At 72.1% G+C, this 230,686-nt stretch carries 182 protein-coding genes and 10 pseudogenes (2 of these 192 only partly in view); 96 read left to right on the top strand and 96 right to left on the bottom strand.

Annotation, left to right across the window (positions count from 1 at the left end; translation table 11 throughout):
- The 7 genes and pseudogenes from QF032_RS30875 to QF032_RS30845 form a co-directional block, all read right to left on the bottom strand.
- Nucleotides 1–487, bottom strand: partial view of an amidohydrolase family protein gene (locus QF032_RS30875; protein WP_307058349.1) — the start only. It extends 500 nt beyond the left edge of the window; only the first 487 of its 987 coding nucleotides appear in the window; its start codon is at nt 485–487; its stop codon lies beyond the left edge, outside the window.
- Nucleotides 474–1,640, bottom strand: a complete 1,167-nt coding sequence (locus tag QF032_RS30870) for a glycosyltransferase family 4 protein (protein ID WP_307058347.1) — start codon at nt 1,638–1,640, stop codon at nt 474–476. Before QF032_RS30870 ends, QF032_RS30875 begins: the two co-directional genes overlap by 14 nt.
- 22 nt (nt 1,641–1,662) lie before the next feature.
- Complete coding sequence (locus tag QF032_RS30865; RefSeq protein WP_307058344.1) at nt 1,663–2,538, bottom strand: phytanoyl-CoA dioxygenase family protein; 876 nt, start codon at nt 2,536–2,538, stop codon at nt 1,663–1,665.
- A gap of 117 nt (nt 2,539–2,655) precedes the next feature.
- Nucleotides 2,656–3,219, bottom strand: a pseudogene (locus QF032_RS40930) (transposase); the annotation flags it as partial.
- Nucleotides 3,180–3,905 (bottom strand): hypothetical protein, encoded by a 726-nt coding sequence (locus QF032_RS30855; RefSeq protein ID WP_307058340.1) that lies wholly within the window; start codon nt 3,903–3,905, stop codon nt 3,180–3,182. The pseudogene QF032_RS40930 and the gene QF032_RS30855, both read right to left, overlap by 40 nt.
- Before the next feature lie 24 nt (nt 3,906–3,929).
- A complete protein-coding gene (locus QF032_RS30850; RefSeq protein ID WP_307058338.1) occupies nt 3,930–4,274 on the bottom strand; it encodes a transposase in 345 nt (114 codons plus the stop codon).
- An 855-nt stretch (nt 4,275–5,129) separates the two neighbouring features.
- Nucleotides 5,130–5,264, bottom strand: coding sequence for a hypothetical protein (locus tag QF032_RS30845; RefSeq protein WP_307058336.1), 135 nt, complete (start codon nt 5,262–5,264; stop codon nt 5,130–5,132).
- Nucleotides 5,265–5,374: 110 nt separating this feature from the next.
- Between QF032_RS30845 and QF032_RS30840 the strand changes: the two genes are divergently transcribed.
- Both QF032_RS30840 and QF032_RS30835 read left to right on the top strand, forming a co-directional pair.
- Nucleotides 5,375–6,325 (top strand): hypothetical protein, encoded by a 951-nt coding sequence (locus QF032_RS30840; protein WP_307058335.1) that lies wholly within the window; start codon nt 5,375–5,377, stop codon nt 6,323–6,325.
- A gap of 82 nt (nt 6,326–6,407) precedes the next feature.
- Nucleotides 6,408–11,195, top strand: coding sequence for a CHAT domain-containing protein (locus QF032_RS30835; protein ID WP_307058333.1), 4,788 nt, complete (start codon nt 6,408–6,410; stop codon nt 11,193–11,195).
- Between the two features lie 723 nt (nt 11,196–11,918).
- On the opposite strand, the pseudogene QF032_RS30825 reads toward QF032_RS30835, so the two are convergent.
- A pseudogene (locus QF032_RS30825) lies at nt 11,919–12,240 on the bottom strand (pyridoxamine 5'-phosphate oxidase family protein); the annotation flags it as partial.
- Between the two features lie 448 nt (nt 12,241–12,688).
- On the opposite strand from QF032_RS30825, the gene QF032_RS30820 reads away from it, so the two are divergent.
- The 3 genes from QF032_RS30820 to QF032_RS30810 all read left to right on the top strand — a co-directional run bounded on the left by QF032_RS30820 (nt 12,689) and on the right by QF032_RS30810 (nt 16,316).
- Nucleotides 12,689–13,213 (top strand): PadR family transcriptional regulator, encoded by a 525-nt coding sequence (locus tag QF032_RS30820; protein WP_307058331.1) that lies wholly within the window; start codon nt 12,689–12,691, stop codon nt 13,211–13,213.
- Entirely contained in the window at nt 13,210–13,902 is a 693-nt protein-coding gene (locus tag QF032_RS30815) for an ABC transporter ATP-binding protein (RefSeq protein WP_307047012.1), read from the top strand. Before QF032_RS30820 ends, QF032_RS30815 begins: the two co-directional genes overlap by 4 nt.
- A gap of 62 nt (nt 13,903–13,964) precedes the next feature.
- Nucleotides 13,965–16,316, top strand: coding sequence for an ABC transporter permease (locus QF032_RS30810; protein WP_373430399.1), 2,352 nt, complete (start codon nt 13,965–13,967; stop codon nt 16,314–16,316).
- Between the two features lie 152 nt (nt 16,317–16,468).
- Here the strand turns inward: QF032_RS30810 and QF032_RS30805 are convergent, their stop codons facing one another.
- The 6 genes from QF032_RS30805 to QF032_RS30780 form a co-directional block, all read right to left on the bottom strand.
- Complete coding sequence (locus tag QF032_RS30805; RefSeq protein ID WP_307058330.1) at nt 16,469–18,454, bottom strand: ABC transporter ATP-binding protein; 1,986 nt, start codon at nt 18,452–18,454, stop codon at nt 16,469–16,471.
- A 370-nt stretch (nt 18,455–18,824) separates the two neighbouring features.
- A complete protein-coding gene (locus QF032_RS30800; protein ID WP_307060431.1) occupies nt 18,825–20,873 on the bottom strand; it encodes an SWIM zinc finger family protein in 2,049 nt (682 codons plus the stop codon).
- An 893-nt stretch (nt 20,874–21,766) separates the two neighbouring features.
- Entirely contained in the window at nt 21,767–24,610 is a 2,844-nt protein-coding gene (locus QF032_RS30795; RefSeq protein WP_307060429.1) for a DEAD/DEAH box helicase, read from the bottom strand.
- 144 nt (nt 24,611–24,754) lie between these two features.
- Nucleotides 24,755–25,348, bottom strand: coding sequence for a sugar kinase (locus tag QF032_RS30790; protein WP_307058328.1), 594 nt, complete (start codon nt 25,346–25,348; stop codon nt 24,755–24,757).
- 215 nt (nt 25,349–25,563) lie between these two features.
- Complete coding sequence (locus tag QF032_RS30785; protein WP_057576113.1) at nt 25,564–26,712, bottom strand: ROK family glucokinase; 1,149 nt, start codon at nt 26,710–26,712, stop codon at nt 25,564–25,566.
- Between the two features lie 313 nt (nt 26,713–27,025).
- Nucleotides 27,026–27,763: a GntR family transcriptional regulator gene (locus QF032_RS30780; protein ID WP_306955887.1), complete on the bottom strand. Its 738-nt coding sequence runs from the start codon at nt 27,761–27,763 to the stop codon at nt 27,026–27,028.
- Nucleotides 27,764–27,892: 129 nt separating this feature from the next.
- On the opposite strand from QF032_RS30780, the gene QF032_RS30775 reads away from it, so the two are divergent.
- The gene (locus tag QF032_RS30775; RefSeq protein ID WP_307058326.1) at nt 27,893–28,909 is read left to right on the top strand and encodes a Gfo/Idh/MocA family protein; all 1,017 of its coding nucleotides are present in this window, start codon (nt 27,893–27,895) and stop codon (nt 28,907–28,909) included.
- Between the two features lie 92 nt (nt 28,910–29,001).
- On the opposite strand, the pseudogene QF032_RS30770 reads toward QF032_RS30775, so the two are convergent.
- The 4 genes and pseudogenes from QF032_RS30770 to allB all read right to left on the bottom strand — a co-directional run.
- Nucleotides 29,002–29,113, bottom strand: a pseudogene (locus tag QF032_RS30770) (DNA-binding response regulator); the annotation flags it as partial.
- Nucleotides 29,114–29,181: 68 nt separating this feature from the next.
- Complete coding sequence (locus QF032_RS30765; RefSeq protein WP_307058325.1) at nt 29,182–29,997, bottom strand: AIM24 family protein; 816 nt, start codon at nt 29,995–29,997, stop codon at nt 29,182–29,184.
- A gap of 72 nt (nt 29,998–30,069) precedes the next feature.
- Nucleotides 30,070–31,185 (bottom strand): allantoicase, encoded by a 1,116-nt coding sequence (gene alc / locus QF032_RS30760; protein WP_307058322.1) that lies wholly within the window; start codon nt 31,183–31,185, stop codon nt 30,070–30,072.
- Between the two features lie 115 nt (nt 31,186–31,300).
- Nucleotides 31,301–32,638: an allantoinase AllB gene (gene allB / locus QF032_RS30755; protein ID WP_307058320.1), complete on the bottom strand. Its 1,338-nt coding sequence runs from the start codon at nt 32,636–32,638 to the stop codon at nt 31,301–31,303.
- A gap of 276 nt (nt 32,639–32,914) precedes the next feature.
- Here allB and QF032_RS30750 point away from each other — a divergent pair, with 276 nt between their 5' ends.
- Entirely contained in the window at nt 32,915–33,715 is an 801-nt protein-coding gene (locus tag QF032_RS30750; RefSeq protein WP_306948338.1) for an IclR family transcriptional regulator, read from the top strand.
- 47 nt (nt 33,716–33,762) lie between these two features.
- Here QF032_RS30750 and QF032_RS30745 read toward each other — a convergent pair whose 3' ends face one another.
- A complete protein-coding gene (locus tag QF032_RS30745) occupies nt 33,763–34,050 on the bottom strand; it encodes a DUF5955 family protein (protein WP_306948339.1) in 288 nt (95 codons plus the stop codon).
- Nucleotides 34,051–34,267: 217 nt separating this feature from the next.
- Here QF032_RS30745 and QF032_RS30740 point away from each other — a divergent pair, with 217 nt between their 5' ends.
- Together QF032_RS30740 and aceB are read left to right on the top strand one after the other, a co-directional pair.
- The gene (locus QF032_RS30740) at nt 34,268–35,002 is read left to right on the top strand and encodes a nucleotidyltransferase family protein (protein ID WP_307047000.1); all 735 of its coding nucleotides are present in this window, start codon (nt 34,268–34,270) and stop codon (nt 35,000–35,002) included.
- Between the two features lie 183 nt (nt 35,003–35,185).
- Nucleotides 35,186–36,811: a malate synthase A gene (gene aceB, locus QF032_RS30735; protein ID WP_307058318.1), complete on the top strand. Its 1,626-nt coding sequence runs from the start codon at nt 35,186–35,188 to the stop codon at nt 36,809–36,811.
- A 1-nt stretch (nt 36,812) separates the two neighbouring features.
- Here the strand turns inward: aceB and QF032_RS30730 are convergent, their stop codons facing one another.
- From QF032_RS30730 to QF032_RS30720, 3 genes are read right to left on the bottom strand one after another with little or no spacing between them, the layout of a single operon-like run.
- Nucleotides 36,813–37,085: a SelT/SelW/SelH family protein gene (locus QF032_RS30730; protein WP_307046997.1), complete on the bottom strand. Its 273-nt coding sequence runs from the start codon at nt 37,083–37,085 to the stop codon at nt 36,813–36,815.
- Nucleotides 37,082–37,996 carry a HipA family kinase gene (locus tag QF032_RS30725; protein ID WP_307046995.1) on the bottom strand — a complete coding sequence of 305 codons (915 nt, stop codon included), beginning with the start codon at nt 37,994–37,996 and terminating at the stop codon, nt 37,082–37,084. Before QF032_RS30725 ends, QF032_RS30730 begins: the two co-directional genes overlap by 4 nt.
- Before the next feature lie 20 nt (nt 37,997–38,016).
- Nucleotides 38,017–39,579 carry an IucA/IucC family protein gene (locus tag QF032_RS30720; RefSeq protein ID WP_307060427.1) on the bottom strand — a complete coding sequence of 521 codons (1,563 nt, stop codon included), beginning with the start codon at nt 39,577–39,579 and terminating at the stop codon, nt 38,017–38,019.
- A gap of 142 nt (nt 39,580–39,721) precedes the next feature.
- Here QF032_RS30720 and QF032_RS30715 point away from each other — a divergent pair, with 142 nt between their 5' ends.
- Genes QF032_RS30715 through QF032_RS30705 form a run of 3 tightly spaced genes read left to right on the top strand, consistent with a single transcriptional unit; the run spans nt 39,722 to nt 43,393 of the window.
- On the top strand, nt 39,722–41,260 hold the full coding sequence (locus tag QF032_RS30715; RefSeq protein ID WP_307058316.1) for an IucA/IucC family protein: 1,539 nt from the start codon (nt 39,722–39,724) through the stop codon (nt 41,258–41,260).
- A 43-nt stretch (nt 41,261–41,303) separates the two neighbouring features.
- A complete protein-coding gene (locus QF032_RS30710; protein WP_307058314.1) occupies nt 41,304–42,566 on the top strand; it encodes a VWA domain-containing protein in 1,263 nt (420 codons plus the stop codon).
- Nucleotides 42,566–43,393, top strand: coding sequence for a hypothetical protein (locus tag QF032_RS30705; RefSeq protein WP_307046989.1), 828 nt, complete (start codon nt 42,566–42,568; stop codon nt 43,391–43,393). Before QF032_RS30710 ends, QF032_RS30705 begins: the two co-directional genes overlap by 1 nt.
- A gap of 119 nt (nt 43,394–43,512) precedes the next feature.
- Here QF032_RS30705 and QF032_RS30700 read toward each other — a convergent pair whose 3' ends face one another.
- On the bottom strand, nt 43,513–44,151 hold the full coding sequence (locus tag QF032_RS30700; protein ID WP_307046987.1) for a winged helix-turn-helix transcriptional regulator: 639 nt from the start codon (nt 44,149–44,151) through the stop codon (nt 43,513–43,515).
- A gap of 86 nt (nt 44,152–44,237) precedes the next feature.
- Here QF032_RS30700 and QF032_RS30695 point away from each other — a divergent pair, with 86 nt between their 5' ends.
- The 3 genes from QF032_RS30695 to QF032_RS30685 all read left to right on the top strand — a co-directional run bounded on the left by QF032_RS30695 (nt 44,238) and on the right by QF032_RS30685 (nt 46,779).
- Nucleotides 44,238–45,446, top strand: a complete 1,209-nt coding sequence (locus tag QF032_RS30695) for a pyridoxal phosphate-dependent aminotransferase (RefSeq protein ID WP_307058312.1) — start codon at nt 44,238–44,240, stop codon at nt 45,444–45,446.
- Nucleotides 45,447–45,595: 149 nt separating this feature from the next.
- Entirely contained in the window at nt 45,596–46,228 is a 633-nt protein-coding gene (locus QF032_RS30690; RefSeq protein WP_307058310.1) for a hypothetical protein, read from the top strand.
- Nucleotides 46,229–46,347: 119 nt separating this feature from the next.
- Nucleotides 46,348–46,779 carry an acyl-CoA thioesterase gene (locus tag QF032_RS30685; protein WP_307046981.1) on the top strand — a complete coding sequence of 144 codons (432 nt, stop codon included), beginning with the start codon at nt 46,348–46,350 and terminating at the stop codon, nt 46,777–46,779.
- Nucleotides 46,780–46,781: 2 nt separating this feature from the next.
- Here QF032_RS30685 and QF032_RS30680 read toward each other — a convergent pair.
- From QF032_RS30680 to QF032_RS30650, 7 genes and pseudogenes are all read right to left on the bottom strand, one after another.
- Nucleotides 46,782–46,988, bottom strand: a pseudogene (locus QF032_RS30680) (transposase); the annotation flags it as partial.
- 116 nt (nt 46,989–47,104) lie between these two features.
- Complete coding sequence (locus QF032_RS30675) at nt 47,105–48,484, bottom strand: 8-oxoguanine deaminase (RefSeq protein WP_307058308.1); 1,380 nt, start codon at nt 48,482–48,484, stop codon at nt 47,105–47,107.
- Nucleotides 48,485–48,602: 118 nt separating this feature from the next.
- On the bottom strand, nt 48,603–49,550 hold the full coding sequence (gene pucL, locus QF032_RS30670; RefSeq protein WP_307046977.1) for a factor-independent urate hydroxylase: 948 nt from the start codon (nt 49,548–49,550) through the stop codon (nt 48,603–48,605).
- Nucleotides 49,551–49,555: 5 nt separating this feature from the next.
- The gene (gene uraH, locus QF032_RS30665) at nt 49,556–49,954 is read right to left on the bottom strand and encodes a hydroxyisourate hydrolase (protein ID WP_307046975.1); all 399 of its coding nucleotides are present in this window, start codon (nt 49,952–49,954) and stop codon (nt 49,556–49,558) included.
- Between the two features lie 8 nt (nt 49,955–49,962).
- Complete coding sequence (uraD, locus tag QF032_RS30660) at nt 49,963–50,472, bottom strand: 2-oxo-4-hydroxy-4-carboxy-5-ureidoimidazoline decarboxylase (RefSeq protein WP_307046973.1); 510 nt, start codon at nt 50,470–50,472, stop codon at nt 49,963–49,965.
- 166 nt (nt 50,473–50,638) lie between these two features.
- Nucleotides 50,639–51,007 (bottom strand): helix-turn-helix domain-containing protein, encoded by a 369-nt coding sequence (locus QF032_RS30655; protein ID WP_307046971.1) that lies wholly within the window; start codon nt 51,005–51,007, stop codon nt 50,639–50,641.
- Nucleotides 51,004–51,285, bottom strand: coding sequence for a hypothetical protein (locus QF032_RS30650; RefSeq protein ID WP_307046969.1), 282 nt, complete (start codon nt 51,283–51,285; stop codon nt 51,004–51,006). Before QF032_RS30650 ends, QF032_RS30655 begins: the two co-directional genes overlap by 4 nt.
- A gap of 264 nt (nt 51,286–51,549) precedes the next feature.
- On the opposite strand from QF032_RS30650, the gene QF032_RS30645 reads away from it, so the two are divergent.
- From QF032_RS30645 to QF032_RS30635, 3 genes are all read left to right on the top strand, one after another.
- Nucleotides 51,550–52,380: a TIM barrel protein gene (locus QF032_RS30645; RefSeq protein ID WP_307058306.1), complete on the top strand. Its 831-nt coding sequence runs from the start codon at nt 51,550–51,552 to the stop codon at nt 52,378–52,380.
- Nucleotides 52,381–52,418: 38 nt separating this feature from the next.
- Complete coding sequence (locus QF032_RS30640) at nt 52,419–53,309, top strand: 2-hydroxy-3-oxopropionate reductase (RefSeq protein ID WP_307058304.1); 891 nt, start codon at nt 52,419–52,421, stop codon at nt 53,307–53,309.
- 594 nt (nt 53,310–53,903) lie between these two features.
- Nucleotides 53,904–54,143: a hypothetical protein gene (locus QF032_RS30635; RefSeq protein WP_307046962.1), complete on the top strand. Its 240-nt coding sequence runs from the start codon at nt 53,904–53,906 to the stop codon at nt 54,141–54,143.
- A gap of 245 nt (nt 54,144–54,388) precedes the next feature.
- Here QF032_RS30635 and gcl read toward each other — a convergent pair whose 3' ends face one another.
- Complete coding sequence (gcl, locus tag QF032_RS30630; protein ID WP_307058302.1) at nt 54,389–56,173, bottom strand: glyoxylate carboligase; 1,785 nt, start codon at nt 56,171–56,173, stop codon at nt 54,389–54,391.
- A gap of 238 nt (nt 56,174–56,411) precedes the next feature.
- Between gcl and QF032_RS30625 the strand changes: the two genes are divergently transcribed.
- The gene (locus QF032_RS30625) at nt 56,412–57,266 is read left to right on the top strand and encodes a hypothetical protein (protein ID WP_307058300.1); all 855 of its coding nucleotides are present in this window, start codon (nt 56,412–56,414) and stop codon (nt 57,264–57,266) included.
- A 116-nt stretch (nt 57,267–57,382) separates the two neighbouring features.
- On the opposite strand, the gene QF032_RS30620 is transcribed toward QF032_RS30625, so the two are convergent.
- Nucleotides 57,383–59,062, bottom strand: a complete 1,680-nt coding sequence (locus QF032_RS30620) for an AMP-binding protein (RefSeq protein ID WP_307060424.1) — start codon at nt 59,060–59,062, stop codon at nt 57,383–57,385.
- Between the two features lie 14 nt (nt 59,063–59,076).
- Entirely contained in the window at nt 59,077–60,744 is a 1,668-nt protein-coding gene (locus tag QF032_RS30615; RefSeq protein WP_307058299.1) for an AMP-binding protein, read from the bottom strand.
- 124 nt (nt 60,745–60,868) lie between these two features.
- On the opposite strand from QF032_RS30615, the gene QF032_RS30610 reads away from it, so the two are divergent.
- The 3 genes from QF032_RS30610 to QF032_RS30600 all read left to right on the top strand — a co-directional run bounded on the left by QF032_RS30610 (nt 60,869) and on the right by QF032_RS30600 (nt 65,880).
- Nucleotides 60,869–61,765 carry a helix-turn-helix transcriptional regulator gene (locus QF032_RS30610; RefSeq protein WP_307058297.1) on the top strand — a complete coding sequence of 299 codons (897 nt, stop codon included), beginning with the start codon at nt 60,869–60,871 and terminating at the stop codon, nt 61,763–61,765.
- A gap of 244 nt (nt 61,766–62,009) precedes the next feature.
- Nucleotides 62,010–64,826: an ATP-binding protein gene (locus QF032_RS30605; RefSeq protein ID WP_307058295.1), complete on the top strand. Its 2,817-nt coding sequence runs from the start codon at nt 62,010–62,012 to the stop codon at nt 64,824–64,826.
- Nucleotides 64,827–65,088: 262 nt separating this feature from the next.
- Entirely contained in the window at nt 65,089–65,880 is a 792-nt protein-coding gene (locus QF032_RS30600; protein WP_307058293.1) for a S1 family peptidase, read from the top strand.
- A gap of 206 nt (nt 65,881–66,086) precedes the next feature.
- Here QF032_RS30600 and QF032_RS30595 read toward each other — a convergent pair whose 3' ends face one another.
- Nucleotides 66,087–67,196 (bottom strand): winged helix DNA-binding domain-containing protein, encoded by a 1,110-nt coding sequence (locus QF032_RS30595; protein ID WP_307046949.1) that lies wholly within the window; start codon nt 67,194–67,196, stop codon nt 66,087–66,089.
- Nucleotides 67,197–67,495: 299 nt separating this feature from the next.
- Nucleotides 67,496–68,614 (bottom strand): enoyl-CoA hydratase/isomerase family protein, encoded by a 1,119-nt coding sequence (locus QF032_RS30590; protein ID WP_307058291.1) that lies wholly within the window; start codon nt 68,612–68,614, stop codon nt 67,496–67,498.
- Nucleotides 68,615–68,995: 381 nt separating this feature from the next.
- On the opposite strand from QF032_RS30590, the gene QF032_RS30585 reads away from it, so the two are divergent.
- The 9 genes from QF032_RS30585 (at nt 68,996) to QF032_RS30545 (ending at nt 80,261) form a co-directional block, all read left to right on the top strand.
- Nucleotides 68,996–69,868: a dioxygenase family protein gene (locus tag QF032_RS30585; RefSeq protein WP_307058290.1), complete on the top strand. Its 873-nt coding sequence runs from the start codon at nt 68,996–68,998 to the stop codon at nt 69,866–69,868.
- A 38-nt stretch (nt 69,869–69,906) separates the two neighbouring features.
- Nucleotides 69,907–70,944, top strand: a complete 1,038-nt coding sequence (locus QF032_RS30580) for a maleylacetate reductase (protein ID WP_307050370.1) — start codon at nt 69,907–69,909, stop codon at nt 70,942–70,944.
- A 257-nt stretch (nt 70,945–71,201) separates the two neighbouring features.
- On the top strand, nt 71,202–72,407 hold the full coding sequence (locus tag QF032_RS30575) for a cysteine desulfurase-like protein (RefSeq protein ID WP_307046945.1): 1,206 nt from the start codon (nt 71,202–71,204) through the stop codon (nt 72,405–72,407).
- A gap of 73 nt (nt 72,408–72,480) precedes the next feature.
- Entirely contained in the window at nt 72,481–72,918 is a 438-nt protein-coding gene (locus tag QF032_RS30570) for a Fur family transcriptional regulator (RefSeq protein WP_107446315.1), read from the top strand.
- 134 nt (nt 72,919–73,052) lie between these two features.
- Nucleotides 73,053–75,275: a catalase/peroxidase HPI gene (gene katG, locus QF032_RS30565; protein WP_307058287.1), complete on the top strand. Its 2,223-nt coding sequence runs from the start codon at nt 73,053–73,055 to the stop codon at nt 75,273–75,275.
- A gap of 320 nt (nt 75,276–75,595) precedes the next feature.
- Nucleotides 75,596–77,086, top strand: coding sequence for a family 43 glycosylhydrolase (locus tag QF032_RS30560; RefSeq protein ID WP_306948389.1), 1,491 nt, complete (start codon nt 75,596–75,598; stop codon nt 77,084–77,086).
- 44 nt (nt 77,087–77,130) lie between these two features.
- Nucleotides 77,131–78,579 (top strand): family 43 glycosylhydrolase, encoded by a 1,449-nt coding sequence (locus QF032_RS30555; RefSeq protein ID WP_307046938.1) that lies wholly within the window; start codon nt 77,131–77,133, stop codon nt 78,577–78,579.
- Nucleotides 78,580–78,933: 354 nt separating this feature from the next.
- Entirely contained in the window at nt 78,934–79,722 is a 789-nt protein-coding gene (locus QF032_RS30550) for a polysaccharide deacetylase family protein (RefSeq protein WP_307058285.1), read from the top strand.
- A 98-nt stretch (nt 79,723–79,820) separates the two neighbouring features.
- On the top strand, nt 79,821–80,261 hold the full coding sequence (locus QF032_RS30545) for an SRPBCC family protein (protein ID WP_307058283.1): 441 nt from the start codon (nt 79,821–79,823) through the stop codon (nt 80,259–80,261).
- 170 nt (nt 80,262–80,431) lie between these two features.
- Here the strand turns inward: QF032_RS30545 and QF032_RS30540 are convergent, their stop codons facing one another.
- The 5 genes from QF032_RS30540 to QF032_RS30520 form a co-directional block, all read right to left on the bottom strand.
- A complete protein-coding gene (locus QF032_RS30540; protein WP_307058281.1) occupies nt 80,432–81,622 on the bottom strand; it encodes an XdhC family protein in 1,191 nt (396 codons plus the stop codon).
- A gap of 64 nt (nt 81,623–81,686) precedes the next feature.
- On the bottom strand, nt 81,687–83,144 hold the full coding sequence (locus QF032_RS30535; RefSeq protein ID WP_307058280.1) for an NCS2 family permease: 1,458 nt from the start codon (nt 83,142–83,144) through the stop codon (nt 81,687–81,689).
- Between the two features lie 150 nt (nt 83,145–83,294).
- Entirely contained in the window at nt 83,295–85,724 is a 2,430-nt protein-coding gene (locus QF032_RS30530; protein WP_307046929.1) for a xanthine dehydrogenase family protein molybdopterin-binding subunit, read from the bottom strand.
- Nucleotides 85,725–85,726: 2 nt separating this feature from the next.
- Entirely contained in the window at nt 85,727–86,329 is a 603-nt protein-coding gene (locus tag QF032_RS30525; RefSeq protein WP_307046928.1) for a (2Fe-2S)-binding protein, read from the bottom strand.
- Nucleotides 86,329–87,219, bottom strand: a complete 891-nt coding sequence (locus QF032_RS30520; protein ID WP_307058278.1) for an FAD binding domain-containing protein — start codon at nt 87,217–87,219, stop codon at nt 86,329–86,331. The genes QF032_RS30525 and QF032_RS30520 overlap by 1 nt, the downstream gene beginning before the upstream one ends.
- A gap of 380 nt (nt 87,220–87,599) precedes the next feature.
- On the opposite strand from QF032_RS30520, the gene QF032_RS30515 reads away from it, so the two are divergent.
- On the top strand, nt 87,600–89,309 hold the full coding sequence (locus QF032_RS30515) for a PucR family transcriptional regulator (RefSeq protein ID WP_307058275.1): 1,710 nt from the start codon (nt 87,600–87,602) through the stop codon (nt 89,307–89,309).
- Nucleotides 89,310–89,481: 172 nt separating this feature from the next.
- Entirely contained in the window at nt 89,482–90,276 is a 795-nt protein-coding gene (locus tag QF032_RS30510; RefSeq protein ID WP_307046923.1) for a hypothetical protein, read from the top strand.
- A gap of 301 nt (nt 90,277–90,577) precedes the next feature.
- Here the strand turns inward: QF032_RS30510 and QF032_RS30505 are convergent, their stop codons facing one another.
- On the bottom strand, nt 90,578–91,624 hold the full coding sequence (locus tag QF032_RS30505; protein WP_307058273.1) for a GntR family transcriptional regulator: 1,047 nt from the start codon (nt 91,622–91,624) through the stop codon (nt 90,578–90,580).
- Between the two features lie 155 nt (nt 91,625–91,779).
- Here QF032_RS30505 and QF032_RS30500 point away from each other — a divergent pair.
- Nucleotides 91,780–92,329, top strand: a pseudogene (locus QF032_RS30500) (hypothetical protein).
- Nucleotides 92,330–92,653: 324 nt separating this feature from the next.
- A complete protein-coding gene (locus QF032_RS30495; RefSeq protein WP_307046915.1) occupies nt 92,654–93,718 on the top strand; it encodes a DUF2637 domain-containing protein in 1,065 nt (354 codons plus the stop codon).
- A gap of 333 nt (nt 93,719–94,051) precedes the next feature.
- On the opposite strand, the gene QF032_RS30490 is transcribed toward QF032_RS30495, so the two are convergent.
- From QF032_RS30490 to QF032_RS30480, 3 genes are all read right to left on the bottom strand, one after another.
- Nucleotides 94,052–94,585 carry an ATP-binding protein gene (locus tag QF032_RS30490; protein ID WP_307050368.1) on the bottom strand — a complete coding sequence of 178 codons (534 nt, stop codon included), beginning with the start codon at nt 94,583–94,585 and terminating at the stop codon, nt 94,052–94,054.
- Nucleotides 94,586–95,453: 868 nt separating this feature from the next.
- Entirely contained in the window at nt 95,454–95,975 is a 522-nt protein-coding gene (locus QF032_RS30485; RefSeq protein WP_307046914.1) for a hypothetical protein, read from the bottom strand.
- 177 nt (nt 95,976–96,152) lie between these two features.
- On the bottom strand, nt 96,153–96,785 hold the full coding sequence (locus QF032_RS30480; RefSeq protein WP_307046912.1) for a hypothetical protein: 633 nt from the start codon (nt 96,783–96,785) through the stop codon (nt 96,153–96,155).
- 292 nt (nt 96,786–97,077) lie between these two features.
- Between QF032_RS30480 and QF032_RS30470 the strand changes: the two genes are divergently transcribed.
- Nucleotides 97,078–98,538, top strand: a complete 1,461-nt coding sequence (locus QF032_RS30470; protein WP_373430398.1) for a helix-turn-helix domain-containing protein — start codon at nt 97,078–97,080, stop codon at nt 98,536–98,538.
- Between the two features lie 176 nt (nt 98,539–98,714).
- Here QF032_RS30470 and QF032_RS30465 read toward each other — a convergent pair whose 3' ends face one another.
- Together QF032_RS30465 and QF032_RS40925 are read right to left on the bottom strand one after the other, a co-directional pair.
- Complete coding sequence (locus QF032_RS30465; RefSeq protein ID WP_307046911.1) at nt 98,715–100,457, bottom strand: pyruvate dehydrogenase; 1,743 nt, start codon at nt 100,455–100,457, stop codon at nt 98,715–98,717.
- 61 nt (nt 100,458–100,518) lie between these two features.
- The gene (locus QF032_RS40925; RefSeq protein ID WP_444875782.1) at nt 100,519–102,237 is read right to left on the bottom strand and encodes a protein phosphatase 2C domain-containing protein; all 1,719 of its coding nucleotides are present in this window, start codon (nt 102,235–102,237) and stop codon (nt 100,519–100,521) included.
- A gap of 1,074 nt (nt 102,238–103,311) precedes the next feature.
- Here QF032_RS40925 and QF032_RS30455 point away from each other — a divergent pair.
- Both QF032_RS30455 and QF032_RS30450 read left to right on the top strand, forming a co-directional pair.
- Entirely contained in the window at nt 103,312–104,295 is a 984-nt protein-coding gene (locus tag QF032_RS30455; protein ID WP_307046908.1) for a helix-turn-helix transcriptional regulator, read from the top strand.
- A 67-nt stretch (nt 104,296–104,362) separates the two neighbouring features.
- Complete coding sequence (locus QF032_RS30450) at nt 104,363–104,845, top strand: DUF456 domain-containing protein (RefSeq protein ID WP_307046907.1); 483 nt, start codon at nt 104,363–104,365, stop codon at nt 104,843–104,845.
- Nucleotides 104,846–105,111: 266 nt separating this feature from the next.
- On the opposite strand, the gene QF032_RS30445 is transcribed toward QF032_RS30450, so the two are convergent.
- From QF032_RS30445 to QF032_RS30425, 5 genes are all read right to left on the bottom strand, one after another.
- On the bottom strand, nt 105,112–105,612 hold the full coding sequence (locus QF032_RS30445) for a methylated-DNA--[protein]-cysteine S-methyltransferase (protein ID WP_307046906.1): 501 nt from the start codon (nt 105,610–105,612) through the stop codon (nt 105,112–105,114).
- A gap of 311 nt (nt 105,613–105,923) precedes the next feature.
- A complete protein-coding gene (locus QF032_RS30440) occupies nt 105,924–107,336 on the bottom strand; it encodes a bifunctional transcriptional activator/DNA repair enzyme AdaA (protein WP_307046904.1) in 1,413 nt (470 codons plus the stop codon).
- A 107-nt stretch (nt 107,337–107,443) separates the two neighbouring features.
- Nucleotides 107,444–108,559, bottom strand: coding sequence for a ribosome small subunit-dependent GTPase A (gene rsgA / locus QF032_RS30435; protein WP_307058271.1), 1,116 nt, complete (start codon nt 108,557–108,559; stop codon nt 107,444–107,446).
- 589 nt (nt 108,560–109,148) lie between these two features.
- The gene (locus QF032_RS30430; protein ID WP_307058269.1) at nt 109,149–110,633 is read right to left on the bottom strand and encodes a cellulose-binding domain-containing protein; all 1,485 of its coding nucleotides are present in this window, start codon (nt 110,631–110,633) and stop codon (nt 109,149–109,151) included.
- 246 nt (nt 110,634–110,879) lie between these two features.
- Nucleotides 110,880–112,199: a radical SAM protein gene (locus QF032_RS30425; protein WP_307058267.1), complete on the bottom strand. Its 1,320-nt coding sequence runs from the start codon at nt 112,197–112,199 to the stop codon at nt 110,880–110,882.
- A 149-nt stretch (nt 112,200–112,348) separates the two neighbouring features.
- Here QF032_RS30425 and QF032_RS30420 point away from each other — a divergent pair, with 149 nt between their 5' ends.
- From QF032_RS30420 to QF032_RS30380, 10 genes and pseudogenes are all read left to right on the top strand, one after another.
- Nucleotides 112,349–113,593: an FAD-binding protein gene (locus QF032_RS30420; RefSeq protein WP_307058265.1), complete on the top strand. Its 1,245-nt coding sequence runs from the start codon at nt 112,349–112,351 to the stop codon at nt 113,591–113,593.
- 160 nt (nt 113,594–113,753) lie between these two features.
- Complete coding sequence (locus QF032_RS30415) at nt 113,754–115,112, top strand: ROK family transcriptional regulator (protein WP_307058263.1); 1,359 nt, start codon at nt 113,754–113,756, stop codon at nt 115,110–115,112.
- Between the two features lie 585 nt (nt 115,113–115,697).
- On the top strand, nt 115,698–116,963 hold the full coding sequence (locus QF032_RS30410; RefSeq protein ID WP_307046892.1) for an ABC transporter substrate-binding protein: 1,266 nt from the start codon (nt 115,698–115,700) through the stop codon (nt 116,961–116,963).
- 20 nt (nt 116,964–116,983) lie between these two features.
- Nucleotides 116,984–117,949 (top strand): carbohydrate ABC transporter permease, encoded by a 966-nt coding sequence (locus QF032_RS30405; RefSeq protein ID WP_306948433.1) that lies wholly within the window; start codon nt 116,984–116,986, stop codon nt 117,947–117,949.
- Nucleotides 117,946–118,839, top strand: a complete 894-nt coding sequence (locus QF032_RS30400) for a carbohydrate ABC transporter permease (protein ID WP_306948434.1) — start codon at nt 117,946–117,948, stop codon at nt 118,837–118,839. Before QF032_RS30405 ends, QF032_RS30400 begins: the two co-directional genes overlap by 4 nt.
- 12 nt (nt 118,840–118,851) lie before the next feature.
- Nucleotides 118,852–121,728: a glycoside hydrolase family 2 TIM barrel-domain containing protein gene (locus QF032_RS30395; protein ID WP_307046890.1), complete on the top strand. Its 2,877-nt coding sequence runs from the start codon at nt 118,852–118,854 to the stop codon at nt 121,726–121,728.
- Between the two features lie 79 nt (nt 121,729–121,807).
- Nucleotides 121,808–122,324: pseudogene (locus QF032_RS40695) on the top strand (ATP-binding cassette domain-containing protein); the annotation flags it as partial.
- Nucleotides 122,319–122,825 (top strand): AAA family ATPase, encoded by a 507-nt coding sequence (locus QF032_RS40690; RefSeq protein WP_373430499.1) that lies wholly within the window; start codon nt 122,319–122,321, stop codon nt 122,823–122,825. The pseudogene QF032_RS40695 and the gene QF032_RS40690, both read left to right, overlap by 6 nt.
- Nucleotides 122,825–123,628: an ABC transporter permease gene (locus QF032_RS30385; protein ID WP_307046885.1), complete on the top strand. Its 804-nt coding sequence runs from the start codon at nt 122,825–122,827 to the stop codon at nt 123,626–123,628. Before QF032_RS40690 ends, QF032_RS30385 begins: the two co-directional genes overlap by 1 nt.
- Entirely contained in the window at nt 123,628–124,434 is an 807-nt protein-coding gene (locus QF032_RS30380) for an ABC transporter permease (RefSeq protein ID WP_373430498.1), read from the top strand. Before QF032_RS30385 ends, QF032_RS30380 begins: the two co-directional genes overlap by 1 nt.
- A 257-nt stretch (nt 124,435–124,691) precedes the next feature.
- Here the strand turns inward: QF032_RS30380 and QF032_RS30375 are convergent, their stop codons facing one another.
- Nucleotides 124,692–125,822 (bottom strand): hypothetical protein, encoded by a 1,131-nt coding sequence (locus tag QF032_RS30375; RefSeq protein ID WP_307046881.1) that lies wholly within the window; start codon nt 125,820–125,822, stop codon nt 124,692–124,694.
- Nucleotides 125,823–126,488: 666 nt separating this feature from the next.
- Here QF032_RS30375 and QF032_RS30370 point away from each other — a divergent pair.
- A complete protein-coding gene (locus QF032_RS30370) occupies nt 126,489–127,088 on the top strand; it encodes a TetR/AcrR family transcriptional regulator (protein WP_307046879.1) in 600 nt (199 codons plus the stop codon).
- Between the two features lie 143 nt (nt 127,089–127,231).
- Here the strand turns inward: QF032_RS30370 and QF032_RS30365 are convergent, their stop codons facing one another.
- The 4 genes from QF032_RS30365 to QF032_RS30350 all read right to left on the bottom strand — a co-directional run bounded on the left by QF032_RS30365 (nt 127,232) and on the right by QF032_RS30350 (nt 131,968).
- Complete coding sequence (locus tag QF032_RS30365; protein WP_307058260.1) at nt 127,232–128,029, bottom strand: isocitrate lyase/PEP mutase family protein; 798 nt, start codon at nt 128,027–128,029, stop codon at nt 127,232–127,234.
- Nucleotides 128,030–128,327: 298 nt separating this feature from the next.
- Nucleotides 128,328–128,702, bottom strand: coding sequence for a VOC family protein (locus QF032_RS30360; RefSeq protein ID WP_307046874.1), 375 nt, complete (start codon nt 128,700–128,702; stop codon nt 128,328–128,330).
- A 236-nt stretch (nt 128,703–128,938) separates the two neighbouring features.
- Nucleotides 128,939–130,831: a DUF2264 domain-containing protein gene (locus QF032_RS30355; protein WP_307058258.1), complete on the bottom strand. Its 1,893-nt coding sequence runs from the start codon at nt 130,829–130,831 to the stop codon at nt 128,939–128,941.
- A gap of 90 nt (nt 130,832–130,921) precedes the next feature.
- The gene (locus QF032_RS30350) at nt 130,922–131,968 is read right to left on the bottom strand and encodes a rhamnogalacturonan acetylesterase (RefSeq protein WP_307046870.1); all 1,047 of its coding nucleotides are present in this window, start codon (nt 131,966–131,968) and stop codon (nt 130,922–130,924) included.
- Between the two features lie 192 nt (nt 131,969–132,160).
- On the opposite strand from QF032_RS30350, the gene QF032_RS30345 reads away from it, so the two are divergent.
- On the top strand, nt 132,161–133,840 hold the full coding sequence (locus QF032_RS30345) for a rhamnogalacturonan lyase B N-terminal domain-containing protein (protein WP_307058256.1): 1,680 nt from the start codon (nt 132,161–132,163) through the stop codon (nt 133,838–133,840).
- Between the two features lie 7 nt (nt 133,841–133,847).
- Here the strand turns inward: QF032_RS30345 and QF032_RS30340 are convergent, their stop codons facing one another.
- The gene (locus tag QF032_RS30340) at nt 133,848–135,260 is read right to left on the bottom strand and encodes an RICIN domain-containing protein (protein ID WP_307046866.1); all 1,413 of its coding nucleotides are present in this window, start codon (nt 135,258–135,260) and stop codon (nt 133,848–133,850) included.
- A 368-nt stretch (nt 135,261–135,628) separates the two neighbouring features.
- Here QF032_RS30340 and QF032_RS30335 point away from each other — a divergent pair, with 368 nt between their 5' ends.
- Both QF032_RS30335 and mmuM read left to right on the top strand, forming a co-directional pair.
- Nucleotides 135,629–137,815: an autotransporter-associated beta strand repeat-containing protein gene (locus QF032_RS30335; RefSeq protein WP_307058254.1), complete on the top strand. Its 2,187-nt coding sequence runs from the start codon at nt 135,629–135,631 to the stop codon at nt 137,813–137,815.
- A 68-nt stretch (nt 137,816–137,883) separates the two neighbouring features.
- Nucleotides 137,884–138,825, top strand: a complete 942-nt coding sequence (gene mmuM, locus QF032_RS30330) for a homocysteine S-methyltransferase (RefSeq protein WP_307046863.1) — start codon at nt 137,884–137,886, stop codon at nt 138,823–138,825.
- A gap of 255 nt (nt 138,826–139,080) precedes the next feature.
- Here the strand turns inward: mmuM and QF032_RS30325 are convergent, their stop codons facing one another.
- Nucleotides 139,081–140,844, bottom strand: coding sequence for a carboxylesterase/lipase family protein (locus QF032_RS30325; protein WP_307046861.1), 1,764 nt, complete (start codon nt 140,842–140,844; stop codon nt 139,081–139,083).
- Between the two features lie 175 nt (nt 140,845–141,019).
- Here QF032_RS30325 and QF032_RS40685 point away from each other — a divergent pair.
- Nucleotides 141,020–141,183: pseudogene (locus tag QF032_RS40685) on the top strand (substrate-binding domain-containing protein); the annotation flags it as partial.
- Between the two features lie 188 nt (nt 141,184–141,371).
- Nucleotides 141,372–142,427, top strand: a complete 1,056-nt coding sequence (locus tag QF032_RS30320; RefSeq protein WP_306948468.1) for a LacI family DNA-binding transcriptional regulator — start codon at nt 141,372–141,374, stop codon at nt 142,425–142,427.
- Nucleotides 142,428–142,581: 154 nt separating this feature from the next.
- Here the strand turns inward: QF032_RS30320 and QF032_RS30315 are convergent.
- Nucleotides 142,582–142,911, bottom strand: a pseudogene (locus tag QF032_RS30315) (isocitrate lyase/PEP mutase family protein); the annotation flags it as partial.
- Nucleotides 142,912–143,192: 281 nt separating this feature from the next.
- On the opposite strand from QF032_RS30315, the gene QF032_RS30310 reads away from it, so the two are divergent.
- Nucleotides 143,193–143,588 carry a VOC family protein gene (locus tag QF032_RS30310; protein WP_307046858.1) on the top strand — a complete coding sequence of 132 codons (396 nt, stop codon included), beginning with the start codon at nt 143,193–143,195 and terminating at the stop codon, nt 143,586–143,588.
- Nucleotides 143,589–143,769: 181 nt separating this feature from the next.
- On the opposite strand, the gene QF032_RS30305 is transcribed toward QF032_RS30310, so the two are convergent.
- Both QF032_RS30305 and QF032_RS30300 read right to left on the bottom strand, forming a co-directional pair.
- Nucleotides 143,770–144,570, bottom strand: coding sequence for a helix-turn-helix domain-containing protein (locus QF032_RS30305; RefSeq protein WP_307058252.1), 801 nt, complete (start codon nt 144,568–144,570; stop codon nt 143,770–143,772).
- A 42-nt stretch (nt 144,571–144,612) separates the two neighbouring features.
- Complete coding sequence (locus QF032_RS30300; RefSeq protein WP_307058250.1) at nt 144,613–145,581, bottom strand: AraC family transcriptional regulator; 969 nt, start codon at nt 145,579–145,581, stop codon at nt 144,613–144,615.
- 200 nt (nt 145,582–145,781) lie between these two features.
- Here QF032_RS30300 and QF032_RS30295 point away from each other — a divergent pair, with 200 nt between their 5' ends.
- The gene (locus QF032_RS30295; protein WP_307058248.1) at nt 145,782–146,597 is read left to right on the top strand and encodes an NmrA family transcriptional regulator; all 816 of its coding nucleotides are present in this window, start codon (nt 145,782–145,784) and stop codon (nt 146,595–146,597) included.
- Between the two features lie 16 nt (nt 146,598–146,613).
- On the opposite strand, the gene QF032_RS30290 is transcribed toward QF032_RS30295, so the two are convergent.
- A complete protein-coding gene (locus QF032_RS30290) occupies nt 146,614–148,011 on the bottom strand; it encodes a YhjD/YihY/BrkB family envelope integrity protein (RefSeq protein ID WP_444875857.1) in 1,398 nt (465 codons plus the stop codon).
- Between the two features lie 123 nt (nt 148,012–148,134).
- On the opposite strand from QF032_RS30290, the gene QF032_RS30285 reads away from it, so the two are divergent.
- The 15 genes from QF032_RS30285 (at nt 148,135) to QF032_RS30220 (ending at nt 163,204) form a co-directional block, all read left to right on the top strand.
- Nucleotides 148,135–149,784, top strand: coding sequence for an acyl-CoA dehydrogenase family protein (locus QF032_RS30285; RefSeq protein WP_307046852.1), 1,650 nt, complete (start codon nt 148,135–148,137; stop codon nt 149,782–149,784).
- Nucleotides 149,785–150,106: 322 nt separating this feature from the next.
- On the top strand, nt 150,107–151,384 hold the full coding sequence (locus QF032_RS30280) for a helix-turn-helix domain-containing protein (RefSeq protein WP_307060422.1): 1,278 nt from the start codon (nt 150,107–150,109) through the stop codon (nt 151,382–151,384).
- Nucleotides 151,385–151,550: 166 nt separating this feature from the next.
- Nucleotides 151,551–152,885, top strand: a complete 1,335-nt coding sequence (locus QF032_RS30275; protein ID WP_307058246.1) for a hypothetical protein — start codon at nt 151,551–151,553, stop codon at nt 152,883–152,885.
- A gap of 16 nt (nt 152,886–152,901) precedes the next feature.
- Nucleotides 152,902–153,474 carry a GNAT family N-acetyltransferase gene (locus QF032_RS30270; protein WP_306948474.1) on the top strand — a complete coding sequence of 191 codons (573 nt, stop codon included), beginning with the start codon at nt 152,902–152,904 and terminating at the stop codon, nt 153,472–153,474.
- Between the two features lie 164 nt (nt 153,475–153,638).
- The gene (locus tag QF032_RS40680) at nt 153,639–153,722 is read left to right on the top strand and encodes a putative leader peptide (protein WP_309486338.1); all 84 of its coding nucleotides are present in this window, start codon (nt 153,639–153,641) and stop codon (nt 153,720–153,722) included.
- Between the two features lie 173 nt (nt 153,723–153,895).
- A complete protein-coding gene (locus tag QF032_RS30265; RefSeq protein ID WP_307046850.1) occupies nt 153,896–155,593 on the top strand; it encodes a nitrite/sulfite reductase in 1,698 nt (565 codons plus the stop codon).
- Nucleotides 155,590–155,778 carry a hypothetical protein gene (locus QF032_RS30260; protein WP_306948476.1) on the top strand — a complete coding sequence of 63 codons (189 nt, stop codon included), beginning with the start codon at nt 155,590–155,592 and terminating at the stop codon, nt 155,776–155,778. Before QF032_RS30265 ends, QF032_RS30260 begins: the two co-directional genes overlap by 4 nt.
- Entirely contained in the window at nt 155,775–156,485 is a 711-nt protein-coding gene (locus tag QF032_RS30255; protein ID WP_307058244.1) for a phosphoadenylyl-sulfate reductase, read from the top strand. The genes QF032_RS30260 and QF032_RS30255 overlap by 4 nt, the downstream gene beginning before the upstream one ends.
- Nucleotides 156,486–156,490: 5 nt before the next feature.
- A complete protein-coding gene (gene cysC / locus QF032_RS30250) occupies nt 156,491–157,099 on the top strand; it encodes an adenylyl-sulfate kinase (RefSeq protein ID WP_306948478.1) in 609 nt (202 codons plus the stop codon).
- Nucleotides 157,096–158,034 carry a sulfate adenylyltransferase subunit CysD gene (gene cysD / locus QF032_RS30245; protein ID WP_307046845.1) on the top strand — a complete coding sequence of 313 codons (939 nt, stop codon included), beginning with the start codon at nt 157,096–157,098 and terminating at the stop codon, nt 158,032–158,034. The genes cysC and cysD overlap by 4 nt, the downstream gene beginning before the upstream one ends.
- A 2-nt stretch (nt 158,035–158,036) precedes the next feature.
- Nucleotides 158,037–159,371 carry a sulfate adenylyltransferase subunit 1 gene (locus QF032_RS30240; protein WP_307046843.1) on the top strand — a complete coding sequence of 445 codons (1,335 nt, stop codon included), beginning with the start codon at nt 158,037–158,039 and terminating at the stop codon, nt 159,369–159,371.
- A gap of 236 nt (nt 159,372–159,607) precedes the next feature.
- Nucleotides 159,608–160,738 (top strand): aliphatic sulfonate ABC transporter substrate-binding protein, encoded by a 1,131-nt coding sequence (locus QF032_RS30235; protein WP_307058242.1) that lies wholly within the window; start codon nt 159,608–159,610, stop codon nt 160,736–160,738.
- On the top strand, nt 160,735–161,547 hold the full coding sequence (locus QF032_RS30230; RefSeq protein ID WP_307046839.1) for an ABC transporter ATP-binding protein: 813 nt from the start codon (nt 160,735–160,737) through the stop codon (nt 161,545–161,547). The genes QF032_RS30235 and QF032_RS30230 overlap by 4 nt, the downstream gene beginning before the upstream one ends.
- Nucleotides 161,534–162,448: an ABC transporter permease gene (locus tag QF032_RS30225; protein ID WP_307058241.1), complete on the top strand. Its 915-nt coding sequence runs from the start codon at nt 161,534–161,536 to the stop codon at nt 162,446–162,448. Before QF032_RS30230 ends, QF032_RS30225 begins: the two co-directional genes overlap by 14 nt.
- Before the next feature lie 6 nt (nt 162,449–162,454).
- Complete coding sequence (locus QF032_RS30220) at nt 162,455–163,204, top strand: sirohydrochlorin chelatase (protein ID WP_307058239.1); 750 nt, start codon at nt 162,455–162,457, stop codon at nt 163,202–163,204.
- A 28-nt stretch (nt 163,205–163,232) separates the two neighbouring features.
- Here the strand turns inward: QF032_RS30220 and QF032_RS30215 are convergent, their stop codons facing one another.
- From QF032_RS30215 to QF032_RS30205, 3 genes are all read right to left on the bottom strand, one after another.
- A complete protein-coding gene (locus tag QF032_RS30215; protein WP_307046835.1) occupies nt 163,233–163,832 on the bottom strand; it encodes a TIGR03086 family metal-binding protein in 600 nt (199 codons plus the stop codon).
- Between the two features lie 5 nt (nt 163,833–163,837).
- On the bottom strand, nt 163,838–164,881 hold the full coding sequence (locus tag QF032_RS30210) for a ketopantoate reductase family protein (RefSeq protein WP_307058237.1): 1,044 nt from the start codon (nt 164,879–164,881) through the stop codon (nt 163,838–163,840).
- 354 nt (nt 164,882–165,235) lie between these two features.
- Complete coding sequence (locus QF032_RS30205) at nt 165,236–165,784, bottom strand: DUF1697 domain-containing protein (RefSeq protein ID WP_307046832.1); 549 nt, start codon at nt 165,782–165,784, stop codon at nt 165,236–165,238.
- A 409-nt stretch (nt 165,785–166,193) separates the two neighbouring features.
- Between QF032_RS30205 and QF032_RS30200 the strand changes: the two genes are divergently transcribed.
- Entirely contained in the window at nt 166,194–168,461 is a 2,268-nt protein-coding gene (locus QF032_RS30200) for an MMPL family transporter (RefSeq protein ID WP_307046830.1), read from the top strand.
- Nucleotides 168,462–168,561: 100 nt separating this feature from the next.
- Here QF032_RS30200 and QF032_RS30195 read toward each other — a convergent pair.
- Nucleotides 168,562–168,810: pseudogene (locus QF032_RS30195) on the bottom strand (glycosyl transferase); the annotation flags it as partial.
- Between the two features lie 271 nt (nt 168,811–169,081).
- On the opposite strand from QF032_RS30195, the gene QF032_RS30190 reads away from it, so the two are divergent.
- Nucleotides 169,082–169,531: a hypothetical protein gene (locus QF032_RS30190; protein ID WP_307046827.1), complete on the top strand. Its 450-nt coding sequence runs from the start codon at nt 169,082–169,084 to the stop codon at nt 169,529–169,531.
- Nucleotides 169,532–169,545: 14 nt separating this feature from the next.
- Here the strand turns inward: QF032_RS30190 and QF032_RS30185 are convergent, their stop codons facing one another.
- On the bottom strand, nt 169,546–169,734 hold the full coding sequence (locus tag QF032_RS30185) for a hypothetical protein (RefSeq protein WP_307058235.1): 189 nt from the start codon (nt 169,732–169,734) through the stop codon (nt 169,546–169,548).
- A 330-nt stretch (nt 169,735–170,064) separates the two neighbouring features.
- Here QF032_RS30185 and QF032_RS30180 point away from each other — a divergent pair, with 330 nt between their 5' ends.
- On the top strand, nt 170,065–170,928 hold the full coding sequence (locus QF032_RS30180; RefSeq protein WP_307058232.1) for a phosphotransferase enzyme family protein: 864 nt from the start codon (nt 170,065–170,067) through the stop codon (nt 170,926–170,928).
- Nucleotides 170,929–171,033: 105 nt separating this feature from the next.
- Here the strand turns inward: QF032_RS30180 and QF032_RS30175 are convergent, their stop codons facing one another.
- The 4 genes from QF032_RS30175 to QF032_RS30160 form a co-directional block, all read right to left on the bottom strand.
- Nucleotides 171,034–171,759: a 3'-5' exonuclease gene (locus QF032_RS30175; protein ID WP_307058230.1), complete on the bottom strand. Its 726-nt coding sequence runs from the start codon at nt 171,757–171,759 to the stop codon at nt 171,034–171,036.
- Between the two features lie 108 nt (nt 171,760–171,867).
- Nucleotides 171,868–173,106 (bottom strand): SAV2148 family HEPN domain-containing protein, encoded by a 1,239-nt coding sequence (locus QF032_RS30170; protein WP_307058228.1) that lies wholly within the window; start codon nt 173,104–173,106, stop codon nt 171,868–171,870.
- A gap of 102 nt (nt 173,107–173,208) precedes the next feature.
- Entirely contained in the window at nt 173,209–174,555 is a 1,347-nt protein-coding gene (locus QF032_RS30165; protein ID WP_307046821.1) for a copper amine oxidase, read from the bottom strand.
- 130 nt (nt 174,556–174,685) lie between these two features.
- Nucleotides 174,686–175,504 (bottom strand): Tat pathway signal sequence domain protein, encoded by an 819-nt coding sequence (locus tag QF032_RS30160; RefSeq protein WP_307046819.1) that lies wholly within the window; start codon nt 175,502–175,504, stop codon nt 174,686–174,688.
- A gap of 192 nt (nt 175,505–175,696) precedes the next feature.
- Between QF032_RS30160 and glgX the strand changes: the two genes are divergently transcribed.
- From glgX to QF032_RS30145, 3 genes are all read left to right on the top strand, one after another.
- A complete protein-coding gene (glgX, locus tag QF032_RS30155) occupies nt 175,697–177,805 on the top strand; it encodes a glycogen debranching protein GlgX (protein WP_306948500.1) in 2,109 nt (702 codons plus the stop codon).
- 141 nt (nt 177,806–177,946) lie between these two features.
- A complete protein-coding gene (treY, locus tag QF032_RS30150) occupies nt 177,947–180,298 on the top strand; it encodes a malto-oligosyltrehalose synthase (RefSeq protein ID WP_307058226.1) in 2,352 nt (783 codons plus the stop codon).
- A gap of 282 nt (nt 180,299–180,580) precedes the next feature.
- Nucleotides 180,581–181,831, top strand: a complete 1,251-nt coding sequence (locus QF032_RS30145) for a M14 family zinc carboxypeptidase (protein WP_306948504.1) — start codon at nt 180,581–180,583, stop codon at nt 181,829–181,831.
- 116 nt (nt 181,832–181,947) lie between these two features.
- Here QF032_RS30145 and QF032_RS30140 read toward each other — a convergent pair whose 3' ends face one another.
- From QF032_RS30140 to QF032_RS30130, 3 genes are all read right to left on the bottom strand, one after another.
- Entirely contained in the window at nt 181,948–182,406 is a 459-nt protein-coding gene (locus QF032_RS30140; protein WP_307046815.1) for an SSI family serine proteinase inhibitor, read from the bottom strand.
- A complete protein-coding gene (locus QF032_RS30135; protein ID WP_307060574.1) occupies nt 182,403–182,585 on the bottom strand; it encodes a hypothetical protein in 183 nt (60 codons plus the stop codon). The genes QF032_RS30140 and QF032_RS30135 overlap by 4 nt, the downstream gene beginning before the upstream one ends.
- Before the next feature lie 81 nt (nt 182,586–182,666).
- Nucleotides 182,667–183,218: a DUF1707 and FHA domain-containing protein gene (locus QF032_RS30130; RefSeq protein ID WP_057575862.1), complete on the bottom strand. Its 552-nt coding sequence runs from the start codon at nt 183,216–183,218 to the stop codon at nt 182,667–182,669.
- A 165-nt stretch (nt 183,219–183,383) separates the two neighbouring features.
- Here QF032_RS30130 and treZ point away from each other — a divergent pair, with 165 nt between their 5' ends.
- A complete protein-coding gene (gene treZ / locus QF032_RS30125; RefSeq protein ID WP_307058224.1) occupies nt 183,384–185,129 on the top strand; it encodes a malto-oligosyltrehalose trehalohydrolase in 1,746 nt (581 codons plus the stop codon).
- Between the two features lie 105 nt (nt 185,130–185,234).
- On the opposite strand, the gene QF032_RS30120 is transcribed toward treZ, so the two are convergent.
- From QF032_RS30120 to QF032_RS30105, 4 genes are all read right to left on the bottom strand, one after another.
- Nucleotides 185,235–186,221: an aminoglycoside phosphotransferase family protein gene (locus QF032_RS30120; RefSeq protein WP_307046811.1), complete on the bottom strand. Its 987-nt coding sequence runs from the start codon at nt 186,219–186,221 to the stop codon at nt 185,235–185,237.
- 48 nt (nt 186,222–186,269) lie between these two features.
- The gene (locus QF032_RS30115) at nt 186,270–187,397 is read right to left on the bottom strand and encodes an aminopeptidase P family protein (RefSeq protein WP_307058222.1); all 1,128 of its coding nucleotides are present in this window, start codon (nt 187,395–187,397) and stop codon (nt 186,270–186,272) included.
- Between the two features lie 438 nt (nt 187,398–187,835).
- Complete coding sequence (locus QF032_RS30110; RefSeq protein WP_307058220.1) at nt 187,836–188,531, bottom strand: PDZ domain-containing protein; 696 nt, start codon at nt 188,529–188,531, stop codon at nt 187,836–187,838.
- Nucleotides 188,532–188,758: 227 nt separating this feature from the next.
- Nucleotides 188,759–189,628 (bottom strand): LysR family transcriptional regulator, encoded by an 870-nt coding sequence (locus QF032_RS30105; RefSeq protein ID WP_307046806.1) that lies wholly within the window; start codon nt 189,626–189,628, stop codon nt 188,759–188,761.
- Nucleotides 189,629–189,733: 105 nt separating this feature from the next.
- Between QF032_RS30105 and QF032_RS30100 the strand changes: the two genes are divergently transcribed.
- The gene (locus QF032_RS30100; protein ID WP_307058218.1) at nt 189,734–190,453 is read left to right on the top strand and encodes a CTP synthase C-terminal region-related (seleno)protein; all 720 of its coding nucleotides are present in this window, start codon (nt 189,734–189,736) and stop codon (nt 190,451–190,453) included.
- 30 nt (nt 190,454–190,483) lie between these two features.
- Here the strand turns inward: QF032_RS30100 and cyc2 are convergent, their stop codons facing one another.
- The 4 genes from cyc2 to QF032_RS30080 all read right to left on the bottom strand — a co-directional run bounded on the left by cyc2 (nt 190,484) and on the right by QF032_RS30080 (nt 197,198).
- A complete protein-coding gene (gene cyc2, locus QF032_RS30095) occupies nt 190,484–192,655 on the bottom strand; it encodes a germacradienol/geosmin synthase Cyc2 (protein ID WP_307058216.1) in 2,172 nt (723 codons plus the stop codon).
- Nucleotides 192,656–192,812: 157 nt separating this feature from the next.
- A complete protein-coding gene (locus QF032_RS30090; protein WP_307058215.1) occupies nt 192,813–194,045 on the bottom strand; it encodes a damage-control phosphatase ARMT1 family protein in 1,233 nt (410 codons plus the stop codon).
- 110 nt (nt 194,046–194,155) lie between these two features.
- Nucleotides 194,156–194,806 (bottom strand): ScbR family autoregulator-binding transcription factor, encoded by a 651-nt coding sequence (locus QF032_RS30085; RefSeq protein ID WP_306948523.1) that lies wholly within the window; start codon nt 194,804–194,806, stop codon nt 194,156–194,158.
- Between the two features lie 577 nt (nt 194,807–195,383).
- Nucleotides 195,384–197,198, bottom strand: coding sequence for a S8 family peptidase (locus QF032_RS30080; protein WP_307046799.1), 1,815 nt, complete (start codon nt 197,196–197,198; stop codon nt 195,384–195,386).
- A 382-nt stretch (nt 197,199–197,580) separates the two neighbouring features.
- Between QF032_RS30080 and QF032_RS30075 the strand changes: the two genes are divergently transcribed.
- Nucleotides 197,581–198,519, top strand: coding sequence for a lytic polysaccharide monooxygenase auxiliary activity family 9 protein (locus QF032_RS30075; RefSeq protein WP_307058213.1), 939 nt, complete (start codon nt 197,581–197,583; stop codon nt 198,517–198,519).
- Between the two features lie 40 nt (nt 198,520–198,559).
- Here QF032_RS30075 and QF032_RS30070 read toward each other — a convergent pair whose 3' ends face one another.
- Nucleotides 198,560–199,201, bottom strand: a complete 642-nt coding sequence (locus QF032_RS30070; RefSeq protein WP_306948529.1) for a Tat pathway signal sequence domain protein — start codon at nt 199,199–199,201, stop codon at nt 198,560–198,562.
- Between the two features lie 684 nt (nt 199,202–199,885).
- Here QF032_RS30070 and QF032_RS30065 point away from each other — a divergent pair.
- The 7 genes from QF032_RS30065 (at nt 199,886) to QF032_RS30035 (ending at nt 206,682) form a co-directional block, all read left to right on the top strand.
- The gene (locus QF032_RS30065) at nt 199,886–200,551 is read left to right on the top strand and encodes a DUF6230 family protein (protein WP_107446221.1); all 666 of its coding nucleotides are present in this window, start codon (nt 199,886–199,888) and stop codon (nt 200,549–200,551) included.
- Nucleotides 200,551–201,012 (top strand): DUF6114 domain-containing protein, encoded by a 462-nt coding sequence (locus QF032_RS30060; RefSeq protein ID WP_307046795.1) that lies wholly within the window; start codon nt 200,551–200,553, stop codon nt 201,010–201,012. Before QF032_RS30065 ends, QF032_RS30060 begins: the two co-directional genes overlap by 1 nt.
- 446 nt (nt 201,013–201,458) lie before the next feature.
- On the top strand, nt 201,459–202,472 hold the full coding sequence (locus QF032_RS30055) for a substrate-binding domain-containing protein (RefSeq protein WP_307046793.1): 1,014 nt from the start codon (nt 201,459–201,461) through the stop codon (nt 202,470–202,472).
- Between the two features lie 48 nt (nt 202,473–202,520).
- Nucleotides 202,521–205,286: a sensor histidine kinase gene (locus tag QF032_RS30050; protein ID WP_307058211.1), complete on the top strand. Its 2,766-nt coding sequence runs from the start codon at nt 202,521–202,523 to the stop codon at nt 205,284–205,286.
- Nucleotides 205,287–205,297: 11 nt separating this feature from the next.
- Complete coding sequence (locus QF032_RS30045; RefSeq protein ID WP_206779589.1) at nt 205,298–205,732, top strand: roadblock/LC7 domain-containing protein; 435 nt, start codon at nt 205,298–205,300, stop codon at nt 205,730–205,732.
- A gap of 1 nt (nt 205,733) precedes the next feature.
- Nucleotides 205,734–206,090, top strand: a complete 357-nt coding sequence (locus tag QF032_RS30040; RefSeq protein ID WP_307046789.1) for a DUF742 domain-containing protein — start codon at nt 205,734–205,736, stop codon at nt 206,088–206,090.
- Complete coding sequence (locus QF032_RS30035) at nt 206,077–206,682, top strand: GTP-binding protein (protein ID WP_307046788.1); 606 nt, start codon at nt 206,077–206,079, stop codon at nt 206,680–206,682. The genes QF032_RS30040 and QF032_RS30035 overlap by 14 nt, the downstream gene beginning before the upstream one ends.
- A gap of 105 nt (nt 206,683–206,787) precedes the next feature.
- Here QF032_RS30035 and QF032_RS30030 read toward each other — a convergent pair whose 3' ends face one another.
- Nucleotides 206,788–207,204 (bottom strand): ankyrin repeat domain-containing protein, encoded by a 417-nt coding sequence (locus tag QF032_RS30030; RefSeq protein ID WP_307046786.1) that lies wholly within the window; start codon nt 207,202–207,204, stop codon nt 206,788–206,790.
- A gap of 211 nt (nt 207,205–207,415) precedes the next feature.
- Between QF032_RS30030 and QF032_RS30025 the strand changes: the two genes are divergently transcribed.
- A complete protein-coding gene (locus QF032_RS30025; RefSeq protein WP_307046784.1) occupies nt 207,416–208,786 on the top strand; it encodes a glycoside hydrolase family 43 protein in 1,371 nt (456 codons plus the stop codon).
- A 22-nt stretch (nt 208,787–208,808) separates the two neighbouring features.
- On the opposite strand, the gene QF032_RS30020 is transcribed toward QF032_RS30025, so the two are convergent.
- Together QF032_RS30020 and QF032_RS30015 are read right to left on the bottom strand one after the other, a co-directional pair.
- Nucleotides 208,809–210,779, bottom strand: coding sequence for an aromatic amino acid lyase (locus tag QF032_RS30020; protein ID WP_307058209.1), 1,971 nt, complete (start codon nt 210,777–210,779; stop codon nt 208,809–208,811).
- 40 nt (nt 210,780–210,819) lie between these two features.
- Nucleotides 210,820–211,779, bottom strand: coding sequence for an ABC transporter substrate-binding protein (locus QF032_RS30015; protein WP_307058207.1), 960 nt, complete (start codon nt 211,777–211,779; stop codon nt 210,820–210,822).
- Between the two features lie 387 nt (nt 211,780–212,166).
- Here QF032_RS30015 and QF032_RS30010 point away from each other — a divergent pair, with 387 nt between their 5' ends.
- From QF032_RS30010 to QF032_RS29995, 4 genes are read left to right on the top strand one after another with little or no spacing between them, the layout of a single operon-like run.
- Nucleotides 212,167–215,292, top strand: coding sequence for an ATP-binding protein (locus QF032_RS30010; protein ID WP_307058205.1), 3,126 nt, complete (start codon nt 212,167–212,169; stop codon nt 215,290–215,292).
- Nucleotides 215,289–215,765, top strand: a complete 477-nt coding sequence (locus tag QF032_RS30005; protein WP_306948549.1) for a roadblock/LC7 domain-containing protein — start codon at nt 215,289–215,291, stop codon at nt 215,763–215,765. Before QF032_RS30010 ends, QF032_RS30005 begins: the two co-directional genes overlap by 4 nt.
- Before the next feature lie 31 nt (nt 215,766–215,796).
- Nucleotides 215,797–216,240: a DUF742 domain-containing protein gene (locus QF032_RS30000; protein WP_306948551.1), complete on the top strand. Its 444-nt coding sequence runs from the start codon at nt 215,797–215,799 to the stop codon at nt 216,238–216,240.
- Entirely contained in the window at nt 216,227–216,826 is a 600-nt protein-coding gene (locus QF032_RS29995) for a GTP-binding protein (RefSeq protein WP_306948553.1), read from the top strand. The genes QF032_RS30000 and QF032_RS29995 overlap by 14 nt, the downstream gene beginning before the upstream one ends.
- A 75-nt stretch (nt 216,827–216,901) precedes the next feature.
- Here the strand turns inward: QF032_RS29995 and QF032_RS29990 are convergent, their stop codons facing one another.
- The 6 genes and pseudogenes from QF032_RS29990 to QF032_RS29965 form a co-directional block, all read right to left on the bottom strand.
- Nucleotides 216,902–217,588 carry an ABC transporter permease gene (locus QF032_RS29990; protein ID WP_307060420.1) on the bottom strand — a complete coding sequence of 229 codons (687 nt, stop codon included), beginning with the start codon at nt 217,586–217,588 and terminating at the stop codon, nt 216,902–216,904.
- A 21-nt stretch (nt 217,589–217,609) separates the two neighbouring features.
- Nucleotides 217,610–218,281, bottom strand: a pseudogene (locus QF032_RS29985) (ABC transporter permease); the annotation flags it as partial.
- Entirely contained in the window at nt 218,278–219,450 is a 1,173-nt protein-coding gene (locus tag QF032_RS29980; RefSeq protein WP_307058202.1) for an ABC transporter ATP-binding protein, read from the bottom strand. The pseudogene QF032_RS29985 and the gene QF032_RS29980, both read right to left, overlap by 4 nt.
- Nucleotides 219,451–219,792: 342 nt before the next feature.
- On the bottom strand, nt 219,793–220,539 hold the full coding sequence (locus QF032_RS29975; protein WP_307058199.1) for an FAD:protein FMN transferase: 747 nt from the start codon (nt 220,537–220,539) through the stop codon (nt 219,793–219,795).
- Nucleotide 220,540: 1 nt separating this feature from the next.
- Complete coding sequence (locus QF032_RS29970; RefSeq protein ID WP_307046769.1) at nt 220,541–220,948, bottom strand: FMN-binding protein; 408 nt, start codon at nt 220,946–220,948, stop codon at nt 220,541–220,543.
- A 10-nt stretch (nt 220,949–220,958) separates the two neighbouring features.
- Complete coding sequence (locus tag QF032_RS29965; protein ID WP_307058196.1) at nt 220,959–222,296, bottom strand: ferredoxin reductase family protein; 1,338 nt, start codon at nt 222,294–222,296, stop codon at nt 220,959–220,961.
- Between the two features lie 152 nt (nt 222,297–222,448).
- On the opposite strand from QF032_RS29965, the gene QF032_RS29960 reads away from it, so the two are divergent.
- The 3 genes from QF032_RS29960 (at nt 222,449) to QF032_RS29950 (ending at nt 226,269) form a co-directional block, all read left to right on the top strand.
- Nucleotides 222,449–223,141 (top strand): response regulator transcription factor, encoded by a 693-nt coding sequence (locus tag QF032_RS29960; RefSeq protein WP_307046765.1) that lies wholly within the window; start codon nt 222,449–222,451, stop codon nt 223,139–223,141.
- Nucleotides 223,138–224,607 (top strand): sensor histidine kinase, encoded by a 1,470-nt coding sequence (locus tag QF032_RS29955; protein ID WP_307058194.1) that lies wholly within the window; start codon nt 223,138–223,140, stop codon nt 224,605–224,607. Before QF032_RS29960 ends, QF032_RS29955 begins: the two co-directional genes overlap by 4 nt.
- A 648-nt stretch (nt 224,608–225,255) precedes the next feature.
- On the top strand, nt 225,256–226,269 hold the full coding sequence (locus tag QF032_RS29950) for a lysylphosphatidylglycerol synthase transmembrane domain-containing protein (RefSeq protein ID WP_307058192.1): 1,014 nt from the start codon (nt 225,256–225,258) through the stop codon (nt 226,267–226,269).
- A 252-nt stretch (nt 226,270–226,521) separates the two neighbouring features.
- Here QF032_RS29950 and msrB read toward each other — a convergent pair whose 3' ends face one another.
- The 4 genes from msrB to QF032_RS29930 all read right to left on the bottom strand — a co-directional run bounded on the left by msrB (nt 226,522) and on the right by QF032_RS29930 (nt 230,146).
- Nucleotides 226,522–226,926 (bottom strand): peptide-methionine (R)-S-oxide reductase MsrB, encoded by a 405-nt coding sequence (msrB, locus tag QF032_RS29945; RefSeq protein WP_307058190.1) that lies wholly within the window; start codon nt 226,924–226,926, stop codon nt 226,522–226,524.
- A gap of 13 nt (nt 226,927–226,939) precedes the next feature.
- The gene (murC, locus tag QF032_RS29940) at nt 226,940–228,325 is read right to left on the bottom strand and encodes a UDP-N-acetylmuramate--L-alanine ligase (protein WP_306948578.1); all 1,386 of its coding nucleotides are present in this window, start codon (nt 228,323–228,325) and stop codon (nt 226,940–226,942) included.
- A gap of 332 nt (nt 228,326–228,657) precedes the next feature.
- A complete protein-coding gene (locus QF032_RS29935; RefSeq protein ID WP_173985757.1) occupies nt 228,658–229,131 on the bottom strand; it encodes an indole-3-glycerol phosphate synthase in 474 nt (157 codons plus the stop codon).
- A 187-nt stretch (nt 229,132–229,318) separates the two neighbouring features.
- Nucleotides 229,319–230,146 (bottom strand): pyrimidine reductase family protein, encoded by an 828-nt coding sequence (locus QF032_RS29930; RefSeq protein WP_307058188.1) that lies wholly within the window; start codon nt 230,144–230,146, stop codon nt 229,319–229,321.
- A gap of 37 nt (nt 230,147–230,183) precedes the next feature.
- Here QF032_RS29930 and zapE point away from each other — a divergent pair, with 37 nt between their 5' ends.
- On the top strand, nt 230,184–230,686 hold the 5' end (the start) of the coding sequence (gene zapE, locus QF032_RS29925) for a cell division protein ZapE (protein ID WP_307058186.1). 604 nt of this gene lie beyond the right edge of the window; the window shows 503 of its 1,107 coding nt (coding positions 1–503); its start codon is at nt 230,184–230,186; its stop codon lies off the right edge, out of view.

Genomic DNA, 230,686 nt, shown 5'->3' with positions numbered 1-230,686 from the left:
GTGACGGCTCGAAGAACTGTGGCGGATCGGCCGTATGGATGAGCACGGGTACTCCCAGGTCGCCGGCGGCCCGCCAGATCGGATCCAGGCGCGGGTCGTCGACCGGCACCAGCTCCGACCGATCGTCAACCACCGCCAGTCCGAGGGCTTTGGAGATCTTGAGTCCTCGAGCACCACGAGCCACCTGGCGCCGAAGCCGGTGCGCCGAGCGTTCCGCGAACCGGTTACCCTCGGCCGCCCACTTGTCCCACGCCACGCCGCCGAAACACCGGTACCGGTCCGACCGGCCGAAGCGGTCGAGGCGTTCCCGGAGGATCTGCTCCCCCCAGCCTCCGTCGAGGTCGGTGACGCCGGTGACGCCGACCGTGTCGAGAAGGCCGAACAGCGCCGACGGCGGCCGCCCGTTCCACCACGGGCCGTCGAGCGGATCGCCGCCGATGGACGGATCGAGGTGGACGTGACAGTCCCAGACCTCAGGTCGCGGCATCGACGTGCCCGGGGGTCTTCGCGATGACACTGCGGTACATGCTGGCCATGCCTTCCCGCATATGATCGGCCGTGTGGCTCGAACGGATGGCGGCGGCCGCCCGGAGCGCCATCTCGCGACGTCTCTTGGGCGAGCGAAGGATCTCGATCGCGGCGTTCGCGAATCCGTCGGCGTCTCCCGCACCGACCAGAACGCCGGTGCGGTCGTCGTCGATGATCGCCGCGAGGCCGGCCACCGCGGTTCCTACCACCGGCACACCAGAGGCCATAGCTTCGAGGACGACGAGCGGCATGCCCTCGAAATCTGCAGGGTGCAGTAGCAGGTCGGAGACCGCGTACACCTCGGCGGGTTCGGGCACAAAGCCGATCATGTGCATTGTGGTGAGGTCGTCCGACGCCAGACGCTCCCGGAGCCAGTCCCGCTCGGCACCTTCGCCGGCAAGGATAAAGTGTGTTTCTGGAATCACCTGGCTGATCCGCTGGCAGGCATCTATGAACAGGTCCGGCCGCTTCTCGCGGGAGAGCCGGCCGACAAAGCTGACGACGGGGGCACCGGCCGGGATGCCGAGCCGCCGGCGAAGCCGGGAGTCGTAGTCCGGCCGCGGGAGAGCGGCCGGGTCAGCGCCGTTCGTGACGACCCACACCGGGATTCGCTGGAAACGCCGGAAGGTGGCCGCCTGATCTTCGTTGCAGGCCGTCATGGCGTCCGCCCAGCGGGCACAGATCACCTCGGCCACGGTCGAGAGCAGGTGCTGCGGGGTGTCGGTGAAGATTCCGTGGTTGGAGTAGACGGCAGGCAGGGCGCTCCATCCGGGTCGCCGGGCCGTCCGCAGCAGGGCCAGCAGAAAGGCCGCCCGACAGCCGTGGAAGTGCAGGACCGTAACGCCATGCCTTCGGGGATCGACGCGCGCGAATCCACGGGCAGCGCGCAGCCACTGGACGAAGCCGTGTCCGGCGGGGAACGGAACGGCGGCCAGGCCCCCGTCGGCGACCAGCGAGCCCCGGTGGTCGGTGGCCGACACGAAGACGACCGCGCTGCCCGGCCGCGCGGCCTGTTGCACTCGGGCAAGGGTGCGCACCGCGACGTCACGACCGGTCAACTCGGGGCGCTCGAAGATCACATGACCCACGACGTACGAATCGCGATTCTCCACTCGGTATGCATCCTGTTCTCAGCTACGACCGGGATTCGCCGTCCACCTCGAGCAAGGTGGCGACGTCTCCCATGTCGTGTGCCCAGAGCATGATCTGCGGTGTATCGACGAGGTAGGAACCGTAAACGGACTTGAAACCTAGCAGCTCCTGCATCGTCCGCGGCAGCTGACGGGCACGCTCGAGACTGACCGACAACGGTGTCGCCTCTTCGGTGCGTAACCAGTTCGCACAGTAGGTGAGGGTCATTCCCCGACGCCACTGCGACGTCCGGTTCGCTCCCCCGCCGTGCGCGACCCGGCCCTTAAAGAAGAGGCCGCTTCCCGGCGCCATCTCCGCCGGTACGGTCTCCGGCCGCGGCGCCGCCTCCCAGTCGACGTCGAGCACGTGGCTGCCCATCGCCACCCTGGTCGCCCCGTTCTCCTCGGTGAACTCGGTCAGTGCCACCATGCAGGAGAACATCAGCGGCGGACCGTCGACCGGGCGCACGTACCTCGGCCAGATAATCTCGTCGACGTGCAAGACCTGCTCCGGCTCACCCGGCCCGATCTCGATCACTTGGGCCATGTTGAGCTGGTAACCGCCGTGCGGCGTGCCGAGTTCGTGGTCGGCGTACCCGAGGATCAACGGGTGGGTCATGCACTCGACGCCGGCGTCACTCTTCGCGGCCAGACCCATGAGCCGGCGGGTGTTGCGGCCCTGCTGTTCGAGAGCCACCGGGTTGTCGAGGTAGCCGTAGCCGGGCACTCGCGCGTCGAGTATCGGGTCGAGGTCCCGGTTGACCCGGTCAAGCAGCTCGGGTCCGACCAGGTCGGTGACGATGACTGCGCCGTCGCGATCGCACCAGGAGGCGATCTCGTCGATCGTGGACGTGGCCGGGATCGTCTTCAGCGCCGCCACAGGCTGTTCCTCCCTGCGTTCCCCTGGACCGATCAACACCGCTGACCGCAATCCGTGCTAATCAAGATTAGACGTGAACGACTTGGTGCACTACTAAACTTGCATTCGTGATGTCGGTCAGCCGTCCACGATCAGCCCGGTCTCGGCGAGGCAGCCGTCGACCAGGTTCGGGCGGTCCTGGATCTGCTTCAGCCGGCGCTTCACGGCCCGGGTGATCTGGCCGAGGTCGGCGGCGGCGAGGTTGCCGAGGTCGCGCTTGACCAGTGACCAGATGCCTTCCTGCTGGTTCAAGTCCGGTGCATAGGACGACAGTTGGAAAACGGTGAGCAGTGGGAATTCGCCTGGATGAACGCCAGCAGCGTCTTGGTCAGGTGCAGGCGGAGGTTGTCCCACACGAGCACGATCGGGCCGCCGAGCTGGGGTGTGGGCGCGGACGAGCAGGTCGCGGAAGTCGCGTCAGCCGAAGCCCTTCGGCTCGTCCTTGCGCCCGCGGTACTCGCGCATCGCGTAGATCAGCCGGGACCGCTCACCGGGCCCGTAGCAGGTCATGCCCGCCAACGACACGCGTCCGGAGCCGCGCCCGCGCACCCGCACAACCGGGATGCGGCCCCGGCGGCCCCAGGTCCTGGCACGCGGCGGGGTCAGCGACTGCCCGGCTTCGTCCTCGAAGACCAGCCAGGCGCCGAACTCGCCGTGATCTCCTGGTTCTTCCCGCCACGCTCGAAGTGGTCCATGGCCTGCAGCCTGATCCGCTCCCGCGCGGCCCTCTCGACGTCGGTCCACCCGCCGCCCTGCGTGGACGCCCTATAACGCGGGGGCGCGGGAACCCGGTCTGACCAGGTTGAAGACCTCACGGGCAGCGCTGTGGGTGGCCCTGGGCCACCACGTCCCTCTTCTCCATCATCGTCGGGTGGGCCGAGGCGCGCGCAGGTGCGGAAGAGTTCGGCGTTACCGAGGCTGGTCAGCCGTCCCCGCAGTGCGGGATCGGCGATGACCAGGACGGCTTTGAGCTGGTTGATCGCCTGGGTATGGGCCTTAACCGCGGAGTCCTTGGCGAGCTTGAAGATCCGGGCGCTGTGCACCGGGCCGTCGCCGGACTTGGCCCGGGCCCGGGCCCGGGCGCGACCGCTGAGCACGGCCCGCGCGCCGGCCTGCGCGTCGAGCGGGTCCGACTTCCCCAGCAGCCGACGGGCCGAGCGATCCGGCCGGCGCTCGACGATCCACCGCTTGGGCAGCACCACGAAGCCACGCATGTCGGCGTTGCGTTTGGCGATCGCCAGGACCAGGGCGAACGTGGCCAGGCAGTACTCGATGAGGCTGCCGGTGTAGCCGCCGTCGGCCCAGACCAGTTCCAGCCGGTGGTGCACGTCGGCGGCCTGCCCGAGCAGGGCCTAGGCGGCTATGCGGTCGCCGGTGTCCGCGGCGGTGACCACCACGCCCAGCAGCAGGCCGAGGGTGTCGACCACGACGTGCCGCTTGCGCCCGTTGATAAGCTTGCCGCCGTCGAAGCCCCGGCTGTCCCCGCCGACGACGGCGTCCGCCTTGACGGACTGCGAGTCGACCACACCGGCCGACGGCTGCGCGCCCCGCCCCAGATCCTCGCGGACCCTCGCACGCAACCGGTCTTGGAACTCCTTGACCAGGGCGTTGTCGCGCCAGCGGCGGAAGAATGCGTAAACGCGATCCCATGGCGGGAAGTCGACGGGCATCGCCCGCCACTTGATCCCGTTGTCCACGAGATCCGCATCGCATCGAGCACCACCCGGTGGCAATACACCTCCGGCCGGCCACCCCGGCCGCACATCCAGCCCGGCACCGGAAGCAGCGGCAAGACCCGGGCCCACTCCGCGTCCTTCATGTCCGTCGGATACCGCCGCTCACGCATCGGGTAGTCGGCGGCGTTTCCGAACCGGTGAGCCAGGCAGTCACACTCCCAGGTGACCGCGCTGGACTGCCCGGCCATCGGCACGCAAGACTGCTGTACCAGGGCCTCCTGCTCCTGCTGCTCGGTGATTAGACACCAACGAGCTGTTCAGGAGGCCCTGTTATATGCGCCCAGCGCCCGGCGACCACCCGATCGGGACTCCCGTTCGACGCGCCTCTCTCAAGATCGAAAAGACAACAGCTTCTGAGGTGTGTCACGGTGTCACGGCTTGAGCAATCCGCTGTCGCCGCGCTCCTTGGTGGCACGCAGCGCAGCGCTTGACCGAGTCCTGCCAATTGACCAGCTGTCACATCGTGTCGATCAAGCCGTGGGCTACCAGCCTCACCAGCATGGGCTCCCAGTGGGAGCCAAGGGACAACCGGCCGGAAGCGGGGACCTGTACGGAGCACCCGCTCCTCTTCTACCTTACGGTTCCCGTCATTGCGGCATACTCGCGGGTCAACGCCCCCTTTCCCATGGCTTGAGCAGAATCCCAGCGCTACAAACCGATGCACCCTATCGTGAGACTGTGGATGTGGAGTTGAAGGCGAAAAGGGGCATCGCCCGTGTCTGCGCAAGCCCGGATGACCTCCGCCAGGTCCTTGACGATTCGGCGCCGCTGGACGCGGTCCTGGATCTCCTGCGGTCCGCCCCAGGGGATCTGGCTTCACTGATCGGTGTGCTCGACGCCCTCCACAGCGCCCTGCAGCAGGCCGGTGACCAGCTTGGTCTGTACGGGGAGGCGGCCCGGGGTGTCCCCAGCGGGCTGGGGCCACGGCGCCGTACGGACGTCGTCTTCCACTGCCCGCAAGGACGCTGTGCGCGGTCGGAGCGGCCCGGCCCGGATGTGACTGAGCGCCCTCGCTGCACTTTGTTCGACGAGGATCTCCGCTGGAACGCCTGGACCGCCTCATGACCGTTCTGCTCGAGGAATTGGGCAAGAAGTTCGCCGAGCGTTGGTTCACACTGCTGGTCCTGCCCGGCGCTCTCTACGTGTGCGCGGTGGCAGCCGCGCGTCAGCTCGACGGTTTCGCCTTCGGACCTTTGACAGCATGGGTCAAGGGGCTGTCTGTACCGCACAACGGTGCCTCCGCGTTGCTGTACGTGGTGGTCTTCGGGGTGGTCGCGGCTGCCGCCGGACTCGCGGCCTCCGCCGTCGGTGCGCTTGTGGAGCGCCTGTGGCTCGCCGAAGACTGGCTGTCCTGGCCGAGTCCGCTGCGTCGGGCGGCCCAACTGCGGGTCGAGGCGCGGCAAGCTCGGTGGGTTGTGGTGGAGAGGAAGGAAGCCGACCTCCTCGAGCGCTACGGAAACGGCCTCACCTCTGACGCCACGCCCTCCGGTGTCACCGAACTGGATGTGCAGTTGGCCCTGCGCCGGGTCCTCTCCATCGCCGAAAGGCGGCCCGCACGCCCCACGTGGATGGGTGACCGCATGCACGCCGTCGTGGCCGGCTACCAGCAGGAGTGCCTCCTGGACCTGCCCAGTGTCTGGCCTCATCTGTGGCTCGCGCTGCCCGATGCCGTGCGCGCCGAGATCAAGGAGGCGCGAGAAGCGGTCAGCAAGGCCACGACGCTGGCCGGCTGGGCCGTGCTCTACGTCGCCGTGGCCTATCTGTGGTGGCCCGCTTTCCTCCTGGTCGCCGGCCTGTTCCTCACGGCACGGCAGCGAGGGCGCCGGGCGGTGGAGGCGTACGCCCTGCTGGTGGAGGCGGCGACCCGACTGCACGCGGGCGACCTGGCCCGCAGTCTGGGCTTCGACCACACCGGTCCCCTCGACGCCCGGACCGGGCAGGCCATGACCCTGCTCGTCCAGGGGCAGGGTCATCTCATCCCGCTGACGCTCGGCTGGCCCGGGCAAAGGTAGCCGGGACGATTGCGGGATGGTCTGCCAAATCCTGTCATGGGGATGATTGGTCATCGTTGTGACCCGGGGGGGGGACGGCGCGGTGGAACAAGGCTTCCTCGCGGATATGGAAGCGCGGTTGCAGCGCTTCCGGACCAGTGGTGATCCTGCGCATCTGCTGGACGAACGCGCCCAGGGCGAGGCGGCTGCGTTGGCCGCTCTCCTCAACGCCGATGCCGACCTCAGGTGCCACTTCACGCTGGGGTTGTTCCACTGGTACCGCAGTCGCCTCCTTCCTTGGCGCGACGCCACGGAAAACGCCGCGAAGGCCCATGACTTGCTGTGGCCCTGCTACGTCGCTGGACGGGAAGACCTCCCGGCATCCGTGGTGCCGGTCCTGGCCGCGCGCGCTCTCCGGTCGGTGACCGGCCGGCTGGAGGAGACGATCGCCGGTTCGGCCGGTCCTCCGCCCAGCGAGCTGGTGTCGCTGTGGGCGCGCAGCTTGGAGCTGGCGGCACCTGGGGCTCGGGAGGAGACCATCGCCCGGGTGCTGCCCGCGGGCGGAACGTATACGCCGGAGCAGTTGGACCTCCTGATCGACGTGGGCCGCGCCATCGTCAAAGCCACTCCGCGGGGCCATGACCTCGAAGCCCCCGGCCTGTCCGTACTGGCCAGTTGCCTGATCGAGCGCTTTCACGCCAATAACTCCACAGCAGACCTCGAAGCGGCCGACGAGGCGTTCCGCACGGCTCGGGGGATCACACCGCCAGACCACCCGATGGCCACCCAGCTGGAGCTCCAGCGTCGCCAGACGCGGCGCCTGCGGCTGGCGCACATGGCAGGGAAGACAGAACTCGACGAGGCCGTCCGAGCCGCGCGCAACGCCCTGACGGCTGACGAGTCCGCCCCCGATCGACAGTCCCGGCTCCACGACCTCGCCACCGCGCTGAACAGCCGTTACCAACGGTTCCGGTCTGCCACCGACTTGCAGGACGCCATCAACGCATTCCAGGAGCTGAACGACCGTGCACCGGTCGACCACCTGGATGTCCTGCGCATCGACGAGATCAGCTCCTTGGCCGAGTTGTTGTCCGCGCGGTACCAGCTTCACCAACGGTTGCCCGACCTGGACAACCTGATCGACGCACTCACCGCGCTCGTCCACACCGTCCACATCACGTCCCCGCTGTACATCCCCTCCCTGCGCCATGTCGTCACCGTCATGGCGGGCCGCTCCGAGATCACCGGCCAGCCAAGGGACCTCGACGCAGCAATCACGCTACTCGAGACCATCGAGCGTGATCTGCCCGCCAACGCGCCGCCGACCGCCGACGTTCTCCTACTCCACGGCCGCATCCTGCAGACACGGGCGAGCCGCCTGGCATTACCAGCGGACCTTGACAAGGCCATCGAACTGTACGGGTCGGCCGCGGCGGCTTCGGCGCCCGGTCGGACCGTACGACTCGACGCCCTGAAACATCTGGGGGCGGCCCTGGGCCAGCGGGCGCAATGGTCGGGACACCGGCCTGACGACATGGACAAGGCGGTGGCCGCCGCCCAGACGGCCGCCGACGAAGCTCCGCCCGATCACCCCTTACGTCCCTCGCTCCTGCACGACCTCGCCGGCGCCCATCATCGCCGACACCACCTGACGCGGAGCACCGCGGACCTCGACGCGGAGATCCGCATCAACCGGCTGCTGCTGGATGCCGGCGGCACGGAGGACCCGGAATACCCGCTGCGCGCCCAAAACCTTGGGATCGCACTGCTGTTGCGGTCCGAAGCCGTGAACGACCCGTCCGACGCGAACGAGGCGGTGGACGTACTGAGCGCGGCCCTCCAGTGGGCCGAAGAGGGCACCCCCCAGGTCGGTGTGCTGGAGCACATTCTTCGTGGGGCATACCGGTGGCGCTTCACATTCACCCAGGACTGGCGGGACGCGTGGGCCGGGGCCACGGCCACGAAAGGAAATCCGTCCCCTGATGAGTCATCCGCCGACCGGCTCTTCATGCAGGCGGACAGCTGGCCACAGTCTCCCTGCCCCGTCCTCGTCGATGGACTGGGGGTGGCGCATACGGAGACGCCCGGCTGGAACGAAGGTTGGATTCCCTTCCTGACCCAGATGGGTGAAGCTCTGGACAACGTGCCTCCAGGGACCCCCGGATGGCTCTACGCGCAGCGCTTCAGGCAAGTCCTGCGTGAGTCGCCGACCGCCCTCAGCAGCCTGGACGGGGTAGAGGAACTTGCCAACGCCTACAGAGCCGTTCTGCAGCCGATCAACCTACCAACCACGACCGCCGGCCACTTGGACTACGACGCCTCACTGGAGGCGCTCAGGCACGAGCTTCGTGACCCCGCCGCCCGCCCGTACGGCGCGCTGCGCGTCCAGACGCTGATCGACGCGCAGCACAAGGCACTCGAAGAACCGGAGCCATCCGTGCCTGCGCGGTACACACACCAACGGCTGGCCTGCGCTCTACTCACCACCTACGAGCGCTCCGGTGACCTGCACGAGCTCGACGCGGCCGTACGCGCCATGCGCACTGCACTGGCGGCCACCCCTTTCAACAACCCGGAGCGGGCCGCGCACCACTGCTTCCTGGCCCATGCCCTGTGGCAACGGTACGAGCGGACGGGCGAACAAGAGGACCTCACCGGCGTGATCGCCTCGCTGAGACACCTGAGCGAGCTGCTTCCACGCGGCGGCTGTGGGCAATGCCGGCGGTGCCGCCTGCGGGGCCGGCTCCACTTCAACCTCGCCTGCGCGCTGCGCCGCGTCTTCGAACAGACCGGGCGTGAGGAGAACGGGGCGACGGCCCTCCTGCAGGTGTACCTGGCACGGGCCTACGTGCTCCCGGGCCATCCCGACTGCGACCTGTACGGGGCACTGATCAACTGGTGGGTCCCGGACTCCGCACAATCCACCGAGGACTTGAAGGAACTGATCCGTGCCTACCGCGCCGTAATCGACGACCTGCCCGAGGGAGATCCCGATCGGACAGTGTGTCAGTCAAATCTGGGGGAACTGCTGCGGTTGCTTCACTTACGTACCCAGGACAGCACGACCTTGGACGCGGCTATCGAGGCTACCCAGTGTGCCGTAGCGGGAACCGCGGTACCGCGGGCGGCACACGCCTGCGACTTGACACGGCTGGCCGCACTGCTGCTCCAACGCCACCAACAAGAGCGCGATGAGGCCGACCGCGAAGCGGCGATCCAGGCGTACACGCAGGCGGCGGCCGTCCCCACAGCGCCGCCGCCCCTGCGCATCGACGCCGCCCAGTCCGCCGCCGCACTCTGCGCCCCCGACCGCCTCAGGGATGCCACCCAACTGCTCACCAATGCGATACGGCTGCTCCCCGACACGGCCCCTCGGCATCGGCCGCGCGCGTTGCAGGAAAGCGCCCTGTCCGCTTTCCCCGGCCTGGTGGCCGACGCCGCGGCACTCACGCTCCGCACCGCGGATGCGGACACGCAGGAGCCGCCTGCCTACCAGGCGTTGACCCTGCTGGAGTCGGGCCGTGCGGTACTGATCGGCCAGGCCCTGGAGGTCCGGGGCGACATCGCCCTCCTGCGGCAACACCATCCACAACTGGCCCACCATTTCGTAGAGCTGCGCGCCGCACTCCATCTCCCCGACGGCGAAGGCGAGGTGGAAGGAGAAGCAACCAGCTCAGCGACCCGAGCCTCCCACCACAGTCGCCGCCTGACCGAAGAACTCACCGAGGTGCTGCAGGAGATCCGCAGGCAGCCCGGTTTCGCCTCGTTCGCGCGGCCGCCGACCCTGCGGCAGCTGGCAGCCCAGGCAGCCCAAGGTCCCATCGTCATCTCCAACGTGAGCGACCACCGCAGCGATGCCCTGATCATCACTGAAGACGGCATTATGAGTCTGGCGCTGCCGACGCTCACTCCGCATGCCGTGAGACATCAGGTGCGGGCCTTCCAGCATGCACTGAGGCAGGCCACCGACCCGCAGCTGAGAGCCGTGGATCGCACGGGCGCCCAAGGACGTATGCGGACCGTTCTCGCATGGCTCTGGGACAATGCGGCCGGTCCCGTACTGCACCGCCTCGGCATCGACTCCGCGCACCGCACATCAGCCCCATGGCCCCGAGTGTGGTGGATACCGGGCGGTCTGCTCGGGCAGCTCCCCCTGCACGCAGCCGGCCATCACGACGAGGCCCTCGACGCCCCCGATCGCCGCACCGTACTGGACCGGGTGGTCTCCTCCTTCTCGCCCAGCGTCCGGGCACTCGACCACTCCCGCACGCGCGACAGAAGCCAGCACCGGCCACTCGACAAGGCGCTGATCATCTCCATGCCGAAGACCCCCGGCATGAACGCCCCGCTCAGCTGCGCCGATGAGGAAGCCCACGTACTGAAGTCCCGGCTTCCCACGTCCCTCCGACTCACGGACGCGACGAGCGCCCAGGTCATGGCACACCTGGCCGACTACCCGATCGTCCACTTCGCCTGCCATGCCGTGTGCCATCCGACGGAACCCTCGCAGAGCACGTTGCTCCTCACCGACCACGCCTCCGCTCCCATGACCGTGCGACGTCTGAACACCCTCAACCTCGGACAGGGCCGGCTCGCCTACCTCTCCGCCTGCAGTACGGCCGTTACCGCCGCCGATACCCTGCTCGACGAAGCCATCCACCTCACATCGGCGTTCCAACTCGCGGGCTTCCCTCACGTCATCGGCACCCTGTGGCCAGTGGACGACACGACCGCCCTCCAGATCGCCACTGCCTTCTACGGCCATCTCACCGAGTCCGGTCCCGGACCCGGCGACGTGGCTCTGGCACTGCACAAGGCCCAACGCGATCTTCGCGATACCTATCCTCTGTTGGTCAGCACCTGGGCCGCCCACCTGCACACCGGCGCCTGAGCGCCTCAGTGTTTGGTCTTCGGGGGCGGGCACGCGCAGGCGAGGTTTCCGCAGGCGCGCTGATGCGTCCGGTACTTCCGCGGCCGGCCGTCAAATCAGGCCCGCGTCCAGGCACCGATGGGTGTTCAGTGCTTCGTGGATACTGATCCGCGGGTGGCTTGGAGGGCCGCTTGGGCCGTCTCCCAGCGAGTGCAATCGCAAAGTAGGCGCATTCTGGAAACGTCACAGGACCACGGACGCCATAGGGCGCCAACCGCGTCTGCACGTCAGCGCAGTCGAACTCACGGCTCAGCCGCACCGGAGCGTTCCGGCGCGGCTGCGTCGTCTCACGGCTCCACGCAGAGTCCGTCGGGACGGGCACCGGCGGAGCCTCGCCGTATCACTCACCTATCACACACCCATCACCAACTGGGTGACCTATCCCGGACCAAGAGGCTCTGACCTGCAATTCCATGCCCGCACTGGACTGGCGTAGACGCCCCTGGACGGTCTCTACAACCTGTGCCAGGTGGTGCCCAGCGAGGGCCCGAGGATCAGGACGGGAGCCTCTTCCGGCCCGTCAAAGCGGTATTGCAGGGTGTTCGACGGTGTCTCACTCACGCCCCAGACCCTCTCACGTCTCACGAAATCTCACACAGCCCGAGGGTTCCGGCGGCGCAGTACCAGGTCGGTCACGGCTCCAGGGCCAGGCGCAGACGGTCGCGTCCCACGGGCCCGGCGGCTTCAGCGGCCCTCGTGATTGCGGCGCCCGCGCACCGCCACGCCGTGCACAGGTCGTCCGCCGACGAGTTCACGTCCGGTGACCAGTTCGGGCTCGATGCGGACGAAGACCTCCTGCGGCGCCGGCACCCGGGGGGCCGGGCCGGTGCGGGCCAGGCGTTCGTGCCGGGCGGGGGCCGTCACCACCGGGCCGGGCCCGTGACGACGACGCTCCAGCCGGAGCGCCCCGCCGCGTCGACTCGTCGGTCTCGAAGGCGACCACCGCGCCGTCGACCGCGCGGACCAGCTCCGCGGCCGCGGAGGTGCTCAGCAGGACCGCGCCGTCCGGCCCGGCTCGCCTCGGCCGCCTCGGCGCCACCGCCGGTCGGTGACGCGCAGGGCCGCGACTTCGACCTGCGCCCGGTATGCCTGTCCACACCGCCGTCAGCCATGCCCCGGGGTGTGATCGACCTGGCGGTGACCCAGGAGGAGAAGTTCCTGTACGTACAGAACGGCACCTCCGGCACCGTCGACGGCTTCCGCATCGGCGGGAACGGCTCCCTCACCCAGGTCACCACGGCCTTTGGGCCGCCCCCTTCGCCGAGTCCGGCGTGGAGGGCATGGCCGCGGTGTGACGAGGCCGCCGGCGCGGCCCGGCGCCTCAGGACCACACCCCGTTTCGCAATCGTGACCAAGGGACGATCCCTTCTCCCACCTGCGCGGCCGTACGCCCCGCCATGAACTGCACACGCGGTGTATACACACAGCGTATACACCGCGTGTAGAGTGGGCTCATGTCCATCGGTCACACCCTTTTGGGGCTCCTGGAGTCCGGCCCGCGACACGGCTACGAACTGAAGCGGGCCTTCGACGAGACGTTCGGTCACGACCGGCCGCTGCACTACGGCCAGGTCTACTCGACGATGTCCCGACTGCTGAAGAACGGCCTCGTCGAGGTCGACGGGATAGAGGCCGGCTCCGGTCCGGAACGCAAGCGCTACGCGATCACCGATGCCGGCGTCACCGACATGGAACGGTGGCTCGCGACCCCGCAGAAGCCGGAGGAGTACCTCCAGTCGGCGCTCTACACCAAAGTGGTCCTCGCGCTGCTCACCCACCGGGACGCCGCGGACGTCCTGGACACCCAGCGCTCCGAGCACCTGCGCAGCATGCGCATCCTGACGGACCGCAAGCGCAAGGGCGATCTGGCGGACCAACTGATCTGCGACCACGCCCTCTTCCACCTGGAGGCGGACCTGCGCTGGCTGGAGATGACCGCCGCCCGGCTCGACAAACTCCGTGAGGCTGTGGCCCGATGACGACTTCTCCCCCCGGTTCCCTGCTCACCGCGCGGGACCTGCGCAAGACATACGGCCACACCCATGCCCTCGACGGCGCCGGGTTCACCATCCACCCCGGCGAGGTCGTCGCCGTCATGGGCCCCTCCGGCTCCGGCAAGTCGACGCTGCTGCACTGCCTCGCGGCCATCCTGCCGCCCGACTCCGGGTCGATCACCTACAACGGCAGCGAAGTGACGACGATGAGCGACGCCCGGCGCAGCGCGCTGCGCCGCTCCGAGTTCGGCTTCGTGTTCCAGTTCGGGCAGCTCGTCCCGGAACTGACCTGCGTGGAGAACGTCGCCCTGCCGCTCAGACTGAACGGCACCTCCCGCAAGGAGGCGGAGCGGACCGCGCTCGGCTGGATGGAGCGCCTGGAGGTCGACGACCTGAAAAACCAGCGGCCCGGCGAGGTCTCCGGCGGCCAGGGCCAGCGCGTCGCCGTGGCACGCGCCCTGGTCACCGGCCCCCGGGTGCTGTTCGCCGACGAACCGACCGGCGCGCTCGACTCCGCCAACGGCGAGCGTGTGATGGACCTGCTCACCGGCGCGGCCCGCTCCGCCGACGCCGCCGTCGTCCTCGTCACCCACGAGGCCCGGGTGGCCGCCTACTCCGACCGCGAGATCGTCGTACGCGACGGCAGGGCCCGGGACATGGAGCGCGCCGTATGAGCGCGCGCGGGGGAGAACCCCCACGCGGGGAAGTCCCCTCGCCGGAGCGAAACCGAGAGCGGGTGGGAAGCAACGCGTGGGGCAGGTCCGCGGACCTGGCCATGGGAGCCCGGTTCGCCGTCACCGGCGGCCGCGAGGGATGGGTCCGCACGACACTGACAGCGGTCGGCGTCGGCCTCGGCGTGGCCCTGCTCCTGCTGTGCGCCGCGATGCCCACCGTGTTCGCCTCCCGCAGCAAGGTGGAGGACGCCCGCTACGCCGACGTGTACGCCCAAACGGTCCCGCCCAAGGCCGACAACACCCTGCTGGTCGCCGACGCCGACACCACCTGGCACGACGACGACGTCCAGGGCCTGTTCCTCGAACCCGAGGGCGCACGGGCCCCGTTGCCACCGGGGGTCGACCGCTTTCCGGGCAAGGGCGAGATGGTGGTCTCCCCCGCCCTCAGGGACCTGCTGGACTCCGACGACGCGAAACTGCTGCGCGAGCGCCTGCCGTACAAGATCACCGGCACGATCGGCGAGCGCGGGCTGATCGGCTCGCACGAACTCGCCTACTACGCCGGAGCCTCGGGGCTGACGCTGTCGGACGCCTCCCTGGTGACACGGCTGACCGAGTTCGGCACACCGGACGCGGCGCCCGAGAAGACCGACCCGGTGCTGCTGCTCATGATCGCGGTCGTGTTCGTCGTGCTGCTGACACCGGTCGCCGTGTTCATCGCCGCCGCGGTCCGCTTCGGTGGCGAACGCCGCGACCGCCGCCTCGCCGCGCTGCGCCTGGTCGGCTCCGACCGCGGGATGACCCGGCGGATCGCGGCGGGCGAGGCACTGGCCGGCTCCCTGCTCGGTCTGGCCGTGGGCACCGGCTTCTTCCTCCTCGGACGTCAGAAGCTGGGCAGCGGCGAGTTGCTGGGCGTGAGCGTGTGGCCCAGCTACCTCGACCCCGCTCCCGCGCTCGCCGCGCTGGTCGTGGTGGCGGTGCCGGTCTCCGCGGTGCTGGTCACGCTGCTCGCGATGCGCGGCGTGGTCGTCGAACCCCTCGGTGTGGTGCGCGCGGCCCAGCAGGGCCGCCGCCGGCTGTGGTGGCGGCTGCTGCCGCCGCTGGCCGGCCTCGCGATGCTCTACCCGATGATCGGCCAGGGTCACAAGAACGGGGACTTCAACCAGTACCTCGTCATCGGCGGCGTCCTGCTGCTGCTGACCGGCGTCACCGCCCTGCTGCCCTGGGTCGTGGAGACGGTCGTCGGCCGGCTCGGGAAGGGCCCGCTGTCCTGGCAGCTGGCCGTGCGACGGCTGCAGCTGAGCAGCGGCACCGCCGCCCGCATGGTCAACGGCATCGCCGTGGCGGTGGCGGGGGCCATCGCGCTGCAGATGCTCTTCTCCGGAACGCAGAGCCAGTACACCGAGAACACCGGCATGGACCCCGGCCGGGTCCAGATGCAGGTCGACTTCAGCAGCCCGCGGCCGCTGTCCGGCGTCGAGCGCGAGTTCGCCGGCGCCAAGGGCGTCCGTACCGCGGTGGCGCTGGCCCGCTCCCAGTACGGGGACGCCCCTCGCAACCCGGAGAACAGCGAGGGCCTGACCGTGGGCGACTGCGCCGCCCTGCGCGAACTCGCCGCGCTGCCCTCCTGCAAGGACGGCGACGTGTTCGTCACGCGCACCCGGAGCGGCTACACGGACCCCGACAACTCAGCCGAGATCGCCCTGCTGAAGCCCGGTCGTCAGCTCTACGTCGACCCGTCGGTCGACGGCCCCGAACGCGGCCTCGAGGTGCCCTGGACCGTCCCGGCGAACATCCGGGTGGTGAACGCCCGCAAGGACTCGCTGCAGGCCTACACCAGTCTGCTGGTCACCCCCACCGCCCTGCCCGCCGCGGCCGCGCCCGCGGTGTTCTCGGACGGTGTCTACCTGCGACTGGACCCCTCGGTGCCGGACTCGCGGGAGTACGTGCGCAACGTCGCCGCCCGCATCGACCCGCTGGCACGGACCTTCGGGTGGACGGCGGCCCAGGAGAACCACAGGTACGCCTCCATCCGCACCGGCCTGTTCGTCGGCTCCGCCTTCGTGCTGGCTCTGATCGGCGCGAGTCTGCTGGTCTCCCAGCTGGAACAGCTGCGCGAGCGCAGGAAGCTGCTCTCCGCGCTGGTCGCCTTCGGTACCCGGCGGCGCACGCTGAGCATGTCGGTGCTGTGGCAGACGGCCCTGCCGGTCGGACTCGGTCTCGTGCTGGCCACGACGGTGGGCGTCGCCCTCGGCGCGGTCCTGCTGAAGATGACCCGTACACCGGTGATCATGGACTGGGCGAACGTGCTCGCCATGACAGGGGTGGGCGCGGCCGTGGTCGGCATGGTCACGCTGCTCAGCCTGCCGCCGCTGCTGCGCATGATGCGCCCCGCGGGCCTGCGCACGGAGTAGCCCCTCGTACGGTCCGGCACATGGGCTCCTCCTGCCGGGAGGAGCCCATCCGTGCGCGCGGGCAGGCCCGATCGGCCCCGGCACAGCCCTTCAGCCCGGGGCACAGGCCTCAGAGGGCGGACGCCGCCTCAGGAGGCGCCCGCCGACCCCGGTCACGTGGCCCCGGTGCCCGTACGGACGTGCGACGACGTTTCCGGGGCCTGGTCCGGGTCCGGGTTGGGGTCCTGGTCCGGTGCCGGGTCCGGGTTGGGGTCCTGGTCCGGTGCCGGGTCCGGCGTCGGACCGGCCGGGCCGGGCGGCCCGCCGGGACCCGCTCCCGGCGCCGGGCGCCCCAGGGCCGGCTCGGAGCTCTCGCCGAGGAAGCCGCCCGACTGGTGCTGCCACAGCTTGGCGTAGGCGCCGTTCGCCGCGAGCAGCTCCTTGTGAGACCCCTCCTCGACGACGCTTCCCCGGTCGAGGACGACGAGACGGTCCATGCCGGCGACGGTGCTCAGCCGGTGGGCGACCACCAGGGCCGTGCGTCCGTCCATCAACCGCCACAGGGCGTCCTGGACGAGGAGTTCGCTCTCCGAGTCCAGCGCGCTGGTCGCCTCGTCGAGCAGCAGGATCGGGGCGTCGCGCAGGACGGCCCTGGCGAGGGCGACGCGCTGGCGCTGGCCGCCGGAGAGTTTCACTCCCCGCTCCCCCACCAAGGTGCCGAATCCGTCGGGGAGTTGGTCGGCGAACTCGGTGACGTGTGCCGCCGCGGCCGCGGCCCGGATCTCCTCGTCGGTGGCACCGGGCCGGGCGAAGGCGATGTTGTCCCGCAGGCTGCGGTGGAACATGGCGGGATCCTGCGGGACATAGGCGATCAGGGAGCGCAGGTCGCTCTGGCGCAACCGGCTGATGTCCTGACCGCCGATCAGGATGCGCCCGCCGTCGATGTCCGACATCCGCAGCAGGAGCCGGGTGAGTGTGGTCTTGCCGCCGCCGGACCTGCCGACCAGCCCGATCCGCGCGCCCGCGGGCACGTCCAGTTCGAGTTTCTCGAAGATCGGCTTCGCGCCCGCGTGGGCGAAGGTCACCGCCTCGAAGCGGACGCCGGTGTCCCGTGCCGCGAGCGGTTCGGGTTCCGCCGGGTCGAGCACGGTGGGCGGGTCCAGCAGCAGTTCCGTGAACTGCGCGGCCTCGGTCATCGAGCTTTCCAGACGCCGGTAGATCTGGTTGAACTCGAACATGATCTGGGTCGCGTTGGAGTAGTAGGTGAAGGCGACGACGACCTCCTCCACTCCCTGGCCCGGGCCGCCGAAGACGATGGCGACCACCAGGCCCAGCACGTTCGTCAGCACCGACAGGGGCGCGATCAGGGTGTCGACGCGCAGATTGCCGTAGTCCCACGACCTCAGTGTCAGGCGACGGGAGTCAGCGACCCGGCTGCGGTGTTCGTCGGCCTCCCGCCGTTCGGCCGCGAACGCCCGGATGGTCTCCATGTTGACGAGAGCGTCGGCGACGTGTCCGGAGACCCGGGCGATCGCCGCCTCACGGTCGTGGACGAGCATCTGCCGGCGGCGGATCAGAGGCGTCGCGGCCACCACGGTCAGCGCGATCATCACGAGAAGTCCGGCGACGAGCATCGGTTCGTAGCTCCACAGCACCACGGCGCCGAACACCAGGGGGACGAGACTGCCCACGATCCGGTACGTCACCGTGTCGACGAAGTCCTCGAAGCGCTTGCCGAAGCTGAGCACCCGTTTGGTCAGGGAGCCCGCGAAGTTGTCGTGGAAGAACGCCGCGTCCTTGGCGAGGAGTTCGTCCATGCCGCTCACGTACAGGTGTTCCATGCCGAGGGCGTCCACGCGGTTCAGGCAGTGCTGCCCGACCCGCCACACCGCCTCGGCGAGCAGCAGCGTCGCGCCGAAGCCCAGCACGTACGGCAGGGCCGGGCCGAGGGTGAGACCGTTGCCGTCGGCGGCCTGTCCCGCCAGTTTGGCGATCAGCAGCGGGGCGACGTAGCGGATGCCGATGTTGCCCACGGCCGGCAGCAGCAGCGCGGGCAGAGCCAGTCGTCGTAGTCGCAGCAGTTCCAGGCCGTAGCGGCGCAGCGCCAGAACGACCGCGCTCCTGCCCGGCGTCGGGCCTCGTGTATCTGTTGTTCCCATCACGCTCCCGGTGGTTCGGAAGTCGGAAGTGTCCCGTCCGGGAAGCTCCGCAGTCCAGGCATTTAATGCGGAAGGGCGAGAACCGGACACAGATGCACTTCTCCATACGCAGCGGACGTATCCGGTGGCGAGCCGGCGCCGGTCGGCGTGCAGCCGTCACCCCCTGCCGGAGGCCCGGCACCACGGGGCCTGCCCGCCCGCCGGCCGCGCCCTGGTGCTCCGCCGCCCGGACCACTGCGTCACGACCGGGACGCCGCCCGCCCCGTCCGCGACGAGGACCCGACTCCCGGGAACCGGGGCGCACTTCGCCACGACCACTGAAGCGGAGTCCGCCCTGCCCTCCGGGGAGACCGCATACTGCGGGCTGCGGTCAGAACTCGCCCGAGCCGCCCAGTCCGGTGAGCGCGCCCACCGGGTCCGGGTCGGGGGTGCCGCGCGGCCACCAGTCGTCCCGGCCGGGTTCTGACTCGTACGCGTACCACAACCCGTCCCGTCCGAAGCGGAGTTGGACGTGGAAGCGCGGGTGAGTGAGGTGGTTGCGACGGGGGCGGAAAGCGGGCAGGTCGGCGGCCAGGAGGAGGGGACGCGCCCGGTCGAAGCGGCCGGCCGGCGGGTCCCAGGACTCCTCCAGGACGGCGAGGCCGTCCGGTCCGCCCTGCCGCCAGGCGGCCACCGCGCGCGCCAGTTCGGACGGGGTGCGGCCGGCGGCGGAGGCCAGCGAGGCGTAGAGGGCCCGGGTGGCGGCGGTGAGCCCGGAGCCGGGGCGGGACGCGGCGAGCCGCACCGCGTCCTGCCAGAGGGTCAGCGCGCCGATCTCGTCGTGGCCGGTGGTCAACAGGGCGTGGGCGCGGGCGGCCGCGTCGGTCGCCAGGTGGTCCAGCGCGAAGGAGTCCGGGCCGTTCGGCGCGGACGGGTACACCGGAGGCTGCTCGGGGTGCGCGGGCGCGGGCAGCGGGGCCGGGAGGGGCGGCAGCCGGCGCTCGGCGAGGACTTCCGCGGCCCGCACACCCGGCAGGGGACGGGGTTGCCGCTCCTGTGCGGCGCGGGCCGCCCGGGCGGCGTTGCGCCGGGACAGCGCGTCCAGCAGCTCGCGCTCGCCCCGACCGCGCAGCAGGAGCAGCACGAACGGGTCGGCGTCGAGCAGCCGCGCGGTCTGGTAGCAGAGGGCGGCCGCGTGCTTGCAGGGGTGACCGCGATCGGGGCAACTGCAGTGCGGTTCCAGATCGCCGGGGCCGGGCAGCAGCGGCACCCCGCACTCGGCGAGCGACTCCGGCATCTCTTTGTCGAGCAGCGCGGCGATGTGCCCCGGATGCTCGACGGCGGCGGCCAGGAAGCGCTCCCAGTCCTCCTCGCCGAAGGTGCGCAGCCGGACCTGGACGCGGTACGGGCGGGGGCGGCTGCCCTGCACATAGGCCAGGACGTGTCCCGGCGTGACCGTGATCGCGTCCACGTTTCCCTGCTCGGCGTAACCGCGCCCGCGGAGCACGCGCTTGGGGTCGAGGGCGCCCTCCTCGAGTGCGGCGACCCAGGCGTTCCCCCACCAGGTCCCGGCGAAGTCGCCGCCGGTGCGCGGGGGGAAGGCCGGGAAGGTGCGGCGGTGGTCGCCGTCCCGGGAGGGGGCCGCCATGGAACGGGGGGTGTGGGGTGGGACGTCGTCGAGCACCAGGGAGAACGCATGGTCCTCGCGACCGTCGGGGGCGTAGGGGCCTTCGGGAGCGTCGGGGGCTTCGGGGCCGTCCTCCGCGTGGTCCCGGCGGGTCCCTCGCACGGGTTCCGATGCGGGCGTGGTGGCGGATGCGGTTGCGGGTGCGGGCACGGGTTTGCAGCCGGGCTCGGGTACGGATTCGGGCTCCGGTACGGATTCGGGCTCGGCAGTGTCGTCCGTCGGCATGCGGAAGGAGCCGGCGAGCAACTCCCGCACCGCGCGGGCGCGTTCCTCGGCGACCCGATCGCGTGTGTGCTCCGCGCGTCGGACGTCGGCGGAACGCCCGGCGGGCAGCGCGAAGGAACCTGCCCCGGGGTCGGGGCCGGGACGGTGACGCCGTCGGCGGGCGGCCCTCTCATGGGCCTCGTGGGCCGGCTGTCCGGCCGCATCGGCGGGGGCGTCGGCGGATGACCGGACCTCGGTTCCGGACGGGCCGCGGCGTGCCTGGGCCCGGGCCGCGCGCAGCGCCTCACGGGCGACGTCCCCCGGACGCGGGCCGGTCGTCGCGGGCGGAGCGGTCGTGGCGTCCGGGGCGGATTCGGTCCATGGAGGCGTGGTGCTCGGGACGGTCGTGAGGTGGGGGGAGGACGGCACCGGCTGCTCGTCGGACGCGGCGGCGCCGGTCCCCGCCGCATCGACGGCGGCCGGCCCTGCGGGCGCGGGCGGCGCGGCGGGCGCCGCGGGCCGGGGGCCGGTCGGGGTGACGGCCCCCATGCCGGCGCAGGCCGCCACCTCTGCCGCGATGCCGGCGGCGTCGCCCCCGGGCCCCGAGCCGGCCCCCGCAGGACGAACGCCGGACGCGGGACGCGGGCCCGCCGCAGGGCGCGAGCCGACCACGGGAACGGGGTCCGCCCCAGAATCGTCCTCAGGGCCGACGCCGACCGCGCCCACCGAGCCGCCGCCCACCGCACCGGCGTCGACTACGGGTCCGGCGTCGGCCACCGGTCCGGGGTCGGCCCCGGAACCGAGGACATCGGCAGAGTCGGGCGCGGCCGCAGTACTGCCGCCGGGCGCGGAACCCGAACCGGCCTCGGGGCGCGGGGACCAAGCCCCGAGGCGCGGGCCGGCCACCGGAACGGCGTCGGCCCCGGAACCGAGGCCATCGGCAGAGTCGGGCGCGGCCGCAGTACTGCCGCCGGGCGCGGAACCCGAACCGGCCTCGGGGCGCGGGGACCAAGCCCCGAGGCGCGGGCCGGCCACCGGAACGGCGTCGGCCCCGGAGTCGGCGCCTGGGTGGGCGCCGGCCGCAGCCACCGGACCGGCCACCGCAGCCACCGGACCGGCGTCGCCCACGGAACCGGGATCGTCGACGAGGCCGGCGTCACCTGCGGAATCCGGGTCGGACAGGGTGGGAGGGGGCTGCGCGGCGCGGCGCAGGGCCGCGCGGGCGGCGTCGGCCGGCCGAGGGGCGGCGGGGGCCGCAGAGCGGTCGGGGCGGGTGGGGCGGTCGGGGGTGTCAGGGCGGTCGGGCCGATCCGCCCGCCGCTCGGGGCGCTCCTCCGGCGCGGGCTGCTGCGCCGTCTGCTCCTGCCGGAGCCGCTCCCGGGCCGCCCGCAGGGCTCGGCGTGCCTCGTCGGCCGGCCCGGCGCCCTTGCGCGGTTCGCTCATCACGCCTCCCTCCGCAGCCTGACCAGGTCGGTGAGTTCACGGTCCGTGAGTTCGGTCAGGGCCGACTCGCCGGAGCCGAGGATCGCGTCCGCCAGGGCCCGCTTGACCTGGAGCATCTCGGCGATGCGGTCCTCGACCGTGCCCTCGGTGATGAGGCGGTGCACCTGGACCGGCTGGGTCTGGCCGATGCGGTAGGCGCGGTCGGTGGCCTGTTCCTCCACCGCCGGGTTCCACCACCGGTCGAAGTGCACGACATGCCCCGCGCGCGTCAGGTTGAGGCCGGTGCCGGCGGCCTTCAGGGACAGCACGAGGACCGGGGTCGCGCCGCTCTGGAAGCGGTCCACCATCCGTTCCCGTTCCGGCACCGGGGTCCCGCCGTGCAGCAGGTCGACGGGGACGGCGCGGGCGGTGAGGTGGGCGGTGATCAGCCGGGCCATGCCGACGTACTGGGTGAAGACGAGGGCCGAGCCGTCCTCCGCGAGAAGGGTGTCCAACAGCTCGTCCAGCAGGGCGAGTTTGCCGGAGCGGGCGGCCAGGGCGTCACCGACGGCGGCGCCGGCCTCCTTGAGGTAGAGGGCGGGGTGGTCGCAGATCTGCTTCAACGCGCCGAGGAGCTTCAGCACCAGGCCGCGGCGGGCGATGCCGTCCGCCGTCTCGATGGCCAGCAGGGACTCACGGACCACCGCCTCGTAGAGGGCGGCCTGTTCGCGGGTGAGCGGGACCGGGTGGTCGGTCTCCGTCTTGGGCGGCAGTTCGGGCACGATGCCGGGGTCGGACTTCTTGCGGCGCAGGAGGAACGGCCGGACCAGCCGGGCGAGACGCTCCACCGCCTGGTCGTCCTCGCCGTTCTCCACCGCGCGCGCGTGCCGGGCGCGGAAGGACTTCAGGGGGCCGAGGAGCCCGGGTGTCGTCCAGTCGAGCAGCGCCCAGAGCTCGGACAGGTTGTTCTCGACGGGGGTGCCGGTCAGCGCCACGCGTGCGGGGGTCGGGATGGTGCGCAGTGCCTTCGCCGTCGCCGAGTAGGGGTTCTTCACGTGCTGCGCCTCGTCCGCGACGACCATGCCCCAGGGCTGTCCGGCCAGTGTCGGGGCCGCCGCGCGCATCGTGCCGTACGTGGTGAGGACGAAGCCGCCGGACAGCCCCGCCAGGCTGCGGTCGGGGCCGTGGAAGCGGCGGACGGGCACCCCGGGCGCGAAGCGGTTGATCTCGCGCTGCCAGTTGCCCAGCAGGGAGGCCGGACAGACCACCAGCGTGGGCTCGCTGCGGGCGCGCTTCAGATGCAGGGCGATGACGGTGATCGTCTTGCCGAGGCCCATGTCGTCGGCGAGGCAGCCGCCGAGACCGAGGGAGGTCATGAGGTCCAGCCAGGCCAGGCCGCGCAGCTGGTAGTCGCGCAGGACGGCGTGGAGGCCTGCGGGCGGCTCGGCGGGCCGCACCCCGGCGGTGAGCCGGTCGCGCAGGGCGGCCAGGGCGCCGACCGGAACCGCCTCGACGGTCTCGCCGTCGACCTCGGCCACGCCGGAGAGGGCGACGGACAGGGCGTCGACCGGGTCCAGCAGGCCCAGTTCGCGTTTGCGGGCCTTGCGCACCAGCGCCGGATCGACCAGCACCCACTGGTCGCGCAGCCGCACCACCGGGCGGTGGGCCTCCGCCAGCGCGTCCATCTCGGCCTCGCTGAGCGGGTCGCCGCCGATCGCCAGCTGCCAGCGGAACTGCAGCAGTTCCTCGCCCTCGAAGAAGCTCCCGCCGTCGGTCGCGGAGCCGGGGGCGGGGCGGACCACGGCGGCCGCGCTGAGGTCCTGTGCGAGGTCCCGGGGCCAGTGCACGGCGACCCCGGCCGCGGCGAGCCGGGTGGCGGCCACGCCGAGCAGATCGCCCAGCTCGTCCTCGGAGAGGGCCAGGACGTCCGGCGCGTCCTGTTCGGCGAGCCGGGCGAGCGGCGGCCACACGCGGGCCGCGCGCCGCACGGCAAGGGCCGCGTCCACGCGTGCGCGTGCCCCGAAGGCCGCGTCGGTCTCGCCCGCCCACAGCGCCGCCGCGTCCGCCACCAAGGTCGGGTCGGCGAGGCTGTGCACCTGGACGATCGCCGCGCCCGCGCTGCGCACCCGCGCCCCGCCGTGGCCGTCATTGCCGGCGTCGAACATGTCGAACGCCGACAGGTCGAGGCGGAGCGAGATCCGCACCCCGGCGTCCATGCCGGCGGCGACCTCCGCGGCCCAGTCGTGGGCGCCGGGCAGCCGCTGGGGGCGGCGGTCCGCGAACGGCTTCCCGCAGGCGTGCGGCGCGGCCGGGGTGCGGGGCAGGGTGTCCGCCACCGCGTCGAGGAAGGCGCGCATCAGGGGTTCGGGCCGGGGCAGCAGGAGCGGCCCGGAGCCGGGGAGCGGCACGGCGTGGCCCTCGGGCGGGAGGGCGGCGGCGACCGCGCGCAGATGCGCGATGTCCTCCGGGTCCAGTGGGCCCGCGCGCCAGGCGTCGTGTCCGGCGGGGGTGAGGCCGGGCAGGAGGCGGCCCCGGGCGGCGAGCCGCAGCGCGTGCAGCGCGGCCGCGCCCCAGCAGGCGGTCGCCGGGTGGGCGGCGGGGTCGCTGCGGGCGCGCACGAGGAGCGGGAGCGCCGTGTCGAGCGGCAGCGACAGGGCCGGGGTCTGCCTGCGGCGGATCGTGGCGCCCTGGCGCCGGACGACGGTGAGCTCCGTGTGCTGCGTCGCGGCGGGCAGCGCGTCGCCGGCCGGGTCCCAGAAGGCGACGCGGCCCTCGCGCGGGAGGGGTGCGGGCAGGAAGACGGCGGCGAGCCGCACGCAGAAGGAGACGGAACCGGGTTCGGCAGCCGCCGTCCCGTCGGTCATGACGCTCATGCCGGGTGTCCACCTCCCGCCCCTCTGTCGGATCAGTCGTCTTCGACTCTACGGGCGGGGTCTGACAATCGGCCCCGGACGGCCGGCCACCCCGTCGGGTCCGGCCGGGGCGCCGAGCGGAGCCCGGGAGCCGGGTCAGGGGACCGTGCGGGAGACGACGTACACGAACGGGAAGACCGCGTTTCCGGTGTTCACGACGATGTCCAGCGTGGGCTGCGGGTTCTTCCGCTCGAGGACGATGCCGAAGTCGTCTCCCGGACGCGAGCCGGGGCCGCTGAACTTCCAGCCGGTGATCTCCTGGTCGCGGTCGCTGATGACGATGTCGCCCTTCTTCAGGTCGTCGCGGCCGACACCGATCTCCGCGAGGAACTGGTCGAGGCCGGCGTGCGTGGTCTGGAACTGCACATAGAGCCGGCTGGTCTTCCAGTTGTTGGTCTCGTAGTAGGCGACCTTGTTGGCGGGGTGCGGGACCGGCACCTGGTACAGGCGGCGCTGCACCTTCGAGGGCCAGCCCTCGGTCAGCCCGGTCGCGGAGTACTTGTCCTCCTTGTCCTTGCCGCTGCTGCGGCTCTGGTTTGCGGAGATCACCAGGTAGCCGGCCGGGACGCCGATGAGCAGCACGATGATCAGCAGGGTGAGCGCCCTGCGGCGGATCATGTGCCGGCGGTCCTCCGGCGGGCGGGGCGGCTCGCCGGAGGACGCGGCCTGGCGGGGCAGCGGTGCGCTCATGCGGTGTCCGAGGTCGGGCGGGGCGGTGGCGGTACCGGGGTCATGCGATGTCCTGGGCGGAGGGCGGCACAGCCGTCAGGCCGTGGCTCGGGCGGAGGGCGACACGGACGTCACGCCGTGTCCCGGACGGGGGACGGCACGGACGTCACGCCGGGTCCCGGACGGGGGACGACACGGACGTCACGCCGTGTCCCGGACAGGGGACGGCACGGACGTCACGCCGTGTCCTGGGTGCGGCGGGCCGCCTCCGTGAACCGTTCGAAGCGCTCGTAGCGCTCCACGCGGCGGCGCTTGGCGCGCCGGAAGCGGCGGGCCACCAGACGGGCCAGGTCCGCGGCGCCGACCATGCCGGCCTCGGGGCCGAGCTGGGCGCGCACGATCCGGGCCTCGGGGCGGTAGCCGCGCCCGGTGAGCTGGCGCTTGAACGCGTCCCGCGCGGGACTGATCAGCAGGTCGTCGGCGGCCGAGACGCCACCGCCGATCACGAAGCAGGAGGGGTCGAGGGCGGCGGCGAGGTTGGCGATGCCCACGCCCAGCCACTGGCCGATGTCCTGGAGCAGCTCGATGCACATGGCGTCGCCCTCGCGGGCCAGCTCCGTGATCATGGGGCCGCTGATGTCGCCGATCTGCCCCTTGACGTGCTCGATGATCCCGTAGGCCACCGGTGAGTCGGCGGCGGCCAGCTCCTTGGCCTCCCTGACCAGGGCGTTGCCCGAGCTGTACTGCTCCCAGCAGCCGCGGTTGCCGCACGGGCAGCGGTGGCCGCCGGGCACCACCTGCATATGGCCGAACTCGCCGGCGACGCCGTATTTGCCGCGCTTGACCTGGCCGTCCTCGAGGATCGCGCCGCCGATGCCGGTGCCGAGGGTGATCATGACGAGGTGGTCCTCGCCGCGGCCCGCGCCGAAGCGCCACTCCGCCCAGGCGGCGGTGTTGGCGTCGTTGTCGACGAGGACGGGCACCGCGAGGCGGCCGGAGAGGCGGTCCCTGAGGGGTTCGTTGCGCCAGGACAGATGGGGCGCGAACAGCACACGGTTGCGGTCGGCGTCGACCCAGCCCGCCGCGCCGACGCCGACGGCGTGCACGTCGTGGCGGTCGGACAGGTCGAGGACCAGTTCGACGATCGTGTCCTCCACGACCTTCGGGCTCTTCGACTTGTCCGGCGTCTCGGTGCGGACCTTCTCCAGGATGTTGCCGTCGGCGTCGACGACGCCCGCCATCACCTTGGTGCCGCCGATGTCGATGCCCACGGTGGGCACCCGTGGCGCGGTGAGGTGCGAGCGGCGCTCCCTGGTGCCCACCGTGCGGAGTGCGGGGGCGCGGCGGGAGCCGATGGGGGCGCTGAAGTTGCCGTAGGTGCTCATCGTCGCCGATTCTGCCTCACCCCCACCTCGGGTGCCGAGCCGGGCGACGACGGCGCGCGGCCTTCGCCGACGGCGGACTCCTGGCGACCGCGGGGACGCGGCGACGGGCGGGTGGGCGACGCCGCAGCTCGTGGCGGGGGTCGCCGGGACGGTCCCCGTCGGCTTCCCCGTCGTCGGCGTGCCGGAGTGACGGGGGTCACAGCGTCGTCGACGTCACGCTCTTCACCACGGTGACGCACGCCGCGGCTTCACCGGCGTTCACGCCCGCTGTCGCGTCCGGGGCGCACAGGGCACGCGGGGCGCGCAGGGGCGTTCAGGGGCGCACGAGCAGCTGGAACTCGAAGGAGTAGCGGGTCGGGCGGTAGATGTGGTCGCCGAACTCCACCGCTCGGCCGGTGTCGTCGAAGGTGGTGCGCTGCATGGTCAGCAGCGGGGCGCCCCGCTCCTCGGCGAGCCGCTCCGCCTCGTCCGCGGTGGCGGCGCGGGCGCCGATGGACTGGCGGGCGCTGTGCAGGGTGATCCCGGCGGCCCTCATCAGACGGTACAGGCCGGTGGCCTGGAGCTGTGCGGTGTCGAGGTCGAGCAGACCGGAGGGCAGGTGGTTGCACAGGTACGCCATCGGCTCGCCGTGCGCCAGCCGCAGCCGTTCCACCCGGTGGACGTCGCTGCCCTCGGCCACCCCGAGCGCGGCCGCCACCTCGGCGGACGCCGGCAGCACGGTGTTGACCAGGACCGTCGTCGCCGGACGCTGCCCGGCCGCCTCGAGGTCGTCGAAGAGGCTGCTGAGCTCCAGAGGGCGCTTGACCTGGCTGTGCACGACCTGTGTGCCGACGCCCCGGCGGCGCACCAGGAGCCCCTTGTCCACGAGCGACTGGATCGCCTGGCGGACGGTGGGCCGGGACAGGCCGAGGCGTGCGGCGAGCTCGATCTCGTTGCCCAGCAGGCTGCCGGGGGTGAGCGAGCCGTGCTCGATCGCGGCCTCCAGCTGCTGGGCGAGCTGGAAGTACAACGGCACCGGGGAACTGCGGTCCACACGTAGTTCCAGCTGCACGGTCGGGTCCACTCCTGGTTTCGGCACGGCCCGAGCGTAGCTCCGCGACCGGTTGACGGGAAGTTGTGTAGTTCGATTGTCCGGACATGCGCATTGACAGGGCACTGCCTGCGACGTCACTTTGGTTCCATGCGCATCGGGGTCATCGGGACGGGCCGCATAGGCACCATTCATGCGAACACACTCAGCCGTCACCGCGAGGTCGGATCCCTCATCCTGACGGACGCCGACCACGGGCGGGCCCAGGAGCTCGCGCTGCGGCTGGGCGAGACGGCCGCCCCCGGGGTGGACGAGATCTTCCGCTGGGGCGTGGACGCCGTGGTCATCACGACGGCCACCTCGGCCCACGCCGAACTGATCGGTCGGGCAGCACGCTCCGGGCTCCCGGTCTTCTGCGAGAAGCCGATCGCCCTGGACCTGGCGGGGACCTTACAGGCGATAGCGGAGGTCGAGAACGCCGGAACGATCCTTCAGATGGGCTTCCAGCGCCGCTTCGACGCGGGGTACGCGGGGGCCCGGGAGGCGGTGCGCTCGGGGCGGCTCGGACGGCTGCACACGGTGCGGGCGCTGACCTCCGACGAGTCGGCGCCGCCGGCGGCCTGGCTGCCGGTGTCCGGCGGCATCTACCGCGACGCGCTCATCCACGACTTCGACTGCCTGCGCTGGGTGACCGGGCGCGAGGTGGCGGACGTGTACGCGGCCGGTTCCGACGCCGGTCCGGCGATGTTCCGCGAGGCGGGGGACGTGGACACGGCGGCCGCGGTCCTCACCCTCGACGACGGCACCCTGGCCACCGCGACGGCGACACGGCTGAACGGGGCGGGCTACGACGTCCGCATGGAGCTGGCCGGCGAGCTGGACCAGATCGTCGTGGGCCTGGACGACCGTACGCCGATCGCGTCCACCGAGCCCACCGGTCCGCCGGCCGCGGACAAGCCGTGGACGGGATTCCTGGAACGCTTCGAACCCGCTTACACGGCGGAGCTGAACGCGTTCGTGGACGTCGTCCGCGGGGGCCGCGCCAACCCCTGCGACGGCCGCGAGGCGCTCCAGGCCCTGCGTATCGCCGAGGCCTGCGAGGTGTCCCGCCGAGAACGCCGGGCGGTACGGCTCGCGGAGATCCCGGCGGCGCTCGGGTCGGAGTGAGGAGGCACGCCCCCTCGGGCAGGCGCCGGTCGGACCGTCGCGGCGAAGGGCCGCGGTTCCTGCCGTCGCCCGGAGTCGTTCGCCCTGGATGCGTGGGGTGTCCTTGAGGACGAACACGGCGGCCCCCGCGCGCAGCGCCCGCAGCACCTGTTCGTCGGCGTGGAAGGCGGTGAGCACGACCGGTTCGCCGCCGGGGAGAGCCCGGGATCCGGCTGAGCGGACGTCCCGGCGGCGGCCGTCCGCTCCGTTCGGTTCAGGGACGTCGACCTGGTTCAGCCCGCGTCCGTCGAGAACAGTCCGCCGGTCGGCCCCTGCTTGTCGCCGCCCTGGGCCTTGCGGAGGGCGCCCGCGAGGCTCTCGATGGTGAGGGACTGCAGGATGACGCGGCCACTGCCCTCCAGCGTCGCCAGGGAGAGGCCCTCGCCGCCGAACACCGCGTTCATCATCCCCTGGCGGTCGAGGCCCCCGACGCGCTGGACGCCGTAGCGGATGCCGTCCTCGAAGGCGACCACGCAGCCGGTGTCCACCTCGATGCGGCCTCCGAAGTCGGCCGGATCGAGGTCGATGAAGTTGCCGGCGCCCGCGATGATCACCGTTCCGCGGCCGGTGAACTTCTCCAGGACGAACCCCTCGCCGCCCTTCGTGCCGGTGCGGCCGCCTTGGAAGGCGATGCCGAAGTCGACGGTGGACTCGGCGGCCACGAAGGCGTCCTTCTCGGCGAACCACGCGCGCGTGCCGTCCAGCTCCAGGGCGCGCATCTCACCGGGGAGCACGCCCGCGAAGCCGACGGTGCCCTCGCCGCCCCGCACGCCGAAGTACTGGAACGCCAGTGACTCGCCCGCGAGGGCGCGCTGGCCGACCTGCATGGCGGTGCCCATCGCCTGGCGCAGCATGCCGCCCATGCCGGCCCCGCCCCCGCCGCCCTGCGGCTGCCGGCCGCCGGACGGGCCGCCCAGGCGGGTCTCCATGGTCACGTTCGTCGTCTTGAAGAGGAACTTCCCGGCCTCGCAGTACACGCTCTGGCCGGGCTGCAGGCTGACGACCGCCATCTGCATGGCGCTGCCGACGATCTCTTGCTGAAGGGTCACACCAGAAGAACGCACAGGGCGGAGGAAAGTGTTCCGGTTTGTCCGGATCCGTCCGCGCGGGGCGGGACCCCGTCAGCCGCCCAGCTCCTGGTGGCGGGCGGTGAGGCGGCTCGCGCCCTCCTCCGTCAGCGAGCCGAACAGCCGCAGGCGGGAGATGCCGCCGTCCGGATAGATGTCCACGCGCGCGTGGGTGCCGACCGCGGGTTCCGGCAGGACGAACCGGTGGTTGGTGTCGGGCTGCAGGCGGGTGCGCGGCAGGATCTCCGTCCACGCGCCGGCGTCGCCGTCCTTGACCGACACCGAGGCCCAGCCGGCGCTGTTGCCCTTCAGGTACGCGGTGTCGATCTCCAGCGCGCGGATCCGCGCCTGGGCGGCCAGCCGGTAGCGGATCCAGTCGTTGCCCCGGTCGCGGCGGCGGCGGGTCTCCCAGCCGTCGTCCATCTTGCGGGAGCGGCCCGGCTGGATGGTGTGGACCGCCGGGGAGTAGAAGAGGTCGGAGGCGTCCTCGACCCGGCCGCCGTTCTCCAGGGCGACCACGTCGAAGGCGCCGAGCACGGCCAGCCACCCGGGGTCGGGGACGACCTCGCCGTGGACCCGCAGGCGGGCGATGCCGCCGTCGGGGTGCTGGTTGACCCGCAGGTGCGTGAAACGCTGCTCCGTCGCCACGGGGAAACCGTTCGCCGCGTGACCGCCGACCGGTGTGCGAGGGACCAGCGTCGTCCACTTCACGTCGCCCCCGAGGAGCTCATCGGGCGACGGCGCGCCCGCCACCGACGCGCCCTCGACGGACACCGCCTGCGGGTAGTTGCCGCGGAAGTGGGCCGTGTCGACGACGATGCCCCGGATCACGCCGGGTGCGCCGAGACGGACGAGCGCCCAGTCGTGGTCGTCGGCGGCCGGCCACGGACGGTCGGCGTCGGCGCCGCGGCGACGGCGGGTCTCCCAGCCGTCCATGATCTTGCCCTTGTGCCCGAAGCGCTCCGGGTCGAACTCGGCGGGTCCGGGCAGCAGGAGGTTCTCGCGCTGGGCGAAGAACTCGTCGTTGGCGGCGACGACCGCGCCGCCGAGCCGCCGGTCGGCGAGGTCGACGTACCGGGTGAAGGGAAGGTCGGCGGTGCGGTAGTCCGCGTACGGGTCGCCGCCCCCGTAGGGGTTCGCGTCGCCGGTGAAACTCGTCGTCGCCGTCACGGTGATCAGATCTGCCTTTCGGGAGTCGGCCGGTGCGGGTGCGGGGAGGGCGGTGCGGGTGCGCGGGTCGCTGTGCGGGTGCGGGTGCGGGTGCGGGCGCCCTGTGGCGTCGGCGTCAGGGGCTACGGGTGAGCAGCCGCCCCTTCGGCTCGGTGAACTCGCCTCCGGAGACGATGCGTTCGCCCCGCAGCCAGGTGGACTTCACGACGCCGTGGAGCGTCCGGCCGGCGTACGCCGTGACGCGGTTGCGGTGCTGGAGCGCCGCCGGGTCGACGGTGAAGGTCTCGTCGGGAGCGAGGACGGCGAAGTCGGCGTCGCGGCCCGCCTCGATCGCGCCCTTGCGGTCGAGGCCCACGAGGGCGGCGGTGCGCGTGGACATCCACCGCACGACGTCCTCGAGGCCGTGGCCCCGGCTGCGCGCCTCGGTCCAGACCGCCGCGAGGCTGAGCTGGAGGCCGGAGATGCCGCCCCACGCGGTCGCGAAGTCGCCGGTCTTCAGGTCCGCCGTGGACGGCGAGTGGTCGGTGACCACGCAGTCGATCGTGCCGTCGGCGAGAGCCTGCCACAGCAGGTCCTGGTTGGCGGCTTCGCGGATGGGCGGGCAGCACTTGAACTCGCTGGCCCCGTCGGGTACTTCCTCGGCGGTCAGGGTCAGATAGTGCGGGCAGGTCTCGGCGGTGATCCGGACGCCGTCGGCCTTGGCGGCGGCGATCAGCGGGAGCGCGTCGCTGGAGGAGAGGTGCAGGACGTGCACGCGCGCGTGGAGCCGCCGGGCCTGGGCGACGAGGTGCGCGACGGCGGTGTCCTCGGCGTCGCGCGGGCGGCTGGCGAGGAAGTCGGCGTATCGGGGGCCGCCCCGCTGCGGGGCCGCGGCCAGGTGGTGCGGGTCCTCCGCGTGCACGATCAGCAGGCCGTCGAAGCCGGCGATCTCGGCCAGGGACCGGGCCAGGCCGTCCTGGTCGAGGTGCGGGAACTCGTCCACGCCCGACGGGGAGAGGAACGCCTTGAAACCGAACACCCCGCTCTCGTGCAGGGGCCGCAGGTCCTCGACGTTGCCGGGCAGGGCGCCGCCCCAGAAGCCGACGTCGATGTGCGCCTTGTCGACGGCGACCTCCCGCTTGACGCGCAGGTGGTCGACCGTGGTGGTCGGCGGCAGGGAGTTCAGGGGCATGTCGACGAGCGTGGTGATGCCGCCGGCCGCCGCCGCGCGGGTGGCGGTCCAGAAGCCCTCCCAGTGGGTGCGGCCGGGGTCGTTGACATGCACGTGCGTGTCGACCAGGCCGGGCAGCAGGACGTCGTCGCCGAAGTCCTCCAGACGGGCGCCCCCGGGGACGGGGGCGTCGTGCGGCAGGACGGCCGCGATCGTGCCGCCCGCCACCGCGACCGCCGCGGGGCGCGTCCCCTCGGGGGTGATGACGCGCGTCGAGCGCAGTACCAGTTCGGCCTCGGACACCCGGACCCCTCTCTTCCGTGCACTCCGGTCACCTGCGAGAAACGTACGGAAACTTCCACGCAACGGAATTCAACGTTCTGTTGAAGGAGTCTTCACTCCCGCTCCCACGCCGTCAAGGGCGCACTCCCCCACAGTGCACCCGCCGCCGTCCCTCTGGACGTTTCCACAAAGCGGAATAATAATTCCGTGCAGCAGAACGTAGCTACGCACAAGCCGGGAGTCAACCGACCGACGGGTAGGCTTCAGCCCCGCCCGCCCGTAGCGAAAGGACGCGCCGTGCCGACGTCGAGCGCCAGCACCACCGACTCCGCCAAGTCCGCCGGTGGCGGGGTCCAGTCCCTCGAGCGCGCCTTCGATCTGCTCGAGCGGATGGCCGACGCGGGCGGCGAGGTCGGCCTGAGCGAGCTGTCCGCGAGCAGCGGACTTCCGCTGCCCACCATCCACCGCCTGATGCGCACCCTGGTGGCCTGCGGCTACGTCCGCCAGCAGACCAACCGCCGCTATGCGCTGGGTCCTCGGCTGATCCGGCTGGGGGAGTCGGCCTCCCGGCTGCTGGGCACCTGGGCCCGCCCCTACCTGGCCCGTCTGGTCGAGGAGACGGGCGAGACGGCGAACATGGCGCTGCTCGACGGCGACGAGATCGTGTACGTGGCGCAGGTGCCGTCCAAGCACTCGATGCGGATGTTCACCGAGGTCGGACGCCGGGTCCTGCCGCACTCCACAGGCGTCGGCAAGGCCCTGCTGGCCGGCTTCCCCGACGACGAGGTGCGCGCCCTGCTCGCCCGCACCGGCATGCCCGCCGCCACGGACAAGACGATCACCACGCCGGAGGGCTTCCTCGCGGCGCTGGCGGACGTACGCCAGGCCGGGTTCGCCGTCGACGACAACGAACAGGAGATCGGCGTCCGCTGCCTGGCGGTGTCGGTGCCCGACTCCCCCACCGCCGCGGCCGTCTCCATCTCCGGCCCGGCGGGCCGCGTCACGGAGGAGGCCACGGCGAAGATCGTGCCGGTGCTCCAGCAGGTGGCGGCGGACCTGTCACAGGCGCTGACCAACCCGGGCAACGGGATCGGCTGACCCACGCCGAGCCGCCGCGGTCAGCGGGCAGCCGGCAGCGGCCGGCGTCAGCGGCGCGGGGTCTGCCCGAAGAGCTCCACGGCGCCGCGCACGTCGGCCAGACTGCGGGCCAGGGCGCTCACCGAGCCGATGGCGCCGGCGATCAGCAGCAGGGAGCGGCGTAAGCGGGGGACCTCCGGGGTGCCGTGGGCCGCCATCGCGGCGAGCGCGGCGAGTTCGTCCTCGGCGATGACCCGGTCCGGGAACTCCGCCGGATGCGCGGCGAGTTCGCGGCGAAGCCGGGACACCGCGGTCCGCAGTTCCGCCACCCTGGGATCCTCGTCGCTGCCGGTCACTGCCCTCTGCCCCAAGCTCCGCAACACAGCTCTCCCCCCTCGCACCCCGCCGAGCACGAGTACGCGCCTTCCCGCCCCGCCTCCCCGTGGCGCCGGTCGCACGCCGGGGGACGCGCGGGTCAGTAAACGCCACCCCGTGCCGGGTGCGCCACAGCGCGGACCGAAATTCAGCCTCCGAAGACCCCGCGTCCGACGCCGCGTCAGGTATGCAGGACGCATGACGCACACGCAGGACGAGAGCGCGACCGTCGCCGAGGGCCAGGTCGTGGGCCTGATCCTCGCGGCGGGCGGTGGACGAAGGCTCGGGGGGCGGCCCAAGGCGCTGCTCGAACACCGGGGACGCCCGCTGGTGGAGCACGCGGTGGGCACGCTGCGCGCGGCGGGCTGCGCCCGCGTGCACGTGGTGCTCGGGGCCGCCGCCGACGCCGTACGGGAGCGGGCCCGGCTCGACGGGTGCGTGCTGGTGGACAACCCCGACTGGGCGCAGGGGATGGGCACGTCCCTGCGCGCCGGGCTCGCCTCACTCCCCTGCCCCGCCCCGCCCGCCGGTCCGCCGGCGGGCGCCACGCGGACCGGGGAGGCCGGCGCGCGGACCGGGGAAGGAGACGCACGGACCGGGGAAGGAGACGCGCGGACAAGGGAACGCGGCGCGCGGGCGGCGCTGGTCCTTCTCGTCGACCAGCCCGGCATCGGGCCGCAGGCGGTGGCGCGGGTGCTCGCGGCGTACGAGGGCGAGTCCTCGCTCGTGTCGGCCGCCTATGACGGCGAGCGCGGCCATCCGGTCCTGTTCGGCGCCCGCCACTGGGCGGGCGTCGCCGCGACCGCGACCGGCGACCGGGGGGCGCGCGCCTATCTGAGCGCGCACCGGGAGGCGCTCACGCTCGTCGAGTGCGGTGACGTCGCCCAGCCGTTCGACATCGACACCCCTGAGGATCTCGCGCACCTCGAGTGAGCCCCCCGGCACCGAGCGCCACCTTGCCTCGACCCGGAGATTCTCGACATCAACAAACCATTGAACTTCCACGATGAGGAAACTAGTATCCATTAACCAGAAGGGCTTGGCTCGTCCGGAGCCTCGCTCGCCGTACCCGGTTCGACTGGCACCCGGTGCCACCGCTGAAGGAAGTGACCGCTCATGTCCGCACCAGCGCCGTCCCCGCTGGCCATCGTCGACGCCGAGCCCCTGCCGCGGCAGGAGGAGGTCCTCACCGAGCCGGCCCTCGCCTTCGTGGCCGAACTGCACCGGCGGTTCACACCGCGCCGCGACGAACTCCTCGCCCGCCGCGCGGAGCGCCGCGCCGAGATCGCCCGCACCTGCACGCTCGACTTCCTCCCGGAGACCGCCGCGATCCGCGCGGACGACTCCTGGCGGGTGGCGCCCTCCCCCGCGGCCCTGGACGACCGCCGGGTCGAGATCACCGGCCCCACCGACCGCAAGATGACGATCAACGCCCTCAACTCCGGGGCCCGGGTCTGGCTCGCCGACTTCGAGGACGCGTCTGCGCCGACCTGGGAGAACGTCGTCCTCGGTCAGGTCAACCTGGCCGACGCCTACACCCGCTCCATCGACTTCACCGACCCGGTGTCCGGCAAGTCGTACGCGCTGAAGGAGAACAGCGAGCTCGCAACCGTCGTGATGCGGCCGCGCGGCTGGCACCTCGACGAGCGTCACCTCGTCGACGCCGAGGGCCGCGCCGTGCCCGGCGCCCTCGTCGACTTCGGCCTCTACTTCTTCCACAATGCCCGGCGTCTCCTCGACCTCGGCAAGGGCCCGTACTTCTACCTCCCGAAGACGGAGTCGCACCTGGAGGCCCGCCTCTGGAACGACGTGTTCGTCTTCGCGCAGGACCACGTCGGCATCCCGCAGGGCACCGTCCGCGCCACCGTGCTCATCGAGACGATCACGGCCGCCTACGAGATGGAGGAGATCCTCTACGAACTCCGCGACCACGCCTCGGGGTTGAACGCGGGACGCTGGGACTACCTGTTCTCCATCGTCAAGAACTTCCGGGACGGCGGCGCCAGGTTCGTCCTGCCCGATCGCAACGCGGTCACGATGACCGCCCCGTTCATGCGCGCCTACACCGAACTGCTCGTCCGCACCTGCCACCGGCGCGGCGCGCACGCCATCGGAGGCATGGCGGCGTTCATCCCCTCCCGTCGCGACGCCGAGGTCAACAAGGTCGCGTTCGAGAAGGTCAAAGCGGACAAGGACCGCGAGGCGAACGACGGCTTCGACGGCTCCTGGGTGGCCCACCCGGATCTGGTGCCGATCGCCATGGCGTCCTTCGACCGGGTCCTCGGCGACCGGCCGAACCAGAAGGACCGGCTGCGCGAGGACGTCCGCGTCGAGGCCGCCGACCTGATCGCCGTCGACTCGCTCGATGCCAGGCCCACCTACCCGGGACTGGTCAACGCCGTGCAGGTGGGCATCCGTTACATCGAGGCGTGGCTGCGCGGCATGGGCGCGGTGGCCATCTTCAACCTCATGGAGGACGCCGCGACCGCCGAGATCTCCCGCTCGCAGATCTGGCAGTGGATCAACGCCGGGGTGGAGTTCGAGAACGGCGAGAAGGCCACCCCCGAACTGGCCCGGAAGGTCGCCGCCGAGGAACTGGCCGCGATCCGCGAGGAGATCGGCGAGGAGGCCTTCACGGCCGGCCACTGGCAGCAGGCGCACGACCTGCTGCTGACGGTCGCCCTCGACGAGGACTACGCGGACTTCCTCACCCTGCCGGCCTACGAGCAGCTCAGGGGCTGACCTACGGACGGTCCGAGTGGCCCAGGGTCCGCCCCGGGGCCACTCGGTCGCGTACCAGCCGCTTCACCGCCGTGGGCTCCGGGAAGCCCTGCGCGCGGCGGTCCCAGACGACCTCGCCGTCGACGCGGACGACGAACACGCCGCCCGTGCCGGGCTTCAGCGACAGCTGCGCGAGCTCCGCCTCGAAGGTCGTCAGCAACTCCTGCGCCAGCCACGCCGCGCGGGGCAGCCAGCGGCACTGGGTGCAGTACTCGATCTGCACGACGTGGGTCATCCGAGGTGCACCGACCAATCCTGTTCCGCCGCCGGTTCGCCATGCAGGTCGGGGACCTGTTTGAGCCAACTCGGGCGGCCCTGACGGGTCTTCTCCGCACGCCGGGCCTCCTCGGCTGCGCGTTCCTCCCGGGTGGGAAAGCCGGTGGGCAGCCAGGCCGCGGAGGCCTTCACGCGCGCGTGGAGGTAGCGCACGTACGCCTCTCGGACGGCGTCCGGCGTGGCGAAGCCCTCCTCTCCGGCCAGCCAGGCGTCCGGGACCTCCGCCACGATCGCGCGCAGCAGCTCCTCGGTGACCCGGGGGGCGAGCTCGGCGTCGGCCGCGCGGGTGTCGGGGGCGTAGTGGCCTAGGGCGTGGTGGCGGAAGTCGTAGGCCCTCTCCGGTGTCGACGCGTCCCAGCGGTGGTGGAAGACGAGGGCGGCCCCGTGGTCGATCAGCCACAACCGCGGCGGCACGGTCCCGGACGTGGGCCAGACCATCAGGTTGGAACTGTGGACCGTCCGGTCGACGTTGACGGTCAGGGCGTCGAGCCAGACGATCCGGCCGGCCTCCAGCGGGTCCACGGCGAAGGACTCGGCGACCCTCGGGGTGAAGTCCTCCGCTCCCGGCAGCAGGTCCATGCCGAGGTTGACGCCGTGGCTGGCGTCGAGGAGGTCGCGCACCTCCTGGTGCGGTTCGTGCGCCGCGAGCGCCGGGTCGAAGTGCACCAGGACCAGCTCGGGGAAGCGCAGTCCGAGCGCGCGCGCCAGCTCGCCGACGATCACCTCGGCGACCAGCGCCTTGCGGCCCTGCGCGGAGCCGGTGAACTTCACGACGTAGGTGCCGAGGTCGTCGGCCTCGACGACACCGGGCACGGAGCCGCCAGACCTCAGCGGGTTCACGTATCGGACGGCGGTCACTTCGCGCAGCACACCGGTCAGCGTAGTTCAGATCATGTGCGGCGGGCGTCGGCGTCGTCGGCGAGCGGGTTGGGCAGCGGCCGATAGCGGGCGTCCGCGCCGTCCGCCCCCGTCCAGCGCAGCAGCAGGTTCGTCTTGCCGGGCAGGGTGGGCGCGGTGAGCAGGGCGGCCGTCTCGGGGAGGTCGTGGCGGGCCAGTGCGCGGCGTGCCGCGGGCCACGGGGCGAACCCGGGGTGGTGTGCGACGAGGGCCGCGGCGACCTCGCACAGATGGTTCACCACCAGGCAGTACACCAGCCGCTCCCAGCCGGCCGCCCGCTCCACGTCCGGCAGGAGTTTCACGCCCTCGGCGTCCCGGAAGAGGGCCTGCACCGGGATGCCGTCGGCGTCGACGGCGACGAGCGTGTTCTGCAGATGCGCCTCGAGGACGACGCCGTGGCCGGCGAAGGCCTCCAGGGCCGGCGGGACGACGGCCGACAGGTACGCCTCCCACCATCTCGCCGGGTCCGTCGTCGCGGCCAGCGGGCTGCCGTCGAAGCCCTCCACGAGGCCCGCGGCGAGCAGCGGGGTCGCGCCGGGCAGCACGGGAGCGGCCAGCCCGTCGCGGACCAGGACGGCGAGCGCCTCGAAGGCGAAGTCGGCGGTGCGGTAGCCGCGGTCGCTCAGCCAGGCCGCCGGGCCGTCCCAGGTCGCGAAGGCCCGGGCCGCCGCGGCGTCGGTCCGGCGCAGCTTCAGCAGGTCGTGCCGCCACAGCCGGCGGACGTCGTTGGTGATGCGCACGTCGAGGCTGAACTTCAGACACAGGTCCCGCTCGGGTGCGTACACCGTGCGCACGGCGGCCGTCGGCCAGACGTCGTACGCGGTCGTGCCCAGCCGGACGAGCCGGCCGTCGGCGAAGGCGGGCGCGAGCTCCCGGGCCGCGAGGCCGAGCTGCCAGGGGTGGGCGGGCAGCAGCCGGTACCCGGGCGGCGCGTCGCCGAGGGCGTCCAGCGCGCGGGTGTCGCCCTCCTCGACGACGGCGTCCTCGCGCAGTCCCAGCAGGACGAGCGGGAAACGGGCGTGCGCCTCGGGGGCGTACGGCAGCCAGCCGGCCGGGGGGCCGCCGCCGCGCGCCTTGGGGGCGGGGTGGTGGGGGTGTCCGGTGATCAGGGACTGTTCGGAGCGCAGGTAGAGGTCGGCCGGCGCGGCGGCACACGCGCGCGCGGTGAGCAGCGCCGCCACCGCGTCCCGGCTGTCGATCATCTCGGCAGGCAGGTCGGGGTTGTCCCGTCCGGTGCGCAGGCGCAGCGCCTCGGCGGTCAGGGCGACCAGCCCGGGGTGGTCCAGCGGGCGCCAGGCGCCGGCCTCGTACACCTCCGGTGCGGTCGGCCGGCGGTCGCCGCGCACGCGCAGCAGCCGGCCGCCGGGCAGCCGGTGGACCGGCCGGCCGTCGCCGCCCGGCGCGCGGGGCAGCGGTTCGGCGAGCTCCCGCAGCAGGCAGTTCAGCAGCGGCGCGGCGGCGTACGCGTCGGCACGCCCGGCGACGCCGTCGCCCGGAGCCCCGCCGGGTGACGCCGGGGGCGCGGCGCCGGCGGCCGCCGGCCGCGGGGGCGGCATCGGCTCGGGGGGCGGGGGGATGAGGTCCACGCGATCCACTGGTTCCCTGGTTCCCTACGGTTCTGCTGGGCGGAGACGATCAAGTATCGCTGTCGTCACGAGCCGTCCGCGACGCCGTACCCGTACCCCCAGGAGCTCTCCCGTGCACCGTCCCCCCAGCGTCGAGACCGACCTGGCCGAAGAACTGGCCGCCGTACGTCCCGCTCTCGGCCCGCGGTTCGCGGCCGCGCTGCCCGGGGCCCGGGCGGCCGTGCTGACCCGGCTGTGGCGGGCGCTCGCCCACGAGCCGCTGCCCTGGGTGGCCGGCCGCGAGGGGTGCGGTCCGCGGGGCCGGGAGGGGCTGCTGCTGCGGCTGCGCGACGGCCGCCGGCTGCTCGGCCCGCCCGCGGACCCGTACACGACCGCCCCCCGTGTGACGGAGGTGCGCCTGGACGGCACGGCGTACGACGACCCCGCCCGGCTGCTGACGGAGCTGACGGTCCCGCACGGTGCGGGCTTCGCCGCCGAACTCGGCCACGGCGTCGCGTCGTTGGCGTTGTCCCGGGCCGGTCAGGACCCCGACCACGCCTGCCTGACGGACCCGAAGGAGTGGCCGGCGCGGGACTGGGAGTGGGAGCAGCGGGTCGTCGACGGGCATCCGTATCACCCCAACTGCCGTGCGCGGCCCGGCTTCTCGGTGGCCGAGCAGCTGGCGTACGGTCCCGAGCACCGGCCGTCGGTGCGGCTGGGGCTGCTGCCGGCGGCCGCCGCGGACTGCCTGGTGTCGGGCACATGGCCGGAGCATCTGCGGGACGGCACGCGGCTGTTGATCCCGGTGCATCCGTGGCAGGCGGCGCATGTGCTCGGCCGGAGCGGCCGGGAGGCAATGGCGGCGCGTCCGCTGATGTCGCTGCGCACGCTCGCCCTCGCGGACGGCCTGCACGTCAAGACCTCGTTGAGCACCCGGCTGACCTCCTCCGTGCGGGACATCTCCGTCGGCTCGGTGGCCGCCTCCGCGGTGCTGTCCGCGTTCGCGGAGACCCTGGCGCCGCACGCGCACGGCCTGCTGCACATGACCCGGACGCTGGGCGCCGCGACCGCCTGTTCGCCGGACCTGGCGGCCGTGCTGCGCGAGTCGCCGCGGGAGTACGGGGGGCCGGGCGAGCACGTCGTCCCGGTGGCCGCCCTGGCCGGCACCGGACTGCCGCGTGACAGCGCCTGGTTGGGCCGCCTGGCCCGGCTCGGGCTCACCGTCGGGCTGCGCATGCTGGAGCTGGGCGTGGCGTTGGAGGCGCACGGCCAGAACCTGCTGGTGGTGCTGTCGCCTTCGGGCGAGCCGCTGCGGCTGGTCTACCGCGACCTGGCCGACATCCGGGTCAGTCCAGCGCGGCTGGCCCGGCACGGCGTCCCGCTGCCCGACGGCCTGCCGGCGCGGATCGTCACGGACGACGTGACGGTGCTGCGGCGCAAGCTGTTCGGCTCGCTGGTGGCGGGCGCGCTGGCGGGGACGGCCGGGAGCGGCCGGGCGCTGGGCGCGGCCCTGGAGAGCGCGGTGCGGGATCTGCCGCGCACCCCCGACCTCGTGGCGCTGTGCGAGGAACCGCTGCCGGCGAAGGCGCTGACGCTGATGCGGCTGTCGCCGGGGACGCCCGGGGACCAGTGGGCCGAGCTGCCCAACCCGTTGCGGTGGCAGGCGGACTGACCCCGTTTTGTGGCGGGCCGCCTCTGATCAATAGGATCCGCCGATGATCAGAACACAACGGCTGGCGGCGGGCGTCTGCGCCCTGCTCGCCGCGCTCGCGGCCGGGATCGCGTTCCCGGCCGGGGCGACAGCCGACGAGACCACCGCCGCCGCACCCAAGGTCGACCTGGTCCTCGACGTCAGCGGGTCGATGCGCACGAAGGACATGGACGGCGGGACGCGGATGGCCGCGGCCAAACAGGCGTTCAACGAGGTGCTGGACGCGACCCCGGAGAACGTCCTCCTCGGCATCCGCACCCTCGGCGCCAACTACCCGGGCGACGACCGCAAGACGGGCTGCAAGGACACCGCGCAGCTCTACCCGGTCGGCCCGTTGGACCGGACCGAGGCGAAGACGGCGGTGGCGACGCTGTCACCGACCGGCTGGACGCCGATCGGTCCCGCCCTGCTGAAGGCCGCCGACGACCTCGAGGGCGGCACCGGCTCCAAGCGCATCGTGCTGATCAGCGACGGCGAGGACACCTGTCCTCCGCTCGACCCGTGCGAGGTCGCCCGCGAGATCGCGGCCAAGGGCATCGGCCTGACCATCGACACCCTCGGCCTGGTTCCCAACGTCAAGATGCGCCAGCAGCTCAGCTGCATCGCGGAGGCGACCGGCGGCACCTACACCTCCGTGGAGCACACCGACGAACTCACCGACCGGGTGAACCAGTTGGTCGACCGGGCCGCGGACCCGGTGGTCACTCCGGTGGCCGCCGAGGGCGCGGCCTCCTGTGCCAAGGCGCCCACGCTGAAGTCGGGTCTGTACACCGACCGCGAGGAGTTCGGGCAGGAGCGCTGGTACCGGGTCGACGTCGAGCCGGGCCAGGAACTGCGCGCCTCGGTGAGCGTGTCGGCGGACCGGGCCGTGAACCCCGACTACGGGGTGCTGCTGCGGGCGGTCACCGTGCACGGCCGGGAGATCGTGCGCGGCGAGGCCGCGGGCATCGGCCGGACCGACGTCGTCTCGACGGGTCTGCGCTACCCGAAGGCGGAGAGCGACGACGACGACGCCCCGGCCGAGACGGTGTGCGTCCAGGTGACCCACTCCTACTCTGCGGCGGCCGGCGTGAAGACCACGCCGGGCATGCCGCTGGAGCTGACCGTGGACGTGGTCGACGGCCCGTCGCAGGCGAGCGACGTGGCCTCCTTCGGCCTCGGCCGGGGCTGGTGGCTGCTGGGCGTCCTGGTGCTGGTCGGTTTCCTCGCGGGTGTGCTGTGGGGCTGGGCGTCTCGCTGGCGGGTCGCGGTCTGGAGGACCAACTGATGCGGATCACACGTGTGTTGAGCAGCGTCCTGCTGGTGCTCGGCCCGGTGGCGGGGCTGGCGCTCGGCCCCGCGGCCGCATCGGCCGCGGCCGACTCCACGCCGTCGGCGAGTCCGTCCGTCGGCGGTTCCGCGCCGACCGAGGCGGGCACCTCGTTCCGTACGGCGACGGAGATCGAACAGGGGCAGACGGCGACGGCGAACGGCTCCGCGGGTGACTACCTGTACTGGTCGTTCCCGGCGGACACCGGTCAGCGCCCCACCGTCAAGGCGACGGTGAAGCTGCCCGGGACCCATGCGGCGCAGACCTGGCAGGTCGACGTCTACGACGGTCTGCGGCGCCGTCAGGCCTGCCAGTACGGCGCGCAGACGCGGACCGCCGCGGCGGGCGCGAGCTCCGTCGAACTGGCCTGCGTGCTGCGCACGGTGCGCGCCTGGTCGGAGCCGTGGGCCGACGACCCGCTGCCGGGCACGTACTACGTCCGGCTGACGGTCCTCGGGCTGAAGGCGGCCGACCTGGGCCTGCCGGTCGGGGCGGAACTGCGGGTCGACTCCAAGGACATCGGCGGTTCCGCGGCCGTCGACGGTTCGCTGGCGAAGCCGCTCGTTCCGGGCATCGCGGTCAGGTCCGAGGCGGACAAGGACGATTCCTCGGCCTCGGCGGTGCTGTCGAGCATCGAGCCGGACGACGGCTGGGCGTCCGGCTGGTGGTCCGACCGGTGGGTGTGGACCGCGGTCGGCGCGGCGCTCGCCGCCCTCGCCGGGATCGGCGGATACACGCTGACCCGCGGCTCGGGACGACCGCGGCACGTACCCCCGGGCGCCTGACGCCTCCTCGCAGGGCCCACCGCGCGACGCGGTGGGCCCTGTCCCATGCCGCCGGCAGTACCTTTACCGCCGGGTCTGTCTCATGCCATCCGCAACGCGTTCGCCTTGCGGATCCTGCCTCATGCCGCCCGCAGCGCCTTCGCCGGCGGGCCCTCGCCGGCCACCTCGATCCGGCCGGCGCGCACGGCGTCCAGCACGCCCAGCTCCCCCCGGGCGACGGCCGCGGCGGCGTCCGCGTCCAGGGTGAGCAGGGCGTCGGGCTCCCGGGGGGCGCGGCCGTCGCCGTAGACCGGCCCGCCCGCCTCCCCGACGTGGAGGTGGAACGCGCCTTCCTCCAGCCGCACTTCGACCAGCCCCTCGTCCACCCCGCCGTGCCGCAGGCCGCGCAGCAGCGGCAGCGCGAACCAGTGGGCGCGCAGGGCGTCGGTGGGCCGCCGCTCACCCAGCTCGCCCTCCCCCCACGCCCCCAGCGCCTGCAGCACCGGCAGCAACTCCGCTCCACGACCGGTGAGTTCGTAGACGTACGCCGCGCCCGGCGGGGGCAGCCTGCGCCGGGTGGCCAGCCCGTCCCGTTCCATGTCCTTCAGCCGTGAGGCGAGTACGTCCGTACTGACGCCCGGCAGGTCGGCGTGCAGGTCCGTGTACCGGCGCGGACCGGCGAGCAGCTCCCGGACGATCAGCAGGGTCCAGCGGTCGCCGACGACGTCGAGGGCGCGTGCGGCGGAACAGTACTGGTCGTAGCTTCGGCGAGGTGACATGGCACGCAGTCTAGACATGTCGTTGGACTTTCCAAGCGGGAACTTGGTAAAACCAAGCAACACATCAACCGGAGGGGCGAGCGCGCATGGAGTTCCGGCAGTCGAACAAGTTGAGCGAGGTCTGTTACGAGATCCGCGGCCCGGTGATCGAGCACGCCGACGCACTCGAGGCGGCCGGCCACAGCGTCCTGCGCCTGAACACCGGCAACCCCGCGCTCTTCGGGTTCGAGGCGCCGGAGGAGATCCTCCAGGACATGATCCGGATGCTGCCGCGGGCGCACGGCTACACCGACTCGCGCGGCGTCCTGTCGGCCCGCCGCGCGGTGGCGGGGCGCTACCAGACGCTGGGCCTGGAGGTCGGCGTCGACGACGTCTTCCTCGGCAACGGCATCTCCGAGCTGATCTCCATGGCCGTGCAGGCGCTGGTCGAGGACGGCGACGAGATCCTCATCCCGGCCCCCGACTTCCCCCTCTGGACGGCCGTCACCACCCTCGCCGGCGGCAAGGCGGTCCACTACCTCTGCGACGAACAGGCCGACTGGTACCCGGACCTGGACGACATGGCGTCGAAGATCACCGCCCGCACCAAGGCCGTCGTCATCATCAACCCCAACAACCCCACCGGCGCGGTCTACCCGAAGGAGATCATCGAGGGCATCCTCGACCTCGCCCGCCGGCACGGCCTGATGGTCTTCGCCGACGAGATCTACGATCAGATCCTGTACGACGACGCCGTGCACCACTCGGTGGCCGCGCTCGCCCCCGACCTGGTCGTGCTGACCTTCTGCGGCCTGTCGAAGACCTACCGGGTGGCCGGCTTCCGGTCGGGCTGGCTGGTGGTCACCGGCCCGAAACAGCACGCCAGGAACTATCTGGAGGGCCTGACCATGCTGGCGTCCATGCGGCTGTGCGCCAACGCGCCCGCCCAGTACGCCATCCAGGCCGCGCTCGGCGGCCGCCAGTCCATCCACGAGCTGACCGCGCCCGGCGGCCGTCTGCACGAGCAGCGCACCGTGGCCTGGGAGAAGCTCAACGAGATCCCCGGCGTGTCCTGCGTGAAACCGAAGGGGTCGCTGTACGCGTTCCCCCGTCTGGACCCGAAGGTGCACAAGATCCACGACGACGAGAGGTTCGTCCTGGACCTGCTGCTGCGGGAGAAGATCCAGGTCGTCCAGGGCACCGGCTTCAACTGGCCGACCCCGGACCACTTCCGCATTCTCACCCTCCCGCACGCGGACGACCTGGAGGCTGCCATCGGGCGGATCGGCCGCTTCCTGAGCGGCTACCGCCAGTAGCGACGCCGCCGGACGGCCGGCGATCGCCGCCGGGAATGTCAGACCCCCGTCGTAGCCTCGGACGCGGCAGGTGAGACGCGACGAGACGCACGGGAGACCTACGGGGGCCCATGGGGGACCCGCAGCGGGTCGCCGGGAGGGAGCAGGCCGTGACACGACCGCCGACCGCTGCCCAGCGGCGGGTGATCGACGCCGCCGAACCGGTCACCGGGCGGCTGCGCGGCACGCCGGCACAGCTGGCGGCCCTGGTGCGGCACGGGCTCGCGTTCCGGCACCCCCGGCCGCCGCACGACCACTTCCTCACCCCGGCCGGCCACCGCGTCCGGGAGGCCGTGCCCGAACCGCCGGCCGCCCTCCCGCCGAAGGCGGACGGCGGCGAGGTGTTCGCCGCGCGCGTCGGCGGTGAGGAGGAGGCCGGGGCGGCGGGCCCCGCCCGGCTCCGTGAGGTGCACAGCGCCTGGCAGGGACTGCTGGAGCTGCGACGGATGACCAACACGGACGGCGGCACGGACCGTCCCTGCGGCTGGGAGCGCGCGCACCTGGTGCGGGCGGCCGCCCTGGCCCTGGAGGCGGCCGGACGCCGCCCCGCCGGACCCGGAGGAGGAGACGGCTACCGGGTACGGGCCACCCCGCAGCCGGAGGCGGTCGCCGTGCACGGGCCCGACGACGCGACGCTGCGCGCCTGCGCGGCGACACTGGAAGAGGCGGGCTGGCAGGTCGGCGAGCACACCGATCCCCGGACGAGAGCGCGCTATCTGCTGGCTTCCCCCCGCCGGATGTGAGGGACATGCCAAGATCGGTGCCCGGTGCATCGGTGGTCGGCGCACCGATGAACACGGCACCGATGAGCACGGCACCGATGAACAGGGCATCGCGTGCTCGTCGACGAGAAGGGGAAGCAGTGAGCGAGCCGTTTTCCGTCCGGGTCACCGTCCGCGGATACGAGACCGACGTGCAGGGACACCTCAACCAGAGCGTGTACATCAACTACGCGGAACACGCTCGCTGGTCGTTACTGCAGGCGGCGGGCATCAGCCAGGCCGGCCTGATCGGCAGAGGCGTGGGCCCGGTCGCCCTGGAGACCACCATCCGCTACCGGCGCGAGCTGCTCGCCGGGGACGAGGTCGACGTGTCCTGCGTCTTCGAGTGGGGCGGCGGCAAGACGTTCCGCATCGAGCAGACCATCACCCGGGCGGACGGCACGGTCGCCGCCGAACTGAGCGCGGTCGGCGGCCTGCTGGACCTGAAGAAGCGCCGGATGGTCGCGAACCCGCAGGACTACTTCAGGGAACTGGCCACCGAACCGGCCCTGTTCGGACTCCAGAGCCCTTGATCTTCAGCGGCCTTGTGGGCCATGGTGCTCTTGGCGAGAAACCTGGGGCGGAAGCCCTCCACCGCGATGGCGTCGTGGTCGCGCACGACCTTCCTGGCCCACTTGCGGCCGGTGTCCTGCCGCTGCCTGGCGACCTTCTCGTACGCCCTGGCCCGCAGCCGCTTCGCCTCGCGGTAGCCGTTCGAAGCAGCCTGCCCCTTGGCTGGTCGCGGACCGTTCCGGGGCGCGCGCGTCGAGCGCGCGCCCCGGTCACGGCCGCCGTGCACCACGCGGGTGTACGGCATCCGGCCGAGGGCCGTCCCCCTCGGCCGGAGTCCTCGGCAGGTCAGCCCTGCGCGGCGATCCGTGCCAGTCGCCGGGCCTCTTCGCGGGTCGAGCGGGCGACGGCGTCCTCGTCGACGGTCGACAGCCGTCCGTTCTCGACGATCTGACGGCCGTTCACGAAGGAGGCGGTGACCGGGGCCGCCGCGCCGAAGACCAGAGCGGTCACCGGGTCGGCGATGGAGGCGTGCGCGAGGGTGTCCAGCCTCCACAGGACCAGATCGGCGAGTTTGCCCGGCTCCAGGGAGCCGATCTGTGTCGCACGGCCCAGCACCTGGGCCCCGCCGAAGGTGCCGAGGCGCAGCGCCTGACGGGCATTCAGCGCGGCCTCGCGGTGCGCTCCGAGACGGTTGATGAGCAGGGCGTTGCGCAGTTCGGTGTGCAGTTCGCCGGACTCGTTGGACGCCGTGCCGTCGACGCCCAGGCCCACCGGGACGCCGGCCGCCAGCATGTCGGGGACGCGGGCGATGCCGGCCGCCAGCCGGGCGTTCGACGACGGGCAGTGGGCGACGCCCGTTCTCGTGCGGGCGAAGGCGTCGATGTCGGAGTCGTTCATGTGGACGCAGTGCGCCATCCACACGTCCTCGCCGAGCCAGCCGGTGGACTCGAAGTAGTCGGTCGGGCCCATCCCGAACAGCTCGTGACAGAACTTCTCCTCCTCGACCGTCTCCGAGCCGTGGGTGTGCAGGCGCACGCCGAGCCGGCGGGCCAACTCGGCTCCCTGGCGCATCAGTTCGGTGGAGACGGAGAAGGGCGAGCACGGGGCGACGGCGATCTGGGTCATCGCGTCGAAGGACGCGTCGTGGTGCCGGGCGACGGTCTCCTCGGTGGCGGCGAGGGCGCCGTCCAGCGTCTCCACCGCGAAGTCCGGGGGCAGGCCGCCGTCCTTCTCGCTGCGGTCCATGGAGCCGCGGGCGAGGGTGAACCGGACGCCCATGTCCCGCGCGGCGCCGATGATCGCGCCGGAGAGGTCGCCGGAGCCCCGCGGGAAGACGTAGTGGTGGTCCATGGCGGTGGTGACGCCGCCGCGGGCCATCATCGCCAGGGAGCCCTGGGCGGCCGCGCGGACCATCCGCTCGTCGATGCGTGCCCACGTCGGGTAGAGGGCGACGAGCCAGTCGAAGAGGTTGTGGTCGGTGGCCAGTCCCCGGGTGACCCACTGGTAGAAGTGGTGGTGGGTGTTGACCAGGCCGGGCGTGACCAGGTGTCCGGCCGCGTCGATGCGGCGTACGACGTTCTCCAGGCCTTCGGGGGCCCGGCCCGCGCCGACCGACTCGATGCGGTTGCCGGCGAGGACGACATGGCCGTCCGCGTGCTCGGTGTCCTGGGCGTCTACGGTCGCGATCGCGGCGTTCTCGATGACGATGCGCTGGACTGCTGCCATGGTTCGTCCTTCTCGCTGGACTGTGGGGAGGGGGCACGGCAGGACCCGGGGGCTTTGAGTGCCGCGGCCGGGCGAAGGGGGCTGCGCCGGCCGCGGGTGCCGAAAAGGTGGGTGGCGGTCAGAGGTTGGTGAGGTCCACCGGGATCCTCGCCGCACAGCCGTCCCGCAGGACGGTGGCCTCGATCAGGCCGTAGGGCCGGTCGGCCGCGTAGTACACCTCGTTGTCGTTCTTCAGCCCGAACGGCTGCAGATCGACGAGGAAGTGGTGCTTGTTCGGGAGCGAGAAGCGGACCTCGTCGATCTCCTCGCACCGGTCGATGATCCGCGAGCCCATCTCGTACAGGGTCTGCTGGAGCGACAGCGAGTACGTCTCGGCGAAGGCCTGCAGCATGTGATTTCTCACCTGCTCGTAGGACGTCTCCCAGTCCGGCGCCGGCTGCTCGTCGTCCGACCAGCGAAAGCGCCAGCGGGCGGAGACCTGGGTGGCCAGGATGCGGTCGTGGGCCTCGGGCAGCGTCGTGTACTTGTCCTTGACGAACCCCCAGAACTCGGAGTCGGTCGAGTTCATCACGACCAGGTCCTTGAGCCCGGAGACGACCTCCCACGACGACCCGTCATAGGTGATCTGGGTGAGCCGGGTCTCCTGGCCCTTGCGGACGAACGAGTGCTTGGCGTCGTCCGTGCCGGGGTGCCGGGAGGCCGCGCCGGAGGCGTCGATCCGCTCCCAAGCGTACTCCTCGACGCGGATCCGGGCCTTCCTGATGGGTTCCTGCGAGGTCACGAAGTGCCGCGCGAGATGGATGCCGAACTGCTCGGCGGACTCGATGCCGTGCTCCTTGGCGAACGCGTACACCGTGTTCTTGGTGGTGTCGGTCGGCAGGACGTTGGCGTTCGAGCCGGAGTAGTGGACCTCGTCCATGTCGCCGCTGAGCGCCACGGAGACGTTGAGGTCCTTGATGTGGTGGGTGGCGCCGTGCCGCGTGATCTTCACGACGCGGTTCTCGGCCTTGCCGTACTGGTTCTGTCCCAGAAGCACGGGGCGGCCCGGGCGGGGGTGGTCTGCCATGTCTGCTAGCTCCCTCGGTATACGGAGTAGCCGAACGGGTTGAGCAGCAGCGGCACGTGGTAGTGCTCGCCCGGCACGACGGCGAACGTGATCGCCACCTCCGGGAAGAACACCGCGGGATCGCCGCTGTCCCGATGCGCGGGGGCGTCCTGCTGCGGATCGGCTCGCTTGTTCTCGAAGTACGGCTCCACGGCGAAGTCGAGCCGTACGTGGGCGGTCCCTTCCGGCAGCGCCGGCAGGTCCCTGCACCGTCCGTCCGCGTCGGTCACGGAACCGCCGAGCGCCTGCCAGTCGGCGTCCCGGCCCGGGCGGGCGAGGAGACGGACGGCGACGCCCTCGGCGGGGCGGCCCGCGGAGGTGTCCAGGATGTGGGTGGACACCGAGGCGGTGGTGCTGGTGCTCATGGCGGGTCTCAGTCCTCTTCGACGAGTCGGGCGAGGCGAATGCGGTTGATCCTGCCCAGTTCGGTGCGGACGATCTCGCGCTCCCGCTCCGGCGCGTTGCCGAGGCGCTCCCTGACCGCGTCGCGCATCTGCTCGCCGGTGCGACCGGTGGCGCAGATCAGGAAGACATGGCCGAACTTCTCCTGGTAGGCCAGGTTGAGTTCGAGCATCTGCGCGCTGAGCTCCTCGGAGGCGCCGGCCATGCCGCGCTGTTCGCGGGCCGACGTGGCGTCACCCGGCAGGGGGCGGCCGATCGGCGGGTGCCCGGCCATCGCCTCCGCCAGGTCGGCGGCGCTCAGAGCGGCCGTGGCGGCGTCGCTCTCCGCGTAGAGGTCGGCGGCGGCGGTGTAGGGGCGGGCCGCGAGCAGTCGGTCCGCCCACGCCGTCGAGGCGCACGCCTCGTGGAGCGCGGCGCGGGCCGCGGACTCCTCGAGGCCGTTGAACCGGGCCAGGCCCGGGGACGGGGAAGTCGACGTCACGGAAGCCTCCATGGCCGCGTACGGCGGCCTTCGTGCTTGAGCGGGCTGTCGCAAGCTAACGCCCCTCGACGACGCCACGTCAACACTTTGTTGAAAATTCCGGGTGACGAACCCCCGCCGCGCCGGGGCGGCTGCGGCCGCCGGGCCCCGGCCGTCCGCGGAGCGTTCAGGCGCCCTTGTCCCGGTTGAGGTAGTTGTAGACGGTGAAGCGGCTCACCCCGAGCGCGCTCGCCACCGTCTCCACGCCGTGCCGCACGGAGAAGGCGCCGCGTGCCTCGAGTATCCGCACGACCTCCTGCTTGGCCTTGCGGTCCAGGTCGGCGAGCGGCTTGCCCTTCCTGCGCTCCATGGCGGCCAGGATGTGGTCGAGGGAGTCGGCGAGCTGGGGCAGCCGCACGGCGACGGCCTCGACGCCCTGCCAGGTCAGCACGACGTCCTCGGCCCCGGCCTCGTCCGGCGGGAGCATCTCGCCGCCCATCGCGTCGACCAGGGGCTTCACGGCCGCGATGAAGGCGTCGTCGCCGGCCGCGCTCACCGGCCCGCCCCGATGACGCCGCCGGTCCCGTCCGGGGCGTCCCCGATGACGTTGACCTGCAGCGAGATCCGGGTGGCGCCCGCGCCGAGAGACGTGCGCAGCAGGTCGCTGACGGCGGCGAGCACGGCGTCGGCGGCGCCCTCCGCGGTGTTGCCGAAGGGACCGACGTCGACCGCGTCCAGGGCGGCCGCCTCGATCACCGCACGAGCGGCCAGCGCATGCGCCGGCGCCTCGTCGAGATCGAAGGGCTCGGTGGTGAACTCCACTTTCAGTCGCATCGCGCCCCCACACCTCTCCGAACGGGACCGGGCCGACGACGCCCGGACCCCGACCCTAACGGACCGGGCCGACACTCACCCGGGAGTCCGGCAGGAGCCCGGCGGCCGACCCCCGAAGCGAGCGCCGCCGACCGACGCCAGGGCGGGCTCCCGTACTCCTCCGCCCCCTTGACAAGTCCCATCGACGGACGGCAGCCTTCCAGTAAGCAGAAACTAACTTCCGCATTACGGAAACACTCGAACGGAAGGGAGCGCGGAACCCCCATGGGCTTCGAAGACCTGCGCTTCAACGTCAACCTGTCGATCCTCTTCACGGAACTCCCGCTCCTGGAGCGCCCCGCGGCCGCCGCCGCGGCCGGCTTCACCGCAATCGAGCTGTGGTGGCCCTGGATCGACTCCCCCACCCCCGAGCCGTCCGAGCTCGACGCGCTCAGGACGGCGATCGAGGACGCGGGCGTCCGGCTCACGGGCCTCAACTTCTACGCCGGACGGCTCCCGGGCCCGGACCGCGGCGCGCTGTCGGTCCCCGGCGCGGAATCGGACCGGTTCCGCGCCAACGTCGACGTGGCCGCCGACTTCGCCGGCTCGCTCGGCTGCACGGCGCTCAACGCGCTCTACGGCAACCGGATCGACGGCGTGGACCCGGCCGAGCAGGACGCGCTCGCGCTGGAGAATCTGGTGCTCGCGGCCGGGGCGGCCCACCGGATCGGCGCGGTCCTGCTGATCGAGGCGCTGAACAGGCCCGAGTCGCCGCGCTACCCGCTGGTGAGCGCGGCCGCCGCGGTCGGCGTCGTCGACAAGGTCAACGAATTGAGCGGACTGGCCAACGCGAGGTTCCTGATGGACCTCTACCACCTGTCCATGAACGGCGAGGACCTGCCGTCGGTGATCGAGCGGTACGCCTCGGCGACGGGGCACGTGCAGATCGCCGACGATCCGGGCCGCGGCGCGCCGGGCACGGGTTCGCTCCCGCTGGAGGAGCTCCTCGGCCGGCTGCGCGAGGCCGGTTACGACGGGTGGGTCGGCCTCGAGTACAAGCCGGGCGACAGGCCGAGTTCCGAGTCCTTCGCCTGGCTCCCGCGCGCAGCCCGCTGAACGTCCCGCCATCGCACCGCAGTCAGAGAGGCACCCGCATGACCACCCTCCCCAAGATCGCCTGGATCGGCCTCGGCATCATGGGCTCCCCCATGTCCGAGAACCTGGTCAAGGCGGGCTACGACGTCACGGGCTTCACCCTGGAACAGGACAAACTGGACCGCCTGGCGGGCGCCGGCGGCACCGCGGCCGGGTCTCTCGCCGAGGCCGTGCGGGACGCCGACGTGATCGTCACGATGGTGCCCGCCTCGCCGCAGGTCGAGGCCATCGCCTACGGCCCGGACGGCATCCTCGAGAACGCGAGGTCCGGCGCGCTCCTGATCGACATGTCCTCGATCACCCCGCAGACCTCCGTCGAGCTGGCGAAGGCCGCCGCCGGCAAGGGCATCCGCGTGCTCGACGCCCCGGTCTCCGGCGGCGAGGCCGGCGCGATCGAGGCGGTGCTGTCCATCATGGTGGGCGGCGAGCAGGCCGACTTCGACGAGGCCGGGCCGATCTTCGAGGTCCTCGGCAGGACCGTCGTGCGGTGCGGCCCGCACGGCTCGGGCCAGACCGTGAAGGCCGCCAACCAGCTGATCGTCGCCGTCAACATCCAGGCGTGCGCGGAGGCCGTGGTCTTTCTGGAGAAGTCGGGCGTGGACCTGAAGGCGGCCCTCGAGGTCCTGGGCGGCGGCCTGGCCGGCTCGACCGTCCTGACGCGCAAGAAGGACAACTTCCTCGGCCGGGACTTCAAGCCGGGCTTCCGGATCGACCTGCACCACAAGGACATGGGCATCGTCACGGATGCCGCCCGCAGCGTGGGCGCGGCCCTGCCCGTGGGCGCCGTGGTCGCCCAGCTGGTCGCGAGCCTGCGGGCGCAGGGCGACGGCGGACTGGACCACTCCGCCCTGCTGCGGGCCGTGGAGCGCCTGTCCGGCGCCCAGGTCTGACCCTCCCCGCCCCCTCCGCTTCCGGGCGGCGTCGCCGCTGACATCTGTCCTGTCGCGCCCAGGCGGCGCCGCCCGGAATCCACTGAACCACTGTCGACACCCGCTCACCGGCGGCGGACAACCACCGCCGGAGAGCACTCGAGCGGCCCGCACCGGCCGACCGGCCCGGATGAGGGGTGACCGGCCGGCATCGTGCGGGCGGAACGAGGACCGCGGCGGCGTGTGAGCCAGTGCGGTGGTGAAGGTCCCGGTCCGCCCTTCCCGACCTGAGGGAAGGCCGACCCGGTTCCGTCACACCCGCCGCGGTCCCGGATCCCCGCTCTCCACCGAGCCCCGTCCGGCGGCGCGAACGTCCTATCGCGCCCGGCCCCGCGCCACCGGACGGCCCAGCCCAGCCCAGCGCTCCCCGCCGGCCCCACGCCGGACGGGGAGCGCCGCACGTCGTACGGCGTCGCCGCCCGCCGTGCCTGACCTGCGGGAGCCGCGTCGCCGCCCGCCGTGCATGCCCCCTGCCGCCGTGCCGGGCCCGGCCGGACCCTGCCCGCCCTTGCCGCCGACATGCGGATCGGCCTCCGCCGCAGGAGGCTTGAAGGCATGGGCGATCCGACGCGACATCCGCACATCGTGGTTCATCCGCCAGCGCTGGACGGGTCCCGCCGGGTCACCTCGGGCGATGCCGTGCTCGGGGTCGCCTCGCATCTCGACGACGTCGTCGAACTCCTGCGCCTGGCCGACCTCGACCGAACCGGCGTGGAGCGCAGCGAACTCGTCGAGTGGCAGGGCGGGGGCCCCGACGACTGGCCGGGACTGTCTCAGGAGCAGCACGAGGAGTAGTCCCGGGCGATGGCCCGAGGGGCGATCGCGGGCGGCCTTCGGGGGTTGGTCCGGGCCCGCAACCTCAAATCAACCTCTGAACGTCGTTCAGCAGGCTGCAACCGCCCGCCGGACAGGGCACATTGTGTGCACGCGGGGCCCGCCGACACGGGGGCGGCGGGCCCCGCGCCGTCCGAGGGGGACGGACGCGGAAGGGGCGGCCCGTCCTGAGGACGGGCCGCCCCTTCTCCACGCCGGGCGTCCGGTCAGACCCTCAGCGCCCTGACCGCGGTGGGCGCGTGCCCGGGTTCGGTGGCGAGTTCCTCGAACTCCACCACGTCGCCTATGTCGTTGGTGACGCTCATCGCGATGTCGGTGACGCGCTCCAGGATCGCCTCGACGACGACCGGCACCCGGAACTCGGCCGCGAGCTTCTTGGCCTGTTCGAAGGCGGCTGCCAGCTCGGCCGGGTCTGTCACCCGGATCGCCTTGCAGCCGAGCCCCTCGGCGACCTTCACATGGTCGACGCCGTAGCCGCCCAGTTCCGGCGCGTTGACGTTCTCGAACTCCAGCTTGACCTGGAAGTCGATGTCGAACGCCCGCTGCGCCTGCCGGATCAGCCCCAAGTAGGCGTTGTTGACCAGCACATGGATGTACGGGATCCGGTGCTGGGCGCCGACCGCCAGCTCCTCGATCATGAACTGGAAGTCGTAGTCCCCGGACAGGGCGACGACCTGCGCCCGCGGGTCGGCCTTGGCGACGCCGAGTGCCGCCGGGATCGTCCAGCCGAGGGGCCCGGCCTGGCCGCAGTTGATCCAGTGCCGCGGCCGGTGGACGTGCAGCATCTGGGCGCCCGCGATCTGTGACAGCCCGATGGTGCTGACGTACCGCGTCTCGGGCCCGAAGGCCTTGTTCATCTCCTCGTACACGCGCTGCGGCTTGATCGGGACGTCGTCGAAGTGCGTACGGCGCTGCAGGGTCGCCCGCCTGTGCTGCGCGGCGGCCGCCCACGCGGAGCGGTCGGGCAGCGCGCCCGCCGCCCCGGCCTCCCGCGCCGCCTCGACGAAGAGGCCGAGCGCCGCCTTCGCGTCCGACGCGATCCCGTAGTCCGGGGCGAAGATCCTGCCGATCTGGGTGGGCTCCACGTCGACGTGCACGAAGGTGCGGCCGGCCGTGTAGACGTCGATGCGGCCGGTGTGGCGGTTGGCCCAGCGGTTGCCGATGCCGAGGACGAAGTCGGACTCCAGGAACGTCGCGTTGCCGTAGCGGTGCGCGGTCTGCAGACCGACCATGCCCGCGTTCAGCTCGTGGTCGTCGGGGATGGCGCCCCAGCCCATCAGGGTCGGGATGACCGGGATCCCCGTCAACTCGGCGAATTCCACCAGGAGTTCGGTGGCGTCGGCCGTGATGACGCCACCGCCCGCGACGATCAGCGGCCGCTCGGACGCGTTCAGCATCCGCAGGGCTTTCTCGATCTGCGGGCGGGTCGCGGCCGGCTTGTACACGGGCAGCGGGGCGTACGTGTCCGGGTCGAACTCGATCTCCGTCTGCTGGACGTCGACGGGCAGGTCGATCAGGACCGGGCCCGGCCGGCCGGAGCGCATGAGGTGGAACGCCTGCTGGAAGACGCCCGGAACCTGGGCGGCCTCCAGGACGGTGACCGCCATCTTGGTCACCGGGGCGGCGATGGCGGCGATGTCGACGGCCTGGAAGTCCTCCTTGTGGATCACGGCGGTCGGCGCCTGGCCCGTGATGCACAGGATCGGGACCGAGTCGCCGATGGCGGAGTACAGCCCGGTGATCATGTCGGTGCCGGCCGGCCCCGAGGTGCCGATACAGACCCCGATGTTGCCCGGGTGGGTGCGGGTGTATCCCTCGGCCATGTGCGAGGCGCCCTCGACATGGCGGGCGAGCGTGTGCTCGACGCCCCCGGCGGCCCGGAGTGCCGCGTAGAAGGGATTGATCGCCGCACCGGGGACCCCGAACGCGCCGGTGACGCCCTCGAGCTTGAGGATCTCGACTGCCGCACGGGCAGCGGTCATACGAGCCATGGAGTACTCCTGCTTCGACTGCTTCAGAGGGTTCAGCTGTCGGATTCGCTCTCCCGTCGCGCCCCGCGGTGAGCCCTTCCCTTTGTTTCCGCCTGTTTCCGCCGCTTCCCGCGAATCCCTTCAGGCGCTATTTCCGTAATACGGAAAACTTTTTCTACTATCTGGAAGCAATGTAGGTGGGGGCGCGAAGGTCGTCAAGAGACGGACAGGCGGGTGCCGAAGGAGGACGATGGGGGTCATGTCCGTGAGCGTGCAGGTGCGCTGCCCGGCCTGCCGGCGGGAGCACCACTACACCGCGCCGTCCTATCCGTGCGCGTGCGGCGCCCCCGTCACGCCGGTGCTCGACCGGCTGACGGCCCCGAGCGCCGTGGCGCACCGGTCGTGGGACGACGAGTGGATCGCCCTGCGGTGTCCCTCGTGCGGGCGCCGGGACCAGTGGCCGCACCCGGAACTGGGATGCGCCTGCGGAACGGTGCTGCGCCTCCCCGTGACCGACCCGCCCGCGGACGCGCACGCCGACCCCACCGCAGACCCCTGCCCGGGCATCTCCCCAGGCAACTCCTGCGCGGATTCCGCCGTCGAGCCGAGCCCGGAGCCGGCGGCACCGTCGGCGACGCCCGCACCACCCGGCCCCGGGCAGACACCGGAACCGCGGACGCCGGAACCGCGGACGCCGGCGGCACCGACCCCGGCACCGACGCCGGCCGCACCCCGGAGCGCCTTCCGTCCCGTCGCCATCCGCACGGCGCGCGACGCGGTCACCTCGGCGGCGCTCTATCTGAACTGGCTCGGGCACGGGGACGTCCGGCGGGCAGACCAGCGGCCCACCTCCGGCATCGGTCTCGCCTCCCGGGGGCTCCTGGCCCAGGTGGACCCGAGTGTGCGGCCCGCCACGCTGCGGGACGTGGAATGCCTGTGGCTGACGGCCATGACGGAGTCCGCGGAGTGCGTCTACTTCTCGCTCGCCGGGTACGCGGACGACGCCCGCGCCCGGGCCGACCAACTGCGCGTTCCGCTGTTCGTGCTGGACCTCTCCGGCACCCCGCAGCCGGTCAACCCGCCGGCCGACGCCCTCGACGCCCGAGGCGGTTGAGGCACCCGGGGCGACTGACGCTGCCGAGGAGCCCGGGGCGGGCGGCCGAGCCGGCTGACCCGGCGAGGCGGCCACGGCTCCCTGGGCTCTGAGCCCTGCGCCCTGAGCCCTGAGCCCTAGAAGGCGTACTTCTCGCGCAACTCGACCTTGCGCACCTTCCCCGACACGGTCATGGGGAAGGCGTCCAGGATCTGCAGCCGGCTCGGGATCTTGTAGTGCGCCAACCGGCCCTGGCAGTACGCCCGCAGTCCTTCCAGCGTCAGGGGGTCCGCCGGGTCTGCCGGGATCACGCAGGCGAGCACCTCCTCGCCGTACGTGTCGTGCGGGATGCCGACGACCTGGACGTCCCTGATCCCGGGGTGGCCGTACAGGAACTCCTCGATCTCGCGCGGGTAGATGTTCTCCCCGCCCCGGATGATCATGTCCTTGATGCGGCCGACGATCTCCACGTATCCGTCTTCCCGCATCACGGCCAGGTCCCCGGTGTGCATCCAGCGTCCCGCGTCGATCACCTCGGCGGTCTTCTCGGGCTCGTTCCAGTAACCGAGCATCACGCTGTATCCGCGGGTGCAGAGTTCGCCGGGAACACCACGCGGCCGGGTCACGCCGTCCACCGGGTCCACGACCTTCACCTCGATGTGCGGCAGGACGCGTCCGACGGTGCCGGTGCGGTGCTCCAGGTCGTCGTCCCGGCGGGTCTGGGTGGAGACGGGCGAGGTCTCGGTCATGCCGTAACAGATCGACACCTGCGCCATGTTCATCTCGGCGACCACCCGCTTCATCACCTCGACCGGACAGGGCGAGCCCGCCATGATGCCGGTGCGCAGCGAGGAGAGGTCGTAGTCCGCGAAGCCGGGGAGGTTCAGCTCGGCGATGAACATGGTGGGAACGCCGTACAGGGACGTGCACCGCTCCTGCTGGACGGCCTCCAGCGTGGCCTTGGGGTCGAAGGACGGAGCCGGGATGACGATGCAGGCGCCGTGCGAGGTGGCCGCGAGGTTTCCCATCACCATGCCGAAGCAGTGGTAGAAGGGCACCGGGACGCAGATGCGGTCCCGCTCGCTGTAGGCGATCGACTCACCCACGAAGTAACCGTTGTTGAGAATGTTGTGGTGGGAGAGGGTGGCTCCCTTGGGGAAGCCCGTCGTGCCCGAGGTGTACTGGATGTTGATGGGATCGTCGCAGGACAGCTCGCTCTGGCGCGTCCGCAGATCCTCGTACGGATCGGGCGTTCCGCGCCGCAGCAACGCGTCCCAGCTCGGATCGCCGAAGTAGACGGTCTCGCGCAGTTGCGGGCACCTGCGGCGCACCTGCTCGACCATCGCCCGGTAGTCACTCGTCCTGTGGCTGAGGGAGGCGAACAGCACGGAGATCCCGGCCTGGTTCAGGACGTACTCGACCTCGTGCGTGCGGTAGGCCGGATTGATGTTGACCATGATCGCGCCGATGCGGGCGGTGGCGTACTGGACCAGCACCCACTCCGCGCAGTTGACCGCCCAGATGCCCACCCGGTCGCCCTTGGCGACCCCGCCGGCGAGCAGCGCGTGCGCCAGCCGGTCGACGTCCGCGCCGAACCGGGCGTAGGTCCAGCGCCGGCCGGACGGCACGTCGACCAGTGCCTCGCGGTCCGGCCAGGCCGCCACGGCCCGGTCCAGGTTCTGCCCGATCGTGTCCCCGAGCAGCACGGTCGTGCTCGTCCCGTGGGCGTACGAGGAGGCGGGCCCGGAGCCGGTCCCCGGCGTCGAGGGCGAGCCAGGCCCGGAGCCGGTCCCCGGCCGTGACGGCCGGCCGCTCATCCCGCTCACTCCGCTCACCGGAAGTCCTCCTCGCGGTACTCGTCCGCGGAGCCCGCCGCCGTCGCCTCGCGCAGCTCGATGCGGCGGATCTTGCCGCTGACGGTCTTGGGCAGCGGCGCGAACTCCAGACGGCGGATCCGCTTGTAGGCGGCGAGCACCTCGCGGGAGTGCTCGAACAGCGCCTTCGCCGTGCCGGGGCCCGGCTCCCAGCCCTCGGCGAGGACGACGTACGCCTTGGGCACCGCGAGGCGCAGCTCGTCCGGGGCGGGGACCACGGCCGCCTCCGCCACCGCCGCGTGCTCCAGCAGCGCGCTCTCCAGCTCGAAGGGGCTGATCTTGTAGTCGGACGCCTTGAAGACGTCGTCGGAGCGGCCCACGTAGGTGATGTAACCGTTCTCGTCACGGTTTCCGACGTCCCCGGTGCGGTAGTAGCCGCCGGCCATCGCCTCGGCGCTGCGGTCGGCGTCGCCGTGGTAGCCGGTCATCAGGCCCACCGGCCGTTCCGACAGGTCGAGCGCGATCTCGCCCTCCGTCGCGCCCGGCGCGCCCGACACCGGGTCGAGCAGCTCCACCCGGTATCCGGGGGCGGGCCGGCCCATCGAGCCGGTCTTCAGTTCCTGGCCGGGGCTGTTGGCGATCTGGACGGCCGTCTCGGTCTGGCCGAAGCCGTCCCGGACGGTCACTCCCCAGGCGCGGCGGACCTGCTCGATGACCTCGGGGTTGAGGGGTTCGCCCGCGGCCACCGCCTCGCGGGGCGGGGTGCGCAGCTGGGTGAGGTCGGCCTGGATGAGCATGCGCCACACGGTGGGCGGGGCACAGAAGGTCGTCACGCCCGCCCGGTCCATCTCCGCCATCAAGCGGACCGGGTCGAAACGCGTGTAATTGTGGATGAAAACGGTTGCTTCAGCGTTCCACGGGGCGAACAGGTTGGACCAGGCGTGCTTGGCCCAGCCGGGCGAGGAGATGTTGAGGTGGACGTCGCCGGGCCGCAGCCCGATCCAGTACATCGTCGACAGATGGCCGACCGGGTACGAGGTGTGGGTGTGCTCCACCAGTTTGGGCCGGGCGGTCGTGCCGGAGGTGAAGTAGAGCATCAGCGGGTCGTCGGCGAGGGTCGGGCCGTCCGGCGTGAAGCCGGCCTGGGCGTCGTACGCCTCCTCGTAGCGCTGCCAGCCCTCGGGTGCGCCGCCGACCGCGATCCGCGTGTAGTCGCCGGGGACCTCGTCGAACTTGACGGCGTCCGCGGACCGGACGAGGACGTGCCTGACCCGGCCGCGTTCCACGCGGTCGGCCAGGTCAGCAGGGCCGAGCAGCGGCGTCGCCGGGATGACGACGGCACGCAGTTTCATCGCGGCGAGCGCCGTCTCCCAGAGTTCGGCCTGGTTGCCGAGCATGACGAGGACGCGGTCCTCGGCGGCCACCCCGCGGCCGCGCAGCCAGTTCGCGATGCGGTCGGAGCGCTCGGACAGCTCGGCGAAGGTGCGGCGGGTTTCGGAACCGTCTTCTTCCACGATGTGCAGGGCGGTGCGCTCGTTGCCGTCGGCGATGGCGTCGAACCAGTCGAGGGCCCAGTTGAACTGCTCGGGGCGAGGCCACTCGAAACGCCCGTAAGCGGTTGTGTAGTCCTCGCGGTGTTCCAGCAGGAAGTCGCGGGCTCTGCGGAAGAGCTCCGTCGCCGTCATCTGTGTCCTCCTCGGTGCCGGACCATTGCCGGGCGGCTCTCCGACATCGTGTAATCCGTGATGCAGGTCTCACTACCCCCGAACGGGGGTGTGCGGCACCACGCCGCGCGGAAAGGGCGAGAACGTGGCAGCGGACGCGACCGGAACGGTGGAGATTCGCGGTGCGCTCATGCGGCTGCGCCGGGCGACCGGGTTGCCGGTCGCCTTCGGCGGTCTGGTGGAGCCCGGGCGGCAGCGGATGCGGATCAGCGAGTTCAGCGGCGCGGCCGGGCTCGCGCTGCGCGGGCTGACGGTGACGTCCGGGTACGGGCTCGGCGGCAAGGCGGTGGCGCTGGCCCGTCCGTGTGCGGTGACCGACTACTCGCTCTCCCGGCAGATCAGCCACGAGTACGACGCGGCCGTCGCCGAGGAGGGCCTGCGTTCGGTGCTGGCGATCCCGGTGGTGGTCCGGCGCCGGGTCCGCGGGGTGCTGTACGGGGCGCTGCGCACGGCGCAGCCGCTGGGCGATCGTACGCTGACCGCGGCGGCGCAGGCGGCACGGGACGTGGAGCAGGCGCTGGTCGTCGAGGACGAGGTGCGTGCGCTGCTGACGGCGGCCGGGCCGGGCTTCGGACCGGGTGCCGGATCGGGCGTCGTCCCGGGCGAGGGAGCGGCCGCGGGCCCGGACGGGGCGGGCGGAGCGGCCGGCTGGGAGCAGGTGCGCGAGGCGCACGCGGCCCTGCGGGCCCTGGCCCCGCGGATCGCCGACCCCGCGCTGCGCGCCGACCTCCTCGACGCCTGCGGGCTGCTGGCCTCGGGGCCGTCGCAGGACCCGGTGCGGCAGCCGGTCGTCCTCGCCCCACGGGAGCTGGACGTGCTGGCGTGCGTGGCGGCGGGGGCGACGAACGGGGCGATCGCCGAGCGGCTCGGGCTGCGGGCGGAGACGGTCAAGGGCTACCTGAGATCGGCGATGCGCAGACTGGGCGCACGCACCCGGGGAGAGGCGGTGGTCGCGGCCCGCAGAGCGGGTCTGCTGCCGTAGCGCGAGCGGTCGGCGCGCCCCTGGACCGGGGTGCGGGACACTGCGGGCACGGCCGGTCCGAGCACGGCGGAGGCAGCGATCACATCCGGCCAGGGAGGCCCCTCACGACACGGAACCATTCACTCACCGTTGCCATGAATTTCCCTATGCGTCACGTTGTTATATCCCTCACCACGATCCGCCTCCGAATTTCAAAGAGTCGTTGCCTAGAATTTGGCCCGGACACGACACTCAGAAGGGAGCGGTGACCGTGCGACGGGACTTCAAGGAGCCTGCCAGATGCCGCCCCGACCTGGTCATCGGCAGGGAGGAGCTGGTCACGTCCGCCCGTGACCAGCTGACGCGCGGCGGCAGTGTCCTGCTGCACGGCCCGGCCGGAATAGGAAAGTCGACCGTGCTGCGGGCATTGGCCGCGGATTACGGCGACGCGGCGCGCACCGTCCTGCGCTGCTCGGCGACCGAGTCCGAATCCCACCTCCCCTTCCTGGCCCTGGCGGACCTCTTCGGCCTCGTCCTGGACGAGATCTCGGACAAGTTGCCCGCCGCGCAGCGCACCGCCCTGGAGTCGGCGCTCACCGGGCGCGGCGAGTCGACGCTGCAGCGCGACGGCCTCGCCCTGCGGCTGGCCGTCCTGTCCGCGCTGCGCATCCTCGCCGCCGCGGGCCCCGTGCTGCTCGTCGCCGACGACCTGCAGTGGCTGGACTCGGCGAGCGCCGAGCTCCTCGGCTTCGCCGCCCGCCGTCTCGGCGACACCCCCGTCCAGCTGCTGTGCGCGGTGCGCACCGAGGGACAGGAGTACGACCGGCATCTACGCGCGTCCCCGCCGGACACCCTCGCCGTCCGCCTCAACCCGCTCTCCCGCAACCAGGTCTCCGCGCTCCTCGACCACCGCGGCTACACCGACCTGCCCCGCTCCACGGTCCGGGAGATCCACCGCACCAGCGGCGGCAACCCCCTGTTCGCGCTGGAGCTCGGCCGCGCCCTCGGCGAGAACCCGACGCCGCCCCGCCCCGGCGAGCCGCTGCCGGTGCCGACCTCGCTGCGCGCCCTGGTCCTCAGCCGCCTGGACATGCTCTCCGACGAGGCCCGGCGCACCCTGCTGGTGGCCAGCGCCGGCGCCCGCCCCACGCTGGCCCTGCTGCACGCGGCCGGCCGGGAGAACGCCGAGGCGGAGACCGCGCAGGCGGCGGCCCTCGGACTGCTGGCGACCGAGCCGGAGGGCCCGGCCGTCCGGTTCGCGCACCCGCTGATCTCCGCCGCGCTGTACGCGGAGGCGCCCCCGCAGGAGCGCCGGGCCGCGCACGCCGCGCTGTCCACCGCCGCCTCCGACCCGATCGAGCGGGCCCGCAACCTCGCCATGGCCACCACCGGCACCGACCCGGAGGTCGCCGCCCGGCTCGCCGAGGCCGCGGCCCTGGCCCGCGACCGGGGCGCGCCGTCAGTGGCCGCCTCGCTCGGCCTGCTCGCCGCCCGGCACACCCCGCCGGACGGCACGCCCGGCCCGGACGAACACCGGCTGTGCGCCGCCGAGGACGCCATCACCGCCGGCGAGGTGGACCTGGCCCGGGACATCGCGCGTGAGGTGCTGACCCGGGCGACCGTCCCCGCCGACCGGATCCGCGCCTGGGAGGTGGTCATCGAGGCCGCCGGACAGGCCCTCGGCGACGTCGACGCCGTCTTCCCGCAGGCCCTCGCCGACGCCGGCGACGACCCCCGGCTGCTCGCCCTCGTCCACTACCACCTCGCCTGGCGCAAGCTGATCGTCGAGGGCGACTTCTCCGAGGCGCGGCAGGAGGCCGCGCACGCCGCGGAGCTTGCGGCGCGCGGCGGCGACCGGCGCACCGAGCTGATGGCGCTGTCGTTCCAGTCGTCAACTGAGACCCTGATGGGCCATCCGAACGCCCCCGCGACCATCAAGCAGGCCATGCGGGAGCCTCAGGACCCCTACGTGGCCTGCCACCACAACGGCGTCGGCGCGGCGAGGTTCCGCTGGCTGATGATGAGCGACCAGCTGCCCGAGGCCCGGTCGACGATCACCGCGCTGCTGCGCGAGGTCCGGCGGCGCGGCATGGTCGAGAGCGAGGTGCACTTCCAGCGCTTCCTCGCCGAGACCGAACTGCGCTCCGGGCACTGCGGACGCGCCCTCGACCTGGCCCGCGAGAGCCTCAGGCTGGCCCGTGACTCGGGTATCGGCCTGGGCGCCTCCGCGATGCTGGCCTCCCTCGCCGAGGCCTCGGGCGGCGACGTGGGACAGGCGCTGGCACTGGCCCGGGAGGCGGCGGGGCGGGCCGAGGAGGACGGCGACCAGATGTACCTCTCGCGCGCCCTGGCGGCGCTGGGCCACGCCCAGTTCGTGGCCGGCGACGCGGCGGGCGCGGTCGGCTCGCTGCGCCGGGTGCGCGAGCTGGAGCAGGGCCTGGGCATCACCGACCCGGCGCGCGGCCGCTGGCAGGGCGACCTGGCCGAGGCGCTGGTCCGGGTCGGCGAGCCGGGAGAGGCGCAGGACGTCATCGCCGTGACGCGCGAACACGCGCTGCGGCTGGACCGGGAGAGCGTGCTGGCCGTGCTGGACCGGGCGGAGGCCCTGGTGCGGGCGGCGCTCGGCGACCACGAGGGGGCGCTGTCCCGGCTGACGTCCGCTCAGGACCGGCTCGCCAAGCTCGGCTACGGGCTGGAGGAGGCGCGGGCGGCGTTCGCGCTGGCCCGGCTGCGCACCGGACGGCCGGGACCGACGTCGTACGACGAGGCGGCACGGCTGTTCCGGCGGTGCCGGGCGCTGCCCTGGCTGCGTCAGGTGGACGAGGCCGCCGCACAGGGCGCGGGCGAACCGTCCGTCCTCACCGCGCAGACCCCGCCCTCCGACGCGCTGGCGGGACTGGCCGCGATGGAGCGTCAGGTCGCGGCGCTCGTCATGGAGGGGGCGACCAACCGGGAGATCGCCGCGCGGCTGTTCATCAGCGTCAAGACGGTCGAGGCGACCCTGACCCGGGTCTACCGCAAGCTGGGGATCCGCTCGCGGGTGGACATCGTCCGGTTGGCGGCGGGGCGTCACGCGAAGTGAGGATCGCGCGGGTTAACTGCCCCTCGGGGGCGACCCGCGCGCAGGACGTCCCCCTGAGCGGGGGTACGGCGACAGCACTGCCGGACCGAGGGTTTTCCCTGCCCCAACTCCCCTAGGGGGTTCCCTCATTGGGGACGCCGGGCACCGGGTCCTAGCGTAAGGGACGTGCCGCTCGCCCGGGCACACGGGGGTCGGTCCCGCGACCCCCGTGCACACCCCCACACCCGCGCGACCCCCCACCGGCAACCCCTCGAGGAGTTCCATGTTCGGGCGCAACCGCGTGAAGAGAACCGCCGCCGTCGTCGCGGCGACCGCCGCCACGGCGGCGACCGTACTGCTCGGCGCCCCCACCGCCGTCGCAGCCCCGCAGCCGATCGTCGGCGGCACGCCGACCACGACCACGGCGTATCCGTTCATGATGCAGATCACCGACGCCTCGCAGAACCAGTTCTGCGGCGGCACCCTCGTCTCGGCCACCAAGGTGGTCACCGCCGCACACTGCATGGTCGGCGAGACCACGAGCAGCGTGCGCGTCGTCGGCGGCCGCACCTACCTCAACGGCACCAACGGCACGGTCAGCCGGGTGAGCAGGATCTGGGTCAACCCGGGATACACGGACGCCACCAACGGCGACGACGTGGCCGTCCTGACCCTGTCGACGTCGATGCCGTACACCAAGGCGTCGTACGTCTCCTCGTCCCAGACCGGCGTGTACGCGGCCGGCACCACCGCCCGCATCATCGGCTGGGGCACCACCTCGGAGAACGGCAGCTCCTCCAACCAGCTGCGGACCGCGACCGTCCCGATCGTGTCCGACTCCAGCTGCAAGAGCTCCTACGGTTCGGACTTCGTCCAGACCGACATGGTTTGCGCCGGATACACCTCCGGCGGTACAGACACCTGCCAGGGCGACAGCGGCGGTCCCCTGCTCATCGGGGGCGTCCTGGCAGGGATCACTTCTTGGGGCGAGGGCTGCGCGGAAGGCGGTTACCCGGGTGTGTACACCCGGCTGACCGCCTTCTCCAGCCTGGTGACCGCACAGGTCAACTCGTAAGTCCGGGGTAGCCCCCGAGAAACTCCTGAGCATCCCTCAGGGAACGACCAGGGGGCGCTGCGAGCCTCCACGAGCGGCCCGCAGCGCCCCCTGTCCATCCGTCCACGCCCCCACCGGTCGCCGGTGGGGGCGTTGCGCGTGGTGCACCGCCCGGCGGTGCGGGGCGCGGCCCCCGACCGTTTCGGCTGTTGCCGCTGTTTCCGGCGTCAGGTCCGCAGGACCGTCCCGAACCGGATGTCGTAGGACTCCCCGGGGTGCATCACGGCCAGCACACGCTCGCCCTCGGCCAGCACGTCATGCCTCTGCGCGCCGGTGAGGCGGCCGAAGGGCTCGACGACCAGGGCGTCTCGCTCCAGTCGCCACACGCCCGCCAGGAAGCCGTCGACCAGGAGGGTGCAGTACGCCTGGTTGCCCTGCCAGGAACGCCCCCAGTACTCGGGCGGGATGACGCGGCCGCGGTCGGCGTGGGAGAGGAGAAGGTTGTCGAACTCGGCGAGGAACCGCGGCGGGGCCGGGGTTTCGGGGTCGGGGCGCGGGGCCTCGGGCAGGTCGAACAGCTCGACGCCGTGCTCGTCCCGGAAGACCGACAGCTGCGGGCGCAGACGTTCGAAGGCCTCGCGCAGCCGGGTCAGGCCGGCCCAGGTCTGCATGTCCTTGACAGAGGCCGGGCCGAAGGCCGCCAGATAGCGCAGGACGACGGCGTCCACCGCGGGCGCCTGCTCGGCGGGGCGGCCCAGCCAGTGCTCGGCGGTGGTGAGGGCGACCTGTCCGCTCCGGCCCCACAGCCCGCGCGGAGTGACCTGGACCAGGGGCAGTCGGCAGCGGGCGGCCACGGCGAGGGACGCCGGGTCGGCGTCCGGCCACTCCACGGTGAGCGCCTCGCGCAGTTGGCCCATGGTGCGCGGCTCGTCCTCGACCAGCTTGCGGGCGAGGACCGCGAGCCGGTCGAGGTCGACCCCGACGAGTCCCTTGCGGAAGTTGGTCAGCTCCCGCTCGCGGGCGGGCTGGACGAGCGGCCGGAGGGTCAGGCAGTCGTCCGCGGTGTGGGTGTGGATGGTGGAGCGCATGCTGACGATGCGGACGACCTCACGGTCGGCCATCAGCCCCGACAACTGCTCCGGGGCGAAGCCCTCGAGGCGGGCGGCGAGCGCGTAGTACGGCGGCTTGACGTTCTGCGCCTGCAGTCCGAGAAGGTGCTCCACCGCGGCCTTGGCGGACAACTCGGCCGGGCTCAGCAGCAGTTGCCGGGCGAGGGTGGCACGGTTGAGAGCCCGGACGTCGAGCACGGGGCCCACCGGGGACGTCGTCTTCGTCATACGATCAAGCTAGCCGGACTTGCGGACAGGTCCTGTCCGCAACGCGGGCGGGAGTGAGCGCCGACGCGGGGCGACCTCACCCCGGCATCGGGTCGACCTCGCAAACAGGCTCGGCCTCGGCATCGACCTCGCAGTCGGGGTCGGGGTCGGGCTCCGGGTCGGGGTCGGTCCCGATCGAGGCGCGGCGGCCGGGTGCCCGGCAGGACGGGTGTGCCGGCCATGCCGGGTTCGCGAGGCCGTCGGCGCGCTCCGTGGCGGTCAGGCCTGGCCACGGGTGGGTCCGAGAGGACGCGCCGGGTTCAGGGGCGCGGTGAGGCCGAGCGGTCGAATGGAGGTTGGTGAGCCGGGCGGGCCGGGTGAGGGGACGGTGGTCCGGCGAGACCGAGTTCCCGGGTGCCGAGCGGGGTGAAGAAACGCTCCACGTCGGCGGCGGCGACCTCGGCGAGGGTGGCCGGCGACCAGCGCGGGGTGCGGTCCTTGTCGACGATCTGGGCGCGGACTCCCTCGACGAGGTCGGGGCTGGTCAGAGCGGCGCACGAAACGCGGTACTCCTGGTCCAGCACCTCCTCCAGGGAGCCGAGCCGCCGGGAGCGGTGCAGGGCGGCCAGGGTGACCTTCAGGGCGGTGGGCGACCGCGTGAGCAGGGTCTCCGCGGCCTCCGCGGCGGCCGGGTCGCCGTGGGCGCGCAGACGCCGGACGATCTCCTCGACCGTGCCGGCGGCGTAACACGCGTCGATCCACCCGCGCGCCGCGGCCAACTCCCCTTGCGGCGGGGGCTGCTCGTGACGGGCGACGGCCTCGCTCACCGGCAGGTCGGCGAGTTCGGCGAGAAACGTTGGCAGCGAGGCGGACGGCACGTAGTGGTCGGCGAGTCCGCACAGCACGGCGTCGCCCGCGCCGATCTGCGCACCCGTCAGGGCGAGATGGACGCCGAGTTCACCCGGCGCACGGCCGAGCAGGTGGGTGCCGCCGACGTCGGGCACGAATCCGATGCCGGTCTCGGGCATGGCGATCCGGGAGCGCTCGGTGACGACCCGCACGCCGCCGTGCGCCGACACGCCGACGCCGCCGCCCATGACGATGCCGTCCATGAGCGCGACATAGGGCTTGGGGTAACGGGCGATACGGGCGTTGAGACGGTACTCGTCGCGCCAGAAGGCCGCCGAGGCCCTCCCGTCGCCGTCGCGGGCGTCGTCGTGGACGGCGCGGATGTCACCGCCCGCGCACAGACCGCGTTCCCCCGCGCCGGTGAGCACGACGGTCTCGACGGCGGGGTCGTGCTCCCACGCCGTCAGCGCGTCGTCGATCCGGCGCACCATCGCATGGTTCAGGGCGTTGAGAGCGCGTGGGCGGTTGAGGACGAGGCGGCCGGCCCGGCCGACGGTCTTCAGCAGGACGGGGTCGTCGGCGCCGGTCATCCGCGGACCTCCGTCCTGCAACGGGTTGCCGTACGGGAACCGGTTTCCGTCCCGGGACAGGAATCCGTGCCGGGACGGGATTCCGTCAGGCTGCGGGACGCGGTGGCACACATGATCTCGTCGATCCCCTTCCGGGGTCCGGTGGACGCGTTTCAGGAACGATCTTCTCAGGAGGCGCGCCGGCCCGGTCGGGGGCCCGGCCTCAGCCCTCGCCGGACCGTCCGGCCGGACCCGGCCGCGTCCCCGCACGACCGTGGGCCGTCGCGGGCCCGGTCCCCCTGCTCCGCCCAAGACGCCGACACCGCGCCCCGCGCCGGCATTCCGCCCCTCACGACGGATACTCGGCGGAGCCGAACCGCCGAGGCCGAGCAGGAGACCGCCATGGCCATGGACTTCACCGCCGAGACCGCGACGGACGCGGTCGTGGACAGTTTCGCCCGCACCCCCGACCCCCGGTTGCGGGAGCTGCTGACCGACCTCGTCCGGCATCTGCACGACTTCGTGCGGGAGGCCGAGCCGACCCGGGCCGAATGGGAACGGGCGATCGCTTTCCTCACCGAGGCCGGGCACCGGTGCGACGAGGCCCGGCAGGAGTTCATCCTGCTCTCGGACGTCCTGGGCGTGTCGATGCTCGTCGAGGCGATCAACGACCGCAAGGAGCCGGCCGCCACCGACTCCACCGTGCTCGGCCCTTTCCACATGGTCGAGTCACCCGCGCGGGCGCTCGGGGACACCCTGGACCTGGTCGGCGCCGGCGAGCCCTGCCTCATCAGCGGCCGTGTCGTGTCCGTCGACGGCACCGCGCTGCCCGGCGCGACACTGGACGTGTGGCAGGCCGACGACCAGGGCTTCTACGACGTCCAGCAGCCCGGGAAACAGCCGCCGGGCAACGGCCGCGGCCTGTTCACCGCGGACGCCGAGGGCCGCTTCTGGTTCCGCTCGTGCGTGCCGAGCCCGTATCCGATCCCCACGGACGGACCGGTCGGGACGCTGCTCGAGGCGACCGGCCGCCACCCCTACCGGCCCGCCCACATCCACTTCATCGTGAGCGCCGCCGGTCACCTGCCCGTCACCACCCACGTCTTCGTGGCGGGCGGCGACCATCTGGAGTCGGACGCCGTCTTCGCCGTCAGGAGGAGCCTGGTGCAGGAGTTCGCCGAGGTGGACGACCCGGCGCTGGCGGCGGCGTCCGGCCTGGCCAACCCCTTTCGCCGGGCCCTGTTCGACATCGTGCTGCAGCCGGTGACGGCGTGACCGGGCCGGCCCTGGACTTCACCTACCAGTCCCAGCCGATGCGCGTCGTGTTCCGGCCGGGCGCCGTGCCGCACGCCGTCGCGGCGGAGACCGGACGGCTCGGCCTGCGCCGCGTCCTCGTCGTCTGCGGCGAGCGCGGCCGGGACACGGCCCGCGCCGTCGCCGCCACGCTCGGCGACGCGTGCGCCGGAGTGCACGCGGGCGCGCGCATGCACGTACCGGTGCCGAGCGCCGAACGAGCCGTCGAGGCGGCCCGCGAGGCCGGAGCCGACGGCTGCGCCGCGGTCGGCGGCGGCTCCGCGATCGGGCTGGCCAAGGCCGTCGCCCGCCGCACCGGCCTGCCGGTCGTGGCCGTCCCGACGACGTACGCGGGGTCGGAGATGACGCCGGTCTGGGGCGAGACCGAGGACGGGGTGAAACGCACCGGGCGCGATCCGCGGGTCCTGCCGCGCAGTGTCGTGTACGACCCGCTGCTGACGCTCACCATGCCGTCCGCGCAGTCCGCCGCCAGCGGGATGAACGCGATGGCGCACGCCGCCGAGGCGCTCTACGCCCCGGACGCCTCGCCGATCGTCTCGCTGATGGCGCAGGACGGCGTACGGGCACTGGCGCGCGCCCTGCCCGAGGTCGTCGCCGAACCCACCGGCCCGGCCGCCCGCGGCAGCGCCCTGTACGGGGCCTGGCTGTGCGGCGCCTGCCTCGGCGCGACCTCCATGGGCCTGCACCACCGGCTCTGCCACGTGCTCGGCGGCGCCTTCGGCCTGCCGCACGCCGAGACGCACGCCGTCGTCCTGCCGCATGTGCTGGCGTTCAACGCGCCGTCGGCGCCCGCCGCGACGGCGGCGCTGCGCCGTGCGCTCGAGGTCGCGGACCCGGCCCGGGAGCTGTACGAGCTGGGCGGGCGGCTGGGCGTCCCGCGCTCCCTCGCCGCGCTCGGCCTGTCCGCCGCCGACCTGGAGCGTGCCGTCGGCGCCACGCTCCGGGCGCCGTACGGCAACCCCCGCCAAGCCTCCGCCGGGGAGCTGCGGGCGATCCTGCGAGCGGCGTTCGACGGTGCGCCGCCGTCCGGCGGTTGACCGTCGAACGCGGCCGTGAGGCGGCCCGAACACCGCCGCCTCCGTGACGGCCGGGCGGACGGACCGGGGTCGCGGTTCCGGCGACGCCGCCCCCGGATCGCCGTTGCCACCGGGACCCCTACGGGCGGTGGCCGGGCGGCGACGCCCAGGGAGCGGGGACACCTCCCGGCCGGCCGCGGTGGGCACCGCACCGAACGGATCCCGCCTACTTCGCCGACCCGGTGGTGGCGCCCGGCGCCGAATGCCAGAGTCGGGGCATGGCTCTGGACGTCGCCGCGCTGCGCACCTGTTTTCCCGCCCTCGCACAGGGCCTCGCCTTCTTCGACGGTCCCGGCGGGACCCAGACCCCCGTCCAGGTGGCCGAGGCCGTCGCCCGGACGATGACCGGCCCCCTGTCCAACCGGGGGCTCGTCAGCGCCTCCGAGCGAAACGCCGAGCAGGCCGTGGCCGACTTCCGCGCCGCCTACGCCGACCTCCTGGCCGTACCCCCTGGCGGCGTCGTGCACGGGCGCAGCGCCACCCAGCTCACCTACGACTTCTCGCGGCACCTGGCCAAGGACTGGCGGGCCGGCGACGAGATCGTCCTCAGCAGGCTCGACCACGACGCCAACGTGCGCCCCTGGATCCAGGCCGCCGAGCGCGCCGGCGTCGCCGTCCGCTGGATCGGGACGGACCCGGTCACCACGGAACTCGACCTCGACTCCTACGAGCGCGCCCTGTCGCCCCGCACCCGGCTGGTGGCGGTGACGGCGGCCTCGAACGTGCTGGGCACCGTGCCGCCGGTGCGCCGCATCGCCGACCGGGCCCACGACGTGGGCGCCCTGGTGTACGTGGACGGGGTGCACTACGCGGCACACCATCTGGTGGACGTGCCGGCGCTCGGCGCCGACCTGTTCGTCTGCTCGCCGTACAAGTTCCTCGGGCCGCACTGTGCGGTGCTCGCCGGTGCGCCCGAGACCCTCGAAGCCGTCGTACCGGACAAGCTGCTGCCGTCCACGAACGCCGTGCCCGAACGGTTCGAGTTCGGGACACTGCCCTACGAGCTCCTCGCGGGCGCCACCGCCGCCGTGGACTTCCTCGCCGGGATGGACGCGGCGGGCCCCGCCGGGGAGTCGCGCAGGCAGCGGCTGACGCGTTCACTGCGGTCCCTGCACGAGCACGAGAACGCGCTGCGCTCCCGACTGGCGGCCGGACTGCACGCGCTGGGCGACGCCGTCACCGTCCACACGAAGGCCGCGCGGCGCACGCCGACCGTCCTCATGACCCTCCACGGCCGGGACGCGCGCGAGGCGCAGGCGCACCTGGCCGCGCGGGGAGTGGTGGCCCCCGCCGGCTCCTTCTACGCCTACGAGGCCTTCGCCGCGCTGAAGATCGACGATCCCGCGCTGCGGGTGGGGCTCGCTCCCTACAACGACGAGGAGGACGTCGACCGGCTGCTCGACGGGCTCGCGACCTTCCTCTGAGCCACCCGCGACTTTCAGACTTGTACAGTTCGTTTTCTTGAACCGTTCGTGTTTATGCCGTAGGTTCGCAGGCATGACAGCACCCGGTACACCGACCACCGCCGAGGAGCTGCGCGGTGCCGGCCTGCGGGTGACGGCCGCCCGGGTCGCGCTGCTCCAGACCGTCCGGGCGGGCGACCACCTCGGTGTCGAGGCCATCGCCTCCGGGGTGCGCGACCGCGTCGGCCACATCTCGCTGCAGGCCGTCTACGACGCCCTGCACGCGCTGACCACGGCCGGGCTGGTGCGCCGCATCGAGCCGCCGGGCAGCCCCGCCCGGTTCGAGGGGCGCGTCGGCGACAACCATCACCACCTGGTGTGCCGGGCGTGCAGCGCCGTCGTCGACGTCGACTGCGCCGTCGGCCACGCCCCCTGTCTGACCGCCTCCGACGACCGCGGCTTCTCCATAGACGAGGCCGAGGTCATCTACTGGGGCCTGTGCCCCGACTGTTCGACCGTTCGCAGCACCTGAGCATCCGCAGCACCCGTCATCCGCAGGACCCCCGCGCGCCTTTGCAGGACCCCGGACCCGGGACCCGGGACCCGGGCACCCGAACCCCTGCGACACCTGAGCATGTGATCCGACCAGCCCAGAAGGATTCCCCCATGACCGAGAACCATGACGCGATCGTGACCGACTCGAAGGCGGCGGAGGCAGGTGGCTGCCCGGTCGCGCACGGCCGTGCGGCGCACCCGACCCAGGGCGGCGGCAACCGCCAGTGGTGGCCGGAGCGGCTCAACGTGAGGATCCTCGCGAAGAACCCCGCCGTGGCGAACCCGCTCGGCGAGGACTTCGACTACGCCGAGGCGTTCCAGGCGCTCGACCTCGCGGCCGTCAAGCAGGACATCGCCGAGGTGCTGACGACGTCGCAGGACTGGTGGCCGGCCGACTTCGGCAACTACGGCCCGCTGATGATCCGCATGGCCTGGCACAGCGCGGGCACCTACCGCATCAGTGACGGCCGCGGCGGCGCCGGCGCCGGTCAGCAGCGGTTCGCCCCGCTCAACAGCTGGCCGGACAACGCCAACCTGGACAAGGCCCGCCGTCTGCTGTGGCCGGTCAAGAAGAAGTACGGCCAGTCCATCTCCTGGGCCGACCTGATGATCCTCACCGGCAACGTCGCGCTCGAGCAGATGGGCTTCACGACCTTCGGCTTCGCCGGCGGCCGCGAGGACGTCTGGGAGGCGGAGGAGGACGTCTACTGGGGCCCCGAGACCACCTGGCTCGACGACCAGCGCTACACCGGCGACCGCGAGCTGGAGAACCCGCTCGGCGCCGTCCAGATGGGCCTCATCTACGTCAACCCCGAAGGCCCGAACGGCAACCCGGACCCGCTGGCCGCGGCCCGCGACATCCGTGAGACGTTCCGCCGGATGGCGATGAACGACGAGGAGACGGTCGCCCTGATCGCGGGCGGTCACACCTTCGGCAAGACCCACGGCGCGGGCCCGGCGGACAACGTCGGCGCCGACCCCGAGGCCGCCTCGCTGGCCGAGCAGGGCCTCGGCTGGAAGAGCAGCTACGGCACCGGCAAGGGCGGCGACACCATCACCAGCGGCCTCGAGGTCACCTGGACCGCCACGCCGACGCAGTGGGGCAACGGCTTCTTCGACAACCTGTTCGGCTTCGAGTGGGAGCTGACGGAGAGCCCGGCCGGCGCGAAGCAGTGGGTGGCCAAGGACGGCGCGGGCGCGGGCACCATCCCGGACGCGCACGACGCGTCCAAGCGGCACGCCCCGACCATGCTGACGACCGACCTGTCGCTGCGCTTCGACCCGATCTACGGGCCGATCTCGCGCCGCTTCCACGAGAACCCCGACCAGTTCGCGGACGCCTTCGCCCGCGCCTGGTACAAGCTCACCCACCGCGACCTGGGCCCGAAGTCCCTGTACCTCGGCCCGGAGGTCCCGGCGGAGACCCTGCTGTGGCAGGACCCGCTGCCGGCAGCCGACGGCGAGGTCATCGGCGACGAGGACGTCACGGCCCTCAAGGCCAAGCTCCTCGCCTCCGGCCTGACCGTCTCGCAGCTGGTGTCCACCGCGTGGGCCTCCGCCTCCACCTTCCGCGGCAGCGACAAGCGCGGCGGCGCCAACGGCGCCCGTATCCGCCTCGAGCCGCAGCGCGGCTGGGAGGTCAACGAGCCCGACGAGCTGGCGCAGGTGCTGCGCGTCCTCGAGGGCGTCCAGGCCGAGTTCAACTCCGGCGCGAAGAAGGTCTCGCTGGCCGACCTGATCGTCCTCGGCGGCGCCGCCGCCGTGGAGAAGGCCGCCAAGGACGCCGGACACGACGTGCGGGTCCCGTTCACGCCGGGCCGGGTGGACGCCTCGCAGGAGCAGACGGACGTCGAGTCCTTCGCCGCGCTCGAGCCGACCGCCGACGGGTTCCGCAACTACCTCGGCAAGGGCAACCGCCTGCCGGCCGAGTACCTCCTCCTCGACCGGGCGAACCTGCTCAACCTGAGCGCTCCGGAGCTGACGGTCCTCGTCGGCGGCCTGCGCGTCCTGGGCGCGAACCACGGGCAGTCCTCGCACGGCGTCCTCACCGACGCCCCCGGCACGCTGACGAACGACTTCTTCGTCAACCTGCTCGACCTGGGCACGACCTGGTCGTCGACGTCCTCGGACCAGTCCCTCTTCGAGGGCCGCGACGCCGCCACGGGCGAGGTGAAGTGGACCGGCACCCGTGCCGACCTGGTCTTCGGCTCGAACTCCGAGCTGCGCGCGGTCGCCGAGGTCTACGCGAGCGACGACGCGAAGGAGAAGTTCGTGACGGACTTCGTCGCGGCGTGGGCCAAGGTCTCCGACCTCGACCGGTTCGACCTGGTCTGACAGACGGGCCGCCCGGCCGGAACCGACCAACCGGTCCGGTCCGACGGACCCGGCTTTCCGGAAGAACAGCACCGCCAGGGCGTCCAGCTCGGTCCTCAGGGGCCGGGCCGGGCGCCCTGGCGCGCTCACCGCCGCGCTCTTCGCCGCGAACCGGGGGTGCGGTGACAGGCGTCCCTCCCGCTCCTCCGGTTGCCCCACGAGGGCGGTGGGGCTGTCGAAACCATTGACGGGGGCAAGAACGACCCATATCTTCTGGCCGAAGTTACGAACTATGTTCGAAATGACGAGCAAGTTGCCTCATGAACAAGGGACGGTCCTTTATGCCCCGGATGTACCGCCGCAGACCCTTGCTCGTCTGTGTGTTGGCTCTCCTCGTCGCCCTGGTGGCGGCGACCCAACCGGTGTCCGCGGCTGACGGCCGCCCGTACACCAACCCGCTGAAGTCGGCCAAGGGCGCCGATCCCTGGCTCGAGTACCACGACGGCAACTACTACCTGGTCACGACGACGTTCACGGGCGTCCTCGGCATCCGCAAGTCACCGACGCTGGCCGGCCTCGCCACCGCGCCCACCGTGCAGGTGTGGTCGGACACCACCTCGACCCGCAACACCAACATCTGGGCCCCCGAGCTCCACCAGTTCAACGGCCACTGGTACCTGTACTACTCGGCCGGCCAGGGCGGCGTCGCCTGCTGCGACTCGCAGCGCACCCACGTGCTGGAGAGCGCCGGCACCGACCCGCTGGGCCCGTACACCTACAAGGGCTCCCTCACCGGCTCCAACCTCACTCCGGGCGGCTGGCTGATCGACGCGAGCGTGCTGCAGGTGGGCGGAAACCTGTTTCTCGTGGGAAGCGGTTTCGTGAACGGCAGCAAGCAGAGCCTCGTCATCGCGCCGATGAGCAACCCGTACACCCTGTCCAGCAACACGTTCACCGTCATTTCCAGCCCGACGCTGAGCTGGGAGACCTCGGGCGGCGCGGTCAACGAGGGGCCGGAACCGCTGTACCACGACGGCCGGACGTTCCTGACCTTCTCCGCCAGCTTCTGCGGCACACCCGACTACAAGCTCGGCCAGCTGGAGCTCACCGGTTCCGACCCGCTCGACCCCGCGTCCTGGACCAAGAAGCAGACGCCCGTCTTCCAGCGCAGTGACGCCAACAGCGTGTACGGGCCCGGGCACAACGGCTTCTTCAGCTCGCCGGACGGCACGGAGAACTGGATCGTCTACCACGCCAACAGCGCCTCCAACGGAGGCTGCGGAAACGGCCGGACGACCCGCGCCCAGAAGTTCACCTGGAACGCCGACGGCACGCCGAACTTCGGCACGCCGGTCTCGCTCGGCACGTCACTCCCGGGCCCGTCCGGTGAGACGGCGACGACGCCGACGGCGTACACCCTCGTCAACCGCAACAGCGGCAAGTGCCTGGACCTCGACGGCGGTTCCGCCGCCAACGGCACGAACATCTTCCAGTGGACCTGCAACGGCGGCGCCAACCAGAAGTGGCGCGTCGAGGACCAGGGCGACGACACCAGCCGGCTGGTCAACGCCGCCACCGGCGGGGTGATGGACACCGCCGACTGCTCCGCCGCCGACGGCGCGGACCTGCGTCAGTGGTCCTGGCTCAACAACAAGTGCCAGCGCTTCCGGCTCGTCTTCACCGCGACCGGTGACTACGTCCGGATCGTCAACGAGAACAGCGGCAAGGTCGCCGACGTCGCGAACTGCCAGACCACGAACGGCGCCGACGTACGGCAGTGGACCTGGCTGAACAACAACTGCCAGCAGTGGCGCCTCGTGCCCACCTCCTGACTCCCGCGCCCGCCTCCACCACCCCCCCCATTTGGAGAACTCCCTTGAGACGCAACGCCGTCCGGCTGCTCCTGGCCGTACTCGTCGCCCTCGCGGCCGCCCTCACCGGCCTGGGCTCCCCCGCCCAGGCCGCCGCGCCCGACTCCCCCGCGGTGACGTACACCAATCCGATCGCCGAGAAGCGCGCCGACCCGCACATCTTCAAGCACACCGACGGCTACTACTACTTCACCGCCACGGTCCCCGAGTACGACCGCATCGTGCTGCGCCGGGCGACGACCATCCAGGGCCTGTCGACGGCCCAGGAGGTCACCATCTGGACCAAGCACGCCAGCGGGGTCATGGGCGCGCACATCTGGGCGCCGGAGATCCACTTCATCGACGGCAAGTGGTACGTGTACTTCGCGGCCGGGGCGACGTCCGACATCTGGGCGATCCGGATGTACGTCCTGGAGGGCACCGGCGCCAATCCGCTCACCGCGACCTGGACCGAGAAGGGCCAGATCAAGACCACGTGGGAGAGCTTCTCGCTCGACGCGACGACCTTCGTCGTGAACGGCGTCCGCTATCTCGCCTGGGCGCAGCGCAACCCGGCGGAGAACAACAACACCAGCCTGTTCATCGCGAAGATGGCCAACCCCTGGACGATCACGGGCACGCCGGCGGAGATCTCCCAGCCGACGTTGTCGTGGGAGACGGTCGGCTTCAAGGTCAACGAGGGGCCGGCGCTCATCCAGCACGGCGGCAAGGTCTTCATGACCTACTCGGCGAGCGCCACCGACGCCAACTACTGCCTCGGCATGCTGACCGCCTCCGCGACGGCCGACCTCACCGCCCCGGCGTCCTGGAGCAAGGGGTCACAGCCCGTCTTCACCACCAACGCCACGACCTCGCAGTACGGCCCGGGCCACAACTCGTTCACGGTCTCCGAGGACGGCAAGTCGGACATCCTCGTCTACCACGACCGCAGCTACAAGGACATCTCCGGTGACCCCCTGAACGACCCGAACCGCCGCACCCGGGTGCAGAAGGTGTACTGGAAGGCCGACGGCACGCCCGACTTCGGCATCCCGGTGGCCGACGGCGTCACCCCGCAGCGCTTCTCCTCGTACAACTACGCCGACCGGTTCATCCGCCACTGGGAGTACCGAGCCAAGATCGAGGCGAACGTCAGCCCGCTCGCCGACTCGCAGTTCCGCGTGGTGCCCGGGCTGGCCGGCACCGGCACGGTCTCGCTGGAGGCCGCGAACTTCCCGGGCTACTACCTGCGGCACAAGAACTTCGAGGTGTGGCTGGAGAAGAACGACGGCTCGTCGACGTTCGCCTCGGACGCCACCTTCTACCGCCGGGCCGGGCTCGCGGACTCGGCGGGCGTCAGCTACGAGTCGTACAACAACGCCGGCCGGTACATCCGCCACTACAACTACCTGCTGTACGTGCAGACGCCGAGCACGGCGACCGACCGGGGAGACGCGACGTTCTACGCCCAGTGACACTCTCGTCGACCGCCCCCTGACCCTCCCGGGGAGGTGACGACGGCGCTCCGGCAGCCCGCGGACAGCGGTGCCGTCGGAGCGCCGCCCTGTTTCCGGCGGATGGCCGACCGCGCGTCCGGCGCTGCTCCGACGGTGCTTCGACACAGGTGACGACAGGACACCGACTCCGCGCGAGACGCGGCTTCGACACCGCTCACGATGGCGATTCCACCCCACTCATGACGGCGTTCCAACACCGCTCACACGGCGCGTACCGGGATGATCCGACACACATCGCCACCGGCGAAACGGACACAATGCGCAGGTGGGAGACTATACATAGCATGTATACGCTTTATGTATAGTCTCGGCATGCGTTCACTGACGAGGAAGACGAAGAACACCAGGTCCGCGTTGCGCGGCGCCGCCATCTCGGTGGCGACCGCCTGCCTGACGGTCACGCTCACCGGCTGCGGCGGCCTCGACCCCACCCGTCCGAGCGCCGCCCGGGCCGTGCCCGCGGCCACCGCGCAGGCCGCCCGCCTCGGCCCCGTCGACTGCCGGGTGGCGAAGTGCATCGCCCTCACCTTCGACGCGGGACCGAGCGAGAACTCCGCCAGGCTGCTGGACATACTCAAGGAGAGACAGGTCCCGGCGACCTTCTTCCTGTTGGGCAAGGGACACATCGACAAGCACCCCGAGCTCGTCAGACGCATGGCCGCCGAGGGGCACGAGGTGGCCAGCCACACCTGGGACCACAAGATCCTCACGCGGATCGAGCCGGAGAAGATACGCGAGGAACTCCAGCGCCCCAACGACGAGATAGAGCGCCTCATCGGCCGCCGCCCCACCCTGATGCGTCCGCCGCAGGGCCGCACCGACGAGACCGTGCACGAGATCTGCCGCGAGCTGGGACTCTCCGAGGTGCTGTGGACGGTGACCGCCAAGGACTACGCGACGACCGACTCCGCCCTGATCCAGCGCCGGGTCCTCGCACAGGCCGACCGGGACGGCATCATCCTGCTGCACGACATCTACGACGGGACCGTACCGGCGGTGCCCGGCATCATCGACGCGCTGAAAGAGCGCGGATTCGTTTTCGTGACCGTTCCTCAGCTGCTGGCGCCCGGCAGGGCCGAGCCGGGGAAGGTCTACCGCTGACCCGGAACACCACCGCCCGCCCCTCCCCGCCCGTGCCGCGAAACGGCGAGCCGGTGGGTTGCCCCGCGGAACGGGCCGGTGTCCCTACGATCGGGGACGTGGTCGACTTCCAGGTGGAACGCACGGTCCCGCTCTCCGTCGAGGACGCCTGGCGGCGTCTGACGGACTGGTCCCGGCACGGCGACGTGGTGCCCTTCACCCGCGTCCTCGTGCGCACTCCCCCGCCGACGCGCGCGGGCACGGTCTTCGTGGCGCGTTCGGGCTTCGGCCCGCTCGCCTTCGACGACCGGATGGAGGTGACCGGATGGCAGCCGCCCACCGCCGACGACCCGGGCCGGTGCCGGCTGGAGAAGCGCGGCCGGGTCGTCCTCGGCTGGGCCGAGATCGAGGTGCGGCCCCGCCCCGGCGGCCGGACCCGGGTGATCTGGCGTGAGGAGTTGCGGGTGCGCTTCCTCCCGTCCCTCTTCGACCCCCTCCTGAGGGCCTCGGCGGGGTCGGTCTTCGGGCGCGCGGCCGACCGTCTCCTGCGCACACCCTGACGGGCGACGGACACCGGGGCGTCTCAGGCCGCGCCGGGCCGTCTCCCGGGCGTGCCCCGTGGCGGCTCCGCGGGCGCGCCCCGTGGCAGGCGTCGTCAAGGTGCAAACCGCCGCGTCCGTACGACACACGTTCGCCCGGGGACCGGTCTCCGCCGGGCCGGGACCGCGGCTCAGGCCACCGAACCGATCCGGCCGGCCGGCGGCGAGGTCACGTCGTGATGGATCGGCGTGTGCGCCCCGGTGAGCGAGACCCCGCTGCCGCCGCGCCGCTCGGCGACGATCTCCGCGGCGATCGACAGCGCCGTCTCCTCGGGCGTCCGGGCCCCCAGGTCGAGGCCGATGGGTGACCGAAGCCGCGCCAACTCCAGCTCCGTGACGCCCACTTCCCGCAGCCGGGCGTTGCGGTCGAGGTGGGTGCGGCGGGATCCCATGGCGCCGACGTAGGCGACCGGCAGCCGCAACGCCAGCCGGAGCAGCGGTACGTCGAACTTGGCGTCGTGGGTGAGGACGCACAGGACGGTCCGCGCGTCCACCCGCGTGCGCTCGAGGTACCTGTGCGGCCACTCGACGACGATCTCGTCGGCCTCGGGGAAACGGGCCGCCGTCGCGAAGACGGGGCGGGCGTCGCAGACCGTCACGTGGTAGTTCAGGAACCTGCCGACCCGTACCAGCGCCGACGCGAAGTCGATCGCCCCGAACACGATCATCCGGGGCGGGGGCACCGACGACTCCACGAGGACCGTCAGCGGCGCCCCGCAGCGTGCGCCCCGCTCGCCGATCTCCACGGTACCGGTGCGGCCGCCGTCCAACATCGCTGCGGCCTCGGCCGCGACGGTGCGGTCGAGCTCGGGGTGGGCGCCGAAACCGCCGTGGTGGGCAGCGGCGCGGCGGGCGGAAGGGGTGTCGCCGCCGCGAGCGCCGTCCGCGTGCACCAGCAGCGCGCGGCCGACGAGGTGGGCGGGTCCGTTCACGATCCTCGCGAGCGCCGCCGCCTCCCCGGCGGCCGCGGCCCGCAGGCCGGCCGCGATCACCGGGCGGACGGGATCGCCGGCCCGCACCGGGGTGACCAGCACGTCGATGGTTCCCCCGCAGGTGAGCCCCACGGCGAAGGCGTCGTCGTCGCTGTAGCCGAAGCGTTCGCGGACCGGCTGCCCGTCCTCCAGCGCCTGGCGGCACAGTTCGTACACCGCGCCCTCCACGCAGCCGCCGGAGACCGAGCCGATCGCCGTGCCGTCGGCGTCCACCGCGAGGGCGGCGCCGGGCTGGCGGGGCGCGCTGCCGCCGACGGCCACCACGGTGGCGACGGCGAAGTCACGGCCCTGCTCGACCCACCGGTCGAGCTCTTCGGCGATGTCCAGCATCTCTCGGTCTCCTTGACTGCGGTGGTGCGGCGGACGTGGCCCGGCAAGGGGCGGCCGGGGGCGGCTAGCGGACGCCCAGCCAACTCTCGATGGGGTGGAGGGAGAAGTACACGAGGAAGATCGTCGCCAGCCCCCACATGAAGGCGCCGATCTCGCGCGCCCTGCCCTGCGCGGCCTTGACGGCGACGTAGGAGATGACGCCCGCGGCGACACCGGCGGTGATGGTGTACGTGAACGGCATCAGCACGACGGTCAGAAACACCGGGACAGCGGTTGCCCGGTCCGCCCAGTCGACGTGCCGGGCGTTCATCAGCATCATCGCGCCGATGACCACCAGGGCGGCGGAGGCGACCTCCTGCGGGACGATCGCGGTGAGCGGGGTGAAGAACAGGCAGGCGGCGAAGAACAGGCCGGTGACGACCGAGGCGAGGCCCGTGCGGGCGCCCTCGCCGACGCCCGTCGCCGACTCGATGAACACGGTCTGGCCCGAGCCGCCCGCCACTCCGCCGATCGCCCCGCCGGCTCCGTCGATGAACAGCGCCTTGGACAGGCCCGGCATCCTGCCCCTGTCGTCGGCGAGCCCCGCCTCGGTGCCGACGCCGATGATGGTGGCCATCGCGTCGAAGAACCCGGCGAGGACCAGCGTGAAGACGATCATGCCGACGGTCATCGCGCCGACCTCGCCCCAGCCGCCGAACTCCACGTCCCCGAAGAGCGAGAAGTCGGGCATCGAGACGGCGCCGCCGTGCAGTTCGGGAGCGCCGGCCGCCCACTGCTTCGGGTCGACGGCCCCGGCGGCGTTGAGGATCCCGGCGGCGACCGTGCCGCCGACGATGCCGACGAGGATGGCGCCGGGGACGTTGCGGGCCTGGAGCATGAAGATCAGCAGCAGGGTGCCGGCGAACAACAGCACCGGCCAGCCCGCCAGTTCGCCCGCCGGTCCGAGGGTCACCGGGGTCGCCTGGCCCTGGTGCACGAAGCCGGACTTGTAGAACCCGATGAGGGCGATGAACAGGCCGATGCCCATGGTGATGGCGTGCTTGAGGGCGAGCGGAATGGCGTTCATGATCATCTCGCGCAGGCCGGTGACGACCAGCAGCATGATGACGACGCCGTACATCACGCACATGCCCATCGCCTGCGGCCAGGTCATCTGCGGCGCGACCTGGGAGGACAGCACGCCGGAGACGGACAGTCCGGCGGCGAGCGCGAGGGGCACCCTGCCGAGGAAGCCCATCAGCAACGTGGTGAAAGCGGCTGCGAAAGCGGTCGCGGTGATCAGGGCCTGCCGGCCGAGGGTGCCCCCGGCCGCGTCCTTGCCGGACAGGATCAGCGGGTTGAGCAGGAGGATGTACGCCATCGCCATGAACGTGGTGACGCCGCCGCGCACTTCGCGCGCGACCGTGGATCCCCGCCCGGATATGTGGAAGTACCGGTCGAGCCAGGACCGTCCGGCCGGGACGCGGGTGCCTTCGCCCGCGTCGTCGGCTGTGGTCCTCGGCTCCAGTGACTGCTGGGTCATGGGCCATCTCCCAAGGTTCATAGGGACACCCGCACGGCGTCTGCGGCCGGTTGCGGGATTTGGGATGGACGACCCGGGGGACGGCCCGAGACGAACAAGGGGACCCGGGGGCCGAAGCCCCCGGTGAACTGCTGCACGGACCCGGTGGGGTCACGTTCCGGTGAGGTGCTCCGGACGTACCGGTGTGCGGTCGAGCTCCAGCCCGGTCGCGTTCCGGATCGCCGCGAGGACGGCCGGGGTCGACGACAGGGTGGGGGCCTCGCCGACGCCGCGCAGCCCGTAGGGGGCGTGGTCGTCGGCGAGTTCGAGCACGTCGACGGGGATGGTCGGCGTGTCGAGAATCGTGGGGATCAGGTAGTCCGTGAAGGAGGGGTTCCTGACCTTCGCCGTCTTCGGGTCGACGATGATCTCCTCCATGACCGCCACGCCCAGTCCCTGGGTCGTGCCGCCCTGGATCTGACCGATCACAGAAAGCGGGTTCAGGGCCTTTCCGACGTCCTGTGCGCAGGCCAGCTCGACGACCTTCACCAGTCCGAGCTCGGTGTCGACCTCGACGACTGCGCGGTGCGCGGCGAAGGAGTACTGGACGTGGCCGTTGCCCTGACCGGTGTGCAGGTCGAACGGCTCGGTCGGCCGGTGCCGCCACTCCGCCTCGACCTCGACGGCCTCGTCCTCGAGCACGTCGACGAGGTCGGCGAGGGCCTCGCCGCCGTCGGTGACCACCTTGCCGCCCTCCAGGAGCAGCTCGGCGGTGGCCCACGCCGGGTGGTGGGAGCCGAACCTGCGGCGCCCGATCTCCAGGACCTTGTCCCGCACGAGCTCGCAGGAGTTCTTGACGGCGCCGCCGGTGACGTACGTCTGCCGGGAGGCCGACGTCGAGCCGGCGCTGCCCACCTGGGTGTCCGCCGGGTGGATGGTCACCTGCGCGACGCCCAGCTCGGTGCGGGCGATCTGCGCGTGGACGGTGACACCGCCCTGGCCGACCTCCGCCATCGCCGTGTGCACGGTCGCGACGGGTTCGCCGGCGACGACCTCCATGCGGACCTTGGCGGTCGAGTAGTCGTCGAAGCCCTCGGAGAAGCCGACGTTCTTGATGCCGACCGCGTAACCGATTCCGCGCACGACGCCCTCGCCGTGCGTGGTGTTGGACAGGCCGCCGGGCAGCTGCCGTACGTCCGCGCCCTCGCTGCTCTCCCACTGGCGCTCCGGCGGCAGCGGCATGGCCTTGACCCTGCGCAGCAGTTCGGCGACCGGCGCCGGGGAGTCGACCCGCTGTCCGGTGGGCAGGAGGGACCCTTGCTCCATCGCGTTGCGCTGCCGGAACTCCACCGGGTCCAGGCCGAGTTCCCTGGCCACCTTGTCCATCTGCGCCTCGTAGGCGAAGCACGCCTGGACCGCGCCGAAGCCGCGCATCGCGCCGCAGGGCGGGTTGTTGGTGTAGAGGGCGATGGCCTCGACCTCGACGTCGTCGACGACGTACGGGCCGATGCCGAGCGAGGAGGCGTTGCCGACCACCGCGGGGGACGCGGAGGCGTACGCGCCGCCGTCGAGCACGATGCGGCACTTGACGTGGGTCAGCTTGCCGTCCCTGGTGGCGCCGTGCTCGTAGGACAGCTTGGCCGGGTGGCGGTGCACATGGCCGAAGAAGGACTCGAAACGGTTGTAAACGATTTTGACGGGTTTTCCGGTGCGCAGGGCCAGCAGACAGGCGTGGATCTGCATCGACAGGTCCTCGCGACCGCCGAACGCGCCGCCGACGCCGGACAACGTCATGCGCACCTTGCTCTCGGGCAGGCCGAGAACGGGTGCGATCTGGCGCAGGTCGGAGTGCAGCCACTGGGTGGCGATGTAGAGGTGGACGCCGCCGTCCTCCTCGGGCACGGCGAGTCCGGACTCCGGGCCGAGGAAGGCCTGGTCCTGCATGCCGAAGGTGTATTCGCCCCTGACGACGACGTCGGCGCGCTCGGCCGCCCTGGCCACGTCGCCGCGGACGATGGGCTGCCGGTGGAGGATGTTGGGGTGCGGGACGTGACCGATGTGGTGGTCGTCGCGGCCCTCGTGGACCAGGATCGCGTCCGGGGCGGTCGCGGAGGCCTCGTCGGTGACCACCGGCAGTTCCCGGTACTCCACCTTGATCTTGGCGGCGGCACGGCGGGCGGTCTCGGGGTGGTCGGCGGCGACGATCGCCACCGGCTCGCCGTGGTGGCGTACCTTGCCGTGGGCCAGGACCGGGGTGTCCTGGATCTCCAGGCCGTAGTTCCTCACGTCGGTCGGCAGGTCGTCGTACGTCATGACGGCGTGGACGCCGGGCGTGGCGAGGGCCTCGGAGGTGTCGATGGAGACGATGTCCGCGTGCGCGACCGTGGAGCGCAGGATCTGCCCCCAGAGCATGTCCTCGTGCCACATGTCGGACGAGTACGCGAACTCGCCGGTGACCTTGAGGGTGCCGTCGGGGCGGAGCGTGGACTCGCCGATGCCGCCCTTGGTCGGGGAGCCCTGGGTGACCTTGGCGGGGGTGCCGAGGGGGGCGCTGACGGGGGCACCGTCCGCTCGGGCGGAGCCGTGGGTGGGGGAAGGCATCGTCAGACCGCCTCTCCCTGCCGGGCGGCCGCCAGGCGGACCGCGTCCATGATTTTCTCGTAGCCGGTGCAGCGGCACAGATTGCCCGAGAGGGCCTCGCGGATGTCCGCGTCGGTCGGGTTCGGGTTGCGCTCGAGCATCTCGTCGGCGGCGACGAGCAGACCAGGCGTGCAGAAACCGCACTGGACGGCGCCGGCGTCGATGAAGGCCTGCTGGACGGGGGAGAGTTCGCCGCCGTCGCCGGCCTGTGAGTCGGCGCCCTTCGCCTGCCAACCGCGGGCTTCGTCGAGAGCGGTCCCCGAGGTGCCCGGAGAACCGCAGGAACCGGTTGCGCAACGGGCGTGTTCGGCACGCTGCCTGGCGTAGTCGGCGAGCCCCTCGACGGTGACGACGTCACGGCCCTCGACCTGGCCGGCGGCTACCAGGCACGAGCACACCGGGACGCCGTCCAGCCGGACCGTGCACGAGCCGCACTCGCCCTGCTCGCAGGCGTTCTTGGAGCCGGGCAGCCCGAGCCGCTCGCGCAGCACGTACAGCAGGCTCTCGCCCTCCCAGACGTCGTCGGCTTCCTGCGGGCGTCCGTTGACGGTGAAGTTGACGCGCATCACGCGGCTCCCTTCGAGGCACGGTGGGCGTCGCGGTACGACTCCCAGGTCCAGGTGAGCGTCCGGCGGGCCATCACGCCGACCGCGTGGCGGCGGTAGCCGGCGGTGCCCCGGACGTCGTCGATGGGGTTGCAGGCGGCTGCGCACAGTTGGGCGAACTGCTTGGCCACGGACGGCGCGATGATTTTTCCGTTGTCCCAGAAACCGCCTTCTTCGAGCGCGGCGTTCAGGAAGTCCTCGGCGGTCCTCGCCCGGACGGGGGTCGGGGCGGCGGAGCCGATGCCGGTGCGCACGGTCCGGGTCGTGGGGTGCAGGGCGAGGCCGAAGGCGCAGACGGCGATGACCATGGCGTTGCGGGTGCCCACCTTGGAGTACTGCTGCGGGCCGTCGGCCTTTCGGACGTGGACGGCGCGGATCAGCTCGTCGGGGGCGAGCGCGTTGCGCTTCACTCCGGTGTAGAACGCGTCGATGGGGATCCGGCGGGAACCGCGTACCGACTCGGCCTCGACCTCGGCGCCGGCGGCCAGCAGGGCGGGGTGGGCGTCGCCGGCCGGGGAGGCGGTGCCGAGGTTGCCGCCGACGCCGCCGCGGTTGCGGATCTGCGGGGAGGCCACGGTGTGCGAGGCGAGCGCGAGGCCCGGCAGCTCGGCGCGCAGGTTCTCCATGATCCTGGAGTACGGGACGGAGGCGCCGAGCCGCACGCTGTCCTCGCCGACCTCCCACTCGTAGAGGTCGCCCACACGGTTGAGGTCGAGCAGGTACTCGGGCCTCCGGTGGTCGAAGTTGATCTCGACCATCACATCGGTGCCACCCGCAATCGGCACAGCGGTGGGGTGCTCGGCCTTGGCGGCGAGCGCCTCCTCCCAGCTGGCGGGGCGAAGGAAGTCCATGACCGGCTCTCTTCTTCGTCTGTCTCGTCAGTCGTCGGCTTCGAGCCAGAATCGGGTGCGGCGGGCCCGGCTCGTTCATGTGCTGTTCACGCGGAATGAGCCCAGTACACAGGGCCTTGCTCCAACCGGGTCAGTCACGGAAACCATGAAGGAGTTGGCTGGTCGGTAGGGGCATCTTGTAGATTCGTATGAACGCAGGCCCTCGGTAACCTCCTCGTTTTCCTGTGGAAACGTGGGAAACAGCCTGTCGGTCGAAGAATGCGGCTGGTGACCGGACGTCCGCGGGCGTCCGGCCCGGTGCCGGGGGCGGGGCGGGTCGCCACCCACCGCGCCCTTCAGGATTCATCGTAGATTTCGAGACAGAGAACGGCGGCGACGAGATGCGGCTGCGCGCACTTCTGGACACCGATGCGCTGGGCCTCAGGCTCCTCGGCGGCGAGGACGAACTGGACCGCTCGGTGCGGGGCGTCATGACCACCGATCTGAGGGATCCCAGCCGGTATCTCTCCGGCGGCGAGCTGGTGCTGACGGGTCTGGCCTGGCGTCGGGACGCGGCGGACTCCGAGCCGTTCGTGCGGCTCCTGGCGCAGGCCGGCGTGACCGCCCTCGCGGCCGGCGAGGCGGAGCTCGGCGACATCCCCGAGGACCTGGCCGCGGCCTGCGCCCGGCACCGGCTGCCGCTGTTCGCGGTGCACGAGTCGGTGGCCTTCGCGACGATCACCGAGCACGTCGTGCGGCAGGTGTCGGGCGAGCGCGCCGGGGACCTCGCGGCCGTCGTCGACCGGCACCGCCGGATGATGACCTCGGGCCCGGCCGGCGGCGGCCCGGACGTCGTCCTGGATCTGCTCGGCTCCGACCTGGACCTGCGCGCGTGGGTCCTGTCCCCCACCGGCCGGCTCGTCGCGGGTCCGAAGGCGGCCGGCCCGGGCCTGCCGGCCGAGGTGTGCGCGCAGCTCGCGGCGGAGCACCTGGCGGCGGTCCGCACGGCCCGGCGCGGACCGCACCGGGTGAACGTGGGCCCGGTGACGTACTCGCTGTTCCCGATCCGCGGCGGCGGGCGTGCCCCGCAGGTCGCTCAGCCCTCCCAGATCGCCCGGGACGTGCGGGACGTGCGGGACGTGCGGGAGAGTGTCCTGTCCGACTGGCTGCTGGCCGTCGAGGCCGACGCCGGGGAGTGGGCGGACGAGCGCCTCGACCTGCTCCACGGCGTCACCCAGCTGATCGCCGTCGAGCGGGAACGCCGCGACGGGGCCCGCACGGTCCGCCGGCGGCTCGCGCAGGAGGTGCTGGAGCTGGTGCAGACGGGCGCGGCCCCCGCGGAGATCGCGGCCCGCCTGCGGGTGGCCGCGCCGGTGCTTCTGCCGGGTCTGGGGGCCGCCCCGCACTGGCAGGTGGTCGTGGCCCGCGTCGAGTGGGCCGACAGCTCTCTGGAGGCCGGCCCGGTGGCCCAGTCCCTCCTCGAGGAGATTCTGGTCGACCCGCTCGCCGGCGGCCCCGAGCCCTCCGATCGCATCGCCGTCGCGCACACGGGGGACGAGGCCGTCGCCCTGGTCCCGCTGCCGGCGGTGGCGAACGAGCCCGACGGCTCCGGGACCGGCGTCCTCGCCGACGCGCTGCTGGCCGCCGTGCGCGAGCCACTGTCGGCCGGCCTCGACGGCGACGGGCGGCTCACGCTGGGGGTCAGCGCGGCGGTGCACTCGGCGGAGGGGCTGCGCGGGGCGCTGGAGGAGGCCCGGCACGCCCGGCGGGTGGCCGCCGCCCGGCCCGGCCGGGTCTGCGCCGCGGGGCATCAGGAGCTGGCCTCGCACGTGCTTCTGCTGCCGTTCGTCCCGGACGACGTGCGCCGGGCGTTCACCGCCCGTCTGCTGGATCCCCTGCGCGACTACGACCGGCGGCACCGCGCCGAACTGATTCCGACGCTGGGAGCGTTTCTCGACTGCGACGGCTCGTGGACCCGGTGCGCCTCCCGTCTGCACCTGCACGTCAACACACTGCGCTACCGGGTCGGGCGTATCGAGCAGTTGACGGGCCGTGACCTGTCGCGCCTGGAGGACAAACTGGACTTCTTCCTGGCCCTGCGCATGAGTTGAGGCCGGACCGGCGCCGGCAACCGCCCGCCGGCCGCCGCCTGGCGGAACCCGGGGGCCGGAAACGTCCCACGACTTTGTGAAATCTTTCACCCGCCCCCTTGGCCCGGTGGCTCCATTCGTGCTGAGATGCGCCCACCACTCACAGCTCGACGGCGCGCTCGGGGAGGGCAACGTGGCGCATTCCGCCATGTCTGGTACCGGAACGACCTCAGGTGACGATCCTGTCCAGACCGCGGTGTGGCGGCTGCGTTCACGCGCCTGCTGGGCGGACGCGGCGGCCCTGCTGCCGCCCGACACCGCCACGGGCGCGATCCAGCGGGCCTCGCTGTTGGTGGAGCGGTGTCTGTACACCGAGCAGGGCTGGCAGGACGCCGAGGACGCGCTGCGCACGGCGGAGGCACTGGCCCATGACGACGAGGAGCGGGGCGCGGCCGCTTGTGAACGCGGGCACCTTGCCTACGCGGCCACGGTGCACAAGGTGCGCGACCGGGTGGACGAGGCTCGGGCGGCGCTCGGGCGGGCGGCGGCGCTGATCCCGCCGGACGCCCCCGCACGGGCCCTGCTGGACTTCCGCAGGGGCCTGCTCGCGGAGAACATCGCCCGTTCACCGCAGGCCGCGAGGGCCGCGTACCGGCGCGCCCACACCGCCGCCGCCGCACACTCGGACTCGCTGCTGCTGTCCTTCACCTGGCGTCACCTCGCCGGACTGGCCCTGCGCGAAGGCGAGTTGGCGGAAGCCCGGCACGGATTCGCGGAATCCCTGCGCATCCGCGAGGAGTTGGGCTACCTCGTGGGCACCGCCCCGGCACTCGCCTCACTCGCCGACGCGGAGGTCGAACCGGAGGCCGCCCGCCTGCGGGAGGAGGCCCGCCGCCTGTTCCGCCTCCTGGGCGGGGTACCGACCTGGCTGGCACGCCAGTTGACCCCTCCGCCGACGCCGGCGACACCCACCCCGTCCGGCGCCTGAGCCGGGGCCCGACAGAAACCGAAGGGAGACACCGGTCAGGACATTCCAGCCCGTCCGGCGTTTCGGAGAGGTCTCGGGGCGGGCGTCGAGCGGCCGACACCGGTCAGGACACTCCAGCCCGTCCGGCGTTTGAGGACGAGGCCCGTCCAGGGCCGAAGCGGGGGTCCGGGGGCGGCAGCCTCCAGGGGGCGGGCCGGAAACGCTCGGCACGATGACAGGAAACGGCCGGACAACCCGCACGCGCCGCAAGCAACCCGCACGCGTCGCGAAGACAGAAAGCGGTCGCGCAACGACCCGCTCCTCACCCACCCGCCCCGACGAAGTGCTCCCGCATCAGCGCCTGCACCACATCCGGTTCCCCCGCCGTCAGCGCCTCGAGCAACGACATGTGCTCGGCCGCGTCGGCGACGAGAGCAGCCCGGCACCGCCCCGCCGGCCCACCGACCAGCGGCCACTGCGACCGCCTGTGCAGATCCTCGGCGATGCCGACCAGCTGCTCGTTGCCCGACAGCGCGAGCACCGCCCGGTGGAAGACGCGGTCGGCCTCCGCGTACGTCGCCCGGCACCCGGTGGCCGCCGCCCGCACGCTCGCCTCCGCGAGGGGCCGCAGCTCGGCCCACCGCTCGGCGGGCACGGTCCGGGCGAGCCGCATCAGCACGGGCACCTCGAGCAGCGCCCGCACCTCCGCCAGCTCGGCCAGTTCACGGGCTCCCCGCACGATGACCCGGAAGCCCCGGTTCGGCACCACCTCGACGGCGCCCTCCAGCGCGAGCTGCTGCATCGCCTCCCGCACCGGCGTCGCGGACACCCCGAAACGTTCGCCGAGCACCGGCGCCGAGTAGACCTCGCCCGGCAGCAGCTCCCCCGTGGCGAGCGCGGTGCGCAGCGCGTCGAGGATCTGGCCGCGCACCGAGGCGCGCTGGACGACTGCTCGGGGCTGCTGCGGCGACGGTCCCCCCTCCGAAGCGAGACCGAGAACGGAAGCGGGCGCCGGCGCCGACACGGGGGCCGGCACGGGCACGGGCGCCTGGGCCGGCACGGGGCCCGGGGCCGGATCGGGGGCTGAGGCCGATACCGGGGCTGGGGCGGGCGCGGAGGTCTCGCCGTGGGTGTGCTCTCCACGGGCGGCCCCCGCCGGGCCACACCACTCGCGCTCTCCCCGATCGCCGTACTCGCCGTACCCGGCAGACTCGACGGGCCCGGCAGACCTCGCGGCCCCGGCAGACGCCACGGGCCCGGCCGGCCCGGCGGACCCCGCCCGCGACTGCACCGGCACCCGTGCCCGGCGGTCGCCCTGCGGTGAAACCGGTGTCCCCGTTTCCGTGGAGCCCTGCGCGCTGTGCTCCACGGGGCCTCCTCCGGCGTTGTCGGTACTTGCGGTCATTACGGGTGGTTGTTACTCGTCCGTCAAGCACCTTAGGCGCACTGGCCGTCAGTTCAAATCCCGATGACCGTGATTTAGGTTAGGCTTACCTGAAATCGCTTTGGATGCGGCGGTCCGCCATGCCTCCGGCGTCGTGGGCCACGGCCGAGGCATACGCCCGTCCCGCGGAGGCGCTGCCGGGGCTGAGCGCCACGGAACCCGCGCACGCGGAACCGTTTCCCGTCGGCGCCGGCCGGGTGCGCGCGGCGCAGCCGGCGGAGGGCGGACCGGCACTGGAGACCTTCCTCTCCCGGGACGACGAACAGGTCGTCCGTGACCACGGTCACCGGACCCGTCCGGAGGTGATCGCGAGTTTCGGACTGCACCGGCACTCCTGGCCCCCCTGCCTGCCGATCACCGCCCCCTGGTTCCCGCACCGCCGGGTGCCCCGTTCCCCCGCGACACACGTCTCGCACGACCGCACCGGCGGCGGCATGCGGATGGCCGTCCGCCCGCAGGCCTCCTTCGCCTTCCGCGACCTGGCCGGACCGGGCGGCGCGTGTCTGCCGACCCGGGACCGGGCGAGCTGCCGCCTGTTCTCCACGGTGCCCCGAGGACGCCTGCGCCGCCTGTCCGCACACCTGCGACGCCGACCGCGTCACCAAACGCACTGCTGCCGCCGCCGGTTGAGTACCCCTCAGACGCCCGCGACGACACCCCCGCCGACGAGGCGTCGCCGGACGTCCCGTAAGATCACCCGGACGGGACCGCCCTTGGGTTACAAGCGATTCACAACTTTCTCACTTGCCACGGGAACTTTCCGCTGAACCACCCGTACGGGTAGTCTTATTCGAACTCAACTCCCGCCCCTCAAGCGGCAGTTCGAGCAGAACGTCGCCTTGGGCATTCCCTTGCACCTCCTTGGCGGCCTCTTGCCCCGAAACCCCCTGAGGGACGGCGGGATTGGGCCACTATGGCGGGCGTTACGCCCTATCCCAATGCAAGGGACCCCAGATGAGACTGACCGACATATCGCTGAACTGGTTGCTTCCGGGCGCCGTACTGCTCCTGGGCATGCTGGCGGCGGTTGCGGTACTCGCGCGCGGCAAGCGCTCCTCGGGGGCGAGCGCGGGCGCGGACGATTCGTGGGAGCGTACCGAGGAGCGCCGCAGGCGCAAGGAAGCCATATACGGCACCGCCTCCTACGTCCTTCTGTTCTGCTGTGCGGCCGTCGCCGCCGCTCTCTCCTTCCACGGGCTGGTCGGCTTCGGCCAACAGAACCTCGGCCTCACCAACGGCTGGGAGTACCTGGTTCCGTTCGGCCTGGACGGCGCCGCCATGTTCTGCTCCGTACTCGCGGTGCGCGAGGCCAGCCACGGTGACGCGGCGCTCGGCTCCCGGATACTCGTGTGGACGTTCGCCGGCGCCGCGGCCTGGTTCAACTGGGTGCACGCACCCCGGGGCCTGGGTCACGACGGAGCCCCGCAGTTCTTCTCCGGCATGTCCCTGTCGGCGGCCGTGCTCTTCGACCGGGCGCTGAAGCAGACCCGCCGGGCGGCGCTGCGCGAGCAGGGTCTGGTGCCCCGTCCGCTGCCGCAGATCCGCGTCGTGCGCTGGGTGCGCGCCCCCCGTGAGACGTACAGGGCCTGGTCGCTGATGCTCCTCGAGGGCGTGCGCAGCCTGGACGAGGCCGTCGAAGAGGTCCGCGAGGACAAGGCCCGCAAGGAAGAGACCAAGCTGCGCCGCCGTGAGCAGCAGCGCGTGGAGCGGGCGCAGCTCAAGGCGATCAGCCGGGGTCACGGCCGCTTCCCCGGCCGCGGCGGCGGTGGCGGCGGCCGCCAGGTCGACGCCCAGGCGGCTCTGGAGCGGGCCACGGCCGAGCGGATCGCCGCGGAGCCTGCCATAGCGAATTCGGCGGAACAGCTGCCCGTTCGCTCACGGCCCTCCCTGCAGCCCGTCCGTCACGGTTCTGAGGCGTCGGCCACCGTCGACCTCACCGCGGAGGACGACACCATGGCCCTGCCGCGCCTGGACTCCCTGGAGCGCAAGCTCAAGGACCTCGAGCAGCAGTTCGGCTGACGGCAGCCAGGATCATGGGAAGGGGGCGCGACCGCGACGGTCGCGCCCCCTTCCCATGACATACGGCCCGTGCCCCGCCCTGCCGCACGCGCGCCGTCGGCCCCTGCACCCCGGCCACCGGGTCGGCGGCCGGGGTGCCGACCCGGCACTCCGCCTGCCGGAAGCCGGTCGTTCCCCCGACGCCGGTGTCGCTCTCCTCGACGCGGGTACGCCTTTTCGACTCGCGCGCCTTCCTCGCGAGACCCGTCCGCCGTTCCCGCCGCTTTCGCCGCGTCCGCCGTTCCCGCCGCGTTCGCCGTTTCGACGCCCGCCCTCTACCCGAGGCTCGACGTTTCAGGCGGCTCCGGCTGCCAGCTCGAACCAGACGACCTTGCCGCCGCCCAGCGCCCGGACTCCCCAGGTGTCCGCGAGGGACTCCACCAGGATCAGTCCACGCCCGTGCGTCCCCTCGTCGGGCGTCGGCGCGCCGGGACGGGGCCGGCCGGCCGCGCCGTCCCGGACCTCCACGCGCAGGCCGGACGGTGACACGGTGGCCGTCAGGACCGCGTCGTCGTCGGTGTGCACGAGCGCGTTGGTGACGAGTTCGCTGGTGAGCAGTTCCGCCGTCTCGGAACGGCCGGGCTTCCCCCAGCCCCGCAGCAGCTCCCGCACCGCCCGGCGCGCCTCGGGCACCGCCCGCAGGTCGGCCCGTCCGAGTCGGCGCCTGAGCTGCGAGCCCCGGCCCGGTTCCGCCGCGGTCTCGACAGGGTCCTGGCCGGTCTCCCCGGCGTCCTTAGCGCTCCCCGTCCCTCTCGCCCCTCTCGTCCTTCTCGTCGTCGAGGTACCCGCGATCGTTGTCGGACCGCTTCCCCGTGCCTGCCTTTCCATGGCCCCCGCCCGCGTGTCGATGTCGGTTCCCCTCATGCTCGAACACGTTCACGGGGATCCATGCCCGATCGACACCGGGCCAGTCATGTCGAATTGCCAACGCCCAGGTGTTCGGCCATGTTCGGGCGACGGAACGGGGATTCCGGCAAGTTTCCGGGCATCGCGGCCGCAAGGGCGAAGCGGCACGAGCCGTCGGGACATCCGCCGGGCACGCCACCCGTCGCCGGGGCAGGCGTCACCAGGTCGTGCGCCGCGAGAGGCCGCAGCCGCACGTGCCCCGGAGTCCCGTGGTCGCGCGGCATCGAACACCGGGACGCCGCCCGTTTGCGGGCCCGCACGCACCGGGCGGACGCGCGCCGTCCGACCGGAACGGCCGGTCGCGCCCCGGCCCCGCGTCCGAACCCCTGTCGGCGGACGTACCGTCCGAGGAGAGTCCCGCAAGCCAAAGTGCCTGGTCGACATGCGTGTTCCGGTGGACGGGACGCCGGTTCCGGGCCGGTGTGCGCTGCCGGCTCGACCGTACTCGCCACCTTGGGGACGGGCGGCGAACAGCTGGCCGCCCCGGCCGAGGGACGTACAACGACAGTGCGGGTGCGTTCCCCTGAGGGAGCGCACCCGCACGACCGGCATCCCGCCGCCCCGTCTGCTCTTCCGGACGACCGCCCGCCGGCCGCTCTGCCCTCCGTCGGGCCTACGCACCTGGGAGACGGCTGACCACCGACCCTCGGCACGCAGGCCCACACACCTCTGCCGACCTGGCCGTAGTCGGGGAAGAGGAGTGACGGGTGGGACCGGACACGAGGTTGGCCTGAACCTGGTGGGTCTCAGAGGGTGCCAGAGGGTCCCGGTGGGCTGCGGTGGGCCGGCTCTAGCCGGCCTCGACCCCCGTCGTACCGATGTGGAAGATCTTGCGACTGTCGCGGGTCATGTCGACGATGAGCTTGGTGGTGTCGCCGCCGCCCCAGGTGAGCGTGACGACGGCCTCCGTGTGGTTCGCCGTGCCGTTGTCGGTGACCTTCCACGCGAGCGGGACGTTCTGCGCCTGAAGGACGCCGTTGGCGTGGTTCTTCTCCTCCCAGGCCCTCAACTCCTTCTGGAAGGCGGGGGTGAGGTAGTGCTTGCGCAGATCGTCCGCGAGCTTGCCGTCCTCGTCGGTCACCGCGTCGATGTAGGCGCCGTAGAAGTTCGCGATGCGCGTGATGTCGTCGGACGGCTTCCCGCTGGCACTGCGCGAGCCGCCGGCGGACGCCTGTGCCGTCACCCCGAGCCCGAGGGCCAGGGCGAGCCCCGCGGCAACCGCCGTCCGGCGGGTGGTGCGCAGCCGGCTCGAGCTCTTGATCCCCGCGGTGGCCTCGACGGTCTGAAGGGTCTTGTCGGTCTCGGTGCTCATGTTCGTCTTCCCCGTATGTCTCGTGTGTCTTGCTGTGGCTTGCTGGTGGCTGAGTGCTTGCGCGGGGCCGCCGCCGCTCCCGACCCCCGTGGCGGGAGGGCGGCGGCCCCGGCATTCTCAGTGGTCAGGGGTACCCGGCCCGCAAACCGTGCCTGGTGGACGGGCCGTGTGGTGCGGTCAGTGCAGCTTGTTGACGGCCGTGACGGTCGTCTTCTTGAAGGCCTTCACCGGGGCGTCGTCGAAGTCGCCCATCTGGCCCCAGTCCACGACCGTGACCGTGGTGCCGTCGCGCCCCACCGCGAGGAGGCGGATGTCGCTCGCCCCCCAGGACGTCTCGGTGTGCAGGCCGTAGACGTGGGCGCCCTCCTCGACGTTCACCTTCCCGTAGTCCTTGAGGGTGGCCTCGACCTCCGGGTCGGCCCGCTCGATACGCACGGGGCAGGACTTGATGTCCTTGTCGATGCGCGCGTACCGGCTCTTCGCCGCGCTGACGGTCGCGTGCTTGACGCTGATCTGACGGGCGCTCGCGTCGAGGTCGGTCCGGAAGTCCCGGTGCCAGGAGTTCCGGCCGTCGCCGAGCGCGCTGCTGAGGCAGCGGTCCAGTTCTCCCTCCGGCGATACGCCGGGGGTGATCCTGCCCGCCGTCCAGGTGGAAGTGGGGTGCGGCGGAAGGTTCGCGGCGGAGAGGAAACCGGGCGGCTTCGGTGCGGCTGCGTGCGCCGGTGCGGCGAGAGCGGCGCCGAGGGCGAGGCCGGCGGCGGATAGTACGGCGAAACCGGTGAGCATGTTCGCTCGGGTGCGCTTGGCCATGGATGTCCCCCGTGGGTGAGTGCCTTGAGTCGATGAATGCGTCGATCGGTGACTGCGTCGATCGGTGAACAGCTGGGTGGTGATGCGTACGGTGAGAGCTGTGGAGTGCCGCTGCGAGGCCGATCGGTCGGTTCGGCCTGGTCGGTGCGACACCAAGAGCATCGGCCGTCGCCCCTGCCGACTGCAACGCTCTTCGCCCGATCGGCCGCGGTGGAACCATCCCAGCCCATCTGACGTGCAGGTATACGGGTGCCTGGGATGACCGCCCGGGCGGGACGAGCACGGGGGAACGGTGTCGACCGACGACAGTCAAGGCGAAGTGACCGAGTTCGCGGCGCTCCTGACCGAGCTGAAGGGCCGCACGGAGCGCAGCTACGGCTCCCTCGCCCGCCGGCTGGGCATGAACACGTCGACTCTGCACCGCTATTGCGCGGGGGAAGCGGTTCCCCAGGATTTCGCTCCCGTCGAGCGGCTTGCGGAGTTCTGCGGGGCGACGCCCGAGGAACGCCTTGAACTGCACCGCCGGTGGCTGCGAGCGGTAGCGGCACGACAGCGGCCCCGGGGCGCAGTGGCGGAAGCGAGGGAAACACCGGAAACCGCGGACGCCCGGACAACCGAGGCAACACCGGAAAACCGAACACCCCGGATTTCCCGGGAACCAGAGGAAACCCCGGCCGCAGGCAAAGCGCCGCGAAGTTCGGGAGCGGCAGCCACGGAGGGAAGCCCGGAAACCCGATCACAACCGTTCACCCCGGCTTCACCAGTGGTGCAGATCCGGAAACCGGGCGAGCGACACAAGCAGCCGGTTCCTCCCCGCCCCTGGTACCGCAGCCGGCGCGCCACGGTCCTCGTCGGCGTCACCTGTGCGCTTCTCGCCACTCTGGGCACGCTCTCCGCGCTGCCGGACGGCGGCCGCCGCCCGGATTCCGTCGACGCGGCCCGCTCGTCCGCACCGGTCTCCGTCGCGCCGACCGGGACGGTCGTTCCCCCTGGCTCCCCCACTCCCACCGGCCCCGCTCCAGGCTCGCCCACGCCCGGCACGACCTCGTCCGTCTCCGGGTCCGGCAGCGCCCCTCCCGCACGCGGCGCAGCCCCGACCGGCGGCAGGAACGCGGCCGCGGACACCGGCGTGCCGCTCGCCTGGACGGCCGACTCCCAGGTCTGGGCGCTCGGCTGCGGTCATGACTACGTCGTCGCCAAGCCTCCCGCGCAGGTCCCCCCGCCTCCGACGGAACAGGACGCCGGCCCCTGGGCAACGGCACAGGGCGCGGTGCACGGGCGGGAGACCAACGTGGAGATCTCGGTGCAGGGCCGCAGCTCCACGGCTGTCGTGCTGACGGCGTTGCGCGTACGGGTGGCCGGCCGTGCCACACCCGCGTCCGGCACCGTGTACGCCATGGACCAGGGCTGCGGCGGTTCGCTCACCAAGCGTTACTTCGCGGTCGACCTGGACAAGGACCGTCCCGTGGCGCATTCGGTCGCCGGCAACGACGCGGGCGCGCCGATTCCCGCGGTGAGCCTGCCCTACCGCGTGTCGAACAAGGACCCCGAGGTGCTGCTCGTCACGGCGCGGACCGAGAGGTGCGACTGCAACTGGTACCTCGAGCTGGACTGGTCTTCGCAGGGCCGTTCCGGCACGGTGCGCGTCGACGACCACGGCCGTCCGTTCCGCACGAGCGGCATCAAGGGACTGCCGCGCTACTGGTACGGCTCGGACGGAGGAGAGCGCCGATGGGTCCCGGCAACCGACTGACCCCTGCCGGACGCCGCGACCGCGCGACACGACGGACCAGCGGACCGACAGCCCGCGTGGCCGACAGCCCGCAGGGCCGCAGGGCCGCAGGGCCGCAGGGCCGCAGGGCCGCAGGGCCGCAGGGCCGCAGGGCCGCAGGCCCACCGTGCCGGCGGTTCGCCCGGCCGAGTGCGCCGTCAGAGGCGCGGTACGTTCCGCAGGTTGGAGCGGGCCATCTGCAGCATCCGGCCCACTCCACCGTCGAGGACGATCTTCGAGGCGGACAGGGCGAACCCGGTCACCATGTCGGCGCTGATCTTCGGCGGGATGGACAGGGCGTTGGGGTCGGTGACGACGTCGACGAGTGCCGGGCCCTTGTGCCGGAAGGCGTCCCGCAGGGCCCCGGCCAGGTGTTTGGGCTTCTCGACCCGCACGCCGTGAGCCCCGCAGGCGCGTGCCACGGCCGCGAAGTCGGGGTTCTTGTTGGTGGTGCCGTACGAGGGCAGACCGGCGACCAGCATCTCCAACTCCACCATGCCCAGTGAGGAGTTGTCGAAAAGGACGATCTTCACGGGCAGGTCGTACTGGACGAGGGTCAGGAAGTCGCCCATGAGCATGGAGAAACCGCCGTCCCCGGACATCGCGACCACCTGACGGCGGCGGTCGGTGAACTGGGCGCCGATCGCCATGGGCAGAGCGTTCGCCATCGAGCCGTGGGTGAAGGAACCGATGACCCTGCGGCGGCCGTTGGGCGTGAGGTAACGCGCCGCCCAGACGTTGCACATGCCCGTGTCGACCGTGAACACGGCGTCTTCGTCGGCGAGTTCGTCGAGGACCGCGGCGACGTACTCGGGATGGATGGGAACGTGTTTCTCCACTTTCCGTGTGTACGCCTTCACGACCCCCTCCAGCGCATCGGCGTGCTTCTTCAGCATCCGGTCGAGGAAGCGCCGGCTTTCCTTGGCCCGTACGCGCGGAATGAGGCAGCGCAGCGTTTCGCGTACGTCACCCCACACCGCGAGGTCGAGTTTGGAGCGGCGGCCGAGGTGTTCGGGCCGTACGTCGACCTGGGCGATCCGCACGTCGTCGGGGAGGAAGGCGTTGTACGGGAAGTCGGTTCCGAGCAGGATCAGCAGGTCGCACTCGTGTGTGGCTTCGTAGGCGGCGCCGTAGCCGAGGAGGCCGCTCATTCCGACGTCGTAGGGGTTGTCGTACTGGATCCATTCCTTGCCGCGCAGGGCGTGCCCCACGGGGGACTTGACCTTTCCGGCGAACTCCATGACCTCGGCGTGCGCGCCCGCCGTGCCGCTTCCGCAGAAGAGGGTCACCTTGTCGGCGGCGTCGATCATCTCGACGAGCGCGTCGATCTCGGCGTCGCCGGGCCGGACCGTGGGGCGGGAGGTGACCAGAGCGGTTTCGACCGCCTTCTCCGGGGCGGGCTGATCGGCGATGTCACCGGGAAGCGACACCACGCTGACGCCGCTGCGGCCGATCGCGTTCTGAATGGCGGTGTGCAACAGCCGGGGCATCTGTTTCGGACTGGAGATCAGCTCGCTGTAGTGGCTGCACTCGCGGAACAACTGGTCCGGATGCGTTTCCTGGAAGTAGCCGAGGCCGATCTCGCTGGAGGGGATGTGCGAGGCCAGGGCGAGGACGGGGGCCATCGAGCGGTGGGCGTCGTAGAGGCCGTTGATGAGGTGGAGGTTGCCGGGCCCGCAGGAGCCCGCGCATGCGGCGAGCTTCCCGGTGATCTGGGCCTCCGCACCGGCGGCGAAGGCCGCTGTCTCCTCGTGGCGGACGTGGATCCAGTCCACGGCGGGGTTGCGGCGCACCGCGTCCACCACCGGGTTGAGGCTGTCGCCCACCACGCCGTAGAGGCGTCGCACGCCCGCGCGGGCGAGGATGTCGACGAACTGTTCGGCGACGTTCTGCTTGGCCATGGATCGACGCACCCTTCGGTCGCTGCCCGTTCTCCCCTCCACAGTGGCCGCGACGGCCCGCTCACGCCTCCCAGACGGCCGCCGCGGTCCGGTCGTCGGCGTAGCCCTTCACCCTCACCTGGGTGTCGGCGAGGAAGGTCGCCAGACCGGGCGGGGTGGGACCCGACCAGCGCCCCGTCAGATACGCGGAGAGCTCCGGCTCGCCGCGCAGCGGGTCGGCGAAGCCCCCGGTGCACATCAGGAGCGTGTCCCCCGGTCGGGCTACCGAGGCACGGAAGCGGAACGGTTCCCGGGGCGGCTCGGAGGCCGGGTCGTAGGGGCTCGGGGGCGTCGTGACGCCCAGATCCATGGTGAGCCGGTCGCCCTCGGGCGTCTCGGCGGGCAGCGAACCGAACCCGACGACCGGCTCTCCGGCGACCTCGCCGACCCGTGGCTCGATGTCCCGCCACACGCCGCCGCGCAGCCGGAACAGTCCGCCGCCGCCGACGCCGAAGAACACGCGCGTGCGGCAGTCGGGGTCGGCGGGCAGGAGGAGGCAGCGCAGCGTGGCCGCGTACTCCTCCGGTTGGAGTCCCTGTTCGGCGGCGCTGGCGCGGAGCCGGCCGAGACTGCGGTCGGTGAGGCGGTGCAGGCCCGACTTCAGGTCGCCGCGCCGGGCCGCGCGGATGTCCTCCGCCAGTCGGACGTGACTGCGGCCCACGGCCCGCCCGATCCACTGGCACACCTCGGCGGCCGCCCGGTGCGCTCCCGGTGTCGCCCGGGCGCCGGTCGCCATCGCGACGAGGATCAGCGCATGCTCACCCGTGCCGAAGCGGGCGGTGAGAAGCGAGTCGCGGCGCGGCTCGCCCCGGTAGCGCGCGGAATCCCCCCGCACGGACACCGCCCGCAACGCGCACGCCCCGTACCGGGCCCCGTCCAGGACGGTGTCGGCGACCAGATCGTCCAGTTCGTCCGGATCGGCGGGCGGCAGAGCCGTGGGCTCGGGGTCGTAGGTGGGCGGCCCCGAACCGACGTAGTCCTTGAGGACGGGGGCGGGGGCGGGGGCGAGTGCGGGGGTGGGGGTGGGAGGCATGGCGGGGAGCGCGGGAACGGTGGGCGGATGACCGGCCTCGGGCCCAAAACCACCTCGGGGATCTGGGGTGCCGCGGGCGTCGGGTGCACGCTCGGGTGCCGCAAACGCCTGCGAGGAGGCGGCGGCCGGGGCGCTCGGAGCGGCTGCGGCATCGGGGGCGGCCGGGGAGTCGGCCGGGGAGTCGGGAACCGTCGGGGGTGCCGCTGCGCCGTCGGCGTGAACGGTGGGGGCGGCCGAAGGCGGCGGGACGTGTGCCGGACGGGGCGGCACCGTGGGCGGCGGCGGAGCGCCGGAGGCGTCTGGTGCGCTGAGCGGTTCGGCGGCGGAGGCCGGTGTCGGGGGCGGGCCGGTGGGCGCGGGTGGCAGGACCGACATCGGTGGTCCCGCGGCGGCGGACGCTGTCTCCGTCGACGTGGGGGCGCCGGCCGGGGACGGCCCGGGGCCGGTGGACGGCCGCTCGGCGAACCCCGGCGGCAGTGGGCCGGACGGAAAGTCGGAGGGCGTCGGCGGGGTGTCGGACGGCGGCTCCCAGGGGGCGCGGTGCCGACCCTGCGCAGCGCCTCCGGGGGCGACGTCGGCTGTTTCCGCGCCGGGGGCCGCACCTGCGCCGGCAGCCGTTTCCGCACCGCGCGCGGTACGCGGGTCGACAGGGTCAGAAAACGGTCTCTCCTCGGGTCGGGCGACGGGTCGCCCTCGCGGCGGCGGCACCAGGGAACCGGTTGCCGACGGTGTTCCCGCCGACGCGGCGTCCTCCGGCGACGTCCACCAGTCGACGCCCCCACCAGGGCTCTCACCCCCGTCGCGCGGAGCCGGCAGGGGGCTTGCACGGCGGGAGCCGGAGGAGAATCCACCCCCGGGCCCGTACGCATCCTCGGCCCCCGTGTCGTACGCATCCTTGGACCCGGACCCGGACCCGGACCCGGCAGCCGCGTCCCCGCCCTCCGCGGCACCGCCGGTTCGGCCGGTGCCGCCCACCCGGATCCCCTCGCCCGTGCCTCCCGCACGGCCCGCACCGCGAACAGCGCCCGCACCGCCTGGGGGACCCCCGCCGCCTGTGCCGTCCTCCCCCCTGTCCGATCCCTTGGCCGTGCCCGCGGAGCGCACCGCTCCCGCGGCCGAGGCGAAGCGGTCGTCCAGGGAGTCGGCGGCGGGCGCGGGTCCCGTGTCCTCGGTGGCATCGTCGTACAACTGCCCCCACCAGTCGTCCTCATGACCGGTGGGCCTTCCCCCCTGCTGACTCATGCCCCCGATTGTCCACCGCGCGGGCCGTAGGAAAACGGGGCATCCGCAAAATGCGTTCCGGCTGACCGCGTCGGACAGCATGCCGAGCGAAGTTCTGAACGCCAGTGCGACAGAAGGGGCTGAAGAGTCGCCGGACGGTTCCACCCCCCACGGGAGAACCGTCCGGCGACGTGGGTGACCCGGGCTCATATCCCCTGTGCGCCCCTGCGCGCGTCAAGAGTCCGGATCACGTGTGTCGGAGACCTCGGAGGCGGCATGGTGACCGACCGTTCCGGGCCTGCACGGCGTTCCCGGAGATCCTCTGTGGATTTCAGTGGATGATCACGGGTTTCCGCCGTCGCCCACACCTTGGCAGAGTGACCGGCGGTACGGCGATGATGTACGACGGCGGGTTTACGCCGTGGCTGTTTCCCGCCAACCACGGGGACGTCGCATCGCGCAGGGACCGCCAGAAACACCCATGAGGCGTGGGAGACGAAACGTGGGAAACGAGCCGTGGGGAACCGAGCCGCGGGAAACGAGAGGGAGGGCCGGCGCCTGATGCTGAGAGCGATAGGGCTCGACGAGACGCACGAGTCGGCATATCGGGAGCTGGTGTCCGTGGGCGCGGCCGACGTCCCCCACCTCGCACGCAGACTGACCCTCGGCGAGCACGACACGGAACGCGCCCTGCGCCGACTGGAACGGCACGGCCTGGCCGCCCAGTCGTCGGGCCGCCCCGGACGCTGGGTCGCCGCTCCCCCGGGCGTCGCCCTGGGCGCCCTGCTCACCCAGCAGCGTCACGAACTGGAGAAGGCCGAGCTGACGGCGGCGCGGCTCGCCGAGGAGTACCGGGCGATCTCGACCGAGCCGGCGGTGCACGATCTGGTCGAGGTGGTGACGGGTGCCGCCGCAGTCGCCCAGCGCTTCCTGCAGATCCAGCTCGGGGCGAGCCACGAGGTGTGTGCCCTGGTCACCGGCACCACGGTGGCCGTGAGCGGCAGCGAGAACGACGCGGAGAAACAGGCGACCGCCCGTGGGGTGCGCTACCGCGTCGTCCTGGAGCGGTCCGTGCTCGACAAGCCCGACGGCATGACGGAGGTGACCGCCGCGTTGGGCCGGAACGAGCAGGTACGGGTGGTGGACGAGGTGCCGACGAAGCTGGTGGTCGCCGACCGCTCACTCGCGCTCGTGCCGTTGAACGGCAGCTCGGCCGAGCCTGCCGCGCTGGTGGTCCACGCCAGCGGGCTGCTGGAGCTGCTGTCCGGCCTGTTCGAATCGGTGTGGCAGGTGGCGTTGCCGCTGCGCTGCGGCGCGGTCGGTGTCGCCGAGCGGGGTCCGGACGGCCCCGACGCCGCCGACCTGGAGATCCTCTCCCTGCTGCTCGCCGGGATGACCGATGCCAGCGTGGCCAAACAGCTCGATCTGGGGCTGCGGACCGTGCAGCGCCGGGTGAAGCGGCTGATGGAGCTGACGGGTGCCTCGACGCGGCTGCAGCTTGGCTGGCACGCGTACGAGCGCAGCTGGGTGACCCGCGAGCACTGACCCCGGCGATGCTCCCGGCACCATCGCCTGACCTGCGTGCTCTTTCCGGCTCGGGCACCCTGGGCAGATGGGAGTGTGGGAACTCCTGCTGGTCGGAGTGGTCGTTCTGCTCGGCCTGTGCGGAGTGCTGGTGCCCGGCGTGCCGGGGTCGTGGCTGGTCTGGGCCGCGATCCTGTGGTGGGCGCTGGAGGATCCGCAGCCGGTGGCCTGGGCCGTGCTGGTGGGCGCCACGGTGGCCTTGTTCGTGTCACAGGTGGTGCGCTGGTCCCTGCCGCCTCGCCGGCTGCGCGCGAGCGGCGCGACCCCCCGGATGGCGGTGTACGCCGGACTCGGCGCGTTCCTCGGCTTCTTCCTGATCCCCGTGCTCGGCGCCGTCCCCGGGTTCATGGGTGGCGTCTATCTCTGCGAACGTCTCCGCCTGGGCCGCCACGGCGAAGCGCGGGCCGCCCTGCGCAGGGCGATGCGCTCGGGCGGCTCCAGCGTCCTCGCGGAGCTGTTCACCTGCCTGCTGATCATGGGTGCCTGGCTGGGTGCGGTGCTGTGGGGTTGACGTCCCGGCACCACCCCGCGGTGCGTCCCACGGGGGTACACGCCGCACCGTGCGGACCGCCGCCCGGCAGCGGAGCCCCGGACGGCCGCGCGCCTCGACGTCCCCGCAGCCCCTGCGGACGGCCCGGTGGGCCCGGCTTCACGGCGCCGAAACGGCGTGCCCGGTCTCATGTCTCCGAAACAGCGTGCGCAACCCTCGCGTCGCCGACACGGTGAGCTCGGCCCGACGGCCCTCGGCGGCGACGGTCCGGCAAGCCGGGGCGCCGGTCAGCGCTGCACCCGCAGCGAGCCCTCCAGCGTCAGCAGACGCATCTTGCGGTCCAGTCCTCCGGCGTACCCGGTCAGGGAGCCGTCGGCGCCGATGACCCGGTGGCAGGGGCGCACGATGAGCAGCGGGTTCGCGCCGACGGCCCCCCCGACGGCGCGCACGGCCATCCGCGACACCCCGAGCCGGGCCGCGACCTCGCCGTATGTCGTGGTCGCGCCGTACGGGACGGAGTCGAGGGCGGCCCACACCCGCTCACGGAACGCGGTGCCCGCACTGCGCAGCGGCAGTCGGAATTCCTTCAGATCAGCGGCGAAGTAGGCGGCAAGCTGTTCCTCGGCCGAGCGGAACGGACCGCGATCGTGCCGCCAGTCCTGCTGGACGGTTCGTCCACCCTTCTGGCCGGGCACGGAGAGGCTGGTCAGCACTCCGTCTGGGTCCGCGGTGAGCAGCAGCGATCCGAGCGGGCTATCCACATGTGCCCAGTACGTCGGACCGTTCACCGTCGGGCGGGCCGGGCCTTCCGCATTTTCTACGTTTCCTACGGTTTCTGTGCTTCCTGTGGTTTCTGCTGTTTCTACGGTTTCCACGGGGCGTCCGGAGGGCGTCGGAGGCAGCAATGGCGACGAGTTCATCGGATGGGTCGGCTCCACCGGGTACATCGGCTCCCTCGAGTGTGTCAGTTCGGTCGGGACGGCCGGTTCGCTCGGATCCGTCGGTGCTGTCGGGTTGGTCAGTCGGATGGGTTCGCTCAGGCCGGTGGGGTCGGTCGGGTAGGCGGGGTCGGTCGACCCGCTCATGGCAGCCGGCCCGGTCATCGTTCCTCCGCGGTACGCAGGTGGTGCGCGGCGTACGTGCGCCAGGGGCGCCAGCTGTCGGGCGTGTCCACGCCGGGTGGGCCGACGTCGGGATCGCCGAGGGCACGGGCACGGATGTCCGCGACGGTGCCGACGTCCAGGCCGGGCAGGGCCAGCAGCGCCTCCTCGGCGTCGTCCCGGTCGGCACCGGCGTCAAGCCGTACGGCGCCGTCGGCGAGAGCCGCCGCGAGCGGTCCCAGAGGGCCCTCGTGCTCGGCCTCCGCCAGGACGGCGGGCTCGGGAAAGAGGTGGGTGAGGGACCCGCGGGGTGCGTCGAGAACCTTGCCGTAAGCGCGTACGAGTCTTTCGGCCTCCGCTCGTCCGACGAGCGCCCGCATCGCGTACTCCTCCGGGTCGGCCGCCCCCGGGGCGCGCAGCCCGGGCCGCGCGGTGACCAGCGGGGCGAGCCGTGGATCCGCGCCCAGCCGCTCGTCGACGGCGTAGGGGTCTGCGTCCAGATCGAACAGCCGCCGCAGCCGCTGGACGGCGGTGGTGAGATCGCGGGGGTCCGTGAGGTGCAGCCGGGCGTCGAGCCAGCCTCCGGGGTGCGCGGCCGGCGCCCGGGCCGGGCGTCCCGTCCTCCCGCCGCCCGCACGCTCGCTGACGGCGGCGATCCCGGTGCCGTACGGCAGCCGCAGCGTACGGCGGTAGGTGCGACGGCCGGCCGGCCCGCTCACCTCCTCCACTCCGGCCACCGCCTGCCGGTGCAGCAGGTCGAACACGGCGGCGAAGTGGTAGGGGCCACGGTGGGCGAGCCGCAGCGGAATCCCGCCCGACGGGGTGGCGGCGGGCGGGGTGGCGCGGCCGGTCGTGCGCCCCGCGTGCCGCAGTTCGGTCGGAGTGGACGCGTACACGGCCCGGACGGTGTCGTTGAACTGACGCACACTGGCGAAGCCGGCCGCGAAGGCGATCTCGGTGACCGGCAGGCCGGTCGTCTGCAGCAGGACCCGCGCGGTGTGCGCGCGCTGCGCCCGGGCGAGGGCGACCGGTCCCGCGCCCAGTTCGGCGGTGAGCTGACGCTGGATCTGACGTGCGCTGTAGCCGAGCCGTACGGCGAGCCCGGTGACGCCTTCCCGGTCGACGACCCCGTCACCGATCAGCCGCATGGCCCGGCCGACGACGTCGGCACGCGCGTTCCAGTCCGCCGAGCCCGGGACGGCGTCCGGCCGGCACCGCCGGCAGGCCCGGAAACCGGAGCCCTGCGCGGCGGCGGCCGTCGCGAAGAAACGCACGTTACGGCGTTTCGGCGTCACGGCGGGGCAGCTGGGGCGGCAGTAGATGCCGGTGGTCTCGACGGCGAAGAAGAACTCGCCGTCGAACCGGGCGTCCCTGCTGCGCACCGCCTCGTAACGCTTTTCCTGGTCCGTCATGGGTCCCAGTCTTCGCCCGTGCCGACGACGCTGCTAGCGGAAATCGGACGTGACGCCGGCGGACGGAAGCAGGGAAACGGAAACAGTCGGCGGCCTGCCGTCCGACGTCACCGCGGGGGAGCCGGCCGCCACGGGCCGCGGCCGCGCTTGGCCTCCCCGGCCGCCCGGCCGTCGGCCTGCCTGCGCTTCCAGTCCTGGCGGACGTCTGCGCGCAGGCGGGCGTCGGACTTGGCGACGATCCACTGGTTCTCCCGGACGAGTTTGCGGTAACTGTCCAGCCGCCGCTGGGACAGCTCCCCCTCGTCGACGGCCGCTCGCACCGCGCACCCCGGCTCGGACTCGTGCGCGCAGTCGTGGAACCGGCAGCCCCGCGCGAACTCCTCGATCTCCGCGAAGACCCGTCCGACCCCGGCGCCGGCGTCGAAGAGGCCGACGCCGCGCAGACCGGGTGTGTCGATGAGGACGCCCCCGCCGGGCAGCGGCAGCAGGTTGCGGGTCGTGGTGGTGTGGCGTCCCTTGCCGTCCTGGTCGCGGATGGCCTGGACGCCCATCACGTCGGCGCCCACCAGGGCGTTCGCGAGCGTCGACTTGCCCGCGCCGGACGCCCCGAGCAGCACGGAGGTGCCGCGCCCCAGAACGTCGGCGAGTTCCTCGACGCCCTCGCCGTCGCGGGCGCAGACGGTGAGCACGGGCACTCCGGGAGCACCGGCCACGACGTCCTCGACGAGGTGGGACAGCGCGACCGGGTCGGGCACCAGGTCGGACTTGGTGAGCACGACGACGGGCTGGGCGCCGGACTCCCACGCCAGCGCGAGGAACCGTTCGATCCGGCCGAGGTCGAGCTCGACGGCCAGCGACATCGCGACGACGGCGTGGTCGACGTTGGCGGCGAGGATCTGCCCCTCGGACCGTTTGGAGGAGGTGGAGCGCACGAAGGCGGTACGGCGCGGGAGGAGCGTCCGTACGTACCGTGGATCCCTGCCAGCGGGATCCACGGCGGCCCAGTCCCCCGTGCAGACGACCTTCATCGGGTCGTGAGGGACGACGAACTCGGTGTCGGCGCGGACGACGCCGGCCTCGGTGACGACATCGCACAGACCGCGGTCGACCCGTACGACACGACCCGGCAGGAGCCCTTGTGCGGCGTGAGGGGCGAACGCGGCCGCCCAGTCCTCGTCCCAGCCGTACGGGGTGAGCGGATGCGGTGAAACCGCTGACGGCACGGAAGCCGCCGGGACGGAAACGGAATCCGAAGAACCGGTCACCGCGGAAACAGCGTCAGGGCGCGCGGAAACCGGAGGTGCGGAAACCAAAGTACGGGACACCGCAGAGCCGGAGGCCGTTGCGGAGGAAGCCGAAGGAGTCGAGAAAGACAAGGAAAACCCTTCACAGGGCGATCCCGGCAGTGTTCGGCGGTGCGAAAACGCTTAGCCGCGCGAAGTGGAGAGGAAGAAGGTCAGCCGGAGACCGCGGAGGTGGTGTGAACGATCGTCTGGTCGCTGCGTGCAGCGTCCTTCAAGGCGACAGTCATGGGTCACACCTCCGTTTCGCGTCCGACGGGCAGCGGCGGCCGTCGGCCCCGCGCAGGACTCACTCAGGATAAGGATGCCCTCAGCCGGGCGCCACCGGTTTTCCCGCGGCCCTTCACGAGTGTCGTTCCCTCGGTTGCCCCCCAGGTGACCCCGGCAACCCCTTCGATCACCTGGCTACCGTCTCACCGGCGCGCGCCGGACGCGGAGTTCGGCCGTGCCACCCTCCGGTTGGGGCGCCACGGACGCACGCGGCCGGCGCCTGCGCCCCGGCCCCTTCCGGTCACTTCCCCGTGCACGTCTGCCCGTTGAGGGTGAACGCGTACGGCGCGGTGTTCTTGCCCTGCCACGAGGCGAGGAACCCGAAGGTGAGGGTGCCGTTCGCCGCGACGGTCCGGTTGTAGTCGGCCGCGGTGGCGCTGACCCGGGAGCCGTCCTGGGCGAGGCTCGCGTCCCACATCTGGTCGACCCGCTGACCGTCGCGGAAGGACCAGGCCACCTGCCAGGCGTCGAGAGCATGGGCGGTGGTGACGGTGACGGTGGCCTGGAAGCCTTCCGGCCACTGGTTGACCAGGTCGTACTGGACCTCGCAGGCCGCGTCCTTCGTGCCGTCCCCGGCTCCGGCGGTGGCCGAGGAGGTGCCCTGCGGCTCGGGGTCGGGCTTGGCGTCGTCGCCCTTCCCCTTCGTCGGCGAGCCGTCGGCCGAGCGCTTCGGGGCGGACGGGGACGGCGCGGCGGAGCTGGCGGGCGCGGAGGAGGGCACGCCCGCACCGGGACCGGCCACCGGACTGCTGTCCGTGGGGCCGGCCTTGGCGAGGCTGTCGCCGCCGCTGTCGCCGGGCATCATCGACACGGCGAGCGCCAGTCCGGAGACGAGGACGGCGGTGACGAGAAGTCCGTTGCGCCGCACCCGCGCCTTGTTCGCTGCGGCCCGCGCGGCCGCGCCCTCGGGGTCCGGCGCGGCGAGGCCGCCGCCGCCGAGGCGCACTTCGGCCGCGCGGCGACGGCGTTCCAGGTAGGCGAGACCGCCCCAGCCGATCACGCCCTGGGCGAGGGCGGCGGGCAGTCCCCCGCCGTGCAGCCGCAGACAGGCCGCGGCCTCCGCGCACTCCACGCAGGTGGCGAGGTGCCGGGAGAGGTCGGGGGGCGTGTCGGCGGCGGGTGAGCGCGTGACGGCGTCCAGGAGCCGGACGTAGCTGCGGCACTCCGCGTCCATCGGGGTGTCCAGATGGTTGCGGTGACAGCGGTCCCGAAACAGACCGCGGACCTCGTTCAGCTCCTCCACCGCGGCGGACTGGTCCAGGCCCTGGCGGCGGACGACGGCCTGCAGCGGCAGCGCCTCGACCTCCGCCAGCCACAGCAGCGCGGCGTCCGGTTCCTGCATGTCGCGCAGGCCCCGCAGGGCGATGGGACGGCTCAGCGGCGGCCCGACGTACCGTGCGGCCTTGTCGGAGTTGAGCCACAGGCGCAGGTCGGGGTCGAGTTTGTGACCCTGTCCCTGGGCCTCCCAGGCGGCCGCCGTGGCGCGCACGGCGGTCAGCAGCAGAGGGATCCTGGGCAGCCGGGACGGGCGCCGGCCGGCGCCTCGCGCGGTGCCGGACTCGGCGGCGCGGGCCTCGCGTATGCCGAGTGCGAACGCCTCACGGGCCAGTTGGTTCGCCGCGGTCGAACCGGACGTGCACAGATCCGCATACGACAGGACGGCGTCCCAGCACTCGGAGAACAGCGCGGCCTCAGCGGCGTCCTTCGGGGTCGGCAGATCGGGCATGGGTCTCCTGCATCCACAAGCAAGGTCAACTCACCATGACGGCAATGGAGTTGGGGGGAACCTCGCGGCAGGGGCAGAGCTTTTCACGTTACCGACACAACTGACAAGCGCCCTGTTCAGATGTCATGTACAGACAGCAGGACAGGGAGGAAAAAGGCGGCCGCGCCCGTTACTCCGGTCAGTGGTACGGGCGCGGGCCGCCCCGCGTTCAACGCCGATGCGTGTTCTTTCCGTCGGCTGCGGGGACTATACGGTCGCCGCGTCCTGCACCGGAAGACTGTCCATGAAGGAACTCACGGAGAACACCGCGCGGCCGGGCCCCGGCGGGCCGTAGCCGGGCGGCGAGGAGAGCCCGAACTCGTCCATGGCGGCGCGGTAGGCCTGCAGCAACCGGATGTGGTACTCCAGCGGCGCGCCCTGCGGGTTGGCCTTGCCGAGCGGGGTGGTGGGTTCCGGGCACCAGGTGGTGAAGCGGGGCGTGATGCCGTGCGACATGAAGAAGCGCAGCCCCTCCGTCGTGGAGGCGATGGCCTCGTCGACGGTCGTGAAGCCGAACGGCTCGGCCATCTCGACCCCCGCGACGAAGTTGGGGATGACGTTGCGCGCGCCGAAGACGTCCGCCGAGTCGAGGATCCGCCTGTGCCACTCGTCGCGGCCGACGTAGCGCTCCTTGCCCGGGCAGTACAGCTCGAACAGACGCCGGTCCCACACCTCGTAGTTGGGGTGGTAGATCCGCACCCCGTAGTCCTTGAAGCGCTGTACGTCGTCGCGGGGCAGCGCCTGGGCGACGACCTTGCCGATCCAGCGGCCCGGGAAGCGCTCCTCGATGGCCTTGGCGTAGCGGCCGTAGAAGTCGGCCTCGTCGCGCCCGCCGACGGTCTTGGTGATGGCGCCGCCGGTGAGCGTGTAGGCGGTGGAGGCCTTCTGGGTGTCGTAGCGGTCGATGATCTCCAGCGCCTCGAGGACCTCGTCGACGTCCTTGACGCCCGTGTAGGGCCGGCCGGCCGCCTTGTGCTGGCGCCAGTTGTGGTTGATGTCGCAGTACTGGCACTCCTCCTTGGCGCCGAAGTACTGACACACCCGGAAAACGGTCAGATAGATGAGGTAGCCCCACTGGATGGTGGGCGCGACCTCCATGACGGACTTCCCGTTGGAGAGCTTGTGCCGGTAGTACTCCGGCATCGGCGGCACCCCCACGTCGGCGATGCGGCCGCCGTCGAGGTAGAGCCCGAGCAGCCCCTCGTCGTCCGCGGCGACGCGGTACGGCGAGGACGGGTTCACCCGGACCGAGACGACCGTGCGCCGCAGGTCGTAGGGGCCTCCGGTGAGGATGATCTCCTCCGGCGGGCGACGCAGCGCGGCCTCGCCCAGCTCGGGCAGGGTGCTGTGGTCGAAGGAGAAGATGAAGTAGGACTTCGGCTTGACCTCGCCCGACTCGTTGTCGCTGAGTGCCGAGGGGTCGAAGGCCACGCCTCCGCGCAGCAGGTCCTCCTTGAAAACGGCCTCCCGCGGAACATGCGGAAACCGCTCCATCAGATCCTCGACCAGCGCGGTACGGCTGCCCATCCGTCTCTCCTCCCGGCTCAGGCGTACGACTCCTCACGGTATGCCCCGGCCGGAGCGGAGGTGGGGGCGGGGGGCCTCGTGTTGCGGGCAGGGTAGGTTCCACCTGCGGAATCCCGGGTTCTCGATCTCCTCGGAGGGGCGAAAGTCGTATGACCGAAACCGTTACGAACTGGGCCGGCAACATCACCTTCGCCGCCAAGGAGGTGCACCGTCCGCACTCGCTCGACGCGCTCAGGTCGCTCGTGGCGGCTGCCGGACAGGTGCGGGTGCTGGGCAGCGGGCATTCGTTCAACCGGATCGCCGAGCCGGGCGGCGAAGGGGTGCTGCTGTCGTTGGGCGCCCTGACCGGCGGGGTCGAGGTGGACACGGTGGCACGGACCGTGCGGGTCGGGGGCGGGGTCCGGTACGCCGAGCTGGCGCGCCGCGTCCACGAGCACGGGCTCGCGCTGGCGAACATGGCCTCCCTTCCGCACATCTCGGTCGCCGGGTCGGTGGCGACCGGCACGCACGGCTCGGGCGTCGGCAACGGCTCGCTCGCCTCGTCGGTACGGGAGGTGGAGGTCGTCACCGCGGACGGCTCCACCGTCGTCCTCGAGCGCGGCGACGAGCGGTTCGGCGGGGCCGTCACCTCGCTGGGCGCCCTCGGAGTGGTGACCGCGCTGGTCCTGGACCTGGAGCCCGCGTTCCGGGTGGAACAGCATCTGTTCACCGAACTCCCGCTGGAGGGGCTGGACTTCGAGACGGTGGCCGGGGCGGCGTACAGCGTGAGCCTGTTCACCGACTGGGACGCGCCCGGGTTCCGGCAGGTGTGGCTGAAGCGGCGCACGGACGAACCGCTCGCCGACTTCCCGTGGGCCGCCCCTGCCGTGCGGGCACTGCATCCGGTACCGGGGATGCCGGCCGTCAACTGCACCGAGCAGCTCGGCGTGCCGGGTCCCTGGCACGAGCGGCTGCCGCACTTCAGGGCGGAGTTCACCCCGAGCAGTGGGAACGAGCTGCAGAGCGAGTACCTGCTGCCGCGCCGGCACGCCGTCGCGGCCTTGCGGGCGATCGACGCGATCAGGCAGACGGTCTCCTCCGTCCTGCAGATCTGCGAGGTGCGGACGGTGGCCGCCGACGAGCAGTGGCTGAGCCCCTCCTACGGACGGGACACCGTGGCCGTCCACTTCACCTGGATCGAGGACACGGCGTCCGTGCTGCCCGCGGTGCGCGCCGTGGAGGCGGCGCTCGAGCCGTTCGATCCGCGCCCCCACTGGGGCAAGGTGTTCGAGACGCCCGCCGCGACGGTGCGCGGGCGCTATCCCCGGATGGACGACTTCACGGCTCTGGCCCGCGCGCTGGATCCGGCCGGGAAGTTCGCCAACGACTTCGTGCGGGACGTCCTGGGAAACTGATGTGACGCCGTTGCCGGGCGACTTTATAAAGCCCCTTTCCTAACCCCTTGTCGAACGCGGGGGCACCCCATAGCCTGGCGCGGCGCCGGTGCCGTCGCCGGGCGGGCCCGCCCGGCCCGGAAGGGACGGGAAGGACGGAAGGGATGAGGGGGCACGCTCCATGAAGCGCGGCACGTCACGTGACATCCGCACCGCGAACCGCTACGAAGTGCTGCGTCAGATCATCGCCGCCTCGCCCACCTCCCGGCAGGAGCTCGCGGCCGCCACCGGCCTGTCGCTCGCCACCGTCGCCACGCTCGTCGGCGAGCTGCTCGATCTCCACATGATCACGGAGGTCGGGTTCGAGGATTCGGCGGGCGGCCGCCCCCGGGGACTCGTGGCCGTCAACGCGTCGGGGGGCGCGTTGATCGGCGTGGACATCGCGGAGACCTACGTCCATGTCGAGCTGTTCGATCTGGCGCTGAACGTGCTCGCCCGCGCCGCGGAGAACATGCGGCCCGGCGAGAGCCGCCCCGAGCAGGTGGTCGGCCACGTCGCCGCCGCCGCGGGTTCGGTGGTCGCCCAGGCCGGGGTCGAGGCCGCCCGGGTGCTCGGCGTCGGGGTGAGCGTGCCGGGACAGGTGGACCGGGCCACCGGCGTCTCCGCGTACGCGCCCAACTGGGACTGGCACGACGTGCCGTTGCTCGACCTGCTCTCCGAGCACATCGCGTATCCGCTGTACCTGGACAACCCGCTGCGCGCGGGCGCGGTCGCCGAGCTGTGGTTCGGGGCGGCGCGCGGGCACGCGAACGCCGTGGTGGTCAACCTGGGGACCGGCGTGGGCGCCGGACTGGTGCTGGGCGGCGGGCTGCACCGCGGGGTCAGCAACAGCGCCGGCGAGTGGGGGCACACGACACTCGTGCTCGACGGCCGGCCGTGCCGCTGCGGCAACCACGGCTGCGTCGAGACGTATGTCGGCGCACCCGGCATCATGCAGAACCTGCGTGAACTCAGCCCGCACAGCCCGCTGCTGCACCCCGACGACCAGACCGCCACCATCGACGCCCTGGCCGCCGGGATCGCCGCGCAGGACCCCGACGCCGTCGGGGCGGTCCGGGAAACAGCCCGTTACCTCGGCGCCGGCATCGCCAACCTGGTCAACCTCGTCAATCCCGAGGTGGTCGTACTGAGCAGCTGGGTGGCCGCCCGGCTCGGCGAGCCCCTCCTGGAGGAGGTGCGCGAGGCCGTGGCCCGGCATGCGCTGCAGCGCCCCCTGGCCGCCAGCAGGATCGTCCTCTCCCCCATCCCCACCGACCCTGCCTGTCTGGGCGCCGCGACGTTCGCGCTCGAAGGGGCGCTGCAGTCGGTCGGTCAGCGGGGCGTCAGGCGCACCGCGCCAGCCCGCGTGAGGAGCCGCATCGCACCGGCCCCTGACCCGGCGCACCGCACCGCCCGCCGAGCCGACACAACCCGCCCGACGCACCCCCACGGCCCGCACGGCCCGCACGGCCCGCACGACGAGGAAGGGAGCCAGCCCTGACGACAGACAGCGCAAGCACCGGCATCACCGCTCCCCCGGATCCACGCGGCCACCGAACCGACAGCCGGGCCGTCGCCTGGGCCGACGCCCTCGCCGGCGCCCGGGCCGGGGCGTCGCCGGCGAGACATACGCCGGCGTGCCGAGGTTCCGGCACGGCGGGCTCCCGCGTCCGCCGAAGCAGTCCGGTCGGCGAGCACGCGCCGGCCGACGGCCGACGGGTGCGCAGGCGGTCCCGCGCCCCCTCGGCGGCGTCGCCGACGCCGTTCGGACGGCGCGACGGGCGCCGCCCGGTCATCCCCTGAGACCGAGGGCCGCCGGCCCTGACACCGGCGGCCCTCACCTTCCTTCCCGACCCTCACGACGCCCGTTGAGCAAGCGCTTTCGAAGCACTTGCGCAAGCGCTTTCCGTCCACGCCCCGCGCTGCCGCCGTTCGCGATCCCGAACCGATCACAACGCTTCGAACAGACTTCGTCCAACCCCTTGCCGAAGCCTTAGCCGAAGGTTAACGTCCGGCTCCGCGACAGGAATTGAGCCACCTGCGCCGCGCGAAGAGCCTTCGCCGTACTCCGAGACAAGGACGTCACATGTCGGCACTGAGCAACAGCAACTGGTCCCGCAGGTCCCTCTTCCGGGCCGCGGCGGGAATGGCCGCAGCCGGCAGCCTCGCGGCCTGCGGCGGCAACAACGGCCGCAGCGGCGGAGCCGGTTCGGGCGTCGATCTGACGCAGTTCTTCCACGCGTACGGCGAGGCGGGCACCGAGCAGGCCATCAAGAAGTACGCGAAGGCCTACGACAAGGCCAACGTGACCACGCAGTGGATCACCAGCGCCGACTTCGAGAGCAAGCTGTTCGCCACCCTGCTCACCAAGAACGCGCCCGACCTCTTCGAGTTCCACCCGCAGATCCAGATGATCAAGAGCGGTCAGGTGGCGGACCTGACCGACATCATCGATCCGGTCAAGAGCGACTTCAACCCGGCCGACATCAAGTCCCACACGGTCGACGGGAAGATATACGGCGTCCGGATGATCGACGACCCGCAGTTCTTCTTCTACCGCAAGTCGATGCTGGAGAAGGCCAAGGTCGAGGTGCCGACCACGCTCGACGAGCTGATGGAGGCCGCCGCCAAGCTCACCACGGGCAAGGTCAAGGGCCTGTACATGGGCAACGACCTGCACAACGTCATCAACCCGATGATCTGGTCGGCCGGCGCCGACACCCTCGACGCGAAGAACCAGATCGCCTACCACACCCCGGGCGTCATCGAGGGCATCAAGAAGATGCGCAAGCTGTTCACCAGCGGCAACCTTCTCCTCGGCGCTCCGACCGAGTCCTGGGACCCCTCCTCGCTCAACCAGGGCCTGTGCGCCATCCAGTTCTGCGGCATGTGGGCGATGCCGGGAATCCAGAAGGCGCTCGGCGACGACTGGGGCGTCTTCCCCTTCCCGAAGACCGTCGACTCCGGCAAGCAGTCGGTCTACAACGGCGGCTGGTCGATGTTCGTCAACGCCAAGGGCAAGAACGTCGACGCCGCCAAGGAGTACGTCAAGTGGCTGTGGATCGACCAGAAGGAGTACCAGGAGGACTGGGCCACCTCCTACGGCTTCCACATCCCGCCGCGCACCTCGATCGCGCAGTCCGCCACCAAGCTCAAGTCGGGCAACGCCGCTGAGGGCGTCCGGCTCTTCAACGAGTTCGGGCACTTCGACAACATCGGCTGGACCCAGGCCATGATCTCCTCCCTCGAGGACGTCTTCGCCAACTCCGTCCGCAAGGACATGGACCCGGAGGCGGCGCTGGACAAGGCGGACACGGCCGTCAACCGCGAGCTCAAGAAGCTGTTCGGATAGGCCGCGGGACGGACCTCGAGATGTCGACGACCAAGACGCGCGACCTCGCGCGCCCCGCCCCGGCGAAGGCCTCACCGGCCAAGCCGCGGCGGGGTCTGCGGGGCAGCCCCACCTTCAACTTCTGGCTCTTCACCGGGCCGTTCCTCATCGGCCTGGCGATCTTCGTCTACGCGCCGATCCTGTGGAGCCTCTGGCTCAGCTTCTTCGAGGCCCGCTTCACGGTCACGCCCGACAAGTTCGTCGGGTTCGAGAACTACACGTACATGCTGACGAACGACGACTTCGTCGGCTCCCTCGTCACCTTCACCGTCTTCGCCGCGTTCATCGTGCCCACCACCTGGGCGCTGTCGCTGGGCCTGGCCCTGCTGGTGAACCGGCTCCGCTTCATGCGGGCGTTCTTCCGTTCGGTCTTCTTCCTGCCGACGGCCTGCAGTTATGTCGCCGCCGCGCTGATCTGGAAGATGTCGATCTTCAGCGGGGTCCGCTTCGGCCTCATGAACACGGTGATCGGCTGGTTCGGGGTCGAGAACATCGCCTGGCTGGCGGACCCCAACCCGCCCTGGTACTGGCTCGTCATCGTCACGGCACGCCTGTGGCTGCAGTCCGGCTTCTACATGATCCTGTTCCTGGCCGCGCTGCAGAACATCCCGGGCGAGCTGTACGAGGCCGCCGCGATCGACGGCGCCAAGCCGGGCTGGCAGACCTTCCGCCACATCACCCTGCCGCAACTGCGCGCCACCTCCACCGCGGTGATCCTGCTGCTGCTCATCGCCGCCTACCAGGCGTTCGACGAGTTCTTCAACCTGCTGTCGAAGACCACGTGGGGCCGCCCGCCGCTCGTCGAGCTGTACTACAAGGCTCTCGGCGAGAGCCAGGACTACGGCTCCGGCAGCGCCGGTGCGGTCATCCTGACCGTGTTGATCTGCGCCGTGACCCTGCTCCAGGGCAAGTTCATGGGCTTCGGAAGGGGGGACGAGTCCAAGTGACCACCACGACGCCTGAGGTAGGCAAGTCCGCACCGCCGTCACCGAAGCCCCGCCGAGGCGGGCGCGGCGGCGTGATGAGCTCCACCGGCCTCTACATCGCCACCGGGATCGCCGGCTTCTTCTTCCTGGTCCCCTTCTACCTGCTCGTCCGCAACGCCCTGTCCACCGACGCCGAGATCACCGGAGAGAACTGGAAGTTCTTCCCCACGGACATCCAGTGGGGCAACGTCAAGGAACTGTTCACCGACGGGACGGTGCCCTTCGGCCAGTCCCTGTGGAACTCGGCGGTGGTGGCCACCCTGCACACCGCCGGCGTCCTGCTGGTGTGCTCGCTCGCCGGCTACGGACTCGCCCGCATCCCGTACCGGCACGCCAACAAGGTCTTCTACGCCGTCCTGGGCACCCTGATGGTCCCGACGGCGGTCACCTTCGTCCCGAGCTTCGTTCTGGTGTCGTCGCTCGGCTGGGTGGACACCTACCGGGGTCTCATCGTCCCGGGCCTGTTCAGTGGTTTCACCTGCTTCCTGTTCCGGCAGTACTTCCTGGGGTTCCCCAAGGAGCTGGAGGAGGCGGCGCGCGTGGACGGGCTGGGCTACTGGGGTGCGTACTGGCGCATCGTGGTGCCCAACTCGCTCAACTTCTTCGCGGCGATGGCGACCATCACCTTCATCAACGGCTGGAACTCCTTCCTGTGGCCGCTGGTCATCGGCCAGGACCCGGGTTCGTGGACGGTCCAGGTCGCGCTCTCCAACTACATGACCAACCAGACGGTCGTCTTCCACCTGATCTTCATGGCCACCGCCTTTTCCATCCTGCCCCTGGTGTTCGTGTTCCTCTTCCTCCAGCGCTGGCTGGTCCAGGGGATCGCACAGACCGGCATCAAGGGCTGACCTAGGAGACCCATGTCCTTGCGCACCCCTGCCGTCGACTACGTCGAGAGCGTCTCCCCGGGCAGCGGGGCTCTTCCGCCCCGCGCCTGGTACGCGTCGTCCGATGCGAAGTCCCTTTCGCTGAACGGGCGTTGGAGACTTCGGGTGTCGGCCACGGCCGACGCCGAGGACGACGCGTTCGCCGCGGAGGGTTACGACGCCAGGGACTGGGCCGAGGTCACGGTCCCAGGCCACTGGGTCCTGCAGGGGGACGGCGTCTTCGGCTCACCCGTCTACACCAACCACCTCTATCCGTTCCCGGTGGACCCGCCCCGCGTGCCCACCGAGAACCCGACCGGCGACCATCGACGGGTCTTCGACCTGCCCGAGGGATGGCCGGACCTTTCCGAAGGCGGCTTCGTCCTCCGTTTCGACGGCGTGGAGTCCTGCGCCCGCCTCTGGCTGAACGGCACGGACCTCGGCGAGTTCAAGGGCTCCCGGCTGCCGCACGAGTTCGCGGTGGGGCATCTGCTCAAGCCGCGCGGCAACGTCCTCGCGGTACGCGTCCACCAGTGGTCGGCGGGTTCGTACCTGGAGGACCAGGACCAGTGGTGGCTGCCGGGCATCTTCCGTGACGTCACCCTGCTGCACCGGCCGGCCGGCGGTGTGCTCGACTTCTTCGTGCACGCCTCCTACGACCACGTCACGGGCGAGGGCGCCCTGCGCGTCGACTCCGACGTCGACGGGCGGGTCACCGTCCCCGCCCTGGGCATCGACGCCGCGACCGGCGAGACCGTGACGACGCCGGTCCGGCCGTGGACGGCGGAGACGCCCACGCTGTACGACGGCGAGCTGGTGACCGAGGGCGAGCGGGTTCCGTTGCGCATCGGTTTCCGTACCGTCGAACTGGCGGACGGTCTGATCAAGGTCAACGGCCGGCCGGTCCTCTTCAAGGGCGTCAACCGGCACGAGTGGCACCCGGAGACGGGCCGCGCCCTCGACCTGGAGACGATGCGCGCCGATGTGCTGCTGATGAAGCGGCACAACGTCAACGCCGTCCGCACCTCGCACTACCCGCCGCACCCCGCCTTCCTCGACCTGTGCGACGAGTACGGGCTGTGGGTCATCGACGAATGCGACCTGGAGACCCACGGGTTCGTCGAGCAGGACTGGCGGGACAACCCCGTCGACGACGAACGCTGGACCCCCGCGCTGCTCGACCGCGCCGCCCGCATGGTCGAACGGGACAAGAACCACCCGTCGGTCGTCATCTGGTCCCTCGGCAACGAGGCCGGCACCGGGCGCGGACTGACCGCGATGGCCGAGTGGATCCGCGGCCGTGACGCCTCGCGCCTCGTGCACTACGAGGGCGACGTCAGCTGCCGTGACACGGACGTCTATTCGCGCATGTACGCCTCCCACGAGGAGGTCGAACGGATCGGACAGGGGCTGGACGGCGGCACCCACAGGCGGCGCGAACTGCCCTTCATCCTGTGCGAGTACGCCCACGCCATGGGCAACGGCCCCGGCGGGCTCGCCGACTACCAGCGGATCTTCGAGGCGCACGACCGGCTCCAGGGCGCGTTCGTCTGGGAGTGGATCGACCACGGCATCCGGCACCCGGAACTGGGTTACGCCTACGGCGGCGACTTCGGCGAGGAACTGCACGACGGCAACTTCGTCTGCGACGGCCTGCTCTTCCCGGACCGCACCCCCTCCCCCGGCCTGGTCGAGTTCAAGAAGGTGATCGAGCCGGTCCGCATCGAGGGCGACGGCACGGGCGGGACCGTGCGGATCACCAACGGGTACGACTTCTCGGACCTCTCCCACCTGAGGTTCGAGTTCTTCCACCAGGTGGACGGTGTTCCCACCGGTGCACGGGCGCTCGCGGTCGGGCCCCTCGCACCGGGCGGGTCGGCCGAGGTGAAACTGCCGGCGGGCCCCGACGGCGAGGGCGACGAGGTCCAGTGGACGGTCCGCGCGCTGCTCGCCGAGGACACGTCGTGGGCGCCCGCAGGGCACCCGGTGGCGTGGGGCCAGGAGACGGTCGTCCCGCGGGCGCCCGTGACCGTCGCCGCCTCGCGGCGCCCCGTCCCCGACGGCCCGTCGCTCACGCTCGGTCCCGGCGTCTTCGACGCCCGCAGCGGCGCGCTGAAGCGCATCGGCGGCGTCGACGTGACGCGGCTGCGCCTGGACGTGTGGCGGGCGACGACCGACAACGACGACGGCGCGTCTTGGCAGGACGACACGCGCTACGGCCCGCTGTGGCGTACGTACGGCCTGCACCGCATGCGGCACCGCCTGGACGGCGTCGAGCCGGGGGACGACGCGCTGACCGTACGGACCCGGGTGGCGCCGGCCGGCCGCGAGACGGGCCTGCGCACCGTGTACCGCTGGACGTCCGACGGGACACGGCTGCGACTGACCGTCTCCGTGGCCCCCGAGGGCGACTGGACGCTGCCGCTGCCCAGGATCGGCGTCCGCTTCGGGCTGGCGCAGGCGTCCGCGGACCACGTGCAGTGGTTCGGCGGCGGCCCCGGCGAGGCGTACCCGGACACCAGGGCCGCGTCCATGCTCGGGTGGTGGGACGGGAGCATCGAGGAGTTGCAGACCCCGTACGTGCGCCCGCAGGAGAACGGCGCCAGGGCCGACGTCCGCTGGGCGGAGCTCGGCGGGCTGCGCATCGACGGCGACCCGGCGTTCTGGTTCTCCGCGCGACGCTGGACGACCGAGCAGCTGGACGCGGCGCGGCACCTGACCGACCTCACGCCCGGCGACACGGTCTGGGTCAACCTCGACCACGGCCAGCACGGCATCGGCTCCCAGTCCTGCGGACCCGGACCGCTCCCGCGGTACTTCCTGAACGCGGAGCCCGTCGAGTTCTCCTTCGTGTTCTCCGTGACCGATTGACGGGTCGACCGTCCGATCGGCGTTCCGACACGGTGACGACGTCTCCCGCGGCCGGCCGGCCCGACAGCAGGCCGGCCGCGTGGCATTGGAGGTTCAACGAGTGACCGGCAGCATCGAGGTGCGCGGTCTGTCCCGCACCTTCCACACCACCGTCCGCCGCCCCGGCCTCATCGGCGGCCTGCGGTCCCTGGTCGATCCGGAACGGGTCGCCAAGCACGCCGTCCGCGACGTCACCTTCGACGTCGCGCCGGGTGAACTCCTCGCCCTGCTCGGACCGAACGGCGCCGGCAAGTCCACCGCCATCAAGATGCTCACCGGCATCCTCACCCCCACGTCCGGTGAGGCACGCGTCGCGGGCGTCGTGCCGTACCCGGGAGAGGGAACGCAACGCCCGCAACATCGGGGCCGTCTTCGGACAGCGCACGCAGCTGTGGTGGGACCTCCCGGTGCGCGAGTCGTTCGCGATCCTGCGCGACATCTACGAGGTGCCCCGCCCTGAACACGCCTCGCGACTGCGGGAGTTCGACGACCTTCTCGACCTCTCCTCGTTCTGGGACACCCGGGTGCGCCACCTGTCCCTCGGCCAGCGCGTGCGCTGCGACCTAGCGGCGGCACTGCTGCACGACCCGCCCGTGGTCTTCCTCGACGAACCCACCATCGGAATGGACGTGGTGGTGAAGGAGCAGGTCCGCGAGTTCCTGCGTCACCAGGTCGAACAGCGCGGCCGTACGGTCCTGTTGACCACGCACGACATGACGGAGGTCGAGCGGCTCGCCGAGCGCGTGGTGCTGATCAACCACGGCCGGCTGGTGCTGGACGGCACGCTCGACGAGATCCGCAACGCCTTCGGCTCCACCTGGCAGGTGCGGGCCACTCTCGCCGACCCGCACGCCGAGGTCGTGGCGCCGCAGGGGATCACGCTTCTGCGCCGCGAGGGCGCACGGGTGGTGTTCGGGCCGGACGGTGCGGGCGCGCCCACGGTCCACCAGGCGCTGAAGGCCGTCATCGAGCGGTACGAGGTGACGGACATCGCCCTGGACGAGGCGGAGTTGGAGGACGTGATGCGGGCCGCGTACGCCCAGGCCGGGACCGCGTGATGGCCATCCTGGCCGCCTGGCGCGCCGCCCGGGTCACCCCGCTCGGAGAGCTGCACACCCCGCCCCGGATGACCGCCGCCCTGCTGCGGCTCGCCGTGCAGGTGGTGCTGGTGGCATCGCTGTGGCACGGTCTGTACGCCCGCACGGGCACCACCGCCGGGCTGAGCCGCGACCAGGCCGTCACCTACGCGGTGCTGGCCGTACTGGCGTCCAGGCTGCGGGCGTTGGACCAGTACGCGGGCCGGGACACCGTCATCCAGCACATGCACTTCGGCACCATCGTCTACTGGTACCTACGGCCGCTGTCACCGCAGCGCTACTACGCCCTGCGGGCGCTCGGCGAGCAACTGTACGGTCTGGCATGGGCGGTGGCCGGTTACGCGGTCTGTCTGTGGACCGCAGTGGTGACGCCTCCCGGATCGGCGGCCGTGGCGGGGGTGTTCGCGCTGAGCCTGCTGCTCGGCCAGTGGATCCTGTACTACGTCATGCTGGCCATCGATCAGCTCTGTTTCTTCACCCTGCGCAACAGCGCCGCCATGCTCATCCTCGTGTTCGCGCAGAACCTGCTGTCCGGGGTGTACGCACCGCTGTGGTTCTTCCCCGACTGGTTCGTCACGCTGAGCGCCTTCCTGCCGTTCCAGGCAACGCTGAGCGTGCCGCTGTCGCTCTACGTCGGTCGTATCCCGTTGTCGGACGCCGGCCCCGCACTGCTGGTTCAGGCCGTCTGGGTGGCGGTGCTGGCGCTGTTCACCCGGCTGGTGTGGCGACTCGCCGCCCGGCGGGTCATCTCGCAGGGAGGCTGATCGCGGTGAAGACCGTACGCCTGGCGTGGCGGATCACGCGTCTCAACTTCCGCGCGCAGTTGGAATACCGTTCCGAGTTCCTGATGATGGTCGCGATCGGCGCCGTCTGGCAGGTCTCGGTGATCGTTTTCGCCACCGTGCTGCTGACCCGGTTCAGCGGGATGGGCGGCTGGGACAGCTCGGACGTGCTGCTCATCCCGGCGACCCGGATGCTCGCCCACGGTCTGTTCGTGCTGTTCCTGGGACGCATGCACGGAATCGGTTACTTCATCCAGGAAGGCAAGATCGACGTCTGTCTGGTGCGGCCGATGTCGGTGCACCTTCAGGTGCAGTTGCGCATATTCCCCACGAACGCCATCGGCGATCTGACGGTCGCGGTGGGCCTGATGGCGGGCGCGCTCAGCCGCAGCGAACTCGACTGGACGGCGGGCCGGACGTCGTATCTGATCGTGGCCGTTCTCGGCGGCATGTTCCTGGAGGCCGCCCTGTTCACGGCGGTGGCCTCCGCAGCACTGCGTTTCCCGGCCGCCGACTACTGGGGCCGCTGGCTGGAGGAGCTTCTGGGCACATTCGGCAGTTACCCGCTCAACGTGCTGCCCAAGGCGGTGGGCGGCTTCCTGACGTACGGCCTGCCGCTCGCCTTCGTCGCGTACTTCCCGGCCGCCGTCCTCACCGGCCACGGTGACAGCACGGGCGTCCCCTACTGGCTGGCGGCGGTCTCCCCGCTGCTGGGCCTGCTGGCGTACCTCGGCTCACGACTGCTGTGGCGGTGGAGCCTCGGGCACTACACGGGGGTGAACGGATGACTCGCAGGCGAGCGGATCCCGCAAGGGAGAGCGGGGCGGAGAAGGACGTACCGGGACCTGCCCTTCGGGACCGGCTGCCCCGGGGACGGCTTCGGGTCCTCACGACGGACAGGCGCGCGGTCGGCACACTGACGCCTGACGTGCCCACGCCGGTCACGGGACAGGCGCTGCCTGTCTGTCCGACGTCCGGGGAACGGGCGCGTCGACCGGTGCGGCCGCGCGCCCGTCCTGTGCGGTGACTCCTTTCTGCGATCCGCTCAGAGTCGGGAAGCGGTTCCGCAACTGTCGGACGCGCTCTCCCCGCCGACGGCCTTGCTCCGGTCGTACGGGTCCACGGTCGGGCCGGTCTGCGCGGTCCCCGTCGGCTCGGCCGACCGGAACCGGGGGTGCAGGAAGCCGTCGTGGACGTCACAGGCCGAGTTGAAGAGCTCCTCGTCGTACCGGACGACGAGCAACCGCCCCGGCGTCACGTCGTAGTGCGCGGGGTCGGGGAGTTCGACGTCGACGACGCGCCGCACGATCGTCCGGGTGACCTCGGGCGGGCCCTCGGCGGGGCGGACGGGATAGACGAAGGTGTAGTCGGCGTGCACGGTCACCCCGTCGTGCTTGCCGTTCTTGTAGGTCATGCGCCCGCGCGTCTTGACCACCGCGCCCACGACCCTGGTCTCGTCGGGGTCGAACCGGCTGAACAGGGTCAGCGGGTCGTGCGTCCTGTCCGGTGAACGAAGGAAGGCGTCGAGGTCGTCTAGCAGGTTCGGCTGCTTGGGGTCGAGCACCGAGAACGCGACGGTCGGACGTTCGCCGCGCAGCGTCTTCGGATCCAGGTTCGCGCCGACGAGCAGTTTCCTGGTCAGTTCCAGCGCTTTCGTCACGCGTTCCTTCGACGCCGACCCGACGGCCCTGGCGGCGGGCAGGACGACGCCGGCCTCGCCGTCGGCCCAGGCGAGGGCCGGAGAACCGGCGAAGGGTCTGTCGATGGTCGGCGTCTGGTCGGGCACGGTCCCCGGTGCGGCGGTGGGGGCCACGGTCTCGGCGGGCAACGGAGACGCCGCGGCGGCCCCGGGCTCGCCGGTTCCGAAGGGGTCACCGGGCAGCAGGGAGGGTCTGACCGCCACGGCGACGAGGCCGAGCGCCACGGCCACGCCGAGCACCGACCACATCTGGCGCCGTCGTCTCGTTCCGCCGTTCATGTCCCGCGGGACCGGGCCGGCCCGCCAGCCCTCGGGCTCGCCCTGGTGCCGCAACCGCTCGGTGACCATACGGGCCCGGGCGGAGGGCTCCTTCGGAGCGGAGGCGGCGCCGAGCTCGCTGTCCCGGAGGAAAGCCTGCCATTCCTCGTCGGATATGGACGAGTTGTCTCCCGCCTCGTCAGAGGGTTTGCCGACCACGGAGTGCGCACCTTCTTTCTTTCTTCTGCCTTCGAGTCGTTTCAGGAATGTGGCGCATGCGTCGCCCCGACGGGGTCGCCGGGCCGCCATTCGGCGGAGGTCCGTTCCGGCGTGGGGGAAGGACGCGGGGGAGCCGGCGGGGGGTGCGGCCCGTGGTGGGGATTCTGCGGGACGGAGTGCGACGCGCCCGGCCGGCAGCCAGGAGGCGCGCGGCGGACTCCGTCGTTCTTCCGGGCCCCTCTCCTGCGTCGGCCCCGGAGCGCCGGTCCCCCTCGATCGAGCACCCGGACACACACACGGCACAGAGCAACACGGTCACCCACGCCGACGTCAGCGACGCACGCAACATCCCCACCCCTGGAAACGGTTGTCCGGATTCTCCGAGTTCTCGGCATCGGGGATTTGGAGAATTCAGCGAAGGTGAGGATCAAGCGCCGGAAACCGCGTCCCGTCGCGAACCCGGTTTCCGCAGTCCTCGTCCCCCGCGCCCTGCTGCACACCGGCCCCCCGCATGCGTCGCGGCACGATATCAGAGTGCCCTGCAGCTGCTGCGGTACAGGTACGGGTCGATTGTTCGCTCCGTCCCACACCCTCCCGCGTCCCACCTGCGAAACCCTTAGGATTTCGCCGACACCCCGGTTCCGGACGCGCACAAGGCGGTTGCCCATGCCAAGAGTCGGCCTCACCACCGACCGCCTCGTCGAAGCCGCCGCCGAACTGGCCGACGAGGTCGGCTTCGACCACGTCAGCATCTCGGCACTGGCCCGGCGCTTCGGTGTCAGGGACGCGAGCCTCTACTCGCACGTCAGGAACCTCGGGGAGCTGCGGACCAGACTCGCGCTGTTCGTCGGCGGCGAGATGATCGACGAGATCGGCTCCGCCGTCGTGGGGCTCGCGGGCAAGGACGCACTGGTCGCCTTCGCGGGGGCCTACCGGGAGTACGCCCTGCGGCACCCGGGCAGGTACGCCGCCACGCAGACGCGTATCGACCGGGAACGGGACCGGGAACTGACCGCGGACTCCCCCGCCCTGCGCCGCACCGCCGAGATCACCTACGGCATGCTTCGGGGATACGGTCTCGAGGAGCCCGACCTCACCGACGCCGTCCGCCTGTTGCGCAGCACGTTCCACGGGTACTGCATGCTGGAGGCCGGTGGCGGCTTCGGTGCGCCCCGGGACGTACGGAAGTCGTGGGACAAGGCGATCGACGCCCTGCACGCGGCCCTCACGCACTGGCCGCGAGAGACGGCCGACCGTCGGGGATGACGCCCCGACGACGGAGCGGGACGACAGCCGTCGAGGGCGTCCGTCGGCACACCACGCCTGTCGACGCACCGCACTCGTCGAGCCGGTCGACGCATCTCGCCCGACGGCGTCTTTCGACTCGACGGCCGAGCGACGCCACCGCGTCAGACATGGCGGGCCGTGTCGCTGCCGAGGCTCTCCACCTCCTGGTAGGTCGGCGTGCGGCCGCGAGGAGTACGTCCTCCACGGATGTCGTCGACGGCCTCCAGCGCCGCGCCCAGAGCGCGCCGGTAGAGAAGCGAGCCGAAACTGATGCGGCTCACACCGAGGTCGGTGAGGTGCGGGACGGTGGGGCCGGCCGGTGAGTAGAGGATGTTGAGGGGCACGTCGAGTCGTTCGACGAGCGCGGCGATCTCGCCCGCGTCGGTCAGCCCGGGGACGAACACGCCGTCGGCCCCGGCCTGTTGGTAGGCCTCGAGGCGGGCGGGCGTCTCCGTTGTGCTGTGCTCGCCCAGCCAGTACGTGTCCGTGCGGGCGTTGACGAACAGGCCGGGCACGGCCGCCTTGACGGCGGCGATCTTGGCCATGTGCCGGTCCGCCGGGCCCAGGCCGTCCTCCAGGTTGACGCCCACCGCCCCCACGGCCGCAAGCTGCCGCGCCAGCTCCGCCACCTCGTCCGGATCGTCGCTGAATCCGTTTTCGGCGTCGACGCTCAGGAGAAACGGCTGTGACCCCAGTGTCAGAGCCAGTCGGAGTGTCTCGTCGCGGGTTGCGGAAGCGCCGTCGGGCAGTCCTGCCGCCGCGGCCACGGCCAGACTCGTCGTGCCGATCGCCCGGAAGCCCAGCCCCGCCATGGCGGTCGCGGAGGCGTGGTCCCAGGCGTTGGGCAGAAGGAGGGGAGCGTCGGTGCGATGAAGGTCCGCGAAGGAGGCCGACCCGGAGGTCGCTCTGGGTGCACGCATACGACGCACGCTAGAGGCGGGTCGTTGCGGCCACCGCCGAACCGTCGCCGCCGAACGGCGGCGGCCCGACGGCTCTTGCCCCCACACACGACACCGCGCGTGTGCGCACCTCGCCTGCGAGCGCTCCCGGCGCTCACCTGTCCGGCCCGCGCGGCGTCCCTCCGACGCCGCCCCGCCCTAACGGCACCGAGCCTCACAGCCGCCCGGGTTCGGCGGCCGCGGCGGCCCCGGCGCTGCCCCACCGTCCGGCTCTCTGCCCGCCGCCGTCGACGAGCCGAGCGACGTGCCAGCCGGCGTGTCAGCCGGCGCTGTCACGCTCCCGCGCGCTGCGCTCCACGCAGAACTCGTTGCCCTCCGGGTCCCTGAGGACCACCCACCCCTTGCCGTCGGGTGTGCGACGGTCGTCGAACAGCGTGGCGCCGAGGCCGAGCAGGCGCTCCACCTCCTCATCGCGGGTGCGGTCCTGCGGCTGAAGGTCGACGTGGATCCGGTTCCTCTGGGTCTTGGTCTCCGGGACGGTGACGAAGAGCACGCCCGCCCCTTCGATGAGGGCCTCCTCGTCGCCGGGCTTGTCGTCCTCGTGGAGCGGCTGGCCGAGTACCTCGGACCAGAAGCTGCCGAGGGCGTAGGCGTCGGAACAGGCGATCGTCACATGCCGTATGGCAGAAGTCATGCGCGGATTCTTCTCGACACCGCTTACGCACAGCAACACGATTTACGCGGTCTGGTGACGAGGACGAGCACGCACCAGGTCGCGCTCGCCCTCCTCGAGAACCGCGACTCGGGCCCCGGCAAGGCCGTCTTCCTCACCGCCGCTGCAGCGCCCGTGTCCCCGGCGACCTCGCGGTCCTCAGAGACGGGTCGCTGACCTGGGCGTGCCCCCGGTGACGCCGGCCTACGGGACGGCACTCACCGGGGCTTCACCGACCACGACGGCGCTGCGGATCGCTCGTGTGACACCGGGACCCCTGCGGAAGCCGTGGATGCACCCGACGAGGTCGCGACCTCGTCCGGCGCGGCGTTCTCGCGCGCGCCGTCGGCATCGGCCACCTCGGTGGGGCCGGCCGCGGGCGCCAGGAAGCGGAAGCGGCGCTCCGGACCTGTCCGCCAGCGGACGCTCAGGTCGTACGCCCCGTGAGCGTCGTCGGCGGCCGGCGTCCTGCGCACCTCTACGGCCGCGAGGTCCTGGAGTGGCAGCGGGTCGGGCTCCGCGGTGAGCCGGGCCAGCGCGACGAACAGCGTCGCGGGGCCCTCGTCCACCACGCCCGCCAGAGCCTCGTCCACCACGCCCGCCGACGCCACGTGCCCCGTGAGCCCGTGCACGGGCAGCAGTTCGGCCCGCTCCGCCCCGCCCTTCGTCGTGGCCCAGCCCGTGAGGAGGACTTCCGTGCCCGGGGCGGCGCCCGCGACCAGATGGGCGCGCACCTCCACGGCGCCGTCGGCGACCACCAGGCTCGTGACCTCGACGCCGGAGCTCCGCAGGTGCCGGGAAGCCGCCCAGCCCTGTCCCGTCCCGAGCGGGACGATGCCCTCCCGGTGCGGGTCGCCGCCGACCGTGACGGCGTTGTCCGGCGGCGAGCCCAGCGGCCTGGTGACGGTGGAGTACGCGAAACGCGTGTAGTAGGGGTCGTAACGGACGTCCTCGCTGCCGTGGTTGTGCAGCCGGACCAGCCCGTCCGAACCGGTCGACTGAATGAGCCAGTTGGGTGCGGCAAGCGGTGTGACCGCGTCTTCCCGTTCGGCCGGCCCCGCTTCCTCCTGAGCCGTCCACACCTCGTGTTCCGGCGGCAGGAGCAGGCCGAGGAAACCCTTGCTCGCCCAGTAGGGGGAAGCCGGGCCCGAGTAGCCCTGCAGGACCGACTCGTCGGGACCGTGCCAGCCGAGGGTCAGCAGTCCGTGTGCGTCGACCGCGTCCCGTTCCAGGAAGTACCTGAGCGCCCCTGAGGCGAGGCGGCGGGTCTCGCCGGGGGCCAGCGGAGTGTGGCCGGTCAGCGCGCCCAGCCACAGGGGCGCGGTGGTGGCGAAGCGGTAGGTGAGGGAGCGCCCCTGGTGCATCGGGGCGCCGTCGCCGCCGAACAGGCGGGCGTAGTCGGCGAGATGCGTCGTCAGCCGGTCTCCGTAGCGGGCCGACAGGTCGCTGTCGTCGGCCAGCCAGGCGTGCAGGACCGGGTAGAGGTGCATGGCCCAGCCGTTGTAGTAGTCGAAGGCCCGGCCGGGGCCGTCGGTGTACCAGCCGTCGCCGACATACCACTGCTCGATGCGCTCGAGGCCTCGGTCGATCGCCTTGCGGGAAGCCTCCGGCTCATGGCCGACCGACTCCAGGAAACCGCCTACCGTGACGGGAAACAGCTCCCAGTTGCAGGGCCAGGGTTCCGCGGTGAGAGCGTCACCGAGCCAGGCCGCCGTGCGTTGCCGAGTGGAGTCGTCGAGCCGGTCCCAGAGCATCGGGCGGGTCAGCCGCAGCGCGAGGGCGATGGACGCGGCCTCGACGAGGGGCTGCCCACGGTCCTCGATGCGGGGCCAGACGCCGCGGACGCCGGCCGCTAGACCGCTCGCGTAACGTTCCAGCGCGGTCTCGTCCCGGCGGAACGCGGCGAGCAGCAACGTGCGCGCGTATCCCTCCAGGCCGTCGGAGAGCCGGCCGGACCAGCTCTGCCGGCTGCCGGGGAAGTGGTAGAGAGCGCGATCTTCGGTGGCGTACGGCTCCACCGCGGCGAGCAGGGCGTCGGCTGCCGTCTCCCAGTGGGCGCGGGTGTATCCCGTGCGGGGGCTGCGGGCGAGGTCGGGCGGGGGCAGGTGCATGTGCTGTTTCTTTCCTTCTCGGCCGGGTCCGGGCCTGGGGATGTCAGGACCTGGGGGCGTCCCGGTTCCGGTCGGGGCGCCCCCAGGCGTTCATCCCACCCGCACGGAGCCCTTCGGCACCAGATGCCGGGCGAGGAGTTCGTCGCGCACCAGGCCCGCGTAGACGGTGGCCCCGTGCACGGAGGTGTGCGTGTTGTCCCGTTTCTCGTTGTACAGGTAGAGCGCCTTGGAGCCCTCGACGCCGAGGGACTCCACCACCGTCTTGGTCCTGGCGGTGAGGTCGATCAGCGGGACGTGCTGTGCGGCGGCGACCGAGCGGATGACCGCGGGGTGGTCGACGCCGAGTCCGTTGACCAGCAGAGCTGTTCCGTTGTTCAACGTGCCGTCGGTGTTGAACCAGCGGCGCACGATGGGGGTCACCAGGACCGGCCGACCGCCCTTCTCCCTCACTCCCGCCACCAGTGTCTCGAGGTTCGCGCGGTACGTCGCCTCGTCGGTCGTCTTGTCGTTGTGGGCGAGCTGCACCAGGACGAGGTCGCCGTGGCGGATCAGCGGCCGGACCGTGTCCCAGAGCTGCGGGTTCCCCAGATAGGTGACCGTACTCTCCCCCGAGTCCGCGTAGTTGGCGACGGAAACGCCTTGCCGCAGATACTGAGGCAGTTGCTGGCCCCATCCCGTGTACGGCTCGGCAGGCTGGTCGCAGACGGTGGAGTCGCCGACGAGGAAGATCTGCCGGGCGTGGCGGGCGGGGGTGACCCGGATGTCCGCCAGTGCCGGAGCGGACCCGCCGAGGACCAGGTCCAGGCCGGCGGTTCCCGCGGGGCCCGTGGGCTCCCCCTCGGGGGTGCGGACGTCGACGGTGAAGCCGCGGACGACGCGTTCGCCCGCGGGGACGGCGGTCTCGGGAAGCAGGGCTCGCCGGGTCTCCCCGGTGACGCTGGTGCCGGACGCGACGCTGCCGCCGAGAACGACCTTCACGTCATAGACGCCCGGTGCGAGGTCGAAGTGGCAGGCGGTGGCGGTGCAGTTGTCGATGCCGAGGGGGGCGCGACCGCCGTGGGCATGGGCGGCCGGCACGGCCGTCAGGCCGGCGGCCAAGGTCAGCGCCGCCAGCACGGCGGTGTTGAAACGTCTCACTTGCGGCTCCTCCGTCATGACACAGGGGTTGGCGGCTGGACCGTACCGCCTCTGGCAAGCGCTTTCTAGACCTGGCGCAAATTTCGTGGAACTGCCGACTTCCCAGGAGCGAAAGCCCTTTCGCGAAATCGATTCAACTGTCACCCTCTCAGACACCCGCACCCCCCACCTCCCGAAGGAGGCACCCCCCCCATGTCCGGATCCGCGAACCACCCGGTCCGACGCCGCACCTTCGTCCTCGGAGCCGCGGCCGCCGCCGGCTCCGCCGCCCTCGCCGGGCCGCTCGCCGTCCCGGCCGCCGCAGCGGCCTTCGGCTACACCGACGACGGCTCGCACTACGTCGTCGACACCGGCGCCGCCCTCGTCTTCAAGGTCAGCAAGACGACCGGCGACCTGACCTCCCTGGTCTACCGGGGCACCGAGTATCAGGGCTACGGCGGCATGAACTCGCACATCGAGTCGGGCCTCGGCAGCTCCACCGTGACGATCGCGCGGTCCGGCTCGACGATTCTGATCTCCGTCACGCACGGCACGCTCCGGCACTACTACGCGGCTCGCAGCGGCGAGAACAACGTCTACCTGTGGACCGACAAGGCGGACACGTCCGTTTCGGCGACCCGTTACATCGTGCGGGTCAAGCCAGGCCTGTTCCTCAACGACGAGCCGGACTCGTACACGTACACGACCAGCACCATCGAGGCCTCCGACGTCTTCGCGAAGTCCGACGGCCAGACCCGCTCCAAGCACTACTCCAAACGGCGCGTCATGGACTACGACTACATCGGCTGGTCCGCCGGCGGGGTCGGCCTGTGGATCGTGCGCAGCAACCACGAGAAAGCCTCCGGAGGCCCTTTCTACCGCTCTCTCCTGCGTCATCAGAGCGCCGACGGCGGCGGCCTGTACGAGATCCTCTACTACGGCCAGAACCAGACGGAGGCGCAGCGTTTCGGTCTCCAGGGCCCCTACGTGATCGCCTTCACGGACGGCGGCGCCCCCTCCTCCTCGCTGTTCCCGGGAACGCTGACCACCTCGTGGGCGGACTCGCTCGGCATCGCCGGGTACGTCGGCGCCGGCGGTCGCGGCCGGGTCGCGGGGGTGGGCATCACAGGGCGGAACACCGCCCACGCCTACACGGTCGGCCTGGCCAACCCGACGGCGCAGTACTGGGGTTCGGCGCGAGCGTCCGACGGCTACTTCTCGATCACCGGGGTACTCCCCGGGACGTACACACTCACCGTCCACAAGAGCGAGCTGGCCGTGTACACCACGCAGGTGACGGTGAGCGCGGGCGCGACGACCACACTGAACTCGTTCGCCGTCCCGTCCTCGAACGATCCGAGCAACGCGAGCGCGATCTGGCGGATCAACGACTGGACCGGCACACCGAGCGGCTTCAAGAACGCCGACCTCATGACGTACGCGCACCCGTCGGACGTCCGCGCCTCCGCGTGGACCGGCAACGTCGTCATCGGCAGCGGCACCGAGACGTCGGCGTTCCCCTGCTACCTCTGGAAGGACGTCAACAGCGGCCTGCTCGTGTACTTCAAGCTGACCGCCGCCCAGGCCGCCGCCGCACACACCCTGCGCATCGGCGTGACGACGGCCTACGCCAACGGCCGGCCGCAGGTCGTCGTGAACGACGCCTGGACCTCCGCCGTGCCGTCCCCGCCCACCCAGCCGAGCACCCGGTCCCTGACGAACGGGTCCTACCGGGGCAACAACCACACGTTCACCTACAACGTCCCCGCGAGCGCCTGGCTCACGGACACCGGCCAGTACAACGTGCTGAAGATCAACGTGGTGAGCGGGTCCGGGACGACGTCCTATCTGAGCGCGGGCACATCGATCGACGCGATCGACCTGCTGGTGTGATGGGACATCAAGAACCGCGTGTCCACTGCTGGTTGGTACCTCCGTTGCATGTGTACGTGATGATCGCGGCGGAGTTGGCGGTGGACGCGCCGTTCACGTCCAGGCATTTTCCGCTCGCGCGCGACGTGATGTTCACGTAGCTGCCCGAGGTCGTCAGCGACCACTGCTGAGCGGTGGCCGAGGAGTTGCAGTCCTCCTGGCTCACCGTGCCCGCGTTCTCCCGCACGCACAGGGAACTGCTGCGGACGACCAACTGGTAGTAACCGCTTCCGACCGACTTGAACCAGTATTTCTGGTTGTTGCCGCCGTTGCAGTCGTACTGCTTGATCTGGGCTCCCGCCCAGAGCGACTGGCTGGTGACGTCCGCACACCTGCCGCTGTGCCGGGCGACGAGCGTGTTGTAGCCGGCGCTCGTGCCCGTGACCGTCCCGGTGGCGGTGTCGACCGTCACCTCGGGGGTCCATGACATCGACAGCGAGGTGGACGTGGGGAAGGCCAGCGGCAGCCAGACGTAGCGGGAGTCGTTGACGGTGCCGCCGAAGGAGTCGCCCCACCGGTCGCCCAGATACAGGTAGGAGGTACCCGAGCTCCCCTGGACGGGAAGGACGTACGCGGTCTGCGAGCCGTACGTCGTCGCGTCGCCGACGTTCGCCATGGCCGTCCAGGGGCCGGCGAGTGAGGTGGCCGTGGCGTACTGCTGCTGGTTGGGGTTCCAGCCGGTGGCGCCCGAGGTGAGCATGAAGTAGACGCCGTTCCGCTTGAACAGCGCCGGCGCCTCGCGGTGGCCGTTGTGCCAGGGGTCGGCGACAAGGCTTGCGATACCGGTGTAGTCGGCGGTCAGCCGGTAGATCTGCAGGTCGTAGTTCTCGCGCGCAGCAGAGACCATGTACCCGGCGCCGTCGCTGTCCACGAAGAGCGTGATGTCGCGCGACATGTGCTGGCCGAGCGGCCGGAAACTGCCCTGCCAGGCGTAGTCGCCGTCGACGGTGTCCGACACGGCGACGGCGGCACGCGCCTCGCTGTAGTCCGTCCCGTTCTCCTTGTGCATCCACATCACGAACTTGCCGGTGGAGGCGTTGTAGACCACCTTCGGACGTTCGATGTTGGCGGTGGCCAGTTCGGACGCGCTCGACTGGGTCAGCACGTGGTTGCGGAACTCCCAGTTCTTCAGGTCGGTGGAACGGTAGGCGTCCACGTACCGGAACGTGTTGTCGGCGTTACGGTCCTCGCCGAACCAGTAGTAGTAGGAGCCGACTTTGAGGATCCCGCCGCCATGAGCGTGCAGGGGATTGCCCGAGGTGTCCTTGAACTGCGTGCCGTTGGCGATCGACACGGGCGCCGCCTGGGCGGGTCCCGCCGAGGCGAGAGCGCCGATCAGCGCCAGACAGAGGGCGAGCAGGGTCGCGTACGCACGTCTCATCTCACGGGCTCTCTTTCATGGTGTTCACGACCGGGACGCCGGACTCCGGGGTGCCGCCCCGGCCGGGCGCCGGGCCTGGAACCGGATGCGGCGCCGGGCCTGCGGGGCGCGGCGGGGGGAGGACGGGATGGCGGTACACGCAGTGCCTCTCGACGACAGGACGTTCGGAACTGCGAACAAGATGTGGAATGACGAACGCCGAAAAGGTAAGGGCGTGTTACGAGCAGGTCAACGGGTCTGACGTGACTTGCTAGAAAGCCCTTTCCGGAACGTTCCCCGGGGAGCGGCGTTTCCCGGGAGCGCAGGGCCTCCGTGCGATCCGAGGGGATATTTGTGTTATCGGCGTCCGGCCCGCGCGTCTCCGATGTGTGCGCAGCCCTTTCCTCACCTCAGCAGCGGCCCTCGGCGTCCTCGCGGCGGTCGCGTCCGTCCTGGTGGCCGCTCCCCCCGCCGTGGCCGCCGGCCCCCGGGACGTCACCGCCGACGTCCTCGCCGACCGGGACGTGAACCTCACCGGCGACACCGTGGTCAACGTGCCCGCCGGGACAACGACGTACGACGGCGCTTTCCGCGGCCAGGGAACACTCACCGTACGGGGCGGCGGAACGCTCGTCCTGACCAGGGACAGTGACTTCACCCTGCCCGCTTCCCGCCGTAGGCAGGTGGTGCGCACCCAGGGCGGAAACCACCCGTACACGACGGTCAGCAACCCCGACCCGCCGGCGATCACCGTCGCACGCGGGGCGACCCTGCAGTACGGGACCGGCAAAGGCACGGGACTGATCGGGCACTTCCCCTACGACACGCCGGGCTATCGGCTCAACGAGCTCAACGTCCGCGTCGACGGCACGCTCCGGCTGTCGTTGACCCGCACGTTCAACATCGGCACGATCAGCGGGTCGGGTCTGGTCACCCAGCCCCGGAACATGTGGGGCACGCTCGACCTGGCGGGCACCCACCCCTTCTCCGGAGTCATCGACAACGGTACCGGCGTCGCGGTGGGCCGCCCCGAATTCCCGGTCTCGCTGCCCGCCGCCCGAGCGATCGTCAACCAGGGCTCCTGGATCATCGACACCCCGCTGAACCAGACGATCACTCTGCGTCAGAACTTCTACCAGCGGGAGTACGGCAGCGACGTCAACGTCCACACCCGGCCCGGCAGCAAGGTCATCCTCACCGGGCAGTACAGCTACAGCGACCAGGGCGGCGACGCCGCCCCCTCGCTCAGCGACCCGCACATCAACTGGCGTCCGGTGCCCCACCAGTTGAACAAGCGCGGCACCAACATCGAAGGCGCGAACGTCCAGTGGGGCGACGGCACCACGCACCAGATCTTCATGCCGGGAACAAAAGACACCGTGTACATCAACATGCACGAGGCCAGCGGACGGCGGTCCCTGCTGACGTTCGACTACAACGGCCCGGTCACTCTCGGGGCGCCGATCGGCGGCGGCAAGTACCACGACACCCTGGCCGCACCCGGTGCCGGTGATGTCGTCATCGCGGGAACCAAGGGAAACGACGTCACGTTCGCCGCCGACCAGCACTACGACGGTTCGACGACGGTGCAGAAGGGCGCGGTGCTGAGACTGGGGTCGGCCCAGGGGGACGGCTCGCTGCTCACCGGCACGGACCGGCGTCGCATCGTGAACGACGGCACCCTCGTCGTGCGCAACACGAAGAAAGCGATCTCGCTGTCCCGGCTCGGCGGCAGCGGCTCGCTCGTCCAGTCAGGGCCCGCGACGACGACCCTCACGGGCCCCGCGGTGACGTACACGGGGACGACGACGATCAAGCAGGGAACGCTCGCGCTCGAGGGCGGGGCAAGCCTCGCCAACAGCAGGGCGGTGCGGCTGACGTCAGCCGCGGCGCGTCTGGACACCGGCGGCTCGCCGCTGCGGGTGACGAGCGCCCTCAGCGGTACGGGCACCGTGAAGGGGGCCGTGACGAACGAGGGCGTCGTCACGGGCGGGCTGACGGTGACCGCCGGCTACACGCAGACCGACAAGGGGCAACTGGTGCTCACGGGGACCCCGTTGAAGGCCGGGGGCACGGTGAGTCTGCAGGGCGGCCTCGATCTGTCGGCCGCGGGAGCAGCCGCCGAGGCGAACGCCACCGACTCCGCTTCCCCGCAGATCGACGGCGATTCCCCGCCGCCGTCCACCGCACCCCGTGCAGCCCCGCTCCGTGAGATCCGCGTCCTGGAACACACCGGTAACGGGCCGATCGCGGGCACGTTCGACGGGCTGCGCGAGGGCGCCGAGGTGAAACTCGCCGACACCGTGTACCGGATCAGCTACAAGGGCGGGGACGGAAACGACGTCGTGCTGATCGGGACGGCCGCGAGCGCCTCGGCGGGTGCGCGCGGACAGGCTTCGTCGGAAGGCGTGAAGGCGGACACACGAGGTACCGGAGCCGCCGAGGGCGGCGCGTTCGGCTGGTGGCCGTACGTGCTGGCAGCGGGCCTGCTCGGTGCACTGCTGTTCCCGGCGACCAGGCGCACGCGAGGCAGGGGACGCCGTCGGGGCGGGCGGCGCCCGGTCCACGGGCGGTGAGCGGGGGCGGTCTGTTCATGGACTGGACCCGTCGGGACGTCCGCCGGCTCTTCGACTAGCGTCGTGGCATGACCAGCGACACCCCTGCCCCCCGCGCGGAGTCCACCCTCGCCACCGCTCTCGCCGCCGGCACCGTCGTCCTCGACGGCGGCATGTCGAACCAGCTGGAGTCCGCCGGGCACGATCTCAGCGACGAACTGTGGTCGGCGCGACTCCTGGCGGAGCACCCGGAGGCGATCACCGAGGCGCACCTCGCCTACTTCGCGGCCGGCGCGAACGTGGCGATCACCTCCAGTTACCAGGCCACGTTCGAGGGCTTCGCCAAACGGGGGATCGCGCACGAGGAAGCGGCCCGGCTGCTCACGCTGAGCGTGGAGCTGGCCCGGGACGCGGCTCGGCGTGCCCGGGCCCGGGGGGTCGCCCATCCGCTGTGGGTGGCCGCTTCGGTCGGCCCGTACGGCGCGATGCTGGCGGACGGTTCCGAGTACCGAGGCCGTTACGGACTGAGCGTCGCGGATCTGGAACGTTTCCACCGGCCGCGTCTGGAGGTTCTGGCCGCCGCGGCACCTGACGTACTCGCTCTCGAAACGGTTCCCGACGCCGACGAGGCCGAAGCGCTGTTGCGCGCGGTACGCGGGCTCGGCGTGCCCGCCTGGCTGTCCTACTCCATCGACGGTGACCGTACGCGGGCCGGGCAGCCGTTGGAGGAGGCGTTCGCGCCGGCCGCCGAGGCGGACGAGGTGATAGCGGTCGGCGTGAACTGCTGCGTCCCCGGGGACGTCGACGCCGCCGTGGCGACGGCGGCACGCGTGACGGGTAAGCCGGTCGTCGTGTATCCGAACAGCGGTGAGGCCTGGGACGCCACCGCACGCGCCTGGGTCGGACGCTCCACCTTCGCCCCCGAGCAGGTCCTGGCCTGGCAGCAGGCCGGGGCCCGGCTGATCGGAGGCTGCTGCCGGGTCGGCCCGGAAGCGGTCGCCTCCATCGCCCGGACACTGACCTCCGCTTAGGCCGCCTGCGCCTACGCCCCTGCCGGCGCCGGTCTCCACTCCGGCTGACGGTTGCGGCCACGTTTTTGGGGGAGAGGGAGGCAGGACGAGGAGCGGGCCGCCCGACCGTACGCGGCACCCCGGGCACCGGGCGGCGCGTCCTGCGCTCGGTCAGCCCTCCGGAGACGTCCCCGCCCGCCTGCCCAGAACACCGCGCCCACCGTCAGCGTCCCCGCCCTCCCCGCTCCTCCCCTCTCGCCTCCCGCCTCGCCCCGGTCAGCGTTCCCGCGTCCCACCGGTGGCCCGGCGCAGTCGGCGCACCGCCGACCTCAGCTCCGTGCCGCGTGCGGAGAAGCCGGCCGACGACGGGTCCGCCGTGGACGTCCCGTCGTCCGCCACCTCGGGGAGGGCGGCCTGAGGGGACGGCGTCACCCACAGCGCCAGCTCACGGTCCCGCACCCCGTGTGCGGTGTACGACCAGCCGCCGGTCCCGGACGGCTCCGCGTCCGCACCGGACAGCACCGCGTCGTCCCCGGACAGCATCCGGTGGTGCTCCTGCGGCCCGCTTTCGCCGTCGCTCTCTCCGAAGATCCGTACCGGATGCGTCGCGTTCCACGCCTCCCACCCGGGATCTCCTGTCGCCGCGAAGCGCGTCCACGCCCCGTGCATCGCGTCGGCGAGTTCCTGGGGGGCCCCGTCACCGGCGAGCTTCGCGGACTCCGGTGTCTCGCCGGTGTCGAAGACGAAGCCCAGTTCGAGGGCATGGCAGGCGCCGAGGCCCGGCCGGCGCGAGGGCCAGGCGAACTCGTACATGTACGACGTCCCGGAGCGGGCGTCCGCCAGGCGTCGCAGCGGCCGCCGCAGCAGGCTGTCCGTGACCATCTGACCGACGATCTCGGCGGGGCCGGCCTCGGGGTGCAGTGCCCGGTAGCCGCGCGGCACCTCAGGGCCGCAGTGGCAGCGGGCCATCGCGCCGGCGAGAGCGACGGCGCCGAGCCGGTCGACCCGTTCGAGGAGCCCGCCTGGCACCAGCCAGAGCCGGTACTCGTCGCGCGTCCAGCCCATCAGCAGGTCGGCGCCGACGGCGACGTCCCCGTCCAGGAGCGCCGACAGGGGGTCACGCGGCACCAGATCGCCGTCGACGACGATACCGAAGGCGGGGCCTCCCAGGACCGGGCTGCTGAGTCTGCCGATCTCGGCCTGCGTGCGCAGCAGCAGGTCCCGGTCGACGGCGGCGAAGGCCTCCGCGGTGGCGGGGATCTTCAGCCGGGCGGCCATACGTCGCACCATACGGCGGACCTTGTCCCGCTCGAGGGCCTCCGGTGGTCCGCTCTGCAGGACCGCCCGCCGGAACAGCCCTTGTGCCTGCGGGGCCGCGATCAGTCCGCCGACGCTGATGGCCCCGGCGGACTGTCCCGCGAGGGTGATCCTGTCGGGGTCGCCGCCGAAGGCCCTGATGGAGCGGTGGACCCATGCCAGCGCGGCGAGCTGGTCACGGAGCCCGAGGTTGGCGGGGGCGTCCGGGAAGAGCCCGTAGCCCTCCACACCCAACCGGTAGTTGATCGATACGAAAACGATTCCGTCGCGCGCGAAATGGCGCCCGTCGTAGACCGGAGTCGCAGAAGAGCCCCTGGTCAGGGCGCCGCCATGGAGCCATACAACGACGGGCAGCCGTGCGCCGGGGCCGGGCTCGGGGGTCCAGACGTTGAGGTTGAGGCAGTCGTCGCCCGGCACGACGGGGTCGGAAAGATACCGGGCGAAGGCGTCGGAGTACGGCGGTTTCGGCGGCGTCGGACCGAAGGAGCCCGCGTCGCGCACGCCGTTCCACGGGTCGGGCGGTGCCGGCGGCCTGAACCTGCGGACGCCGAAGGGCGGCGCCGCGAAGGGGATCCCCCGGAAGACGGCGACGGCGTGCTCGTATCTGCCGCGTACGACCCCGTAAGGAGTGCTGACGAGGGGACGGGCGTCGGGATCGGCCGCACGGGCGGGGTCGGGCCCCGTCCCGGCCTCGCCCGCAGCGTTCGTCCGGTCTGCCGCCATCTGCTCACCAGCCCTTCGCCGCGCTCGCGCACCGGTATGACCAGAGCACCACAACAGCGCCCGGTATTCCGGCGCACGAGCCGGTGGGAGAGCTGTTCGGCGTACAACCAGGGCGCCCGGACCGAGCCGGCGGCAGCCGCCGTCGGAGGCCCTGGGGCCCCTGCACCCCCTCCTCCCGTACGACGGCGAACACGGGTGCGGCGGTGGAGGCCGCTGCGCGCGAGACGCCGGACTTCACCGCCGTGCTCGCCGGTACCGACATCGTCGCCGCGGGCGCCATGCAAGCGGTACGGACAGCCGGGCTTCGAGGTGCCGGACGATGTGTCGGTCACGGGCTTTTGACGACACCCCACCCGCTTCGGCGCCGCTCGGCACATGATCTCGCGTTCCCCGGTGTCTTCACGCCACGCTGAGCCACACCTAATATAGCAAGCGCTTTCTGCGAGTCGTCTGTTTCGGGATCGGCTCCGAAACGGCGCTGGTCGAACTTTCGCTGGCCCTCGGGCGGGCCGGAGAGGTGGTTCCCGATGGTGCGCACGGCGAGTGCGAGCACGAGTCCTGGCGCGCCGTCCGGGCCGACCCTGGCGGTCGTGGCCCGTGAGGCGGGGGTGTCGGTGCCGACCGCGTCCAAGGTGGTGAACGGCAGGGAAGACGTCGCTCCCGAGACCCGCCGCCGGGTCACCGAGGCGCTGGACCGGCTCGGTTACGTGCGCAGACCCCGCTTCGACACGACAAAGCCGACCCGTCTGGTCGACCTCGTCGTGCACTCGCTGGACAACTCGTGGTCGGGCGCGGTGCTGCACGGCGTGGAGGAGGCGGCGTACGACGCGGACCTGGACGTCGTCGTCTCGGCGGCGCTGTCCCGCACCCGCGCCGGCCGTCCGCAGCGCGGCTGGCTCGACAAGCTGACGGCCAGAGGTTCCGCCGGAGTCCTGTTCAACCTGGCCGAGTTGACGGACTCTCAGTACGCCTGGTTGGAGCAGCACCGCATCCCGTTCGTGATGATCGACCCGGTGGTCGAGCCACCGCCCGAGGTGGTCTCGGTCGGCGCGGCGAACTGGCAGGGCGGGGTGACCGCGACCCAGCACCTGCTGGAACTCGGGCACGAGCGCATCGCCGTCATCGCCGGACCGCGTCGCCGGATGTGCAGCAGCGCCAGAGTGGCGGGCTACCGCTCCGCGCTGGCGTCGGCCGGAGTCGCGCACCGCCCCGAATACCTTCGCCACGGTGACTTCGACGAGTCCGTCGCTCACCGCCACACGCACGAACTACTGGACCTGCCCACGCCGCCGACGGCCGTCTTCGTCTGCTCCGACCGCATGGCCCTGGGCGTGTACCAGGCGCTGGCCGAACGGGGGTTGCGGGTTCCGTACGACGTCAGCGTGGTCGGTTTCGACGATCTGCCGGAGTCCCGCTGGACGACCCCCGCCCTCACCACCGTCCGACAGCCACTGGGGGAAATGGCGGCGACGGCCCTGCGGTTGCTGGTGCGGATGATGGACGGGGAGCACCCGGAAGGAACTCGAACGGAACTGTCGACGCGACTCGTCCCACGGGCGAGTACGGCGTCGCCGCCGGGTTGACGAACCCGGCCGCCCGGCGCGCCGATCTCCATCCCCCGCCCGCGCGGTCCGCGCTGCTCCGGCGCGCACGCCGCCCTCCCGGCCCCCACCAGGCACGTTCGCACGCTCACACGCCCCCCGCTCGTCGGTCGGCCCGGCGCCGTTTCCGGGCCCGTCATCGGACCCCCGCGTTCACCTCATCCGGCACGTCACCCCCGGTCCGCTCGGATTCCCGGCTGTGGGACGCATCCCCCGGGGCGGGGCGGCGATGGGCGATGTTGCCTTCCAGCAGGCGGGTGGCGGTCGCCACGCCCACGCCGTTCGCGGCGTCGGACACCGGCAGTCGGCCGTCCGTCCGCTTCAGTTCGGCGAGGGCGGAGTGCACGGCCTCGTGGGCCGCGAACAGACACGGAGTGCTGTAGATGGCGACGTCCACACCGAGGTCGGTGAGCTCGCCCAGGGAGAGCCGGGGCGACTTGCCGCCGGCGATCTGGTTGAAGAGCAGCGCCCACAGGAGTCCGCCGCGCAGGTGTGCCAGGAAGTCGGGGTTCTGGTAGGCCCTGGCCGCGTGGCCGTCCAGCGGGGGCCTCCAGGGCCGCAGGGTCCTCCGTGTGATCAACGGTGAACTCACCTAGATTTCGGCGAAGACCAGGACCCGTTTCCGTGACAGCCCGCCCGAACCGACGACCCAGGCCGGCCGGTCTGACGTGCTCGTTCTGGCGTGGTCGCTGCGACGTGTCCGTTTCCTTCAAGACCGCTTGGGGCGACCTTGCCTACCGTGGCCCCATGAGTCCACGATTCGATGCCGTCGGCCTGGTCGTCTCCGACATGGCCGCCTCCGTCACCTTCTACCGCCGACTGGGGTTCGTCTTCCCCGAAGGCTCAGAAGAACAGCCGCACGCCGAGGCCGAACTGCCGGGTGGGCTGCGGCTGCTGCTGGACACCGAGAACACGGTCCGTTCGTTCCATCCGCGGTGGCAGCCACCGTCAGGGGGCGGCCGGGCGTCGCTCGCACTGCGCTGTGACACACCGCAGGAGGTCGACACGGTGTACGCGGAACTGGTGGGCGCCGGTCACCCGGGCGAGCTGAAGCCCTGGGACGCCTTCTGGGGACAGCGGTACGCCGTCGTGCACGACCCTGACGGCAACGGCGTCGACCTCTTCGCGCCGCTGGGCCGGTAGGCCCGCGCTCTGGATCGGCGGTGCCGTGTCGGACGGCCCCCCGGACCCGCCCGGCGGAGTCGCAGACCGTCCTGCCCACCGGATCACCAGGCCCACCGCACCGACCCCCAGACGCGTCCCGCCGACCGGCCAGAACCCGTCCTGCCGGCCACCGGACGCGTCCCACCGAGTCACCGGACACTCACCAGGTGTCCCCGTCCTGCGGGATCAATGTGTCCGTCCGGATGGGGCACCCGGTGGCTCCGGAGGCGCCCGGTGCACCAGGTCGGCAGGGCCGGTCTGCGGCATCGCCATCTGTCACCGCCGGCGCGGCTAGCAGTTCTCTCAGCGTGGACCCCGTGAACTCCCTTACTTCCCGGGCCAGATGGGCTTGGTCGGCGTACCCGGTGCGGGCCGCCGTGTCCGCGTGGGGCATGCCTTCGCGGGCCAGCGCGAGCGCCCGTTGCAGACGCAGGATCCGGGCCAGTGTCTTGGGGCCGTAGCCGAACGCGGCGAGCGAACGACGGTGCAGCCGGCGTGCCCCGATGCCGAGTTCGTCGGCGGTCGCGGCCACAGTGCGCCCTGCGGCGAGGACGGCGACGAGGCGGCGCAGTTCCGGGTCGGGGGGAGCCGCTCTTTCCAGAGCCAACGACTCCAGCGCCGTGGCCGGTTGGACAGCCGTGGCGATCCGGTCGGTCAGCCGCCGCACCTCGGGCGCCGGCCACAGATCTGCCAACTCCACGCGTCGGTCGCGCAGTTCGTGAGCCGGCACGCCGAGGAGGGGAGGCGCGGCGCCCGGGAAGAAGCGGATGCCCGCCCAGGGCACCGGCGGACCGTCGGGGACGTGAGCCCGGGTGTCCGGTCCGGCGACCAAGAGCCTGCCCTCGCTGTACAGCAGGTCCATGCAGCCGTCGGGCAACACGGGAGACGCACGGGTCGACGCCGATGGCGTGTTGGTCCACACCACCGCCCCGGCCAGCCGGGAAGCCCGCTCCGCGTACACGCTTGCCAGCCTACGCCGCGGTAAAGGGCGGCTTCGTCATCGTCACCCGACCGCGTCTCCCCTTGCCGCGTGCCCCTGAAGCGCCCTTGTCCGGTGTTCCTGAGGGCTGACGCCGTACACCCGCTTGAAGGCGCTGGACAGGGAGAACGCGCTTCCGTATCCGATCTGGCGGGCGATCGCGCCGATGGTGTCCTCGCTGTCGCGCAGTCGGTCGGCGGCGAGGGCGAGGCGCCAGCCGGCGAGGTAGGTCATCGGGGGTTCGCCGACCAGGTCGGTGAAGCGACGGGCCATGGCCGCCCGGGAGACGCCGGCCTTGGCTGCGAGGGAGGCGACGGTCCAGGGGTGGGCGGGGTCGTCCTGGACGAGGCGCAGGACGCGGCCCACGACCGGGTCGGCCAGCGCCTGGTACCAGGCGGGCGCGGCCGCTTCCGGACGGGAGAACCAGGCCCGCAGCGCCGCGATCACGAGAAGGTCCAGCATGCGGTCGAGGACCACTTCCTGGCCGGCTTCGTCGCGGATGATCTCCTGCATGAGGAGCGGGGTGAGCGGGCACTGCCAGACGTCGGTGGTGAGGGACACCAGCGGGGGCAGCGCGTCGAGCAGTCGGCCGCTGATCTCGCCCCGCATCAGGTAGGTGCCTATGAGGACGACCGTGGAGCCGTCGAGGCGGTCGCCCCAGGTGCGCACGCCCAGGTCCATGGAACCGTTCAGGAGGCGTCCGTCGGGGTACGCGCACTGTCCGCCGGGGAGGATCAGCGCCTGTGGGGGCGTCCCGGGGGCGTCGGCGCAGGTGTACGGGGCCGGACCACGGGCGATGGCGAGATCGCCGGCGCGCAGTCGGACGGCCTCCCCCTCATCCGGCGTGACCCAGCCCTCGCCGCGCACCATGAGCATCACCGTCAGCGGGGCCCGGTCCTCGACCCGCACGCTCCACGGCGGATCGAAGCACGCGCGGATCATGAGGGCGCCACGCGCGCGTGGACCCTCCAGAAGGCCTGCGAGTGCGTCCATGCCGCCAGCGTAGACGCGCGCATATGGGAATGAGCCGTTCAGCGATGGGCCCGTGCGGCGCACGGCAGTTGACTGGTGCCATGACACACAACACGGCAGACGACACGGCCCGGACCACGGCTCACGACACCGCGGACGACACTGCCCGCCCTACGGCACACCACACGACTCGGTGCACGGTTCAGAACGCGGCCCGGAGCATGACGGTCGTGGTGACCGGGGCGTCCGGTCGTACGGGCGGGCGGGTGGCGATGGCCGCCGAGGGGGCGGGGCTGGGCGTGCGGAGCGCCTCGCGCACGCAGGGGTTCGACTGGTACGACGCGTCCACGTGGGCGGACGTACTGCGGGGCGCCGACGCCGCGTACCTGGTGTACCCGACGGACGTGGGCGCCCCGGGTGCCGCCGACGCGGTCGGACGACTGGCCCGGGAGGCCGTGGCGCTGGGGGTGCGGCGGCTGGTGCTGTTGTCGTCGCGGGGAGAGGAGCGGGCGCTGCCCACCGAGGAGGCGCTGCGGACGTCGGGCGCGGACTGGACCGTCGTGCGAGCCGCGTGGTTCGCGCAGAACTTCAGTGAGGGGCCGCTGGTGGAGGGGCTGCGGAGCGGTGGGGAACTGGTGTTCCCGGGCGGGGAGGTCCAGGAACCGTTCGTCGACCTGCGGGACGTCGCCGATGTGGTGGTGAATGCGCTCACGGAGGGCGACCGGTACGTGGGGCGGACTCTGGACGTGTCCGGGCCGCGGCTACTGACGTTTCGGGAAGCGGTTGCGGAGGTCGGGCGCGCGGCCGGGCGCGAGCTGACGTACACACCGGTGTCCGCACGTCAGTACGGCGAGCAGTTGGCCGCTCTCGGAGTCCCGCCGGAGGAAACGGCGTTTCTGGTGGAGTTGTTCGAGTCGCTGTTGGACGGACGCAACGCCTGCCTCTCGGCGGGCGTCCAGGAGGTGCTCGGCCGCGAGCCGCGCGACTTCGCGGAATTCGCGAGGGAGGCGGCGGAAACGGGCGTCTGGAAGTCGTGACGCCCTTCTCTGGGCGCTACCGTCGGGGAGGCTGTTCCTCGCCGCTTCCGCCGGTCCCCCTGGCTCCGCTGTTTTCATCGTCCCCGCTGAAACCGCCAATGCCGCTGACACCGCTGTCTCCCGCGTTCCCGCTGTCTCCCCGATTCCCGCTGTCTTTGCGGCTCACGCTGTCCCCCGCGTCTGCGCTGTTTCCGGTGTTCACGCTGCTTCCGCCGCTCGCGCAGTCTCCGTCGTCGCCGTCGTTTCCCCTGCTCGCGCCGTTCACCCCGTTCACGCCGTTTCCCTTCGCGGCGCTCTTCACATGGGGACGGAAGCGTCCCGTCACGTCCTCCGGGGGCAGGAAGCGGGACCACCGCTCGGGGAACTCGGAAGGCATGTCGGGATCGTCCGGGTCGTCGTCCTCGGGGGAGCGGGCCGCGGCCATGCGGGCGACGTACTCCGCGGCCTCCTCCTGGCGCAGCCGTTCGTTGGCCGCGCGGGCGGCGGCGGTCGCGGCGGCCGGCCAGACCCGGTCGATCGCGGCGTTGACGGCGGCGCCCACCAGTACCGCGAACGCGGACACGCCGATCCACAGCAGGACGGCGACGGCGGCGGCGAGGGAGCCGTAGATGGTGGCGCCCTCGATGGTGCTCGTCAGGTAGATGCGCAGCAGGAAACTGCCGAGCACCCACATGGCGAGGGCGACGAGGGCGCCGGGGACGTCCTCGATCCACGGCGACCGGACGGGCACGGAGACGTGGTAGAGCGTGGTCAGGAACGCGATGGACAGGACGATCACGACCGGCCAGTACAGGACCTGTACGACGGTCGTCGACCAGGGGACGATGCGGACGACCGCGTCCGGTCCGGCGACCATCAGAGGCAGCGCGACCGAGCCGATCAGCAGGGCTCCGACGAACAGCAGGAAGGCGACCAGCCGGGTCTTGACGATGCCGCGGACGCCGTCGAGGCCGTACATGACGGTGATGGTGTCGATGAAGACGTTCACCGCCCGCGAGCCGGACCACAGGGCGAACAGGAAGCCTATGGAGATGACGTCGGGGCGGCCGCCCGTCATCACGTCGTCGAGGATCGGCTGCGCGATCTGCCGGACGCCCTTGTCGGACAGGACCGTGCGGGACGCGTCGAGGAGGTTGGCCTCCAGGCTGGTGATGGTGTCGGTGCCGGTCCAGTCGTCGACGTAGCCGAGCAGACCGATGAGGCTGAGGAGCAGCGGAGGGACCGAGAGCAACGTGAAGAAAGCGGCTTCCGCGGCGAGACCGAGGATGCGGTACTCGATGCAGGAGTTGACGGTGTCCTTCAACAGCAGCCAGGCGGTCCGCCGCTTGGAGACGTTCCGGTAAAGGGCACGCGCCCGGTGGAGACGCCCTGCGGGGCTCCCGGGTTGCTCGGGTGACTGACTTGCTGGCTGCACGCCCTAAAGGTATCCGCCGTTCGGGGCTGCGCTCACCCCCGGCAAAGCCTCTTCACCGGGTCGGGGAGCGGCGCGCGGGCCGCTGACGGTCATGACCGCGGTACCCGGGGGTAGGTTCGGGCCATGGCAGGCAGCACGCACACGGTGACCAACCAGCCCCCGCCCCTGACCGGATACGACGTCTACGGCGCAGACCAGGCGCTGGTGGCGGCCGTGGAACGGCACCTGGATCCGGGGCTGCTCGACGAGGTGCGCGGCGAGTTGTCGGCGCTCGGGCGGGCGGCGGGGTCCGGGCAGCTGCAGGAGTGGGCGGCGCAGGCCGACGCCCGTCCTCCGAAACTTCGTGCGTACGACCGTCACGGGCACCGGATCGACGAGGTCGACTTCCATCCGGCGTGGCACCGGCTGCTCGGCAAGGGGGTGGGGGCCGGGCTGACCGCGGCCTGGGTGCGGCCGGGCGGGCATGTGCGGCGGGCGGCGGGGTTCCTGGTGTGGACGCAGGTCGACGCGGGCAACTGCTGCCCGCTGTCGATGACCCACGCGGCGGTGCCCGCGCTGCGCACCGATCCGACGCTGGCCGCCGAGTGGGAGCCCCGGCTGACGTCCACGGTCTACGACCGCGGGCTGCGGCCGGCCCGATCGAAGGCCGGTGCGTTGTTCGGCATGGGGATGACGGAGAAACAGGGCGGCAGCGACGTCCGGGCGATCACGACGGTCGCCGCTCCGCTAGCCGACGACGGGGCGTACGAGCTGACCGGGCACAAGTGGTTCTGTTCGGCGCCGATGTCGGACGGTTTCCTGGTGTTGGCGCGGACCGCCCCCGGCGGGGGCGACGGCGGGCTGACGTGTTTCCTCGTTCCGCGCGTTCTCGAAGACGGCTCCCGGAACGTCTTCCGTCTCCAGCGGCTGAAGGACAAGCTGGGCAACCGGTCCAACGCCTCCGCCGAGGTCGAGTTCGACGGGACGTGGGCGCGCCGGGTCGGCGAGGAGGGGCGCGGGGTGCGGACCATCATCGACATGGTGGCGGCGACCCGGCTGGACTGTGTGCTGGGGTCGGCGGGGCTGATGCGGCAGGCGGTGGCGCAGGCGGTCCACCACTGTTCCCATCGTGCGGCGTTCGGCGGCAAGCTCGTGGACAAGCCGCTGATGCGCAATGTGCTGGCGGATCTGGCCCTGGAGTCGGAGGCCGCGACCACGCTGGGACTGCGGCTCGCGGCGGCCTGCGACGACGGGGGCGAGCAGGAGCGGGCGTTTCTTCGGATCGCTGTTCCGGCGGCCAAGTACTGGGTGACCAAGCGCTGCGCTCCGGTGGCGGTGGAGGCGTCGGAATGCCTCGGCGGAAACGGTTACGTGGAGGAGTCGGGGATGCCCCGGCTGGTGCGGGAGTCGCCGCTGAACTCGATCTGGGAGGGGGCGGGCAACGTCCAGGCGCTGGACGTGGTGCGGGCGCTGCAGCGCGAACCACAGGCGTTGAACGCCTACCTCCACGAGGTGGGTCTGGCGCGGGGGGCCGACCACCGGCTGGACGGCGCGATCAAGGATCTGTTGACGGACCTCGCCGATCTGGACGGGGCCGAGGGGCGGGCCCGGCGGTTGGCGGAGCGGTTCGCCCTGGTGCTCCAGGGGTCGCTGCTGGTGCGGTTCGCACCGCCCGGGGTGGCGGACGCGTTCTGCGCCTCGCGGCTGGGCGGGGACGGGGGTGCGGCTTTCGGGACGTTGCCGCACAGCCTGGACCTGGCGGCGCTCGTCGAGCGGGCCGCTCCCCGGGAGTGACGCCGGGGCCTCGGGAGATTCACGGAAGCAGGAAGCGGGGGTGGTGCTGCGCCGACACGGCACCACCCCCGCCGCAATGGCCCTGCGAGGCCAGAATCGCCGCTCGGGACGGCGTGGCTCAAGTTTCAAACAACCTGTGGACGTTCACCAGGGTTGCAGGGGGTTGCAACTTGTCGGTGGTTGTGACCGGAGTAGGCCCCTCCGTCACGAGTGGACGGCAAGATGGGGGGGTCCAAGCACGACCGGAAACAGTCGGCACAAGCGCTTGACATCCGGTTGTCAGCCTGTGTCCAACCCTGGAGGCCCAGTGGCGATGCCACCGATGAACGTGCCGCAGCTCGCGGCCGTCGACGCCGCGCGGGCGGCGCGGGTGCTCAACCAGGTCCGTGACGCCCGGCTGGCCGGCCAGCGGGTGCGCGTCGCCCCGCGTCCGGTGATCGAGCAGTCCTGGGAGCGCCTACTGCGCAGCGGTGTCGATCCGGAGCGTGATGTCCGGGCGGGGCTGCTCGGCGCCGACGAGGTGCGGCGGCGGCGCGAGGAGTCGCCGCTGCGCGAGGTACTGCCGGTGCTGCGGGAGGGGTTGCTGTCGGTCGCGGACGTCGCTCACCACATCATGGTGGTCGCCGACGGGGAGGGCCGGGTGCTGTGGCGCGAGGGCTGCGGCCCGGTGCTGCGCAAGGCCGACGGGCTCGGCTTCGAGCTGGGCGCGGACTGGGGCGAGGCGGTGGTGGGCACCAACGGGGTGGGCACGCCGGCGGTGGTGCGCCGGCCCGTGCAGGTGTTCGCCGCCGAGCATTTCGTGCGCTCGCACGCCGCCTGGACCTGCGCGGGCGCGCCGATCACCGATCCGCGCAACGGCCGGCTGCTGGGCGTCGTCGACGTCAGCGGGCCACTGGAGACGATGCACCCGGCGACCCTCGCGTGGGTCGACTCGGTGGCGAAGCTCGCCGAGTCCAGGCTGCGGGAGAAGCATCTCGGTTCGCTGGAGCGGTTGCGCGCGGTGGCGGCGCCGGCGCTGGCCCGGATCGGCGGCCGGGCCGCGGTCGTGGACGGCGAGGGGTGGACGGCCGCGGTGACCGGGATGCCGTACACGAGCCGGATCGCGCTCCCGAAGTCGCCGTCGCCGGGACGTCGATGGCTGCCGGCACTGGGGCTGTGCACCCTCGAGCCGCTGGCCGGGGGTTGGCTGGTGCGGTCGGTGGACGAGGCGGCCGGGCGGCCGCCGGGCGGTGCGAGCCGGATCGTGCTGGACCTGACCAGACCCCGGCGCTGGTCGGTGACGGTGTCGGGGGACGCGGGCTCGTGGTCCCACGAACTCAGTCCCCGGCATGCGGAGTTGCTGTATCTGCTGGCGGTGCGGCGCGGCGGGCGCAGTGCCGCGGAGCTCGCGCAGGACATGTTCGGCGACTCGGACCGTACGGTGACGGTGCGGGCGGAGATGTCCCGGGTGCGGCGTTACCTGGGAGGATTTCTGGAACACCGGCCGTATCGTTTCTGCGAGGACGCCGAGGTCGACGTGCTTCTGCCCGCCGATCCCGCGGGGCTGTTGCCCCATTCGACCGCGCCCGCGGTGGTCAAAAACAGAACGCCGTCACCGTAGCAATGGTGATGCATCCGCGGTCTTCCCACAGGGTCTTCCGCATATTTGCGCGGACTTCGTCCTCCGGGGCGGCCGACTGCCGTAGCATCCCTCTACGGGTCACCCCACCTGCTCCTCTGTCAACGTATGGATCATCAGGCGCAGTTGGCCCGCCTCGGGAGGGCGAATGAGACAGCGCGGCCGACATCGCCGGCGCAGGCGCGGCAGGGCACTGCGGGCGTTTCTGTCCGGAACCGCTCTCGCCCTCACCGCCGCCGCCACCGTGATCAGTGCTTCCCAGGCGACGGTCACCCACGACGGCCCGGGGGACCTGAAGCCGCTCACCGCCGCGTCCGAGGTCGCTGACCTGCGACTGACGGAGAACATGGTGCCGCAGGCCTCCCTGGACCGGCTCGCGGCCGGGATGGGCCGCCCGGTCGGCGTCGGCGCGGTGCTGGACGGCGCCGACCGCACCCTGCGGGACGCCGTCGACTGCTCGCCCGCCGAGCGCCGGGCCCTGCCGGTCTCCCCCACGGCTACACGTGCGTACTGCTGGAACACCGACGACACGGCGGGCTGGCGGCCGGGCGCGGTCACCACGTCGGGGGACGCGGACGACGACGGCGTGTGGGGCTCGAACCGGGTGATCCTCTCCGGCTGGTCACGCAGCGGCGGAGCGGCGGCGGACCGGGGCCTGGCCCGGGTCGGCTTCGTCGACGCCGCCGATCTCGGTCACCTCTCCTACACCTGGGCGCTGCTCGCCGTCCCCGTGGACGACGGCCGGGACTACCGCGGGCTGGTCTCGCACGTCTCCGGCATGGTCTGGTACCAGGACAAGCTGCTGGTCACCGCGGACGACGGGGACCGGTCCGCGCTGTACGTGTACGACATGAACCGCGTGCAGCGCGCCACGGTCGCCGCTGACGCGGTGGGCCGGGTGCCGGGCGGCTGGTCGGCGCACGGGTACGGATTCGTGCTCCCGGCCGTCGGCTCCTACGAGCTGAGCGGCGGCTCGGGCGCGCCGCGTCCCTCGACCGTCTCTCTCGACCGCAGCACCGCGCCGGACAGTCTGGTCGCCGGGGAGTGGACGCTCGACGACGGCGACCGGGGCGCCCGCCTGTGGCGCTACCCGTTCAGCACGGCGCCCGGCCACGCGGGTCTGCTCGTCGCCGGTCCGAACGGGCGGGTGACGGCGTCCGAGGCCTACATAACGAAGGTCACCGGGGTGCGCGGCGTGCTGTCCTACGACACGCGGTGGTACGTGACCCGCGCCGCGGGCCCGCACGACGAGCACGGGACGCTGTGGCGGCAGAGCCCCGGCGGGACGGACGACGAACGCGGCGCACACGGCGAGGACGGCGGCTCGGGCGCCGCGGTGTGCGGCGCGGCGGACCGGCACGACTGCTGGAGCACGCAGACGGAGTCCCTGTCCTACTGGGCGGCGACCGGCGAGGTCTGGGCGCAGTCGGGCCGGGCGCTGTTCGCGCTGCCCCTGGCCTCGATCGACAGAATGTCGCAGTGATGATTCCCTGGCGGGCATGACGAACATCCCCGTGACCACCTGGTCCCTGGAGCAGACCGGTCCCGGCGACCTCCTCCCGGCCGCCGCGCCGGAGGGCGACGTCCGGATCGTGCGCTCCGAGGTCCCCTCCCCCGAGTTCAGCCGTTTCCTGTACGCGTCCGTCGGCGGGGACATCCGCTGGATCGACCGGCTGCGCTGGACGTACGCACAGTGGCGGGAGCATCTGGAGCGCCCCGGGGTCGAGACCTGGGTGGCCTACGAGCGGGGCACGCCGGCCGGGTACGTGGAGCTGGAGCCGCAGGACGACGGGGTCGTCGAAATCGTGTACTTCGGTTTGCTGCCGGCTTTCCGCGGGCGGCGGATCGGCGGGCACCTGCTGTCGCACGGCGCCGCCCGGGCGTGGGATCTGGCCGACCGCTGGCCGGGGCTGCCGCAGACCAAGCGGGTGTGGCTGCACACCTGCAGCCTGGACGGCGAGCACGCGATGGAGAATTATCAGCGGCGCGGATTCACGCTGTTCGACACGAAGGTCGAGGAACAGCCCGAGGTGTCGGCGCCGGGTCCCTGGCCGGGCGCGTTCCCCGTCTGAACCGCTGTTTCCTCCGGCTGGTTCCCCCTCGTGGTGACCTGCGCGGACAAGAGACCTCACAGGTCATGTGACAGACGCCACCCTTGTCTCGTATTCCGGGACAAGGGTGTCCGCATCGCGGACGAAGCTGGACTGTGTCCAGATCGCCGTGACACGCTTTCGCCATGTCCGGAACTGGAATTGCCTTGGTGAGTCGGCGGCACGTCGACCTCGGCCGCATGTCCAGCGCCATCTGTCCGGCGAGCTGACGAGCCGCAGCTCCGCCCGACATCTGAGTACAGCCTCCCTCCTGCGCAATGACGCGTATGGACCCTGTGCGCCCGTACGCGCAGGTCAGAGCCTCTCGCCCCGTCACCCGACCACCGCCGGACGGCGCCGCGCGCCGACACCTTCCGCTGCTGTCCCGAAGGACGTATCAACCATGGCCGCCACCCCGCAGAAGCCTGCAGCCGCGACTCCCCGCCGCAAGGTGAGCCGTCACCGCGGCGAGGGCCAGTGGGCCGCGGGGCACCACACCCCGCTCAACGGCAACGAGCAGTTCAAGAAGGACGACGACGGTCTCAATGTGCGGACACGCATTGAGACGATCTACTCCAAGCGTGGCTTCGACTCGATCGACCCCAACGATCTCCGCGGCCGGATGCGCTGGTGGGGTCTGTACACCCAGCGCAAGCCCGGGATCGACGGCGGCAAGACCGCGATCCTGGAGCCGGAGGAGCTGGACGACAAGTACTTCATGCTGCGTGTGCGCATCGACGGCGGTGCGCTGACCACGCGGCAGCTGAGGGTCGTCGGCGAGATCTCGCAGGAGTTCGCGCGGGGCACCGCCGACCTCACCGACCGGCAGAACGTGCAGTACCACTGGATCCGCATCGAGGACGTGCCCGAGATCTGGAACCGCCTGGAGGCGGTGGGCCTGTCCACCGTCACCGCGTGCGGCGACACCCCGCGGGTGATGATCGCCTCCCCCGTCGCCGGCATCGCCGAGGACGAGATCATCGACGGCACCCCGGCGCTGGAGGAGATGAAGCGCCGCGTCCTCGGCAACAAGGCGTACTCGAACCTGCCGCGGAAGTTCAAGACGGCCATCTCGGGCTCCCCCGTGCTGGACGTGGTCCACGAGATCAACGACGTCGCGTTCGTCGGCGTCCGCCACCCCGAGCACGGGCCGGGCTTCGACCTGTGGGTCGGCGGCGGGCTGTCCACCAACCCCAAGCTGGGCGTGCGGCTGGGCGCCTGGGTGCCGCTGGACGAGGTCCCGGACGTCTACGAGGGTGTGCTGTCGATCTTCCGTGACTACGGCTACCGGCGTCTGCGCACCCGCGCCCGTCTGAAGTTCCTGGTCGCCGACTGGGGGCCGGAGAAGTTCCGGCAGGTGCTGGAGGACGAGTACCTCGGGCGCACGCTGGTCGACGGCCCGGCCCCGGACCAGCCGGTGGAGCGCTGGCGCGACCACGTCGGCGTGCACCGGCAGAAGGACGGCCGTTTCTACGTCGGTTTCGCACCGCGTGTCGGCCGGGTGGACGGCGCGACCCTGACGAAGATCGCGGAGCTCGCCGAGGCACACGGCTCGGGCCGCGTCCGGACCACCGTCGAGCAGAAGATGATCGTCCTCGACGTCGAGGAGGCGCAGGTCGCATCGCTCGTCGAGGGCCTGGAGGCGCTGGACCTGACGGCTCGGCCCTCGACGTTCCGGCGCGGCACCATGGCCTGCACCGGCATCGAGTTCTGCAAGCTGGCCATCGTCGAGACCAAGCAGCGCGGCTCCCAGCTGATCGACGAGCTGGAGCGCCGCCTGCCGGACTTCGACGAGCCCCTCACCATCAATCTCAACGGCTGCCCGAACGCCTGCGCCCGTATCCAGGTCGCGGACATCGGTCTCAAGGGCCAGCTGGTCCTCGACGAGCGGGGCGAGCAGGTCGAGGGCTACCAGGTGCACCTGGGCGGCGCGCTCGGTCTCGAAGCCGGTTTCGGCCGCAAGGTCCGCGGTCTGAAGGTCACCTCGGACGAGCTGCCGGACTACGTGGAACGCGTTCTCAAGCGCTTCCAGGACGAGCGCGAGGACGGCGAGCGGTTCGCGGTCTGGGCCGCGCGCGCCAGCGAGGAGGCCCTTTCATGAGCGAGCGGGCCGCCCCTTTCTACTGCCCTTACTGCGGCGACGAGGACCTCCGTCCGAGCGAGGCCGCGGAGGGCGGTCACGGCGCCTGGGAATGCGCGGCGTGCAACCGCGCATTCCAGCTGAAGTTCCTCGGGCTGCTGTCCCGAGGCGTTCAGCGCACCGAAACGGGAGGGGACCGGATATGACGACGCTCCAGGAAGGCCGTACGACCGACGAGTTGAAGGCGCTGGCCGAGCAGGCGGGCCGCGACCTCGAGGACGCGTCGGCGCTCGAGATCCTGCAGTGGGCGGTGGACACCTTCGGCCGGCAGTTCTGTGTGACGTCGTCCATGGAGGACGCCGTGGTCGCCCACCTCGCGTCCCGCGTCCTCAAGGGCGTGGACGTGGTGTTCCTCGACACCGGTTACCACTTCCCCGAGACCATCGGCACCCGGGACGCGGTCGAGGCCGTGATGGACGTCAACGTCATCACGCTCACCCCGCGTCAGTCGGTCGCCGAGCAGGACGCCGAGTTCGGGCCGAAGTTGCACGACCGCGATCCCGACCTGTGCTGCAAGCTGCGCAAGGTGCAGCCGTTGGAGGAGGGGCTCCGGGGATACCGCGCCTGGGCCACCGGCCTGCGGCGCGACGAGTCCCCTACCCGGGCGGACACCCCGGTCGTCGGCTGGGACGAGAAGCGGCAGAAGGTCAAGATCTCGCCGATCGCCCGGTGGACCCAGGACGACGTCGATGCCTACATCACGGAGCACGGCGTACTGTCAAACCCCCTGCTGATGGACGGCTACGCGTCCGTCGGCTGCGCCCCGTGCACCCGCAGGGTCCTCGAGGGCGAGGACGCGCGCGCCGGGCGCTGGGCGGGACGCGGGAAGACCGAGTGCGGACTGCACGGCTGACCGCCATGACCGCGACCTCCACGAACAGCGCCGCCCCCGGCGACATCCCCCATCCCCCTACGAACCGGGAGAACCACGTGACGACCGGAGCCACCGTCTGGCTCACGGGTCTGCCGAGTGCCGGCAAGACCACCATCGCGTACGAGCTGGCCGGCCGGCTGCGCGAGGAGGGCCACCTCGTCGAGGTGCTCGACGGCGACGAGATCCGCGAGTTCATCTCCGCGGGCCTCGGTTTCAGCCGCGAGGACCGGCACGCCAACGTGCAGCGCATCGGTTTCCTGGCCGAGCTGCTGGCCCGCAACGGCGTCAAGGTGCTCGTCCCGGTGATCGCGCCGTACGCGGACAGCCGTGCGGCCGTGCGCAAGCGTCACCAGGAGAGCGCAACCGGTTACCTGGAGGTGCACGTGGCGACTCCGGTCGAGGTGTGCTCGGTCCGTGACGTGAAGGGTCTGTACGCCAAGCAGGCGGCGGGCGAGCTGACCGGGCTCACCGGGGTCGACGACCCCTACGAGGCGCCCGAGTCGCCCGATCTGCGGATCGAGTCCCAGGACCAGACCGTGCAGGAGTCCGCGGCGTCGGTGTACGCCCTGCTCAGCGAGAGGGGACTGGCATGACGACGACCGTCGCCGGTACCGAGGAGGGCACGGTCAGCCCGTACGCCCTCAGCCACCTGGACTCGCTGGAGTCCGAGGCGGTGCACATCTTCCGTGAGGTGGCGGGCGAGTTCGAGCGGCCGGTGATCCTGTTCTCCGGCGGCAAGGACTCCATCGTCATGCTGCACCTGGCGCTGAAGGCGTTCGCCCCGGCCGCCGTCCCCTTCTCGCTGCTGCACGTGGACACCGGGCACAACTTCCCCGAGGTCCTCGAATACCGCGACCGGGTGGTCGCCGAGCACGGGCTGCGCCTCCATGTGGCCTCCGTGCAGGAGTACATCGACCGCGGGGCGCTCAGGGAGCGTCCGGACGGGACCCGCAACCCGCTCCAGACGCTGCCGCTCACGGAGAAGATCCAGGCCGACAGGTTCGACGCGGTCTTCGGCGGGGGCCGGCGCGACGAGGAGAAGGCACGCGCCAAGGAGCGGGTGTTCTCCCTGCGCGACGAGTTCTCGCAGTGGGACCCGCGTCGCCAGCGGCCCGAGCTGTGGAACCTGTACAACGGCCGCCACGCCCCCGGCGAGCACGTCCGGGTCTTCCCGCTCTCCAACTGGACCGAGCTGGACGTCTGGCAGTACATCGCCCGTGAGGGCATCGAACTGCCGCAGATCTACTTCGCGCACGAGCGCGAGGTGTTCCGGCGGGCGGGCATGTGGCTGACCGCCGGCGAGTGGGGCGGCCCCAAGGACGGGGAAACGGTCGAAAAGCGTCTCGTGCGATACCGCACCGTCGGTGACATGTCCTGCACCGGCGCCGTCGACTCCGACGCGGTGACGCTGGACGACGTCATCGCCGAGATCGCCGCCTCCCGGCTGACCGAGCGCGGCGCGACCCGCGCCGACGACAAGATGTCCGAGGCCGCGATGGAAGACCGCAAGCGCGAGGGGTACTTCTAAGCATGAGCACGATCACCTCCGAGGAACTCTCGGCCACGACCCTGTTGCGGTTCGCCACCGCCGGCTCCGTCGACGACGGCAAGTCCACCCTGGTGGGCAGGCTGCTGCACGACTCCAAGTCGATCCTCAGCGACCAGCTGGAGGCCGTCGAGCGCGCCTCGGCGAGCCGCGGGCAGGAAGCGCCCGACCTGGCGCTGCTGACCGACGGGCTGCGCGCCGAGCGCGAGCAGGGCATCACCATCGACGTGGCCTACCGCTACTTCGCGACGCCCCGGCGCCGGTTCATCCTGGCCGACACCCCGGGTCACGTGCAGTACACCCGCAACATGGTGACGGGCGCCTCCACGGCGGAGCTGACGGTGATCCTGGTCGACGCCCGCAACGGCGTCGTCGAGCAGACCCGCCGGCACGCGGCGATCGCGGCCCTGCTCCGGGTTCCGCACGTCGTTCTCGCCGTCAACAAGATGGACCTGGTCGACTACCGGGAGCCGGTCTTCGCGGCGATCGCCGAGGAGTTCACGGCGTACGCGAGCGAGCTCGGCGTCCCCGAGGTGACCGCCATCCCGATCTCGGCGCTGGCCGGCGACAACGTGGTGGATCCGTCGGCGAACATGGACTGGTACGGCGGGCCGACGTTCCTGGAACACCTGGAAACGGTTCCGGTCAGTCATGACCTCGCGCACTGCCACGCCCGGCTGCCCGTCCAGTACGTGATCCGGCCGCAGACCGCCGAACACCCGGACTACCGGGGCTACGCGGGCCAGATCGCCGCGGGCACCTTCCGGGTCGGCGAGCCGGTGACGGTGCTGCCGTCCGGTCGCACCTCGACGATCTCCGGGATCGACCTGCTGGGCGAGCCGGTGGACGTGGCGTGGACGACGCAGTCGGTGACCGTGCTGCTCGCGGACGACGTGGACGTCTCGCGCGGCGACCTGATCGTGCCCACCAAGGACGCGCCCGCCACCACCCAGGACGTCGAGGCGACCGTGTGCCATGTGGCCGACCAGCCGCTGACCGTCGGGCACCGGGTGCTGATCAAGCACGGCACCCGCACCGTCAAGGCGATCGTGAAGGACATCCCGTCCCGTCTCACGCTCGACGACCTGTCCCTGCACCCGCATCCGGGACAGCTCGTCGCCAACGACATCGGCCGCGTGAAGATCCGCACCGCGCAACCGCTTCCGGTGGATTCCTACGCCGACTCGCGCCGCACGGGCTCGTTCATCCTGATCGACCCGGCCGACGGCACGACGCTCACCGCGGGCATGGTCGGCGAGTCGTTCGCGTCGCCGGAGCCGGTCAAGGAGACGCCCGACGACGACGGCTGGGACTTCTGACCGTGGCCACGACCGACGTCTACGCGACGTTCGCGAAGGAGGGCGGCCGGGTCGGCAGCGGCGCCCTCGGCAGCGGGCAGGGCGGAGTCGCGCGATGTGCGCGCTGACGTCCGCGCACCGCCTGCGCGCCCGATCGCCCCGCCCGCCGTCGTGGAAACGACGAGAACCCTTTGCCGAGCTCCCGGCCACGACCTGAGAGACCGTGACCGCCGGGCCGACGAGAGGAACCCCTCCCGGTGCCTGCCAGTCTCCCCCTGTCACGGCTTCGCCGCGGCGTCGCGGCCCTAGCGGCGCTGCCCCTGCTCGCCCTCGCGGCCTGCGGATACGGTTCGCAGGCCAAGGACGGCAACGCCAACGAGCAGGTCGCCGCCGGGGCTCGGAAGATCGACGGGCTCGACACCGTGCGGATCGGGTACTTCGGCAACCTCACCCACGCGACCGCGCTGGTCGGCCGTGAGCAGGGCATCCTCCAGAAGGCGCTGGGCGGGACCAGGGCGTCGTACGCGACGTTCAACGCGGGTCCCTCGGAGATCGAGGCGTTGAACGCCGGTTCCCTCGACATCGGCTGGATCGGTCCGTCCCCGGCGATCAACGGCTACGCCAAGTCCGACGGCAAGAACCTGCGCATCGTGGGGGGTTCGGCGTCCGGCGGGGTGAAGCTGGTGGTGAACCCGGACGAGGTCACCTCGCTCGAGGACGTCAAGGGCAAGAGGATCGCGACGCCTCAGCTCGGAAACACGCAGGATGTGGCGTTCCTGAACTGGATCGCGAAGCAGGGCTGGAAGGTCGACGCGCAGAGCGGCAAGGGTGACGTGACCGTCGTCCGCAGCGACAACAAGGTGACGCCGGACGCGTTCAGGTCGGGGTCGGTCGACGGCGCCTGGGTGCCGGAGCCGACCGCCTCGAGGCTGGTCGCCGAGGGCGGCAGGGTGCTGCTGGACGAGGCGTCGCTGTGGCCCGACAGGCAGTTCGTGATCACGAACGTCATCGTGTCGCAGAAGTTCCTGGAAGAGCACCCGAAGGTCGTTCAGGCCGTGCTGAAGGGCTCGGTGGAGACCAACAGGTGGATCGGCGCCAACCCGGCGAAGGCGAAGGCCGCGGCGAACAGGCAGCTGGAGACGGACTCCGGCAAGGCGCTGCCCGCCGACGTGCTGGACCCGGCGTGGCGGTCGATCAGGTTCACCGACGACCCGCTGGCGGACACCCTCGACGCCGAGGCGGCGCACGCCGTCGAGGCGGGTCTGCTGGAGAAGCCCGACCTCGCCGGCATCTACGACCTGACGATCCTGAACAAGGTCCTCGAGGCCGAGGGCGAGTCCGCCGTCGACGACGCCGGTCTGGGTGTCGAGCGACCGAAGTCCCGATGAGTTCCCAGGAGGTGACGACCATGGCCACGACCTTCGCCAAGGCCGCCGAGCCCACCGAGACGGTGGCGTTCGCGGCACGCCTCGACCACGTCTCGAAGTCCTTCGCGGGCCCGGGCGGGCAGCAGCTCGTCCTGGACGACATCACCCTCGATGTCGCGCCCGGTGAGTTCGTCACCCTGCTCGGGGCGTCGGGCTGCGGCAAGTCCACCCTGCTGAACCTGGTGGCCGGCCTGGACCGGCCCACCGCCGGGTCCATCACGACGGACGGCCGTCCGGCGCTGATGTTCCAGGAACACGCGCTGTTCCCGTGGCTGACCGCGGGCAAGAACATCGAACTCGCCCTGAAGCTGCGGGGGGTGGCGAAGCCCGACCGGCGCGGCAAGGCCGAGGAGCTGCTCGAGCTGGTCCGGTTGAAGGGCGCGTACGGAAAGCGTGTTCACGAACTTTCCGGCGGTATGCGGCAGCGGGTGGCGATGGCCCGCGCGCTGGCGCAGGAGAGCCGACTGCTGCTGATGGACGAGCCGTTCGCGGCGCTGGACGCCATCACACGGGACGTGCTGCACGACGAACTCACCCGGATCTGGGCGGAGACGGGGCTGTCCGTCCTGTTCGTGACGCACAACGTGCGGGAGGCGGTTCGGCTCGCACAGCGCGTCGTCCTGCTGTCCTCGCGGCCCGGCCGGGTGGCGCGCGAGTGGACGGTGGACATCCCGCAGCCGCGCCGGATCGAGGACGCCCCGGTGGCGGAACTGTCCCTGGAGATCACCGAAGTCCTGCGTGGGGAGATCCGCCGTCATGGCCAGCACTGAGACGAGGACGACAGTGACGGAGGGCACGGTGACGGAGGCCGACGCCGACGGGCTGGCCGGTGTGGAGGCGGGGCTCGACGCGCTGGACGTCGTCGCGCCCACCGCACGGGTGCCGTTCCGGCGGACCTTGGTCGACAAGATCCTGCCGCCGGTCGTCGCGACGGCGCTGCTGCTGGTCGTCTGGCAGATCACCTTCAAGACGGTCGACGACCCGACCAAGCTGGTCTCCCCGCTGGACGTCTGGCACACCCTCCGCCAGGCATGGCTGCGGGGCGAGCTGCTCGGGTACATCTGGACGAGCGTCTCGCGCGGACTGCTCGGCTTCCTGTTCGCCCTGGCGATCGGCACTCCGCTGGGCCTGCTGGTGGCGCGGGTGAGGTTCGTGCGGGCGGCGATCGGGCCGATCCTGTCCGGTCTCCAGTCGCTTCCGTCGGTGGCGTGGGTCCCGCCGGCCGTGCTGTGGCTGGGTCTGAACAACTCGATGATGTACGCGGTGATCCTGCTGGGCGCGGTGCCGTCCATCGCCAACGGGCTGGTCTCCGGCGTCGACCAGGTCTCGCCGCTGTTCCTGCGGGCGGGCCGCACGATGGGGGCGACGGGGCTGAAGGGCACCGTGTACATCACGCTGCCGGCCGCGCTGCCGGGCTATGTGGCGGGTCTGAAGCAGGGCTGGGCGTTCTCGTGGCGTTCGCTGATGGCGGCGGAGATCATCGCGTCGTTCCCCGATCTCGGCGTCGGCCTCGGCCAGTTGCTGGAGAACGGGCGCAACGCCAGTGACATGTCGATGGTGTTCGAGGCGATCCTGCTCATCCTGTTCGTGGGCATCGCGATCGACCTGCTGATCTTCAGTCCGCTCGAGCGGTGGGTGCTGCGCAGCCGCGGCCTGCTGGTGAAGAGCTGACGCCGCATGCACAGGAAGCCGGTTCTCCCCGCCCTGGTGGTGATCGCCCACGGCAGCCGTGATCCGCGGCATGCCGCGACCGTCCACGCCCTGGTGCGGCGGGTGCGTTCGCTGCGGCCGGGATTGCGTGTCGAGACCGGTTTCCTCGACTTCAACGTGCCGTCCGTGCACGGGGTGCTGGAGTCGCTGGCGGCGGACGGCGTGCGGGACGTCGTGGCGCTGCCGTTGCTGTTGACCCGCGCGTTCCACGCGAAGGCGGACATCCCGGCGGTGCTGCGGGACGCCCCGCCGCAGCTGCGGATCCGGCAGGCCGAGGTGCTCGGCCCCTCGCCGTTGCTGCTCTCCGCGCTCGAACGGCGGTTGTACGAGGCGGGGCTGTCGCCCGCCGACAAGTCCTCGACCGGGGTCGTGCTGGCCTCGGCGGGGTCCTCCGACCCGGAGGCGATCGCAGTGATCGCAGACATCGCGCGGGAGTGGCGGCGCACCGGTTGGTGTGCCGTGCGGCCTGCGTTCGCCTCCGCCTCTCTGCCGCGCACCGAGGACGCGGTCCGCGAGCTGCGGGCCCTGGGGTGTGCGCGGGTCGCCGTCGCGCCGTACGTCCTGGCTCCCGGTTTCCTGCCGGACCGCATCGCGCGCGGCGCGGCCGGGGCGGACGTCCTGGCCGACGTGCTGGGCCCGGCGCCGGAGGTGGCCCGGGTGCTTCTGGAGCGTTACGAGACGGCCCGGACGCCTGCTCTGGCGGCCTTGGGGGCGTGAGGCGGGGCCGCACGGAACGGCCCGGCCGTCAGGCTTGTGTTCGGACGGCGCCCCGGCGCGGGTCGCGGCCGCTCGCCGCGAGCGCCCGTTCGAACACCGGCGCGTCCCGCGCCACCGGCACCGCCTGCGCGAAGCCGTCGTAGCGGCGGTAGAGCTCGCCGTGCCGTTCGACGACGTCGAGGACGAACCGGGCCGCGTCGTCGGAGAGGCGGAACTCCTGGCCGGTGGCGACCGCCACGTCCCACCCGTGCACCGCCGTCTCCTTGAGGATCAGCGAGGCCACCTCGGCGGCGGGCATCGCGGCGGTCCCGAGGTCGATCTCGCCCTCCCACACCGCCGGGTCGGCCCACGCGGCGACGGCCCGGTCGAGCTGCTCGGCGTACGCCGTCGCCCAGTCGGGGTCGGCGGTGAAGTCGCGGCCGGTCAGTTCGTCGGGCAGCGGCTTGCGCAGGGCACGGTGCTCGAGGCCGTGGGAGGTGTACAGGACCCAGTGGTCGACCAGGGCGCGCAGGGTCCAGCCGGGGCAGTGCGTGGGGTCGTTCAGCCGTTCCGCGGGGACGCCGCGGGCGACGCGCGACGCCTCGGCGGCGCATTCGGACAGGTACCGGTGGGTCTCGTCGTGCTTCATGCCGCTCACGCTACGGAGCGGGGTCCCCGGGAATCTTGAAGAAACGCGACAGCGGCGTCGGCCAGCCGGAGCAGGTCCGGCAGCGGCAGGGAACCGGGCGCCCGCCGCTCCCGGGCGAACTCGTTCGCAAGCCGTTGCAGCAACTCGTTCAGCGGGGTGGGCACGCCGTGCAGGCGGCCGAGGAGCACGATCTCGCCGTTGAGGTGGTCGGCCTCGATGGTCCCGGTGCCGCGGCTGAGGGACTGCCAGGAGGAGCCGCCGCCGCGTGGGGCGCCGTCGAGCGGGACGAGAGTGATCTTGTCGCCGCGTACGGCCCGCTCCTCGTCGGTGCTCGCGTAGGCGATGCCGGCGGCGCGCAGCACGCTCTCGCCCTCGGCCCGCACCTGCGCGTACAGCGCCTCGGCGCGGGGGTCGCCGACCGGCCCGCTCACCGCTTCCAGGGCGTTGGCGAGATTCGACAGGAGTTTGGCGTACTGCCAGCGGGAGACGTCAGGTACGACGGGCGCCTCGAAGCACGCTTTCTCCAGGTCGGCGGCGACCCGGCGGACGGTGTCGTCGACGCCGTGCGGATGGCGGCCGAGGTGCAGGATGCCGGTGAGCGGGCTGCCCGCGGCGGCCACCACACCGGGGTCGACGTGGGTGGACGGCAGCCAGACGCAGACGCCGTAGACGTGCCGGAAGCGGCGCAGGGCCAGTCGCGGGCTCTCCACGCCGTTCTGCGCGCAGAACAAGGGCAGTCGCTCGGCCGCGGTGCCGCCGCCCTCGACGGGGGCCGGGCCCCACGTCCGCAGGGCCGACTCGGCGTCCTGGGTCTTGACGGCGAGGACGAGGACGTCGTCGGCGCGCAGTGCGCCGAGTTCGGCCGGGCTCTCGACCACGGGCGGCCGGAACGTCAGCGGGCCCTCCGGGACGCGCAGGCGCAGTCCGTGCTCCGCGAGCGCCGCCCGGTGCGCGCCGCGCGCGACCAGCACGACCTGTTTCCCGGCCTCCGCCAGCCGTCCTGCGATCGTGCCCCCGACCGCCCCTGCCCCGATGATGACGTAGCGCATGGGTCGAGCCTCGCACAGGCGTCCGGGTGCGCGGGCGGGATCGGTCGCCGCGGGCGTGGCGACCGGCGGTGGTGAAGGGCCGGGCGGGGCGGTCATGAACGCCCGACACCCCGAAGGCGGCAACGCCTCCGGTGGCCGCGAACGACGCCGGACGGCGCCCGACGAGCGGGACGCCCACCGCCTCCCACCACCACAGCCAGGCCCACGGCCATGGCCACGACCGCGGCAAAAAAGCCGCAGTCGCCCACCCTCGCCCAGGGGCCGGATGCGGGCCGAGCCCGTGCCGGGTGCGGCCGGTGGGCGCAGGCGCTGCTGTCCCGGTCCCGCCCGGCTACGGCCGCCGTCGGCCCCGTGTCACGGCCGGGTCATCTCCACCAGCTTGAGGACGGTGTTCCAGTTGCGGGTGGTGGCGATCAGCCCCTTGTTCACGCGAGGCCTTCCCAGCTGCTCGGCGAGTTTGGAGCGGCCGAGGCCGACGGGGGTGTACAGGTACAGGACGCGGTCGCCGAGGCGGAAGTCCTCGGGGAGGCGGGCGGCGCGGTCGATGCCGGCGAAACGCTCCTCGTCGACAGGCCCGGAGAAGTAGGTGGCGTGGAGCTGCTTGGCCTCCAGTTCGGCGGCCGGGAACGGGCAGGCGTCGGCGACGGCCCGCAGATAGGCGTGGTCGCGCACGAGCACGCCCACCGCGAAGCCGAAGCGTTTCTCGATCGCCGCCGTGAGTGCGGCGGCGAGGCTCTCCTCGTCGCCGTGGGCGCTGGAGAAGACGGCCTGGCCGCTCTGGAGGTAGGTGCGCACGTCGCTGTGGCCGAGCTCCTCGAGCAGGGTGCGCAGTTCGGCCATGGGGAGCTTCTTGTTGCCGCCCACGTTGATGCCGCGCAGCAGGGCCGCGTACGTCGTCGTCATCTGCTCAGCCTAGTTGTCACGGCACCGGGTGGCCGCCGTGCTCCGTGGGGGTGAGCACGACGGCCGTGGCCCGGACGAAGGGCCAGGGCGAAACTCTTGCCGATCGACCGGCCGCGGAGCAACCTCTGACGGACTTCTCCACAGGCCTATGACGTGTTGCGCAAACTTTCGAAACGACAATTCCTGTCTTCACCGGCGACTGCACCCTGATCGCCGTCCCCGAGATCCGCAGATAGGTGTAAGGGGTCACTGTCCTACCCAGCGGTGAGACGACGCGGTCCGAGGGGAGGACTCGGGTGCCCGGCACCTCACCGGGCAGCACGACGAGACGGCTTTATCCAGGCCATACCTTCGAATCGGAAGGTGGCGGCAGGGGGCTTCCACCGCATCACAAGAGGGCAGGCCCGTCATGGGGAACGGAGATACAAGGGTGCGGGGCTTCGCCGCGCGGGCCGGCGGCTGGAGCGCCCGGCACCGATGGGCCGCCGTGGGCATCTGGGTGCTGTTCGTCGTCCTGGCCATGGGGATCGGCTCGGCGGCCGGCACGGTCGAGGTCAAGGAGAGCGACCAGCTCGCGGGCGAGACCCACACGGCCGCCAAGATCATCGAGGACGCCGGCATCGAGGAGCCGGCCGGCGAGACCGTGCTCATCCAGGCGAAGAGCGGTTCCCTCAAGGCCACCGACCCCGAGTTCAAGGCCGCCGTCACCGCGGTCGTCGCGGCCGTCGGCAAGACGGGTGCGGTCACCGACGTGACCTCGCCCTACGACACGCGGACGATCTCCAGGGACGGTCGCAGCGCGCTCGTGCAGTTCGACATGCGCGGTGATTCCGACACCGCGGGCGAGCGGGTCGAGCCGGTTCTCGACGCCGTCGCGGGCGTGCAGAAGGAGCACTCCTCGGTGCGGATCGAGGAGATCGGCGGCGCCAGCATGATGAAGACGTTCGACGACGCGTTCGGCGACGACTTCCAGCAGGCGGAGTACTCCGCGGTGCCGGTGGCGCTGGGCATCCTGCTGATCGCCTTCGGCGCGCTGGTGGCGGCGCTGCTTCCGGTGGCCCTCGCGGTCACGGCGATCATGGCGACGATGGGTCTGATGAGCATCGTCAGCCACTTCCAGCCGATGGACGACACGGCGAGCTCGGTGATGCTGCTGGTCGGTCTGGCCGTGGGCGTCGACTACTGCCTGTTCTACCTCCGCCGGGAGCGTGAGGAGCGGGCCGCGGGACGTGATCCGGAAACCGCTCTCAGGATCGCCGCGGCGACCAGCGGCCGTGCCGTGATCGTCTCCGGTGTCACCGTGTGCGTGGCGATGGCGGGCATGCTGTTCACGGGGCTCGCCACGTTCGAGGCGATGGGGCTGGCCTCGCTGATGGTGGTCGCGGTCGCCATGGTGGGTTCGGTGACCGTGCTGCCGGCGCTTCTCTCGCTGCTCGGCCACCGGGTGGAGAAGGGCCGGATCCCGTTCCTGCACCCCGACAAGCGCCGCACGAAGGGCAACGGCGGCCGTGCCGCGGAGGGCAGCCGGTTCTGGAGCGCCGTGCTGAAGGTCGTCCTCGCCAAGCCCGGCGTCTCGCTGGTCGTCGCGGCCGGCGCACTGCTCGCGATCGCCGCTCCGGCGGTCGGCATGAAGACCCAGAACCTCACCCTGGACCAGGAGTTCGGCGACTCGCTGCCCATCGTGCAGACGTACAACCGGGTCAACGACGCCTTCCCGGGCGGCTCCGAGCCGGCCGAGGTGATCGTCAAGGCGGACGACATCAACGCTTCCGACGTCAAGGCCGCGCTCCAGGCGTTCAAGGAGCAGGCCGTGAGTTCGGGCGCCTCCCGGGGGCCGGTCGAGATCAAGCTGCACGACGCGCAGAACATCGCCTATGTGTACGTGCCGCTGGTCGGCGGCTCCGACCTGGACAAGGCGGGTGCGAGCCTGGCGAAGCTGCGCGACGAGGTGCGGCCCGCCACGCTCGGCAAGGTGGACGGCGTCCAGGCCCCGATCACCGGACAGGTGGCCGGTTCGCAGGACTTCAACGACCAGCTGGCCGGAGCGGTCACCCCGGTCTTCGCGTTCGTCGTGGTCTTCGCCTTCCTGCTGATGCTGCTGTCGTTCCGCTCGCTGACGGTCGCGATCACCTCGATCGTGCTCAACCTGCTCTCGGTGGGCGCGGCCTATGGCATCCTGGTCGCCGTGTTCCAGCACGGCTGGGGCGCGTCGCTGGTGGGCGCGGAGGGCGTCGGCGCGATCATCACCTGGCTGCCGCTGTTCCTGTTCGTGATCCTGTTCGGTCTGTCGATGGACTACCACGTGTTCGTCGTCTCCCGGATCCGCGAGGCGCGGCTGCGGGGGCGTACGACGAACGAGGCGATCGAGCACGGCGTGGTCACCACGGCGGGCGTGGTCACCAGCGCCGCCGTCATCATGGTCGCCGTGTTCGCGATCTTCGGCACGCTGTCCATGCAGTCGATGAAGCAGATGGGCGTGGGCCTCGCGGCTGCGGTCCTGATCGACGCGACGATCATCCGCGGTGTGCTGCTGCCGGCCGTGATGGCGCTGCTCGGCGAGCGCAACTGGTATCTGCCGAAGTGGCTGCACTGGCTGCCGGACCTCACGCACGACGAGTCGCCTGAGGCGGTCACGCCGGCGGCACGGGACGACGAGGGCCGGCCGGTGAGGGTCTGACGCCCCGCGGCGTCCCCGCAAGGCGGTCGTCCTGAGGGCCCGTCGACTCCCCTGGAGTCGACGGGCCCTTCCTCGTGCCTGGTTCCGCCGCGTGCTTGTCGAGTTCGGCCTCGACGAGGTCCGCCGCCCGCGGTGTGCCGCCTTCCGCCGCCATCTCCGCCTGGAACGTCCTGAGCCGGCGGGCGACCTCGGGATCGTCGACGAGGGCGAGGGCGGCCTCGCGCAGGGCCTCGGCCGTGGCGTCCGCCGTGTCGATCCGCCGGGCCACGCCGAGCTCCTTCAGGACGTCCGCGTTGCCGAACTGGTCCACGGCCTGCGGTACGGCGATCATCGGCGTGGCCGTGGCCAGCGCCGTCATGCCCCGGATGCTGCTTCACCAACCATTCTCAGAATTGCCCCGGACCCGCCTTTGAGTGAGAACGAGTTCTGCGAACAGCAACGGCGCTTCGCGTCCGCCGGGCCGTCGTGTTTGATCTTGATCGGGCAAAGGACCGTTCATGACAACGATGGACGGGGACCGCAACCCGGAATGTGTCGACTCGCTCGACCCACTGCTGTCTGCTTCGGCCGGCTGAGGAATGTGGTTGCGGAAGATGGCGCGGATGCGGTGATACTCCGTCATGAGTAGAGACGCCGAGGTCATCGTGCTTGCCCGTTGGTCGGACGAGGTCATGGAACCGCTGACCCGGGACGACCCGGAACGCACGTGGCGAGGCCGCTTCGTCCCGATCGCGGGGCACTGGGGCTATGAGTTCGGGTGGGCCCTGGAGTTCGACAAGATGCACGCCCGCAAGGGCCTGCTCAAGCACCTGGAGTCGCTGCCGTGGCCCCGTCCGCACACGGTGCAGGTGCTGCTTCGCGACCAGGACGACGACTGCTTCGGGCTGTGGATGTTCCAGGAGGACCGGCTGGTGGAAGTCACGATCCCGCGCACCGAACGTTTCCACCAGCCGGCACCGCCCGACGAAGACTTCGCACCCGACCCGGGCATGCTGTTGCGCACCGACCAGAACACAGCCCTGCCCGACCAGACCCCGGCAGCACTCCGCGACACCCGCCCACCCTGGTAGACCCCGGGCCCGACCTACGACGACGCGCTGAGGGGACGCAATGACGTGCGCTCCCGGCAGCGGCGAGAGCTCCGACGCCAGTGCGCGGAGTACGACGACCGCAGCACGGTACGGACCCGGGCCTTGTAGCGGGCCTCGTTCGCCGCGGCCTCCGCGGTGAGGGCCTTCAGCGTCTTCTCCCCACCGACGACCGGGTAGATCATCGCCGCGCGGGTGACACCGGGCCACCACGGCCGCCATCAGAGGCTCGCGAGAGAGCTCCACCGGGCACAGCTCGGCAGACAGCCGCTCCGCCAACCCCTCCTGGTCCTCCTCGGTACCTGCCCGGAACCCGAAAGCCATCGGGATCTCCGTACGGTGCCGAGTGATCGCCCGGCCCTGCCAGTCGTACGCGGTCCACTGCTCGGTCGGCACCTGCTCCGCGGACCGGGGACCGCACGAGCGGCGCCTGTCTGCCCGAATGCGAGACTGGCCGTCGGACGGCCGGATCACGCCGTCGGCGGGCCGGGCGGGCGACGACACGGAGGCGGACGATGGACGAGGCGCGGGCGCGGGACGTACTGGCCGCTGCGGGTGTGCTGCCCGGACCGGCGGCGGACGCGCGGCTGCTCGCGCTGGGGGAGAACGCGGTGTTCGCCGCCGGGGGCCTGGCGGTGAAGGTGGGCCGGGACGCCGAACTCCTGGCACGGGCCCGGCGCGAGCTGGACGTCGCGGCCTGGCTGGCCGAGGCGGGCGTGCCCGCGGTGCGGGCGGCCGAGGCGAAGCCGCTGCTGGTCGAGGGGCATCCGGTGACGGTGTGGCACCGGCTGCCGGACCCGGTGCGGCCGGCCGGGCCACGGGACCTGGCCGCACTGTTGCGTCTGGTGCACGCCCTGCCCGCCCCCGCCTTCGCTCTGCCGCCGCGGGATCTGCTCTCGGGTGTCGAACGCTGGCTGCGGCTCGCGGGCGACGCGATCGACCAGGCGGACGCGGCCTTTCTGCGCGCGCGGCGCGACGGCTTCGCCGAGGCCGCCTCCGCTCTCACCCCGCGGCTGCGGCCCGGCCCGATCCACGGCGACGCGCTGGCCCGCAATGTGCACATCGGCCCCGACGGTCCGGTCCTGGTCGACCTGGAGACCTTCTCCGCCGATCTGCGCGAGCACGACCTCGTCGTCATGGCGCTCTCCCGCGACCGGTACGGTCTGCCCGCCGAGGCCTATGACGCCTTCACCGAGGCCTACGGGTGGGACGTGCGGGAGTGGGAGGGCTGTGCGGTGCTGCGCGGCGCGCGCGAGACCGCGAGCTGCGCCTGGGTCGCCCAGCACGCGCCGGCGAACGCCGAGGCCGCGGCGGAGTTCCGGCGCCGGGTGGCGTCACTGCGCGACGGGGACGAGGCGGTGCGCTGGTACCCCTTCTGAGGACGGCAGCCCCTCCGGGAACGCAGCCCCGCCGAAGACGCTTCCCATGCCCAGGACGCTCCCCCTGGTGAGGGCGGCGGCAAGTCCGGCCCGCCCGGCCGCGTGTCACACGCTGGGGCTGTCGGCCGGCTCCCGCACCGGCCAGGACCCGTCCACCACCGCTTCCGCGTCGCCCTTGCGGCGCAGGAAGCTCTGGAAGTCCGCCGCCCACTCGGCGTACCAGTCGATCTGACGGCGGTGCAGCTCCGCCGGGCCGAGGCCGGCGACCTTGGGGTGGCGGGCTGCTATCGCCCCGGCCAGCCGGGCGGCGGCGAGGGCGTCGGCGGAGGCGTCGTGCGCGGAGTCGAGGCGGACGCCGTACTCGGCGCAGACCGCTTCGAGGTTGCGCTTGCCGCGCCGGTAGCGGTCGACCGAGCGGTCGATGGTGTACGGGTCGATCACCGGCGCGGGGTCGAGGCCGCCGAGGCGCTCGCGCAGGGAGGGCAGCCCGTGACGGCGCAGTTCGGCCGACAGCAGCGTGAGGTCGAAGGCCGCGTTGTAGGCGACGACCGGGACCCCGGTGCGCCAGTAGCCCACGAGGACGTCGGCTATCGCGTCGGCGACCCGGTCGGCCGGAGCGCCGTCGGCGGCCGCCCGCTCGTTGCTGATCCCGTGCACCGCGACCGCGTCGGCCGGGATCTCCACGCCCGGGTCCGCCAGCCACTCGCGATGTCCCAGGACCTGCCCGTCCCTGACCTCGATCACGGCTGCCGTGACGATGCGCGCCTCGCGCGGGTCCGTCCCGGTGGTCTCCAGGTCGAAGCCGACCAGCAGCTCCTGGTGCCAGGCCATGTCGGCCCCCCTTCTCGGTGGTGCTTCCCCCAGTGGTTCCCACCTTCCCATGGGCCACTGACAATCAGAGGAGCGCCTTCCGTTTGCCGGCGGAGTGAACCGGACGTTTCAGGACACCGGCCGCGAGTCCGCCCAGGCCAGCTCGAACTCCTCGCGGTATGCCGGGAAGAGGCCGGATTCGTCCACCTCGCCCGGCTTGACCACCCGGCTGCCGCCCCGCAGCACCAGCACCGGAGCCTCCATGCCGCGCATGCGCCGCAGATAGGACTGGATCACCGCGATGCCGTCGGTGCCGTCGCCGTCGACGAGGTAGGCGGTGAAGCGGGGCGTCTCGTCGTACACCTGGATCTGGAAGGCGCCGGGATCGCGCAGCCGGGACCGGACCCGGCGCATGTGCAGGATGTTCATCTCCACGGCCCGGCTCAACTCACCGCGCTTCATGCCGAGTTCGCGTTCACGGCGTTTGACGGCGCTGGAGGCGGGATTGAGGAAGAGCAGCCGGACGCGGGTGCCGCCTTCGGCGAGCCGGACCAGGCGGCGGCCGGAGAAGTTCTGCACCAGCAGGTTGAGGCCGATGCCGATGGCGTCGATCCGGCGGGAGCCGTCGAAGATGTCCTCGGCGGGGAACTGGCGCAGCAGCCGCACCCGGTCGGAGTGGACGGCGACCACGTCCGCGTACCGGTCGCCGACCAGGTCCTCGACGGCGTCGACGGGCAGCCGGCGCGCGGAGGGCACGTCGCCGCTGGTGCCGAGCATCTCCAGGAGGCGCGCGGAGGCCCGTTCGGCCTGGTTCAGGACGGCTTCGGAGAGCGCGCGGTTGCGGGAGACGACGTTGCGCGTCACCTCCAGCTCGTCCAGGGCGAGTTCGACGTCGCGGCGGTCGTCGAGGTACGGCTCGAAGCAGGGCCAGTGCTGCACCATCAGCTCGCGCAGCTGGGGCAGGGTGAGGAAGGAGATCACGTTGTCGTCGGCCGGGTCGAGCAAGTAGCCCTTGCGACGGCTGACTTCGCGTACCGCGACGGCGCGCTGCACCCATTCCTGGCCGGCGGGCCCGGCCGCGGCGACCACCCATTCGTCGCCGTGGACGGGTTCGTAGATGGGGCGCAGCACGGCGGCCACGACCGCGCGCAGCCGCTGCTCGACGAGGTTCAGCCAGACGTAGGCCCGGCCGGCCCGCTGGGCGCGGGTGCGCACCTCCCGCCAGGCGTCGGTGTCCCAGTCCAGCTCCGGTCCGATGGCGTTCGTCTCCATCGGCCGGGCCAGGGACACCGTGCCGGGCGGGACGTCTGCGGAGCCTCCCTCGTGACCCTCGTCACCAGGGGGCAGCTCCAGCCCTCCCGAGCCCACCCGCGCACCGCCTTCCGCTCCCCCGAGCACTCCCCGTCCCAATGATCAAGGAAGGGTACTCCGCGAGCGGTGGGCGGTGCAGCCGGATGGACAGGTCGTTTCTCAACTGCCGGTGTTGGGCTGTCCGTTCTGTCCCGCGAGGGCGGAGGGCGTGAGCGGATTCATGGCGGTGACGTCCCTGGGGGCGAGCGAGAAGCCCTGCCAGTGGACCGGCATGGGCTGCTGGTCCTCGTCCCGGGCGATGTGGTGGAAGCCCACGTTCACCCAGGCCACGGGGTGGGTGAGGGCCTGGCCGTTCACCCATTTGTCGACCGAGTACCCGTGCAGCGGGCTGCCGCAGTCGCGCACGTTGTTGCTGGCGTACTGCTCGCACTTGTTGTACTGGGTGAAGTACACGTCGTGCCGGGTGAAGGGGCGTCCCGCGTACTTGGTGGTGGCGCCGGGGACGAACTCGTAGGAACGGGCGTGGCCGTCCTTGTTCTTGCCGGTCGCGCTGATCACCCGCCACCAGCGCATGTTCGCGGCGTCGCCCGCGAGTTCCTTGGTGACGGCGGTGCGGGTGGTCTTGGTGGTCGGGCCCTGCTGGGCGCCGGCGGGCGGGCTGACCACCGAGTCGTACTGCTCCACCTTGCCGGCCGAGGAGCCGTCGAGGCCGAAGTCGAGCCGCCAGAACACGTTGTGGTTGTGGCTGGTGGCGTAGGACTTGGCGCCCTTGCCCAGGGGCCAGCCGCGGCCGTCGCCGGCGTCGTAGTCGAAGGGCGAGAGGCTGCCGGTGGCGCCGACGTTCATGTTGATCGCGCCGTCGTCGGAGAAGCGCCACTCGGTGATGTACTCGTACCAGCCCACCTTGTTGACGGTGTAGACCAGCAGGTCCTTGCCCTGGGCCTGGAAGACCTTGTTGCCCGTGTCGGCCTGCATGCGGTAGGCGTGGCCGCGCGAACGGGTCGTGGTGCACAGGCCCTTGACGTTCGGGCTCCCGGTGAACGAGTCGGGGACCTTCACGGTGCGGATGGTGCCGCCGGGGCATTCGGCGGGCGTCATGTTGACCAGGCCCGAGCCGAAGTTGTAGTCGGTGATGTCGTTGTACTCGTTCTTGCCGTCGTCGTACGGCACGTGGATCTGGGCGATCTTGGCGCTGTTGAGGACGCGGATCGGCTTGGTCTCGCCGGGCGGCTGGTAGGAGACCTTCTCGAGGACGAGCCCGGACTTGGCCTCGAAGCGCCAGCACATGCGCCAGGTGGTGCCGGTGGAGAGCTTCTGTTCGATGCGGTAGGCGGCGCTGCAGTCGGCGGCGGCCGCGGGGGCGGCCTTCGGCTGGGCGGCGGCCGGGCCGGCGCCGGCGGCCGCACCGGCGGCGAGCGTCGCCACACAGAGGCCGACGGCCGCGCCGGTGCGGGCGCGGGCGGCGCCCTGCGACCGTGGGCCGCGCTTCAGAAACGGAACGCGCATGACGACATGACTCCTTTGCATCCCTCTGCAGGAGGCAGGCGGGGCGACAAACGGACGGACGAGCGGGCGGGCGTGGGCCGGCGTGGGCCCACGCTTCGGTTCGGGAGGGTTCAGGAGGTTCGGGGCCGGCTCAGCCGGTGATGCGGACGACCTTGCGGGCGCTGAGGTCGATCACCAGGCTTCGGGTGTCGATCCACGGTCCGTTCCTGACCTTCGACAGCAGCCGTACGCAGCGGTGTTCGCCGCACTTGGCGAGGGCGGCCGGTCCGGCGCCCGGCACCGCCCGGTACACCATGCTGGCGAGCTGAAGCTGGTCCGGGGAGGTGAGGGCCTTGCCGGTGGCGTCCTTGAAGTCGGCCTTGAGGCCGGCGCCCAGCGGGTCCGCGATCAGCAGGGCGGCCGCCTCGTTCTGCTCGGCGGTGCCGAGCGGCGGCTGGACGCCGTGCTGGGAGCCGGTGGCCTCGACCTTGCCGGTACCGAGGTTGACGGTCTTGGTGACGAGTGTGTCGGACCCGTAGTCGTAGAACGACACCTCCGCGCGCCGGGGGGCGTCGGGGTCGTCCACCTCGTCGGCCTCGGGGTCGGCGAGGTCCGCACCGAGGCGCTGGGGGCCGCGGTCGCCGTCCACGTCCTTCGCGGCGGTGAGCGGCTGCTGGTTGAGCGCGATCTTCTCGACCCGCGCGATCTCGTCGTCGGTCAGCGGGTCGCGACCCGTGCCCTTCGCGCCCTCGGCGGGTGCCTCCTCGACGACGCCGGGCCGCACCGCCGCCGTGTCCCCCTGCCGTCCGTCGGCCGTCTGCCCGGCGCTCTGCCCCTTCTTGCCGCCCGCCGTGTCGTCCGCCCCCGCCGTGCCCGGGAGGGTGATCCCGACCATCACGGCTGTCGCGGCCACCGCTATGGCCGTACCCGCCACCACCTTGCCCAGGTGGCGGCGCACCGTCGTGCGCACAATCTCCCCCTACTCCCCCTGCTGCCGGGAGTACGTCTGCCCCACTGGTTCGGCATGCGGCGCCTGTTTGTCTCCGCATGCACCGGTCATTGGGTAAGAGGGGCGTAAGTCACGGGTGGTTCCCTCAGATTCCGGGAGACTCGGGCGGCAAGGCGACCCCGCCGCGGCGGCACACCTGAAAGAGTCGTATCCATGCAGGTCTGGCCTGGAGAGGCGTATCCCCTCGGTGCCACGTACGACGGCGCCGGCACGAACTTCGCGGTCTTCACGGAGGCCGCGGACCGAGTAGAGCTGTGTCTGCTGCACGACGACGGCTCGGAGACGGCGGTGGAACTGCGGGAGAGCGACGCGTTCGTCCGGCACGCGTACGTGCCGGGCATCATGCCGGGGCAGCGGTACGGCTTCCGCGTGCACGGTCCCTACGACCCCGGTCGCGGGCAGCGCTGCAATTCGGCGAAGCTGCTGCTCGACCCCTACGCGAAGGCGGTCGCCGGCGAGATCCGGTGGGGCGAGGAGGTGTACGGCTACCACTTCGACGCGCCCGAGCGGCGCAACGACCTCGACTCGGCGCCGCACACGATGACGTCGGTGGTGGTCAACCCCTACTTCGACTGGGGCGACGACCGCAGGCCGCGCACCGACTACCACCAGACGGTGATCTACGAGGCCCACGTCAAGGGTCTGACGATGCGCCACCCGGGGCTGCCGGAGGAGCTGCGCGGCACCTACGCGGCCCTGGCCCACCCGGCGGTCCTCGAGCACCTGACGGAGCTCGGGGTGACGGCCCTGGAGCTGATGCCGGTGCACCAGTTCGTCAACGACCACCGGCTGGTCGACATGGGGCTGAACAACTACTGGGGCTACAACACGATCGGCTTCTTCGCCCCGCACAACGCGTACGCCTCCTGGGGTGACCGCGGCCAGCAGGTGCTGGAGTTCAAGTCGGCGGTGCGGGCGCTGCACGAGGCGGGCATCGAGGTCATCCTCGACGTGGTCTACAACCACACCGCCGAGGGCAACCACCTGGGCCCGACGCTGTCCTTCCGGGGCATCGACAACCCGTCCTACTACCGGCTGGCGGACGACCCTCGGTACTACACGGACACCACCGGCACCGGGAACTCGCTGCTCATGCGCTCCCCGCACGTGCTGCAGATGATCATGGACTCGTTGCGGTACTGGGTGCTGGAGATGCATGTCGACGGGTTCCGCTTCGACCTCGCGGCGACCCTGGCGCGCCAGTTCCACGAGGTGGACCGGCTGTCGTCGTTCTTCGACCTGGTCCAGCAGGACCCGGTGGTGTCCCAGGTGAAGCTGATCGCGGAGCCGTGGGACGTGGGCGAGGGCGGCTACCAGGTGGGGAACTTCCCGCCGCTGTGGACCGAGTGGAACGGCAAGTACCGCGACACCGTGCGGGACGTGTGGCGGGGCGAGGCGCGGGCGGTGGGCGAGTTCGCCTCCCGGCTGACCGGCTCGTCCGACCTCTACCAGGACGACGGACGGCGCCCGCTGGCCTCCATCAACTTCGTGACCTGCCACGACGGCTTCACCCTGCACGACCTGGTCTCCTACGACGACAAGCACAACGAGGCCAACGGGGAGGACAACCGGGACGGCGAGAGCCACAACCGGTCCTGGAACTGCGGCGTGGAGGGCGACACCGACGACGCCGGGGTGCTGGGGCTGCGGGCCCGGCAGATGCGCAACTTCGTCGCCACGCTGATGCTCTCCCAGGGCGTGCCGATGCTCAGCCACGGGGACGAGTTCGGGCGCACCCAGAAGGGCAACAACAACGCCTACTGCCAGGACAGCGAGCTGGCCTGGGTCGAGTGGCCGCAGGACGGCAGCGAGCTGCTGGACTTCACCCGCGCGCTGGTGCGGCTGCGCAGGGAGCATCCCGTCTTCCGGCGGCGCCGCTTCTTCCACGGCCGGCCGGTGGAGGGCACCCATGACGAGCTGTCGGACATCGCCTGGTTCACGCCCGGCGGGACGGAGATGGCGCAGCGGGACTGGGACCGCGCGCAGGCGTCCGCGCTGTCGGTGTTCCTCAACGGCAACGCGATCTCCGAGCCGGGCCCGCGCGGCGAACGGATCACGGACGACTCCTTTCTGCTGATGTTCAACGCCACCGCCAAGACCCTGGAGTTCGTGGTGCCGGTCGACCACGGACGGCAGTGGCAGGTGGTCGTGGACACGGCGGACCCGGCGTCCGTGGCGGAGGGGGCGGGCGCCAAGGTGCAGGCGGGAGCCCGGCTGACGCTGCCCGACCGGAGCATGACGGTGCTCCAGCGCCCCACGTAGAGGGACCCCGGTGAGGGACGGACCCGACTGCGGGAACGGGCCGAGGGAGGGAACAGCCGAGGGACGGAGAGACGGATCCGGAACCGCCCCGGAAGGGGAGGTGGTGACACGAAACACGGCGGGGCGGGTACGTAGGGTGTCATGACCCCTGAGCGACGTGACGCCCCCGTTCCCGTGCCGCCCACGGCGACCTACCGGCTGCAGCTGCAGCCCGGGTTCCCCTTCGGGGCCGCGGCGGCGGCCGTGCCGTACCTGGCCTCGCTCGGCGTCTCGCATCTGCACCTCTCCCCCGTCCTGGAGGCCGTGCCCGGCTCCCTGCACGGCTACGACGTCACGGACCCCACGCGCGTGCGTGCCGAGCTGGGCGGGGAGGAGGGGCTGCGGGCGCTGGCGCACACCGCGCGCGAGCACGGCCTCGGCCTGGTCGTGGACATCGTGCCGAACCACATGGCGATGTCCCCGCGTCACAACCGCCCCCTGTGGGAGGTGCTGCGGGAGGGCCCGGGCTCGCCGTACGCGCGCTGGTTCGACGTCGAATGGGAGGCGCAGGGCGGCCGGATGCTGCTGCCGGTGCTCGGCGGTCCCGTCGGCGGGGAACTGGAGCACCTGCGGGTGGAGGGCGACGTCCTGCGCTACCACGAGCACGTCTTCCCGCTGCGCGAGGGCACCGGCGGGCTGCCGCTGCCGCAGTTGCTGGACGCCCAGTGGTACCGCCTCGCCTGGTGGCGGCTGGCCCGCACCGAGCTGAACTACCGGCGCTTCTTCAGCATCTCCGAGCTCATCGGGGTGCGGGTGGAGGACCCGGTGGTGTTCGAGGCCACCCACGGCACGATCCTGCGGCTGCTGCACGAGGGGGTGCTCGACGGCCTGCGCGTGGACCATCCGGACGGCCTCGCCGACCCGGACGGATACCTGGAGCGGCTGCACGGGGCGAGCGGCGGCCGGTGGACGGTCGTGGAGAAGATCCTCGCGGACGCGGAGCGGCTGCCGGACTCCTGGCCGGTCGCCGGCACGACCGGCTATGACGCCCTGCGCCACGTCGACGGCCTGTTCACGGACCCCGTGGGGGCCGGGGAGCTGCTGACCCGCTACCGGCGCTTCGCGGCCCCGCGGACGGACCGGGGCGGCGACTGGGCGGCGACCGTGCGGCTGGCTGCGCACCAGGTGCTCGCGCACGAGCTGGCGGCCGAGACGGACCGGCTGACGCGGACTGCCTCCCGGGTGTGCGCCGCGTCGTGCGACCCCGCGCTGCGCGACCGGGCACCCTGGGCGCTGCGCAGGGCACTGGTGGAGCTGTTGGTCCGCATGGAGGTCTACCGGCCCTACGCCTCGGGCGATCCGGCGGCCGTCGTCACCGAGGCGGCGGCCCGGGAGGCCCGGCAGGCGTTCACGGTGCCCGATGAGGCGGGCGCGGTCGACGTGGTGCGGGGGCTGGTGCTGGGCGGGGAGGGCCAGGCGGGGGCCGAGTTCCGGGCGCGGTTCGCGCAGACGTCGTCCGCGCTGCGCGCCAAGTCGGTGGAGGACACGGCGTTCTACCGGTACGTGCCGCTGCCGGCGGCGAACGAGGTGGGCGGAGATCCCGGCTCCCCGGGCGTGTCGCCGGCCGCCTTCCACGCGTACTGCGCGCGCGTGCAGCGTGACTGGCCGGCCACCGGGACGGTCGTGTCGACGCACGACACCAAGCGCAGCGCCGACGTGCGCGCCGCGCTCGCCGCGCTCACCGAGTGCCCGGAGCGTTGGTCCGACGTCCTGGCGGAGGTCACCGCCGCGCAGGAGGACGCGGTGGACGGGCAGCTGGCGTGGGCGGCCTGGCAGACCGTCTTCGGGCTCGGCCCGGCGGCCCCTGAGCGCGTCCGGGAGGCGCTGCTCAAGCACGTGCGCGAGGCGGGCCTGTTCACGAGCTGGACGGAGCAGGAGCCGCCGTACGAGGACGCGGTGGCCGCGTTCGCGGCGGCGGGGCCGTGCGGACCGCCCGGCGAGCGGGTGGCCGCGCTGCGTCGCGCGCTGGCGCCGCACATCCGTGCGAACGTGCTCGGCACGGCGCTGGTGCATCTGACGATGCCGGGCGTGCCGGACGTCTACCAGGGCGCCGAGTGCGAGTCCCGGACGCTCGTCGACCCGGACAACCGCCGCCCGGTGCGCTTCCCGCCCGAGGAGCCCGACACCAAGGCGGCGGTGACCGAGGCGGCGCTGTGGCTGCGCCGGCGGCGCCCGGACGTCTTCGGGGAGTCGGCGACGTACGAGCCGCTGCCCGCCGAAGGGGCGGCGGCGGACCACTGTCTGGCGTTCGCGCGCTCCGGCCGGGCGGTCACGGCCGTCACCCGGCTGTCGCTGAGGCTGGCGGAGGCGGGCGGCTGGCGCGAGACGCGGCTGGCGCTGCCGCCGGGACGCTGGGTCGACGCGCTGGCCGGGGAGCGGGAGTTCGGCGGGCACGCGCGCGTGGCCGACCTGTTCGAACGGCTGCCGGTGGCACTGCTGGAGCGGGTCGACTGACGCGGCGAGCGGGTGCGCCGGCGGGCGGTCGGGCGGTCTGCCGACGGGCGGCCGGACGGCGAGGACGAGCGGCCCGGCGGGGGAACAGGGGGCTGAGCGGCTGCGAACGGCGACGACGTCCGAGCGGACGTCGAACGTCCGCACCCCCGGCCGCGCGTCGGCTCGCTCCACTCCGCCGGCCCGCGCTTCGAGCGCCCCCGGAGCCTGCCCGCGGGCGTTCTTGACAGTTCCCGGAGACCGTGGGGTACTGCGGAGGCGAAGGCCGGGCGGACGAATACGGGGGTGAGTCTCCTGCCGGAGCTGCGCTACCCCACGGTGACCGAATTGACCTCTTCTGCCCGGGCTCTGGCCGCACGCCAACCCGGCACGTGCACGCTGCGGCAGGTGGGGGTCTCCCGTGCGGGCCGGCCGCTGCACCTGCTGTCCGTGGGGCACGCCCGGCGGGCCGTGCTGGTCGTGGCGGGCGCCCACGCCAACGAGCCGACCGGCGGGTGCACGCTGCTGGCGCTCGCCGAACGGGTGCTGTACGAACGCGAACTGCGCGACGGCACGTCCTGGCACTTCCTGCTGTGCGCGGACCCCGACGGGGCGAGCCTGCACGTCACCCCCGCGCCCCGCAGTCTGCTGGAGTACCACCTCGGTTTCTTCCGTCCGGCGGGCCCGGAGCAGCCGGAGTGGTCGCCGGCGGTCCTGCCGCCGGACCGGCTGCCGCCCGAGACGCGCGCGCTGACCCGGGTGATCGACGAGCTGCGCCCCTACCTCCAGGCGACCCTGCACGGGACCGACCTGGGCGGCAGCTGGGTGCAGTTGACGAAGGACATCCCGGGGCTGGCCGAGCCGTTCGCCAAGTCCGCCGCGCAACTGCACATCCCGGTCGAGACGGGCGCCTCCGACGCGGCGGGGTGGCCGGCGTCCGGGCCCGGCGTGCATGTGATGCCCGCCGCCGGCGCGGAGGCCGCCTATCCGAGCATGCCCGACGACGCCCGGCACAGCACCTGGTACCACGCCCACCGCTACGGCGGTCTGACGGCGGTGGTGGAGGTCCCGATGTGGGCGAGCGACATGGTGGACGACCCCGCCCCGCATCCCGCCCCGGCGGCGGCGATCCGCCGGCTGGCGCGGCGGCTGCTGCGGGACGCGACGGAGGTGGAGCGGGTGCTCGTCGAGGTGCTGCCGCGGCTGGAGGGCGTCGACGGTCCGCTGCTGCGGGCGGCCCGATGGGCGCTGGAGCTGGTGCCCGGGCTGGCCGCGGACTGGACCCACACCCCGCCGGCCGACACGACGATGGCGTACGTCGGCAGCGTGGACGCGTTCGCCCGCCGGCTTCCGTTGCGGGCGGCCGCGATGCTGTGGCGGGTCCTCCAGGAGTACGACGACGACGCGGCTCCACGCCTGGAGCACCTCGTCGCCACGTGGAGCGACGCCTTCGCCGACCGTTTCCGCGCCCGCTGGGTCCCTCTGGAGCACCAGGTCGAGCACCAGTCCCGGACGGTCGTCGCGGCGGCCCTGCACGCCCGGGACCGCGCGGCGTGACCGCGGGTGTCCGCCGGACCCGGCGAGAGGACCCGTGCCGTGGCGACCGGGCGGCCGGTCGGCGGAGGGGGCGGCCCCGGGAGCACGGGGGCTCCCGGGGCGGCCGGACCGCGCGCTCAGACCTCGGGCACCTGTTCGTCGTCCAGGGCGAAGACCGGGCCGGTCAGCGCCTCCCGCTCGCAGTCGTTGCTGTAGGTGTGGCTGTAGTCGACCGGACGGCCGTTCCAGCGTCCCTGGGCGCGGACCGTCACCGGGGCGTAGACGAGCGGGCAGACGCGGCCGGCGTCGCGCGGGACGGCCTCGACGTCGCCGCCGGACCGGGCCAGGGCGTCGCAGGCCTCCGCGGCCCGCGCGTGGCCCTGGGGCGGGTCGCACAGCAGCAGGGTGCCGCGCGTGTCGCTGGAGCGGGCGTCGCCGCGCGTGACGGTGAGCTGGAGCCAGTTGCCGGGGAGGGCGTCGTGGGAGGCGGCCAGGGCGGCGGGGGCGGCGCCGGCGGCGAGGAGGAGGGCGGCCGCGGCCGGCAGGACGCGCCGCACCGCCCGGGCCGGGCGGAGATCATCGAGAAAGTGCTTCATTCCCGGTGCATCGGCACGACGCGCTGGGAACCCCAGTCCGACTCACCCGAACGGGCACCGGCCAGACGGAACGCGGCGAGGACGACCCGTGCCTGGTACTCGGCCGCGAGTTCGTCGACGCTCGGGTAGCGGAGGAGGGGCGGCAGGGCACACCTCCACAGGGAGTGCCGTCGGTTCACCGGCCGTATCCGGTGCAGGCACAGTGAGTCATCGGCCCGGGGTGCGTCGACACCGCGTCGGGCCAGGGGACTTGACCGGTTTCAGTTCGCCGAGAGGCGGAATCCGGTCCGGCCGAAGGCGACCTGGTCGCCCTCGCGGACCACGGCCGCGCCGATGACGCGCCGCCCGTTGACAGTCGTGCCGTTGGTGGAGCCGAGGTCGCGCAGCACCCACACGCCGCCCTGGCGGATGAGTTCGGCGTGCACCCGCGAGACGCTCTCGTGCGTCAAGCGCAGACCGTTCACCGGATCGCGGCCGATGCGCAGCGCGTGCGCGGTGCCCGGGTGCGGCAGCAGCAGCTTGGGCAGCCGCTCGGCCTGCCAGGCGCGGCGCAGTCGCACGGTGAAGCCGGAGACCGCCTCGACCGCGCCGAAGACGACCCGCGAGAAGCGGTTCTCCTCGGACAGGTCGGCGGTGAGGACGGCGAGCTCGTCCGGGCGTCGGGCGGCGAGGGCCAGTTCCATGCGCCGGATGAACGTGTCGTGCGACAGGCGCCCCAGGGCGACGCCGTCGCGCAGCACCTTCAGCGCCCGGTCGCGCTCCGCGTCGGACAAGCGCGCGGGGTACGTGTTGAACTCGAAGGACGACGTCACGGTGGTGATTGTCGGTCAGCGGGCTCCGGGTGTCCAGAAGACGGGAAGACGCCCCCCGCACGGGTGGCGCGCCAATGGGAGTGTTCCCGGGCCGGATCGATCTCCGGTGGAGCACGATGGACGGGACGGGCTACATCACGGTGAGCAGACGAAGGGGAGCCGTCCGTGCAGTTCGAGGTGTGGGCACCGCAGGCCGAACGCGTGACGCTGCGATGCGGCGGCGCCACGCGCGCGTTGGCGCGCGATCCGGAGCGGGCGGGGTGGTGGACGGGCGAGGCGCAGGCCGAGGACGGCACCCGGTACGGCTTCGCGGTCGACGACGGCCCGGTCCGGCCCGATCCCCGCTCGCGGCGCCAGCCGGACGGGCCGGACGGGCTGAGCGCCGTCGTCGACCAGAGCCGGCACGAGTGGCGCACGCCGTGGTCCGGACGTCCGCTGCCGGGCGCCGTGCTGTACGAGCTGCACGTGGGCACCTACACGCCCGAAGGAACGCTGGACGCGGCCGCCGAGCGGCTCGGTCATCTCGCCGAACTCGGCATCACCCACGTGGAGTTGATGCCCCTGTGCCCGTTCCCGGGCCGGCACGGCTGGGGGTACGACGGGGTGTCCCCGTGGGCGGTGCACGAGCCGTACGGCGGCCCCGAGGGGCTGAAGCGGTTCGTCGACCGGGCCCACTCGCTCGGTCTGGGCGTGGTCCTGGACGTGGTGCACAACCATCTGGGCCCGTCCGGCAATTACCTGCCCTCCTTCGGCCCGTACTTCACCGAGACGCACCACACGCCGTGGGGCGCGGCCGTGAACCTGGACGCCCCCGGTTCCGACGAGGTGCGCGCCTACCTGCTGGGCAGCGCGCTGGCCTGGCTGCGCGACTACCGACTCGACGGGCTGCGTCTGGACGCGGTGCACGCGCTGGCGGACACGCGCGCGTACCCCTTCCTGGAGGAACTGTCGGCGGCGGTGGACGCCCTCGCCGCCGAGACGGGCCGGCCGCTGTTCCTGATCGCCGAGTCCGACCTGAACGACCCGCGGCTCATCACGCCCCGCCGGCAGGGCGGCCTGGGCCTGCACGCGCAGTGGAACGACGACTTCCACCACGCCCTGCACACCGCGCTCACCGGCGAGTCCCAGGGCTACTACGCCGACTTCGCGCGCGACCCGTTCGCCGCCCTCGCCAAGACCCTGACCGGCGGCTACTTCCACGACGGCGTCCACTCCGGATTCCGGGGCCGGCGCCACGGCCGCCCGCTGGACCGGGCCCGGGTGCCCGCGCACCGGCTGCTCGGGTACGGCCAGACCCACGACCAGGTCGGCAACCGCGCCCAGGGCGACCGCCTCTCGGCGTCCCTGACGCCGGGGCTGCTGGCGTGCGCGGCGGCGCTGACGCTGACCGCGCCGTTCACGCCGATGCTGTTCATGGGCGAGGAGTGGGCGGCGGGCACGCCCTGGCAGTACTTCACCGACCACACCGACCCGGAGCTCGCCGAGGCCGTGCGACGGGGCCGACGGCGGGAGTTCGCGGCACACGGCTGGGCCGAGGAGGACGTGCCCGACCCGCAGGACCCGGCGACCCGCGAGCGCTCCTGCCTGGACTGGTCCGAGCCGCGGCGCGAGCCGCACGCGCGCCTGCTGGCCTGGTACCGCGAGCTGATCGCCCTGCGGCACGCCCAGCCCGACCTCACCGATCCCGACCTGGCCGACATCAAGGTCGCGTACGACGTCGGGGGCCGGTGGCTGGCCTTCCGGCGCGGCGACGTCCGGGTGGCCGTCAACCTCGGCCGGGAGCCGGCCGCCATCCCGCTGGGCCCGCGCCCCGCGCGCGTGCTGGCCGCCTGGGAACCGGTGGGCGTCCCGGGCCCGGACGGCCTGCTGCATCTCCCCGGGGAGGCGTGCGTGGTCCTGGAGCAGGAGTGAGGCCGGGCGGCCGGGGGGCCGGGGGGCCGGGGGGGCCGGCGGGAGTGCGCCCTCGGACACGTCCGTGTGCGTGCGCACGCCCCTCCGTCCGGCGCGTCCTTCGCCCTACCCGTCCCCGTCCCCGTCCGCCGCGGTCGCGTCCCCGCCGTCCCCGTCCTCGCGGAACTCCGTGACCCGCTCCAGCAGGATCGCCTCCCAGGCGCGCCGCAACCGGGTCCGCGGGAGGGCGAGTGCGTCGGCGTCCCGCGGGCCGGCCTTGCGGCCCTCGACGCGCCGGGCGAGGTGGACGACGGTGTCGCAGCGGGCGAGCCACAGGCCGCGCAGGCAGGGGCGGGCGCCGTAGCCGGCCAGGGTGGCGGCCCGGACGGCGGCCCCCGCGCCGACGGCGAGGGCGAGGCCCGCGATGTCCTCGGCGGGATCCCCGAGGACCGCGTCGGTCCAGTCGAGGACGCCGCGCACCCGGCCGTCGGCGCTCACCACGAGGTGCTCGCCGCGCAGCGCGTGGTGGACGAGGACCGCGGGGGCGGCCTGGGCGGCGAGCTGGGCCGCGCCCGCCGGGGTGAGCTGGTGCAGCCGGGCGGGGTCGAACTCGTCGGCGCGGCCGAGGCGTTCGGCGGCGGCCACGGCCATTCGGCGCAGCGCCTCCAGGGAGCGTGGGGCGGCCCGCGGCACGCCGAGCGCGTCCGCCTGCCGGGCCGGCACCTCGCGCAGCCCGCTGAGCAGTCCGGCGAGGTCGGCCTCGCCGACGGCCGACACGTCGTGCTCCTCGGCCGTGCCGCCGGGCAGCCGCGCGTCGAGGGTGTAGGCGAGCCCCGGCGACCACTCGCCGTGCGCGACACCGGTCGGCACGGCGATCGGGAGGTGCTGCCGGACCAGGTCGCGCAGCCGCAGTTCACGACGGCGGCGCACGGTCGCCTCGCGGTCGGGGGCGAGCCGCAGCACATGGCGGGCGCCGACCCACCAGGTGGTGGGCGCGCCGCCCTCGGTGACGGGCCGCACCTCCGGTCCGGGGCCGCTCGCCCCGTTCTCCTCGAGGAGCGCACGGACCAGCCGGCGGACGGTGTCCGCGGTGGGTGTCGGTGCCTGGTTCATGATCGCGCCGTGCCGTTCGGGTGGGTGCCGGGGACTCCTGGGAGCGGGTCAGTCCACTATGACCAGCTCGCGGGTGGTGTCGTTGAGGCGGCGGCCGCCGTCCTCGGTGACCGTGACGATGTCCTCGATGCGCACGCCGAACCGGCCGGGCAGGTACACGCCGGGCTCCACGGAGAAGCACATACCGGGCACGAGGGGCCGCTCCTCGCCCTCGATCATGTACGGCGGCTCGTGGGTGGTGACCCCGATGCCGTGGCCGGTGCGGTGGATGAAGTTCGCGCCGTAGCCGGCGTCGGCGATGACCGCGCGGGCCGCCCGGTCGACCTCCTGGCAGGCCACGCCGGGCCGGACCGCCCGGAATCCCGCTTCCTGCGCCTCGCGCACCAGGTCGTGCACCCGGCGTTCCTCGTCGGTGGGCTCGCCGACGTGCACGGTGCGGGAGGTGTCGGAGCCGTAGCCGTCCTTGAGGCCGCCGAAGTCGAGGACGACCATGTCGCCGTGCTCGATGACGCGGTCGCCGACCTCGTGGTGCGGGTTCGCGCCGTTCGGCCCCGAGGCGACGATGGTGAAGTCGACCTGGGAGTGGCCGAACCGGCGCAGGAGTGCGGCCAGCTCGGCACCGACCTCCGTCTCCCTGCGCCCTCGGAAGGGAACCTGGCGGATCTCCTCGAACACCCGGTCCGCGGCCGCTCCCGCCGCCGCCATCAGCTCCAGCTCGGCGGCGTCCTTGACGGCGCGCAGCATGGGCAGGGACTCGGTGAGGGAGGTGTAGGAGGTGGCGGGCAGGACCTTCTGCAGGGCCAGCAGGTGCATCGCCCAGGCGCTGTCGCTGATCCCGAACCGCCCGCGGTCGTCGAGGAGGGCGGCGGTGACGGCGTAGGGGTCCTTGCCGTCGATCCAGTCCCGCAGCGTGAGGACGGGGGCGCCGGCCGCCTTCGCGGCGTCGGGGGCCTCGAGGGCGGGCACGACGAGGGCCGGGTCCCGGCCGGCGGCGAGGACGAGCAGGGTGAGCCGTTCGGTGGCGGCGGTCGGCGCGTAGCCGGTGAGCCAGACGAGGTCGGGTCCGGGCGCCACGAGGAGTCCGGCGAGTCCGGCGTCGGCGGCCTCCCGCGCGGCGCGTTCCATGCGGGCCCGGTAGTCGTCGGCGGTGAAGGGCGCGGGGGCGGTGCCGGTCATCCGGGCCTCCCAGGAGGGACGTGGCGACTGAGGTGACTGCTGGTGCCGTTGCGGCCGTGGACAAGGTGACGGACGAGGTGACGCCGGCGAGATGACCACGGGCAGCATCCTGCCCGCCCGGCGGGGGTCGCGCGAGCCGGTTGACAAGGGTTTCGGACGGACGACCCGCCCAGGTCGGCCGGGCACAGGCCGGAAAGGCCGGGCGCAAGCCGGAAAGGCCGGGCGCAAGCCGGGAAGGCCGGGCGCAGGCCGGGAAGGAGCGGCATTCCGTCTCGGATGTGCTCGGGACGGCGGCGCGCCCCGGTCCGGGAGAGAACGCGCAGATCCGGCCCACGAACGGCGCGTCCCAGGTGACGGGGGGCCGGTGGTCTGCCGGAGGGTGCGCGCGTGTGGCGTGCCGACGGCCCCCGCGGGTCCCGGGGGCCGTCCCGGCCCGTGTCAGGTGACGATCCCGGGGACGACCGTCACCTTCCGGTACCCGCCGCCGCGATGGCGGACCGTCACCTCCACCTCCGCTCCGGGGCGCGCCCGGTCGACCGCCCGGGCGAGGTCGGTCGCCGAGTCGATCCCGGCGCCGCCGAAGGTCAGCAGGACGTCGCCGCGGACCAGGCCCGCCGTGAAACCGGGACCGGGGACGTGGACGGCGACGATCTCGGCGCCCGTCCTCGCGGCGTCCACCGCCTCGAGCCCCAGGCTCGCCCCGGCCGCGCGCGACGACGCCCCGGCCCCGCCGGACGCCCCGGCCTCGGCCCCTGCGGCCGCGCTGGAGGCCGCGCCGCCCGGCCCGGACCGCGCCGCCGTCCTGCCCTCCCGTGTACCGCCCGACGCCTGCGGCCGATCCGTCGGCCCGGCCCGTCCGGCCCACCCCTCCGGCCCTGCGTCTCCCCCGAGCTCCGCCTGTCGCTGCAGCTCGGCCAGCCTGCTCATGCCGATCACGGTCGCCCCCACGGTGCCCAGACCGACGCCGGACAGGACGAGGGCCGTGCCGGCGAACAGGCCGGCCACCAGGGTCGTCGGACGTCGTCCGCGGCGGCGTGCGGCGGACGGACGGTGGCCCGGGCCGCCGCTCGGCAGGGCGGCGCCCGCGGGGTCCTGGCCCGGCAGGGGCTTGGGTCGCAACGCTGTCTGTTCCATGGATCGCCTCCGGCTGGTGCTCTACCCGGCTCACCCGCCCACCACCAGTCACGAAAGAGTGAGACTGTCCCGGATTCGGACGAGGTACGGGCGTCCCCGCGCACTGCGCGTCCCGCGCGCGGACGACGCGACCCCGCCCCCACGACGCCGTTCACGGCTGCCGCGCCTCACGCGCGCGTGCCCGACACGGCCCCCGCCCCAGGGACACCGTCCACGGCTTGTGCGCCTCACGCGCGCGTGGCCAACGCCTCCAGCAGAGCGCGGGCCGCGCCTCCCGGCGGCGCTGCGGCGTGCACGATCTCGACCCGGTGCACGACCCGGGGCTCGACGACGGGCACGGCGACCGCCCCCGGGACTCCCGCGGCGGCCGAGCGGGGCAGCAGGGTCAGGCCGTGACCGGCGGCGGCGAGCGCGGTCAGCAGCCTGACGTCGCAGCCGTCGTAGCGCAGCGCGGCGCGGAAGCCGTGGCCGCCGGCGGCGGCGCGCAGCTGGGGCAGCGGCAGCCCGGCGTCGGGTGCGTCCAGCCAGCGCGCGTCGACGAGGTCGCCGAGACGCAGACCGCTGCGGCGGGCGAGCGGATGAGCGGCGGGCAGCAGGACGCTCACGGGCTCCTCGCCGACGCCGCGCGTGGTCAGCGGTGCCACGTCGGGCAGCCGCAGCGGGTCGCTGGGCGCGGCGAGGCCGTCGACGAGCCCCAGGTCGGCCGCGCCCTCGGCGACGGCCGCGACGACGTGGTCGCGGCCGAGCACGCGCAGCGTCACTCCGGCGGGCGGGAGCGCCGCGAGGGCGGCGGGGCCGAGCGAGGTCGGCGAGACGGCCAGCGTCAGCCCGTGGGAGGGCGCAGAAGCCAGCCGGACGACGTCCGCGCGGGCGGCGTCCAGGCGCAGCAGCAGCGGCCCCGCGTGTTCGAGGAGGCGTTCGCCCGCCGGGGTGGGGGCGACCGGGCGGCGGGTGAGCAGCGGCGATCCGAGGTCCTGTTCGAGGGCCGCGATGTGCTGGGAGACGGCGGACTGGGTGTACCCGAGTTGCCGGGCGGCCCCGGAGAAGGAGGCGAGCCGGGCGACGGTGACGTAGGTGCGCAGGAGGTGCGGGTCCATGCGTCCAGGATCCCAGCCTCCGCCCAGGTTGCATCAGTTCTGCTTATCGGCGGTGCGGGAATCATCGTTGGACGCGAACCGGTGGTCGCGCCCAGGATGAGGCGCATGACCGGCATCGCAGCGCAGACCGCACGGATCGCCCTGGTGGGCGACCGCTCCTCCACCGTCGTCTCCCACACGCGGATACCGCTCCTCCTGGACGCCCTGGCCGCCCGGGACCGGCTGGTCCTGGACGCCTACTGGATCCCCTCGAAGGAGGCGGAGGCCGAGGGCGCGGTGCGGGGTTTCGACGCGGTGTGGGTGGTGCCGGGCAGCCCCTACCGGAGCGAGGCGGGCGTCCTGTCCGCGATCCGCGCCGCGCGCGAGGAGGGCATCCCGTTCCTCGGCACCTGCGGCGGCTTCCAGCACGCGCTGCTGGAGTACGCCCGCACGGTCTGCGGGCTGTCGCGCGCGGCGCACGCCGAGAACGATCCCGACGCCGACGACCCGCTCATCGAGCCGCTGGCCTGCTCGCTGGTGGGTCACGAGGGCACGGTGACGCTCGAGCCGGGCTCGCTCGCCCATGCGGTGATCGGCTCGGAGCGCACGGTGGAGCGCTACTTCTGCGCGTACGGGCCCTCCCGCCATCTGGACGTGTTGCGCGCCCACGGGCTGCGTTTCTCCGGCCACGACGAGCAGGGCCTGCCCCGGATCGCCGAACTGGCGGACCACCCCTTCTTCCTGGCCTCCCTCTTCCAGCCGGAGCTTTCCGGCGACGGCTCGCGCCCGCACCCGGTCGTGCGGGCGCTGGCGCGGGCCGCGGTCGGGCACGCGGCCCGGCGGTGAGCGCGGTCGGACACGCGGCCCGGCGGTGGGTCAGGAGAGCGAGAACTGCGGGAGCGGCGAGGGCGGCACGAGGCCGGGCAGGAAGCCGTGGGTGCGGCGGGCCAGGTATCCGGCCTTGTACCGGTCGACCTCGCGGTGCCAGTTCAGGATGCCCGCCAGCCAGTTCTGCAGGTCGGCCACGTAGTCCCCCATCGCCGCACGGGCTTCGGACGAGAGGCCGAAGTCGTCGCAGAGGACGGGCAGTTCGTGCGCGACGATGTGCTCGAACTGCTCCATGCGCCGGGTCATGAGGTCGTGGACGACGCCGAGTGCGGTCGGGTAGTCGCAGCCGAAGAAGTTCTGCACGACGAGGATCGCGTTGTGCACCTCGCCCTCGTACTCGATCTCCTTCTGGTAGGAGAAGACGTCGTTGGTGAGGCACGCGTAGTCCATCGCCGCGTTCTCCAGCGCGCGCACGACCCCGCTGCGGTAGACCTCCGGCGGGACGGCGGGGCCCCGGCCCATGCGGCACAGGCTCAGGGTGAGCTCGGAGCCGAAGGTGGCGCGGCGCATCTCCAGATAGTCGACCGGGTCGGGAACGCGGTTCTGGAGCTGGTTGGACAGCTCCCACACCCAGCTCTCGGTCATGGCGTCGACCGCGTCGCGCAGGGTGCGCCGCTGGTCCGGGCTCATGTCGCGGGTGGTGCGCGTCCAGAGGTCGATCAGACCGCGTTCCATCGCGTCGACGGGGACGACCGGGGCGGGCTCGCCGTCGAGGGTCATGCAGGCCGACAGGCGGGCCGTGGTGAGGCGGGCGGCCGCGAGATCACGGCGGTTGCCGAAGACGAGCGGGTAGTAGTCGTCGCCGTAGGTGCCCCAGGCGAGCCACTGGGCGCTGAGGTCGAGCGCCTGCGCGGTGGCGTCCGGGTCGAGGCCGGCCGAGCACAGGGCGAGGTCGCAGGAGGCGAGCCTGTCCTCGTCCCAGACGCCCTCCGCCAGCATGCCCATCCGGTGCGTCCACGCCAGCAGCCGCGGCCGGCAGCCCTCCAGGTGCGGGCTGATCCCGACCGCGAACGGCATGGTGAAGTCGGGCAGTCGCGAGGGGCCGACCTTCTGGAACGGCACGTGCGTGCAGGCGCGCAGGCGTTCGGCGGCGGCGGAGGCCAGCAGCGCGCCGACGTCGGCGGCCGAGGTGCCGGGGCCGGTCAGTTTCTGCCAGGGGGCCCGGGACGAGGCGCCCTCGTTCATGTAGCGGCTGGAGCGCGTGTGCCATTCGTGGCCGCCGGACTGCCAGTCCTGCAGGCCCTTGGTGTAGGCGGCGACGGCGGCCACCTCGTCCGGCCGGAGGCCCTTGTCCAGGGCGAGCGCGGGGACTTCGGTGAGCGCGGTGTGCTCGAACTGGTGGAGCCGGGAGGTGAGGATGTCGTTGACGGTGTCGGCGGCCTCCTGGGTGGTGCAGCCGAAGAACGTCTCCAGGACGAGCACGCCGTTGCTGTTCTCGCCCTCGTCCTCGACCTCGCGCTGGTAGGAGAACAGGTCGTTGCGCAGGTGCACGGCGTCCGAGAAGGTCTCCATCAGCACCCTGAGCGGCCTGGTTCCCGCGACGGCTGCGGGAACCTCGGCGGTGGCGTACTCCACCAGCCCCGCCGACCAGGGCGCGCCGCCCACCTTGCGGCGCATCTCGATGTACTCGACGGGGTTGGCGATGCGCCCCTCGTCGATGTTGGACAGCTCCCACATGGACTCGTTGAGGAGGTGTTCCGTGGCCACGGCGAAACGCCTGCGCCAGTCCCGCGACATGGCCGGCACCGTGCGCGTCCACAGGTCCTTCAGCCCGGCCTCCACCGGGTTGCGCGGCTCGGGAACCGGCGTCGACAGGTCCAGCGGCATGAACAGCGGGAGCCGGTCCAGATGGGCCTTGCCCGCCGCGCGGTCCGGGGTGCGCTTGAACATGTCGAGGAAGTGGTCGTCGAAGAAGAACACCCACACGTACCAGTCGGTGATCAGCGACAGCGCGGGCCCGTCGCAGTCGGGGTGGGTGTAGGCGCAGAGCAGGCCGTAGTCGTGCGCCTCCAGATCGGCCTGTTCCCAGATCCCGGATCCCTCCAGCATGCCCATGTCCCGCGCCCACTGCGTGGAGTGCGCCCGTGCGTCGGCGACGTTCGGGTTCAGCCGCGCGGGGTGCGGCAGGTAGAAGTGCGGGAGTTCGAACGGTTGCGTCATGGCCGGGCCCTACCCGGGGGCCCGAGCGGCCATCCGTCGAGGGACGGATCATCACACCATCGCGTGAATCGGCGCGAAGCGGGCAACGCGAGGGGGGCCGGCCTGCGCCGTGCCCGCCCCGCGCGCGGGCGGCCGTTCCTCGGGAGCGTCCGGCAGCTCACTCCCGCACTTGGATCAGCGCGTGCGTGCCGCCGGTGCGCCAGCGCTGGCCCTCGGCCGCGACCAGGGCTGCCTCCGTACCGGCGTCGAGGCCGGTGATCACGTCGGACTTCAGTGTGCGCAGCGCCGCGACCGGGCCGGGGAAGTACGCGGTGACGTCGGCGAAGGCGGTGGTGGGCGCCCAGCGGCTGTCGCCCACCAGCCGGCGGTAGTTGAGGTCGCCCTTCACGATCGTCAGCGTGGCCGAGGCGAACTCGGCCCGCAGGTCGTCCGGCATCCGCTCGTAGGGCAGCGGGGCGGCGGAGAACGGGTGCGCGCGGACCGTGAGCGTGCCGTCCGCCATGGCCTGCCACAGCCGGCGGCCGCGGCCGCCGGCCGCTCCCCGCGCCCCCGACAGCTTCCGCACCGCGTCGACGACGTCGGCGGTCGTGGCGTCGGAGACGTAGTACGGGTACGGCTTGACGTGCAGGACGACCCGACCGCACCGCCGGTGTGCGAGCAGGTGGGCGGCCAGGAGCAGGTCGGGCACCAGTTCACGTCCGGCGTTGTCGGCGACGAGGCACACGGTGCCGGTGCCGGTGCCGGTGCCGGTACCGGAACCGCTGCCTGTGTCGCTGCCGCTGTCCGCGTCGGCCTGCGGCAGGAGCTCCCAGAGCCGTTCGCTGTCGTCGGCGACCAGCCCCGGCACGGCGGCACGTTGCTCGGCCCCGGCGTCGGAGAGCCGGAAGCCGAGGTCGGCCCGGTTGCCCCAGAGGGAACCGTGCAGCAGGGCGCGGTCCTGTTCCTCGACCGGGCGGCCCTCGAGGGCGTCGAGCGCGGCCAGTTCCTCGTCGGTCTCGGGCGCTTCGAGCTCGGCCAGCTTGAACGGACGGAACGGGTCGATGCCCCGCCAGGGCCCGGGCCCGAAGTAGCCGACGGCTTCGAGGAGTCGGCGGTAGAAGTAACTCTCCGACCACAGCCACGGCACGTCGAACCAGGAACTGCCCGTGTGCGCGTCGAGGCCCCAGACGCGCCACCTGTCGCGGTCGTGCGCGTCGGCGGGCAGCGGGTCGATCACGCCGTCGGCGCAGGCGGCCAGCAGCGCGTCCAGGCCCCGGTGGTGGTCGGGGCCGTAGGGGAAGGCCTCCCGCACCTGTCGGATGATCGCCGGATGCCGTTCGGCCAGGACACTGCGGGGGAACGAGCCCGGCTCATTGCCGAGGATCACGGGCGGGGCGGCGGCGTGGGGCATGCGGTTCACCGTATCGCGGAGCCGTGCACCGCACCCGCCGGCCGCATCCCCCGCCGCGTCCGGCGGCCCGCGATCACCCGCCGTCGCCCCTCCCACTGCGGCGACGGCCCTCACACGGCCGCCATGGTCTCCCGCTCGAGTCGGGCGGCGAGGCTCACATAGCGCGGACGACGAGGTACCGGCACCAGCCCTCGGATGAGGACGTGCCACATCTCGGCCATCCGGCGGGGCAGCCGGCCGGTGGGTTCGCGGGAACGGCCGACGACGCGGGTGCCGACGAAGAAGCAGACCAGCGAGTGGGCGACGGCGTCGAGGTCGACGTCGGCGTGGATGTCGGACTCCTTCACCGCGCCGCCGAGGCGGCGGGAGATCAGGTCCAGCAACTCCGTGAACGGGTGCGGCAGCGGGGGCCGGACCGCGACTCCGCCGGTGGCCAGGCGCAGGCCGGCCCGGGCGATCGGCCCTTCGACGGAGAGCCGTGTCAGGCCGAACGTCAGACGCATCAGGGCTTCGAGGGAGGTGCCGCCTCGCTCGTCGATCTCGCCGGCGATCCGGCGGGCGGCCCTGGACTGCAGCTCCATGATGGCGTGCGCCAGGTCCTCCTTCGCCGCGAAGTGGAAGTAGAGGGCTCCTTTGGTGACATGGGCGTGCGCGACGATGTCGCTCAGGCTGGTCGACTCGTAGCCGTGCCGGTCGAACAGGTCGGCGGCAGCCGTGATGATCGTCGTGCGGGTCTGTTCGGCGCGTAACTGCCTCGCCATCGACTGGTACTCTCCCAGGCCGGTAAAGAACGGGTCATGCCGTTTTTTCTTACCCCGTGTACACCATAGCTCACCCTGCGAGTGAGCCGGCAGGACCGGAGCGCGCCGTCGACTCCCCCTGCGCGTCCCCCACTTGCCCTGTGACAAAGGGCCTTCCAGGGAACAGCCTGCCACAGCGGACACACTGGAGGCACGGTCGCGAAGACGATCAAAAAAGACGGGCTGCGCGGTTTCTGACGCTGTTTCACGCCGACCGTCAAGTGACAGCGGGAGGCGACACGTGTCACCGCCCTTTCGAGGTCGTCCGCCGGGGAGACGTACCCGCATCATCGGGCGTGCACCCGTTGCCGGCAACAGGCCGGAAACCGATGGTGGAGCGGGAGACGCGGGCGGCTAAGGACAGCTCCGCGGCAACAGAAAGCGTTACGGAAGCACACACCGGGCGGAAGCGGACAGCGGGGCGGAGACGGAAAGCGACTGGGAAACAGACAGCGGGGCGGGCCGGCCGGTGTCTCTCACACCGGCCGGCCCGCCCCGCCCGCTCGTTCGTCGCCCGCGGCGACTGCGGAAGTCGCCCCTAGAAGGTGAGCTTCCAGCTGTTGAGCTTGCCCGTGTCCTGGGCGGCCGTGTCCTGCACGCGCAGCTTCCACGTGCCGTTGGCGGTCTCGCCGGACGCGTTCACCGTGTAGGTGGTCACGACGTTGTCCGCCGAGTCGGAGGAGCTCGCCGCCTTCAGCCGGTAGGCCGTGCCGTCGGGCGCGACGAGGTCGATCACCAGGTCACCGCGGTAGGTGTGGGTGATGTCGACGCCGACCTGGAGGGCGGACGGCGCGTTGCCCGTGCGACCGGTGACCGCGATCGAGGACTCGACGGCGGAGCCGTTGTCCGGGATCGAGAGCGCGCTCGTGCTGGAGAAGACGGTGCCCCCCGTGGAGCCGCCGCCGGAGCCGCTCACCGCCTGCACCGTCTTGGCCGCGTCGGCCAGACCCGCGCCGCAGCCTCCGGAGCAGGCGCCCGGCAGGGCACGGGCGTTGTTCTTGATGGCCGTCTCGATCTGCGCCGGGGTCAGCGCGGGGTTCGCCGACTTCATGAGCGCGACCAGGCCCGCGATGTGCGGGGTGGCCATGCTGGTGCCCTGGTAGTAGGCGTACGACTCGCTCGACGGCGTCTTCGTGCCGGAGTTCAGCGTGGAGAGGATGCCGTTCGCGGTGCCGGTGCTGGTCTGACCGCCGGGCGCCGAGATGTCCACGAGGGAGCCGAAGTTGGAGTAGGACGCCTTCGCCCCGCTGCGGTTGGTCGCGGCGACCGAGATGACGTTGTTGCAGTTGCCCGGGTTGTGGTTCGCGACGTTGTCGCTCTCGTTGCCCGCGGCCACGACGACGGTGGTGCCGCGGTTCACGGCTCCGGTGATGGCGCTCTGGGTCGCCGAGGAGCAGGCTCCGTCTCCGCCGAGGCTCATGTTGATGACCTTGGCGACGTTGGAGTTGGCGGGAACACCGGAAACGGCTCCGCCGGACGCCCAGGTGATGGCGTCGATGATGTCGGAGTCGTAGCCGCCGCACTTGCCGAGCACCCGCAGCGGGGAGATCTTGGCGCCGTACGCGATGCCCGCGACACCCTTGCCGTTGTTCGCGACGGCGGCGATGGTGCCGGCCACGTGCGTGCCGTGCCAGGAGGAGGTGCTGGCGGGGATGCCCGCGCCGCACTCGTTGGCGTTGTACCAGTCGCCCGGGTCGGCCGGGTTGGAGTCGCGGCCGTCGCCGTCGACGGAGACGGCGGTGTCGGAGACGAAGTCGTAGCCGCCGACGATGTTCGCGGCGAGGTCGGAGTGGGCGACGTAACCGGTGTCGATGACGGCGACGGTGACGCCGGAGCCCGTCGAAGTGTCCCAGGCGCCGGGCACGTTCATGCCGGCGGTGGACTCGAAGAGGTCCCACTGCTTGGTGTACTCGGTGTCGTTCGGGTCGACGGCCTGGGGCTTGTTCAGGCGGTCCGGGACCACGTAGGCGACCTGCGGGTCGGCCTTGTAGCGGGCGACGACGTCGGCGACGTCCGTCTTCGTGAGGTCCTCGCCCAGGTCGACCAGGGCGGCGCCGGTGCCGAGGCGGCGCTGGAAGTCGACGTCCTCGCCGGCTTCCTTGCCCTTGGCGGCGGCGTCGGCCTCGGCGGCCGGGTTCGACGTGGCCTCGGCGACGCCGGACTTGTAACCGACGATGAGACGCTCGGCGGGGGCGCCGGGAGCGGCCTCGGTCTGCGCCGCGGGGACGTCGGAGGCCGCGGAAGCGGAGTCCTGGACGGCGACGGCCGAGGCGGTCGAGGCGGCGGTGAGCAGGGCCGCGGAGACCGCGGCGACGGATATGAGCTTCCGTCTCAAGGCAGGTGAGGTGCGCAAGAGCGTGCCTTTCGGTGGCCGGCTCCGGACAGGGCGGAGCGGCGGGCGATTCGCTTCGGCGTCGAAGCGGCGGGGGTGAATCGGCGGGGGGTGTGTCGAAGAGCAGCGCAGAAGGCCGGCCTGGCGCGGGGAGCCGATCCGCTCGGGATCACCTGTAGTTCGGCTGTGAACGAACGATAGGCAAAGGAACAGTCATGCGGATACAGGGGAAACCCTCGACCCGGCCGACCGCTCCCCCGCGCCCCGCGCGAACGGCCGGTGATCGACCGATTTGGCGCGGTGGCACCGGCCGATGGGGCCCTGCGCGGGCGGGTTGAACGCCGGCGGCCGCGTGCGCGTACTGACGGCAGACCGTTCCGCGCCGGCCGAGGAGACGTCCCCGATGCCCCGCACGACCGCACACCGCACCGCAGCGCTGGCCACCGCCGTCGCCGGGCCGCTCCTGCTGGGCCTGTGGGCCGCCGGCCCGGCCCAGGCGCACGGCGCGCCGACCGACCCGGTCAGCCGGGTGTACGCCTGTTCGCCCGAGGGCGGCGCCGACGCCGGTTCGGCGGCCTGCCGGGCCGCCGTCAGAGCGGGCGGCACGTCCTTCGCCGCCTGGGACAACCTGCGCGTGGCCGACGTGAACGGCCGCGACCGGCAGACCGTCCCTGACGGGAAGTTGTGCAGCGGCGGTCTGGCCGCCTACCGGGGGCTCGACCTGGCGCGTGCCGACTGGCCGTCCACGCGGCTGACGCCGGGGGGCACGCTGCGGATGACGTACGCCTCGACGATCGCGCACGAGGGCACCTTCAGGCTGTATCTGACCAAGCCGGGGTACGACCCGTCGAAACCGCTCACCTGGTCCGATCTGCCCGAGCGGCCGTTCGCGGAGGTGAGGAACCCGGCGCTGCGCAACGGCGCCTACCGTTTCACGGCGAAGCTGCCCGCCGACCGGACGGGACGTCAGGTGCTGTACACGATCTGGCAGAACAGCAGTACGCCCGACACGTACTACTCGTGCTCGGACGTGGTGTTCCCGCAAACGGTTACGGAGGAAAAGGCTCAGAGCACGCCGGCGGCCAGGGCGTCCGCCGCTCCGGCGCCGCGCTCGGCGTCCCCGACTCCGAGTCCGACGACGGCCCCGGCCTCCGCCGGCCCGTCGGCGTCGCCCGTCAGCGGAGTCTCCCCGGCGCAGGCCGCCGCGGCGCCGGAGAGCACCCCGGTGGCCGCGGACACGGGTGGCTCAGGGCCGTCCGCGCCCATGTTGGCGGGCGGCGCCGCCACGGTGCTGTTGCTCACCGGCGGCGCCGCCCTGACCGTGCGCCTGCGTCGGCGCTGAGACTCGGGTCGCACGGCGTTCAGTGGTCCCCGTCAGTTCGTCAGTTGACGGTGACGGCCTGGCCCCCGTCGGTCACCGGGGCGTACTTCGCGGTGAAGAAACCGTTGGCGAAACAGAGCGACGAGCCGGACGACTTGGTGAACTGCTGGTTGACGAAGGAGATGCTGTTGTCGGTGTTGCTCGCCGTGCCGGACAGGCTGGGCGCCTGGTAGACGCAGTTGATGCTGCCGAGCAGGGTGCGCAGCACGACCGTGGTCTGGATGACGGAACCGGACGCCGGGGTCACGGTGACGGAGCCGTCGGAGGCCACGCTGCTGGTGTAGGGCAGCGCGTTGACCGTGATGCTGGTGACGCCGAGCACGCCGAACACGTTGGTGGTGCAGCTGCCGAACGTGTGCGCGCTGAGCGACTCGGTGGCGGTGCCGGGCGCGGTGGGGTTGTCGGTGACGGTCGCGGTGAACCCGGACGCCGCGCAGGACAGGCCGCTGGTGCCGGTCGCGCTGGAGTAGAGGGTGGCGTTGGTGCCGCTGGCCAGGGAGGCGTTGAGGACGTCGCCGACGGCGACGTCGCCGGCCGGCGTCGACAGCACGGCGCCCGCGGCGGAGGCCGGGGTGACGGCCGTGAGGGAGAGCGCGGCGACGGTTCCGGCGAGGGCGAGGAGGGAGCGGGAGCGGGTGCGCATTGGAGTGCCTCTTTCGGAAGTGGGGGTGTACGGGGGGGGTTGCTCGGTGGGTGGTGTGAACCGGCGTGTCGCTGGTGGCGACGTGGGGGACGCCGGGAGGCGTCCACCGCTGCCGGCCCGTGACGCCTTCTCCGTACGTGACGGACCGGCAACGGCAGGCGGCCGGTGACCGTGCCGGAGGTCACTGGTGAGTGACTCCGCACGGGCCGGGCGGGAGAGGGCCGCCGGTCATGGGCCACTGGGGGAAGCGGCCTGGCCGGCGGCCATGAAGGGATCGAGCGCGGGACCGAGGGCCCGTACTGGCTGAATGAGTCCGGGAGCGCGAACGAGGTCGTCGCGCTGCGGATCCGGCGCCACGGATCCGGGCTGAGCCAGGGCAGTTGTAGACCTGATGGTTAGTCAACGTCAAGACCAGGAAGCAAAGTTGATGCCCCAGCAGATATATGGGAAAGCCCCCGGCGATCCACCGGTCGAGGGATGGCACATAATGAACACTCTTTTTCCACATCTCCCTTGACCCGCGGGTGTAACCATCGGTAACTTCCTCGCAGGCTACTGCTGCGTAACGAGAAAGCCCTTGCGGCTTCCGGGAGTTGCGAGGACATGTGCGCAGCAGCCGCTGTCCGCGCCAGGACAACGTGCCGCTGAAGCCCAACCCGCACGACTTAGCGCATGGGAGCAGAAATGGCCTCGTCCCCGGACGTCAGTTCGTCCGCCGACAACACCCCCGAGAACCCCGAAAGCGGTTCCGCAGAGAGACGCGGCCGGGTCCGGCTGCGCCGGGCCGCCGTCATGGCGGTGCCCGCCACCTTCGTCGCCGCGGGGCTCGCGGTCCTCACCGCCCAGGGCGCCCTGGGCGTGCAGTTCGCGATCTCCGGGATGCCGTTCGTGGTGACCGCCGACCGGCTCGACGGTGAGGGTTTCGCGCAGTTCGGCGGACTCGACAACATGATCGAGAACAGCCCCAACCAGGGCGACACCGGCGGCCAGGTCCTGGTCGTCACCTCGGTCGTCAAGAACGGCAAGATCACCAACATGTGCCAGAGCGTCGACCTCGGCGGCATCCAGCTCGTGCTCAAGGCGGGCGGCGGGTCCACCCCGGTCAGCGTGAAGAACCTGGCGATCGACTCGGACGAGATCTCCGGCGACGCCGAGTTCAACAACATCGAGATCGGCCGCGACTCGAGCACCTTCGACAAGGTCCCGATCCAGGGCCCCGCCGGCGTCTACGGCCAGCAGGCCGACACGGTCGTCATCAAGAACCTGTACCAGCACAACTACGCGGCCACCGCCGCCGTCTTCAAGCTCCCCGGACTGAAGATGAGCTTCTCCAGCGAGGGCTGCAAGTAATGACCTTCACCCAGTGGCGGGACCGCTTCCGCAGGTGGAGAGGCCAACGCCCCTTCGCGGGCGGCCTGATGCTCGTCCTGGGCGGCGCCGAGATCCTGGTGACCATGAAGGCACCGCTTCCGGTCATCCTGCACGTCGGCATGCAGGGTCTGGCAGGTTACCTCCTGCCGACCCTGATGGTGCTCTGCGGCCTGCTGATCCTGTTCAACCCGACTCAGCGGCTGTTCTACTCGATCATCGCCATCCTGCTCTCCCTGGGCACCTGGCTCACCTCCAACATCGGCGGCTTCGTCGTGGGCCTGCTGCTGGGCGTCGTGGGCAGTTCGGTGGCCTTCGGCTGGCTGCCCGACCAGGAGCCTCGCGTGAGCCGCCGCAAGCGGCGCGAGGGGAACCAGGGGCCGTCGACGACGGAGTCGTTCCTGAAGAGCGGACCGCTGCCCGACGTGGGCAAGCACGCCTGACGACGACCCACCTCACCTCACCGGCGGGGCCGGGACGACCTGCGCACAGCGGGCCGCCTCCGGCCCCGCCGGTCGTGCGCCGGCCCCGGGCAGAGGCCTGCTCACCCTGGAAGGCGGCGGCCCGCTCCGCAGCGCGGCGGGCAACGCCCCTCAGGGGGTGCGCGACGTGCGGGCCGAGGGGGCGACAGCACGGGCGAACGGATTCCGCCTGGGCTGACCAACGGTCAACCCACCAGCGCACTTATGCCCGGACGCCCCTGTTCACCGCGTTCCGGATCACAATGCGGCAGCGTCTCCTCACACCTGGTGGGTGCTCACTTGACTACCAGTGGTCACACACGGTTGGCTCCGAGCCAGCGCATGTCCTCCGCCGGTGCACACCCCCTGGGTTCCGGCGGCGCTCGCCCCGTCCTCCTGCTCTGCCGCACAGCGAGGTGCAGCCCCCCATGAACACTCCCGTCCCCGCTCCCGCCGTTCCGTGTCCCCGCGGATCCCTGCGTCTGGCCGCCTTCGCCGCGGCCTGCTGCCTCCTGCTCGCCGGCTGCACCGGCGCCGCGTCGTCCGGCGCGGACGCGGACGGGGCGGCCGGCGCGGGCGGCCGGATCAAGGTCGCCCTGGTCACCCACGGCGCCGAGAAGGATCCCTTCTGGGAACTGGTGCGCAAGGGCGCGCAGGCGGCGGCCGCCAAGGACGACATCGATCTGACCTACACCAGCGACTCCGACCCCGCCGGGCAGGCCGAACTGGTGCGGGACGCGATCCGCGACCACGTCGACGGCATCGCGGTGACCCTGGCCAAGCCGCAGGCCATGAGGAGTCCGGTGGCCGAGGCCAAGGCGGCGGGCATACCCGTCGTCGGCTTCAACTCCGGTATCGACGCCTGGCGTTCGCTGGGGATCCTGGAGTACTTCGGCCAGGACGAGAGCGTGGCGGGCCGCGCCGTCGGCGACAAGCTCGACGCCCTGCGGGCGAGACACGCCCTGTGCGTCATCCACGAACAGGGAAACGTCGCGCTCGAGGCGCGCTGCGCGGGTGTGAAGAAGTCCTTCGACGGTGAGACCCGGATGCTCTACGTCGACGGGACGGACATGGACGCCATGACCGCCGCGTTGACGACCCGGCTGCGGCAGGACCCCGACATCGACGAAGTCATCACCCTCGGCGCGCAGTTCGCGCTCGCCGCGGTGCAGGCGGCCGCCAAGGCCGACAGCAAGGCCGAGGTCGCCACCTTCGACCTCGACAAGGACCTGGTCGCCGCCGTCCGCGACGGCCGCGTGCAGTTCGCCGTGGACCAGCAGCCCTACCTGCAGGGGTACCTGGCCGTGGACGCGCTGTGGCTCCACAAGACCAACGGCAACGTCAGCGGCGGCGGTGTCGCGCCCGTGCTGACCGGCCCGGCCTTCGTCACGAAGACCAACGTCTCCGACGTCGCCCGCCTGGCCGCCGCCGGAACCCGCTGACCCCCGTCTTCGACCGCCCCCTCCCCCGCTGATCGCCCTAGGACGACTATGTCTCCACGGACAGGTGCCCGGCGCCGCCGTCTCGGCTCCATACGTCTCTCACTGTTCCTTCTCGCGCTGGTGCCCAGCGTCACCCTGGCCGCCATGTGGGGTGTGACGACGACGCAGATGTTCTCGGAGGGACTGCGGCTGCGCGAGCAGACCGAACTGAGCCGCTCCACCGGCGCCATGGGCACCGAGGCGACGCTCGCCCTGCAGCGGGAACGCAGCCTGTCGGCGGTCTGGCTGGCCTCGCGGCCCGCGGGTTCCCGGCCCGCGCTGGAGGCCCAGCGTGCGAAGACGGACGCGGCGGTCGCCAAACTGGTCGCCCACGCGGACGACATCCAGCGGGCGCCGGCCCGCGTCCGGGACCGGCTTTACTCGGTCGTCGCCTCCGTGAGCAGCCTCGAGTACTACCGTGGTCAGGTGGACGCCCCGGTCGACATCACCTCCGCGCAGGCACTGGACCAGTACACCTCGATCATCGACGACCAGATCCACGCCTTCCAGGAGCTGTCCCAGGTCGACGACGGCGACCTCACCTCGCAGGCCGGACCGCTCGTCGCCCTCGAGCACGCGGCCGAGCTGGTCTCCGAGGAGGACCTGAAGCTGACGCTGGCCGGGCCCTCGCGCCGGATGGACGACAAGGCGTGGGCCGAGTTCGCGCAGTTGGTGAACAGCCGCCGCTGGCTGGTGCAGGACCAGATCGTCCCCTCGCTGACCGGCGCCGCGAAGGCGCAGACCGAGGAGATCCTGACGAGTTACCAGTGGCAGACCCTGGAAACCGTCGAGAACAAGGTGCTCGCGGCCCGGGCGAAGCAGGGTGAGAACGGCGAGATCGCGCTGCCGGACGTGCAGAAGGAGTGGCGCGCCGCCCTCATCGACGTCTCCGACGCGTACGAGAGGCTGATCCGGCAGCAGACCGCGCAGCTGCTGCAGCGCAGCGCGGACGAAGCGCGCGGACTGCTCCTCACGGCCGCCTCGCTGAGCGCCGGCGGCCTCGTGGCCCTGTTGCTGTGCGTCGGCATGTCGTGGCGGATCACCCGCTCGCTGTCCCGGCGGCTGCGCGGACTGCGGATGGCCACGCTGAGCCTGGCGCACGAGCGGCTGCCGGACGTGGTGGCACGGCTGGACCGCGGGGAGACCGTCGACGTGGACGCGGAGACCCCGCCACTGGACTACGGCGGTGACGAACTCGGCCAGGTGGCCAAGGCGTTCAACACGGCCCAGCGCACCGCCGTGCTCACCGCGGTGGAACTCGCTGACACCCGGCGCGGCTTCGAGAAGGTCATCCTCGGCATAGCCCGGCAGAGCCAGAACCTGGTCAACCTCCAGCTCAGCAAGCTCGACGCGCTGGAACGCCGGCACCAGGACCCGGACGTCCTCGCCGGTCTGTACGAACTGGACTCCACGGCAAGCCAGTTGCGCCGCTACGAGGAGAACCTCGTCATCATCAGCGGCGGCCGGCCCGGGCGCAGCTGGTCGGAGCCGGTGGCGCTGACCGACATCCTGCGCAGCGCCGTCGGGGAGGTCGCCGAGTACCGGCGGGTGGAGGTGCACACGGAGGAGGAGGTGTGCATCGCGCCGCCCGCCGTGGCGGACGTGATCCATCTGCTCGCCGAACTCATCGACAACGCGACCTCCTACTCGCCGGCGCCCGGCCCGGTCGGGGTGCGGGCCACGCTGGTCGCCAGGGGGCTCGCGATCGAGGTCGAGGACCGCGGCCTCGGTATGTCCGAGGAGGACTACGCCTCGTTCAACGCGCAGCTGGCGGTCCCTCCCCAGTTCGACGTGGTGGCGCTCGCCGACGACCTGCGACTGGGCATGTTCGTGATCGCCCGGCTGGCGACCCGGCACGGCATCGGCGTGACCCTGCGCTCCTCGCCGTACGGCGGCACCACCGCGATCGTGCTGCTGCCGCACGAGGTGGTGGTCCCTGAGTCCCCGGACGCCGAGCACCCGGCTGTCGGGATCTCCCGCTCGGCGACGCCCGCCGGACCCGTGGCGGAGGCGGCGGCCGAAGCGGAGACGGAGGCCGGCGCCGGCCGGGGAGCGGCCGCCGTCCCGCCCCCGGCGCAGGGCGTGCCGGACCCGCCGCGGGAGGGGCACGACGACGCGCGGGAAGCCGTCGGCGAGGAGCCGGCGCGGTCCCCTCACGCGGTGGGCGAGTCCCTCCTCGGGGCGCGGAGCATGCCCGGCCGGGAGAACGGGCACAGCCGTCCCCGGCCCGACGAGGACGCGTCCCCCGCCCCCGTTCCCGGCCGGGACCGCGGCCGGGCCCCGGAGCGGGAGCGGGACGGCCACGGCCCGGGCCGGGACCGCAACGCCCCGGCCTCGGCCCGGGCCCGGGACGGAGGCCGGGACGACGGCCGGCCCGAAGGCGGGGCCCCGCCTCCCCTCCCGGTCCGCGACACCTCCGCCACGGCGCACGAGCCGTCCGCCCGCGCGGTCGGCGTACCCGCGGGGACCGGCTCCCGCCCCGGCGGCCTCACCCCGCTGCCACGCCGGGTCCCGCAGACCAGCCTCGCCGACGAGCTCCGCGAGGACGCGTCGTCCGCCGACACCGTCGAGGACGACCGGGTCCTGGACGACTTCACCGCCGAGCGCGCCGCGTCGTCCCTCGCCGGATTCCAGCGCGGCACGCTGCGGGCACACGCCGACGCCGAAGAGCCGCCGTCCGACCCGCAGGAGACGACCGCCGAGGAGGCCCCCGGCCCGCCGGTCACCGCCGCGGGCGCCGCCAAGACCCCGACCCCGCCCGCCGACCGCTCATGAAGGACACCGCCATGACACCCTCCCTCCCCGGCACGAACACCCAGCTCGACCAGTTGCTCACCGGTCTCGTGGACCGCGTCGCCGACGTCAACCAGGCCGTGGTCCTCTCCGAGGACGGACTGGTGGTCAGCAAGTCCACCGGTTTCCTGCGCGAGGACGCCGAGCGGCTGGCGGCGACGGCGTCCGGGCTGATGAGTCTCAGCAAGGGCGTCAGCATGGACTTCCGGGGCGGCCCGGTGCGCCAGGCCCTCATCGAGATGGCGCACACCTATCTGATCCTGACCTCGGCCGGTCCGGGCGCCCATCTCGTCGTGCTGGCCGGCAAGAACGCGGACGTCGGTGTGGTGGCGTACCAGATGAACATGCTGGTGAAGAAGATCGGCGAGCACCTCAGCGCGGCGCCGCGGGCCCACGTCGGTCCCGCCGTGCGCACCCACGGCGGGTGAGGTGAGCGGAGGCGACGAAGCGGGCCGGCTGGTCAGACCGTTCGCCCTGACCGGTGGACGGACCCGGCCCAGCCGCGCCGACTTCACGCTCATCACGACGGTGACGGCGGTGCACCCGCCGCCCTCCCGGGTGGCGCGGCCGCAGCCGGAGTACGCCCGGATCCTGCGGCTGTGCGCCCGGCCCGTCGCGGTGGCGGAGCTCGCGGCCCATCTCGACCTGCCGGTGAGCGTGGTCGTCATCATGCTCTGCGACCTGCTGGAGGCCGGCCTGATCACGGCCCGGCCGCCGCGCTCGGTCACCGGTTCCGCGGACCTGGACCTGCTGCAGAAAGTGAGGGACGGCCTTGGCCGGATCTGACAGCGCCGCTCCCGCCACCGGGCCGGCGGCGGCGCCCGACACCGTGAAGATCCTCGTCGCCGGCGGCTTCGGCGTCGGCAAGACCACCATGGTCGGGGCGGTCAGTGAGATCGTGCCGCTGCGCACGGAGGAGCCGCTCACGGTCGCCGGCCTGGACGTCGACGATCTGAAGGGCATCGAGGCCAAGCGGTCCACCACCGTGGCCCTCGACTTCGGGCGCATCACCATCGGCGACGACCTGGTGCTGTACCTCTTCGGCACGCCGGGCCAGCAACGGTTCTGGTTCATGTGGAACGACCTGGCGATCGGTGCGCTCGGGGCGGTGGTCCTCATCGACGTGCGCCGGCCCGAGTGCAGTTTCGCCGCCGTCGACTTCTTCGAACGCCGGGGCATCCCGTTCGTCATCGCGGTGAACGGTTTCCATGGGCTGCACCCCTACCCCACCGAGGACATCAGGGAGTCGCTGGCGCTGCCGGCGCACGTTCCGGTGCTGCTCTGCGACGCACGCGAGCGGGAGTCGTGCCGGGAGGTGCTGATCGCGCTGATCGACCACCTGATCGACGATGTCACCGCCGGGACCCGGCGGGGTTGAGGCCTCCCGGCCACGGCAGCGCCCCCGACGGGCTCACCGCCCTCGACGCCCGTCGGCGCCCCTCGACACGCATCGACACCCCTCGGCTCAGTGGGCTCACCGCGCTCAGTGGGCTCCGGCCTCGCGCAGTACGGCGATCGTCCGCGGGTGGGGCCCCGCGGCCGCCCACTCGAGGGGCGTCATGCCCGTGCCGTGGTCCTCGCGGAGGTCGGGGTCGGCGCCATGGGCAAGGAGGACGCGGACGGTCTCGACGTGGCCCCAACAGGCCGCCGCACACAGGGGAGTTCCCTCGGCCCCGAGGCCGGCGCTCTCGGCGTCGGGCGGCGCTCCGGCCTCGAGGAGTCTGCGCGCCGTGCCGGCTTCACCCTGAACGCAGGCCGCGTACAACGGAGTCGTCCCCTCGGCATCGGCCGCCGCCGGGTCGGCGCCGGTTCCGAGCAACCGGTCGACGCCCTTCCCGTCCCCGAACCTCGCCGCGCCGACCAGACGCTCCGCCAGCTTCTTCCGCCGTCTCCTGTTCACGGGTGCCGACCCTAGTCCGGGGCGGTGCGGTCGTCGCCGGCATTTCTCATGAGCGTCACACAGGAAAGCGGCGGAAAACCGCCAAGCGTGTCCCAGTGATTGACGTGCGCCCCTTGCGCCCCTACCTTCTGACCGACTTGCCGAACCTGGTTCGAAATATCGAACCGGCTGGTTGTATTCGGGCACCTCGCTGCATCCCCCTGGAGCGCACATGACCCCCAACCCGTCCCGCCGCCTCTTCCTCGGCGCGGCCGCCTCCGTCCCCCTGGCCCTCACTCTCGGCGTCCCGTCCGCCCGCGCGGCCGACTCCGCGTACGTGATGGCCTATTTCACCGAGTCGACGAATCTCGGCGACGGCACCGACTACGGCCTGCATCTGGCCGTGAGCACGGACGGGCTGCGCTGGATGCCGCTGAACCAGAACAACCCCGTGGTCACCCCCACCGAGGGCGCGCTCGGCCTGCGCGACCCGTTCATCCTGCGCAAGCAGGACGGCACCTTCGTCGTGCTCGCCACCGACCTCAAGGGGACGGACTGGAACTACGTCAGCCAGTACGTCCACGTCTGGAACTCCACCGACCTGCGCACCTTCACCGGATACCACCGGCTGAAGCTGCACGACATGAACACCCACAGCTGGGCGCCCGAGGCCTTCTGGGACGCGGGCCGCGGCCAGTACGCGCTGATCTACTCCGCCGTCAACAGCAGCGGCCACAACGTCATCATGGTCAACTACACGACCGACTTCGTCACCGTCTCGGCCCCCCAGGTCTTCTTCGACCCCGGCTACGACGTGATCGACGGCGACATGGCCGTCGGCGTGAACGGCGTCAACTACCTCTACTTCAAGAAGAACGGCACCCTGCTCGGCGCCAGGTCCACCTCGCTGAACCCCGGCAGCTTCACGCCCTTCAGCACCGCCGTCTCCCACGGCGGCACGGAGGCCCCGACGCTGGTCAAGTCCCTGACGTCCGGCACCTGGTACCTGTGGGGCGACACCTACACCCCCAACGGCGTCTTCTACGCCTGGCAGTCCACCGACCTGTCGGCCGGCACCTGGACCGCGCTGGACCAGAAGGCCTACACCCAGCCGGTCAACTCCAAGCACTGCGGCATCACGACGATCACGTCGACCCAGTACGACAACCTCGTGGCCAAGTGGGGCGCCCCGGCCTGGAACCGCCTGAAGTCCTACAACTTCCCCGCCCGTTACGTGCGCCACTCCAACTACGCCGGCCGGATCGACGAGTACCCCGTCGAGCCGTACAAGGACTCGCAGTGGACCCTGGTGCCGGGCCTCGCGGACAGCTCCGGAGTCTCCTTCCGTTCCGTGAACTTCCCGACCCGCTACCTGCGGCACTACAACTACGCGCTCCAACTCGACGTGAACGACGGCACGTCGACGTTCGCCGGGGACGCGACGTTCTACCGGACGGCGGGACTGGCGGACGCCGGCTGGTCGTCGTTCCGCTCGTACAACAACCCCACCCGGTACATCCGGCACGCGAACTACGTCCTGCGCATCGATCCCATATCGACGGCGACGGAGAAGCAGGACGCGACGTTCTACGTGGGGTACTGAGGCGGCCGCTGCGGCGACGGCCTCACAACCGCGCGAGGAGCGGCAGCAGTTCGACGGCCGCCGTCACGTCGTCGGTCAAAGGGCGGTCGTCCGTGCCCGCGGGCAGGGCGGCCGCCGCCACGGCGAAGGCGGCGACCGGCGGCGACCCCGGCAGCATCCGCAACGCCCGTACCGACGCCACGAGTTCACAGGCGACGACGACGGCATAGGCGTGCGCCGCGCGCAGGGCCTGGCGGGCGGCCTGACCGGCGAAGCTGGCGGCCTCCTCCAGGCCCCGCGACAGGACGGCGTGCCCCGCCGAGGCGGGCATCGCACAGGAACGCAGCTCCGCGAGCGCCGAGTTGGCGGTGTACTCGAGGATCATCGCACCCGAGCTGCTCGCGGGCCCGCCGCCGAGGAAGGCGGGCAGTCCGGTCAACCCGGGGTCGCCGAGCGCGGTCAGGCGGGCTGCGGAGAGCTGTGCGGTCTGCAACAGAGCGAGTCCGGCCGCGTCCAGAGCGAGGCCCAGCGGGGCGGCGAAGAACCCGCCGTGGTGGTAGGCCGCCGCGCCGTCGGGATCCATGAGGGGATTCTCCGACGGGCAGTTGATCTCCACCTCGACGACCTCGCGCAGTCGTTCGCAGGCGTCCAGGGCGCAGCCGTGCACCTGGGGGAAGGCACGGAAGCCGAAGGGGTCCTGGACCCGGCTGCCCGGGTGGGGCGGCGGACGGCCGGGCAGTCCGAGCAGCCGCCGTATCTCGCCTGCCGCGTGGGCGGCACCGGGATAGGGCCGCAGCGCGTGCACCGGCGCCGCGTACGCCTCCGGCGACCCGGACACCGCGACGAGCGAGAGCGCGGCGACGGCGTGCGTGGCCCGCAACAGCATCCCGACCTCACCCTGCGCCAGCGCCGCCTGCGCCAACGCCAGGGCGTTGCTGCTGAGCAGCGCGAGAGCGTCCCCGGCCTGCAGGACGACGGGCACCGGGAAGCGGCCGGGAAGCGGCGCGAGGGGAAGGCCCGGCGCGGAGGCGACGGGAGTGCGATCGGGCAGGGCGGCAGGTTCCGACGGCGGGGCGGGCAACGCGACGGGGACGATGGCGAGCTGAGCACCGTCGACGGGCCCGGCACCGGGCCCGACACGGGAGCGGGGCCCGGCGGGGACGGCAGTCCGGGCGGGTGCGCCGGCAGCGGTAGCGGTAGGTGCGCCGGTAGTGGCGGGAACGGCAGTTCCGGCGGATGCGCCGGTCCCGGTCGATCCGCCGGTAGGGGTGGAGGCGTCCACGGCGACAGACGTACGGCCGGCCGGCTCCGCGGTCGCCCCCGCGTCCCCGGCGCCGGCGGCAGCCGCACCCCGGTCCGCTTCGCCCGAAGCGATCGCCACGACAGGCGCGGCGGACTCCGCGAGCGCGGCAGGCAGCGCGGACCCCTCAGGCGGTTCAGGCACCGCGGGCCGATCGGTCGTGCCGGCCGGCCCCTCGCCGGCCCACGGCCGTTCTCCGAGGAGGGTGAGCCCCGTCTGGGCCAGCGCCGTCAGGTCTCCGGTGCCGACACCGCCGTATTCACTGACGGCCGGGTGGACGCGGAGCCGCAGGGCCTCGGTGAGGGCGTCGACGAAGGCCGGTTGGATGCCGGAGCCGCCGGCGAGGAGTTGGTTGGCGCGGATCGCGAGCATCGCCCGGACCTGACGGCCGGGCAGCAGGTCGCCCGCCCCGCCGGCGTGGCTGCGCAGCAGGCGCAGTCCGTGCGCGACCTCGTCGTCCTCGTCGACCGTCACGGAGCGCTGCGCGCCCACGCCGGTGCCGCGGCCGTACAGCCGCCCGGAGGCGGCGAGCCGCCGGGCCGTCCGCCAGGAGCGTACGGCCCGCTCACGGGCCTCGGGGGCCACCACGGGCACGGCCGCACCGTCGGCGAGCGCGATCAGCTCTGCGACGGTGAGGGCGTTTCCGTTCAGGACGACCCGGGCGCCCTCGTGGTGCGGGGCGACCCGGGCCGTTCCGTCTGCCGGCGTGTCCAACGGTTCGGTGCGTCGGGGGTTCGGACGGGCGGGGCCGGGCTCAGTCCAGGCCCGCGGACTTCAGCCAGGCCTTGGCGACGTCCAGCGGGTCCTTGCTCTCCAGCTGCACCTGGGAGTCCAGGTCCAGCAGCGCCTTCGTGTCGAGCTTGGCGGAGACGGCGTTGAGCGCGTCGATGCCCTCCTGGGAGAGGCCGCTCTTGTAGACGAGAGGCGTCACGTTCGCGAATCCGAAGAGGTTCTTCGGGTCCTGAAGGACGACGAACTTCTCCTTGGTGATGGTCGGGTCCGCGGTGAAGATGTCCGCGGCCTGCACGGTGTTCTTCTTCAGCGCCGCCTGGGTCAGCGGACCGCCCGCGTCGAGCGCCTTGAAGTTCTTGAACTTCAGCCCGTACACCGACTCGAGACCGACCATGCCCTGCTGCCTGGTCTGGAACTCGGGCGAACCGCCGAGAACCAGGTCGGGGGCGGCGTCCTTGAGGTCGGCGAGCGTGGACGCCGAGGTGAGGTTGTACTTCTTCGCGGTCTCCGCGTTGATCGTGACGGAGTCCTTGTTCTCGGCGGGCGACGACTCCAGCAGCGTCAGCTTGGAGTCGAGCTTCGTCTTCACCGCGGCGTTCACGGTCGCGAGCGAGGTCTGGGCGGCGTCCTTGTCCAGGTACGCCAGCAGGGAGCCGTTGTACTCGGGCAGGACGGTGATGGAACCGTTCTTCAGCAGCCCGTACGTGGTCTCGCGGCTGCCGATGTTGGGCTTGTACGCCACCTTGACGCCCTTGGCCTTCAGGGCCTCGCCGTAGATGTCGGCGAGCAGGATGCTCTCGGCGAAGTTGTTGGAGCCGACGACCACCGTGCCGCCTGCCGCCTTGTCGCCGGCGAGCGGGTCGTCGGTGTCACCGGACGAGGAGCCACATCCCGCCAGCAGGACCGTCATCGCGGCCAGGGCGACGGCGGCCGCGCCGGGGTGGTTCCTCAGGGACCTGCTGCTGTGGGCGTTGGAAGTCACGGTTCCCGTTCCGAGCTGGGGGGTTGATGAGAACTCACATACTTGTCTTCTGATCCAATCCACCCGCTTCTCGATCGGTCAAGAGCAGCCGGGTCACCGATCGGCGTCGATCCGCGATCACCGCCGCGCGAACCGAACGTTCTCCCGCGCCCCCTCGAAGATCTCCCTTCGTGATGGATTCTTGACGCGGGGCGCCGTGCTCGCCCGTTCGAATGGGCGATAGTGTCGCCGTAGTTGACGTTCGCCACAGCAGTCGGCGTCAGCCACAGCGGTATACGGGGGCCGCTCACGTGTTCACAGCCAGACGGACACATGCGCGCACAGCACAGACGGACCAGCGCGCATGCCCCCGTTGCACGCCTGCAACGCCCTCTTGAAGGAGGCCCGGTGTCCACGAAAGAGGTGGACGCGCCCGCCGGCTCGACGTCCTCGGCATCGCCGTCCGCGCCCCGTGGCCTGCGGGCTTTCGCCGACCGATGGCCCTTCCGGCGCAAGCTGAACGTGCTCGTCGGCATCCCGCTGGCGGTGATCGCCCTGCTGCTGACGTACCTCGTCGTCGACCTGGTGCAGGAGTCCGACCGCGCGGAGAACGCCGCCCGACTGGTCCGCGACAGCACGCAGGTCGCCCAGCTCGTCGCCCGGCTGCAGGCCGAGCACCAGCAGGCGATCCTGCTCTCCGTGCGGTTCGAGGCGGCCACCGGCGTCGACGCCCCCTCCGCCGAGAACTACCGGCAGACCCAGGCCGCCGTCGACGAGCAGGTGCGGAAGGTCGTCGACGCCTTCGGCGACCGGCTGCCGGACACCGAGGCCCAGGCCCTGAGGGAGGTCCAGGGGCTGGCCGGGCTGCGGCAGACCATCGCGCAGGGCTATCTGCCCGCCGACAACATCGACCCCGCGTACTCGGGCGCCGCCGACGGCCTCATCGAGGGCCTCGGCCTGGAGCACGACTCCGCGCTCGCCTCCACCTTCACCGGCAACCTCCTCGACTCGCTGCTGCGCGCGGACGCCGCCCACGGCGCCTACGAGACCGGCGTGTTCTCCGCGGGGACCGGTGACAGCAACGCGCTCATCGAGTTCACCGGCGCGGTCGGCTCCTACGAGCTGTTCACCTACCAGGCCGCGCGGTTCGAGCGGTTCGCGAGCCCCGCGCAGTCCGACGAGTTCAGCGGCATCGAGCACAACACCTCGCAGGCCTCGATCAGCCGGCATTACGCCGATCTGGCGGTGGACCCCAGCGCGTTGCAGGCCGAGTCCAAGGCCGACATCCGGACGGCGCTGCGGGCGGCCCTCGCCCGCTACCCCGACTACAGCGCGCAGGCCGGGTCCCGGCTCGCCATCACGGCGTCGCTCATCGACCAGATCGCCGACCGGGCCGACGCCGCGGCCTCCAGCGCCCGGTGGCGCGCGGTCCTGCTGCTGAGCCTGGCACTGTTCTGCTTCGCCCTGTGGATCACCCTCTCCGTCCTGGTCCGCCGCTCCGTGGTCCGTCCGGTGCTGGCGCTGACCGGGGCCGCGCAGGAGGTCGCCGACGTCGCGGGCCGCGAACTCGCCCGTGTCGCCGACGACGACGCCGAGGAGGCCGGCTCCCCGCGGCTGCGCGAACTGCCGGTCACCGCCGACGACGAGATCGGTGAGCTCGCCGAGGCCTTCAACAACGTCCAGACCACCGCGGCCGCACTGCTGGAACGCCAGGTGCTGAGCCGGCGCAACGTCGCCGAGATGTTCGGCAACGTCGGCCGCCGCGTCAGCAACCTGACCACCCGGCAACTCGCGCTGATCGACGCGGTGGAGCGCGGGGAGACCGACCCCGCACTGCTCGAGCGCCTCTACTCCATCGACCACATCGCCGTCCGGCTGCGCCGCAACGCCGACAGTCTGATGCTGCTCGCCGGCATCCGCGAGACCGTCCTGGACGCCGGCCCCACCGCGCTCACCAACGTCGTACGCGCCGCGCTGGGTCAGATCGAGGGCTTCCAGCGGGTCCGGCTGCGCGCCGCGACCGAGGCCGTCGTGGAGCCCGACATCATCGGCGACCTGACGCTGATGATCGCCGAACTCCTGGAGAACGCCGTGTCGTTCTCACCCGAGGACAGCCCCGTCGAGGTGGTGGTCGGCTCCGACGACGACGGCGCGTCGGTCACCGTCTCCGACCACGGCCTGGGCATGAGCGCGGAGCGCCTCGCCGAGGAGAACGCGCGTCTGGTGCGCCGCGAGCGCCTCGACCTCGTGCCGACGAAGGTGCTCGGCCTGTTCGTGGTCGGCGCCCTCGCCCGCCGCTGGGACGTCGACGTCACCCTCACCCGCACCCCGGGCGGCGGTGTGACGGCCGAGGTGATGATCCCGTCGGCACTGCTGGTGACGATGAGCGAGGCCGGCCGGGGGGTCGGGTCCGTCTCCCCGGGTTCGTCGGCGCCCCCCGCCTCCGCCGGACGGACCGCCACTCCGTCGGCTCCCGCGGCGGGCCCGTCCCCGTCCGCCTCCGTCCCGTCCTGGGCTGCGCGCGAGGACGACCCGACCGTGCTTCCCCGCCGGATCCCCCGGCGCGAGGCCGCCCCGGCGACACAGCCGGACGACTCCCGCGGCGCCCCGCCGGGCCGCGAACCCGGGTCCCTGCCCGCCCCGGCCGGCAGCCCCGCCGGCGTCACCGCCGGGGACCGCACGACCCGCCCCGACTCCGCCGCCACGCCGGGCACGGGGTACGAGCCGGGAGGAGCCGCCGGCGGCGCGTCTGCCGCGGTGCGCTCCCGCACGCCCGAGGCCGAGCCGCCCACCCGCGTCGGCGCGCCGGGCATCCCCACGCCCCGCACCGCCGAGCGCACACCGCGCACCCGCGCCGAGGCGGAGCCGCAGGCACCCGCGCCGTCGGCGGAACGCCCGGCCCCCGGCACCACGGAAACCACTCCGGCGGCCCGCGCGCCCGAGCCGAGTTCGGCTTCGCCATCGACCTCGACCTCGACCGCTTCGACATCGGCATCGGCATCGTCCCCGCTGCCTGCCCGTCGGGCCGCCGCCTCGTCGTCGTTCGGCCCCACCGAAGGCGCCGGGGGCTCCGAAAGCGCGCCGCCCGAAGGGCTGCCGCCCGGTGCGCCGCGAGGCGCCGGCGCACCCGCGTCCGCCTCGGCCGGCGAGGCCGACGCCGCCCGGCCCCTGCGGCGTCGTGTGCGCGGCGCCACGCTGCGCACGGACGTCGACACCACCGCGCAGCAGACGGCGCGGCAGGCCGCCCGCCCCGCCGACGCGGACGCCGTACGCAGTGCGCTGGAGGAGTTCGAGGCCGCCGTGGCCCGCGCCCACCGCGACACCGGCGAACACCCGCGCCCCGCCGACCCGGCCGCGCACCGCACCGCGCGCGGGGACGACGGCCGCAGCGACCACGGACGCGACCACCGTCCCGACGGTGACCCCGACCGGACCGACCTGACCGACCGGACCGACCGGACAGCGACGTCCGACTCGTCGGGCCGGGACCGCACGCACCACCAGAACCACCTTCCGGAAGGAGCCGAGCAGTGAGCACGTCGACAGGTGAGACTCCCGCCGGAGACGCCACGCCGACCGATCTGCGGGCCGCCGCAGCCGACTTCACCTGGCTGCTCAACCGTTTCGCCACCGAGACCGCAGGAGTCGTGGACGCCATCGCGGTGTCCTCCGACGGACTGCTGATCGCCGTGTCGGAACTGCGCGAGCACGCCGACTCCGAGCGGCTGGCCGCGATCGTGTCGGGCATCACCAGCCTGGCCGCGGGCGCCTCCGGAAACTACGGCCTGGGCGGCCTGAACAAGGTCATCATCGATCTGGAGGGCGGTCACGTGCTGGTCTCCGCGATCGGCAGCGGCGCCGTGCTCGGCGTGGTCACCGACAAGGAGGCCAAGCTGGGCAACATCGCCTATGAGATGACGGTGTTCGCCAACCGCGCCGGCAGCGCGCTCAGCCCCCAGCTCGTCCTGGAACTGAAGAACAGCGTCGGCGCCACACGTACGCGCTGACCGCGCGCCACCGCAGAGAAAGCGAACACCGATGGCGGACGGCCGCACCCCGCGCGGGGCCGGCGAGGACGGCGTCGCCCCCGTCGGGCCCGCGCCCGCCGTCCGGCCGTTCCTCGTCACCGCCGGACGGGTCGCGGGCGGCCCGGGCGAGGCGTCGTCCGGCCGGACGATGCCCGTGGAGACCCAACTGGTCGCCACGGCCGACGGGCTCGGCGCGCTGCACCGGCTCTCCTTCGAGCAGCACGACATCGTCGCCGCCTGCCGCGTGCCGCAGTCCATCGCGGAGATCGCGGCGCGGCTGCGGCTGCATCTGAACGTGGTGCGGGTCCTCGCCGAGGACCTGCGGGCGGCGGGACAGCTGTCGGTGCACGTGCCCGACTCCGGCGCCACCCACGACGCGTCCGTACTGCGCAGGGTTATCGATGGCCTGCGGGCCATCCCCGACTCCCGGGGGGTACTCCGTGACACCGACTGAACCGCTGGTCCGCACCTCGGCCGGGCAGGCCGCCGTACGGCCGCCGCTGCCGGTGAAACTGGTGATCGCGGGCGGCTTCGGCGTGGGCAAGACCACCGCCGTCGGCTCGATCTCCGAGATCGAGCCGCTGACCACCGAGGCGGCCATCACCGAGGTCGCGGCGGGCGTGGACGACCTCAGCCACACCCCGCGCAAGACCACCACGACGGTGGCGATGGACTTCGGCTGCATCACCATCGACCCGACGCTCAAGCTGTACCTGTTCGGCACGCCCGGGCAGGAGCGGTTCGGGTTCATGTGGGACGACATCGTGGAGGGCGCGGTCGGCGGGCTCGTCATCGTCGACACCCGCCGCCTCGACGACTGTTACGCCGCGGTCGACTACTTCGAGCACAAGCGGATCCCGTTCGCCGTTGCCGTGAACGCCTTCGACGGCCAGGTGGCGCACACGCTGGACGAGGTCCGCTGGGCCCTCGACGTGTCGGACGGCGTGCCGCTGCTCGTCTTCGACGCCCGTGAGCGCGGCTCGGTCCGCGACGCCCTGCTCGTCGTCCTGGAACAGGCGCTGGCCCGCACCGAGGGCTGAGGAACACGATGCGCGGGGCCGGGTCCTGGCCAGGGCGTGTTTCAAACGTCCCGCCTGCCCGGCGGGCGGACGACGCTACGTTCGAAACACGCCCTGGTGGGCGCGCCGCACCCCCGGCGAGACCGTCGCGCGGGCGACCGCCCAGAAGATGCCCAGGGTCGCGAGCGCCATACCGGCGACCAGGGTGGCGCCGCCGACGACCTTCTCGTAGTCGTGCTGGTAGAGGCCGTCCACGATGAAGCGGCCGAGTCCGCCGAGGCCCACGTACGCGGCGATGGTGGCGGTGGACACGATCTGGATGGCCGCCGAGCGCAGCCCGCCGAGGATGAGCGGCAGCGCGACGGGCAGCTCCACCTGGAGCAGGATGCGCGGTTCGGCCATGCCGATGCCCCGCGCCGCGTCCACCGGGGACGGGTCGACGGAGCGCACCGCCTCGTAGGTGGTGACAAGGATCGGCGGGACGGCGAGGACCACCAGCGGGATCATCACCGGCATCATGCCGAAGCCGGTGGTGATGGTGATGAGCACCAGCAGACCGAAGGTGGGCAGCGCCCGGCCCGCGGTGGCGATCAGGGTGAGGGTGTTGCCGCCCTTGCCGTAGTGGCCGGTGACGAGTCCGACCGGCAGTCCGATGAGGGCGGCGAGGGCGAGCGCCTCGAGCGAGTACTGGAGGTGTTCCAGCAGCCGGGTGGGGATGCCGTCGTAGCCGTGCCAGTGGGCGCCGTCGCCGAAGAAGGCGTTGACGAAGTTCAGTACGTTCACCGGACTACTCCCCTCCAGGACGGGCGCCGCCTGCGCGGCCCGGCGGCGGCCGGCGGCGCTCGGCATCCACGGGGTCAGCAGGAGCCGTACGAGGACCAGCGCGGCGTCCACGAGAACCGCCAGGACCGCCGTGGTGAGCACGGAGTTCCAGGCCAGTTCCGGCCGGTTGTAGATCTGCGCGTCGTGCAGCAGGTTGCCGAGCGCGCCCTGGTTGCCGATCAGCATGCCGACGCTGACGAGGCTGATGCTGGACACCGTCGCGACCCGCAGACCGGCGATGATCGCGGGCACCGCGATCGGCAACTGGACCTGCAGATAGCGGCGTACGGGTCCGAAGCCCATGGCGGTCGCCGCGGCGAGGGTCTCCTGCGGCACCGAGCGCACGCCGTCGACGATCGCCGGGACGAGCACGACCAGGGAGTAGACGGTGAGCGGGATCATCACGGTGAGTTCGGTCTGCCCCGTGTAGTCGATGAGGACGACGAAGAAGGCCAGGGACGGGATGGCGTAGAGCACGGTCGTCACCCACAGCACCGGCGGGTACAGCCAGCGCAGCCGCACGCACAGCTGGGCCAGCGGGAGCGCGAGCAGCAGCCCGCCCAGCACCGGCAGCAGGGCCTCGCGCAGATGCAGCCCGATCAGGCCGAGCCAGTCGTGCTGGAGGTCGCTCGGGATGTCGAAGAAGCGGTTCACCGGACGGCCTTCGAAACGGTTTCCCCGGCCGGCTGTTCCTCCTGGCGTTCCCGTCCCTCCTGCCGGCCCGCCGCGTGGGCGCCGCGGATCGCGTCGGCGATCGCCGCCTGCGACGCGACTCCGGTGGCCCGGCCCTCCGCGTCCACGGCGACGGCCCAGCCGGTGGGCGACAGGACGGCGCAGTCGAGCGCGGCCCGCAGCGAGTCCTGTCCGGCGACGAACGGCCGCCCGTACGACAGCAGTCGGCCGGCGTCGATCTGTCCCGCGGTCAGCGCGTCCGGCTCGCTCCAGCCGAGCGGGCGGCCGTCCATGCCGGTGACGAGGAGGTAGGGGACGTCGGCCGTGGCTTTGGCGGTGATCTGCTCGGCGGTGGAGTCGACCGCGACGATGGGAGCGGTGAGCAACTCCAGCTCGGCGGAGGAGAAGAACGACAGACGGCGGATGCCCCGGTCGGCGCCGAGGAAGTCCTCGACGAACTCGTCGGCAGGCTCGGACAACAGCTCGGCGGGCGGCGCGAACTGGGCGAGCCGCCCGCCGGTGCGCAGCACGGCGACCATGGTGCCGAGCTTGACGGCCTCGTCGATGTCATGGGTGACGAAGACGATCGTCTTGCCCAACTCTTCCTGGATGCGCAGCAGTTCGTCCTGCAGGCCTTTGCGGACGACCGGGTCGACGGCGGAGAACGGCTCGTCCATCAGCAGCACCGGCGGGTCCGCGGCGAGCGCCCGCGCCACGCCGACGCGCTGCTGCTGGCCGCCGGAGAGCTGATAGGGGTAGCGCTTGGCGAACGAGGCGTCCAGCCCCACCCGTTCCATCAGCTCCCTGGCCCGCGCGCGGGCCTTGTCCTTGCTCCAGCCCAGCAGCCGGGGGACGGTGGCGATGTTGTCGACGATCGTGCGGTGCTGGAAGAGCCCGGCGTTCTGGATGACGTAACCCATCGACCGGCGCAGCGAGTTGACCGGTTGCTGACGGCTGTCGACGCCGTCGATGAGGATGGCGCCCTCGGTGGGCTCGACCATCCGGTTGATCATCCGCAGGGTGGTCGTCTTGCCGCAGCCCGACGGGCCGACGAGGACGGTGATCGAGCGGTCCGGTATGTCGAGGGAGAGCCGGTCGACCGCCACCGTGCCGTCCGGGTACCGCTTGGTGACTGAATCTATCCGTATCAAAACGCCGAATACCCTTCGGGTCTGGCCGTTTCCGCCCGCACTCGACCACATGAGTTCAGGTCATTGCGGGGAGAGTCTAGACCGCTTGTGTTTCGGACGTTTCCCAGGGCACGACAGGGCTCGGCGCCCGGCGGCCAGGTCCGGGAGAACACGTGAGAGCGCTTCCGCTGCGTCCTACCTGTGAGTCCGCTGATTCTCACCCCGCCCTCAGCAACGGCTCGGGGATCCCCCAGACGCCGCCTCCATCGTCAGGGCCATGAACGAAACGAACGCGGGAGGCGTCCGGCTCCGGCGTTACCCCGCGTTGCTCCGAGTCGAGGGATCTGAGGGACGTGAGAAACGTCAGGCCGCCGTCCCCGCGCCGGCCGTGGGGAAGCCCGGGGTACGCAGCACTCCGCCCCCGGCGACCACGGCGAAGACCTCGCAGTCCGCCTGCGAGGCCGCCCACTCCACGCCCTCGCGGCCCAGCGCGAACGCGGCGGTGGCGACGGTGTCGGCCAGGGTCAGGTCCGGGGCGACGACGGTGAGGCTGTCGAGGCCGGCCGCCGGGAGGCCGGTGCGCCCGTCGAGGATGTGGTCGCCGCGCTCGTAGCGTGCGGAGGTGGCGACCGCCGCGTCGGTGAGGCCGAGGACGGCGCACACCTTGTCCGCGACGAAGGGGTGCCGCACGCCGACCCGCCAGGGGCCGCCCGAGACGACGACGTCACCGCCGGCGTTGAGGCAGAACCGGGTCAGTCCTGCCGCGGTCAGCAGGTCCGCCGCCCGCTGCACCGACCAGCCCTTGACGACCGCGCAGGGGTCGAGGCCGCGGCCGGGCAGCCGGACGTCGAAGGCGCCGCCGGTGGCGATCCGGTACTCCTCGCACAGGCCGAGGACCTCGGCGAGGTCGTCGCTCGGCCCGTCGGCGGACAGTTCGCCCCGGTCCAGCCGGGACACCTCGCTGTCCTCCCGGTAGGGGCTGAACCGCTCGTCGACCTCCCGCAGCCATGCGAAGACGGCGTCCGCGGCGCCCTCGGGGACCGACGGGTCGGTGACGTCGTCCACCCGCAGCGAGACGGGAAACCCCATGACGTGTTCGACGCGGTGCACGTCATGCGCCCTTGGCGTCGATCGCGGCCTGCAGCGACTCCTTGTAGCCGTCGCTGGTGAGGGTCGCTCCGGAGACGGTGTCGATGTCCGCGCTCTGCGCCGTAAGCGTCTCCGCAATCAGCTTCGGCACCGCCGCCGTCGTCTGCGGATGGTTGGGCTGCTTCAGCATCTGGACGGCCGTGATCTCACTGCCGTCGTAGGTGATCCGGACCTGGACGTCGCCCTTCTCCGTGGTGACCGTCGTTCCGGTGAACGTCTGCGTCCCCGGGGAAGAGGACGACGAGGACGCGGGCGCGGGTGACTCGGCGACCGTGGACGTGGTGGTCGACGTCCCGGTGGACGGCTCGTAGCGCCAGACGGGGATGAGTCCCGCGACGGACAGGATCAGGACAGGTATGGCTCGCTTCACGATGTCTCTCTCATCCCGCCAGGCTGAAGCGCCCGAAGTGGATCTGCGGCCTCGGCACGCCGAGCTCGCGGAGGGTGCCGAGGACCGCGTTCATCATCGGCGGCGGCCCGCACAGGAAGACGTCCCGCCGCGCGATGTCCGGGACGAGCGCGGACAGTTCGCGCGGCGCCAGCCGGTCGGGCACCGGCGGCCCGGTGACCAGGTGCAGCTCCGCCCCCTTGGAGAGGGCGAGTCGGTGCAGCTCGTCATAGAGGACGGCGTCACGTTCGCCGGCCACGCGGTAGATGACGACGGCATGCCCGTGGATCTCCTCGAGGAGCGCGCGGATGGGGGTGACGCCGACGCCGCCGGCGATGAGCAGGGCTTCCGGGCGGGTGCGGTGCATCGCCGTGAACGCGCCGTAGGGACCCTCGGCGAAGACCCGCGTGCCGGGCTTGACATGACGCAGGCCCGCGGAGCCGTCACCGGCGGCCTTGGCGGTCAGCCGCAGGCGGGAGCCGTCGGGCGCGGCCGACAGGGAGAAGGGGTTGGCCTGCCACCAGCGGTCCTTGGTCATGAACCGCCAGAGGAAGAACTGGCCGGCCCGGGCGGGCATCCGGTCCAGGTCGCGCCCGGTGATGTAGACGGAAACGACGTTGTCGGCCTCGGGAACGACCGCCTCGACGCGCAGCTGGTGACGCCAGTTCCGCCACAGCGGCAGCACGAGGCGGCCCAGGAACACCGAGCCGAGGGCGACGCCCCACACGCCGTACCAGTAGGCGGTGGCGGCGGACGACGCCGTGAAGGTGGTGCCGACCGCGACCTGGTGCGTGAAGGCCAGCACCACGGCGACGTAGGTGTACAGATGGACGAAGTGCCAGGTCTCATAGGCCAGCCGGCGACGCGCCCAGCGGGCGGAGACACCGCCGACGACAAGAATCAGCGCCATGGCGACCACGGCGCGGAAAACGCCTTCGACGGTTTCGGCGAGGTCGACGAGCTGGTTCACCGGGTTCAGCGAGGACGACTCGGCGTAGCCGAAGGTGATGAACACCACGTGCCCGACCAGCGTCCACAGCAGGCCGAAGCCGGTCCAGCGGTGCCAGTTGGTGAGCCGGTCCATGCCGATCCGGCGGTCGAGCCAGGGCAGTCTGGCCACCAGCAACAGCTGGAACGCCATCAGCAACGCGCCGTACAGACCGGCGAAACGGCCGATCACGACCAGTGCGTTGGAGGCGAAGCCGGCCTGGACGGCGAAGAGGGTCACGACGGCCGCGTTGGCGGCCAGCACGGCGTACAGGCCGGTGCGGGCCACCACTTTGGGCCGGATCGCCGTGGGGGGCGAGGGAGGCGATTGGACGGTCGTCACGGACGGAAACTCCTAGATCGGGTCCTCAGAACACAGAGCTTGTCCGTGCTTTGCTGTCATTCTCCTGTCGTACAACTTTCAAGATCTTATCGATGTGCGCGCACGCGAGACGCGGCTCTGGCGCTGCGGGGCGAGTGGCGCACTATGGGCGGGTGGAAAAAGTACGACTCCTCGTCGTGGACGACGACCCGCCGATCGCCGATCTCGTGGCGACGGTCGCCCGCTACGAGGGCTGGAACGCGGTGACCGCGAACTCGGGTGAAGAGGCGCTGCGCCGTGCCGCCGACTTCCGTCCCGACATCGTGGTGCTCGACCTGATGCTGCCCGACATCGACGGTTTCGGCGTGCTCGACCGGTTGCGCAACGGCGGCACGATGGTTCCCGTCGTGTTCCTGACGGCGCGGGACGGGGTTGCCGACCGCGTCGCGGGGCTGACCCGGGGCGGGGACGACTACCTGGTGAAACCGTTTGCGGTCGAGGAGCTGATGGCCCGGCTGCGCACCGTGCTGCGGCGCAGCGCGGGCCCCGGATTCCAGCGTTCCGTGCTGCAGGTGGCGGACCTCACCATGGACGAGGACACCCGCGAGGTGCGGCGCGACGGCAAACTGCTCACGCTGACGCCGACCGAGTACGAGGTGCTGCGTTACCTGATGCGCAAGTCGCCCACCGTGCTCACCAAGGCGCAGATCCTCGACCATGTGTGGGAATACGGTTTCGGCGGCCGTTCCAACGTCGTCGAGCTGGTCGTCAGCCGGCTGCGCCGCAAGCTCGACGCGACGGGCGACGACCCGCTGATCCAGACGGTACGCGGTTTCGGATACGTACTCCGGCAGGCGGCCGAGTGATCGCCCGGTTCCTCCGGTCGTACCGCAGGCTCCGGCTGGGCACCCGGCTGGCGCTCGGCCTGGGGGCGCTGTCGCTGGTGGTGTTCGCCGTGGTCGGCGCCATGCTGACCATGTACATGCGGGACTATCTCGACCACCAGCTACGGGACCAGATCAAGCTGGTCCAGGCGGTGCAGTCCAAGGACGCCAAGGCGCACGGCATCGTGGAGCGCCAGCCGTACTACGGCTGGTACACGGCCGTCTACGACGTGTCGGCGGACGCGGCCGTCCTGCGCAAGCCGGCCGACGTGCCCCCCGACACCACGGCGCTGACCGCCCTCGCCCGGCGGATGTCCGCCTCGGCCGTCGACGTCACCCGCACGGAGCGGATCGGCGGGGGCACGTATCTGCTGCGCGCCTGCGAGGTGTCGCCCGGCGTGGTGCTGGTCAGCGCCGCACCGACCGAGGACATCGACGGCACCATGCGTCAGCTGATCACGATGCAGGTGGTCGCGTTCGGTCTGGCGCTGCTGGCGCTGGTGGTGTTCGGCCGGCGGATGCTGAAGAAAGGGCTGAAACCGCTCAGCGACATGGCGCACACCGCGCACGGGATCGCCTCGCACGACCTGAGCGAGTCGGCGTCCCGGCTGCACCTGCGGGCGGACGCCCCCGGCGGCGGGCCCGAGGTCGAGGAGCTCCGGACGGCCTTCAACACGATGCTGGAGCACATCGACGACTCACTCGCCGTGCGCGCGGAGGCCGAGCAGCGCCTGCGCCGCTTCGTCGCCGACGCCTCGCACGAACTGCGCACGCCGCTGATGTCGGTACGCGGTTACGCGGATCTTTTCCAGTACGCGGCCGCCAACGCCCCCGAGGAACGCGACAAGCATCTGGCCCGGCTGCGCGCCGAGGCCGCCCGGATGGGCGTCCTCCTCGACGACCTCCTGCTACTGGCCCGCCTGGACGCCGCCGAGGTGGAGACGCCCCTGCGGAGGGAGAACGCCGACCTCGTGGAACTGGCCGAGCAGGCCGCCGACGCGTTCCGGGCGAGTCACGCCGGGCATCCGGTGACGGTGCTCCCGGGACCGGCGGCCGTACGGCTGCGGATCGATCCGCATCGCATCCGGCAGGTCCTGGACAACCTCCTGACCAACGCGGCCGTGCACACCCCGGCCGGCACGCCGGTCTCGGTCGAGGTGTCCGTCTCGGCGGAGACGGCCCGGGTCCATGTCACCGATCAGGGGCCCGGCATCCCGCCGGAAGACCGCGAAAGCGTCTTCGACCGTTTCTACCGCGTCGACAAGGCCCGCAGCCGCGACCGGGGCGGCAGCGGCCTCGGCCTCTCGGTCGCCCGCTCCCTGGTACGCGCCCACGGGGGCTCGCTGGACCTGGACGACACGACGACCGCCACCGTCTTCACGATGACGCTGCCCCTGGGGTCGGTCCGAAGCAGGCCGGCGCAACCGGAACTGCCAGGCGACGGGTAGCGGGTGACGGGTGATGGGTGACGGGTGACGAGTTGCGACCGATAGCAGGCCAGGGATGGAGGGGTCCCCGCCCCCGCCCCGAACCGGTCCCCCCACAACCGCAACGGACTTGGAAGGGCCCCCGGAAGCCCCAGAAATGCCCCGGTGCCGCGAGCCGGGTGAACCTCGGCGTGCGGCCGGGATGAACAGGGAGGGAGACGGGCAGAAATCCCACAGTCGCATCGCGTCTCATCGCACCCAGCCCCACGGCGCCCGCCCCCCCGGCACCCCGCCGCATCTCCGCCTCACCGCGCCCCGGCGCACCCCAGCCCCGCCGCACCCCAGCCCCGCCGCACCCGGTTCGGCCGCACGCCGACCCCCCGCACGCACTTCGGCCGCACACAGCCAGATCCACAGCACCCCAGCCTCACCACATCGCACCTCGGCCCCATCGCACCCCAGCCCCATCGCACCCCAGCCCCATCGCACCCCAGCCCCATCGCACCCCAGCGCCACCGCACCGCGGTCGCCCCTCGGCCCGCACTCCGTCGGCTTCCGGACACCGCACCGCCACACCGGAGGGGAACGACTCCCGTGCCCCTCGCCGAGCTCGCCCCCGATCCGTCACACCGCCGGGCGTGGTGACGACGAGGAAGGACGACGTGCGCCGTGTCCGTGTTGCCCCTCGAGGACCCCGCGTCCCCGCCGCCGTCGGCGCCGCCGCCCGCGGTCGGGCGCCGCCGCCCGTCGGCCTCCACCGCCACCCGCCGCGCCCTCGCCCTGCTGCCGCTGCTGTTCCTCGCGGTATGGGCGGCGGTCGACCGGCACGCCGTCCGCGACGGCGTGGCCCGGCTGGCCACCGCCGATCCCTGGTGGCTGCTGACCGGGCTCCTGTTCACCTATCTGGGGGCGGTCGCCGCGGCCTGCGTGCGGCAGGGCGCGATCACGGACCGGCTGCCACCGGGCGCGCTGCTGGCCTCGCAGATCGCCGCGGGCGCCGCCAACCACGTGCTGCCCGCGAGCATCGGCGCCCATGCGGTGACCCTGCGGTTCATGCGGCGCGAGGGCGTCCCGCTGAACCGCGCCACCGCCTCGATCGCCCTGTACTCCCTGGTCAGGGCCGTGGCGAAAATCCCGCTGGTGCTGGCCTTCGTACTCGCGGCGCCCACCGCCGTACCGCCCGCGGAACTGTTTCCGCAAGGGCGGACGCTGTTTCTGGCCGCCGCGTGCCTCCTGCTGGTCCCGCTGGCGGTCGTGGCGCTGTTCGCCGTCGCACGGCCGCTGCGCCGTCCCGCCCTGGACTTCGTCCGGACGGCCCTCACCGACGCCCGGCTCCTGCACACCCGACCCGCTCGCTTTCTGCCCCTGTGGGGCGGAGCGGCCGCGGCTCCGCTGCTCCAGGCGGGTGTGCTGGCCTGCGTGGGAACGGCGCTGGGCCTGCCGCTGTCCTGGTCGCAGCTGGTGTTCGCGTTCCTCGCGGCGAGCACCGCGGCCGGTGTGGTGCCCGCGCCGGGCGGCATCGGTCCGATCGACGCGGCGCTCGTCCTCACCCTGGCCGGGTACGGCACGCCGCTGCCCCTCGCCACGGCGACCGTCATCGGCTACCGGGTGCTGACGGTCTGGGCTCCCCTGTTGCCGGGGATGCTGGTGCTGTCGGCGATGGTGCAGCGCGGACGGCTGTGAGCCTCGCCGTTGCCCTACGCCGTGCGACGAACCGCCGTCGGCCCTCCGCCGAAGCGGCGCCGTACCCCCTTCCCCGCCGCGCCGCACCCGGCATCCGGCGCCCGGCACACCTCCCGCGTCACGCCGGTCAGCCGCGTCACAGCAGTCAGGCCGGCCCCGCCCGCCAGGCGCGTCCCGCCTGTCAGCCACGTCACGCGTGTCAGGCCCGCGTCACGCGCGTCCCGGGAGCGGCAGCCAGGGGCCCGTGCCGGGTCAGTCCTCCGCCGCCAGCCGCAGGGAGACGCTGTTGATGCAGTACCGCTGGTCGGTCGGGGTCTGGTAGCCCTCGCCCGCGAACACGTGTCCGAGGTGGGACCCGCACCGGGCGCACCGCACCTCGGTGCGCAGCATCCCGTGCGAGCGGTCCTCGATCAGCTCCACGGCGTCGCTGCCCTTCGGGTCGAAGAACGACGGCCAGCCGCAGTGGGAGTCGAACTTGGTCTCGGAGGTGAACAGTTCGGCGCCGCAGGCCCGGCAGGAGTAGACGCCCCGGGTCTTGGTGTCGGTGTACTCGCCGGTGAACGCTGGCTCGGTCGCGGCCTGGCGCAGGACGGCGTACTCGGCCGGCGTCAGCTCCGCCCGCCACTGCTCGTCCGGCTTTTCGACGTCGTACGACATGAGCCTCAGCCCCTCACTGGGAAAGACGGTCCAGAATGCGCGGGCCCAGGTCCGTCACGTCGCCCGCGCCCATGGTGAGAACGAGATCACCGGCCTTCGCCATTCCCGCGATCACGGCGGGCGCCCCGTCCTTGTCGTGGACGGCCGTCACGTCGGCGCCCGCGGCCCGAGCGGCGTCGATGATCAGCTCGCTGGTGACGCCCGGGACGGGGTCCTCGCGGGCCGGGTAGATGTCCAGGACGACTGAGGCGTCCGCCAGGGCCAGCGCCTGTCCCATCTCGGTGCCCAGTTCCTGCGTCCGGGAGAACAGGTGCGGCTGGAAGAGGACGAGGATGCGGGCGTCGCCGACCGCCGCGCGCATCGCCTCCAGGTCGGCCGTCATCTCGGTCGGGTGGTGGGCGTAGGAGTCCACGACCTGCACGCCCGCCGCCTCGCCCTTGAGCTGCAGCCGGCGCTTGACGCCCGTGTACGCGGCCAGGGCGGGGGCGAGCTCGGCGGCCGGAACGCCCAGCGCGACACCCGCCGCCAGCGCGGCGACGGCGTTGTGGGCGTAGTGCCGGCCGGGCACGGAGACGGTGAACGTCAGCTGCTCGCCGTCCAGCAGGACGCTCACCTCGCTCTTGAGGCCCTGCGGGACGACCGACAGCACCCGCACGTCGGCGTCCTCGGCCTCGCCGTAGGTCACCGTGCGCACGCCGTCGACGCGTCGGGTCAGTTCCCGCGCGCCCTCGTGGTCGGCGGTGATCACGAGGGTGCCGCCGGGCACGATCTTGTGGGCGAAGGTCTCGAAGGACTCGTAGATCTCGTCGATCGAGGCGTAGTTCGCGTGGTGGTCGAGCTCGACGTTGAGGACGATGGCGACCTCGGGCGCGTACGTGTGGAAGCTGCGGTCGGACTCGTCCGCCTCGGCGACGAAGATGTCGCCCTCGCCGTGCAGGGCGTTGGAGCCGGGGGCGTCGAGGTCGCCGCCGATCGCGTACGACGGCCGCAGTCCGAGCTCGCTCAGCGAGACCGCGAGCATGGACGTGGTGGTCGTCTTGCCGTGCGTGCCGGCCACGGCGATCGGACGCAGTCCGTCCATCAGCCGGGCGAGCGCGTCCGAACGGTGGACGACCGGGATGCCCAGTTCGGCCGCGCGGGCGAGCTCGGGATTGTCCGCGCGGATCGCCGAGGAGACGACGACACAGCTCGCGTCGTCGGCCAGGTGCCCGGCGGCGTGACCGATGTGCACGGTCGCCCCGAGTGCCCGCAGTGCCGCGGCGGTCTCCGACTCCTTGGCGTCGCTGCCGGCGACCTTCGCCCCGCGCTGCGCGAGGATCTTCGCGATGCCCGACATCCCGGCCCCGCCGATGCCGATGAAGTGCGGTCGGTCCATGGCGGTAGGAAGGCCGGGTGCCATGTGCGTGTCTCCAGGGTGCGCTACGACGGTGAACGCGCACCAGCCTATGGGGTAGGACCGACCGCGCGGCCCCAGGGGCGCGGAGAACCCGTGCCCGCCCCCCGTACGGTCCGCGGCCGGGTCCGTCGCCGCGCCGTCCGCGCCCGCGACCCGCCGCACCCCGCCGCTGCCGAGGCGCGGCCGAGACCGACGCGGCACGGACGGTGCGCGCTGTGCCGACCGGTCGCCCGAGGACGCCCCCGCACACCACACATCCCGCACGTCCCGCACGCCGCACCCAGCCCACCACGGGCGGCACGCCGCACGCCGCGGTCCGCGCCGCGGTCGCCCGTCTACGCCTTGCTGTGCGAGAACAGTTTCAGCACCGGGACGCCCACCTTGTGGCGGGCGCGGGAGGCCCAGTCCCGGTGGAAGAACTCCTCCACGTAGTGCGGATCCGTGAGCACGATCACCTCGTCCGCCCCCACCTCCGCCACCAGGGACTTCAGGGCGTCCAGCGGATGGTCCTCCACCAGGCGCCCCACCGCCGGGCTGCCGGAGGCCTGCAGCGCCTGGAGCGACACCTCCAGCGCCCGCACGCCGAAGCCCTTCGCCTCGTCGCCCTCCGGCGTCTCGCGCTCACGCGCGGCCTCGTCCAGCTCGCCGAGGGCGACGTCGTCGATGGCCCTCAGCAGACGGTCCGCCTGGTCGCCGCGCGGCTGGAGCAGTACGTGGAAGGCGACCTGCTCGTCCCCGTGCAAGGTGGTGACGAACTCCACGTCGGCGGACGTCAGGGCCTTCTCGATCATCAAAACGCTTGTGAACACCGGCGCCCCATTCTCTGCGAGGACCCCCGTGGCCCTCTGTCCTCCGTGGGCCGAGCACGGCCCTGCGGAAACCATCCGTCCCCGTGATCGCACGGGTACTGCGAGATTCAGTGTGCCCGCCGGACACCGAACGGAACGGACGACTCCACCGAGCGGACCGCCGGCGGTGGCGAACCCGTTCGCGCAGTCACGGCCGCCGGTACCTGCCGAACAGGAAACCCCCCTCCTCCAGCAGGGACGCCAGGGCGAACCGCTGCGGGACCGCGACCGACGGCCCGCCCGCGATCCGCTGGGCGTCGCCGGCGGTGAGCATCGGGGCGACGGTCAGGCACAGCTCGTCCAGCGCTCCGGCGGCCACGAACTGCCCCAGCAGCCTCGGCCCGCCCTCGGTCAGCAGCCGGGTGTGCCCGAGCGCGCCGAGGGCCTGCACCGCCCGGGCCGGCTCCACGCCCATCCCGTCCCCGGCGATCACCACCCGCACGCCCGCCTTCTCCGCGGCGGCCACCCTGTCGGGCGCCGCCGCCGCGCCGGTCAGGATCAGGGTCGGGACGAGCGGCGACGTGAAGAGCGGCAGGGAGAAGTCCAGATCGAGGCCGGCGGTGACCACCGCGACCGCGGGGGCGGGCGCCCGCCCGGCCGCCGCACGCCGTGCGGCGAACTCCGCACGCGCGCGTGCGGGGCGGTATCCCTCGAGCCGGACGGTCTCCGCGCCGACGACCACCACGTCCGCGAGCCCGCGCAGCGTGCCGAAGATCCGCATGTCGGCGGCGGTGGAGATGGGCTGGGAGCGGCCGTCGTGCTGGGCGGCGCCGTCGAGGGTGGACACCATGTTGGCGCGCAGCCAGGGCCGCGGCGCGCCGGGCCGGTCCTGCGGGTAGGCGTAGGCCTCGGCGAGTTCGTCGAGGCTCCACTCGCGGTCCTCGGCGGCGTCACCCCCCTCGCCGGGGGCCCCGAGCGGGCCGCCGCCGGAGCCGGTCGTCGCTGTCTGGTCGGTCACAGGGAACAGCCGTCGCATGTCAGGCAGTCTGGCACGCCCCGTAGCATGGGGAACCGTGTCGTCCTCCTTCGCCGCCCCCGGCCTCAGCCCGACAGCCGACGCGTCGCCGGCCTCCCTCTGCGCCCGGCAGCCGCACGTCCCCGCGGACCGGCTGGTCGCCGAGATGGTGCCGCCGCCCCGGTTCGACTCGGTCCGCTTCAGCACCTACCTCCCGGACCCGAACCAGCCCAGCCAGACGCAGGCGGTCGGCGTCCTCGAGGGTTTCGCCGCCGGACTCGGCGGGGCGCACGCCACGGGCGCCGCCCGACGGGGGTTCCTCGGCTTCGGCCGGTCCAAGGCGCCCCGGACGCCCGCCGGGCCGCGCGGCGTCTACCTGGACGGCGGCTACGGCGTCGGCAAGACCCACCTCCTGGCGTCCCTGTGGCACGCGACCCCGGCCGAGCCCGCCCTCAAGGCGTTCGGCACGTTCGTCGAGCTGACCAACCTCGTCGGCGCCCTGGGCTTCCAGCAGACGGTGCGCACGCTCTCCGGGCACCGTCTGCTGTGCATCGACGAGTT

Source organism: Streptomyces achromogenes, from assembly GCF_030816715.1.
In the GTDB taxonomy this organism is placed as follows: Bacteria; Actinomycetota; Actinomycetes; order Streptomycetales; family Streptomycetaceae; genus Streptomyces; species Streptomyces achromogenes_A.
This window is presented reverse-complemented; position numbering and strand designations above follow the sequence as displayed.

What these genes read in the sequence shown, in the direction of transcription:
- QF032_RS30120 (WP_307046811.1), bottom strand. Translation starts at nt 186,221, where the DNA reads ATGAACCAGGCACCGACACCCACCGCGGACACCGTCCGCCGGCTGGTC.
- gcl (WP_307058302.1), bottom strand. Translation starts at nt 56,173, where the DNA reads ATGGCTCGTATGACCGCTGCCCGTGCGGCAGTCGAGATCCTCAAGCTC.
- QF032_RS30790 (WP_307058328.1), bottom strand. Translation starts at nt 25,348, where the DNA reads ATGAGCGCACCGCTGCCCCGCCAGGCCGCGTCCTCCGGCGAGCCGCCC.
- QF032_RS30840 (WP_307058335.1), top strand. Translation starts at nt 5,375, where the DNA reads ATGACCGTTCTGCTCGAGGAATTGGGCAAGAAGTTCGCCGAGCGTTGG.
- QF032_RS30440 (WP_307046904.1), bottom strand. Translation starts at nt 107,336, where the DNA reads ATGACGGACCAGGAAAAGCGTTACGAGGCGGTGCGCAGCAGGGACGCC.
- QF032_RS30090 (WP_307058215.1), bottom strand. Translation starts at nt 194,045, where the DNA reads ATGCCCCACGCCGCCGCCCCGCCCGTGATCCTCGGCAATGAGCCGGGC.
- QF032_RS30675 (WP_307058308.1), bottom strand. Translation starts at nt 48,484, where the DNA reads ATGGCAGCAGTCCAGCGCATCGTCATCGAGAACGCCGCGATCGCGACC.
- QF032_RS30520 (WP_307058278.1), bottom strand. Translation starts at nt 87,219, where the DNA reads ATGGACTTCCTTCGCCCCGCCAGCTGGGAGGAGGCGCTCGCCGCCAAG.
- QF032_RS30535 (WP_307058280.1), bottom strand. Translation starts at nt 83,144, where the DNA reads ATGACCCAGCAGTCACTGGAGCCGAGGACCACAGCCGACGACGCGGGC.
- QF032_RS30200 (WP_307046830.1), top strand. Translation starts at nt 166,194, where the DNA reads ATGGGGAACGGAGATACAAGGGTGCGGGGCTTCGCCGCGCGGGCCGGC.
- QF032_RS30585 (WP_307058290.1), top strand. Translation starts at nt 68,996, where the DNA reads ATGGCCATGGACTTCACCGCCGAGACCGCGACGGACGCGGTCGTGGAC.
- QF032_RS30480 (WP_307046912.1), bottom strand. Translation starts at nt 96,785, where the DNA reads ATGGCCAAGCGCACCCGAGCGAACATGCTCACCGGTTTCGCCGTACTA.
- QF032_RS30000 (WP_306948551.1), top strand. Translation starts at nt 215,797, where the DNA reads ATGGCGGACGGCCGCACCCCGCGCGGGGCCGGCGAGGACGGCGTCGCC.
- QF032_RS30485 (WP_307046914.1), bottom strand. Translation starts at nt 95,975, where the DNA reads ATGAGCACCGAGACCGACAAGACCCTTCAGACCGTCGAGGCCACCGCG.
- treY (WP_307058226.1), top strand. Translation starts at nt 177,947, where the DNA reads ATGACCCCTGAGCGACGTGACGCCCCCGTTCCCGTGCCGCCCACGGCG.
- QF032_RS30085 (WP_306948523.1), bottom strand. Translation starts at nt 194,806, where the DNA reads ATGGCGAGGCAGTTACGCGCCGAACAGACCCGCACGACGATCATCACG.
- QF032_RS30215 (WP_307046835.1), bottom strand. Translation starts at nt 163,832, where the DNA reads ATGAAGCACGACGAGACCCACCGGTACCTGTCCGAATGCGCCGCCGAG.
- QF032_RS30045 (WP_206779589.1), top strand. Translation starts at nt 205,298, where the DNA reads ATGACACCCTCCCTCCCCGGCACGAACACCCAGCTCGACCAGTTGCTC.
- QF032_RS30355 (WP_307058258.1), bottom strand. Translation starts at nt 130,831, where the DNA reads ATGCACCTGCCCCCGCCCGACCTCGCCCGCAGCCCCCGCACGGGATAC.
- QF032_RS30205 (WP_307046832.1), bottom strand. Translation starts at nt 165,784, where the DNA reads ATGACGACGACGTACGCGGCCCTGCTGCGCGGCATCAACGTGGGCGGC.
- QF032_RS30175 (WP_307058230.1), bottom strand. Translation starts at nt 171,759, where the DNA reads ATGGCCTGGCACCAGGAGCTGCTGGTCGGCTTCGACCTGGAGACCACC.
- QF032_RS30100 (WP_307058218.1), top strand. Translation starts at nt 189,734, where the DNA reads ATGACCGGCATCGCAGCGCAGACCGCACGGATCGCCCTGGTGGGCGAC.
- QF032_RS30060 (WP_307046795.1), top strand. Translation starts at nt 200,551, where the DNA reads ATGACCTTCACCCAGTGGCGGGACCGCTTCCGCAGGTGGAGAGGCCAA.
- cysD (WP_307046845.1), top strand. Translation starts at nt 157,096, where the DNA reads ATGACGACGACCGTCGCCGGTACCGAGGAGGGCACGGTCAGCCCGTAC.
- QF032_RS30345 (WP_307058256.1), top strand. Translation starts at nt 132,161, where the DNA reads ATGTCCGGATCCGCGAACCACCCGGTCCGACGCCGCACCTTCGTCCTC.
- QF032_RS30740 (WP_307047000.1), top strand. Translation starts at nt 34,268, where the DNA reads ATGACGCACACGCAGGACGAGAGCGCGACCGTCGCCGAGGGCCAGGTC.
- QF032_RS30730 (WP_307046997.1), bottom strand. Translation starts at nt 37,085, where the DNA reads ATGACCCACGTCGTGCAGATCGAGTACTGCACCCAGTGCCGCTGGCTG.
- QF032_RS30720 (WP_307060427.1), bottom strand. Translation starts at nt 39,579, where the DNA reads ATGCCGCCCCCGCGGCCGGCGGCCGCCGGCGCCGCGCCCCCGGCGTCA.
- QF032_RS30325 (WP_307046861.1), bottom strand. Translation starts at nt 140,844, where the DNA reads ATGGCGGCAGACCGGACGAACGCTGCGGGCGAGGCCGGGACGGGGCCC.
- QF032_RS30705 (WP_307046989.1), top strand. Translation starts at nt 42,566, where the DNA reads ATGCGGATCACACGTGTGTTGAGCAGCGTCCTGCTGGTGCTCGGCCCG.
- QF032_RS30805 (WP_307058330.1), bottom strand. Translation starts at nt 18,454, where the DNA reads ATGGGAACAACAGATACACGAGGCCCGACGCCGGGCAGGAGCGCGGTC.
- QF032_RS30230 (WP_307046839.1), top strand. Translation starts at nt 160,735, where the DNA reads ATGAGTTCCCAGGAGGTGACGACCATGGCCACGACCTTCGCCAAGGCC.
- QF032_RS30070 (WP_306948529.1), bottom strand. Translation starts at nt 199,201, where the DNA reads ATGCGCACCCGCTCCCGCTCCCTCCTCGCCCTCGCCGGAACCGTCGCC.
- QF032_RS30450 (WP_307046907.1), top strand. Translation starts at nt 104,363, where the DNA reads ATGGGAGTGTGGGAACTCCTGCTGGTCGGAGTGGTCGTTCTGCTCGGC.
- QF032_RS30110 (WP_307058220.1), bottom strand. Translation starts at nt 188,531, where the DNA reads ATGGAACAGACAGCGTTGCGACCCAAGCCCCTGCCGGGCCAGGACCCC.
- QF032_RS30490 (WP_307050368.1), bottom strand. Translation starts at nt 94,585, where the DNA reads ATGGAAAGGCAGGCACGGGGAAGCGGTCCGACAACGATCGCGGGTACC.
- QF032_RS30050 (WP_307058211.1), top strand. Translation starts at nt 202,521, where the DNA reads ATGTCTCCACGGACAGGTGCCCGGCGCCGCCGTCTCGGCTCCATACGT.
- QF032_RS30530 (WP_307046929.1), bottom strand. Translation starts at nt 85,724, where the DNA reads ATGCCTTCCCCCACCCACGGCTCCGCCCGAGCGGACGGTGCCCCCGTC.
- QF032_RS30190 (WP_307046827.1), top strand. Translation starts at nt 169,082, where the DNA reads ATGAGTAGAGACGCCGAGGTCATCGTGCTTGCCCGTTGGTCGGACGAG.
- QF032_RS30455 (WP_307046908.1), top strand. Translation starts at nt 103,312, where the DNA reads ATGCTGAGAGCGATAGGGCTCGACGAGACGCACGAGTCGGCATATCGG.
- QF032_RS30165 (WP_307046821.1), bottom strand. Translation starts at nt 174,555, where the DNA reads ATGCGCGTTCCGTTTCTGAAGCGCGGCCCACGGTCGCAGGGCGCCGCC.
- QF032_RS30540 (WP_307058281.1), bottom strand. Translation starts at nt 81,622, where the DNA reads ATGCTGGACATCGCCGAAGAGCTCGACCGGTGGGTCGAGCAGGGCCGT.
- QF032_RS30385 (WP_307046885.1), top strand. Translation starts at nt 122,825, where the DNA reads ATGGCCATCCTGGCCGCCTGGCGCGCCGCCCGGGTCACCCCGCTCGGA.
- QF032_RS30105 (WP_307046806.1), bottom strand. Translation starts at nt 189,628, where the DNA reads ATGGACCCGCACCTCCTGCGCACCTACGTCACCGTCGCCCGGCTCGCC.
- QF032_RS30360 (WP_307046874.1), bottom strand. Translation starts at nt 128,702, where the DNA reads ATGACTTCTGCCATACGGCATGTGACGATCGCCTGTTCCGACGCCTAC.
- pucL (WP_307046977.1), bottom strand. Translation starts at nt 49,550, where the DNA reads ATGGCAGACCACCCCCGCCCGGGCCGCCCCGTGCTTCTGGGACAGAAC.
- QF032_RS30115 (WP_307058222.1), bottom strand. Translation starts at nt 187,397, where the DNA reads ATGACCGGCACCGCCCCCGCGCCCTTCACCGCCGACGACTACCGGGCC.
- QF032_RS30695 (WP_307058312.1), top strand. Translation starts at nt 44,238, where the DNA reads ATGGAGTTCCGGCAGTCGAACAAGTTGAGCGAGGTCTGTTACGAGATC.
- QF032_RS30820 (WP_307058331.1), top strand. Translation starts at nt 12,689, where the DNA reads ATGTCCATCGGTCACACCCTTTTGGGGCTCCTGGAGTCCGGCCCGCGA.
- QF032_RS30270 (WP_306948474.1), top strand. Translation starts at nt 152,902, where the DNA reads ATGACGAACATCCCCGTGACCACCTGGTCCCTGGAGCAGACCGGTCCC.
- QF032_RS30775 (WP_307058326.1), top strand. Translation starts at nt 27,893, where the DNA reads ATGCGCATCGGGGTCATCGGGACGGGCCGCATAGGCACCATTCATGCG.
- QF032_RS30395 (WP_307046890.1), top strand. Translation starts at nt 118,852, where the DNA reads ATGTCCTTGCGCACCCCTGCCGTCGACTACGTCGAGAGCGTCTCCCCG.
- uraH (WP_307046975.1), bottom strand. Translation starts at nt 49,954, where the DNA reads ATGAGCACCAGCACCACCGCCTCGGTGTCCACCCACATCCTGGACACC.
- QF032_RS30405 (WP_306948433.1), top strand. Translation starts at nt 116,984, where the DNA reads ATGTCGACGACCAAGACGCGCGACCTCGCGCGCCCCGCCCCGGCGAAG.
- QF032_RS30265 (WP_307046850.1), top strand. Translation starts at nt 153,896, where the DNA reads ATGGCCGCCACCCCGCAGAAGCCTGCAGCCGCGACTCCCCGCCGCAAG.
- QF032_RS30515 (WP_307058275.1), top strand. Translation starts at nt 87,600, where the DNA reads ATGCGGCTGCGCGCACTTCTGGACACCGATGCGCTGGGCCTCAGGCTC.
- QF032_RS30525 (WP_307046928.1), bottom strand. Translation starts at nt 86,329, where the DNA reads ATGCGCGTCAACTTCACCGTCAACGGACGCCCGCAGGAAGCCGACGAC.
- katG (WP_307058287.1), top strand. Translation starts at nt 73,053, where the DNA reads ATGACCGAGAACCATGACGCGATCGTGACCGACTCGAAGGCGGCGGAG.
- QF032_RS30570 (WP_107446315.1), top strand. Translation starts at nt 72,481, where the DNA reads ATGACAGCACCCGGTACACCGACCACCGCCGAGGAGCTGCGCGGTGCC.
- QF032_RS30590 (WP_307058291.1), bottom strand. Translation starts at nt 68,614, where the DNA reads ATGACCGGCGCCGACGACCCCGTCCTGCTGAAGACCGTCGGCCGGGCC.
- QF032_RS30185 (WP_307058235.1), bottom strand. Translation starts at nt 169,734, where the DNA reads ATGATCTACCCGGTCGTCGGTGGGGAGAAGACGCTGAAGGCCCTCACC.
- QF032_RS30285 (WP_307046852.1), top strand. Translation starts at nt 148,135, where the DNA reads ATGGCAGGCAGCACGCACACGGTGACCAACCAGCCCCCGCCCCTGACC.
- QF032_RS30275 (WP_307058246.1), top strand. Translation starts at nt 151,551, where the DNA reads ATGAGACAGCGCGGCCGACATCGCCGGCGCAGGCGCGGCAGGGCACTG.
- QF032_RS30220 (WP_307058239.1), top strand. Translation starts at nt 162,455, where the DNA reads ATGCACAGGAAGCCGGTTCTCCCCGCCCTGGTGGTGATCGCCCACGGC.
- QF032_RS30595 (WP_307046949.1), bottom strand. Translation starts at nt 67,196, where the DNA reads ATGACGAAGACGACGTCCCCGGTGGGCCCCGTGCTCGACGTCCGGGCT.
- QF032_RS30025 (WP_307046784.1), top strand. Translation starts at nt 207,416, where the DNA reads ATGACCCCCAACCCGTCCCGCCGCCTCTTCCTCGGCGCGGCCGCCTCC.
- QF032_RS30210 (WP_307058237.1), bottom strand. Translation starts at nt 164,881, where the DNA reads ATGCGCTACGTCATCATCGGGGCAGGGGCGGTCGGGGGCACGATCGCA.
- QF032_RS30645 (WP_307058306.1), top strand. Translation starts at nt 51,550, where the DNA reads ATGGGCTTCGAAGACCTGCGCTTCAACGTCAACCTGTCGATCCTCTTC.
- QF032_RS30340 (WP_307046866.1), bottom strand. Translation starts at nt 135,260, where the DNA reads ATGAGACGTGCGTACGCGACCCTGCTCGCCCTCTGTCTGGCGCTGATC.
- QF032_RS30320 (WP_306948468.1), top strand. Translation starts at nt 141,372, where the DNA reads ATGGTGCGCACGGCGAGTGCGAGCACGAGTCCTGGCGCGCCGTCCGGG.
- QF032_RS30240 (WP_307046843.1), top strand. Translation starts at nt 158,037, where the DNA reads ATGAGCACGATCACCTCCGAGGAACTCTCGGCCACGACCCTGTTGCGG.
- QF032_RS29930 (WP_307058188.1), bottom strand. Translation starts at nt 230,146, where the DNA reads ATGCGACGGCTGTTCCCTGTGACCGACCAGACAGCGACGACCGGCTCC.
- QF032_RS30065 (WP_107446221.1), top strand. Translation starts at nt 199,886, where the DNA reads ATGGCCTCGTCCCCGGACGTCAGTTCGTCCGCCGACAACACCCCCGAG.
- QF032_RS30415 (WP_307058263.1), top strand. Translation starts at nt 113,754, where the DNA reads ATGAAGCGCGGCACGTCACGTGACATCCGCACCGCGAACCGCTACGAA.
- QF032_RS30600 (WP_307058293.1), top strand. Translation starts at nt 65,089, where the DNA reads ATGTTCGGGCGCAACCGCGTGAAGAGAACCGCCGCCGTCGTCGCGGCG.
- QF032_RS30430 (WP_307058269.1), bottom strand. Translation starts at nt 110,633, where the DNA reads ATGCCCGATCTGCCGACCCCGAAGGACGCCGCTGAGGCCGCGCTGTTC.
- QF032_RS30465 (WP_307046911.1), bottom strand. Translation starts at nt 100,457, where the DNA reads ATGGCCAAGCAGAACGTCGCCGAACAGTTCGTCGACATCCTCGCCCGC.
- QF032_RS30785 (WP_057576113.1), bottom strand. Translation starts at nt 26,712, where the DNA reads ATGAGCACCTACGGCAACTTCAGCGCCCCCATCGGCTCCCGCCGCGCC.
- QF032_RS30800 (WP_307060431.1), bottom strand. Translation starts at nt 20,873, where the DNA reads ATGGGGGCCGTCACCCCGACCGGCCCCCGGCCCGCGGCGCCCGCCGCG.
- QF032_RS30620 (WP_307060424.1), bottom strand. Translation starts at nt 59,062, where the DNA reads ATGAGCGGCCGGCCGTCACGGCCGGGGACCGGCTCCGGGCCTGGCTCG.
- aceB (WP_307058318.1), top strand. Translation starts at nt 35,186, where the DNA reads ATGTCCGCACCAGCGCCGTCCCCGCTGGCCATCGTCGACGCCGAGCCC.
- QF032_RS30280 (WP_307060422.1), top strand. Translation starts at nt 150,107, where the DNA reads ATGAACGTGCCGCAGCTCGCGGCCGTCGACGCCGCGCGGGCGGCGCGG.
- QF032_RS30225 (WP_307058241.1), top strand. Translation starts at nt 161,534, where the DNA reads ATGGCCAGCACTGAGACGAGGACGACAGTGACGGAGGGCACGGTGACG.
- QF032_RS30650 (WP_307046969.1), bottom strand. Translation starts at nt 51,285, where the DNA reads ATGCGACTGAAAGTGGAGTTCACCACCGAGCCCTTCGATCTCGACGAG.
- QF032_RS30260 (WP_306948476.1), top strand. Translation starts at nt 155,590, where the DNA reads ATGAGCGAGCGGGCCGCCCCTTTCTACTGCCCTTACTGCGGCGACGAG.
- murC (WP_306948578.1), bottom strand. Translation starts at nt 228,325, where the DNA reads ATGGCACCCGGCCTTCCTACCGCCATGGACCGACCGCACTTCATCGGC.
- QF032_RS30300 (WP_307058250.1), bottom strand. Translation starts at nt 145,581, where the DNA reads ATGGACGCACTCGCAGGCCTTCTGGAGGGTCCACGCGCGCGTGGCGCC.
- QF032_RS30815 (WP_307047012.1), top strand. Translation starts at nt 13,210, where the DNA reads ATGACGACTTCTCCCCCCGGTTCCCTGCTCACCGCGCGGGACCTGCGC.
- QF032_RS30310 (WP_307046858.1), top strand. Translation starts at nt 143,193, where the DNA reads ATGAGTCCACGATTCGATGCCGTCGGCCTGGTCGTCTCCGACATGGCC.
- QF032_RS30580 (WP_307050370.1), top strand. Translation starts at nt 69,907, where the DNA reads ATGCGCGTCGTGTTCCGGCCGGGCGCCGTGCCGCACGCCGTCGCGGCG.
- QF032_RS30255 (WP_307058244.1), top strand. Translation starts at nt 155,775, where the DNA reads ATGACGACGCTCCAGGAAGGCCGTACGACCGACGAGTTGAAGGCGCTG.
- QF032_RS30055 (WP_307046793.1), top strand. Translation starts at nt 201,459, where the DNA reads ATGAACACTCCCGTCCCCGCTCCCGCCGTTCCGTGTCCCCGCGGATCC.
- cysC (WP_306948478.1), top strand. Translation starts at nt 156,491, where the DNA reads ATGACCGCGACCTCCACGAACAGCGCCGCCCCCGGCGACATCCCCCAT.
- QF032_RS30410 (WP_307046892.1), top strand. Translation starts at nt 115,698, where the DNA reads ATGTCGGCACTGAGCAACAGCAACTGGTCCCGCAGGTCCCTCTTCCGG.
- QF032_RS40680 (WP_309486338.1), top strand. Translation starts at nt 153,639, where the DNA reads ATGTCCGGAACTGGAATTGCCTTGGTGAGTCGGCGGCACGTCGACCTC.
- QF032_RS30495 (WP_307046915.1), top strand. Translation starts at nt 92,654, where the DNA reads ATGAGACTGACCGACATATCGCTGAACTGGTTGCTTCCGGGCGCCGTA.
- QF032_RS30365 (WP_307058260.1), bottom strand. Translation starts at nt 128,029, where the DNA reads ATGCGTGCACCCAGAGCGACCTCCGGGTCGGCCTCCTTCGCGGACCTT.
- QF032_RS30425 (WP_307058267.1), bottom strand. Translation starts at nt 112,199, where the DNA reads ATGGGCAGCCGTACCGCGCTGGTCGAGGATCTGATGGAGCGGTTTCCG.
- QF032_RS30075 (WP_307058213.1), top strand. Translation starts at nt 197,581, where the DNA reads ATGCCCCGCACGACCGCACACCGCACCGCAGCGCTGGCCACCGCCGTC.
- QF032_RS30640 (WP_307058304.1), top strand. Translation starts at nt 52,419, where the DNA reads ATGACCACCCTCCCCAAGATCGCCTGGATCGGCCTCGGCATCATGGGC.
- QF032_RS30550 (WP_307058285.1), top strand. Translation starts at nt 78,934, where the DNA reads ATGCGTTCACTGACGAGGAAGACGAAGAACACCAGGTCCGCGTTGCGC.
- QF032_RS30575 (WP_307046945.1), top strand. Translation starts at nt 71,202, where the DNA reads ATGGCTCTGGACGTCGCCGCGCTGCGCACCTGTTTTCCCGCCCTCGCA.
- QF032_RS30420 (WP_307058265.1), top strand. Translation starts at nt 112,349, where the DNA reads ATGACCGAAACCGTTACGAACTGGGCCGGCAACATCACCTTCGCCGCC.
- mmuM (WP_307046863.1), top strand. Translation starts at nt 137,884, where the DNA reads ATGACCAGCGACACCCCTGCCCCCCGCGCGGAGTCCACCCTCGCCACC.
- QF032_RS30795 (WP_307060429.1), bottom strand. Translation starts at nt 24,610, where the DNA reads ATGACCGACGGGACGGCGGCTGCCGAACCCGGTTCCGTCTCCTTCTGC.
- QF032_RS30295 (WP_307058248.1), top strand. Translation starts at nt 145,782, where the DNA reads ATGACGGTCGTGGTGACCGGGGCGTCCGGTCGTACGGGCGGGCGGGTG.
- QF032_RS30370 (WP_307046879.1), top strand. Translation starts at nt 126,489, where the DNA reads ATGCCAAGAGTCGGCCTCACCACCGACCGCCTCGTCGAAGCCGCCGCC.
- QF032_RS30615 (WP_307058299.1), bottom strand. Translation starts at nt 60,744, where the DNA reads ATGACGGCGACGGAGCTCTTCCGCAGAGCCCGCGACTTCCTGCTGGAA.
- QF032_RS30560 (WP_306948389.1), top strand. Translation starts at nt 75,596, where the DNA reads ATGCCCCGGATGTACCGCCGCAGACCCTTGCTCGTCTGTGTGTTGGCT.
- QF032_RS30180 (WP_307058232.1), top strand. Translation starts at nt 170,065, where the DNA reads ATGGACGAGGCGCGGGCGCGGGACGTACTGGCCGCTGCGGGTGTGCTG.
- QF032_RS30140 (WP_307046815.1), bottom strand. Translation starts at nt 182,406, where the DNA reads ATGAAGCACTTTCTCGATGATCTCCGCCCGGCCCGGGCGGTGCGGCGC.
- QF032_RS30710 (WP_307058314.1), top strand. Translation starts at nt 41,304, where the DNA reads ATGATCAGAACACAACGGCTGGCGGCGGGCGTCTGCGCCCTGCTCGCC.
- cyc2 (WP_307058216.1), bottom strand. Translation starts at nt 192,655, where the DNA reads ATGACGCAACCGTTCGAACTCCCGCACTTCTACCTGCCGCACCCCGCG.
- QF032_RS30625 (WP_307058300.1), top strand. Translation starts at nt 56,412, where the DNA reads ATGTCCGTGAGCGTGCAGGTGCGCTGCCCGGCCTGCCGGCGGGAGCAC.
- QF032_RS30635 (WP_307046962.1), top strand. Translation starts at nt 53,904, where the DNA reads ATGGGCGATCCGACGCGACATCCGCACATCGTGGTTCATCCGCCAGCG.
- glgX (WP_306948500.1), top strand. Translation starts at nt 175,697, where the DNA reads ATGCAGGTCTGGCCTGGAGAGGCGTATCCCCTCGGTGCCACGTACGAC.
- QF032_RS30700 (WP_307046987.1), bottom strand. Translation starts at nt 44,151, where the DNA reads ATGTCACCTCGCCGAAGCTACGACCAGTACTGTTCCGCCGCACGCGCC.
- msrB (WP_307058190.1), bottom strand. Translation starts at nt 226,926, where the DNA reads ATGTCGTACGACGTCGAAAAGCCGGACGAGCAGTGGCGGGCGGAGCTG.